This window comes from Nocardia sp. NPDC056000, from assembly GCF_042269265.1.
In the GTDB taxonomy this organism is placed as follows: domain Bacteria; phylum Actinomycetota; class Actinomycetes; order Mycobacteriales; family Mycobacteriaceae; genus Nocardia.
Window position 1 is genome coordinate 126,959 of the sequence record NZ_JBHJXS010000010.1, and the last position, 230,686, is coordinate 357,644.

Annotated in this window: 216 protein-coding genes, 2 tRNA genes, 1 pseudogene and 1 riboswitch (2 of these 220 cut by a window edge); of the genes and pseudogenes, 104 read left to right on the top strand and 115 right to left on the bottom strand. The window is 67.2% G+C overall.

Translation table 11 applies throughout. The features are described from left to right. Both ACFC4D_RS28085 and ACFC4D_RS28090 read left to right on the top strand, forming a co-directional pair. Positions 1-758, top strand: the 3' portion of a protein-coding gene (locus ACFC4D_RS28085) for a hypothetical protein (protein ID WP_364640118.1). It extends 31 nt beyond the left edge of the window; 758 of the gene's 789 nt are visible here — the last part of the coding sequence; its start codon lies beyond the left edge, outside the window; it ends in the stop codon at positions 756-758. 113 nt (positions 759-871) lie between these two features. Continuing rightward, positions 872-1,237 (top strand): hypothetical protein, encoded by a 366-nt coding sequence (locus tag ACFC4D_RS28090; RefSeq protein ID WP_375965493.1) that lies wholly within the window; start codon positions 872-874, stop codon positions 1,235-1,237. Between the two features lie 7 nt (positions 1,238-1,244). On the opposite strand, the gene ACFC4D_RS28095 is transcribed toward ACFC4D_RS28090, so the two are convergent. The 4 genes from ACFC4D_RS28095 to ACFC4D_RS28110 all read right to left on the bottom strand — a co-directional run bounded on the left by ACFC4D_RS28095 (position 1,245) and on the right by ACFC4D_RS28110 (position 8,002). Beyond that, complete coding sequence (locus tag ACFC4D_RS28095; protein ID WP_375965490.1) at positions 1,245-1,997, bottom strand: DUF1906 domain-containing protein; 753 nt, start codon at positions 1,995-1,997, stop codon at positions 1,245-1,247. A 260-nt stretch (positions 1,998-2,257) separates the two neighbouring features. Then, entirely contained in the window at positions 2,258-3,469 is a 1,212-nt protein-coding gene (locus tag ACFC4D_RS28100; RefSeq protein WP_375965488.1) for a hypothetical protein, read from the bottom strand. 165 nt (positions 3,470-3,634) lie between these two features. After that, positions 3,635-4,246, bottom strand: a complete 612-nt coding sequence (locus ACFC4D_RS28105) for a CHAP domain-containing protein (RefSeq protein ID WP_376067934.1) — start codon at positions 4,244-4,246, stop codon at positions 3,635-3,637. A gap of 237 nt (positions 4,247-4,483) precedes the next feature. Continuing rightward, positions 4,484-8,002, bottom strand: a complete 3,519-nt coding sequence (locus ACFC4D_RS28110) for a BTAD domain-containing putative transcriptional regulator (protein WP_376067936.1) — start codon at positions 8,000-8,002, stop codon at positions 4,484-4,486. A 148-nt stretch (positions 8,003-8,150) separates the two neighbouring features. On the opposite strand from ACFC4D_RS28110, the gene ACFC4D_RS28115 reads away from it, so the two are divergent. After that, positions 8,151-8,630 (top strand): hypothetical protein, encoded by a 480-nt coding sequence (locus ACFC4D_RS28115; RefSeq protein ID WP_364640137.1) that lies wholly within the window; start codon positions 8,151-8,153, stop codon positions 8,628-8,630. A gap of 28 nt (positions 8,631-8,658) precedes the next feature. On the opposite strand, the gene ACFC4D_RS28120 is transcribed toward ACFC4D_RS28115, so the two are convergent. From ACFC4D_RS28120 to ACFC4D_RS28140, 5 genes are all read right to left on the bottom strand, one after another. After that, on the bottom strand, positions 8,659-9,180 hold the full coding sequence (locus ACFC4D_RS28120; protein WP_375965480.1) for a hypothetical protein: 522 nt from the start codon (positions 9,178-9,180) through the stop codon (positions 8,659-8,661). 154 nt (positions 9,181-9,334) lie between these two features. Further along, entirely contained in the window at positions 9,335-10,009 is a 675-nt protein-coding gene (locus tag ACFC4D_RS28125) for a GNAT family protein (RefSeq protein WP_364640142.1), read from the bottom strand. A 354-nt stretch (positions 10,010-10,363) separates the two neighbouring features. Next, a complete protein-coding gene (locus tag ACFC4D_RS28130) occupies positions 10,364-11,833 on the bottom strand; it encodes a flavin-containing monooxygenase (protein ID WP_376067938.1) in 1,470 nt (489 codons plus the stop codon). 109 nt (positions 11,834-11,942) lie between these two features. After that, positions 11,943-13,475 (bottom strand): FAD-dependent monooxygenase, encoded by a 1,533-nt coding sequence (locus tag ACFC4D_RS28135; RefSeq protein WP_376067940.1) that lies wholly within the window; start codon positions 13,473-13,475, stop codon positions 11,943-11,945. 101 nt (positions 13,476-13,576) lie between these two features. After that, on the bottom strand, positions 13,577-13,708 hold the full coding sequence (locus tag ACFC4D_RS28140; RefSeq protein ID WP_375965473.1) for a hypothetical protein: 132 nt from the start codon (positions 13,706-13,708) through the stop codon (positions 13,577-13,579). 72 nt (positions 13,709-13,780) lie between these two features. On the opposite strand from ACFC4D_RS28140, the gene ACFC4D_RS28145 reads away from it, so the two are divergent. Beyond that, entirely contained in the window at positions 13,781-14,365 is a 585-nt protein-coding gene (locus ACFC4D_RS28145) for a TetR/AcrR family transcriptional regulator (protein ID WP_375965471.1), read from the top strand. A 45-nt stretch (positions 14,366-14,410) separates the two neighbouring features. Here the strand turns inward: ACFC4D_RS28145 and ychF are convergent, their stop codons facing one another. From ychF to ACFC4D_RS28160, 3 genes are all read right to left on the bottom strand, one after another. After that, on the bottom strand, positions 14,411-15,490 hold the full coding sequence (gene ychF, locus ACFC4D_RS28150) for a redox-regulated ATPase YchF (RefSeq protein WP_375965469.1): 1,080 nt from the start codon (positions 15,488-15,490) through the stop codon (positions 14,411-14,413). A 65-nt stretch (positions 15,491-15,555) separates the two neighbouring features. Next, positions 15,556-16,821, bottom strand: a complete 1,266-nt coding sequence (locus ACFC4D_RS28155) for a GDSL-type esterase/lipase family protein (protein WP_376067942.1) — start codon at positions 16,819-16,821, stop codon at positions 15,556-15,558. A gap of 68 nt (positions 16,822-16,889) precedes the next feature. Beyond that, positions 16,890-17,519: a TIGR03086 family metal-binding protein gene (locus ACFC4D_RS28160; protein WP_364640161.1), complete on the bottom strand. Its 630-nt coding sequence runs from the start codon at positions 17,517-17,519 to the stop codon at positions 16,890-16,892. Between the two features lie 101 nt (positions 17,520-17,620). Here ACFC4D_RS28160 and ACFC4D_RS28165 point away from each other — a divergent pair, with 101 nt between their 5' ends. Continuing rightward, positions 17,621-18,577: a helix-turn-helix transcriptional regulator gene (locus tag ACFC4D_RS28165; RefSeq protein WP_376067944.1), complete on the top strand. Its 957-nt coding sequence runs from the start codon at positions 17,621-17,623 to the stop codon at positions 18,575-18,577. Between the two features lie 6 nt (positions 18,578-18,583). On the opposite strand, the gene ACFC4D_RS28170 is transcribed toward ACFC4D_RS28165, so the two are convergent. The 3 genes from ACFC4D_RS28170 to ACFC4D_RS28180 are packed head-to-tail and all read right to left on the bottom strand — an operon-like array spanning position 18,584 to position 21,641. Continuing rightward, positions 18,584-19,420, bottom strand: coding sequence for a carbohydrate ABC transporter permease (locus ACFC4D_RS28170; RefSeq protein WP_376067946.1), 837 nt, complete (start codon positions 19,418-19,420; stop codon positions 18,584-18,586). Continuing rightward, a complete protein-coding gene (locus ACFC4D_RS28175; protein ID WP_375965459.1) occupies positions 19,417-20,310 on the bottom strand; it encodes a carbohydrate ABC transporter permease in 894 nt (297 codons plus the stop codon). Before ACFC4D_RS28175 ends, ACFC4D_RS28170 begins: the two co-directional genes overlap by 4 nt. After that, on the bottom strand, positions 20,307-21,641 hold the full coding sequence (locus ACFC4D_RS28180) for an ABC transporter substrate-binding protein (protein ID WP_376067947.1): 1,335 nt from the start codon (positions 21,639-21,641) through the stop codon (positions 20,307-20,309). The genes ACFC4D_RS28175 and ACFC4D_RS28180 overlap by 4 nt, the downstream gene beginning before the upstream one ends. A 448-nt stretch (positions 21,642-22,089) precedes the next feature. Between ACFC4D_RS28180 and ACFC4D_RS28185 the strand changes: the two genes are divergently transcribed. The 4 genes from ACFC4D_RS28185 to ACFC4D_RS28200 all read left to right on the top strand — a co-directional run bounded on the left by ACFC4D_RS28185 (position 22,090) and on the right by ACFC4D_RS28200 (position 26,790). Then, entirely contained in the window at positions 22,090-24,414 is a 2,325-nt protein-coding gene (locus tag ACFC4D_RS28185) for a carbon starvation CstA family protein (RefSeq protein ID WP_375965455.1), read from the top strand. 52 nt (positions 24,415-24,466) lie between these two features. Beyond that, positions 24,467-24,670 carry a YbdD/YjiX family protein gene (locus tag ACFC4D_RS28190; protein ID WP_376068239.1) on the top strand — a complete coding sequence of 68 codons (204 nt, stop codon included), beginning with the start codon at positions 24,467-24,469 and terminating at the stop codon, positions 24,668-24,670. Positions 24,671-24,748: 78 nt separating this feature from the next. Beyond that, entirely contained in the window at positions 24,749-26,275 is a 1,527-nt protein-coding gene (locus ACFC4D_RS28195) for an AlkA N-terminal domain-containing protein (protein ID WP_376067948.1), read from the top strand. Continuing rightward, positions 26,272-26,790, top strand: a complete 519-nt coding sequence (locus ACFC4D_RS28200) for a methylated-DNA--[protein]-cysteine S-methyltransferase (protein WP_376067950.1) — start codon at positions 26,272-26,274, stop codon at positions 26,788-26,790. Before ACFC4D_RS28195 ends, ACFC4D_RS28200 begins: the two co-directional genes overlap by 4 nt. Before the next feature lie 84 nt (positions 26,791-26,874). Here the strand turns inward: ACFC4D_RS28200 and ACFC4D_RS28205 are convergent, their stop codons facing one another. Continuing rightward, positions 26,875-30,201 (bottom strand): AAA family ATPase, encoded by a 3,327-nt coding sequence (locus tag ACFC4D_RS28205; RefSeq protein ID WP_376067952.1) that lies wholly within the window; start codon positions 30,199-30,201, stop codon positions 26,875-26,877. A gap of 91 nt (positions 30,202-30,292) precedes the next feature. Continuing rightward, positions 30,293-31,591 (bottom strand): exonuclease SbcCD subunit D, encoded by a 1,299-nt coding sequence (locus tag ACFC4D_RS28210; RefSeq protein ID WP_376067954.1) that lies wholly within the window; start codon positions 31,589-31,591, stop codon positions 30,293-30,295. 234 nt (positions 31,592-31,825) lie between these two features. Here ACFC4D_RS28210 and ACFC4D_RS28215 point away from each other — a divergent pair, with 234 nt between their 5' ends. Both ACFC4D_RS28215 and ACFC4D_RS28220 read left to right on the top strand, forming a co-directional pair. Beyond that, positions 31,826-32,974 carry a DNA recombination protein RmuC gene (locus ACFC4D_RS28215; protein ID WP_375965442.1) on the top strand — a complete coding sequence of 383 codons (1,149 nt, stop codon included), beginning with the start codon at positions 31,826-31,828 and terminating at the stop codon, positions 32,972-32,974. A gap of 77 nt (positions 32,975-33,051) precedes the next feature. Beyond that, positions 33,052-34,029, top strand: a complete 978-nt coding sequence (locus ACFC4D_RS28220; protein ID WP_376067955.1) for a DUF6542 domain-containing protein — start codon at positions 33,052-33,054, stop codon at positions 34,027-34,029. A gap of 80 nt (positions 34,030-34,109) precedes the next feature. On the opposite strand, the gene ACFC4D_RS28225 is transcribed toward ACFC4D_RS28220, so the two are convergent. Next, a complete protein-coding gene (locus tag ACFC4D_RS28225) occupies positions 34,110-35,111 on the bottom strand; it encodes a 4-hydroxy-3-methylbut-2-enyl diphosphate reductase (RefSeq protein WP_375965437.1) in 1,002 nt (333 codons plus the stop codon). Between the two features lie 173 nt (positions 35,112-35,284). Here ACFC4D_RS28225 and ACFC4D_RS28230 point away from each other — a divergent pair, with 173 nt between their 5' ends. From ACFC4D_RS28230 to ACFC4D_RS28240, 3 genes are all read left to right on the top strand, one after another. Continuing rightward, on the top strand, positions 35,285-36,019 hold the full coding sequence (locus tag ACFC4D_RS28230) for a lipid droplet-associated protein (RefSeq protein ID WP_376067957.1): 735 nt from the start codon (positions 35,285-35,287) through the stop codon (positions 36,017-36,019). A 248-nt stretch (positions 36,020-36,267) separates the two neighbouring features. Next, positions 36,268-37,494, top strand: coding sequence for an exodeoxyribonuclease VII large subunit (gene xseA, locus ACFC4D_RS28235; RefSeq protein WP_375966414.1), 1,227 nt, complete (start codon positions 36,268-36,270; stop codon positions 37,492-37,494). Then, a complete protein-coding gene (locus ACFC4D_RS28240) occupies positions 37,491-37,715 on the top strand; it encodes an exodeoxyribonuclease VII small subunit (RefSeq protein WP_364640203.1) in 225 nt (74 codons plus the stop codon). The genes xseA and ACFC4D_RS28240 overlap by 4 nt, the downstream gene beginning before the upstream one ends. Positions 37,716-37,720: 5 nt before the next feature. On the opposite strand, the gene ACFC4D_RS28245 is transcribed toward ACFC4D_RS28240, so the two are convergent. Further along, a complete protein-coding gene (locus ACFC4D_RS28245; RefSeq protein ID WP_364640206.1) occupies positions 37,721-38,269 on the bottom strand; it encodes a DUF4245 domain-containing protein in 549 nt (182 codons plus the stop codon). A gap of 196 nt (positions 38,270-38,465) precedes the next feature. On the opposite strand from ACFC4D_RS28245, the gene glpX reads away from it, so the two are divergent. Further along, a complete protein-coding gene (gene glpX, locus ACFC4D_RS28250; RefSeq protein WP_364640208.1) occupies positions 38,466-39,509 on the top strand; it encodes a class II fructose-bisphosphatase in 1,044 nt (347 codons plus the stop codon). Between the two features lie 189 nt (positions 39,510-39,698). Then, the gene (locus tag ACFC4D_RS28255; protein WP_376067959.1) at positions 39,699-41,105 is read left to right on the top strand and encodes a class II fumarate hydratase; all 1,407 of its coding nucleotides are present in this window, start codon (positions 39,699-39,701) and stop codon (positions 41,103-41,105) included. A 76-nt stretch (positions 41,106-41,181) separates the two neighbouring features. Here ACFC4D_RS28255 and ACFC4D_RS28260 read toward each other — a convergent pair whose 3' ends face one another. Then, the gene (locus ACFC4D_RS28260; protein ID WP_376067961.1) at positions 41,182-42,366 is read right to left on the bottom strand and encodes an FAD-dependent monooxygenase; all 1,185 of its coding nucleotides are present in this window, start codon (positions 42,364-42,366) and stop codon (positions 41,182-41,184) included. Positions 42,367-42,469: 103 nt separating this feature from the next. On the opposite strand from ACFC4D_RS28260, the gene ACFC4D_RS28265 reads away from it, so the two are divergent. Both ACFC4D_RS28265 and ACFC4D_RS28270 read left to right on the top strand, forming a co-directional pair. Next, entirely contained in the window at positions 42,470-43,201 is a 732-nt protein-coding gene (locus ACFC4D_RS28265; protein WP_376067963.1) for a TetR/AcrR family transcriptional regulator, read from the top strand. 132 nt (positions 43,202-43,333) lie between these two features. After that, on the top strand, positions 43,334-43,756 hold the full coding sequence (locus ACFC4D_RS28270; RefSeq protein ID WP_364640220.1) for a limonene-1,2-epoxide hydrolase family protein: 423 nt from the start codon (positions 43,334-43,336) through the stop codon (positions 43,754-43,756). 70 nt (positions 43,757-43,826) lie between these two features. Here ACFC4D_RS28270 and ACFC4D_RS28275 read toward each other — a convergent pair whose 3' ends face one another. The 4 genes from ACFC4D_RS28275 to ACFC4D_RS28290 form a co-directional block, all read right to left on the bottom strand. After that, positions 43,827-44,684: an acyl-ACP desaturase gene (locus ACFC4D_RS28275; RefSeq protein WP_375965425.1), complete on the bottom strand. Its 858-nt coding sequence runs from the start codon at positions 44,682-44,684 to the stop codon at positions 43,827-43,829. Between the two features lie 161 nt (positions 44,685-44,845). Next, on the bottom strand, positions 44,846-45,367 hold the full coding sequence (locus tag ACFC4D_RS28280) for an LGFP repeat-containing protein (protein ID WP_375965423.1): 522 nt from the start codon (positions 45,365-45,367) through the stop codon (positions 44,846-44,848). 208 nt (positions 45,368-45,575) lie between these two features. Then, positions 45,576-46,868: a PhoH family protein gene (locus ACFC4D_RS28285; RefSeq protein WP_364640524.1), complete on the bottom strand. Its 1,293-nt coding sequence runs from the start codon at positions 46,866-46,868 to the stop codon at positions 45,576-45,578. A 337-nt stretch (positions 46,869-47,205) separates the two neighbouring features. Beyond that, positions 47,206-47,592 (bottom strand): DUF488 domain-containing protein, encoded by a 387-nt coding sequence (locus ACFC4D_RS28290; protein WP_375965420.1) that lies wholly within the window; start codon positions 47,590-47,592, stop codon positions 47,206-47,208. A gap of 21 nt (positions 47,593-47,613) precedes the next feature. On the opposite strand from ACFC4D_RS28290, the gene ACFC4D_RS28295 reads away from it, so the two are divergent. Together ACFC4D_RS28295 and ACFC4D_RS28300 are read left to right on the top strand one after the other, a co-directional pair. Further along, a complete protein-coding gene (locus ACFC4D_RS28295; protein ID WP_364640232.1) occupies positions 47,614-47,886 on the top strand; it encodes a hypothetical protein in 273 nt (90 codons plus the stop codon). Between the two features lie 79 nt (positions 47,887-47,965). After that, positions 47,966-48,316, top strand: a complete 351-nt coding sequence (locus tag ACFC4D_RS28300; RefSeq protein WP_375965417.1) for a glutaredoxin family protein — start codon at positions 47,966-47,968, stop codon at positions 48,314-48,316. A 67-nt stretch (positions 48,317-48,383) separates the two neighbouring features. Here ACFC4D_RS28300 and glyA read toward each other — a convergent pair whose 3' ends face one another. After that, a complete protein-coding gene (gene glyA, locus ACFC4D_RS28305; RefSeq protein WP_375965415.1) occupies positions 48,384-49,679 on the bottom strand; it encodes a serine hydroxymethyltransferase in 1,296 nt (431 codons plus the stop codon). A gap of 117 nt (positions 49,680-49,796) precedes the next feature. Beyond that, positions 49,797-49,882: riboswitch (ZMP/ZTP riboswitch) on the bottom strand. Between the two features lie 46 nt (positions 49,883-49,928). Then, positions 49,929-51,125 carry a DUF885 domain-containing protein gene (locus ACFC4D_RS28310; RefSeq protein ID WP_376067965.1) on the bottom strand — a complete coding sequence of 399 codons (1,197 nt, stop codon included), beginning with the start codon at positions 51,123-51,125 and terminating at the stop codon, positions 49,929-49,931. A 223-nt stretch (positions 51,126-51,348) separates the two neighbouring features. Here ACFC4D_RS28310 and coaA point away from each other — a divergent pair, with 223 nt between their 5' ends. Beyond that, positions 51,349-52,281, top strand: a complete 933-nt coding sequence (gene coaA, locus ACFC4D_RS28315) for a type I pantothenate kinase (RefSeq protein WP_364640244.1) — start codon at positions 51,349-51,351, stop codon at positions 52,279-52,281. Positions 52,282-52,284: 3 nt separating this feature from the next. Here coaA and ACFC4D_RS28320 read toward each other — a convergent pair whose 3' ends face one another. Both ACFC4D_RS28320 and ACFC4D_RS28325 read right to left on the bottom strand, forming a co-directional pair. Next, entirely contained in the window at positions 52,285-52,878 is a 594-nt protein-coding gene (locus tag ACFC4D_RS28320; protein WP_375965410.1) for a hypothetical protein, read from the bottom strand. A 139-nt stretch (positions 52,879-53,017) separates the two neighbouring features. Continuing rightward, positions 53,018-53,797, bottom strand: coding sequence for an isoprenyl transferase (locus tag ACFC4D_RS28325; protein WP_364640250.1), 780 nt, complete (start codon positions 53,795-53,797; stop codon positions 53,018-53,020). Between the two features lie 294 nt (positions 53,798-54,091). Between ACFC4D_RS28325 and ACFC4D_RS28330 the strand changes: the two genes are divergently transcribed. The 3 genes from ACFC4D_RS28330 to ACFC4D_RS28340 all read left to right on the top strand — a co-directional run bounded on the left by ACFC4D_RS28330 (position 54,092) and on the right by ACFC4D_RS28340 (position 57,435). Further along, a complete protein-coding gene (locus ACFC4D_RS28330; RefSeq protein WP_376068241.1) occupies positions 54,092-54,772 on the top strand; it encodes a hemolysin III family protein in 681 nt (226 codons plus the stop codon). Positions 54,773-54,941: 169 nt separating this feature from the next. Next, positions 54,942-56,531: an adenylate/guanylate cyclase domain-containing protein gene (locus ACFC4D_RS28335; RefSeq protein ID WP_364640252.1), complete on the top strand. Its 1,590-nt coding sequence runs from the start codon at positions 54,942-54,944 to the stop codon at positions 56,529-56,531. Between the two features lie 436 nt (positions 56,532-56,967). After that, positions 56,968-57,435, top strand: coding sequence for a hypothetical protein (locus ACFC4D_RS28340; protein ID WP_376067967.1), 468 nt, complete (start codon positions 56,968-56,970; stop codon positions 57,433-57,435). Positions 57,436-57,564: 129 nt separating this feature from the next. Here the strand turns inward: ACFC4D_RS28340 and ACFC4D_RS28345 are convergent, their stop codons facing one another. Beyond that, the gene (locus ACFC4D_RS28345; protein WP_376067968.1) at positions 57,565-59,661 is read right to left on the bottom strand and encodes a thioredoxin domain-containing protein; all 2,097 of its coding nucleotides are present in this window, start codon (positions 59,659-59,661) and stop codon (positions 57,565-57,567) included. Between the two features lie 238 nt (positions 59,662-59,899). On the opposite strand from ACFC4D_RS28345, the gene ACFC4D_RS28350 reads away from it, so the two are divergent. Further along, on the top strand, positions 59,900-61,285 hold the full coding sequence (locus ACFC4D_RS28350) for a cytochrome P450 (protein WP_376067970.1): 1,386 nt from the start codon (positions 59,900-59,902) through the stop codon (positions 61,283-61,285). Here the strand turns inward: ACFC4D_RS28350 and ACFC4D_RS28355 are convergent. The 6 genes from ACFC4D_RS28355 to ACFC4D_RS28380 all read right to left on the bottom strand — a co-directional run bounded on the left by ACFC4D_RS28355 (position 61,275) and on the right by ACFC4D_RS28380 (position 66,581). Beyond that, the gene (locus ACFC4D_RS28355) at positions 61,275-62,111 is read right to left on the bottom strand and encodes an ABC transporter permease (RefSeq protein WP_376067972.1); all 837 of its coding nucleotides are present in this window, start codon (positions 62,109-62,111) and stop codon (positions 61,275-61,277) included. The two genes, ACFC4D_RS28350 and ACFC4D_RS28355, sit on opposite strands and share 11 nt — an antisense overlap. Further along, positions 62,108-62,845, bottom strand: a complete 738-nt coding sequence (locus ACFC4D_RS28360; RefSeq protein ID WP_376067974.1) for an ABC transporter ATP-binding protein — start codon at positions 62,843-62,845, stop codon at positions 62,108-62,110. Before ACFC4D_RS28360 ends, ACFC4D_RS28355 begins: the two co-directional genes overlap by 4 nt. Before the next feature lie 15 nt (positions 62,846-62,860). Further along, positions 62,861-63,346, bottom strand: coding sequence for a hypothetical protein (locus ACFC4D_RS28365; protein ID WP_375965395.1), 486 nt, complete (start codon positions 63,344-63,346; stop codon positions 62,861-62,863). A gap of 33 nt (positions 63,347-63,379) precedes the next feature. Then, entirely contained in the window at positions 63,380-64,192 is an 813-nt protein-coding gene (locus ACFC4D_RS28370) for an SAM-dependent methyltransferase (protein ID WP_375965393.1), read from the bottom strand. Between the two features lie 145 nt (positions 64,193-64,337). Then, a complete protein-coding gene (locus tag ACFC4D_RS28375) occupies positions 64,338-65,429 on the bottom strand; it encodes a hypothetical protein (RefSeq protein ID WP_376067975.1) in 1,092 nt (363 codons plus the stop codon). A gap of 72 nt (positions 65,430-65,501) precedes the next feature. Then, complete coding sequence (locus ACFC4D_RS28380) at positions 65,502-66,581, bottom strand: LuxR C-terminal-related transcriptional regulator (protein WP_375965387.1); 1,080 nt, start codon at positions 66,579-66,581, stop codon at positions 65,502-65,504. Positions 66,582-66,667: 86 nt separating this feature from the next. Between ACFC4D_RS28380 and ACFC4D_RS28385 the strand changes: the two genes are divergently transcribed. Next, the gene (locus ACFC4D_RS28385; RefSeq protein WP_376067977.1) at positions 66,668-67,096 is read left to right on the top strand and encodes an ester cyclase; all 429 of its coding nucleotides are present in this window, start codon (positions 66,668-66,670) and stop codon (positions 67,094-67,096) included. Between the two features lie 23 nt (positions 67,097-67,119). Here ACFC4D_RS28385 and ACFC4D_RS28390 read toward each other — a convergent pair whose 3' ends face one another. The 3 genes from ACFC4D_RS28390 to ACFC4D_RS28400 all read right to left on the bottom strand — a co-directional run bounded on the left by ACFC4D_RS28390 (position 67,120) and on the right by ACFC4D_RS28400 (position 70,450). Then, a complete protein-coding gene (locus tag ACFC4D_RS28390) occupies positions 67,120-68,580 on the bottom strand; it encodes a hypothetical protein (RefSeq protein ID WP_376067979.1) in 1,461 nt (486 codons plus the stop codon). Positions 68,581-68,656: 76 nt separating this feature from the next. Next, the gene (locus ACFC4D_RS28395; RefSeq protein WP_376067981.1) at positions 68,657-69,841 is read right to left on the bottom strand and encodes a family 2 encapsulin nanocompartment cargo protein terpene cyclase; all 1,185 of its coding nucleotides are present in this window, start codon (positions 69,839-69,841) and stop codon (positions 68,657-68,659) included. Positions 69,842-69,988: 147 nt separating this feature from the next. Then, positions 69,989-70,450 (bottom strand): phage tail protein, encoded by a 462-nt coding sequence (locus tag ACFC4D_RS28400; protein ID WP_375965380.1) that lies wholly within the window; start codon positions 70,448-70,450, stop codon positions 69,989-69,991. Between the two features lie 60 nt (positions 70,451-70,510). On the opposite strand from ACFC4D_RS28400, the gene ACFC4D_RS28405 reads away from it, so the two are divergent. Both ACFC4D_RS28405 and ACFC4D_RS28410 read left to right on the top strand, forming a co-directional pair. Beyond that, positions 70,511-70,819, top strand: a complete 309-nt coding sequence (locus ACFC4D_RS28405) for a hypothetical protein (protein WP_375965378.1) — start codon at positions 70,511-70,513, stop codon at positions 70,817-70,819. A 71-nt stretch (positions 70,820-70,890) separates the two neighbouring features. Beyond that, positions 70,891-71,739, top strand: a complete 849-nt coding sequence (locus ACFC4D_RS28410) for an acyl-CoA thioesterase (RefSeq protein WP_376067983.1) — start codon at positions 70,891-70,893, stop codon at positions 71,737-71,739. Position 71,740: 1 nt separating this feature from the next. Here ACFC4D_RS28410 and ACFC4D_RS28415 read toward each other — a convergent pair whose 3' ends face one another. Beyond that, positions 71,741-72,379 (bottom strand): helix-turn-helix domain-containing protein, encoded by a 639-nt coding sequence (locus ACFC4D_RS28415; RefSeq protein ID WP_376067984.1) that lies wholly within the window; start codon positions 72,377-72,379, stop codon positions 71,741-71,743. Between the two features lie 91 nt (positions 72,380-72,470). Here ACFC4D_RS28415 and ACFC4D_RS28420 point away from each other — a divergent pair, with 91 nt between their 5' ends. Then, positions 72,471-73,670 carry an MFS transporter gene (locus ACFC4D_RS28420; protein ID WP_376067986.1) on the top strand — a complete coding sequence of 400 codons (1,200 nt, stop codon included), beginning with the start codon at positions 72,471-72,473 and terminating at the stop codon, positions 73,668-73,670. On the opposite strand, the gene ACFC4D_RS28425 is transcribed toward ACFC4D_RS28420, so the two are convergent. Both ACFC4D_RS28425 and ACFC4D_RS28430 read right to left on the bottom strand, forming a co-directional pair. Further along, entirely contained in the window at positions 73,663-74,157 is a 495-nt protein-coding gene (locus ACFC4D_RS28425; RefSeq protein ID WP_376067988.1) for a pyridoxamine 5'-phosphate oxidase family protein, read from the bottom strand. The two genes, ACFC4D_RS28420 and ACFC4D_RS28425, sit on opposite strands and share 8 nt — an antisense overlap. 21 nt (positions 74,158-74,178) lie before the next feature. Continuing rightward, positions 74,179-75,600, bottom strand: a complete 1,422-nt coding sequence (locus tag ACFC4D_RS28430) for an MFS transporter (RefSeq protein WP_375965366.1) — start codon at positions 75,598-75,600, stop codon at positions 74,179-74,181. Positions 75,601-75,687: 87 nt separating this feature from the next. Here ACFC4D_RS28430 and ACFC4D_RS28435 point away from each other — a divergent pair, with 87 nt between their 5' ends. Then, positions 75,688-76,146, top strand: a complete 459-nt coding sequence (locus tag ACFC4D_RS28435) for a winged helix-turn-helix transcriptional regulator (protein ID WP_375965364.1) — start codon at positions 75,688-75,690, stop codon at positions 76,144-76,146. On the opposite strand, the gene ACFC4D_RS28440 is transcribed toward ACFC4D_RS28435, so the two are convergent. Continuing rightward, positions 76,086-77,264 carry a tRNA-dihydrouridine synthase gene (locus ACFC4D_RS28440; protein ID WP_376067990.1) on the bottom strand — a complete coding sequence of 393 codons (1,179 nt, stop codon included), beginning with the start codon at positions 77,262-77,264 and terminating at the stop codon, positions 76,086-76,088. The two genes, ACFC4D_RS28435 and ACFC4D_RS28440, sit on opposite strands and share 61 nt — an antisense overlap. A 190-nt stretch (positions 77,265-77,454) precedes the next feature. Between ACFC4D_RS28440 and ACFC4D_RS28445 the strand changes: the two genes are divergently transcribed. Further along, complete coding sequence (locus ACFC4D_RS28445; RefSeq protein ID WP_376067992.1) at positions 77,455-78,840, top strand: family 1 glycosylhydrolase; 1,386 nt, start codon at positions 77,455-77,457, stop codon at positions 78,838-78,840. 17 nt (positions 78,841-78,857) lie between these two features. Here the strand turns inward: ACFC4D_RS28445 and ACFC4D_RS28450 are convergent, their stop codons facing one another. Both ACFC4D_RS28450 and ACFC4D_RS28455 read right to left on the bottom strand, forming a co-directional pair. Beyond that, on the bottom strand, positions 78,858-79,877 hold the full coding sequence (locus tag ACFC4D_RS28450; RefSeq protein ID WP_376067994.1) for a nitroreductase family deazaflavin-dependent oxidoreductase: 1,020 nt from the start codon (positions 79,875-79,877) through the stop codon (positions 78,858-78,860). A 13-nt stretch (positions 79,878-79,890) separates the two neighbouring features. Then, positions 79,891-81,438, bottom strand: coding sequence for a flavin-containing monooxygenase (locus tag ACFC4D_RS28455; RefSeq protein ID WP_376067996.1), 1,548 nt, complete (start codon positions 81,436-81,438; stop codon positions 79,891-79,893). A gap of 112 nt (positions 81,439-81,550) precedes the next feature. On the opposite strand from ACFC4D_RS28455, the gene ACFC4D_RS28460 reads away from it, so the two are divergent. Further along, a complete protein-coding gene (locus ACFC4D_RS28460) occupies positions 81,551-82,300 on the top strand; it encodes an enoyl-CoA hydratase-related protein (RefSeq protein WP_376067998.1) in 750 nt (249 codons plus the stop codon). Between the two features lie 6 nt (positions 82,301-82,306). Here the strand turns inward: ACFC4D_RS28460 and ACFC4D_RS28465 are convergent, their stop codons facing one another. The 10 genes from ACFC4D_RS28465 to ACFC4D_RS28510 all read right to left on the bottom strand — a co-directional run bounded on the left by ACFC4D_RS28465 (position 82,307) and on the right by ACFC4D_RS28510 (position 92,525). Further along, complete coding sequence (locus ACFC4D_RS28465) at positions 82,307-82,909, bottom strand: hypothetical protein (protein ID WP_376068000.1); 603 nt, start codon at positions 82,907-82,909, stop codon at positions 82,307-82,309. A 25-nt stretch (positions 82,910-82,934) separates the two neighbouring features. Further along, positions 82,935-83,906: an MlaD family protein gene (locus ACFC4D_RS28470; protein WP_376068001.1), complete on the bottom strand. Its 972-nt coding sequence runs from the start codon at positions 83,904-83,906 to the stop codon at positions 82,935-82,937. Continuing rightward, the gene (locus ACFC4D_RS28475; RefSeq protein WP_376068003.1) at positions 83,903-84,922 is read right to left on the bottom strand and encodes an MlaD family protein; all 1,020 of its coding nucleotides are present in this window, start codon (positions 84,920-84,922) and stop codon (positions 83,903-83,905) included. Before ACFC4D_RS28475 ends, ACFC4D_RS28470 begins: the two co-directional genes overlap by 4 nt. Positions 84,923-84,942: 20 nt before the next feature. Next, on the bottom strand, positions 84,943-86,043 hold the full coding sequence (locus ACFC4D_RS28480; RefSeq protein WP_376068005.1) for an MlaD family protein: 1,101 nt from the start codon (positions 86,041-86,043) through the stop codon (positions 84,943-84,945). After that, positions 86,043-87,032: an MlaD family protein gene (locus ACFC4D_RS28485; RefSeq protein ID WP_376068006.1), complete on the bottom strand. Its 990-nt coding sequence runs from the start codon at positions 87,030-87,032 to the stop codon at positions 86,043-86,045. The genes ACFC4D_RS28480 and ACFC4D_RS28485 overlap by 1 nt, the downstream gene beginning before the upstream one ends. Then, complete coding sequence (locus tag ACFC4D_RS28490) at positions 87,020-88,042, bottom strand: MlaD family protein (RefSeq protein ID WP_376068008.1); 1,023 nt, start codon at positions 88,040-88,042, stop codon at positions 87,020-87,022. Before ACFC4D_RS28490 ends, ACFC4D_RS28485 begins: the two co-directional genes overlap by 13 nt. Further along, positions 88,039-89,025, bottom strand: a complete 987-nt coding sequence (locus tag ACFC4D_RS28495; protein ID WP_376068010.1) for an MlaD family protein — start codon at positions 89,023-89,025, stop codon at positions 88,039-88,041. The genes ACFC4D_RS28490 and ACFC4D_RS28495 overlap by 4 nt, the downstream gene beginning before the upstream one ends. Positions 89,026-89,029: 4 nt before the next feature. After that, positions 89,030-89,896: an ABC transporter permease gene (locus ACFC4D_RS28500; protein ID WP_375965330.1), complete on the bottom strand. Its 867-nt coding sequence runs from the start codon at positions 89,894-89,896 to the stop codon at positions 89,030-89,032. Further along, complete coding sequence (locus tag ACFC4D_RS28505; RefSeq protein ID WP_375965327.1) at positions 89,896-90,750, bottom strand: MlaE family ABC transporter permease; 855 nt, start codon at positions 90,748-90,750, stop codon at positions 89,896-89,898. The genes ACFC4D_RS28500 and ACFC4D_RS28505 overlap by 1 nt, the downstream gene beginning before the upstream one ends. Positions 90,751-90,854: 104 nt before the next feature. Continuing rightward, entirely contained in the window at positions 90,855-92,525 is a 1,671-nt protein-coding gene (locus tag ACFC4D_RS28510; protein WP_376068012.1) for a hypothetical protein, read from the bottom strand. Between the two features lie 264 nt (positions 92,526-92,789). Between ACFC4D_RS28510 and ACFC4D_RS28515 the strand changes: the two genes are divergently transcribed. Together ACFC4D_RS28515 and ACFC4D_RS28520 are read left to right on the top strand one after the other, a co-directional pair. Next, positions 92,790-93,839, top strand: a complete 1,050-nt coding sequence (locus tag ACFC4D_RS28515; protein WP_375965321.1) for an AraC family transcriptional regulator — start codon at positions 92,790-92,792, stop codon at positions 93,837-93,839. Positions 93,840-93,982: 143 nt separating this feature from the next. Then, positions 93,983-95,578, top strand: a complete 1,596-nt coding sequence (locus ACFC4D_RS28520; protein ID WP_376068014.1) for a GMC oxidoreductase — start codon at positions 93,983-93,985, stop codon at positions 95,576-95,578. Here the strand turns inward: ACFC4D_RS28520 and ACFC4D_RS28525 are convergent. Continuing rightward, the gene (locus ACFC4D_RS28525; RefSeq protein ID WP_376068016.1) at positions 95,568-96,863 is read right to left on the bottom strand and encodes an FG-GAP repeat domain-containing protein; all 1,296 of its coding nucleotides are present in this window, start codon (positions 96,861-96,863) and stop codon (positions 95,568-95,570) included. The genes ACFC4D_RS28520 and ACFC4D_RS28525 overlap by 11 nt on opposite strands. 193 nt (positions 96,864-97,056) lie before the next feature. On the opposite strand from ACFC4D_RS28525, the gene ACFC4D_RS28530 reads away from it, so the two are divergent. Genes ACFC4D_RS28530 through ACFC4D_RS28540 form a run of 3 tightly spaced genes read left to right on the top strand, consistent with a single transcriptional unit; the run spans position 97,057 to position 99,281 of the window. After that, positions 97,057-98,265 (top strand): FG-GAP repeat domain-containing protein, encoded by a 1,209-nt coding sequence (locus ACFC4D_RS28530; RefSeq protein ID WP_376068018.1) that lies wholly within the window; start codon positions 97,057-97,059, stop codon positions 98,263-98,265. Between the two features lie 3 nt (positions 98,266-98,268). Continuing rightward, a complete protein-coding gene (locus ACFC4D_RS28535; RefSeq protein ID WP_376068020.1) occupies positions 98,269-98,745 on the top strand; it encodes a hypothetical protein in 477 nt (158 codons plus the stop codon). A gap of 8 nt (positions 98,746-98,753) precedes the next feature. Further along, positions 98,754-99,281: a hypothetical protein gene (locus ACFC4D_RS28540; protein ID WP_375965309.1), complete on the top strand. Its 528-nt coding sequence runs from the start codon at positions 98,754-98,756 to the stop codon at positions 99,279-99,281. Positions 99,282-99,330: 49 nt separating this feature from the next. On the opposite strand, the gene ACFC4D_RS28545 is transcribed toward ACFC4D_RS28540, so the two are convergent. Further along, positions 99,331-99,732 (bottom strand): hypothetical protein, encoded by a 402-nt coding sequence (locus tag ACFC4D_RS28545; protein WP_375965307.1) that lies wholly within the window; start codon positions 99,730-99,732, stop codon positions 99,331-99,333. A 179-nt stretch (positions 99,733-99,911) separates the two neighbouring features. Here ACFC4D_RS28545 and ACFC4D_RS28550 point away from each other — a divergent pair, with 179 nt between their 5' ends. Continuing rightward, a complete protein-coding gene (locus tag ACFC4D_RS28550) occupies positions 99,912-100,631 on the top strand; it encodes a response regulator transcription factor (RefSeq protein WP_376068022.1) in 720 nt (239 codons plus the stop codon). Then, positions 100,631-101,974 (top strand): sensor histidine kinase, encoded by a 1,344-nt coding sequence (locus tag ACFC4D_RS28555; protein WP_376068024.1) that lies wholly within the window; start codon positions 100,631-100,633, stop codon positions 101,972-101,974. Before ACFC4D_RS28550 ends, ACFC4D_RS28555 begins: the two co-directional genes overlap by 1 nt. 5 nt (positions 101,975-101,979) lie before the next feature. Here the strand turns inward: ACFC4D_RS28555 and ACFC4D_RS28560 are convergent, their stop codons facing one another. Beyond that, the gene (locus tag ACFC4D_RS28560) at positions 101,980-102,450 is read right to left on the bottom strand and encodes a hypothetical protein (protein WP_364640302.1); all 471 of its coding nucleotides are present in this window, start codon (positions 102,448-102,450) and stop codon (positions 101,980-101,982) included. 104 nt (positions 102,451-102,554) lie between these two features. Beyond that, positions 102,555-103,187: a DUF4097 family beta strand repeat-containing protein gene (locus ACFC4D_RS28565; protein ID WP_376068025.1), complete on the bottom strand. Its 633-nt coding sequence runs from the start codon at positions 103,185-103,187 to the stop codon at positions 102,555-102,557. A gap of 173 nt (positions 103,188-103,360) precedes the next feature. On the opposite strand from ACFC4D_RS28565, the gene ACFC4D_RS28570 reads away from it, so the two are divergent. Continuing rightward, positions 103,361-104,299 (top strand): ATP-binding cassette domain-containing protein, encoded by a 939-nt coding sequence (locus ACFC4D_RS28570; protein WP_364640308.1) that lies wholly within the window; start codon positions 103,361-103,363, stop codon positions 104,297-104,299. Further along, a complete protein-coding gene (locus ACFC4D_RS28575) occupies positions 104,299-105,048 on the top strand; it encodes an ABC transporter permease (RefSeq protein WP_375965292.1) in 750 nt (249 codons plus the stop codon). Before ACFC4D_RS28570 ends, ACFC4D_RS28575 begins: the two co-directional genes overlap by 1 nt. Here the strand turns inward: ACFC4D_RS28575 and ACFC4D_RS28580 are convergent. Then, a complete protein-coding gene (locus ACFC4D_RS28580) occupies positions 105,032-108,205 on the bottom strand; it encodes a BTAD domain-containing putative transcriptional regulator (protein WP_376068028.1) in 3,174 nt (1,057 codons plus the stop codon). The genes ACFC4D_RS28575 and ACFC4D_RS28580 overlap by 17 nt on opposite strands. A gap of 91 nt (positions 108,206-108,296) precedes the next feature. Here ACFC4D_RS28580 and ACFC4D_RS28585 point away from each other — a divergent pair, with 91 nt between their 5' ends. The 7 genes from ACFC4D_RS28585 (at position 108,297) to ACFC4D_RS28615 (ending at position 116,559) form a co-directional block, all read left to right on the top strand. Next, positions 108,297-109,553, top strand: coding sequence for a cytochrome P450 (locus tag ACFC4D_RS28585; protein WP_376068030.1), 1,257 nt, complete (start codon positions 108,297-108,299; stop codon positions 109,551-109,553). Positions 109,554-109,829: 276 nt separating this feature from the next. Then, positions 109,830-110,282 (top strand): GtrA family protein, encoded by a 453-nt coding sequence (locus ACFC4D_RS28590; protein WP_364640533.1) that lies wholly within the window; start codon positions 109,830-109,832, stop codon positions 110,280-110,282. A 22-nt stretch (positions 110,283-110,304) separates the two neighbouring features. Further along, complete coding sequence (locus ACFC4D_RS28595) at positions 110,305-110,940, top strand: TetR/AcrR family transcriptional regulator (RefSeq protein WP_364640320.1); 636 nt, start codon at positions 110,305-110,307, stop codon at positions 110,938-110,940. 70 nt (positions 110,941-111,010) lie between these two features. Continuing rightward, positions 111,011-111,439: a nitroreductase family deazaflavin-dependent oxidoreductase gene (locus ACFC4D_RS28600; protein ID WP_375965285.1), complete on the top strand. Its 429-nt coding sequence runs from the start codon at positions 111,011-111,013 to the stop codon at positions 111,437-111,439. Between the two features lie 223 nt (positions 111,440-111,662). Beyond that, positions 111,663-112,355: an alpha/beta hydrolase gene (locus ACFC4D_RS28605; RefSeq protein ID WP_375965282.1), complete on the top strand. Its 693-nt coding sequence runs from the start codon at positions 111,663-111,665 to the stop codon at positions 112,353-112,355. A gap of 174 nt (positions 112,356-112,529) precedes the next feature. Then, positions 112,530-114,938 (top strand): LuxR C-terminal-related transcriptional regulator, encoded by a 2,409-nt coding sequence (locus ACFC4D_RS28610; protein WP_376068032.1) that lies wholly within the window; start codon positions 112,530-112,532, stop codon positions 114,936-114,938. Between the two features lie 211 nt (positions 114,939-115,149). Then, entirely contained in the window at positions 115,150-116,559 is a 1,410-nt protein-coding gene (locus ACFC4D_RS28615) for a DUF1254 domain-containing protein (protein WP_376068034.1), read from the top strand. A gap of 85 nt (positions 116,560-116,644) precedes the next feature. Here ACFC4D_RS28615 and ACFC4D_RS28620 read toward each other — a convergent pair whose 3' ends face one another. Together ACFC4D_RS28620 and mca are read right to left on the bottom strand one after the other, a co-directional pair. Further along, positions 116,645-116,911, bottom strand: coding sequence for a hypothetical protein (locus ACFC4D_RS28620; RefSeq protein ID WP_375965274.1), 267 nt, complete (start codon positions 116,909-116,911; stop codon positions 116,645-116,647). Next, entirely contained in the window at positions 116,908-117,822 is a 915-nt protein-coding gene (gene mca, locus ACFC4D_RS28625) for a mycothiol conjugate amidase Mca (protein ID WP_364640539.1), read from the bottom strand. Before mca ends, ACFC4D_RS28620 begins: the two co-directional genes overlap by 4 nt. A 154-nt stretch (positions 117,823-117,976) precedes the next feature. Between mca and ACFC4D_RS28630 the strand changes: the two genes are divergently transcribed. Both ACFC4D_RS28630 and greA read left to right on the top strand, forming a co-directional pair. Beyond that, entirely contained in the window at positions 117,977-118,393 is a 417-nt protein-coding gene (locus tag ACFC4D_RS28630) for a DUF4307 domain-containing protein (RefSeq protein WP_375965272.1), read from the top strand. Positions 118,394-118,641: 248 nt separating this feature from the next. Continuing rightward, on the top strand, positions 118,642-119,136 hold the full coding sequence (gene greA, locus ACFC4D_RS28635) for a transcription elongation factor GreA (protein ID WP_364640331.1): 495 nt from the start codon (positions 118,642-118,644) through the stop codon (positions 119,134-119,136). Positions 119,137-119,333: 197 nt separating this feature from the next. Here the strand turns inward: greA and ACFC4D_RS28640 are convergent, their stop codons facing one another. Beyond that, complete coding sequence (locus ACFC4D_RS28640; RefSeq protein WP_364640334.1) at positions 119,334-120,479, bottom strand: cystathionine gamma-synthase; 1,146 nt, start codon at positions 120,477-120,479, stop codon at positions 119,334-119,336. Positions 120,480-120,571: 92 nt separating this feature from the next. Between ACFC4D_RS28640 and ACFC4D_RS28645 the strand changes: the two genes are divergently transcribed. Next, positions 120,572-121,747 (top strand): acyl-CoA dehydrogenase family protein, encoded by a 1,176-nt coding sequence (locus ACFC4D_RS28645; protein ID WP_375965269.1) that lies wholly within the window; start codon positions 120,572-120,574, stop codon positions 121,745-121,747. A gap of 94 nt (positions 121,748-121,841) precedes the next feature. Continuing rightward, positions 121,842-122,186 (top strand): DUF6401 family natural product biosynthesis protein, encoded by a 345-nt coding sequence (locus tag ACFC4D_RS28650; protein WP_364640340.1) that lies wholly within the window; start codon positions 121,842-121,844, stop codon positions 122,184-122,186. A gap of 68 nt (positions 122,187-122,254) precedes the next feature. Here the strand turns inward: ACFC4D_RS28650 and ACFC4D_RS28655 are convergent, their stop codons facing one another. The 6 genes from ACFC4D_RS28655 to ACFC4D_RS28680 all read right to left on the bottom strand — a co-directional run bounded on the left by ACFC4D_RS28655 (position 122,255) and on the right by ACFC4D_RS28680 (position 128,038). Next, on the bottom strand, positions 122,255-123,217 hold the full coding sequence (locus tag ACFC4D_RS28655) for a hypothetical protein (protein ID WP_376068036.1): 963 nt from the start codon (positions 123,215-123,217) through the stop codon (positions 122,255-122,257). Between the two features lie 237 nt (positions 123,218-123,454). Beyond that, a complete protein-coding gene (locus ACFC4D_RS28660; protein ID WP_375965263.1) occupies positions 123,455-124,072 on the bottom strand; it encodes a transglycosylase SLT domain-containing protein in 618 nt (205 codons plus the stop codon). Between the two features lie 522 nt (positions 124,073-124,594). Next, entirely contained in the window at positions 124,595-124,867 is a 273-nt protein-coding gene (locus tag ACFC4D_RS28665) for a hypothetical protein (protein WP_376068038.1), read from the bottom strand. A gap of 49 nt (positions 124,868-124,916) precedes the next feature. Then, the gene (locus tag ACFC4D_RS28670; RefSeq protein ID WP_376068040.1) at positions 124,917-125,285 is read right to left on the bottom strand and encodes a hypothetical protein; all 369 of its coding nucleotides are present in this window, start codon (positions 125,283-125,285) and stop codon (positions 124,917-124,919) included. Then, entirely contained in the window at positions 125,255-126,400 is a 1,146-nt protein-coding gene (locus ACFC4D_RS28675) for an AbrB family transcriptional regulator (protein WP_376068042.1), read from the bottom strand. The genes ACFC4D_RS28670 and ACFC4D_RS28675 overlap by 31 nt, the downstream gene beginning before the upstream one ends. Before the next feature lie 249 nt (positions 126,401-126,649). Beyond that, on the bottom strand, positions 126,650-128,038 hold the full coding sequence (locus ACFC4D_RS28680; RefSeq protein WP_375965257.1) for a cystathionine beta-synthase: 1,389 nt from the start codon (positions 128,036-128,038) through the stop codon (positions 126,650-126,652). Between the two features lie 81 nt (positions 128,039-128,119). Between ACFC4D_RS28680 and ACFC4D_RS28685 the strand changes: the two genes are divergently transcribed. The 3 genes from ACFC4D_RS28685 to ACFC4D_RS28695 all read left to right on the top strand — a co-directional run bounded on the left by ACFC4D_RS28685 (position 128,120) and on the right by ACFC4D_RS28695 (position 130,368). Further along, positions 128,120-128,578 carry a hypothetical protein gene (locus ACFC4D_RS28685; protein ID WP_364641844.1) on the top strand — a complete coding sequence of 153 codons (459 nt, stop codon included), beginning with the start codon at positions 128,120-128,122 and terminating at the stop codon, positions 128,576-128,578. Between the two features lie 110 nt (positions 128,579-128,688). After that, positions 128,689-129,906, top strand: coding sequence for an acetyl-CoA C-acetyltransferase (locus tag ACFC4D_RS28690; protein ID WP_375965252.1), 1,218 nt, complete (start codon positions 128,689-128,691; stop codon positions 129,904-129,906). Positions 129,907-130,044: 138 nt separating this feature from the next. After that, positions 130,045-130,368 (top strand): DUF1330 domain-containing protein, encoded by a 324-nt coding sequence (locus ACFC4D_RS28695; protein WP_375965249.1) that lies wholly within the window; start codon positions 130,045-130,047, stop codon positions 130,366-130,368. 61 nt (positions 130,369-130,429) lie between these two features. On the opposite strand, the gene ACFC4D_RS28700 is transcribed toward ACFC4D_RS28695, so the two are convergent. The 6 genes from ACFC4D_RS28700 to ACFC4D_RS28725 form a co-directional block, all read right to left on the bottom strand. Continuing rightward, positions 130,430-131,341: a Bax inhibitor-1/YccA family protein gene (locus tag ACFC4D_RS28700; protein ID WP_364641853.1), complete on the bottom strand. Its 912-nt coding sequence runs from the start codon at positions 131,339-131,341 to the stop codon at positions 130,430-130,432. Between the two features lie 223 nt (positions 131,342-131,564). Further along, positions 131,565-132,491: an LLM class F420-dependent oxidoreductase gene (locus tag ACFC4D_RS28705; RefSeq protein WP_376068243.1), complete on the bottom strand. Its 927-nt coding sequence runs from the start codon at positions 132,489-132,491 to the stop codon at positions 131,565-131,567. A 53-nt stretch (positions 132,492-132,544) separates the two neighbouring features. Then, a complete protein-coding gene (locus ACFC4D_RS28710; RefSeq protein WP_376068044.1) occupies positions 132,545-133,684 on the bottom strand; it encodes a class I SAM-dependent methyltransferase in 1,140 nt (379 codons plus the stop codon). A 17-nt stretch (positions 133,685-133,701) separates the two neighbouring features. After that, positions 133,702-135,165, bottom strand: coding sequence for an MDR family MFS transporter (locus ACFC4D_RS28715; RefSeq protein ID WP_375965244.1), 1,464 nt, complete (start codon positions 135,163-135,165; stop codon positions 133,702-133,704). A 202-nt stretch (positions 135,166-135,367) separates the two neighbouring features. Continuing rightward, entirely contained in the window at positions 135,368-137,044 is a 1,677-nt protein-coding gene (locus ACFC4D_RS28720) for a DUF885 family protein (protein WP_376068046.1), read from the bottom strand. Between the two features lie 100 nt (positions 137,045-137,144). Beyond that, positions 137,145-138,062, bottom strand: coding sequence for a ribonuclease Z (locus ACFC4D_RS28725; RefSeq protein ID WP_375965239.1), 918 nt, complete (start codon positions 138,060-138,062; stop codon positions 137,145-137,147). Positions 138,063-138,183: 121 nt separating this feature from the next. On the opposite strand from ACFC4D_RS28725, the gene ACFC4D_RS28730 reads away from it, so the two are divergent. Together ACFC4D_RS28730 and ACFC4D_RS28735 are read left to right on the top strand one after the other, a co-directional pair. Further along, positions 138,184-138,669, top strand: coding sequence for a hypothetical protein (locus ACFC4D_RS28730; RefSeq protein WP_376068048.1), 486 nt, complete (start codon positions 138,184-138,186; stop codon positions 138,667-138,669). Between the two features lie 89 nt (positions 138,670-138,758). After that, the gene (locus ACFC4D_RS28735) at positions 138,759-139,403 is read left to right on the top strand and encodes a DUF305 domain-containing protein (RefSeq protein WP_376068050.1); all 645 of its coding nucleotides are present in this window, start codon (positions 138,759-138,761) and stop codon (positions 139,401-139,403) included. 66 nt (positions 139,404-139,469) lie between these two features. On the opposite strand, the gene ACFC4D_RS28740 is transcribed toward ACFC4D_RS28735, so the two are convergent. Both ACFC4D_RS28740 and ACFC4D_RS28745 read right to left on the bottom strand, forming a co-directional pair. Continuing rightward, positions 139,470-139,760: a hypothetical protein gene (locus tag ACFC4D_RS28740; protein WP_153804144.1), complete on the bottom strand. Its 291-nt coding sequence runs from the start codon at positions 139,758-139,760 to the stop codon at positions 139,470-139,472. A 150-nt stretch (positions 139,761-139,910) separates the two neighbouring features. Beyond that, positions 139,911-141,425 (bottom strand): amino acid permease, encoded by a 1,515-nt coding sequence (locus tag ACFC4D_RS28745; RefSeq protein ID WP_375965232.1) that lies wholly within the window; start codon positions 141,423-141,425, stop codon positions 139,911-139,913. 283 nt (positions 141,426-141,708) lie between these two features. Here ACFC4D_RS28745 and ACFC4D_RS28750 point away from each other — a divergent pair, with 283 nt between their 5' ends. Continuing rightward, on the top strand, positions 141,709-142,671 hold the full coding sequence (locus ACFC4D_RS28750) for a hypothetical protein (RefSeq protein WP_376068052.1): 963 nt from the start codon (positions 141,709-141,711) through the stop codon (positions 142,669-142,671). A 21-nt stretch (positions 142,672-142,692) separates the two neighbouring features. Here ACFC4D_RS28750 and ACFC4D_RS28755 read toward each other — a convergent pair whose 3' ends face one another. Further along, positions 142,693-143,736 carry an NAD(P)-dependent alcohol dehydrogenase gene (locus ACFC4D_RS28755; protein ID WP_375965227.1) on the bottom strand — a complete coding sequence of 348 codons (1,044 nt, stop codon included), beginning with the start codon at positions 143,734-143,736 and terminating at the stop codon, positions 142,693-142,695. 139 nt (positions 143,737-143,875) lie between these two features. Here ACFC4D_RS28755 and ACFC4D_RS28760 point away from each other — a divergent pair, with 139 nt between their 5' ends. Both ACFC4D_RS28760 and ACFC4D_RS28765 read left to right on the top strand, forming a co-directional pair. Next, complete coding sequence (locus tag ACFC4D_RS28760; RefSeq protein WP_376068054.1) at positions 143,876-145,339, top strand: flavin-containing monooxygenase; 1,464 nt, start codon at positions 143,876-143,878, stop codon at positions 145,337-145,339. Positions 145,340-145,346: 7 nt separating this feature from the next. Continuing rightward, on the top strand, positions 145,347-146,264 hold the full coding sequence (locus tag ACFC4D_RS28765; RefSeq protein ID WP_375965222.1) for an alpha/beta hydrolase: 918 nt from the start codon (positions 145,347-145,349) through the stop codon (positions 146,262-146,264). 11 nt (positions 146,265-146,275) lie between these two features. Here the strand turns inward: ACFC4D_RS28765 and ACFC4D_RS28770 are convergent, their stop codons facing one another. The 6 genes from ACFC4D_RS28770 to ACFC4D_RS28795 form a co-directional block, all read right to left on the bottom strand. Further along, on the bottom strand, positions 146,276-146,569 hold the full coding sequence (locus tag ACFC4D_RS28770) for a chorismate mutase (protein WP_375965219.1): 294 nt from the start codon (positions 146,567-146,569) through the stop codon (positions 146,276-146,278). Between the two features lie 65 nt (positions 146,570-146,634). Further along, positions 146,635-147,204, bottom strand: coding sequence for a helix-turn-helix domain-containing protein (locus tag ACFC4D_RS28775; RefSeq protein ID WP_364641889.1), 570 nt, complete (start codon positions 147,202-147,204; stop codon positions 146,635-146,637). Positions 147,205-147,253: 49 nt separating this feature from the next. Further along, positions 147,254-148,483, bottom strand: coding sequence for a cytochrome P450 (locus ACFC4D_RS28780; protein WP_364641892.1), 1,230 nt, complete (start codon positions 148,481-148,483; stop codon positions 147,254-147,256). A 44-nt stretch (positions 148,484-148,527) separates the two neighbouring features. Continuing rightward, entirely contained in the window at positions 148,528-149,676 is a 1,149-nt protein-coding gene (locus ACFC4D_RS28785) for a BTAD domain-containing putative transcriptional regulator (protein ID WP_375965213.1), read from the bottom strand. A gap of 192 nt (positions 149,677-149,868) precedes the next feature. Next, the gene (locus tag ACFC4D_RS28790) at positions 149,869-152,121 is read right to left on the bottom strand and encodes an ArnT family glycosyltransferase (protein ID WP_376068056.1); all 2,253 of its coding nucleotides are present in this window, start codon (positions 152,119-152,121) and stop codon (positions 149,869-149,871) included. Positions 152,122-152,370: 249 nt separating this feature from the next. Further along, positions 152,371-153,207: a hypothetical protein gene (locus ACFC4D_RS28795; RefSeq protein ID WP_376068058.1), complete on the bottom strand. Its 837-nt coding sequence runs from the start codon at positions 153,205-153,207 to the stop codon at positions 152,371-152,373. Positions 153,208-153,359: 152 nt separating this feature from the next. Here ACFC4D_RS28795 and ACFC4D_RS28800 point away from each other — a divergent pair, with 152 nt between their 5' ends. Continuing rightward, positions 153,360-153,809, top strand: a complete 450-nt coding sequence (locus ACFC4D_RS28800; protein WP_376068060.1) for an SgcJ/EcaC family oxidoreductase — start codon at positions 153,360-153,362, stop codon at positions 153,807-153,809. A 70-nt stretch (positions 153,810-153,879) separates the two neighbouring features. Here ACFC4D_RS28800 and hrpB read toward each other — a convergent pair whose 3' ends face one another. The 4 genes from hrpB to ACFC4D_RS28820 all read right to left on the bottom strand — a co-directional run bounded on the left by hrpB (position 153,880) and on the right by ACFC4D_RS28820 (position 158,785). Then, complete coding sequence (gene hrpB / locus ACFC4D_RS28805; protein ID WP_376068062.1) at positions 153,880-156,357, bottom strand: ATP-dependent helicase HrpB; 2,478 nt, start codon at positions 156,355-156,357, stop codon at positions 153,880-153,882. A gap of 244 nt (positions 156,358-156,601) precedes the next feature. Next, entirely contained in the window at positions 156,602-157,216 is a 615-nt protein-coding gene (locus tag ACFC4D_RS28810) for a DUF6636 domain-containing protein (RefSeq protein WP_376068063.1), read from the bottom strand. Between the two features lie 92 nt (positions 157,217-157,308). Further along, positions 157,309-158,130: a helix-turn-helix domain-containing protein gene (locus ACFC4D_RS28815; protein ID WP_375965198.1), complete on the bottom strand. Its 822-nt coding sequence runs from the start codon at positions 158,128-158,130 to the stop codon at positions 157,309-157,311. A 31-nt stretch (positions 158,131-158,161) separates the two neighbouring features. Next, the gene (locus ACFC4D_RS28820) at positions 158,162-158,785 is read right to left on the bottom strand and encodes a hypothetical protein (RefSeq protein ID WP_364641916.1); all 624 of its coding nucleotides are present in this window, start codon (positions 158,783-158,785) and stop codon (positions 158,162-158,164) included. 480 nt (positions 158,786-159,265) lie between these two features. Here ACFC4D_RS28820 and ACFC4D_RS28825 point away from each other — a divergent pair, with 480 nt between their 5' ends. Further along, positions 159,266-160,756, top strand: coding sequence for an MDR family MFS transporter (locus ACFC4D_RS28825; protein ID WP_375965195.1), 1,491 nt, complete (start codon positions 159,266-159,268; stop codon positions 160,754-160,756). A gap of 112 nt (positions 160,757-160,868) precedes the next feature. Here ACFC4D_RS28825 and ACFC4D_RS28830 read toward each other — a convergent pair whose 3' ends face one another. From ACFC4D_RS28830 to ACFC4D_RS28845, 4 genes are all read right to left on the bottom strand, one after another. Then, on the bottom strand, positions 160,869-162,110 hold the full coding sequence (locus ACFC4D_RS28830; RefSeq protein WP_376068065.1) for a glycosyltransferase: 1,242 nt from the start codon (positions 162,108-162,110) through the stop codon (positions 160,869-160,871). Beyond that, positions 162,107-163,378 (bottom strand): condensation domain-containing protein, encoded by a 1,272-nt coding sequence (locus ACFC4D_RS28835; protein ID WP_376068067.1) that lies wholly within the window; start codon positions 163,376-163,378, stop codon positions 162,107-162,109. The genes ACFC4D_RS28830 and ACFC4D_RS28835 overlap by 4 nt, the downstream gene beginning before the upstream one ends. A gap of 12 nt (positions 163,379-163,390) precedes the next feature. Beyond that, positions 163,391-164,599, bottom strand: coding sequence for a GNAT family N-acetyltransferase (locus ACFC4D_RS28840; protein WP_376068069.1), 1,209 nt, complete (start codon positions 164,597-164,599; stop codon positions 163,391-163,393). A gap of 112 nt (positions 164,600-164,711) precedes the next feature. Further along, positions 164,712-165,716, bottom strand: coding sequence for an LLM class flavin-dependent oxidoreductase (locus tag ACFC4D_RS28845; protein WP_376068245.1), 1,005 nt, complete (start codon positions 165,714-165,716; stop codon positions 164,712-164,714). 252 nt (positions 165,717-165,968) lie between these two features. Here ACFC4D_RS28845 and ACFC4D_RS28850 point away from each other — a divergent pair, with 252 nt between their 5' ends. Both ACFC4D_RS28850 and ACFC4D_RS28855 read left to right on the top strand, forming a co-directional pair. Beyond that, positions 165,969-166,454, top strand: coding sequence for a peptidylprolyl isomerase (locus ACFC4D_RS28850; RefSeq protein ID WP_376068071.1), 486 nt, complete (start codon positions 165,969-165,971; stop codon positions 166,452-166,454). 70 nt (positions 166,455-166,524) lie between these two features. Next, positions 166,525-167,745, top strand: a complete 1,221-nt coding sequence (locus ACFC4D_RS28855) for an acyl-CoA dehydrogenase family protein (protein WP_364641934.1) — start codon at positions 166,525-166,527, stop codon at positions 167,743-167,745. On the opposite strand, the gene ACFC4D_RS28860 is transcribed toward ACFC4D_RS28855, so the two are convergent. The 6 genes and pseudogenes from ACFC4D_RS28860 to ACFC4D_RS28885 form a co-directional block, all read right to left on the bottom strand. Continuing rightward, positions 167,742-168,497 (bottom strand): helix-turn-helix domain-containing protein, encoded by a 756-nt coding sequence (locus tag ACFC4D_RS28860; RefSeq protein WP_376068073.1) that lies wholly within the window; start codon positions 168,495-168,497, stop codon positions 167,742-167,744. The two genes, ACFC4D_RS28855 and ACFC4D_RS28860, sit on opposite strands and share 4 nt — an antisense overlap. Positions 168,498-168,706: 209 nt before the next feature. Next, on the bottom strand, positions 168,707-169,087 hold the full coding sequence (locus ACFC4D_RS28865) for an esterase-like activity of phytase family protein (protein ID WP_376068075.1): 381 nt from the start codon (positions 169,085-169,087) through the stop codon (positions 168,707-168,709). 13 nt (positions 169,088-169,100) lie between these two features. Next, positions 169,101-169,472, bottom strand: a pseudogene (locus tag ACFC4D_RS28870) (esterase-like activity of phytase family protein); the annotation flags it as partial. Positions 169,473-169,519: 47 nt separating this feature from the next. Next, entirely contained in the window at positions 169,520-170,221 is a 702-nt protein-coding gene (locus ACFC4D_RS28875; protein ID WP_376068077.1) for a hypothetical protein, read from the bottom strand. 88 nt (positions 170,222-170,309) lie between these two features. Continuing rightward, on the bottom strand, positions 170,310-170,795 hold the full coding sequence (locus ACFC4D_RS28880; RefSeq protein ID WP_376068079.1) for a hypothetical protein: 486 nt from the start codon (positions 170,793-170,795) through the stop codon (positions 170,310-170,312). Positions 170,796-171,010: 215 nt separating this feature from the next. Next, positions 171,011-171,556 carry a hypothetical protein gene (locus ACFC4D_RS28885; RefSeq protein WP_376068081.1) on the bottom strand — a complete coding sequence of 182 codons (546 nt, stop codon included), beginning with the start codon at positions 171,554-171,556 and terminating at the stop codon, positions 171,011-171,013. An 89-nt stretch (positions 171,557-171,645) separates the two neighbouring features. Between ACFC4D_RS28885 and ACFC4D_RS28890 the strand changes: the two genes are divergently transcribed. Then, on the top strand, positions 171,646-173,091 hold the full coding sequence (locus tag ACFC4D_RS28890) for a carbohydrate kinase family protein (RefSeq protein WP_376068083.1): 1,446 nt from the start codon (positions 171,646-171,648) through the stop codon (positions 173,089-173,091). 129 nt (positions 173,092-173,220) lie between these two features. Here ACFC4D_RS28890 and ACFC4D_RS28895 read toward each other — a convergent pair. From ACFC4D_RS28895 to ACFC4D_RS28905, 3 genes are all read right to left on the bottom strand, one after another. After that, positions 173,221-173,294 (bottom strand) — tRNA-Leu (locus ACFC4D_RS28895). 91 nt (positions 173,295-173,385) lie between these two features. Continuing rightward, entirely contained in the window at positions 173,386-173,796 is a 411-nt protein-coding gene (locus tag ACFC4D_RS28900) for a MaoC/PaaZ C-terminal domain-containing protein (protein WP_376068085.1), read from the bottom strand. Further along, positions 173,793-174,197, bottom strand: coding sequence for a MaoC family dehydratase N-terminal domain-containing protein (locus ACFC4D_RS28905; RefSeq protein ID WP_376068087.1), 405 nt, complete (start codon positions 174,195-174,197; stop codon positions 173,793-173,795). Before ACFC4D_RS28905 ends, ACFC4D_RS28900 begins: the two co-directional genes overlap by 4 nt. A gap of 224 nt (positions 174,198-174,421) precedes the next feature. Here ACFC4D_RS28905 and ACFC4D_RS28910 point away from each other — a divergent pair, with 224 nt between their 5' ends. From ACFC4D_RS28910 to fabI, 7 genes are read left to right on the top strand one after another with little or no spacing between them, the layout of a single operon-like run. Then, positions 174,422-175,705 carry an NAD(P)/FAD-dependent oxidoreductase gene (locus ACFC4D_RS28910; RefSeq protein WP_375965157.1) on the top strand — a complete coding sequence of 428 codons (1,284 nt, stop codon included), beginning with the start codon at positions 174,422-174,424 and terminating at the stop codon, positions 175,703-175,705. 1 nt (position 175,706) lies between these two features. Further along, positions 175,707-177,071, top strand: a complete 1,365-nt coding sequence (locus ACFC4D_RS28915; protein ID WP_376068089.1) for a phenylacetate--CoA ligase family protein — start codon at positions 175,707-175,709, stop codon at positions 177,069-177,071. Continuing rightward, positions 177,068-177,904 carry a TIGR03619 family F420-dependent LLM class oxidoreductase gene (locus ACFC4D_RS28920; protein ID WP_376068090.1) on the top strand — a complete coding sequence of 279 codons (837 nt, stop codon included), beginning with the start codon at positions 177,068-177,070 and terminating at the stop codon, positions 177,902-177,904. Before ACFC4D_RS28915 ends, ACFC4D_RS28920 begins: the two co-directional genes overlap by 4 nt. Then, the gene (locus ACFC4D_RS28925) at positions 177,901-178,785 is read left to right on the top strand and encodes an SDR family NAD(P)-dependent oxidoreductase (RefSeq protein ID WP_376068092.1); all 885 of its coding nucleotides are present in this window, start codon (positions 177,901-177,903) and stop codon (positions 178,783-178,785) included. The genes ACFC4D_RS28920 and ACFC4D_RS28925 overlap by 4 nt, the downstream gene beginning before the upstream one ends. Next, on the top strand, positions 178,782-179,222 hold the full coding sequence (locus tag ACFC4D_RS28930; protein WP_376068094.1) for a nuclear transport factor 2 family protein: 441 nt from the start codon (positions 178,782-178,784) through the stop codon (positions 179,220-179,222). Before ACFC4D_RS28925 ends, ACFC4D_RS28930 begins: the two co-directional genes overlap by 4 nt. Further along, positions 179,219-180,706, top strand: a complete 1,488-nt coding sequence (locus ACFC4D_RS28935; protein WP_376068096.1) for a class I adenylate-forming enzyme family protein — start codon at positions 179,219-179,221, stop codon at positions 180,704-180,706. Before ACFC4D_RS28930 ends, ACFC4D_RS28935 begins: the two co-directional genes overlap by 4 nt. A gap of 16 nt (positions 180,707-180,722) precedes the next feature. Continuing rightward, positions 180,723-181,487, top strand: coding sequence for an enoyl-ACP reductase FabI (gene fabI, locus ACFC4D_RS28940; RefSeq protein WP_376068098.1), 765 nt, complete (start codon positions 180,723-180,725; stop codon positions 181,485-181,487). Here fabI and ACFC4D_RS28945 read toward each other — a convergent pair. Together ACFC4D_RS28945 and ACFC4D_RS28950 are read right to left on the bottom strand one after the other, a co-directional pair. After that, complete coding sequence (locus ACFC4D_RS28945) at positions 181,451-182,356, bottom strand: LysR family transcriptional regulator (RefSeq protein WP_375965140.1); 906 nt, start codon at positions 182,354-182,356, stop codon at positions 181,451-181,453. The two genes, fabI and ACFC4D_RS28945, sit on opposite strands and share 37 nt — an antisense overlap. Positions 182,357-182,362: 6 nt before the next feature. Next, positions 182,363-183,505: a LysR family transcriptional regulator gene (locus tag ACFC4D_RS28950; protein ID WP_376068100.1), complete on the bottom strand. Its 1,143-nt coding sequence runs from the start codon at positions 183,503-183,505 to the stop codon at positions 182,363-182,365. 278 nt (positions 183,506-183,783) lie between these two features. Between ACFC4D_RS28950 and ACFC4D_RS28955 the strand changes: the two genes are divergently transcribed. From ACFC4D_RS28955 to ACFC4D_RS29015, 13 genes are all read left to right on the top strand, one after another. Next, a complete protein-coding gene (locus ACFC4D_RS28955; RefSeq protein WP_376068101.1) occupies positions 183,784-185,118 on the top strand; it encodes a beta-ketoacyl-[acyl-carrier-protein] synthase family protein in 1,335 nt (444 codons plus the stop codon). Then, positions 185,115-186,284 (top strand): FAD-dependent oxidoreductase, encoded by a 1,170-nt coding sequence (locus ACFC4D_RS28960; RefSeq protein ID WP_376068103.1) that lies wholly within the window; start codon positions 185,115-185,117, stop codon positions 186,282-186,284. The genes ACFC4D_RS28955 and ACFC4D_RS28960 overlap by 4 nt, the downstream gene beginning before the upstream one ends. Continuing rightward, entirely contained in the window at positions 186,284-187,933 is a 1,650-nt protein-coding gene (hutH, locus tag ACFC4D_RS28965) for a histidine ammonia-lyase (protein WP_376068105.1), read from the top strand. Before ACFC4D_RS28960 ends, hutH begins: the two co-directional genes overlap by 1 nt. Positions 187,934-187,961: 28 nt before the next feature. After that, positions 187,962-188,240 (top strand): acyl carrier protein, encoded by a 279-nt coding sequence (locus tag ACFC4D_RS28970; RefSeq protein ID WP_376068107.1) that lies wholly within the window; start codon positions 187,962-187,964, stop codon positions 188,238-188,240. Then, complete coding sequence (locus ACFC4D_RS28975; RefSeq protein WP_375965124.1) at positions 188,227-188,499, top strand: chorismate mutase; 273 nt, start codon at positions 188,227-188,229, stop codon at positions 188,497-188,499. Before ACFC4D_RS28970 ends, ACFC4D_RS28975 begins: the two co-directional genes overlap by 14 nt. Next, positions 188,496-189,926, top strand: a complete 1,431-nt coding sequence (locus tag ACFC4D_RS28980; protein WP_376068109.1) for a carboxylesterase family protein — start codon at positions 188,496-188,498, stop codon at positions 189,924-189,926. The genes ACFC4D_RS28975 and ACFC4D_RS28980 overlap by 4 nt, the downstream gene beginning before the upstream one ends. Beyond that, the gene (locus tag ACFC4D_RS28985; RefSeq protein WP_376068111.1) at positions 189,923-191,197 is read left to right on the top strand and encodes a cation:proton antiporter; all 1,275 of its coding nucleotides are present in this window, start codon (positions 189,923-189,925) and stop codon (positions 191,195-191,197) included. The genes ACFC4D_RS28980 and ACFC4D_RS28985 overlap by 4 nt, the downstream gene beginning before the upstream one ends. Positions 191,198-191,223: 26 nt before the next feature. After that, entirely contained in the window at positions 191,224-191,925 is a 702-nt protein-coding gene (locus tag ACFC4D_RS28990) for a beta-ketoacyl-ACP reductase (protein ID WP_376068113.1), read from the top strand. Positions 191,926-192,048: 123 nt separating this feature from the next. Then, entirely contained in the window at positions 192,049-192,954 is a 906-nt protein-coding gene (locus ACFC4D_RS28995; protein ID WP_375965115.1) for an MBL fold metallo-hydrolase, read from the top strand. Beyond that, entirely contained in the window at positions 192,941-194,254 is a 1,314-nt protein-coding gene (locus ACFC4D_RS29000; RefSeq protein ID WP_375965112.1) for an ABC transporter substrate-binding protein, read from the top strand. Before ACFC4D_RS28995 ends, ACFC4D_RS29000 begins: the two co-directional genes overlap by 14 nt. A 2-nt stretch (positions 194,255-194,256) precedes the next feature. Beyond that, positions 194,257-195,195: a carbohydrate ABC transporter permease gene (locus ACFC4D_RS29005; RefSeq protein ID WP_375965110.1), complete on the top strand. Its 939-nt coding sequence runs from the start codon at positions 194,257-194,259 to the stop codon at positions 195,193-195,195. Beyond that, positions 195,185-196,000, top strand: coding sequence for a carbohydrate ABC transporter permease (locus ACFC4D_RS29010; RefSeq protein ID WP_376068115.1), 816 nt, complete (start codon positions 195,185-195,187; stop codon positions 195,998-196,000). The genes ACFC4D_RS29005 and ACFC4D_RS29010 overlap by 11 nt, the downstream gene beginning before the upstream one ends. Beyond that, positions 195,997-197,151 carry an ABC transporter ATP-binding protein gene (locus ACFC4D_RS29015; protein WP_376068116.1) on the top strand — a complete coding sequence of 385 codons (1,155 nt, stop codon included), beginning with the start codon at positions 195,997-195,999 and terminating at the stop codon, positions 197,149-197,151. The genes ACFC4D_RS29010 and ACFC4D_RS29015 overlap by 4 nt, the downstream gene beginning before the upstream one ends. Here the strand turns inward: ACFC4D_RS29015 and ACFC4D_RS29020 are convergent. Beyond that, positions 197,120-197,788, bottom strand: coding sequence for an SGNH/GDSL hydrolase family protein (locus tag ACFC4D_RS29020; protein ID WP_375965104.1), 669 nt, complete (start codon positions 197,786-197,788; stop codon positions 197,120-197,122). The two genes, ACFC4D_RS29015 and ACFC4D_RS29020, sit on opposite strands and share 32 nt — an antisense overlap. A 144-nt stretch (positions 197,789-197,932) precedes the next feature. Here ACFC4D_RS29020 and ACFC4D_RS29025 point away from each other — a divergent pair, with 144 nt between their 5' ends. The 6 genes from ACFC4D_RS29025 to ACFC4D_RS29050 are packed head-to-tail and all read left to right on the top strand — an operon-like array spanning position 197,933 to position 203,605. Continuing rightward, on the top strand, positions 197,933-198,850 hold the full coding sequence (locus ACFC4D_RS29025) for an acyl-CoA desaturase (protein ID WP_376068118.1): 918 nt from the start codon (positions 197,933-197,935) through the stop codon (positions 198,848-198,850). Between the two features lie 10 nt (positions 198,851-198,860). Then, complete coding sequence (locus tag ACFC4D_RS29030; protein WP_375965098.1) at positions 198,861-199,121, top strand: acyl carrier protein; 261 nt, start codon at positions 198,861-198,863, stop codon at positions 199,119-199,121. After that, the gene (locus tag ACFC4D_RS29035; RefSeq protein WP_376068120.1) at positions 199,118-200,035 is read left to right on the top strand and encodes a class I SAM-dependent methyltransferase; all 918 of its coding nucleotides are present in this window, start codon (positions 199,118-199,120) and stop codon (positions 200,033-200,035) included. The genes ACFC4D_RS29030 and ACFC4D_RS29035 overlap by 4 nt, the downstream gene beginning before the upstream one ends. After that, positions 200,032-201,267 carry a cytochrome P450 gene (locus ACFC4D_RS29040; protein ID WP_376068122.1) on the top strand — a complete coding sequence of 412 codons (1,236 nt, stop codon included), beginning with the start codon at positions 200,032-200,034 and terminating at the stop codon, positions 201,265-201,267. Before ACFC4D_RS29035 ends, ACFC4D_RS29040 begins: the two co-directional genes overlap by 4 nt. After that, the gene (locus ACFC4D_RS29045; protein WP_376068124.1) at positions 201,264-203,159 is read left to right on the top strand and encodes a fatty acyl-AMP ligase; all 1,896 of its coding nucleotides are present in this window, start codon (positions 201,264-201,266) and stop codon (positions 203,157-203,159) included. The genes ACFC4D_RS29040 and ACFC4D_RS29045 overlap by 4 nt, the downstream gene beginning before the upstream one ends. 2 nt (positions 203,160-203,161) lie before the next feature. Beyond that, complete coding sequence (locus ACFC4D_RS29050) at positions 203,162-203,605, top strand: PaaI family thioesterase (protein ID WP_376068126.1); 444 nt, start codon at positions 203,162-203,164, stop codon at positions 203,603-203,605. A gap of 13 nt (positions 203,606-203,618) precedes the next feature. Here ACFC4D_RS29050 and ACFC4D_RS29055 read toward each other — a convergent pair whose 3' ends face one another. From ACFC4D_RS29055 to ACFC4D_RS29080, 6 genes are all read right to left on the bottom strand, one after another. Further along, positions 203,619-205,085, bottom strand: coding sequence for a peptide MFS transporter (locus ACFC4D_RS29055; protein WP_376068128.1), 1,467 nt, complete (start codon positions 205,083-205,085; stop codon positions 203,619-203,621). A gap of 169 nt (positions 205,086-205,254) precedes the next feature. After that, complete coding sequence (locus ACFC4D_RS29060) at positions 205,255-206,211, bottom strand: exopolyphosphatase (protein WP_376068130.1); 957 nt, start codon at positions 206,209-206,211, stop codon at positions 205,255-205,257. Beyond that, a complete protein-coding gene (locus tag ACFC4D_RS29065) occupies positions 206,212-206,754 on the bottom strand; it encodes a DUF501 domain-containing protein (protein ID WP_375965082.1) in 543 nt (180 codons plus the stop codon). Then, positions 206,751-207,428 carry a septum formation initiator family protein gene (locus ACFC4D_RS29070; protein WP_375965080.1) on the bottom strand — a complete coding sequence of 226 codons (678 nt, stop codon included), beginning with the start codon at positions 207,426-207,428 and terminating at the stop codon, positions 206,751-206,753. Before ACFC4D_RS29070 ends, ACFC4D_RS29065 begins: the two co-directional genes overlap by 4 nt. A 104-nt stretch (positions 207,429-207,532) precedes the next feature. Next, a complete protein-coding gene (eno, locus tag ACFC4D_RS29075; protein ID WP_364641965.1) occupies positions 207,533-208,819 on the bottom strand; it encodes a phosphopyruvate hydratase in 1,287 nt (428 codons plus the stop codon). Positions 208,820-208,910: 91 nt separating this feature from the next. After that, on the bottom strand, positions 208,911-209,669 hold the full coding sequence (locus ACFC4D_RS29080; protein ID WP_375965078.1) for a lytic transglycosylase domain-containing protein: 759 nt from the start codon (positions 209,667-209,669) through the stop codon (positions 208,911-208,913). A 222-nt stretch (positions 209,670-209,891) separates the two neighbouring features. Here ACFC4D_RS29080 and ACFC4D_RS29085 point away from each other — a divergent pair, with 222 nt between their 5' ends. The 6 genes from ACFC4D_RS29085 to ACFC4D_RS29110 all read left to right on the top strand — a co-directional run bounded on the left by ACFC4D_RS29085 (position 209,892) and on the right by ACFC4D_RS29110 (position 217,043). After that, the gene (locus tag ACFC4D_RS29085; protein ID WP_375965075.1) at positions 209,892-210,974 is read left to right on the top strand and encodes a TauD/TfdA family dioxygenase; all 1,083 of its coding nucleotides are present in this window, start codon (positions 209,892-209,894) and stop codon (positions 210,972-210,974) included. Further along, on the top strand, positions 210,971-211,960 hold the full coding sequence (locus ACFC4D_RS29090; protein ID WP_375965073.1) for an ornithine cyclodeaminase family protein: 990 nt from the start codon (positions 210,971-210,973) through the stop codon (positions 211,958-211,960). Before ACFC4D_RS29085 ends, ACFC4D_RS29090 begins: the two co-directional genes overlap by 4 nt. Before the next feature lie 37 nt (positions 211,961-211,997). Beyond that, positions 211,998-213,371: a Y4yA family PLP-dependent enzyme gene (locus ACFC4D_RS29095; protein WP_376068132.1), complete on the top strand. Its 1,374-nt coding sequence runs from the start codon at positions 211,998-212,000 to the stop codon at positions 213,369-213,371. Between the two features lie 50 nt (positions 213,372-213,421). After that, positions 213,422-214,579, top strand: coding sequence for a PLP-dependent cysteine synthase family protein (locus tag ACFC4D_RS29100; RefSeq protein WP_376068133.1), 1,158 nt, complete (start codon positions 213,422-213,424; stop codon positions 214,577-214,579). Beyond that, positions 214,576-215,973 carry an MATE family efflux transporter gene (locus tag ACFC4D_RS29105; RefSeq protein WP_375965067.1) on the top strand — a complete coding sequence of 466 codons (1,398 nt, stop codon included), beginning with the start codon at positions 214,576-214,578 and terminating at the stop codon, positions 215,971-215,973. Before ACFC4D_RS29100 ends, ACFC4D_RS29105 begins: the two co-directional genes overlap by 4 nt. Before the next feature lie 131 nt (positions 215,974-216,104). Continuing rightward, on the top strand, positions 216,105-217,043 hold the full coding sequence (locus tag ACFC4D_RS29110) for a phosphodiesterase (protein WP_375965064.1): 939 nt from the start codon (positions 216,105-216,107) through the stop codon (positions 217,041-217,043). Between the two features lie 12 nt (positions 217,044-217,055). On the opposite strand, the gene ACFC4D_RS29115 is transcribed toward ACFC4D_RS29110, so the two are convergent. Beyond that, positions 217,056-218,516, bottom strand: coding sequence for a stealth family protein (locus ACFC4D_RS29115; RefSeq protein ID WP_376068135.1), 1,461 nt, complete (start codon positions 218,514-218,516; stop codon positions 217,056-217,058). Between the two features lie 512 nt (positions 218,517-219,028). Between ACFC4D_RS29115 and ACFC4D_RS29120 the strand changes: the two genes are divergently transcribed. Then, positions 219,029-219,415, top strand: coding sequence for a hypothetical protein (locus tag ACFC4D_RS29120; protein ID WP_376068137.1), 387 nt, complete (start codon positions 219,029-219,031; stop codon positions 219,413-219,415). A gap of 147 nt (positions 219,416-219,562) precedes the next feature. Further along, on the top strand, positions 219,563-220,138 hold the full coding sequence (locus ACFC4D_RS29125; RefSeq protein WP_375965058.1) for a TerD family protein: 576 nt from the start codon (positions 219,563-219,565) through the stop codon (positions 220,136-220,138). Between the two features lie 76 nt (positions 220,139-220,214). Here ACFC4D_RS29125 and ACFC4D_RS29130 read toward each other — a convergent pair whose 3' ends face one another. The 3 genes from ACFC4D_RS29130 to mfd form a co-directional block, all read right to left on the bottom strand. Continuing rightward, the gene (locus ACFC4D_RS29130) at positions 220,215-220,919 is read right to left on the bottom strand and encodes a sensor domain-containing protein (protein WP_364641995.1); all 705 of its coding nucleotides are present in this window, start codon (positions 220,917-220,919) and stop codon (positions 220,215-220,217) included. Between the two features lie 104 nt (positions 220,920-221,023). Continuing rightward, on the bottom strand, positions 221,024-221,689 hold the full coding sequence (locus ACFC4D_RS29135; RefSeq protein ID WP_376068247.1) for a MazG family protein: 666 nt from the start codon (positions 221,687-221,689) through the stop codon (positions 221,024-221,026). A 95-nt stretch (positions 221,690-221,784) separates the two neighbouring features. Further along, positions 221,785-225,402 carry a transcription-repair coupling factor gene (mfd, locus tag ACFC4D_RS29140; RefSeq protein WP_376068139.1) on the bottom strand — a complete coding sequence of 1,206 codons (3,618 nt, stop codon included), beginning with the start codon at positions 225,400-225,402 and terminating at the stop codon, positions 221,785-221,787. A gap of 140 nt (positions 225,403-225,542) precedes the next feature. Here mfd and ACFC4D_RS29145 point away from each other — a divergent pair, with 140 nt between their 5' ends. Further along, positions 225,543-225,953, top strand: a complete 411-nt coding sequence (locus ACFC4D_RS29145) for a DUF1801 domain-containing protein (RefSeq protein ID WP_376068141.1) — start codon at positions 225,543-225,545, stop codon at positions 225,951-225,953. On the opposite strand, the gene ACFC4D_RS29150 is transcribed toward ACFC4D_RS29145, so the two are convergent. Both ACFC4D_RS29150 and ACFC4D_RS29155 read right to left on the bottom strand, forming a co-directional pair. After that, a complete protein-coding gene (locus ACFC4D_RS29150) occupies positions 225,954-226,601 on the bottom strand; it encodes a TetR/AcrR family transcriptional regulator (RefSeq protein WP_330184966.1) in 648 nt (215 codons plus the stop codon). A gap of 208 nt (positions 226,602-226,809) precedes the next feature. After that, positions 226,810-227,433: a TetR/AcrR family transcriptional regulator gene (locus tag ACFC4D_RS29155; protein WP_153803761.1), complete on the bottom strand. Its 624-nt coding sequence runs from the start codon at positions 227,431-227,433 to the stop codon at positions 226,810-226,812. A gap of 275 nt (positions 227,434-227,708) precedes the next feature. Here ACFC4D_RS29155 and ACFC4D_RS29160 point away from each other — a divergent pair. The 4 genes from ACFC4D_RS29160 to ACFC4D_RS29175 form a co-directional block, all read left to right on the top strand. Then, a tRNA-Gln gene (locus ACFC4D_RS29160) sits at positions 227,709-227,779 on the top strand. 108 nt (positions 227,780-227,887) lie between these two features. Beyond that, on the top strand, positions 227,888-229,369 hold the full coding sequence (gene glmU / locus ACFC4D_RS29165) for a bifunctional UDP-N-acetylglucosamine diphosphorylase/glucosamine-1-phosphate N-acetyltransferase GlmU (RefSeq protein ID WP_364642004.1): 1,482 nt from the start codon (positions 227,888-227,890) through the stop codon (positions 229,367-229,369). Then, positions 229,366-230,346 carry a ribose-phosphate diphosphokinase gene (locus ACFC4D_RS29170; protein ID WP_067570015.1) on the top strand — a complete coding sequence of 327 codons (981 nt, stop codon included), beginning with the start codon at positions 229,366-229,368 and terminating at the stop codon, positions 230,344-230,346. Before glmU ends, ACFC4D_RS29170 begins: the two co-directional genes overlap by 4 nt. Before the next feature lie 161 nt (positions 230,347-230,507). Beyond that, on the top strand, positions 230,508-230,686 hold the 5' portion of the coding sequence (locus ACFC4D_RS29175; RefSeq protein ID WP_364642007.1) for a hypothetical protein. 139 nt of this gene lie beyond the right edge of the window; the window shows 179 of its 318 coding nt (coding positions 1-179); the start codon lies at positions 230,508-230,510; its stop codon lies off the right edge, out of view.

The window sequence follows — 230,686 nt, forward strand, 5'->3', positions numbered from 1 at the left end:
CCACCGCAGTGGCCCTGGCCGCCTGTGCCACCGTGGCCGTGCCCACCACCGCGTTCGCCAAACCGGCACCGGCACCGCAGCAGGTGACCGCGACCATTCCGATGGTCCCCGAAGGCGTTTCGGTCGATGCGCTCGCTTCGCTGATCCCGGCCATCATCGGTGCGGCCGCCGGGCCCGCCGATATCGCGGCTCCCGGCCCGCAGACGGCCATCCTCGATCAGGCCAAGCAGATCCTGGCGACGCTGAACCTGCCGCAGTCCATCAAGGACACGCTGAACAAGATCATCACCTTCCTGGACGGCAGTGGCGGCGGCGGTCCGGACATCCCCAAGGACGGCCCGGTCATCGCCCAGTTCCTGTGGCCGACCATCGGTAAGGGCTGCATCGGCTCCGGTGCGGACTCGGTGGGCACCGCGCTCGCCGTCGCCGGCCCGGCCCAGCTGCCCCCGCCCGGACCGGCCGCGAGCCAGACCGGATTCGTGTTCACCGCGCTGGGCACCAAGCGCCCCACCGAAATTCAGACCCCGCCGATGACGGTGCAGTGGCTGAACCTGGACACCCGCCAGTCCGGTGTGGCCAACCTGACCGATGAGGCCAAGATCAACCCGGACGGTCCGGCCACGCTGTCGGCCATCGTCAACACCGGTGGCGGTCGTGTGGTCGCCGTGGTCTCCGGCTCGCTGACCACTCAGGCCGATGCCGAATCGCAGCCCATCACCTGCTCGTTCCTGCCGACCATCGGATTCTTCACGGTCTGACCGGATTCCACGGTCAGCCGAGAATTTCGCCCCTGTTCCACCCGCGCGACAAGCCGGGAGGGACAGGGGCTGAATTCTTTCTGCGGCCCGAGCCACTGTGGTAGACCGGGGATATGGCCGCTGCGAACTCCACCCCTCGGGGCATCAAGTCGCGCCGATCGATCCTGTCGATTCGTTCCGAGGGATCGATCCTGTCGATCGGCTCCGCCTATTCGATCCTGTCCATCGGCAGCGTCGGATCGGTGCTGTCGATCGGCTCCGCCGGATCCTTCGGCTCACTGCTCTCGTCCGCGTCGTTCGGCAGTATCGGATCGGCCTTCTCCGGCCTGTCCCGCTGGTCGATCTTCTCGTGGAACGGTGACCGCCAAGCCTTTTCACAGGGCCCGGACGCCGACAACGTCGACCACCACCACACTCTGCGCGTGGTCCCGGACGAACCGGATCTGCTCGAAGACCCGACCCGCCACTGCCAGACCTAGCCCGGAGTTACCACCACTGCCCGTAGGCGGGGGCGAGGACCGAATTCACGTCGACGCTGATGCCGCCCACCGAGCGTTTGTCGATCTCGAACTGGTGCAGGTGGGCGTCCGGGTGCACGTACCCCTTCGGGGTGCCCCAATTGTGTTGCCAGAAGTAGGAACCCAGGCCCGCGTCGCGAATGTTGTCGATGGTCGGCGAATTGGCGTAGACCCCGACGCGCGGGCGGCCCAGGACGGTTTCCCAGCCGCGCAGGTACGGATCGATCATGGACTCGAAGTCGGCGTCGCTGGGGTTGTCGTCGATCGAGGCGTAGATGGGCGCGTTATCGGGTCCGCCCGCGGCCTTGTGCAGCACCAGGCCCCGCGTGGCGTGCTGGACTCCGGCTTCGAAGCCGCCGCGCCAGTCGGCGGTGGGCCCCTTGCCGAACTGGTAGCAGGACACCACCGATAGTCCGGCACTGCGGAGCGCGTCGACTTCCCTTGCCAGCAGCGGTTTTCCGGCCATCCATTCCGCGCCGGGACGGCGATCGGAAACGTAGCGGATGACGCCCATATGCCCGTCATCACTGATCGCGTCGACATCGGGGACGCCGCCCGCGTAATCGAGCAGGGTGCCGAGTTGTTGCCGCGCCGAGGCGATCGGGGCGGGCAGGGTGAATCCGGCGGTGACACCGGCGGCCACGGCCGCACTGCCGAGCAGGAATCCGCGACGGCCCACCGCGCGGTCGGAGAGAGCATTGCGGGCACGGGACAGACGCATCGCGGGACTCCTTCGCACACTCGCTGACCGAACATGCCGATCGCGTGCGCACCGAGAGAGCTTGCCCGTGACCGGTAGAACTCTTGCGGCGTGCCCGGCGCACCTTCCCCGATGACCCGAGGGTCATCCGTGCGCCGGGAGCCTTTGACGTGCCCTCATTTCACCATATTCACATTGGAATCGCCAGACACACACGGCACATGAGCATCATTAGTCCCATACGTGCGCAATCGGGCACATCGGAAATGGAAGAAATCCGGTCAGACCCGCGTGCCGTCGAGCCGCGCGCCCACATCGATGGTGCGGCGGGAGGCATCGGCAACCTCGGCGCGGACCACGGACGCCACCTGCGCGACAACCTGTTTGCGAATACCCGCCAATTTGCCGAGCGTGGCGGCGCGCAGGCCCTGCGCCTTGAGCTCGAGTTCGATGTCCTCGGCCGCGGGCGGCGCGGCATCGATGATGATCAGCAGCGGATCGGCGGCGCGGGCGGTCAACGCCACCGGTACCTGCACCTCGGCGCTGTACCGATTCGATTGCAGCACATCGACGGTGATGTCCAGGCTCACCGGAATCGTCAGATCGAAGGTCACCAGATCCGATTTATCGGGGGTGTCCGCCTCGGGCATCGGATGATGTTCCACCTTCGGCAATTCCGCGATCACCGGCTCCGGCGGCGACGGTGCGGGCAGATGCGTGGACTCCACGATGCGCGGCAGTCGCACCGTGCCGTGCACCGCGACCTGCGCCTTGTTACCCGGTCCGGTGCGAATCGGGCCGACCTCGATGGGCTTGCCCGCCATGGCTTCCACCACCTCGCGCACCCGGTCGACGGTGACGATGCGCTCGAAGAAGCGGTGCCCGAATTCGCCGTAGCCGATCCACGCGTGCGCGGGCGAGCCACGATAGGGCGAGCGGCTGCCGTTGAGAATGGCCTCCACGTCGAAGGTGCGCCCGCGCTGGGCGTCCGGATCGGCGAGGATGCCGTTGATGCGATTGGCGACCTCGTTCTGCACCAGTTTGGCGATCGGGTCGACGAGTAGATCGAAGGCCGCGCCGATGGCCTGCGCGCGCATGACGAAACTGACGTCGCGGCCGGTCACGGGTGGAATATCGATGACGATGAGCAGCGGATCCGCGGTGCGGGCGTGCAATTTCAGATCGATGTCAACGACCGCCTCCAGGCGTAATCGCTGACCGCCGAGGGTGACGTCGACCCGGAAGTTCACCGGCAGCGCCACATCGAAGTGCACATGCGGGCCGCGCCGGATGATGGTGGGCTTGCCGACGCTGCCCTTGGCCACGAAGCGGGCCAGGCCCGCCGGGCCGATGCTGAATGGTCCGATTGTCATACCGCGCCCGGCCATTCCGGAGACCGCCGCCTCGATGCGGGATTCCGTGACCGCCGCCGCCACGAAACGTTCGCCGAATTCGGCGTAATCGATCCAGGTCGGCTCGTCGGACGGAGTCATCCAGCTACTTTCGTCGGGCGGGGATCCCTGTCCTGCCGATGAGGGGGCAGCAGGACAGGGACCAATCGGCGACGCTGCCGGGCGCCGCCGAGACCATCGTAGGCGGAAGAGTCTCGGAGTCCCACCCTCGCGCGCCTGCTTTTCCAAAATGTGGAACTGGACTGTTCACAATCGGCCGTATCCGACGACCCCGGAAACCTCGGCCGGACGGATGCGATGAATGCTGATCTTGCCGAATTCATTGCCGCCGATCGTGGTGATCGAGTCGGCATCGGCGTCGATGACGATATTGGTGTGCTGGCTGAACACGCTGCCCGCCGCGTACATCACCACATCGCCGATATGCGCGCGATATCCCGGCTCCTCGAAGCGCTGCTGCTGCCGGTAGTACGCCTCCAGGGTGGAGACGCCCGGAATACGCCAGGACCCCGAATTCGGATTGTCCAGCGGCCGGCCGGATTCGCGCATCACCCAGCTGACGAAATCCGCGCACCACGCCTCTCGCACACCCTCGGCATAGGTCTCCCCGCCCGGCTGCCGCCCGAATTCCCGCTTCGTGACATCCAGAATGCGCAGCTGCGTCTCATCGAGCCCGGTGCGATCCACGGCCGGGAAACTCCGCAACCGGTCCCCCGCGATGGCGTAATCCGATGAATGGTCCTGCCACCAGCGCACTCCCGCCGCCCCGCCCACGGCCAGCAGCACCAGCAGCGCCGCCACCACCGCGGGCCAGCGCCGCTTGCGCCTGCGCACCGGCCGTTCCAATTGCACGGTCATACGATCCCTCCCCAGAATCCGGCCGAAGATCAGCCGCTACCCAGTCTGACGCCCCGCGTCGGCCCCGGGTTCCCATGCACACAACACCTCCACAACTCCGTCCCGAACCCGGCACGCATCGGCTGGGCCGAGCGCCTCCCGGGTTGCCGCGACCAGCCCGGCGGTCGCAGGGCGAACCCGGGTCAGCGGCACCCCATCCGGTAAATGGGCTGTCGCTCATATAGGCCCGTGCGGTTGTCAGTCCGAGTGGCCGGGGACTCGGCACATCTGTCCCCGGGTGCCACCGCGCACCGGGTCGCTGCGCGGCGGAACGTGGTGTTGGCCACCGCGTTCGGCGAGCAGGGCCAGATCCACCTCGAGCCGTGCGCGTAGACGCTCAGCCGAATCCCGGTGCGCGGCGGCTATTTCCGGTGCGCCCAGGAATTCGGCGAGGTCGGCGAGGTTGTCGTCCATGGGACCCAGGACGGTCGCGCCGGTTTCCAATCCGGCGATGGTGCCCGCGTAGGGCAGCAGTTGGTCGTACAGTTCGCGTGCCCATGCGTCGTCGCGCAGGGCGAGGGCCAGGCGGGCGCGCACCGAGCTGAAGGTGGTCCAGAACTGCGGGGCCAGTGGTCCGGCGTCCCGCAGTACCTGGCGGGCGAGTACCTCCTGTCCGGAGTCGACCAGCGCCAGCGCGTAGCCGTAGACGAACAGCTCGGGCTTGATCGCGGCGCGCTCGCGCATCTCATCGACGAACCCGGACATGTCATTGCGCTGCCAGGCCAGTGAGATGGCGATGCCGATGTGCAGGGCGTTGGGTTCGCGGGCGGGTTCGGCGACGCCCGGCTCGGTCAGGATGTCGTCGGCGGAGCGGGGTTCCATGGCGAGCATCAATTCCACCGCGTCGGTATTGCCGCGCAACAGTTCCAGCACCATATCGAAGGGTGCGATGGCGTCGAGCAGATGCCGCAGCTGGCCGTCGGTCGCGTATTCGCCCGCGCTGCGCGCGTGTTCGGCGGCGGCCACCAGATCGGCGTCGGCCAGTGCGACGCGGAACAGCAGATAGTGTGCGAGCGCGCTGAATTCGGTGAGCCGGGCGTCGGTGGCAATCCGAAGCATCCGTCCCGCATGACGTTTCAGCTCGTCGGCGCGCAGGAAGCCGCCATTGGCGAAGGCGGCGAAGGCCTGTGCGTTCAGTACCGCGCAGAGCAGATCCGGATCGGGCAGCGGTGCGGCCAGGGCACTGGCCGCGCGGGCGGCGGCGGCCGCGGCGTCCCGATCATCGAGCGCGCGATCGAAAACCGTGGTGATGTGCACTCGAATACGCGTGGTGACCGGTAGTTCCGCATCCTCGAGCGCCAGTCGCAGCGGTTCGCGAATGCGCGGATCCGGGGTGTGCCAATCGTCGACGGACCAGATCAGCGGGGTCGGCCAGCAGGTGGCGGCGCGCGCCAACAGCTCTGCGCCGCCGAGGGTTTCGGCGAGTTCGAGCGCCTGCTCGCGCGCGGCGCGGGCCTCCACGTGCTGACCGTCGTAGGCCAGCGCGGTGACGAGTTCGCAGCGGGCCTCCAGCACGGCGACGCGGTCCTCCCGGGTCGCCTCCGGTAGCGCGTGCCCGGCCAATTCATGCAGTGCCAGCACCGATCGCCAGCGGCTCACCGCATCGGCGCGCATCCGCCGCTCGACGCAGCGCCGCGCCGCCGCGCGCACGAATTCGAGTGCCCGAACAGCGGTTTCGGCATTCGCGCCGAGGGCGGCGTGATGGGCGAGGGCGTCGATATCGGTGCCGGGCAGCGCGGTGTCCCCCGCCGTCGCCGGGGTGCGGGCGGTGAACTCGGGCAGCGGCGCTATCGCGCCCAGCGATACCGCGGCGGAGTGCGCGAGCGCGTCCATGGGCGCGGGAGTCCCCGTCGCGGCGCCGCCCGGCAGTCTGGTGCACAGCAATTCGAATGCGGCCCAGTGCATTCGGGAGCGGCGCAGCACCGGGATGTCGTAGTAGACGGTTTCCCGGACCAGCGCGTGATCGAAGGCGATGCGGCCGCTGCGCTCGGTGCGCAGCAGGCGAGCGGCCTCGGCGGTGGCGATCAGATCGATGAGGGTGTCCGGGGTGTGCGCCGCGGAGGCGGCGAGGGTGGTGACGTCGTTGTGCTCACCCCAGACCGACATATGCCGGAGCAGTTCGGAGACCTGATCGGGCAGCTGCGCGATGCGGCGGCCGAGCAGATCCCGCACGCTGTCCGGTAGGGCGTCGGTGCTGCCCTGTCCGGCAACGAGTTTGGCGAGTTCGCGGACGAAGAGCGGATTGCCGCCGGTGCGGCGGCGCAGCAGTTCCACGGTGCGATCGTCGAGGGTGGTGAGTCCGGCGGCGGCCGCGGCGCTGCGGGTGCCCGCCAGATCCAGGCCGTCGAGTTCGATGCGCTCGGCGGTGAAAAGCGCCAGGGCAGCGGCGGTATCGCGCACGCCCGGTCCAGCTTCGGTGCCGCGCAGGGTGGCGACGATCAGGATGGGGCGATCGCGCAGCCAGTTCACCACCTGCCGCAGCACCTGCAGGGTGGCGGCGTCCGCACCGTGCACATCCTCCAGCACGATGGCGACGGGTCCGCCCGCCGAGCGTTCCCGGCAGGATCGCACCACCCGCCGGGCGAGGGTGAAAGCGTCTGCGGCGGTATAGGTTTCCGGATCGGCGGCGTCGAGTCCGGTGAGCACTTCGGCCCAGGCCCAGGCGGGCGGCGCGCCCTCCACCTCCGGGCAGCGCCCGAATACGGTGGTCCAGGACTGTTCGGCCAGCCGGGCGACGAGGGTGGCGGCGAGGGTGGTCTTGCCCGCACCGGCTTCGCCCGAGAGCCAGACCAGGCGCACCTGTCCGGTGGCGGCGGTGGCGGCGGCGTCCAGCAGGCCGGTGCGCTGTTCGCGGTAACCGCTGTCCAGCAAGGGATCCGGCGGGTGCGCCGGTTCCGGTTCGGGCGGTCGGATGATCACCGGCGGTGTGCTGGGTTCGCTGTCCACCGAATGCGTGAGGATGGCGGTTTCCAGGTCCCGCAGTCCGGGTCCGGGATCCACGCCGAATTCCAGGGTGAGGAATTCACGGCACTGCCGCACGGTGGCGAGCGCGTCCAGGGACTGTCCCAGTCGGTACTGCGCCAGTGCCAGCAGCCGCGCGCATTCCTCGCGTCCGGGATGTTCGGCGAAGACCGGTCGCAGCGCCAGCACCACCTCGGCGGGCCGATTCATCTCCAGCGCGGCCTGGGCGCGCAGTTCGGCCGCGGTGAGCCGCAGCGCGCCGAGCCGGGCGGTTTCCTGTACCGCCCAGGACATTCCGGCGAACGATTCGAAGGCGCTGCCGTGCCAGCAGGCCAGTGCGGCGTCCAGCACCCGCACCTGTTCCAGCGGATCGGGGCGCAGCGCCGGATCGCGCATGGCCGATTCGTGCCCGTGCAGCAGCTGCTCGAAATGCCAGGAGTCGACCTGTTCGGGTTCGAGATTCAGCGCGTACCCGTGTGATTCGGAGACGATGACGCGGGACTGCGCCCGGCGCGGCCGGTCGGGTTCGAAGACCCGGCGCAGGTTGTGAATGTAGACCTGCAGCGCGGCAACGGCTTTGGCGGGCGGGTCACCGCTCCAGAGGTCGTCGATGAGCCGGTCGGTCGGGACCACCCGGCCGCCCGCGGCCACCAGCCGCCCCAGCACCGCGCACTGCATCGGCGCTCCGGGCGGTACCCGCTGACCTTCGATACTGATGTGCAGCGGACCCAGCACACCGATCCGCGTGACCGCCATCGCGCCGAAACACCCCCGATACCCACTTCACTAACAAACCAAACAGGATCATCAATATGGCAGAAATTCTGCGACAGTACCCAGTCTTGTTATCCCTCTTAACCCAATACGAAGTGAACCGCAAGAGGTGTACCGCACACTGCTCAGAGTGTTAGACCCCTCCCGGCCCCCGCCCGCCGATCTCGCAGTGCTGCACGCACTTACGCATCCGGCGTGCCTGCACGACGGCGCCTTCGACGTAGTGGCCGCGAACAGCGCCTTCCGCCAACTGTTTCCGGGTACCGGCCCCGGCGCCAATCTTTTGACCGCCATCATGCTGGAGCCTATGGCACGGTACCGACTCGGCGACTGGGAAGCCGAGGCGCAGATCATGATCTCGGCCTTCCGCGGCAGCGGACCCGAACTGGTGGCACCCGAACGCCGGGACGAGATCCTGAACCTGTGCCGGCGCGCGCCCGAATGGGATCGCCTGTGGCACAACGAGGCCGACCCGGACCCGCAGATCGAGCGGACCATGCTCATGCGCGAATCCGCCACCCGCGAGGAGCGGCGCATGTACGTGCAGACTTTCCAGTTCCAGGCGCCGCGGCGACCCTGGTGGTTGCTGACGGTGGTGCCCGCCGAATAGGGCTCACGCCCGCGCCGGGCTCACACCCTCACGCCTGCGCCGCGGGCTCCTCGAACCAGCCGTCCTCGGGCTCGGCGAAGCCGTGGTACATGAGCGGTATGCGGCGATCCACGCCGAAATGCCGGTACACCGCGAGCATGGCGGTGCGTACCGCCTGATCGTGGAAGTCGTCGACGCGGCGCGCGCCCAGGGCGTGTTCGGGCAGCAGCGCGAGGCGGGTGAGTTCGGCCGGATCGTCGAGGTCCAGTCCGATCGGCGCCGGATCGGCGATGAAGTGATCGTGCAGGACCGCGCGCACCCGGGCCGGATCGTGAATCCCGGGCCGGAAGGCCAGGAATCGGGTGCGGACCGCCGGGGTGCAGTGCACCTGCAGCCAGTCCACCAGCGTGGCGTTGGGGCGGGGTATGCGGCCGGTCAGCGGCGTCTGCTCCAGCAGGTGCAGCATGGCCGCGCCGGGGACGCGTGGTTCGGGAACCAGGAAGAGCGTGAGCGCGGGAGCGCCGGACACCTTGTCGGCGAGATACACCTTGGTGGCCATGGGGTCGGGCATGCGCTTCTCCTTCGAGAAAGAGGGGCCGCATAACGCGACCCCGCGCCCGGTTGCTGACTATTCATCCGAGATCCTGCCGGCCGCCGAGTCACCCGACTCGGACTGATCTCCTCGGCGACCGACCAGTGCAACACTCGGAATTATAGTCGCGGAACTAAGCGTCGATCAGCCTGTTACGGGCAGGCTGGGCGCTGAGCTGTCTTTCTATGGTGGCCCGGACAGTCGGCCACTCCTCGTCCAGGATCGAGTAGAAGGCGGTGCTGCGCACCTCCCCGTCCAGCCCGCGCGAATGCGCGCGCCGGACCCCGTCGCTGGTGGCCCCGAGTCGCTCGATCGCCAAGCGGGAGCGGGTATTCCGAACATCGGCCCGCATGCTGATGCGGCGCACCCGCCAGGTCTCGAAGGCGTGCTGCAACAGCAGCAGCTTGGATTCCAGGTTGATACCCGCCCCGCGAGCGTCCGGGGCGAGCCAGGTATTGCCGATCTCGGCGGCGTCGGGCACCGCCATCAAGGGGTCGCCGGGCGGTAGCCCGTGCACCAGCGGCCACACCATCGGCCCCTGCCAGTAGTCGAATCTGGTGAACCGGGTCGACCCCAGCACCCGTCCACTGGCGACCGCGATGATCGCGAACGCCAGCGAGGTCCCGGCGGCATGCCCGGCCAATGCCTGCGCCACATAATCCAGCGCTTCGTCCACACCGTGTGGGACAGGTGTGAACCCATATGCGTCTCGATTCCCCTGAGCTGCCTCCGCTACACCCGAAGCATGCTGCGGCGCAAGGGGTTCCAGCCGTACCAGACGGCCAGTAAGAGTAAGGGGTACAGGCACGTTCCCTCGATCTTTCGGATACGGTCGGGGCTCGCTTCGGACAGTGCCCAACCGGCCGAGTGCTCCGGAATCGACGAATCAGCCTTGGCGCGCCAGTAGCAGCATCGAACAGTGCGATGAACGATAGCGGAACAAGGGCTCACAACAAGGAAGGCAGCGCGCAAATTTACTTCCCCGATAAGCGTGTCGCGCCCGACGTGTTTCCGAACCCCCCGAAACCCCCAGATCGCCCGGTCACAGCCGCGCTTTCGGGCGGGGTCCGGGTTCGGATATCCGCGGCCTCGGCGCGTCCCAATGCTGGGAACGACGGGCCTCCCGAGCCGGGGACTCGGGAGGCGGCGGGAGAGCGGAACCTCAGTTCGCGGTGGCGTCGCGCAGGTGGAAATCGTTGTCGTCGGGGACGGCCAGCATCTGCTCCATGGTGGCGCGATCGAAGGGGAGCAGGTCGATGCTGCCGCCCTCGGTGAAATACCAGGAATTGCAGCCGGTGTTCCAGACTGTCGGGGTCAGCGCTTCGGTTACTTCTTGTTCGAAGCGGGCGGTGGCGGCCTCGGTGACCTCGACGGTGTCGAATTCGCCTGTGCGCCAACGGTGGATCCACGCGGTGATGTAGCGGGCCGTCACCTCGGCGGCGTGGTGCAGGGGGATGGAGCCGGTGGGCGAATTGGGGCCCAGGACCGTGAAGAGGTTGGGGAAGCCGGGGATGGCGGTCATGCGATAGGCGCGGGGGCCTTTCGCCCAGGCGTCGTCGATCGAGATGCCTTCGCGGCCAACCAGATTCATGGGGCGCATGTAGTTGTGGGCTTTGAAGCCGGTGGCGAAGACGATCATGTCGACCTCGTGGTGACGGCCGTCGGCGGTGCGGATTCCGGCGGGCGTCACGGCCTCGATGCCGTCGGTGATCAGTTCGGCGTTGCGAGCGCGCAGGGCGCGATAGTAGCTGCCGGACAACACCTGTCGCTTGCACAGCGGCTGGTAGTCGGGGGTCAGTTGTTCGCGGAGTTCGGGGTCGCGGACCTGGGCGCGCAGGCTCAGGCGGGCGTACTCCTGGACCGTGCGGCGGCGCCAGCTCGGGCGGGTGACGACATCGGTGAACACTCGCGCGCCGGTCATGCCGACCTGATAGAGAGCCTTGTTGACCTGCGGCAACCGGTCCAGCACCGCGCCGAGCAGCGGCGGTTGCGGCAGGCGCATCGGCGCCCAGATCACCCACTGCGGGCTGCGCACGAAATGGGTGATGCGCTCGGCCTTCGGCTGGAGGGCCGAAACCACCTGCACGCCGGTCGATCCCGTGCCGATGACCGCGATACGGCGGCCATCGGTGGCCACGGAGTCGTCCCAGCGGGCGGTATGCAGTATCTCGCCGGTGAACTCATCCAGACCGGGTAGCTCGGGCATAGCCGGATGATGCAGCACACCGGTGGCGGCGATGACGAAATCGGCCTCGTGGACGGTCCCGTCACCGGTTTCGACCCGCCAGCCCGATCCGGTGAAGGTCGCCGCCGTGACCTCCGCGTTCACCCGCAGATGCGGGCGCAGCCCGTATTCCTCGAAGACATCGGCGAGATACCGCTGAATCTCCGGGCCGGGCGCGAAGATTCGCGACCAGTCGGCCTTGGGCGCGAACCCGAATTGATACAGCTGCGACGGCACATCACAGGTGAGCCCCGGATAGTGGTTCCAATGCCACACCCCACCCACGTCGGATCCCTTCTCCAGGATCACGAAGTCATGGAATCCATTGCGCTGCAAGGTGATGGCACTGGCGATTCCGGAAACCCCGGCGCCGATGATCACAATGCGCGGCTCACGGGACGCACGCACGACTTAACCCAACCTCCTCGTTGGATACCACCAGTATTCGAATACCTACGGTATTGCGAGCCTGGTGGTATGTCAATGTCAGCGCGTGCGCACCATGAATACGCCCCGGTCAGCGCTGCCCGGGCGTTCCGATCCAGGTTTCCAACGCCGCGCGCAGGGCGGGCTCGGCGGCCGCGATCGGCTCATCGATGGCCGCCGCCCAGGCGATATGGGCGTCGGGCCGAATGAGCAGCGCGTCGGCGGGCCGATCATCGAGCTTCGCGGTGCGAATCTTGAGGTGCGGCAGCCATTCCCGGGCGATATCGGCCAGATCCGCGCGATCGGAGAGGATCAGCAGCACCGGCCGGGCCGCGGACAGCAGTTCGGCGACGGTGTGGATGCCGTCATCGGCGTGCAACTCCAGATCGGGTGCGAAAGCACCGGTCAGCGCATGATTGTTCGGATTCGGCAGGGGGTACCGAATATCACTGCCCGCGATGAACGCGCCCATTCGGCGCAGCGGCTGCTCATCGGTGAGCAGTTCCTGGAACACCGCGCGCAACGCCTCCGCCGCCGGATCATGGCCGCGACGCAGCGCCACCTGCGCCTGGGTGTGCAGCATGGTCCGCGCACCCGCGAAATGCCGCTCCTCGTGATAGGTGTCGAGCAGCTGCTCGGACGCGCGCCCGTCGACGACGGCGGCGAGTTTCCACGCCAGGTTGACCGCGTCGAGCATGCCCGCGTTGAGCGCGACCCCGGTGGCGGGGAAAAGGTGCGCGGCATCGCCCGCGAGCAGCACCCGCCCCTCCCGGTAGCGTTCGGCCTGACGCGCCTTGAACGTGAACCGCGACAGCCGATATGTCTGCGCCACAGGCAGATTCGCACCCAGTACGCGCTGGATGCTCTCCTGGAGTTCGGCGACGGTCAGCGGAACGTCATCGTCGTATTCCGCGTCCTCGTCCTCGATCGTGTAGACGGACAGCGAATCCGAGTTCGGCGCCGCCGCCATACCGAACAGCCCGCGCTCGGTGCGCGTGAAACCCGAACGGACGGTGCCGAATCCGGGAACCTCCAGATCACCATTGTCGAGCCGGGTCACCGACTCCGGCACGGTGATCTGCGCCAGGCGGTTCACCTCCGGATAGACCGTGCCGGAGAACGGAATTCCCGCCAGTTCCCGCACTCGGCTGCGCGCCCCGTCGCAGCCGATCAGGTAGCGGGCGTCCAGCCGGTAGGTCCCGTCCGGGCCTTCGACGTCGACGTGCACGCCCTCGGCGTCCTGCTCCACCCCCAGCACCCGATGTCCGCGCCGGATGTCGACGCCGAGTTCATCGACCCATTCGTTCAGTACCCGCTCCAGCTGCTGCTGGGGCAGCGGCAGCGCGTGCATGGGGTTGCCCTCGAGTTGGGTGAGGTCCACATGCACCCCGCCGAACGGGAAGCGCGGGGCCGGAATCGGATCGGTGCAGGCGGCCTGGAAGCGCTCCAGCACACCGCGGTAGCGCAGCAGTTCCAGGATCTGCCCGCCGATCCCGCCCGCCTTGGGGGTGTCCCGGGGCCGGGGCTGCCGCTCCAGCACCAGCGGCCGGATTCCGGCCAGGCGAAGTTCGGCGGCCAGCATGAGTCCGGTCGGACCCGCACCCACGATGATCACGTCGCTCATTACTCAATCTCCCATTCGAGCCGATACCTGCTTCGGCGAAAGACTTTTCGGTATGCCCCGGGTTCGCCGCAACCCGGGGCGGTCGGACCGCTGGTCGGGCGCTATCGCGCGCCGGACCGGCCGTGCCGCGGATAGCCGCCCTTGGGGTTGGCGACCGTGCGCGGCGGCAGCGGGCGAGTCACGAAACGCGACTGGTTGTTCCGGGTGGGGTAGGTGCCGTGTTGCTTGCGCATTCAAACCGCCTCGGGTGTAGTACTGTGTTCGAAGTGATTTGAAACGTAGTACTACGGATGGAGTGGTGTCAAGTGGTTCGTACAAACCCGGAACGCCGGCAGGCCCTGCTGGACGCATCGATCGAGGTCCTGGCCCGAGAAGGGGCCCGCGGCCTGACCTTCCGCGCGGTCGACAAGGAGGCCGGGGTGCCCGCGGGCACCGCCTCGAACTATTTCCCGAACCGCGATGAACTCTTCGTCCAGGTCGGCCACCGCTACTACGAGCGCCTGGTCCCCTCCGAGGACACCATGGCCAAACTGCACGGCCTGCGCTCCCGCGAAACCGTCACCGAACTCATGACCGAGGTCGTCAACCGCGTCTACCAGTTCCGCACCGGCTACCTGGCCATCCTCGAACTCCGCCTGGAAGCCACCCGCCGCCCCGAACTGCAAACCCTGCTCACCGAACGCGTCCGAGCCGACCTCGACTTCAATATCCGCAACCACCTCGACTACGGCATGCCCGGCGACGAGAAAACCCCCGTAATCCTCTACCTCGCCCTCAACTGGCTCATCCTCGAACGCCTCACCCTCCCCGGCATCTTCGACGAAAAACAAGCCGCCGACCTCGTCCACACCCTCGTCGAACGAGCCATCCTCACCCCCGAAACCAACTGAGCCCCACCCGATTCGGATGGGGCCCAGCGGCCGGTTCGCGAAAACCTATACGTTGAAGCGGAATTCGACGACGTCGCCGTCGGCCATGACGTATTCCTTGCCTTCCATGCGGACCTTGCCCGCGGCCTTGGCGGCGGCCATGGAGCCCGCGGCGACCAGGTCGGTGTAGGCGACGATTTCGGCCTTGATGAAGCCGCGTTCGAAGTCGGTGTGGATGACGCCCGCGGCCTTGGGGGCGGTGTCGCCCTGGTGGATGGTCCAGGCTCGGGATTCCTTGGGGCCTGCGGTGAGGTAGGTCTGGAGGCCGAGGGTGTGGAAGCCGGCGCGGGCCAGGGCGTGCAGGCCGGGCTCGGACTGGCCGATGGATTCGAGGAGTTCCAGGGCCGATTCGTCGTCGAGTTCGATGAGTTCGGATTCGATCTTGGCGTCCAGGAAGACGGCGTCGGCGGGGGCGACGGCGGCCTTGAGTTCGGCCTTCTTGGCCTCATCGGTGAGGACGGCCTCATCGGCGTTGAAGACGTAGAGGAACGGCTTGATGGTGAGCAGCGAAAGTTCCTTCAGCAGCTCGACATCAAGTTCCTTCTGGGCGGCGAACAGGGTGCGGCCCGCGTTCAGGATCTCCTGCGCCTGCTTGGCGGCATCGGCGACCGGCTTGCGGTCCTTCTTGATGCGCGCTTCCTTGTCGAGGCGCACGACCGCCTTCTCCAGGGTCTGCATATCCGCGAGGATGAGCTCGGTCTCGATGACCTCGATATCGGCGAGCGGATCGACCTTGCCGTCGACGTGCACCACATCGCTGTCGGCGAAGACGCGCACAACCTGGCAGATGGCGTCGGCCTCACGGATATTGGCGAGGAACTTATTGCCCAGGCCCTCGCCCTCGGAGGCGCCCTTCACGATGCCCGCGATATCGACGAAGGTCACCACGGCGGGGAGTTGGCGCTCGGAGCCGAAGATTTCGGCGAGCTTGGCCAGCCTCGGGTCCGGCAACGGCACGACACCGGTGTTCGGCTCGATGGTGGCGAACGGGTAGTTCGCTGCCAGGACGTCGTTGCGGGTCAGCGCGTTGAAGAGCGTCGACTTTCCGACGTTGGGCAGGCCGACGATTCCGAGGGTGAGACTCACGAGAACGAGAGTTTACCTGCGCAGTTCCGACCGAACGGACCCGGGCGGGCGCGGAGGCCGCGCGGTCAGCGCAGCGCAGCGGCGACGACCGCCGCCAGGGCGGTGTATCCGGCGTCGTTGGGGTGCAGATGGTCACCGCTGTCGAACGCGGGCGCGAGGCGATCATGATCGGCCGGATCGGCCAGTGCGATGGCCGAATCCGCGACGGCGTCGTATTCACCAGAGGTGAGGATCCAGGTGTTGACCGCTTTCCGGACGCGGTCGTGGTCGGCGTAGCGAGCACGATCACCGCCGCCGAACGCGGAACCGCCCGCGGGCAGGATGGTCGCGCCGATCACCCGCAGGCCCGCGTCCCGCGCCTGCTCGATGAGCGTGCGGTGCGCGGCGATCAATTGTTCGGCGGTGGCCCCCTGCACCGGTGCGCCCAGCGCCATGCTCGCGCCGTCGAGCCAGATGTCGTTGATGCCCTCGAGAATCACCACGGTGCCGATGCCGGGCTGGTCGAGCACATCGCGGCGGAAGCGGGACAGCCCGCTGTCCCCCAGCCAGCGCGAATCGGCCGTCAGGCAGTTACCGCCGATGCCGAGATTCAGTACCGGGCGCGATTCACCCTGTGCGGCAAAACCTTCGGCCAACTGATCCGGATAACTGCGGTGCGCGTCGTAGGTGGAGCCGACGCCTTCGGTGAACGAATCGCCGAACAAAGCAATGCCCGATCGGCTCGGCCACGCCTGCTCGATCTCCAGGGCGGAGAGGTAATACCAGGACGAGGAATTCACGGTGAAGGCATTGCCGGAGGCGTCCGCCCGGTGGTCGTCCCAGGCGAGGTACGAATTGTTCTGGGCCTGAGCGTGAAACGTCGCCGGACCGGTGGCGTCGGCGAAGTACAGGGTCACCGTGAGCGTTTCCAGCGCCCGCACCGGCATATCGATCGAATCGGTGACCGCGTCCGCGCCCGGCTCGATTCGAAAGCCCGGAGAACCACCGATCGTCAAGTGCCGCAGGCTGTCCGGGTGTATCGCTGCACCGCCCGCGCTGCGCGCGATGGTCGCCCCGGTCACCGCCAGCGCCCGCGTGCCGAAGCTGTTCGACAACCGCAGCCGCAGCACCGATCCCGCGGTGCTGGTCCGAATCATCTGCCGCACAGTCTGATTCCCGAATCCCACCCCGGACCAGTTGGGCGCGAAACTGTCACCCGGCCGCTGCAGCGCGGTCACCCACACCGGCTGCCACACCGGCGCGGGGGCCGGTGTGGCGGCGGTGACGGCGGCGAGCAGAAGCAGTGCGGTGCAGAGCGCCGCGATGACCCGCGTGGCGGTGATCCGGTTCATCGGCCTCCGGCCGGTAGGTCGTCCATGCCCACCAGCCTCGCACCGAATCGCCGAAATCTCGTGGCATATCAGGCGCGCGGGTCGCGGCCCAGGTAACCGAGCAGCTCATCGGTGACGGGAGTGGCGCTCGCGGAATCGGATTCGATGACCGCCGCGTACGCGCCCCACTGCCGCAGCGGCTCCACCAGTCCGCGCGAGGCGGTGAGCAGATGGCCGGACAGCTCCTCGGTCAGCGGCGAGGGCTGACCGGTGGCGATGGCGATATCCCAGGCGTGCACGGCGGCGTCGAGGGCGCACATGACGGCCGCGACCGGGGTGGGGAGTTCGCCGTGCGGCAGCGGGGTGGGGACGGTTTCGGCATCGTCCGCGACGGTGGCCCAGGCGGCGGCGGTCTCCTCGACCGCGGCGGCGACCAGTGCGGCCGGGGTGCCGTCGACGGTGCCGGACGGATCGAAGGGGTCGTAGGCCGGGCCGTCGCCGATGCCCAGGAACTTGGCGTAGGCCAGCTGATCACCGGCGGCGTGCTGCACGACCTGGGTGACGGTCCATTCCTTGCAGGGGGTGGCGAGCTGCCACTGATCGGCGCCGACACCGGCGACGGCGCTGGTGAGCGCGGTGTAGGAGGTGGCGAGCACATCGCGCCAGACGGGGGCGAGGATGGCGGCGGGGGTGTTGGCGGTCTGCGAGTCGTTGCTCATTGTTCTTGCCTCTCAGGTCGTTTCGATCCGTTGAGATAAAGGTATGAGCCGATTAGGCTAGATTTCTTCCTAATACTGGGAAGTGATCGAAAGGCGGCAGTGTGACCTCCACCACAACCCGATTGCTGCGCCTGCTCTCCCTGCTGCAAGACCACACCCATACCGGCCGTGAGCTGGCCGAACGCCTCGCCGTCACCGATCGCACGCTGCGCCAGGACATTGCCAGGCTGCGCGAACTCGGCTATCCGGTGCACGCCGAACGCGGTCCGATCGGCGGTTATCGCCTGGGTCAGGGCGCGAATATGCCGCCACTGCTGCTCGATGACGAGGAGGCCGTGGCGGTCGCGGTATCCATGGGACTCACCGAGAACGGCAGTACCGGCGTCGCCGATATCGACGCCACCGTCACCCGAGCCTTGGCCAAGTTGCAGCGCATCATGCCGAAACGCCTGCAGCACAAGGTGAATGCGCTGCGCAGCACCACCGAGGTCGGGCCCGCGGTCACCGGCGGCCGCGAACCCGACGCGCCCGTCCCCGCCGAAACCCTCACCACCATCGCCACCGCGATCCGCGGCACCACCACCCTGCGCGCGGACGGTCACGAATTCGAGCCCTACCGCCTGATCAGCTGGCAGCGCCGCTGGTTCCTGGTCGCCTACAGCCTGGAGAACCACACCTGGCGCGCACTTCCCGTGGCCGATCTGCCCGCGGTGGAACGCACCGGCCGCGCCTTCGCCGCTCGCGCCCTGCCCGAGGAGAATCTGGTGGCGTTCGTACTGCGCGAGGTCGCCTCGACCGGTTGGAAAGTCCATGCCCGGGTGACCGTTCTCGAATCCGCCGACACCGTGATCGCCCGCATCAACCCGACGGTCGGCGTGGTCGAACCCATCGATGACGCCTCCTGCCTGCTCCTCACGGGTGCGGACAAATTGGAGACGATCGCCATCTACCTGAGCATGCTCATGATGGATTTCCGCGTCGACGGCCCGCCCGAACTGGTGACCCACCTGCGCACGCTCGCCCGCCGCTACGCCGCCGCCACCCCACCGCAATTGTGAAGCGGGTCAGCGGCCGCCGAGGCCGGACATGGCTATACCGCGAATGAAGGCGCGCTGGGCCACGGCGTAGATGAGCAGCAGCGGGAGCAGGATCAGCGTGGCCGCGGCCATGAGAAGGGGCCAATTGGTCGTGTATTGGCCCTGGAGCCGGATCAGGCCGAGGGTCACGGTGGCGTATTCATCGCGCTGAATCATGATCAGCGGCCAGAGGAAATCGTTCCAGACGGTGATCCAGGTCAGGACCGCCAGCACCATGACCGCCGGACGGGCGTGCGGAAGCAGAACACGCCAGTAGATCTGCCACGGGGTGCAGCCGTCGAGGGTCGCCGCCTCCTCCAATTCGGTTGGGAGAGTGGCGAAGAACTGACGCATCAGATACGTGCCGAAGGCGCTGCCGAACAGCCCGGGGACGATCATGGCCCAGGGGGTGTCCATCCAGCCGAAGGCGCGCATGAGCAGGAACTGCGGGATCACGGTCACCGTGAGCGGGACCATGAGGGTGGCGAGGTAGGCGAGGAAGAGCGTCTCGCGGCCGGGAAAACGCAAGCGGGCGAAGGCATATCCGGCGAGCGAGCAGAAGAAGACCTGACCGGCGGTGACGCAGGCGGCGTAGACGGTGGTGTTGAGCAGCATGCGGCCGAGCGGGATGGCGTCGAAAACGTCCGTGTAGTTGGACCATTGGGGATGCGCCGGGAGGGCCGAGGGGTCGATGAGTTCGCCCTCGGACTTCAGGGACGCCGACACCGCCCACAGGATGGGGGCGAGGGCGCACCAGGCGACGGCGATCAAAGCCGTGTAGATGAGCAGTGGCCGCAGGATTCGGCGAGCGGGCGTTCCCCTCACAGTTCCGCCTCCGCGCGCCGGGACAGTCGCAGCTGAATCAGCGTGAGTGCCAGCAGGATCGCGAAGATCACCCAGGCCAGCGCGGAGGCGTAGCCGACCTCGTAGAAGCGGAAGGCGTTCTGGAACAGCATGATCCCCAAGACGTAGGTGCCGGTTTCGGGACCGCCATTGCCGCCGGTGAGCGCGTACGCCTGATCGAACGCCTGCACCGAGTTGATGACCGTGATGACGAAGACGAAGGACAGTGCGCCGCGAATCAGCGGAATGGTGATCGATACGAACCGTCGCAGCGGTCCCGCACCGTCGATTTCCGCTGCCTCATAGAGGTTTTCGGGCACACCCTGCATGGCGGCCAGCAGGATGACGGTGGCGAACGGCACGCTCTTCCACACCGTCACCAGGCTGAGCGAGACCAGCGCCCAATCCGGATCGGTCAGCCACGGCACCGGCGAGATGCCGAACCAGCCCAGGAACAGATTGGCGAGGCCGTCATCGCTGGCGAACACGAAACGGAAGACGACGGCCATGGCCACGGTCGAGGCCACCAGCGGCAGGAATGCGATGGTGCGAAAGATGCCTATCCCCCGCAGTTTTCGATTCAGCAGCCCCGCAACGGCCAGGCTCACCAGCACGGTGGGTATCAAGGTCAGCAGCGTGAACACGGCGGTATTGCGCAGCGCGATGAAAAACAGCGGATCATCGGCGAACAACCTGCGATAGTTCTCCACACCCACGAATCGCGGCGGGCTGAACAGATCCCACGAATGGAAACTCAGGTACAGCGAAAACCCCAGCGGGAAAAGCAGAAACACCGCGATCGCGGCCAGATTGGGCGCGACGAACCATGCTCCGGCCCGCGCCCGCCGCCGCGCCAACTTCGACCCGGTCATATCGCCGCCCGCAATACCGCGTCGATATCGGCCGCGGTCCGCCCGCCCAGTGAATCGGCGGTGGCCGCACCGCGCAGCACCCGATTGCAGCCGCGTTCGAGCAGCGATTCGACCTTGCCCCACAGCGGCGTGACCGCCATCTGACGAGAGTTCGCCGGGCCGTCGGTGAAGACCTCGAGATTGCGGATACCGCGATGTGCCGCCGCGAAACCCGGTGCGCGCATGGCGGATTTGAGCACCGGAACGAAGAGCCCGGAGGCAGCGATGAGCGCCTGCCCCTCCGGCCCGGTCGCGAATTTCACGAATTCCCACGCCTGTTCGCGGCGTGGGCTGGCGGCGGCGATGGCCAGACCGGTACTGCCGACATCGGTGATCGCGCCGGGTCCACCGTGCGGGCCGACCGGCAGCACAGTCACATCGAAGTCGAGATCATCGCGCCCGGTGAATTCCGAGTACAGCCAGTGCCCGCCCATGAGCATGGCGGCGCGTCCGCTGCGGAACAGGTCCTGCGCCGAAACCGATTGCCGGTCACCGACACTCGGTGCGACTCGGTGTTTCACGGCCAGATCCGCATAGAACTGGAGTCCTTCGGCGAAACGGGGATCCCCGATGTTGGTGCGTTCCGGGCGCACCGGCGGCGAGAACCACTCCGCGCCATTGTTCATACCGAAGCAGGCCGCCGAGAAGTACGGCACCCACGCGTCGACGAAACCCCACTGGCGGGCCCGCCCGTCCGCATCACGATAGGTGAGAGTCTCTGCGGCGGAGAGGAATTCAGCGAACGACCAGGCATCGGACCAGCGGCCGGGCGGCCGAATCCCGGCCTGTTCGAACAGCTTCCGGTTGTAATAGAGGAACACGCCCGACCACTGCTCCGGCAGCGCGTACTGCCCGCCCTTCCAGACGAACGTATCGCGAAGCGGCGCATACCCATCCGCTTCCAACTCGGCGGCGTACGCCGGATCGCGGTCGAGGAACTCCCGCAGGTCGACCAGCACCCCGCGATCGGCCAAGCCCGCGTAGAGCAGTTCCCACGACATCAGCACATCCGGACATTTCCCGCCCGCGCAGTAGGTGAGCATCTGCTGCAGCGGATCCGGCCCGGACATGATGGTGCGAATCTTGATATCGGGCCGCCGCCGCTGGAATTCCTCGATGATCGCCAGCCGGGACCGCGCCTCCTCCGGGCGCGCCTGGAAGAAGAAGGTCACCGCATCGTCATCGCCCCCGCCGCAGCCACCGGTCGCCGCCGCGAGGGCCGCGGCCGCCGCGCCGCCGAGCAGTGCCCGGCGCGAGAGTGCACCGCCGCGAACCGAACTGCCGCCGGGCATCAGACCCGCACCCCGGCGGGGATTGTCGCGTGCGCCACATCAGGTCCGCCGTTCGCCGCGGATTTCCTACCGTTCGGCGCAGTGGATCCACCGTTCGTCGCAAATCGGTCGTAAGCGCACATCCAAGGCCGAAAGTACGGGCATGAGTAGAACGACCTCCGGGTCACGAGGGTCTCCTCCGGTTGCGGACCCTGTGGCCCAGGTCTCAGATCAGCATGGCAGCATACGGAGAGCAACCTGCGACACGCGGAGAACACGCGGACTCGCGGGAGCCAACGCCGGATTGCGCCACCCCGTCCCCCGGCACCGAGCGGCCGCCGGGTCACCCATACCCATCGGTACGACACCTGTTGAACGGCTGGCGAAAGCCGCATTCCAGGCGTGTCGGTTCCGCTACGTTGTGCTCGAAATCAGTTAGCTTCGCTGTACCGCACGGGAGAGTTGTCGCATGGCGACCATCGAATACCTCCGGACGGACCCCGACCTGCCTCCGGTCGGTGTCGTGGACCGGACGCCTCTTACGCCCGCCAAGAAGGGCATCTTCCTGGCCATCGCCGTTCTCGGCGCCATCGCCTGGACCATCCTCGCGTTCATGCGCGGGGAGGACGTCAACGCGGTCTGGATCGTGGTGGCGGCCGTCTGCACGTATGTGCTGGCGTACCAGTTCTATTCGCGGCTGATCGAATGGAAGATCACCAAACCGCGCGATGACGTCGCCACTCCCGCCGAGGAGCTGGAGAACGGCCGCGACTACATGCCGATGGACCGCCGCGTCCTGTTCGGCCATCACTTCGCCGCCATCGCCGGTGCCGGACCGCTGGTCGGCCCCGTGCTTGCAGCGCAGATGGGCTACCTGCCCGGCACCATCTGGATCATCGTCGGCGTCGTGTTCGCCGGTGCGGTGCAGGACTATCTGGTGCTGTGGGCCTCGGTGAAGCGGCGCGGCCGCAGCCTCGGGCAGATGGCGCGCGATGAACTCGGCGTGGTCGGCGGCGTCGCCGCCATCGTGGCCGTCCTGGTCATCATGATGATCCTGCTCGCCGTGCTCGGCATCGTGGTGGTGAATGCCCTTGCGGCGACACCGAATCCGAAGACCGGCGTACTCGAGGGCGGCAGCCCGTGGGGCGTGTTCTCCATCGCCATGACCATTCCGATCGCACTGTTCATGGGCGTGTACCTGCGCTTCGTGCGACCGGGCAAGGTCGGCGAGATCTCGCTGGTCGGTTTCGCACTGCTGCTGCTGGCCATCATCTCCGGCAACTGGGTGGCCGGATCCGGTTGGGGCCGTGACTTCTTCACGCTCTCCGGCACCAGCATCGCGTGGATGCTGATCATCTACGGTTTCATCGCCTCGGTGCTGCCGGTGTGGCTGCTGCTCGCCCCGCGCGATTACCTGTCCACCTTCATGAAGATCGGCACCATCGGCCTGCTGGCCGTCGGCGTGCTGGTCACCATGCCGGTGCTGCAGGCTCCCGCCATCTCGCAGTTCGCGGGCAACAGCGATGGTCCGTCGTTCGCGGGCAATCTGTTCCCGTTCCTGTTCATCACCATCGCGTGTGGTGCGCTGTCCGGATTCCACGCCCTGGTGTCCTCGGGCACCACGCCCAAGCTGCTGGCCAAGCAGTCGCAGGCGCGCATGATCGGCTACGGCGGCATGCTGATGGAATCGTTCGTGGCGGTCATGGCGATCATCACCGCGAGCATCATCGATCAGCACCTGTACTTCGCCATCAATGCCAGCCCGGCGGTGACCGGCGGCAGTGCGGACAAGGCCGCGGCCTATGTGAACAGCCTTGGGCTGCACGGTGATCCGATCACGCCGGCCCAGCTGAACCAGGCCGCCGCCGATATCGGTGAGAGCAAGATCGTCTCGCGCACCGGTGGCGCGCCGACGCTGGCCATCGGCATGTCCGAGGTGCTGCACAAGCTCTTCGGCGGGTCCGGGCTCAAGGCGTTCTGGTACCACTTCGCGATCATGTTCGAGGCGCTGTTCATCCTCACCACCATCGACGCGGGCACCCGCGTGGCGCGGTTCATGCTCTCGGATTCGCTCGGCAATCTGGGTGGCGCGGCCAAGAAGTTCAAGGATCCGTCCTGGCTGCCCGGGGCGTGGCTGTGCTCGGCGCTGGTCGTCGCGGCGTGGGGTTCGGTGCTGCTCATGGGCGTCACCGATCCGCTGGGCGGCATCAATACCCTCTACCCGCTGTTCGGCATCTCGAATCAGCTGCTGGCCGCGGTGGCGCTGACCGTGGTGCTGGCCATCGTGGTGAAAAAGGGCCTGGTGAAATGGGCCTGGATTCCGGCGGTGCCATTGGTCTGGGATCTCATCGTCACCATGACCGCCTCGTTCCAGAAGATCTTCTCGGGCGATCCGAAGATCGGCTACTGGACGCTGCACAACAACACCGTGACCAAGCGCGACGCCTATCTCGCCGCGCAGGATTCGGGGCAGCTGCCCAAGGGCGTGGCGGACGCCGCGGCCCTGCAGACACAGATCGACAACCTGGACAAGACGATTCGCAATACCTTCATCCAGGGCACGCTGTCGATCGTGTTCGCGGTGCTGGTGCTGATCGTGGCGGCCGTCGGTGTGTGGGTGTGCCTGCGCGCCATTCGCAAGGGCGAGGTGGAGACCACCGAATCGGAGGAGACGCCGTCGAAGATCTTCGGGCCGAGCTCCTTCCTGGCCACCAAGGCGGAGAAGGAAGTCCAGCGGGAATGGGACGACCTGGCCGCCACCGGCAAGGTCAAACCCACCGCGCACGCGCACTGAGTCAAAATTGGTTCCGATGAACGACTCCGCCGCCCCGTCGACCGCAGGACTCCTGCGGTCGACGGGGCGCACGGTTCTACGTGCCCTTCGCGGCGTGATCTGGTGGTTCAACTCGATCCTGGGCGGCAACGACTACCAGCGCTACGTCCAGCACCTGCGGCTCCAGCACCCCGACGCCGAGGTCCCCAGCGAACGCGATTACTGGCGCGACCGCCACGACGCCGCGGCGCGCAACCCCGCCAACCGCTGCTGCTGAGGGCATGTCTCATTCCCGCTGACGCTCGCGTCTGATTTCCGCTAGCGCTCGGTGGCGGCGGCTGCGATTGTGGTTGTTGTGAGTGCGAATGATCTGGACTTCGAACGGTGCTACCGCGCCGTGGCCACCCGCGACGCCCGCTTCGACGGGCAGTTCGTGACCGCGGTGCGCACCACCGGAATCTATTGCCGCCCTTCATGTCCCGCGATCACCCCGAAACCCGCCAATGTCAGCTTCCTGCCGACGGCGGCGGCCGCGCAGCAGTCGGGCTTCCGGGCCTGCCGCCGCTGCCTGCCGGACGCGGCCCCCGGGTCGCCGCTGTGGAATACCCGGGCCGACCTGGCCGCTCGCGCCATGCGATTGATCGCCGACGGGGTGATCGAACGCGGTGGCGTGCCCGCGCTGGCCGACACCCTCGGCTATTCGCAGCGGCAGTTGACCCGGGTGCTCACCAGTGAGCTCGGGGCCGGGCCGCTGGCACTGGCGCGCGCACACCGCGCGCACACCGCCCGGCTGCTCATCCAGACCACCCGGCTGTCCATGTCGGATATCGCGTTCGCGGCGGGTTTCGCGAGCATCCGGCAGTTCAACGACACCGTGCGCGAGGTGTTCGCGGTCAGCCCGACCACCCTGCGCGAAGAGTCCCGCCGCCGCAACGGCGATACCCTGCCCGCCACCAATGGCCTGCTGACACTGCGGCTTCCGTATCGGGAACCGCTGGACAAGCAGTGGCTGGAATGGTTCCTGTCCGCACACGCCGTGCCCGGGCTGGAACTCTGGGAGGACGGGCACTACAGTCGCAGCCTGCGAACTCCGCACGGGCACACCACGGTTCGCATGTCGGTCCAGCCCGGACACGTCCGCGCCTCACTGGCGCTACAGGATATGCGGGATCTCGCGCCGACCGTTGCCCGGCTGCGCCACTTCCTCGATCTGGATGCCGACCCGGTCGGCATCGACGAGGCGCTGGCGACGGGAATGACCGGCGCACTACCGCTTTCGATCGCGCCCGGCGATCGGCCGGAGAGCGTGCTGTCACCCGGCATTCGCGTTCCCGGCTGCCTGGACGGCCCGGAACTGTTGCTGCGCACCATGATCGGGCAGCAGATCTCGGTGGCGGCGGCGAATACGCATACCGCGCGGCTGGTGCAGACGCTCGGCGAATCCATTCCGGGTCCGATTCCATACCTGTTCCCCACCCCCGCGGCCATCGCCGAGCACGGGGCCGAAGTGCTCACCGGGCCGACCCGGCGAATCGAGGCGATCGTGGCGGCGGCGCGCGCGATCGCGGACGGCGAACTGGTACTGCATGCCGGGCGCACGGCCTCCGACCTGCGACGCGATCTGCTGGCCCTGGACGGCGTCGGCCCCTGGACCGCCGATTACGTCACCATGCGACTACTCGCCGACCCGGACGTACTGCTCGCCTCCGATCTGATCGTGCGGCGCGGCGCGACACTGCTCGATATCGATCTCGCCGACACCGCACGCCTGTCCCCCTGGCGCTCCTACCTGACCATGCACCTCTGGAAGCACGCGCTGACCACCCCCGCATCCACCACCGACGGCGCATCCGGCGCCCGGAAAGCGAGTACAGCCCCGTGAACACCCGAATCAACTCCGGCACAGCGGATTTCGCCACCGTCACCACCGCGGCGGGACCGTTCACCGCGCTCGTCGACGCGGAGGGCGCGGTACTGGCCTCCGGCTGGACGGCCGATGCGGAGAACCTGCGCGGGCTCATCCACACCACCCTGCGCCCCGGAGCCCTGCGCGAGCGCACCGAGCTCGGCCGGGTCACCACCGCCATCGAGCGGTACCACGCGGGCGACCTGACCGTCATCGACTCGATCGCGGTCCGCCAGGTCTCCGGCCCCTTCCTCGTACACGCCTGGGAAGTGCTGCGCAAAGTCCCCGCCGGCGAACCGATCACCTACACCGACTTCGCCGCCGCCTCCGGCCGCCCCGCCGCCACCCGCGCCGCGGCCAACGCCTGCGCCCGCAACGCCGCCGCCCTATTCATCCCCTGCCACCGCATATTCCGCACCGACGGCACCCTCGGCGGCTTCCGCTGGGGCCTGCCGATCAAACAGTGGCTCCTCGACCACGAATCCCACTGAATCGCGAACGACACCAACCCCGCACGCGCGAACCGGACCGCCGATCGATCGTCGCGGACGCCCGGACCTTTGATCGGCGGGCAGCTAGGCGGTGAGGGAGGTTTCGAGGTGGGAGCCGGTGCGGCCGCGGATTACATGGAGGCGGCTGGGGATGCGCTGGCGCATTTCGTCTACGTGGCTGACTACGCCTACGACGCGGCCGCCGGAGCGGAGTTCGTCCAGGACGCCCATGACCGCGTCCAGGGTGTCGGCGTCGAGGCTGCCGAAGCCCTCGTCGATGAAGAGGGTGTCCAGGACCAGGCCGCCGGACTCCGCCGCTACCACATCGGCCAGGCCGAGGGCGAGAGCCAGTGAGGCCATGAAGGTTTCGCCGCCGGAGAGGGTTTTGGCGGGGCGGATCGCGCCGGTGTAGTCGTCGCGGATATCCAGGCCGAGGCCGCCGCGGCGGCCGCGCGGGCCTGCCACATCGGTGTGGACGAATTCGTAACGGCCACCGGACATGCGGCGCAGGCGAACCGAACCCGCCACCGCCACTTCTTCCAGGCGGGCGGCAAGGACGTAGGAGCGCAACGACATTCGGCGATTGTTCTCGCCACGGCCCGATACCACTTCGGCCAGGCGGGCGAGTTCTTCGTGGGCGCGCTGGAGCGGGGCGATACGGTCGACCGCGGCCCAGAGCTGGGAACACAGTTCTTCGAGCTGCTCCACGCGGCGAGCCGCCACCGTATGCGCGGAGATGGCGCGTTCCAGGGCCGATTGTGCTTCCGCGACAGCGGATTCCAGGGCTTCGAGATCGCCGGGGACGATATCGGCCGCGGCGCGAATCTCGGGCTCGGCGAGCACCGCCTCGGCGTGTGCGCGGGCGCGGTCGGCGTTGGTCAGCTCGGCCTCGATATCGGCCTGGCGTTGCGCGGTCCGCGACGCCGCCTCGACCGCGCGGGCGTATTCGCCCAGGACGGCATAGTCCGGACCGGTCTCACCCATGACCGGCGGCGCGGTGTCGACCAAACCCGCTTCGTAGGAGAGCTTTTCGACGCGCAGCGCGAGGGCGGCGACCTGCTCGCGAGCCAGGGCAGCAGCAGCGCGCGCCTCGCGCAGAGCGGTGGCACCGGCCACCAGCGCGTCCAAGCGGGCGCGGCGGCGCTCCACGGTGCCGTCCGCTCCGGCGGCGGTGGTCAGGCGCTCGGTGAGTTCGGCGAGCCTGCGATCGGTGGCGATAATGCGTTCCATCGCCGCGCTGCCGCGACTTTCGCAGTCGCGCAACTCTTCCTGCAGTCCGGATTCCTCGGTCCGCAGGCGTTGCAGTTCCACGGTGAGACCGTTCGCCAGCTCGGCGCGGCCCCGAGCTTCGTTCCACCGCGTCTCGGCAGCCGCCAATCCGCTGGCCAGTTCCGCCTTATCGGCGTCACCACCACGTTCGACCAGTACTTCGATCGCGCGCTCCAATTCGGCGACCTGCTGTCCGGCGCGATCACGGGCGGCTTCGGCGGCCCGCTCGGCCTGTAGCGCGGCCTCCTCGGCCTCCTTGGAAACCGCCTGCGCGGCGGGTTGCGCCGGTGCCGGATGCTCCGCCGACCCGCACACCGCGCACGGTTCCGAATCGACCAGTGCCCCGGCCAATTCCGCCGCCATCCCGGCCAGCCGATGCTCGCGCAGGGCGAGCGTATGCTCCCGCGCGTCCAGATGCTTCGTGCGCGCCGACTCGAAAACCGCTGCCGCACGGGTCAGTTCCCCGCGCCGCTGCTCCAATTCCAGTGCCGCCTTCGCGGCGGTGCGCAACCGTTCCCGCTCCGCCTCCAGCACCGGCAGACCCGCCGCCGCATCGGTGGCGTCGCGCAGCCGAACCTCCACCCCCGCAATGGCTTCCGGCAATTTCGCCCGCCGCTCCGTCACCTTCGACAGCTGCCCGGCAAGCTCCTGCTGCTCGCGCCGCAGCCGCGACAGCTCCCCCATCAGCCGCTTGGCCGAATCCGCGTCCGAGCGCACCTCGTCCAGCGCGCCCATCTGCGCACTCCACCGCTGCGCGGCAGCCTCCAGCCCGCGTCCCACAGTCCGCGCCGACGTGCTCTGATCGCGCGCGGAATCCGGCGCGCCCGGGCCATTCGCCGATTCGTTCGGCTGCCGGTCGTTCTCGCCGTGGCCACCGCCCACCCCGGCGGCAGGAAGGACATCGAAGTCAGGGTCCGGTTCCGCATCCGCACCACCACGATGATCGGGCGTATGCCATGAGTCACCGTCGCGATCGGACACGGCGACCCCGAGCGGCCCGATCGACTCGAGATCCAGTGCGAAGTCGCTGCCGGAGAGTTCGGTTGCCGCGAGGTCGGTTGCGGCCCAATGTGTTCCGTCGAGTTCGGCGGATGGGGGTTCCAGCAGGCGGGTGGCGAGGTGCTCGGCGGCGCGGACGGCATCCTTGTCGCGGCGGTTCAGGGTCACCGCGGCGGCGCGGGCCTCCGCGACGGCGGCGTGTGCCGGTTCCACGCGGCGGGCGCGATCGAGTTCGGATTGCAGGGCGTCGCGGTGGGGTGCGGACGCGGCGTGGGTGGCGAGCCGGGTGGTGGCCTCGGCGTGGCGGGCACGCAGGCCGTGCAGGCGGCGCTGCTCTTCGGCGGCGACGCGGGCCCGGTTCGAGATGTGCTGGCGCTGTTCGCGTTCGGCAGTAGTGGCGGTGAGGTCGGTGCGCGCGGATTCGAGCAGGGTGCGGGACCATTCACCGGATTCGAGCAGACCAGCGGTTTCGGTGGCGGGCAGACCGGCGGCGGTGACGACCTGGCCGATGAGGCGGTCGATGGTGGCCTTGCGGGTGTCCAGGTCGGTGCTGCCCGCGCGGCGCTTATCGTTCAGCCACTGTTCTGCCGTGCCGAAACGTTCTGTGTCGAAGAGCTTTTCGAGCAGCTTCTCGCGGTCCTCGTTATCGGCGCGCAGGAAGCGGGCGAAATCCCCCTGGGGCAGCAGCACCACCTGGAAGAACTGGTCGGCACTCATGCCGAGCAGCCGCAGAATCTCCTCACCGATATCCGGGATGCGAGACAGATGCTGGCCGCGGCCGTCGAGCCATTCCAGGGTGGCCGACGCGTTCTCCTTGACCCAGCCGCTTTTCGCGCGCGAACTGGGACGCTGGAATTCCGGCGAACGGGTCAGGCGCAGGCGGCGGCCGCCGAGGGTGGCCTCCAATTGCACGCGCGGCGGGGTCTGTTCATCGGCGTGGTCGGAGTGCAGGCGCTTCTCACCGCGCGCACCGGGCACGCTGCCGTAGAGCGCGAAGGCGACCGCGTCCAGGACGGTGGTCTTACCCGCGCCGGTCTGGCCGTGCAGCAGGAACAGGCCATCCGCGCCGAGCTCATCGAAATCCACGACGGCGGTCTCCGCGAACGGACCGAATGCCGTCAGCTCCAAACGATGCAGCCGCACGCGCCGTCCCCTTCCGCCTCCACGCACCATCCAACAACCCGACGCCCGCAACCGTCCTCGGGACACGCCGTCGCGGCTCGGAAATTACCGCTCATGCGGTCAACTCGCCTGCGCCACCGTCGGATTCGGGCGGAGTCAGCCCGAACAGTTCGGGATCGCCGTCCAATTCACCTTCCCCGGATAGCCGGGTCCCACCGTCGTCGGCGATCGGCTTACCCTCGGCATCCGATTGCCGCGCGGGCGCACGGGTCGGCCCGTCCTGCTCCCGCACGGCGGCGGCGAGGGCGCGTTCGAGCCAGGTCATCTCGCCCGAGGTCGGTGCGCCACGCACATCGGTGAGGAAGCTCTGCGCGATCTCGGTATCGCGACGGCCGTGCACCCGCTCGCGGTAGTGCAGTTCCGGATTGCCTTCCGGGCGTACCCATTCCACATGCACCGCGTGCGGGAAACGCTCGCGCAGGCGGCGCAACGCGTCGACCGGGCGGGCGTGGTCGGTGAGCGTCGCGGAGACGTAATCCGCCTCGGCGGCCGCGTATTCCGGCGCTTCGAGCAACTCTTCCAGCGTGCCGCTGATCTGGCTGAGCCCGCGCACCACGGGCAGTTCGTGCCGCGTCACCGCCGACAACCCGTCGGCATCGAGGTCGATCACCCACACCGCCTTGCGATGCGAGCGCTCACCGAACGAGTACGGCAGCGGAGAACCGGAGTACCGCACCGACTCGGACAGGATCTGCGGGGAATGCAGATGGCCGAGCGCCACATAGTCGATGCCCTCGAACGCCCCGAGCGGCACCGTCTCCACCCCGCCCACCGAAATGGAGCGCTCGGAACCGGTCGCCTCACCGCCCACCACGAAGGCGTGCGCGAGCACCACCGAGCGGATTCCGGTGCGCTCGGCGAGATCGCCCCGGATCAATCCCATGGCGGCATCCAGAATCTCGGCGTGCGAACGCGCCTGCGGCACGCCCAGTTCCGCGCGCGTGATTTCCGGCTCCAGGTATGGGATTCCGTAGAAAGCCACCTCTCCGTGCAAATCGGACACCATTACCGGCCGCGCCACTTCGGCTATGCCGCAACGCAGATGCAATCCGCCCGCCGCCGCGAAAGTCCCGAGCGCCCCCAGCCGCGTCGGTGAATCGTGATTGCCCGACGTCGCCACAATGACCGCGCCCGCCGCGCGAATCGCCTCGAATCCCCGATTGCACACCGCGATGGCGTCCGCGCTCGGAATGGACCGGTCGTACACATCCCCCGGCAACACCACCACATCCACCCGCTCCGCCGTCACCAACTCGGCAATGGCGCGCAGCGCGCACTCCTGATCGCCCAGCAGATCGACACCGTGAAAGGTGCGGCCGATATGCCAGTCGGAGGTGTGCAGGATTCGCATGCCGCCGACGGTAGGCGATCACCCCGACAGAATCACCGATACCCTCGCGAGCCGCCCGGAACTCGCCGGTGTTATCGCGCGCCGGGCGATATGCGCTTCGGACATATCCGGCGAGTTCTCCGGACTCGCGAAATCCGTTGTCGCGGCTTGTAGCTGCGAATTCCGGATGCGGTGCCGCTCGGAGGTTGCCGGCCTTCGCGACTTTGTCGGTGGGATGGGGCAAACTCGCGTGCCATGACCGCATCGATGCTGTTCGCGTTGTTGTTGGTGTTCATCGCGGGGCTTGCCGTCGGCTGGCTCGGGCATTCCGCGCGGGCGGGGCAGCGGGCGGCCGTGGCGGAGGCGCGGCTGGGTGCCATGCGCGATAACGAGCGGTTGTTGCATCAGTCACTGGGGGCCGCGAGTGAGGATGCGGCGCGGCGGCATTCGCATGCGGTGGGGGCGATGATGGAACCGCTGCGGGAAGCGGTGGGGACGCTCAATCGGCATATCCAGGAAGTCGAGCACAATCGCATCAACGCGTATTCCGGTCTGCGCGAACAGGTCGCGGGAATGCAGCGCACCTCGCATCAACTCTCCACGCAGACCTCGCAATTGGTGGCGGCACTGCGCGCGCCGCAGGTGCGCGGGCGGTGGGGTGAGATCCAGCTGGAGCGGGTGGTCGAACTCGCGGGCATGACCCGGCATTGCGATTTCGACACCCAGGTCACCCGGCGCGCGGGCAGCACGGGCAGCACCGAGGGCGTGGTGCGGCCGGACATGGTGGTGCGGCTCGCGGGTGGCCGGCACATCGTGGTGGACGCCAAGGTCCCGTGCACCGCCTATCTCGAAGCCGCCGCCACCGAGGATCCGCGCGAGCGCGACAACCAACTGGCCCGGCATGCCAAACATCTACGCAATCACGTCGATCAGCTGGCGGCCAAGGAGTACTGGGCGGCCTTCGACCCCTCCCCCGAATTCGTGATCCTCTTCGTACCGGGCGATCCGTTCCTCGATGCCGCGCTGGGCGCTGATCCCGGTCTGCTCGAATACGCCTTCGGCCGCAATGTCGTGCTGTCCACGCCCACCACGCTCATGGCGCTGCTGCGCACGGTGGCTCTGGGCTGGCGGCAGGAGGCCATGTCCCAGGACATGGCGGTGATCCAGCAGTTGGGCCGGGAACTGTATGCCCGGCTCGGCACCACCGGCCGTCATCTGGATCGGCTCGGGGCGCAATTGGGCAAGGCGGTGGATTCGTTCAATTTCACCGTGGCGTCCATGGAGACACGCGTGATGGTGACTGCTCGCAAACTTCATGATCTGGAGATTTCGGACACCCCGGTGGAGGAAATTCAGCGGGTGGAAACCTGGCCGAGGGCGGTGGGTTTCGCCGAAAAGGACTAATACGCTTGACGCGCTCGAGTATCTCCGCATGATGTCGCCTACCTCGCGGAACCGTCACATGCTTTAGTGTGCTTGACGTGGCAGTTACCCAGCGCGAGCGAGCAGAGGTGCCCCCGTCGCACCGTTCGATCCTGCCGACGGTCCCCGGCGTCCCCGCCGGCGCCGCGGTGCTCACTGCCGTGACCTGCACCTTCATCGGATTCCTGATCGACACCATGGGTGGCGATGAGCTGACGGGCACCTTCGCCTCGCTGTATGTGATCGGCTGCGTACTGGCCGCGCTCATCGTGCGATACCGCGGACTCTTCACCACGATGGTGGTGCCGCCGCTACTGCTCTTCCTAGCCGTCCCGCTGGCGTATCAGCAGATGCTCGGCAACTCGGCGGGCGGATTCAAGGTCAAGGAAATCCTGCTGAATCTGGCCATCCCGCTGGTGAATCGGTTCCCCACCATGGCGCTGGCCACCGTGCTGGTGCTGATCATCGGTGCGATCCGGGTGGCCATGCACCGTCGCGAGCAGCAGGGCGATTCGGGTGGCGCGTCATTCAAGCCGCGCGCCCGCACCGCCCGCCCGGCCGGAGCCGCCCGCGCCCAGCGCGCCGGAGCGACCGATACCAAGGAACCCGCCAGACGACGCTTCCGGTCCGGCGCTGACGAGCAGGACGGCGACGCCGCCGAGTCGACCGCGGCCACCCGCCGTCCCGCCGGACGGGTGGCGTCCCGCCCGCCGCGAGTCGGCGCGGACCGCCAGCCCGCCTCCGGTCAGGCCGCCGGTCGGCAGTCGGCCGCGCGCCAGTCCGGCAACGATCGCAAGCGCACCCCGCCCGCCGATCGCAAGCCGAACCCGGACCGCAAACCCACCGGCGACCGCAAGCCCCCGGGCGAGCGGCGCGCCAATCCGGCCGACCGCGCCGAACGCGCGAACCCCGCCGACCGTGCCAACCCGGCCGGAACCGAAGGCCGCCGCCGCCGTGCCCAGACCCCGGAGATGCCGCCGCACCCGCGCCCCAATGTGCGCTACCGCGAACGCGATTCGGGCCGCATCGAACGCTGAGCCGATCGAATTCACGAATACGAAAAATCCCCGCACGCCGCGAGTGATCGCGCGGGCGGGGATTTGCTTTTCGTGGCGAATCAGCTGCGCGCGGTACGCAATTCGCGCGGCAGCGAGAAGACCAGGGTTTCGTTGGCGGTGGTGACCGGCTGCACCTCGCCGTAGCCGTAGGTGGCGAGCATGTCCAGCACACCCTCGACCAGAATCTCCGGCACCGACGCGCCCGAGGTGAGGCCGACCGTGCGCACGCCCTCGAACCAGGACGGATCGATCTCGCGGGCGTAGTCGACCAGATACGAGGCGCGAGCGCCCGCGGTCAGCGCGACCTCGACCAGCCGCACCGAATTGGAGGAGTTGCGCGAGCCGACCACGATCACCAGATCGCAGGCCGGAGCCATGGCCTTCACCGCGGTCTGGCGGTTCGAGGTGGCGTAGCAGATGTCATCGCTCGGCGGATCCTGCAGATTCGGGAACTTGGCCCGCAGCCGGTGCACGGTCTCCATGGTCTCGTCGACCGAGAGCGTGGTCTGCGAGAGCCAGATCACCTTGTTCTCATCGCGCACGGTGATCTTGTCGACCGCGTCCGGGCCGTCCACCAGTTGCACGTGATCGGGCGCTTCACCCGCGGTGCCCTCGACCTCCTCATGCCCTTCGTGCCCGATGAGCAGAATGTCGAAGTCGTCCCGCGCGAACCGCTTGGCCTCCTGGTGCACCTTGGTGACCAGCGGGCAGGTGGCGTCGATGGTGTGCAGGTTCCGCTCGGCGGCGGATTCGTGCACCGCCGGGGACACCCCGTGCGCCGAGAACACCACCAGCGCGCCCTCGGGCACCTCATCGGTCTCGTCGACGAAGATCACACCCCGATCCCGCAGCGTCTCCACCACATGCCGGTTGTGCACGATCTCCTTGCGCACATAGATAGGCGCACCATGCTTTTCGAGCGCCTTCTCCACCGTAACCACCGCGCGGTCGACACCCGCGCAGTAACCACGAGGTTCGGCGAGCAGCACCCGTTTCGGCGCGTCGGCATCCACACCGGCGGACCGCACGATTCCGACATTCAAAGGGATAGCCGAGGACATGCGTCCCAGCCTACTGGGCGCCTATGGCCGCCGCTCCCCGGCTATTACCGGCAACACATTCGCCTCCCCGTCGCCGCACCCCCGGCGTGATGAAGCGAAGCAGAATTGGCTCACAATCACATTCCGTGTCATCTCACCTTTGCATCACACGGCGTTTCGGGCAGGCTAGGACCATGTTCCGACCTCCGTTCCTAGCCCGGGTCGCCGCCGGGGCTGCTGTCTACGCCTTAGAGGAAACTCGCCGGCTACCGACCAGTGCAATCAATTTCCCGATCACCGCGATCAGTCAGATGTTGCAGACGACCATGCATCTGCAGCAGTTCGTGACCAGCCTCGCTCTCAAGGGTGACGCCGTATTCGACCGTTTGGTCAACCAGCCGGAAGAACAGCCGGCGTGGGCCACGTTCGATGAGGACGAGGCATTCGAGCAAACCCCCAGCGCCGCGCCGGAATCGGCACGCAAGAGCAGTTTCGATCTGTTCGAGCCGGTGGATTCGGTCGAGGAGGAGCCGGTCGCGGCGGCCTCCGAACCGATTCTCTCCATCGTCGAACCGGTCGAGATCGCGCCGGAACCGGTTGCGGCCCAGCCCGAACCGGAAATCGCCGATACCGCCGCGGTGGTGGCCGAGCCGGTCGCCGCCGAGCCGGAGACCGTCGAAACCGCCGCTCCCGCAACGGCTTCCAAGGCGTCCACCAATGGCCACAACGGCAGTGCCGCGGTGACCGAGCCCGAGGTGGCCACCCGCTACGACTACACCAATATGACCCTGGCTCAGCTGCGTGCCCGGCTGCGCATGCTCACCGTCGAGGATCTGGCCGCGCTGCTCGATTACGAACAGCACACCCGCGACCGCGCCCCGTTCGTCACCATGCTGACGAATCGGATCGCGACCGTTCAGGCCAAGTGACACGGTTCCCTTAGCGCCGACTGCCCGGGCCGGGTACGCCCGGACGGTCGGCGCTCTGTCATTTCCGGCGCAAGCCTCGCTTCGCCGCACGGATTCCATCGCACGAACGGACTTTCGGCGGGTGTGAGCACCGTACGTCGGTGCCTACTGCCAGAATCGGTGCGGTGACCCCCGACCAACCTGCCCAGGCGGCGCAACCGGCAGCACCGGCCCCTCCGCCGAAGCCGTCCAGTACCGCCGACAATCCGATGCCGGTGCGCACCATCGCCGTCAAGGTGGCGCAGTGGATCGACCGGCTGGGCGCGGTCTGGGTCGAGGGCCAGATCACCCAGATCAATCTGCGGCCCGGCACCCGCACGGCATTCCTGGTGCTGCGCGATACCGCCGCCGATATGTCGCTCTCGGTCACCTGCGATCCGGATCTGCTGCGCAAATCCCCGGTGCCGCTGCAGGAGGGCAGCCGGGTGGTGGTCTACGGCAAGCTGTCGTTCTTCACCGCACGCGGCACGGTGTCCTTGCGCGTCACCGAGATTCGCCCCGTCGGCATCGGCGAACTGCTCGCCCGCATCGAACGGCTCAAGGCGCTGCTGGCGGCCGAGGGACTCTTCGATCCCCGGCTGAAGCGGCCGATTCCGTTCCTGCCCAATAAGATCGGGCTCATCACCGGTCGCGCCAGCGCCGCCGAACACGATGTGGTGACGGTGGCGACGCAGCGCTGGCCCGCCGTGCGCTTCGATATTCGCAATACCGCCGTACAGGGCGCGACCGCCGTCCCGCAGATGCTGGAGGCGCTCGCCGCGCTGGACGCCGATCCGGAGATCGATGTGATCGTACTGGCGCGCGGTGGCGGCAGTGTCGAGGATCTGCTGCCGTTCTCGGATGAAACGCTGTGCCGCGCAATAGTTTCCGCGACCACGCCGATCGTCAGCGCAATCGGCCACGAGCCGGACAACCCGCTCAGCGACTATGTCGCGGATCTGCGCGCGGCCACCCCCACCGATGCCGCCAAGCGCATCGTCCCCGACGCCGCCGCCGAGGCCGCGCTGCTGCGTGAACTACAGGCCCGCGCCGCCGCCGCGCTGCGCGGCTGGGTCGATCGCGAATCCCGTGCGCTGCAACAGCTTCGCTCGCGCCCGGTGCTCGCCGAACCGCTGCGACTACTCGATCAGCGGCATGACGAGGTGGAGCGGTTCCGCACCGCCACCCGCCGTGCCATCAACCAGAGCCTGAGCACCGAATCCACCGCCACCCGGCATCTGCGGGAGAAGCTCTCGGCGCTCGGCCCCGCCGCCACGCTCGCGCGCGGGTACGCGGTGGTGCAGAAGGTGCTCGGCAAGGAACGCGAAGTGGTGCGGTCCATCGAGGACGCGCCCGCGGGCAGTCAGCTCCGCATCCGAGTGGCGGACGGCGCGCTGACCGCCGCCGCCCTCGGCTCCCAATCCCTCGGCCCGCGAAAGGAATCCACCGAAAAATGACGGACACCGACCTCACCGAGATCGCCGGTTTCGGCTATGAACGCGCCCGTGACGAACTCGTCAACGTGGTGAAGATGCTCGAACAGGGCGGCCTGGATCTGGATGATTCGCTCACGCTGTGGGAGCGCGGCGAGGCCCTCGCCAATCGCTGCGAGGAACACCTCGCCGGAGCGCGCAAGCGCGTGGAAGACGCACTGGCGCACCGGTCCCAGGAGAGCTGAGCCGCCTACTTCGGCAGCGGCTGGGCGCTGGTGACCGCGGTGGCCAAGGTGGTGAAGGCTCCGTTGTTGCCCGCGCCCTTGATCAGTACGCGGGTGTCGCCGTAGTCGGCGATCCAGGCGGGTTCGGTGCCGGGTTCGGCGTAGACGACCCATTTGCGATCGCCGATCTGCTGTACGCCGGTGGCGTATCGGGTGCCCGCGACCTTGCGCGCCAAGGCTTCCTCGGTGGCATTGGACTGCGTCACCTGCATATAGCTGCCCTGCGGGGTGATGTAGCCGACCGTGCTGGAGACGCCGGGTTCCCGGTTGCCGGAGTTGGCCTTCCAGTCCGCGGGCAGCACGGGTTCGCGAATGCCGAACGGGAGCTGCTTCGCGTCATCGGTGAATGCGCTGTGCGCGTCGAAGTTCGGGATGTTCCCCGCCTTCGGGCCGCCCGCGGTGAAGCTGCACTGACTGGCGATGCCCGCGATGGCCAGGCAGATCAGGACCAGGGGAAAGAGGGACCAGAACAGGTCTTTCCAGTCGTTCAGGATCCGCGGCTTGGTGTTCGGCACGCCCCCAGTATCCACGGGAGGGGAATGCGACCCACCTCACAGGGCCGCTGCGGCGACCCTTGCACCCGCGCGCCGTCAAGCGGCGCATCCGTAAAGGTCCAGGACCGGTGCGGAAGTGAAACGTCAGTACTTGGTTGGGCCGCGAAAGCGCAATGCGACAATTTACCCAGCAGTTGACAACCAAGGAGGCACCGTAATGACGGCACCCACGCCCGCACCCAGCCGCCGCGAGGCCCCGGACCGCAATCTCGCATTGGAGTTGGTCCGGGTCACCGAGGCCGGCGCAATGGCCGCGGGACGCTGGGTCGGACGCGGTGACAAGGAGGGCGGCGACGGCGCGGCCGTCGACGCCATGCGCCAGCTGGTGTCGACCGTTTCGATGCGCGGCATCGTGGTCATCGGCGAGGGCGAGAAGGACGAAGCGCCCATGCTGTACAACGGCGAACTCGTCGGCAACGGTGAGGGCGCGGAACTCGACTTCGCGGTCGACCCGATCGACGGCACCACGCTGATGTCCAAGGGCTCGCCCGGCGCCATCTCCGTGCTCGCGGTCGCCGAGCGCGGCGCGATGTTCGATCCGTCGGCCGTGTTCTACATGGAGAAGATCGCCGTCGGCCCGGACGCCGCCGATGTCATCGACCTATCGGCCCCAATCGCGGAGAACCTGCGCCGCGTGGCCAAGGCCAAGAACTCCTCGGTCTCGGACCTCACGGTCTGCATCCTGGATCGCCCCCGGCACGCCAAGCATATGAGCGAGGTTCGTGAGGCCGGTGCGCGCATCCGCCTCATCTCCGACGGTGACGTCGCGGGCGCGATCGCCTGTGCCCGTCCCGAATCCGGCGTCGACCTGCTGATCGGCATCGGCGGCACCCCCGAGGGCATCATCGCCGCGGCGGCCATGCGCTGTATGGGCGGTGCGCTGCAGGCCAAGCTGGCCCCGACCGATGACGCCGAGCGCCAGAAGGCCATCGACGCGGGCCACGATCTCGATCGCGTGCTCACCACCGAGGACCTGGTCTCCGGTGAGGACATCTTCTTCAGCGCCACCGGCGTCACCGACGGTGATCTGCTGCGCGGCGTGCGCTACTACGGCGGCGGCGCGTACACCCAGTCCATCGTCATGCGCGCCAAGTCCGGCACCGTGCGCATGGTGGACGCCTACCACCGTCTGACCAAGCTGCGCGAATACGCCTCGGTCGATTTCGTCGGCGACGAGGATGCCACTCCCCCGATGTTCTGAACATCGAATCCGGCACCGGGGCAACGCCTTCGGTGACCGGAGCCGGATCATGACGGCCGCCGTGCGATGGATGCGCGGCGGCCGTCGCCGTATCCGGCGGCGGATCCCGCCGTATTCCGGGTCCGCGTGTGCTGATTGCCTCAGGCGTGGCACCCCCACGCACCCCCGTCCCGGCCTAGGGTCGAATCCATGACCGACGACACCCAGTACCGCATCGAACATGACACGATGGGCGAAGTCCGCGTCCCAGTACAGGCGTTGTGGCGCGCGCAAACCCAGCGTGCGGTGGAGAACTTCCCCATCAGCGGCCGCGGCCTGGAGTGTGCGCAGATCCGCGCGCTCGGCCTGCTGAAAGCCGCCTGCGCCACCGTGAACCGGGACCTGGGCCTGCTCGATCCGATCAAGGCCGACGCGATCGTGGCCGCCGCCACCGAAATCGCCGACGGCAAACATGACGATCAATTCCCCATCGACGTCTTCCAGACCGGTTCGGGCACCAGCTCGAATATGAACGCCAACGAGGTGATCGCGAGCATCGCCGCGCGCGAGGGCGTCACCGTGCACCCCAACGACGATGTGAACATGTCGCAGTCGTCGAACGACACCTTCCCCACCGCAACGCATGTCGCGGCGACCGAGGCCGTGGTGAAGGATCTCGTTCCGGCGCTGGATCATCTGCGGCTGGCACTGCTGGACAAGTCGGTGGAGTGGCGCGATGTGGTGAAGTCCGGTCGCACGCATCTCATGGACGCGGTGCCGATCACCCTGGGTCAGGAGTTCAGCGGATACACCCGGCAGGTGAGCGCGGGGATCGAGCGCCTGCTGACCACGCTGCCCCGGCTGGGCGAGCTGGCCATCGGCGGCACCGCGGTCGGCACCGGGTTGAACGCGCCCGATGGCTTCGGCGCGAAAGTCGTTGTGGAACTGAAGAAGTCGACGGATCTGGACGCGCTGTCCGAGGCCCGCAATCACTTCGAGGCGCAGGCCGCGCGCGACGGTCTGGTGGAGCTGTCCGGCGCGCTGCGCACCGTCGCCATCAGCCTCACCAAGATCGCCAATGATGTGCGCTGGATGGGTTCCGGCCCGCTCACCGGCCTCGCCGAGATTCAGCTGCCGGATTTGCAGCCCGGTTCGTCGATCATGCCCGGCAAGGTGAATCCGGTTCTCCCGGAAGCGGTTACCCAGGTCGCCGCGCAGGTCATCGGCAATGACGCGGCCATCGCCTGGGGCGGCGGCAATGGCGCGTTCGAGCTGAACGTGTACATCCCGGTGATGGCGCGCAATGTGCTGGAGTCGATTCGACTGCTGGCCAATGTTTCTCGCCTGTTCGCCGATAAGTGCATCGTCGGCCTGGTCGCGAACGAGGAGCGGCTGCGCCGCCTCGCGGAGTCCTCCCCCTCCATCGTGACACCGCTGAATTCGGCCATCGGCTACGAGGAAGCCGCCGCCGTGGCGAAGGAAGCGGTCAAGGCGCACAAGACGATTCGCCAGACCGTCATCGATCGCGGTCTGATCGGCGACAACCTGTCCGAGGCGGAACTCGATCGCCGTCTCGATGTGCTGTCCATGGCCAAGGTCGAGGACAAGAAGGACTGACGCTCGTCCGCGGCAAGGAAAACGGACCCGGTGGCGATCGCCACCGGGTCCGTTCATTTGTCACCCGGGCCGTAACTCACCGCCCCGCAAGGATTTCCGGGTAGTTCTTCAGCTCGATATCGTTCTTGGACTTCTCGGTGGACTTCATCATCATGTCGAAGGCCCACGAGGTCAGGAACCAATTGCGCACGCGCAGGCCGAGCGCGGTCTTGGGGGCCAGGAACGGTCCGGCGTTCGCGCCGCCCGCCAGCTTGCTGTAGCGCTTCATCATCTCCTGATAGCGCGGGAAGGCGACGGTGTGATCGCCGTCGGCGGCCGCCAATTCACCGGCCAGCACGTATGCGCCGACCACCGCGAGCCCGGTGCCGAAGCCGGCCATGGTGTTGCCGTAACCGGCGTCGCCGAGCAGTGCGACGCGGCCCTTGACGAAATCCTTCATGGTCACCTTGGCGATGGAGTCCAGGAAGAAGCCCTTCAGACCCGGCAGTTCGGCGAGCATCTTGGGCACCTCCCAGCCGAGCCCGGCGAACTTCTCGGCGAGGATGCGGCGCTGGGCATCGAGATCATCGCGGTCGAAATCCAGCTTGGGCGAAGCGAACAGGTACATCTGCCCGGCCTTGGAACTGCCCAGCGATGCGAGTCGGCCGGGGGTGTTCAGGGCATAGGAGACGGCCCGCTCACGGGGCGCGTCCGGATGCGCTTCCCAGTTCGAGGCCCCCGCGATCGAGTAGTAGTGGCCCTGATGCTTGACGAACTTCTCCTCCGGGCCGAAGGCCAGTTTGCGCACCCGGGAGTGGATGCCGTCCGCGCCGATGACCAGGTCGAAGGTGCGGGCGGGGGCATTGGCGAATTCGACGTGCACGCCGTCGGCGGTGTCCGCCAGGGCGGTAATGGTGTCGTCGAAGAGGTATTCGCACTGGCCTGCGGTGCGCTCGTACATGACCTCGGACAGATCGCCGCGCAGGATCTCGATATCGCCGCCGGTGAAATCGCCTGAGATGAGCGCTTTTTGGTTGCCCGCCTCGTCGACGATGACCATATCGGTCTTACCGGTCTGGCGAGCCTTGACGTCCTCCAGGATGCCCATGCGCTCGAGCACGGTCATATGGGTGTGACCGGTGAAGTCGACGGCCTGGCCGCCCTGCCGCAGAGCCGGGGCCTTCTCCACGACGGTGACCGTGAAGCCGTAGCGATCGAGCCAGTAGGCCAGGGCCGGGCCCGCGATGGAAGCGCCCGAGATGAGAACGGTGGTCTTACGCATGATGTCTATCCTTCGTTAATTGCGTCCGTCGGCCGCTGTTGTTAATTAGCGTATGCTGGACGCAGAAGAACGTCAAGCGACAGTTTTCGGAAGGATGGCGACGATGCCGGCACCGACCTCGTTCGAACTGCTCTGGGGCGCACCCGCGAAACCCAAACGCGGACCGAAACCCTCGCTCACGCTGGAGCGGATCGTCACCGAGGCCATCGCACTCGCCGATACCGAGGGACTCGCGAACCTGTCCATGCAGCGCCTGGCCGAGCGCATCGGCTGCGCGAAGATGGCGCTCTACCGGTACGTGCCGGGCAAAACCGAACTCATCGCGCTCATGATCGACGCCGCCCTCGGCGCACCGCCGGAACCGATTGCGGCCCCGGCGAATTCGGCCGAACCGTGGCGCGACTACCTGCGGCTGTGGACCGAATCCATCGCCGAGCGCTACGACACGCACCCGTGGGCGCTGGAACTGACACCCGGCATCCGGCCCATGGGGCCGAACGAAATGGGCTGGCTCGAAAGCAGTCTCACCGCACTCGACGGCAGCGGTCTCGACGCCGCCGAACGCTTCGACGCCACCGTGCTGTTGATCGGCCACGCCCGCGCCCTGATCCAACAGGTCGGCGGCGGCAACGGTGACGCGGATATGGAAGCGCAACTCGTCAAGGAGATGGGCGCGGTCCTGATGGAGCACGGCGAACGCTTCCCGCACGTGGCCGAGGCGCTCGCCGAACAGGCGGCGCGCCCGGACGAGGACTCCGGCCGGAACAACGCCCTGAGCTTCGGCATCGACCGGATCCTCGACGGGCTCGGCGTGCTGATCGACAGCAGGAAGTAGTCATCGCGCGGTGTGGATCCCGGCCAAAAGCATGCCGGGATGACGGAGCCGGGTGATGACGAAGGGGTGCGAAGTTGGGGGCGGTGGGCCGAAGTTCTATGGCCGCGCGGGACTTCGGCTTAGGCTCGAGTTATGTCGGAGATACCTGAGTTGCAGCAGGATGCGGTCACCACGGTGCGGGAGTTCTTCGCCGCGATGGAGATGAAGGCCGTCACCGAGGCCCTCGAACTGGCCGATCCCGGCATCGTCTGGAAGAACACCTCGCTACCGGATGTGCGCGGGATCGACCGGGTGCGGTGGGTGCTGGACAAGCTCGCCAACCCGCGCTACGGATTCCGCGTGGATATGCATCACATCGCCGCGGACGAGGATGGCGTGGTGCTCACCGAGCGCACCGATTATCTGCGCTTCGGACCGGTGGAGATCGCGTTCTGGGTGTGCGGCACCTTCGAACTGAGCGATGGCCGAATCACGCTGTGGCACGACCACTTCAGCTGGGAGAACTTCCTGCGCGGCACCGTGGCCGGACTGTTCCGGGCCGCGCTCTCCCGCTGAGGTTCCGCACCGAAACGCAAAACCGGCTGCCCCGAATCGGGACAGCCGGCGTATCCACGACGGTGTGGAATCAGGGTCGCAGGTGATCCAGTTCGGCGCGGGCCTTCTCACCGGCTTCGCTGAAGTCGGTGCGGGTGAAGATCTTCCACTGTTCGAGCAGCGGGCCGAAGACCAGCGCGGGCTCGTTCGCGCTGTCGTAGATGCCCGCCTCGGCGAGCACCTCGTCACTGGTCTTGCCGTCGGCGAGCTTGACCACGGGCACGTGGAAGTCGGCGACGCGGTCGGCGATGGCGCGCACGGCCTGATCCGGAACCACGTCGAGGGCGGCCGCGACGATGTTCGCGAAGAACACCGCCTGCAGTTCGTCATCGGCGGCCAGGCGCTCGGCGATGGACGCGACGATCGGATTGTCCGCGGTGGCGGCGGTATTGCGATGCCGCACGGCCGCAGCCAGCTCTTCGAACGCGCAGGTGGCCAGCACATCGATCAGGTGCATGGCGGGACGGCGGAAGCTCTCGGTCATATGCGCCATGCGCAGGCGCTCGAGTCCGATCGGATCGACCGCGCGGGTCACCATGAGGTAGTTGCGGATCAGGATCTCGTGCCGGTTCTCCTCGGCGGTCCAGCGGCCGACCCAGCGCCACCAGGCGCCGGTCCGCAGGTACATGCCGATCTCCCGGTGATAGGAGGGCAGATTGTCGGCAACCAGCACGCTCACCGTGAGGGCGAGCTTGGAGACCTCGCTGAGCTCGGATTGCCCGGGCTCCCAATCGGTTCCGCCGAGGAACTCGAAATTGCGGCCGTCATCCCACGGCACGTAGTCATGGGGCTGCCATTCGGCGGCCGCCGCGATATGGCGGGTGAGGTTCGCCTCCACCTCTGCCGCGAGCCAGTCCAACAGTTCCCGGTCGGCCAATTGCTTCTGCACGGAGACAACCTAGCGGCTGCGGAGCAAACGTGGGGATCTTCGCCTCGCATTCACAATCGCTATCGCCGTCCCGTTGGTATCCGCACAGGAAAACAACGGGTCAGCGCGGTCCGGGGCGGGGAAGGCTCCGGACCGCGCCGTCCACTATCGGCTGGGAACGCTCACTTCTCGGTGACGGTGGTCTTGTTGTCGACCCAGGTGATGGTGCCGCCGGTGAACTCGCTCTGCTTACCGCCGGTGATATCGGTCTCGTCGGAGGTGGGGTAGCCGAGTTTGCCGCTCGGGCCGCCGTTCTCCTCCCACGCCTTGCGAATCTCGCCCCACACCACGTGGATTCCGGTGGCCGGGCTGGAGACGATCGCGCCGCCCGCGAATTCCTGCATCTTGCCGCCGCCGGGGCCCTCCTGCTGTGCGCCGGTGGGCAGGCCGAGCGGGCCTGTCACGCCGCCCATTTCGTTGTACTTGGCCAAGAAGTCACCGGCGACGGTGACCTCCGCGCCATCGCGGGTGGCGATCTTGGTTTCGGTGGCGTGCTCGGTGGTGGTCTCGGCCATGACCGTGGTACTGGTGGTCGCCGTATCGGATTTCGAATCCTTGTTGTCCTTATCGCAGCCCGCGGTGAAGGCGGTGATGACTGCGAGGGCCGCGATGAAACCGGCCGAACGTCGAGCGAAGGTGTGCATTGCATCCTCTCGATAACCCGGGCCAGCCACTCGGCAATCTTTCGGCGAATACACACTTCTCACCGAATCGACCGACGAGCAGGTATTTGACCGGAATATACCCTGCGGATTATGAGATGAAACACACGCCATGAATTTGCCCGACCGAGTCGACGAATCGACTCGGCCGGGCAAGGGTTTTCACGGGTTTCGAGCAGACCGGCAACGCTTACGCGTTGGGGCCGAACTCCTCCAGCATCTCGGTGACCAGCGCCGCGATCGGCGAACGCTCACTGCGGGTCAGGGTGATGTGCGCGAAGAGCGGATGCCCCTTGAGCTTCTCGATCACCGCGGCGACACCGTCGTGTCGCCCGACTCGCAGATTGTCGCGCTGGGCCACATCGTGCGTGAGTACCACCCGCGATCCACTGCCCAATCGGCTCAGCACCGTGAGCAGCACATTGCGTTCGAGGGACTGCGCCTCGTCCACGATCACGAAGGAATCGTGCAGCGACCGCCCGCGAATGTGGGTGAGCGGCAACACCTCCAGCATGCCGCGCGCCTGCACCTCCTCCATCACCTCCGGGCTGGCGAGCCCGTCCAGGGTGTCGAAGACGGCCTGCGCCCACGGCCCCATCTTCTCGCTCTCGGAGCCGGGCAGATAGCCCAGATCCTGGCCGCCGACCGCGTACAGCGGACGGAAGACCACCACCTTGCGATGGGTGCGGCGCTCCAGCACCGCTTCCAGGCCCGCCGTCAGCGCGAGCGCGGACTTGCCGGTTCCGGCGCGGCCGCCCATCGACACGATGCCGATGCTCTCGTCCAGCAGCAGATCCAGGGCGATGCGCTGTTCGGCGGAACGGCCGTGCAGGCCGAACGCCTCCCGGTCACCGCGCACCAGCTGCACCCGCTTATCCGGCGAGACGCGGGCCAGTGCGCTGCCCCGGGCGCTCAGTAGCCGAATACCGGTGTGGCACGGCATATCCCGGGCCTCATCCAGATCGATCACCGAATCGCTGTAGAGCTTGTCGACGATTTCGGAGCCCACCTCCATCTCCACCATGCCGGTCCAGCCGGAGGTGACGACATCCTGTGCGTGATATTCCTCGGCCCGCAGGCCGACCGCGCTCGCCTTGACGCGCATCGGAATGTCCTTGGATACCAGTACGACTCGCTGACCCTCGGCCGCGAAGTTGAGCGCGCAGGCGAGAATCCTGGAATCGTTGCTGTCGGTGCGGAATCCGACGGGCAGCACATTCGGATCGGTGTGGTTCAACTCCACCTGGAGTGTCCCGCCACCGGTTCCGACCGGTATCCGCTGATCAAGCCGACCGTGGGCCAGACGAAGATCGTCCAGCATCCGAAGTGCCTCGCGGGCAAACCAGCCCAGTTCGTGGTGGTGACGTTTTGCCTCGAGTTCACTGATGACCACGAGCGGCAGCACCACGTGATGCTCGCCGAAGCGTGTCAGTGCCCAAGGGTCGGAGAGCAGTACCGACGTATCCACGACGAAGGTTTTCAGTCCTGATTCGGACGACTGCGAGGCGCGAACTCCCGGACCTGTGGTGCGCGTGCCCCGGTTGGAGGCGGCGCTCGGTGTGGGAGCGTTGACGGAGCGTGCATCAGTCACGGTGGGCTCCTTTGCCACTCGCGCGGCACCGCGCAAGCGTTCTCGCTGGGCCGGTCGGGCTCTAGGGTCGTACGACCCGAGGGCCGGGTGCCGGCCCCCTCGCACTGAGTTGCTCAGTCACGATCAGGACCTCCCGTACGAACCACACCTACGCGGCCCGCACAACCGACGCTACATTCGAAATCGCGATCCGGCTTCCCGACTGGCAGGCACATTGGTGAAGAACTCGTTAACGCGCTCCCCCTCTGGGCGTTTCGTCCAATTCATCGAGCAGGATCGGGACGTGACTGTGCTCAGGCACTTTCACCGCCGTCACCAGCGTCAACGGTTCCGCGGCGGCCTCGCGGCGCAAACGCGCCAAAGCGGCCTGCGCCGGGTCCGCGGCGAGTTCAACTCGATACCGTGTCTCGAATTCGGCGCGTCGCGTGTCCGGATCGTCGTGATACCACTTCCGGAGTTCGTTCGAGGGCGTCACCTCCTTCACCCATTCGTCGATCGCCGCCGCCTGTTTGCTGACCCCGCGCGGCCACAGTCGATCCACCAGCACCCGGCGGCCGTCATCGGCCGCGGGCGCGTCGTACACACGCTTGACCCGGTACCTCGGTTGCTGTGCCATCGGTCCATTACAGTCGAGGTCATGGCCGATACACAGGAACTCGAGGCGCTCTCCACCAAGGATTTGCACGACCGGGCCGTGAAGCTGGCGGTTCGCCACGGTGATGTGAAGTTCCTCTGGGAGCTGCTCAAGTCCATCCCCGCCGCCGAGGCCGCCGCGGGCGATCTGGGCGAGAGCGAGGCCGACATCAAGTACGTGCTGCCCATGCTGGACGACTACGTGCACGCGGGCGAAGGCGAGATCGGCGAGGTGCTGCGCCCGATGTACATCGACTACCTGACCAAACGCTCCTAGTCGATAGCTGTGCGGTACCGCCGGAACCGGTACCGCGATGGTGTTCGCGGGCAATCCCTTTCGGCTCTAGAATCCGGACATGACCGCTGAGACCACCCCGGAGCTGGTCGTCTATCGACGCCCGGGCTGCCCCTTCTGCGCTCGCCTGCGCCGGGTGCTCAATCGCAACGGGATCGTCTACAGCGAGATCGATATCTGGGACGATCCGGAGGCCGCGGCATTCGTCCGCAAGGTCGCCGACGGCAATGAGACGGTGCCGACGGTGAAGCTGACAATCGGTGCGCAGGAGCGCTATTGGGTCAATCCGCGACCGCAGTGGCTGCTCACGGTGATCAACACCGACGCCCCCGCGTTGACCGGCGGGCCGAAGAGCTACTGGCCGATCCGCCGCGACGACCTCCCTCGCCCGCGCCCGCCCCAGGCCAACTGACCCTCCGCAAAGCAGAAGGCCCGCAGCGATTTCGATCGCTGCGGGCCCTATTGCCTATGGCTGGGACTCAGCCGAGCAGACGCCAGTCCTCCAGGCCCTCGTAGAGGGGGAACTGCTGGGCCAGCGTGGAAACGCGCTGACGCAGCGAATCCAGATCGGCGGAGCCGGTGAGGGCGGCCGCGATGATCTCGGCGACCTCGGTGAACTCGGTATCGCCGAAGCCGCGGGTGGCCAGCGCCGGGGTGCCGATGCGCAGACCCGAGGTGACCATCGGCGGGCGCGGGTCGAACGGAACGGCGTTGCGGTTCACGGTGATTCCGATTTCGTGCAGCAGATCCTCGCCCTGCTGACCGTCCAGCTGCGAGTTGCGCAGGTCCACCAGGACCAGGTGCACATCGGTACCGCCGGTGAGCACGTTGATGCCCTTGGCGGTGCAGTCGGCGGCGGTCAGGCGCTCGGCCAGGATCTTCGCACCGGACAGGGTGCGCTCCTGGCGCTCCTTGAACTCGGGGGTGCCGGCGATCTTGAACGACACGGCCTTGGCGGCGATGGCGTGCATGAGCGGACCACCCTGCTGACCCGGGAACACCGCCGAGTTCAGCTTCTTGGCGAATTCCTGCTTGGCCAGGATCAGACCGGAGCGGGGACCGCCCAGGGTCTTGTGCACGGTGGAGGACACCACATCGGCGTGCGGCACCGGCGACGGGTGCAGCCCGGCCGCGACCAGACCGGCGAAGTGCGCCATATCGACCCACAGGTACGCGCCGACCTCATCGGCGATCTCGCGGAAGGCCGCGAAATCCAGGTGCCGCGGGTACGCGGACCAACCGGCGACGATCACCTTGGGGCGGGTGTCGCGGGCGATCTTGCGCACCTCGTCCATATCGACGCGGTGGTCTTCCTTGCTGACGCCGTAGGCGTGCACCTCGTACAGCTTGCCCGAGAAGTTCAGGCGCATACCGTGCGTGAGGTGACCGCCGTGCGCGAGATCCAGGCCGAGCAGCTTCTCGCCCGGGTTCATCAGCGCCATCAGCACCGCGGCATTGGCCTGCGCACCCGAATGCGGTTGCACGTTGGCGTAATCCGCGCCGAACAGCTCGGTCACGCGGGCGCGGGCGAGATCCTCGACGATGTCGACGTTCTCGCAGCCGCCGTAGTAGCGGCGGCCCGGGTAGCCCTCGGCGTACTTGTTGGTGAGCACGCTGCCCTGCGCCTGCAGCACCGCGCGCGGCACGAAGTTCTCCGAGGCGATCATCTCGAGGGTGTCGCGCTGGCGGGCGAGCTCGCCGCCCATCGCGGCAGCGACCTCGGGATCGAGCTCAGCGAGGGACTGGGAATTGACAGAGGAGGTCGTCTGCGTCACGGGGCCGAGTGTATTGGCCACGCCCGGAGTGTCGGCCAGGGGGTTCTGTGTGTCTTGATGCTGATTCATCGCAACCTCCGTGCTCGGAGGATTCTCGGGGGTGCCGAAAGTCCTCACGCCCAGCACCCAGGCGCGCGGTGCGGGACTTCGGTGCTTCCCGGTGGTTACATCCACCTCAGAGTGCGCCAGTCGCGGTGGTGTCAGCTTATCTTGCAGCCGACCATGCTTCGGACTCGCACTTCGCGATGCTCACATTCGGCGGATCGCGCCCGGGGTGAGGGGTTCGTCGAGGAGGCGGCGGAAACGCTCCGAGCGATCGGATGAATCGGGGGCCTGATCGAGCCAGCCGCCGAGCAGGCGGTAGCCCTCCACATAGGTGGAGATGTAGGCGCGCCACAGGGGTGAGGACAGGAAGCGCAGGGATTGGCGGGCGCGCTCGGGTGTGACCAGACTCCAGCGCTGCAGGAATTCCGCGACCTCGTCCTCGCCGCGATGCCGGTCGTGCAGCAGTAGCGCGGCATCCTGGCGCACGCCCAGCAGTTTCGCCGAGGCGGTCGAAATGCGTTCCGCGCGTTCACCATCGAAGCGCAGCCCGAGATCGGCGTAGATCTCCTGCGCCCAGCGGCCCCAGCCCGGGCCGACGATGGACTTCAGCGCCAGATCGGCCAGGCCCTCGGCCATCAGGCACTGCGGGGTGTTGACCACGAACAGGGTCTGCTCATCCTGACCCGCGCCCACCAGTCCGGCTTCCTTACGGCAGTGCTCGGTGTGATGACCCGGATACGACTCGTGCGCGATCAGATGCGGCAGCTGCGACAGATGCTGTTTCAGGTCGGAGTTGATGGCCACCCGGGACTGATAGTTGCCCAGGTAGTAATTGAAGCCGGACCACGGCTTATCACCCACCACTTCGTATTCCACGCGTTCGTGATCGGGCAGCGGATAGCGTTCGCGCACCAGCTCGCGCAGCGCGCTGGAGAACGCGTCCACGCATTCGCGCAGCCGTTCGGGCGGAATCTCATCGCCGCGGCGGTGCGCGGTGATGCGGTCGAACAGCGATCCCTCACCCGGCAGCACCTCGTCTAGTTGCCGATGTGCGTCGCGATAGTCGTCCTCGTCACCGGGTGCGATATCGACGTCGAAATACGCGCGCACCTCATCGATGAAGGAGATGTCATCGCCCGCGAATTTGCGCGCGGAGCATTCCAGCGCGCGCAGGTGCGCGTCCAGGAATTCGGTGCGCTCGGGCGCGAGGCCCGCATCCGGCAGATCTTTCAGCAGCGCGGCGGCTTTGTGCGCGAGTGCGCGCGGCTCCGGCTTCGGCGCGTTCTCGCTCTCCCTGCGCAGTGCCGGATCACCCGTGTAGGCGTCGACGAAACCCTCCTCCAGCCGGTCGAAAGCCAGACCGAGACGCAGGTATTCGGTGACCAGTGGATGCGCTGCCATAACAGGCGACTGTATTGGATCGCACGGCTTCCGGTGACGTGGACGCCGACGCGGCTATGGCATATGTCACGCCGGTTACTGGTGAGTAGCAACACCTGGTGTTCACCGCCCTGTTGGACCCGAGCACAATTCGGCTATGCGTGGAGTGGTTACCGGTTCGCCGGACTCGGCGGCGGGACGAACTCCGCGAGACTGTTGTCGCCCGACCCTGGGACGTGGATAAATGGCACGGATGAGCGAGCCGAGTCCCTACGTGGAATTCGACCGGAAGCAGTGGCGCACACTGCGCAAGTCGACTCCCCTGGTGCTCACCGAGGAAGAACTGACCGGCCTGCGCGGCCTGGGCGAGCAGATCGACCTCGAGGAAGTGGCCGAGGTCTACCTGCCGCTGGCGCGGCTCATCCACCTACAGGTCGCCGCCAAGCAGCGATTGTTCGCCGCCACCGCGACCTTCCTCGGCGAAAGTCATCCGGACCGCCAGGTGCCGTACGTGATCGGCGTGGCCGGATCGGTCGCGGTCGGTAAATCGACCACCGCGCGTGTACTCCAGGCGCTGCTGGCCCGCTGGGATCACCATCCCCGGGTGGATCTGGTCACCACCGACGGATTCCTCTATCCGACAGCCGAACTCACCCGGCGCGGCATCATGCACCGCAAGGGTTTCCCGGAGTCCTACGACCGGCGCAAGCTGCTGCGCTTCGTCACCGAGGTGAAATCCGGTGCGCCCGAGGTGTGCGCGCCGGTGTACTCGCATATCGCCTACGACATCGTGCCCGGTGAGTACCACTGCGTACGCCAGCCCGACATCCTCATCGTCGAGGGCCTCAATGTGCTGCAAACCGGTCCGCGACTGATGGTGTCGGATCTGTTCGACTTCTCCGTCTACGTCGACGCCCGCATCGAGGACATCGAGAAGTGGTACGTGCAGCGCTTCCTGTCACTGCGCAAGACCGCCTTCACCGATCCGAACTCCGCGTTCCACCACTACGCGAATTTCAATGATCAGGAAGCCACCAACCAGGCGAAAGAGATCTGGCACAACACCAATCGGCCGAACCTGGTGGAGAACATCCTGCCGACCCGGCCGCGCGCGACGCTGGTGCTGCGCAAGGATTCCGATCACACCATCAACCGGCTGCGGCTCCGCAAGCTCTGAACCTCATAGTCGCCAGGCCGCGTCCAGGCGCGCCGCCACATCGATATCGGTGGCGGCCTGGATATTCGGCTTGCAGATCTCCTCGGCGATATAGCGCGCCACGAAGCGGCGGATCTCATGATCGACGCTGGCCAGAATGCGCAGCAGCTCACCGCGGCGGGACGCGCTGGCCACATTGATGCGCACATTGCTGGGCTGCGGTTCGGCGATTTCGATGAGCACCCGCAGCGGTTCGGCGGTGCGCACGGTGAGATGCAGGTGAATGGTGCCGTCCACGTGGAACGGATAGCGGTCCACCGCCAGGTCGATGAGCAGGTCGACATCCAGCGGGATCACCAGATCGTACGAAATATATTCCTGCGGTTCACGATTCAAACGCGGCTGACCCAGGCGCACGGCGGCGGAGAGTTTCGCGATGCGGCCCGGTCCCACCCCGATCGGGCCGAATTCGAAAGCCTCGCCGGTGAGTTTCTCGAATGCCCCCGAAATGCGTTCCGGTGACGCCGCGTATTCCAGGAACCGGCGGCCGAACTCCTCATAACTGAGGTAGGACTCCACATCCGCCGGGCCACTCTGCCCTTGGTTCAGCTCACTCATGCACTCCGACGGTACGGAGCGACAGCCCCGCGAACCACGGAAGCCATTGCACTGCAACACAACCGTTGACTGGTCGTGTCGCAAGTACACCCGTTGTCACACCTGAGACGGAGCAGTCTGGACGCCGAAGCGGCGGTGCCTAGACGCCGAAGCGGCGGTGCCGGGCCGCGAAATCGCGCAGGGCGCGCAGGAAATCCACCCGCCGGAACTCGGGCCAGTATGCCTCGGTGAACCAGATCTCCGAATAGGCGCTCTGCCACAGCAGGAATCCGGAGAGCCGCTGCTCACCGGAGGTGCGAATGACCAGATCCGGATCCGGCTGACCGGAGGTATAGAGGTGCTGGCCGATGGCGTCCACGGTGATGGACTGCACCAGATCCTCGCCGTGCTCCCCCGCGTCGATCTCCTGGCGGACCAGGGAGCGCACCGCATCGGTGATCTCCTGCCTGCCGCCGTAGCCGATGGCCACATTCACGTGCACGCCGTCGCGGCCCTCGGTGCGTTTGGCGGCCTCCCGCAATCGCCCGGCCACATCCTCGGGCAACTGATCGAGCGCGCCGACGATGCGGACGCTCGAATTCTGTTCCGGCGCGGACAATTCGTCGACCACATCGGTGATCACCTCGAAGAGCGTCTCCAGCTCTTCGCGATCGCGGCGCAGATTCTCGGTCGAGAGCAGATAGACGGTGACCATCTCGATGCCGGACTCACCGCACCAGCCGACCAGTTCGGCGATCTTGAGCGCCCCCACCCGATGCCCGTGACTCACATCGGTGAAGCCGTTCTCGCGTGCCCAGCGTCTATTGCCGTCGCACATCACCGCCACATGCCTGGGATGCTGCCGACCGGCCAGTTGCTTGGACAACCTGGCTTCGTAAATGCGATAAGGGAGTCCACGCACCTGACTCGCAAGCTTCACGGAGAGGAACAGTACGCCTTCTCGGCAACGGCCGAAGCGACCGGGACAGTGGTGTGAAACGCGCACATAGCCGGATATGTACCGGCCTGCCCGGACCGCGCGACCCGGGCGGGTGCGGGTTCGCCCGATTCGCCCGACCGGCCGGATCGGGAGGGAGTCATCCGACACTTCCGCGACCGATCGCCGCTAACCTACGGTACCGTAGGTTACTCAGGAGGTAACTTCGTGTCCGACACTGTGCAACCATCCGCCCCGGTGGCGGAGGCTTCCGGCGGCACCGACCAGGAGGCCGGGCTGGTGGACAAGACTCTCGACACCGTCCGGGAGGAGCTCGCGCTGATCAAGCCGCGCCTGCGCGGCTGGATTCACGCCTGGGCCGTTGGCGTGGCCGCCATCGCGGTGATCGTGCTGGTGAGCGTGGCCACGACCGTGTCCGCGACCGCGGTGTGGTCGACGGCCGTCTACGGGCTGACCGTGTGCGGCGTCTTCGGCATCAGCGCCACCTACCACCGGGTGAACTGGCGCACCGCTCGCGCTCGCATGTGGATGAAGCGGGCCGATCATTCGATGATCTTCCTTTTCATCGCGGGCTCGTACACCCCGTTCGCACTGCTCGGAGTGCGCGGCAAGGCCGGAACCATCCTGCTGACCGTCGTCTGGATCGGCGCGCTGGCGGGCGTGGCCCTGAAGATGTTGTGGCCCACCGCTCCCCGCTGGGTCGGGGTGCCGCTGTATCTGCTGCTGGGCTGGGCCATCGTGCCGGTCGCGGGGACGCTTATCTCGAATGTGGGCTGGGCTCCGGTCCTGCTGCTGCTCGCGGGCGGGATCGCGTACAGCGTCGGCGGCATTCTCTATGCCGCGCGCTGGCCGGACCCGTGGCCGGAGGTGTTCGGCCATCACGAGTTCTTCCATGCCGCAACGGTGATCGCCGCGCTCTGCCACTACATCGCGGTCTGGCTGGTGCTGCTTCGCTGAGCGGGACACGAGCGGTTACTCGCGGAGCAATTACTCACAAAGGTGCCATCCAGGACGAAAGATCTCTAAAGTCCTGAGCAATAGCCGGACGACACCCTAGGCATGCCACCGCGATGACACCCACCCGAACACCCGACACGGCCGTCGCCTCGGCGACGCCTTTGGCGACGTGATCAGCAGGGTCATCCTGTGGGCGCTGCGCGCGCGATGGGGATTGTCGGCCGTGGTCATGGCGTGCAATCTCAGCGGCCTCGCGGTGATCACCATCGAATTGTGGCTCAGCGGCTTCTTCGGGCGGCTCGGCTCGGATTGGCTGAGCACCTTCGTGCAGGTGTCCATCTATCCGACCATCGGCGCGGCCATCGGCATCGTGCTCGCGGTGCGTGACCGGACGCACTATTTCGGCTGGCTGGATCAGCGGCGCGCACCGACCGAATCCGAGGCGCGGCGGCTGCTGCAACTGCCCATGGGCATTACGGTGCGGGCGCTGGCCATCTGGATTCCGGGCGTGATCATCGCGGCGGCGCTGTTCGCGCACGCCACCGCACCGCGGAATTTCGCGGTGGTGCTGTCCATGTTCACGCTCGGCGCGCTGGAGTCGGCGGCCATCACCTATCTGATCGTGGACCGGCTGATCCGGCCCACCATTCCGGTGGTCGCGGAGGTGCTGGACGATACCGCGCACTGGAGTTCCACCGTGCTGATGCGGGTGCTGGTCACCTTCGCGGTGGTGGGCGCGGTGCCGCTGCTCATGATGATCACCGTGCTGGCCGATCCGACGCCGGAGTACACCGACCGCATTCGCACCGCCATATACCTTGCGGTGGTGGGGCTTTCGGCCGGATCGGTGGCAACGGCGGCCCTATCGCGCGCTGTCGCCACCCCCATGCACACGCTGCGGGACGCCCTGGATCGCATCGCGCGCGGCGAACTCGATGTGCGGGTGCCGATCGGCAGCACCAGCGAGATCGGGCGGCTCGAACATTCGGTGAACGAGCTCGCCGCGAATCTCGCTGAGCGCGAACGCATGTTGACTGTTTTCGGGCGGCACGTCGGCACCGAGGTCGCCGAACGGGCGCTCTCCGGCACCGGTGACACCACCGGCGTCACCGATCTGAACGGCGACACCCGCGTGGTGACAGCGCTTTTCGTCGATGTCACCGGATCCGTGGCCCTGGCAACCGAACTCGCCCCGCACGATTTCGTCACCAAGCTGAACCGGCTGCTGTCCATCGTGGTGGCCGCGACCGAGGAGAACCACGGCCTGGTGAACAAGTTCGAAGGCGATGCGGCCCTGTGCATCTTCGGCGCACCCATCGCCCTGGACGACAACGCCACCCCCGCGCTGCGGGCGGCCCGCCGCATTCGCGATGAGGTGACCGCCGCCGGAGAACTCGATATCGGCATCGGCGTCGCACGCGGCATGGTCTTCGCCGGCGATGTCGGCGCGGACACCCGCCTGGAATTCACCGTGATCGGCGATGCCGTCAACGAGGCGGCCCGCCTCACCACCGAGGCCAAACAAACCCCCCGCCGCATCCTGGCCAGTCAGGCCGTCATCGACGCCGCCGCCGAGTTCGAGCGCAGCAAGTGGGTGCTGCACGACACCCTCCACCTCCGCGGCCGCAAGGAGCCCACTCCAGGGTGGACCGACGTTCCGGTCCGCACGTCAGGCCACCGCAACGGCACCGTCCCGCGGGTCGAGCCGGAGCAGGTCGCACCCCCGGTCGCGACCGCCGACCTGGCAAACGATCACTAGTCATGCACGGCATTCGCGGCATAGTCGGAGCGCTGCGAGAATCTCGAGATAAACACGCCCGGAACTGTAGGTCCGCGCGTATGGCGGGGCAATGGAATATGGGGTTACGGATCGTCCCCACAGGTCGCACATCGGCGAGACCTGGTCCCACGCACCGCAAGGCCTAGGTCGCACCACCGCACCGCACCGCACCGCACCGCACCGCATCGCATCGCATCGCATCGCATCGCATCGCATCGCATCGAGGCCATGGTCACCCGCGGACAATATGGGCCCCGGCCGACCAGCTCGACCCATGGACGGGATGGGTCGGCAGACCACCATGCGCGAGGGGCGTGCCGGATGAGCTGACCAGGGTTTCGTACTACTCGGGGACTACTCGGGTCGGTACCTGTGGGGGATTCGCGGGTGGGGTGCGGAGGATCACGCTGGGAGCATGACCGAAGTCAGTGCTTCGCATCGCTTCCCCACCGCTCCGGAACCCGTACGTGCCCCGCTGCTCTCGCTGGCCTTCCGGGCCATTGTCATCGCGCTGCTGGCCGGGGTCGGTGAGACGGTGCTGCGCGCGGGCATCGCGCTCGCGGATCCGGATACCAATGCGGGCGGACTGGTCTATGGGCTGCTCATTCGCAGCGCCATCTACCTGGCCGTGCTGACCGCCGCCGTCCGCATGGTCGCCGGAGTCGCTTGGGCGCGAATGGCTCTCATCATCGGACTGGGCACGGTCGGGCTGGCGTCACTGGTCGCCGAACCGATCGGCGCGGTGTTCACCGGACACGTGGCGATCGAGTGGACCGCCGGAAACATCGCGATCGGAGTGCTCCGCGCCGTGCACATCGTCGCGGTGCTGGTCGCGGTGCCCGCCATGGTGCGCGCGGGCACTCAACTCCGCCGCCACGCGTAATCGCCCAGCGCACAACGGTTCCCGATCCAGATCCGACATGCGCCACGCGTAGTCGGCTGCCGCACGAAGATTCCCGGACAGACTCGTCGTGCGGTGCGCCATGGCCGGCGAGCAGTGCGTTCGCCGCCCTCAGGCTCGGGGCGTGAGCGCGGCGCGCACCTCCGCCACCGTGGTGACGGGGAGGTCGCAGACCGAGCCGCGGCAGACGTAGGCGGCGGACAGGTCGTTGACCGGCGGGCGATCGGCGAGCAGCGGTTGCGAATCCTGTTCTCCGGAAATGATGACCGAGCCGCCGGGGGCCGCTACGCGGGCGGCGGTGAGCAGGCAGGCGGCCCAGCCGTCCAGGTCCGCGTCACCCGCCGAGACGGCCACCTGGATGGGACCGCGCAGCGCGGCTTCGGCGACCGCGAGCCAATGTCCCGCCGAGCGTGGGGCTTTGGCGAGCAGCACCGCACCGCGCGCCAGGGTCTGGTCGGCGAGTTCGCGGTAGCGGATAGCCTGCTCCGGTGCGCTGAGCGCGGCGGCGGTGAGCAGTGCGTCCGCGAGAACCGAAGTGCCGGAAGGGGTTGCGCCGTCGATCGGATCGCGCGGCCGGGTCACCAGGGTTTCGGCGTCATCGGCGGTGTCGAACCAGCTGCCGGGCGTTTCCGGATCGGCGAAGTGCGTAATGGCCGCATCGAGTACGCGATGCGCCTGTTCCAGCCAATCACCGCTGCTGGTCTGGTGCAGTGTGAGCAATCCCAGTGCGAGCCAGGCGTAATCCTCCAGCACGCCGGGCGCGACCCCGGCGACACCGCCGAGTGAGGCCCGGCAGGGTCGCCCGTCCCGCACGTGCGTATCGAGCAGGAAGCGCGCGCACCGTTCGGCGGCGGCGATCCACACCGGATTCAAATGTGCCGCACCGGCTTCCGCGAGCGCGGTGATCGCCATGCCGTTCCAGGCGGTGACCACCTTGTCATCGCGTTCGGGCTGCGGGCGGCGACCGCGGGCATCGCTCAATATGCCCCGAATGCGTTCGAAGCGTTCGTAATCCGAGGCGTCGGGATCGGTGTACCGGGTGAGCACCGAAGTCCCGTGCTCGAATGTCCCGGCCGTGGTGACACCGAAAAGCTCTGCGACCCAAGCCCCGTCGATCGCGCCGAGCACCCCGTTCAGCTCCGCCGGAGTCCACACGTAGGTGGCACCCTCGACCCCCGGCTGCCCTTCCTCCAGATGCGTATCCGCGTCCAGCGCGGAAGCGAACCCGCCCTGCTCGGTACCGAGATCCTCCAGCAGGAAGTTCACCGTCTCGCGAGTCACCCTGAGCGCCAACGGTTCCGACGCGTCCGGCTCCGCCAGCGGATCCCGCCAGGGCGCGTCCTGCCCGTCCTGCGCCCGCCGCGCGAGATGCGAGTAGACCCGCAACAGCTGCGCGTTGTCGTACAGCATCTTCTCGAAATGCGGCACCACCCAGGCCGCGTCCACCGAATACCGCGCGAATCCCCCGCGCAACTGGTCATAGATCCCGCCCCGGGCCATGGCCTCGGCGGTGAACGAAACCACCTGCCGCACAGCGTCGTTGCCGGTCCGCTCATAGTCCCGCAGCAGCCCCTCCAACAGCGCCGACGGCGGGAACTTCGGTGCGCCGCCGAACCCCCCGTGCTGGTTATCCACATCCTTCAACACGGTCGTGACCGCGTGATCGAGCAGTTCCGGGCCGATCTGCACCGTGCTGTCCGGCAATCCGGCGGCCTGCTGCCGCAATGCCTCCCCCACCTGCGCCGCCGCCTGATCCACCTCATCCCGCCGATTCACCCAGGTTTCGGTGAGCGCGGTCAGCACCTGCGTGAACGAGGGCATCCCGTGCCGCGGCGTCTTCGGGTAGTACGTCCCGCAGTAGAACGGCTCCCCCTCCGGCGTCAGGAAGCACGTCATCGGCCACCCACCCTGCCCGGTCATGGCAACGGTGGCATTCATGTACACCGCGTCCAGATCGGGCCGCTCCTCCCGATCCACCTTGATACACACGAAATTCGCGTTCATCAGCGCCGCGGTCTCCGCGTCCTCGAACGACTCGTGCGCCATGACATGACACCAATGGCAGCTGGCGTAGCCGATGGAGAGCAGGATGGGCACATCACGGGCGGCGGCCTCCGCGAGCGCATCGGCGTCCCATTCCCGCCAGTCCACCGGATTGCCGGCGTGTTGGCGCAGGTAGGGCGAGGTCGCTCCAGCCAATCGATTCACACCCGTCAACCTTCCTCGGTCGAACTCGCAGACAACACGCTCGGTCGATATGAAGCGTAGTGCGCCCGCAGCGGCCGAGACATCGGCTGTGGCCCTCGGAATGAATAGCGCTCGGGTGGTTGGCGTTTCGGCAAAAGGCGGCGGTCGGTTCGTGATCGCGACTACCGTAGTAGGTAGCTGGACGACATGCCTCGGTGATCGAGCTCGGTTGTTGTCACCTACTCCCGCAGGAGTCCCTGTGCAGACGGCGAAGAACGCGCTATTCGGCACGAGCCGACCCCGCCGGAACCTACGACGCGCGACGGATCTTCGTGACGTCCCGCGCGGACCCGGACGGGTGCCGGTGCTCGGGCACGGTTGGCGACTGTGGCGGGATCCGGTCCAGTTCATGGTGGATCTGGCCGCGGCCGGGAAAATAGCGCGGGTCGATATCGGCAGCCGGGTCGTCTATGTCATCACCGATTTCGAACTGCTGCACCGGGTGCTGGTGGAGAACTCCGACGCCTATGAGCGCGGGCTCCTCTTCGAACGCATCCGCCTCATCTTCGAGGAATCACTGATTGTCGCGGATGGTCAGCAGCACAGGGATCTTCGCCGTCTGGTGCAACCGGCGTTCCATCGACCGGAGCTGGAGGGCCACACGCCGACCGTGCAGCGCAACGCGGACGCACTGGCGAGTTCGTGGCAGTCGGGACAGATCGTCGAAATCCGTTCCGCACTACTGGATTTGGTGATCACCGATCTGCTCGGTTCCATGTTCTCGCATGAACCGGAGCCCGGGGAGCTGCGATTCATCTCGGGTCTGATCGGGGACATAGGCGCGGGCGCGATCGTGGGCAGTGTGCTGCCGAAGCGACTGGCGAGCCTGCCACTGCCGGTGAACCGCAAATTCCTCTCGGCCGGAACACGGCTGCGGGACTACTGCCGGGACCTGCTCGTCGCGCGCCGGACCGGCGGTGAGCGCCGCAATGACCTGCTCGACATCCTGCTGTATGCGCCGGATGGCGCGCACCGCAGTGACAAGCTCCTGGCGGAGCAGGCCGTGACGGTGCTCTTCGGCGGTATCGACGCCTTGACCGCCACGCTGACCTGGTCGCTGTACGAATTGTCCCGGCGCCCCGAGGTGGCGTCGAGATTGCGGAACGAGATCCTCGACGCGGGCGACCTCGACCCTCGAAAACTCGATCAGCTCGAATACCTGAACTGCTTCCTGAACGAAGTCACCCGCATCCATTCGCCACTGCTGCAGACCAGGCGCAGTGTCACCATGGTCGAGCTCGATGGTTTCGAGTTTCCCGCCGGGACCGATATCGGCTACAGCATCGCCGCCATTCACCGCGATCCGCATATCTTCCCCGAACCGCACACCTTCGATCCGGACCGGTGGTCGCCGTCGAGATCCGGACCGAAATGCCGGAGCTTCGTTCCATTCAGCATGGGCAATCAGATGTGTGTCGGCAGAAATTTCGCCTGGGTGGTCTTACAGACGACCCTGCAGAGTCTGCTGTCGCGGTGGGAGTTCGGGCCGGTGGAAACCGGGAAGCTGCCGCGCGCCATGGGTCCGATCCCCGGCATGGGAAGACTTCCGCTCGAGATTCGCCCGGTCCCCTCGGCTACTGCTTGATTCGGGTGACCGTCGTCCCGCGAAGGCCGGATACGCGGCGAATCAGGATGGGCAGCACGACCGCCGCGATGAAGAGGGTGACCGCGACGAGGATGAAGTAGAGCAGCGATCCATTGCGTCCGAAGCGGGGCTGGAACGCGACCTGCTGACCGGTCGCGGCGACGGCGTTGAGGAATGGGGCGTAGGCCTGCACGGTGAATCCGTGGGGCAGCAGATTCATCGCGCTCTCGGCCACATACACCCAGAACAGCAGCACGGCGACGGCCGCGGACGGAGCGCGAATCAGCGACCCCACCGCGATGCCCACCCCGCACGCGGCGAACGCGTAGACCGGGACCGTCCAGAGGAACCGGATACCGGCCGAATCGGTAATGTCAACGGCCCCATAGAGTTCGGGGAACTGATGGGGCAGCGTGACCATCACGACGACGAGCAGCACGAGGGTGGATATCGCCGCGATCGCGCCGTAGTAGATCCACCGGGCCAATGCGACCGTCCACAGCCGGGGGAACAAAAAGGTGCCGAGATCGCCTGTCCTGCCACGTCTTTGGGTGCCGTGAGCATAGGCGGCGGTGACCATCATGACCGATACGGAAAAGGTCATCACCCAGTACACGGAGTTGACGGTGGAGACCGGAGCCACGAACCGCTGTCCGGGCAGCGTCGCGAGTCGTTCTGCGACAGCGGCGATTCCGAACGTCACGGCCAGCGGCAGCACGAAGGTGAGCGGGACGGCGACGGTCCACAGGAATCCGCGGCCGGTGGTGCGGGTCCATTCGGCGGCGACGCCGCGGTAGACGAGGGTGGCCGCACCGGGGCTGCTCATGAGGCCGCGCCCGACGCGAGGCGGCCGGGTACCCCGGCGATGCGCACGTAGGCGTCTTCGAGGCCGGTCTCGCCGGGCTCCAGTGTGCTCATGAGGTGGGCGAAAGGCCGGTCGGCCAGCACACCCCGATTGCCGAGGATGACGATGTGATCGGCATTGCGCTCGACCTCGTCGAGCAGGTGTGAGGCAACCAGGACGCAGGTCCCGGCATCGGCGAGGTCGCGCAGCAGTTCACGGATCCAGCGGATGCCCGCGATATCGAGACCGTTCAATGGTTCGTCGAGCAGCAGGGTCCGGGGCGCACCGAGCAATGCGGCGGCGATGCCGACCCGTTGCAGCATGCCGAGCGAATAGTGCCCGAGCCGGCGGTCGGCGACGCCGACCAGATCGACGATCTCGAGCACCTCGCCGACCCGGCCGACCGGTATGCCGCGGGCACGAGCGATCCAGCGCAGATGCCTGCGCGCGGTGTGGCGCGGGTCGAAAGCCCGGTAGTCCAGGTGCATTCCGAGCGTCGCGGGCGTGGTCCGATGAGCTCGGACCACGGTGTCATCGACGCGGATGGTCCCGGCGGCGGGCGCGATCAGGCCGCAGATGGACCGCAGCAGTGTGGTCTTGCCGGTGCCGTTGAGACCGATCAGGTAGGTGATCGCCCCGTCCGCCACGCTCAGTTCGGGGACTTCGAGGACGGTCACGCCCGGATAGCCCAGGGTGAGGTCACGAATATCGATCACGGTGCTCGCAGCCGGTCAGAAGTCGCAGGACATCGACAGGCCCACGGCCTTGATGCCCTCGCACACGGAGCTGTTGGAGAGCTTCCACACCCCGTCGATACGCTTCCAGACCACCCGCGCGGTGATATCCGGGCGTCCCACCGACCTGGTGCGCAGCATCGCCGTATGCACATTGCCGTCGTGGGTTTCCGGACCGCTGATCTCATTGGATCCGTACGGAGCCCGGAACATGCCGGTGTTGAAGAGGGCGTCGGCGACCGCGACCGCGCCCATACCGCCTTCCATATTGGCCGCCTTGGCCTCATCGGAGACGCCGGGCGTCTCGATCAGGAATACGACCTGATCGTGGAGATCATCAAGGGTGGGAACGTCTTTGGTGAGCAGGAACGCACCGGGTGCGGCGGAGGCGACGGGGGCACTGACAATCGAGGCGCCGGTCGTGACGGCGGCGACCGTCATGATCGACGCCACGGCACCGGCGACAATATTCAAGGACTTCATCTCTTCATCCTTTTGATCGGCTTGGTGGCTTCCTCAGGGTTTGCGGCCGATGGCGCCGAGTATGACCATCCGTGTCTCCGGCAGGTCGGGGCGGAGCCACTGCTGTACCGGCACCACACCGGGTTCGAACAATTCGAAGCCGGCCAGGTACGACTCCGTCTCGGCCGTGGACCGGAAGGTGACCTGGGCCGAGGTGTTGGCGGTGCCGGTGAGCACCTGGAGTATCTCCGGGGACGAATCGCTGGAACCGTGACTGATCGCCAGATAACTACCCGATGCCACCCGATCACGAAAGGCGGCGACGACCGCGGCGGGGCGCTCGTCGTCCATCACGTAATGCAGCACACCGGAGAACAGCAGGGCCACCGGCTCATCGAAGTCGAGCAGACCGCGCTCGGTGATCTCATCGAGAATGTCACCGGGACAACGAATATCGCCGAGCAACGCGGTGGTTCCGGGAGGTCCGGCGAGCAGTGCGTCGCAGTGGGTGACCACGACCGGGTCGTAGTCGACGTACACCACCTGCGCCGTCGGCTGGATCTCCCGAGCCGCCTCGTGCACGCTGGGCGAGATCGGAATCCCCGAGCCGAGATCGAGGAACTGACGAATGCCCGCCTCGGCGGCCAGCTGGACCGCTTTGATCAGGAAACCTCGGGTGAACAACACCAAAGCCCCGAGTTCGGGCACTTCAGCGAGCATCCGACCGGCCAACTTGCGGTCGGTCTCGTAGTTGTCCTTTCCGCCCAGCAAGTAGTCATACACCCGGGCGGAGCTCAGCTCATTGGGGTCGAGCGAATCCGGTTTCCGCCTGAGCTCCGACGCAGGCCTCTCGGTACCTTCGGCCACAGATGTAACCGTAGCCGACCACCACCCCGGGTGTAGGCCACTCCGGAGATCTGCCGACGCCGGGATGCGCACCGAACGAGCCGTCGGCGTACCACGCTCCGGCACAACACGATCCGACCGTCCAACAGATCGACCGGTACGTACCTCAACCGTCGGCGCGAACCGGGGCCGGATCCGTTTGCGCCAATGCGACCGCATGCGCCACCGCGGACCGCGCCCGGTCGACGGTCGCGTAACGGCCCAGACCGCACGGGGCCGCGACATCCAACCGGCCGCCGTAGGCCGACTCCGCTGTCGCCAATGCCTGCCGGGCCTGCGCGAGCGGTTGCCCCGCATGCGCGAGTCCGGCGATAACCGTTGTGGTGGAAGGTAATTCGAGGCGCGTCAATGGGGCGTAGTACCGCGGCCGGACCGGCGCCTGTTTACCGTCGCCGATGGGCAGGTGGACGAAATCGAGATGTCTGCCCGCGGGCCAGTGCCGCGCTATGGCGTTGGCCAGTGTCACGACCGCCGCCGCCGATCTCGGTCGCACGGCCGGTTTGTCGTCGAGGCTGCCGTAGCACAGGTGCACTCCGAAATGGGCATCGTGCGGGGCCCGTGCGACCAGGCGCGCGATCGCGCGACCGGCCGCGTTGGCCAGGCCCTGCCGGAGCGGTGCGGGCGTCCCCGCGCACAGCAGGGTCTCGGCCGCCAGCTCGAGCTGGAATACGACATTGCCCCGCATCGCCTCCTGGACGCGGACGATCTCCCTGACCGTGGCGTCGAGAATCGGGCGGTAATAGGGCAACCCCTTGCGCAACAGCAGCATTCGCGCCTCGAAGGCGATGAAACCGATGACGAACGGGGTCGGGATGCCCACCTGCAAGCGGAGTCCGGGATCGGTTCGGCGCAGCTCTGCCAGTGCGTCCGCGGCCCGTCCGGCTTCCCGCGCATAGCCGAGCGCGGCGTCGATATCGGCCTCGGCCATCGATCGGCCCGTCCGCAGCCGGAAGGTGTCGCGCGAGCGCAGCGTCGACCAATCACCGCTGCGCACCGGAGCCAGCGCGGGGATCTCGCCGAACCGGTCGATGATGGGCCTGACGTACCACTGGGCGCGATACGGATCCGCTTCACAGCCGGGAACCATGCCGTCGAGAAAGTCACCGGCGGTGTCGACGGCGAACGCCATCGCCTGCTCCGGACTATCCAACTGTGCGGGCAGACTGCCCACGAAGTGAACCCGACGCTCGCGCTGCACAGCGCCAGTCTCGCATATCGGCCGTCTCCGAACATGGGTGTCGGCAAAGAAGATTCGAGCCTCCCGCCGCTGTCACCCCGCCGTACCGGGCGGTTGCATCAGGCGGCCGATGAGGTCGCGACGACTGCGGACGCCGACCTTGTCGAAGACGGATTTGAGGTGGTCCTGCACGGTATGCGGGGAGATGTGCAGGGTGTCGGAGATGAGTTGGGTGGAGGTGCCGCGCAGCACCAGGCGGGCGACTTCGGCTTCGCGCGGGCTGAGACCGTGAGCCGAGAGCATGAGCGGGATGGTGGCGGTGGGCTCGGCGGTTTTGACCACGACGCTGATGCGTTGTTCGCTGGGCGGGCCCTGCAGGCGGGAGGCGTGCAGGGTGAGCCAGTGTCCGTCGACGGTGCGAACTCGGCTGGTGGGCAGGGTTCGCGATGGCGCGGTGCCCTGTTCGATCGCGCGCACCGCCATGGCCACGGTGTAGACGGCCAATGGAAGTGGGAGGTGGATCGAGCGGGTTTCGTCGACCAGGGACAGCAGATGTGCGGCTTCGGGGGTGACGGCCACGACGCCGAGGTCTTCGGCGAGCAGTACGACGCCGGGTTCGCCGATGCCGCCGGTGGACGGGGAGCCGTGCAGCAGTACGGCCTGGCGCAGGGCGTGCGCGAGGTGCGGGGCGATGCTCGCGATCAGCGCGGCCTCGGTGTCGGTGAAGCCGAGCGGATGGTCTTCGCGATGCAGGCACAGGTAGCCCCAGCACTGTGCGCCGACCACCAGTGCCGCGCGCAGTTCGTCGCCGAGGCCCAGCGGTCGCATGATCTCGCGATACCGTCCGCTGGCGAAACGATCGGAGTGCGTCGCGGTATCCAGGGATGCCACGTGATCGGGCGAAACAGCAAGTGCCGCAAACCTGTTCACATCCGAACCACCGAATTCATTGTCCATGAACAGCGGTGTCACCGCGCCCAGCGGTTCGTCGGCGAACGCCCCGGTGAACAGCAGGGTCTCGGGATCGGCGGTGGCGAAGAACGCCGCGTCCACCGGCATGAGCTTGCGCACCGAACGCAGGAACTGCGCGTGCACGCCGGGCACATCCGATCCGTCATGACAATGACGGATCAGATCCCGCACGGCCCGCGCCGTATCGGCTGTCCTCGGCACATACCCAGTATCCTCGGCCGGTTCGACTTCGGAACCCCCAACTACCTGGGATGGTGGCCCGCCCCGATCGGTTCGACGATCGATCCATGACAAACAACGACACCACCCGGAACAAGCAACTCGTCGACACGTTCATCCAGGAACTGTTCACCAAGGGCAACCTCGATGCCGTCGACCGCTACCTCACCCCCGACTTCGTCAATCACGACGACCCCTTCCCCGGCGCTCCCGCGGGAGCCGAGGGCCTGCGCATCGCCGCCGCGATGTTCCGCGCCGCCCTGCCCGACTGGCACAGCGATATCGACCAGCTCATCGCCGAGGGCGATCTGGTGGTCGAACGCTTCACCGCCCAAGGCACCCATCAGGGTGAACTGATGGGCGTCGCCCCCACCGGAAACACCCTGGTGCTCACCGGAATTCAAATATTCCGAGTGGACGGTGACAGAATCGCCGAACGCTGGGGCCGCCTCGACGATATCGCCCTGCTGCGCCAACTGGGCCTCATTCCCGGCTGATCCGCCGGGACCACGCGCACCCGTCAGCCCAACGTGGATACCCAGCTCAGGCTGGTGTCCGTTCGGCCGAGTATGCCGACGACCCAGCCGGCGGGTGGGCCCGACTCCTCTCGGGTCACCACGAAATGCGCACCGGTGGCCAATTCGGTTGGGGTGCAGACATATTCGGCGGTGACGAGCAGTTCCATGCGTTTGGCGTCGTCGGCGCAGACCCGGGTGCCGCTGCGGGCCCCGGCGAGCACGAGGAAGACCACGTCGCCCCACGCCTCGTGGGGCTTGCGCTCCAGCACGATCGGCCGGGTTCCGGCGACCTCGGTCATCGCGTCCAACGTGGTATCGAGGCCGACCGTGCCGGGGCGGCGATTGGCCAGGGAGTGGGTCAGACCGCTGACCACGAGCCCGATGACCAGCAGGGCGACACCGGCGTAGCGCAATGCGGCCGCGCCGGTGAATTCGAGTTCCGCGATCCGGCGGGTGAGCTCGATCAGCAGTAGCGCGAACATGAAAAGCGGTATGGCGTAGGAGAAGTAGCCGATGTACGGCTCATTGATCTGATCGATGCCGATCATCGCGTAGATGGCCATCAGCAGCAGTGCCGCCGCGCTGACCCGGAGACCGCTCCGCAGGAATTCCTCACCGCGAGCGAACTTCGCCACGAGCGCGAAGAGCACGAGCAGGATGACGATGCCGAGGATGCGGTTCGGCCCCCAGAACTGCACCGTGTACCAGGCCGCCGTCCACGGCGCGTGTATTCCGTGCCCACCGCCGTAGATGGCGTATTTCGCGAGTTCGCCCGGGAAATGCACGATTCCGTCCAGCACGATGGTCGAGGCGAATGCCGCGGCGATTATGCCGAACAACCACCAATCCTTCTTGGCGACCTCGACTTTGCGCCGCCAGATGAGATAGAGCGCCGCGCCGCCGAGCAGGGGCACGAAGAACAGGAACTCCGCGTGCCCGTGAATGAGCAATCCGCCCGCGAGCGCCAGCACCCACAGGTGGTCGGTGCGCCCGGCCACCACCGAGGTGACCGCCACCAGCAACAGCAGGAACGGCGCGAAATACACGTACGGCATCCAGAGTCCGCTGAGCAGATCGCGGTACACCGTGACGAACAGCAGACTGGCACCGCCGATCCCGGCGATGAGCGGCCAGGACGGATACCAGCTGTGGATAACGCTCAATGCCAGCGCCACCAGCGCCGCATTGAGCAGCAGAATGGCGATCGCCTGCCCATTCCAGGGTGTCGGCACCCAATGCAGCAGATCGTAGAAAAGCCATTCGCCGAAGGCCTGTACGTATACGAATGAGGGACCGGGATGATGAAAACCGACCCTGGAGTAGTTGCCCACCAGCAGATCGAAATGTTTTGCCGAGAGCACCAGGATGGAGACGGTCCCCGCGTCCCCCTCCTCGTGCACGGACTGGGTAAAAAGGTCACGACTGCTGGTCAGCAGTGCCGTGGCATATGCGATCCAAGCCACGAAGAAAACTCTCACGAGCCCGGAGCCTATCGGCTGAAACGTCGGTCGTCCTAACGCCCGCCGAGGTCAGCGACCGCTACCGATAGCGCGGGTTGGTGTTATGCCATTTGAACGAGCCGCCCATCCAGTTGCGGACGCCGTGCAGGAAGCTCTGCAGTTCGGGGGACGGGATCGATTGCAGGGCACGGTGTCCGGCCTCGAAATCGCGGACCATGGTGTTGTGCAGGTCCACGACCGTTTCGGTGGCGGCGGCGATCGAGCAGCCGCGGTCGGCGGCGATCTGCAGCACCATGTTGGAGACGGGGTTCTCGTCGGCGGCGTCTTTTTTCACCGAGAAGAGGTCGTTCACCAGGACGCAGGCCGTGCCCGCCTGGAAGGCGGCGCGGCGGACGCGATCGTCATAGAACAGGTTGGACGGGACCTCGTAGCCGACCACCGGATCGATCAGGGTCATGGAGGTGTAGAAGGTGTCGTGCTGGCGGGCGGCGAGGTACTCCCAGGCGGCGGGCGGCTCACCGGTGTGCCGCCAGGCGGCGTACGCGGTCCAGGACACGAACATGGAAAACGTTGCGTAGCAGGCGCGTTGCACCTGATCGGGGGTGGCGTGCCGGCGCAGGTGCGCTATCGCCGAGCGGAAGGCGCGCAGCACCCGGTCGGTGTGCAGCTCCTCGTTCAGCGGTTCGCTGAACTCACCCGCGTCGGGCAGCGGGTCGAGGGCGGCCATGGCGAGGGTGAGGCGCTGGGGCAGGCGGACCGGATCCGCGCCGAGGGCCGAATCGTCGGCATAGTAGTCGTCGGCCATCCACCAGGCGGTGTTCATCTGCGCGGCGACCAGCAGACGGTCGGGATCGTCGGAATCGCTGTGCGCCAGCATGACCAGGCGGCCGTAGCCGGTCTTGCGGAGTTTCCCGATCTCCTCGGGGGTGAAGCCGATCGATTCCGCCCAGTGCGCCAGCCGATCGTCCACCTCGTCGGCGAGGCGATCGTCGATGCGGGCGGCGGGCGGACAGTACAGCGGCGGCGCGGACCCGTCACCCCAGTCCAGCAGCTGATAGGGCTCGATATCGGCGGTCAACCGCCGCAACGGAATCCGAAACGCGCTCTCGCCTAGGCGGGGTACGCCGGGTACACAGTGGTCCGCCGTATCGAGCTCGGGGACAACGGGTTTCGACTCCGGAATCGAGGCGGATTCCGATACCGCCGCGAAACGCTTGGCGAGCTGGGTGCCGAGCCCGCTCGGGCCGCTGTCGAGACTTGTCATCATGCTCTCCTGCCACGCGGGATCATCAGGTCCAGGCAACGCACAGTCAGGTCCAGGCAACACACAGAGTGACCGCATCGACTATCGGACCTCAGCACCCGCCCGCGCAGCCGTTTGACCGATTCCGGTCCCGGCGACACGCCGGGATCAGTACTCGTTCTTGATGACGAAGTAGGAGCCGCGGATGGTGCCCGCCAGCTTGGACTTCTGGCGCGCGAACTTGAACGCGTCGAGTTCGGCGGGGATCTCCATACCGTCCGAGAGCTTGAACCCGACCGCGCGTTTTCCGGCGTCGGCGAGGGTGTACATGACATTGATCGACAGGCCGTCCTGGTAGAACACGTACGCCATGCGAATGCCCTCCACCTCGAACTCCGTAGCCTCCAACGGCGGTGCGGCGATGACGATCCCGCGTTCCTGCTCGAGGATCCCGCTCACCCAGTCGACGGTCGGCCGCGCCTGGCTCGCCGGTTCCACGGTGAAGACGTGGTTGTACTTGTTCTTGAAGTACCGGGCCTCGTTCGCGCGCAGACCGGCGAGTGCGTCCGCGACCGGTGAGGACTCCAGGCCGACGGTCGACACGGAGTCGAAATTCACGACATACGACATGAAGAACTCCTCAGCGTGTGTATATCCGTGCATATCCGGAACCGTCAGCATAGGAGAGATATGAGCTGGAATGAGGTACCCGAGGTCAGTGATCGGCAGATCCTTGCCGCGCTGCGCCCGCTGTACGAGCCCACCCGGGAACGCGCCCGGCTGGCGGAGGTGGTGGAACGGCTGCGCGAGGCCACCGATGCGGAGGAGATCGCCGAGCGCGATCGCTGCGGAAACCGCATGGCCGAACTGGATCGGGATATCTGTGTGCGATCGGTCGAGGCGTTGGATCGGATCGGGCTCTGGCATGCGGCCGGAATGATCGAGGCGGCGCTGAGCATGCCGCCGGAGGTGCTGGAACAGTACGGTTCCGCGAGCTGAGGCAAGCGGGTGCGTCCCGCTCAGCGCTCCTCGCGTTCCCCCGCACGGGAAGGGTGTGCGAGCATTTCGCCATGGCTGGTGGAACACATTTATGGCCGGTCGTCGATCTGACCGACCTGCTCGACGTACTCGATCTCGTCGATCTCGGCCCCGGGCGATTCCGGGCCCGGAATGTGAGTTCCACCCTGCCGACCACGCTCGGCAGTCAGACGCTGGCCCAGGCCGTGATCGCCGCCGAGCGCACGGTGCCGCATATGGCGGTGCAATCACTGCACGGGGTGTTCCCGCGCGGCGGGTTCGCCGATCGGGATGTCGAGGTGGACGTCGAGATCGTGCAGTCGGGACGGGCGCTCGCGACCGTGCAGGTGACGTTCCGGCAGCAGGAGCGCGAGCATGCGCGAGTGCTGGCCATGCTGAGCGTCGACGAACCCGACTTCCTTTCGCACGGTGCGGAATTGCCCGCCGGACTGCCCGGACCCGAGGACTGCGATGAGCTGCCGTGCGCGCTGCTGCCGTGGGAGGTCCGCACGGTCGGCGGGGCCGAGGCGGTGGCGCTCGACCTCGCGGGACCGCCGTCCCTGGACGTGTGGATGCGCTGCGACAAGGCCCCCGATCTGCCCGGCGTGAACCGGGCGCTGCTGGCGCACGGCAGTGAGGGTTTCCTCGGACCGGTCGCCATGCGCCCGTACCCTCAGGCCGAGATCGCCAGGCGCGGTGGACGTTCGGCCGCGGCCATGCTCGCGCAGACCATTACCTTCCATCGCCCGTTCACGCTGCACGATTGGCTGCTGCTGCGCTGCGAGAGCCCGTTCGCCGGGGCCGGGCGCATGTTCACCCGGATCCAGATATTCACGCGCGCGGGCGAATTGGTGGCATCGGTGGACGCGCACGGCCTGATGCGCGGCGGCGAACGGCCGTGACCTAGCGACTGCGCGTGCGGGTGTGGATGCGCGCGCCGTGTTTGCCGAACAGGCTCAGCACCTCGACGCCGTCCCTGCCGGTGGCCCCGAACCAATGCGGTATGCGGCAATCGAATTCGGCCGCCTCACCCGCGGCCATGACGAAGTCGTGTTCGCCGAGCCGGACCCGGAGTTGCCCGCGCAGCACATAGAGCCATTCGTGACCGGGGTGGCTGCGCGGATACGGGGTGGTGTCGTGCGCGGGGATGGTGAGTTTGTAGGCGCGGGGTTCGGCCGGATGGCGGGACAGCGCTATGAGGACTCGTCCCTGTCTGGCATCGGGCCGCTGCGGGACGCGGGGATCGATCACCTCGGAAGCTGTTCCATCGTCGGCCATTTCACCGCCCTCGGGTATCCGCGGTTCGGTGATGCGCGGGGCGGCGACAATGGCGTCGAGGGGGATGTCCAGGGCCGCCACGACGGGTAGCAGCAGCTCCAAACTCGGCTTGCGCAAACCGGATTCGAGCCGGGACAGGGTGCTGGTGGAGATGCCGGTGGCGCGGGACAGCGCGGCGAGGCTGATACCGGTGCGGTCGCGCGCGGCGCGCAGGCGGGGCGCGATCTGCGCGATGGCGGCGGCCACGGTCGGATCGGTGTGCATCGGTTCCTCTCGGTCGGCGTGTCCCGGATTCGGCAATGGTGTGCGCCGAAAACGGCAGGTGGCTCGGATGCTCGTAGCGGAGGTGATCCGAATGGATACAACGACAACGCATGTCGACAACGCTCCGGTGTCGCGGAGCATGCCCGCCGGGGTCTACCTGCTGGGTTTCAGCCTGTTCGCCATGGGCAGCGCCGAATTTCTGCTGGCGGGCGTATTGCCCGCGGTGGCGGCCGATCTGGATGTCACGCTGTCCTCGGCCGGAATGCTGATCACGGCTTTCGCCCTGGGCGTGGTGGTGGGCGGCCCGCCGTTCGCGGTGCTGAGCCTGGGCTGGCCGCGCCGCACCGCGCTGGTCGCCACCCAGGCGGTGTTCGCGGCCGGGGTGGCGGCCGGACTGCTGGGGAATTATCCGGTGCTGCTGGTCAGCCGGTTCGTATCCGGGCTGGCCTACGCCGGATTCTTCGCGGTGGCGGCGGTGACGGCGATCGGGCTGGTGACCCCGGACCGGAACGCCCGGGCATCGGGCGTGGTGGTCAGCGGACTCAGCGTCGCCATGGTGGCCGGTGGTCCGATGGGAACGCTGATCAGCCATTTCACCGGCTGGCGGGGCGGGTTCTGGGTGGTGGTGGCATTGACGCTGGCGGGGATCGCGGGCGTGCTGTTCGGATTGCCCGCCACCGGCGGCCGGGGACCGGCCCCGAGCGTCGCGCGGGAGCTGGCCGTGCTGCGAAAGCCCCTGCTGTGGAACATCTTCGGTATCACGGTGCTGACCACCGGGGCCTACATGATCAGCTTCAACTATCTGGCGGCCATGCTGTCCGATATCGCGGGCGTCTCCGAGGTCTGGATTCCGGCCGTACTGGCGCTGTTCGGCATCGGCGCTTTCGCGGGCCTGTCCATCGGCGGCCGCATCTCGGACCGCCGCCCGCATCTGGCCCTGCTGACCGGAACGATCGGAATCGCCATCCTGTCGATCCTGTTGGCGCTCACCATGTCTCGTGCGTGGATCGTGGTTCCGGCCGTATTCCTGCTCGGCATAGCCGCTTTCGTGCTCAATCCCGCCCTGTACGGCCGGGTGTTCGCCATCGCCGCCGGGGCACCGACCCTGGCCGGTGCGACCACGGTGTCGGCGTTCCAGCTGGGCATCAGCGCGACCCCCGTACTGGCGGCGGTCGCGCTGAACCGCGGCGCGGCCCTGACCTCGGTATGCGTGATCGGGGCCGGGCTCGCGGTGGCCGCTGGCGCGCTGATCCTGCTGGACCGGGCGCGACAGCGGCCGCCTGCTAGCTGACCGTTTCCACGGCCGGGGCCCGCCACAGGATGCTGCGCAGGTCCCGGCCCCGGATAACCTGGATGCGCCAGGGTTCCAGTTTCAGGATGTGCAGTTTCGGATCCTGGATCCCGTGCCAGAACTGTCCCAGCGGATATCCCGCGCCCTGCGGACTGGTGCGCTGGTACATATCCCAGACGTACTGCCGGGTTTCCAAGTCCTCCAATGGAATCCAGTCCGCGGTGGCATCGATGTGCACCGAGTTCTGCTTGCGATTCCAGTAGGAGAACGTGGTGTTCGGATTGCCCGCGAGATGCGCCTCCTTGACCGGTGTGCGGTAGGTGGCGAGCCATCCGACCGGATGGCCGTCCACCACCTCCCACACCGGGATCAGCACCCGGGCGCGCGGCCGGTGCTTACCGTCGACCGTGACCATGGTGGCGTAGACGATATCGCCGATATAGGCATCGAATTCGGGCCGGATGACATCGAATTCCGTTGTGGCCATGACAGTTTCCTTTCCAGCGACTCAGACGAGGGCGGGTTCGGCGACCGGAGCGGTGCGGCGCAGGCCGAACAGTCCGATGGCCCCGGCCAGTACGGCGGCGATCACCGGCACCAGCAGTGCGGTGCGCACCGCGTCGATACCGCTCGCACCGGATCCGAGCACCGCCACGTGCACGGCGGTGACCCCGGAAATGCCCAGCGCGAAACCGAATTGGAAGGCGGTGTACAGCAGTCCGCCCGCGAGCCCGTGTTCCTCTTCCTCGATGTCATCGGTGGCCGCGATGGTCAGCGGACCGTAGACCAGCGAGAACGCAACGCCGAGCAGCAGCAGCGCGGGCAGCATGGTGATGTACGCGCGATCCAGGCCGGTCGGCAGCATCAGCAGGTAGGCGAGCGCGGCCAGTGCGACACCACCGAAAATGACCCGGGCATTACCGAATCGATCCACCAGGCGCGGGGTCAGCACCGGCGCGAGGATGGCGTCGATACCGATGACGGCCATGGCCAGACCGGTTTGCACGGTGCTCCAGCCGCGCAGTTCCTGGAAGTACAGCGTGGCCAGGAATTGGAATCCGGCGAAGGATCCCACGAACAGCAGCGCGATCAGATTGGTGCGCACCAGGTTCGCCGAGCGCAGAATGCCGAGCCGGACCAGAGGTTCGGCGGTGCGGCGTTCCTGGAGCACGAACAGTGCGAGCAGTACGGCGCCCGCCAGGAATACCAGTGCGGTCACCCCGGGGCCGTCGCCCGCGTGTTCCAGCCGCACCACACCGTAGACCAGCAGCATCATCGCCCCGGTCACCGAGAGCGCGCCGAGCACATCGATGCGGCCCCGGACCGACTGCGGCGCTTGACCATCGCGCAGCAGTGGAATCGCCGCGATCAGGATGAGCGCGGACAGCACCACCGGTGCGAAGAACACCCAGCGCCAGCCGAGCGCGGTCAGCAGTCCGCCGACCACCATGCCGAGCGAGAAGCCGCCCGCGGCCACACCGGCGTACACCAGCAGGGCCTTGTTGCGCACCGGTCCCTCGGCGAAATTGGTGGTGATCAGCGAGAGTCCGGCCGGGGCCATGAACGCCGCCGCCACACCGGTGACGAAGCGCGCGGTCAACAGCATCCAGCCGCTGGTCGCCAAGCCGCCGAGGCCGGAGAACAGTACGAATACCGCGAGCCAGAACAGGAATACCCGGCGGCGTCCGAAGAGATCGGCCGCGCGGCCGCCGAGCAGCATGAAGCCGCCGTAGCCCAGTACGTAGGCCGAGACGACGCCGGACAGCGTTCCGGTGGACAGGCCGAGGTCGGCGCGAATGGACGGCAACGCCACATTCAGCATCGCGACGTCGATGCCCTCCAGGAAGATCGCGCCGCACAGCACCGCGAGCACCGCCCAGGCGCGGCCGGACAATTCGGTGAAGACCGTTGGGGGTGAGGATTTCAACATTGCAGACTCTCTTGAAAGTTACGGTTCCCGACGATGTGGTCGGTTACTTCTTGTTACCGAGACGATCTTCGGGCAGACTTCGAACTTGTGGAAGACGGCACATTCGAATCACTCGGTTACTGCGCGGATACCGACCCCGGCGAGTACGCCGTGCACTGGGACTCCCGCAATGACTGCGAGGTACGCCAGATCCTGGATCGGGTCGCCGATAAGTGGTCGCTGCTGGTGATCGCGTATCTGGAAGAGCGCACGCTGCGCTTCAGCGAACTCAAGTACAAGATCGACGGCGTCAGCCAGCGCATGCTCAGTCGCACACTGCGGCAGCTGGAACGGGACGGCCTGGTCGACCGCACGGTCTATCCGACCGTCCCACCGCGGGTGGATTACGCGCTGACGCCGCTGGGCGCGAGCCTGCATACGACCATCAAATCGCTGGTCATCTGGACGGAGGCGCATCAGAACGAAATCGCCGCCGCCCGAACGGCTTACGACGTTCGCGAGGCCGAGGCGGAGGCCGGAATCCTGCCGGTCGCCGTCTCGCGCTGAGCCCGCCACGCGGCCGCGCTGTCCAGATCGGCCAGCGGGTGCAGCATCTCGTAGTCGAAGTCGTCGAGTTCGATACCTGCCGAAATACGCTGCGGCAGATCCGGATTCGCCAGCGCTCCGCGCCCGAGCGAGAGCACGTCGGCATGGCCGCCGGTCAGCACATCGGCGGCCTGGCGCAGATCGTGCATACCGCCGTTCGCGATGACCGGCAGCCCCGACACCTCGCGCGCGAGTTCGGTGATGGTCACCCCGTTCGGGAAGCGCGCGGTCTCGATGAAATTCCTGCCCTCACTGGCGATGTGCAGGTAGGTGGCCTCGCGCAGCGCCGCGAAGATCACCCACGCGTCGGTCTCGCCACCGGGCCAGCGGTAGCCGAAATCGTTCACCTTGGTCTGTGAGAGCCGCACGCCGACCGGGAAGTCTCCCACGGCTTCTCGGACCGCCTCCAGCACCTGCGCGGTCAGCCGAATCCGATTCCGCACCGGCCCGCCGTACTCGTCGGTGCGCAGATTGGTGTAGTCGGTGAGGAACTGGTCCAGCAGATAGCCATTGGCCCCGTGGATCTCGACCCCGTCGAATCCGGCTTCGCGGGCATTGACCGCCGCGAGCGCGAAACCGTCCAGCACCTCGTCGATATCGTGCGCGGTCATCTGCCGCGGCGCGTCCCACGCGCCGCCGACCCCGCCGTAATCCACCATCATCTGCCCGCGCGGCGGTACCGCCGACGGTCCGATGGTCCCGGCGCCGAACGCATTGCCCTGCGATATCGCGCCCGCGTGCATCAGCTGGGCCACGATCGTGCCCCCGGCCGCGTGCACGGCACCGGTCACCGCCCGCCACTCGGCGACCTGCTCGACGGTGACCAGTCCCGGTTGACCGAAATAGCTCTGACTGTGTGCGGCGTCCACGTAGATGCCCTCGGTCACGATCAATCCGAATCCGCCCAGGGCGTATTCGCGGTAGTACTCGGCCATCTGCGCCGTCGGCACCCCCTGTGCGGTCGCCGATATCCGGGTCATGGGGGCGACGGCGAGCCGATTGCGCAGTGGCAGCGAGCCGATTCTGAATGGTTCCAGCGCGGGGTGCTGCGCGCCCCCGCTGGTTATGGATGTTTTCACGACAACAGCCTCACCGCCCGCGAGCATCGCAACCAGCACCCGTTTTACCGCTGTTGCCGGAACCAGGGTTTCGGGGACCTACCTTCCGCTCGTCGCAATATCGCCCGTGCTGGACGTTTGACCAGTAGGGTCTGGGGCACCGTGCGCGGCCGTCGGGGACGCGCTGGGTCGCGCTGGAGGATGTACTGGGATGAGACGCTCTCGACTGATCTGTGCCGTATCGGCCGCCGTGGCAATCACTTTGGCGGCGTCCGGCATCGCCGGAGCCGTGCCGACCGGGAGCGGGTCCGGGTCCGGAAGCGGGTCGGGGTCGGGCAGTTCCAGCGGGTCCGGGACGGGGAGTTCCGGAGCGCCGACCACCGTGCCCGCCCTCGGGTCCGGGTTCATGTGGGGTGTGTCCATGGCGGGTTTCCAATCCGAAGGGCATGCGCCCGACAGCAATTGGAGCCGATATGCGAAGTCCGGTAAGGCCCGGGACACGTACGGGGATTCGGTGGACTTCTTCGACCGGTATGCCGAGGACATCGATCTGGCGGCCGGGCTGGGGGTGAAGGTCTATCGGCTCAGCATCGAATGGGCGCGGGTGCAGCCGCGCCCGGATGTGTGGGACGAGAACGACTTCCGGTTCTACGACGAGGTGCTGGCCAAGATTCGGGCCGCGGGTATGCGGCCCATGCTGACCCTCGATCACTGGGTGATTCCCGGATGGGAAGCCGATCGGGGCGGCTGGAAGAGCAAGAACATGGTGCCGGACTGGCTGGCCAATATGCGGCGGGTGGTGGACCGCTACGCGGGGTACAACCCGCTGTGGGTGACCATCAATGAGCCGATGGGCTATGTGGCGCAATCGATCAAGATCGGCGATATCGGGCTGCTGGACGCGCTGCCGATGTTCGATCGGCTGGTCCAGGCGCACAGCACGATCTACGACTACATCCACCAGCGCCAGCCGGGCGCACAGGTGACCAGCAATATCGCGCAGTACCCGATCGTGCAGAATCTGACCGATCTGCTCTTCGCCGATCGCGTGCACGGCAAACTCGATTACGTCGGCATCGACTTCTATTACGGTGCGTCCCTGTCGAATCCGCCCGGCACCGCCCTGCTCGGCGACGAACTGTGGAAGAACGCCATCGAACCCGAGGGCATCTACTACGACCTGCGCACCTACGCCGAGAAATTCCCCGGACTCCCCCTCTACGTGGTCGAGAACGGCATGCCCACCGACAGCGGCCTCCCCCGCTGGGACGGCTACGACCGCGCGGACCACCTGCGCGACACCGTCTACTGGATCCAGCGCGCCAAAGCCGACGGCATCAACGTGATCGGCTACAACTACTGGAGCATCACCGACAACTACGAATGGGGCAGCTACGCACCACGTTTCGGCCTCTACACCGTCGACGTCAAATCCGATCCGTCCCTCACCCGCCGCCCCACCACCGCCGTAGCCGCCTACCGCGACATCACCACCCACACCGGCGTCCCCGCCGACTACCGCCCCACCCGCACCCCAGCCCTCTGCTCGATAGTCACACCCCTGGAAAGCTGCCTACGCCCGGTCTCGGTCCCGTAACCGGATTCCGGGCACCGTCAGGCCGGATCCAGTTCGGCGACAAGAATTTTCAGCAGCCGGGTGAAGAGGGGGGCGGGAAACGGGAGGGTGGTGGCGCCTGCGGCGTCCAGGACGCGGGGGGAGGTGAATTTGCGGGTGCGGCGGCGGTGGGTGACTTCGCCGCCGTTCGCGGCGAGAACATTACGGACCCAGTCGGAGCGGTCGCCGTAGAGAAGGGGGACGATGAGCAGGTTGCCCCGGTGGGCGGCCAGGACCGGGGTGCGGAAGGGGCGGCCGGATTTGCGGCCGGAATGGTGAATCACGCTGTAGGGCGGAATTTTTCCGGCGGAGGGGCCGACCAGGCGGTTGGTGACGGCCTTGTTGAAGCGCGGGAGGCCGCCGGGGGTGAGGCCGTCGCCGCTGGCGCTGTCGCGGACCCAGCGCAGGGGGCCGCGCCGCCACATATCGGGCTCGGGCTCGATGCCGTGGGTTTTCAGGAGCATGGCGAGCATGTCGTAGTGGCCGACGAGCATGCACAGGTCCACGCGCTGGGCGGGGGTGAGGTGGGTCGAGAGACCGGTCCAGGTGTCGTCGAGAATCATTCGGCCGGAATGCAATTCGTCGACCGCGCGCAGGAGTAGGCGCTGTTGCTCGGTCCAGCCGGGGTCCTCCGGACCGGCCGCCACGCGTTCGACCGTTTCCAAGGACAGACCGCTGAAGCGGGCCGCGTAGACGTGGTGATGCCATTCGTAGCGCGCGCCGACCAACCAGGCCGTGCGCAGGGTCGCCAGCTCACAGTCGACCCGGGTGAGTTTGCTGCCCGGCACCAGGCGCAGGGCCAGTGGGGCGTAGCGCCAGAACAGGCCGCCGGAGCGGCCCATGATCTCGAGCAGTTTGATGCGGCCGCCACCCCCGAGCAGACCGCCCACTCGGGCCAGCAGCCAGGTCGCGGGTTCGGTGTGCCGCAATCTGCCCAGTTCGGGCACTCGATCGGGTGAGGCCGCGCGCCAGTGCGGGGCTGCATCCGTCGGCGCGGCCACATCGGGTTTGAGTTCCATGATGTCCTCCGGTCTAGGACGCGCGCTCGACGCCGCCGGACCGCGTCGTGAGCGTCGAATAGGCGTAGTCGTCCAGCGGGAAACGCTTGTTGGCCCACCACATTCCGGCATGCGTACTGGGCCGGATGGCCGCCACATCGTGCTGGGCGTTGATGTAGTAGGTGTTGGAGGATTCGCAATCGTTGTTGAGCCACAGCGCGTTCCGATGCCGTTGCAGCGATTTGCGCCAGTAGCGATCGTGCGGCTCGCGGCGGATCTCGACGGCGGTCGCGGCGCGATCGCGGGCCGCCACGATGGCCCGGCGGGCGTGCGCGGCGGTGCATTCGATCATGGCGATATAGGAGGCGGCGGCGAAGCCGTACGGCCCGGTGATCATGAACAGATTCGGGAAGTCCGGGATGGACACCCCCTGGTACGCCTGAAAACGATTGTGCTGCCAGAACTCTCCGAGCTCGGTGGTGCGGCCGTGAATGGGAAACGGCGGTGTCGCACCGGCCTCCATGACCTTGAATCCGGTGGCGCAGACCAGCACATCGATCTCGTGCTCGACGCCCGCGCCGGTGACGACGGCACCGGCGGTGATCTTCTCGATCGGATCGGTGACCAGGTCGACGTGCTCGCGGGTGAAGGAGCTCAGATACCGGTTGGATACCGAAGGCCGCTTACAGCCGAGGGCGTAATCGGGGGTCAGCCGCTCCCGCAATGCGGCATCGTCGACCTGAGTTCCGTACCAGCGCTTGATACTTCGGCTGGTGAACCCGATGATCGGGCTGGTCGCCCGGTAGAACACACCGGCGGTGGAGACCCCCGCGTCGAAGGTCGACATCACCCCCAGCCGCACCAGCCTGCGCAACCCGGGCACGGTGTCGAGCGCCCATTTCACGCCCGCGCCGATCCGGAAGTCCGGCTTGGGCATCACCCAGATGGGCGTGCGCTGGAATACGGTGAGCTGCCCGGCTTCATCGGCCAGCTCCGGAATCAATTGCAGCGCAGTGGCTCCCGTACCGATGACCGCGATCCGCTTACCGCGATAGTCGAAGTCGTGATCCCACCGCGCGGTGTGCACCACCTTGCCCGCGAATTCGTCCACGCCCGGAATATCGGGCATGCGCGGCACTTCCAGACCGCCCACGGCCGCGATGAGGAATCGAGCCGTGAACGATTCCCGCTCGGTATCGATCCGCCACCGATGATTGCCTTCATCCCAGGTCGCGGCCCGCACCCGGGTCTCGAGCCGCAACCTGTCCCGCAGCCGGTAGTCGTCGGCGATCTGATCGGCGTACGCCTTGACCTCCGCCCCCGGTGCGAACAGTCGCGACCACACCTTCGGGGCGGCGTAGGAGAAGCTGTAGTACACCGACGGAATATCAACGGCCACACCGGGATAGGTATTGGCATACCAGGTGCCGCCGATATCCGGATTCTTGTCGAAGATCAGGAACCGGTCGATCCCGGCGCGCCGCAGTTCGACCGCCGCCCCCAGACCGCCGAATCCCGCGCCGATGACGGCGACCTCGAGATCGGGTTCGGACGGGGACTGATTCGGATGAAGCGGCGTCATCTCCCGAACCTATGACCCCGCACCGCCGGATCGCCTTTCCGCGCGCGCCAACAGATTGACCCTCCCGGCCACCCGGCGGCGCGCGCGGCGGGCGCTCGGTGAGAATCGGCGCATGACCGTGGAACGAGAACGCGACGACCGGACCCTGATCATCCGGATGCACCGCCCGCACAAGCGCAATGCCATCGATGCGGAGATGACCGCGGGCCTGGACGCGGCATTGAACGATTTCGAGGACGATCCCGGCCTGTGGGTGGCGGTGCTGACCGGCACCGAGACCGTGTTCTCGGCGGGCACCGATCTGAGCGCGGGATCGGGCGGGCGCACCGAGCGCGGCGGTGAATACGGCGTCATCCGCCGCCGCATGGGCAAACCGCTCATCGCCGCCGTCGAGGGCAATGCCCTCGGCGGCGGTATGGAATTGGTGCTGGCGTGCGATCTGGTGGTGGCCGGTCGCACCGCGGCGTTCGGGCTGCCGGAGTCGCGCCGGGGCGTCATCGCCACCTGCGGCGGATTGTTCCGTACCCGGCGCGCCCTGCCGCTGAACGTGGCGAAAGAGCTACTGCTGACCGGTGATTCGCTGAGCGCGGAGCGCGCGTACCAGCTCGGTTTCGTCAATGCGGTGGCCGAGGCCGGGCAGGCCGAACAGTCCGCCCGCGAACTCGCGGCCCGCATCTGCCGCAATGCCCCGGTCTCGGTCCGCGAGAGCCTGACCGCGCTGGAGCGACTGAACTCCGCCGATGACGAACAGGCCTGGCAGGTCACCGAGGCCGCCATGGCCGCGACACTGTCCTCCCGCGATACCGCCGAGGGTGTCGCGGCCTTCCTCGAACGCCGCGAACCACGGTGGAGCGGAGAGTGATTCGCGCTATTTGAGCGGGAGCGCCCCGTCCATCCCGCCCACATCGCTGATCTTCCATTCGGCGTTGCGGTCCACCGTGACGTTGTAGGTGACGGTGGTCTGCGCGCCGTCGGGATTCTGTGCGTTGGTGGACGAGACATTGACGAAGACGTTCACCTTGTAGACCCCGGCCGCCGCGCTCACCACCTTCGCCGAGATGGGGGCGGCGGTGGAGGTCCATTTCAGCGGGGTGAGCAGATCCTGCAATTTCGGTGCGGTGGCATCGAATTTGGTGGCGAGCGCGGGTGCGGTGTTCTTCTTCAGCCGCGCGACCCAGGAGTCGAAGTCGGCGAAGTTGACCGTGGCCGCGCCGACCGCGTAATCGCTGGCCACCTGTTCGGCGCGGGCGTCATCGGCGGCCCGGGCGTCCCGATCGGCGAGGTCGCCGCGCGCGGAGACCAGCAGTACGGCCAGCACGATCGCGATGATGACGGGTACCGCCACCAGCGCCGACCAGAGCAGCGTGCGCACCGGAACGGCCACCGCCCGTGGTGAATCGACCGCGCGGAGCACGGAAACCTTTGCCTGCTCGTCTTTTACATCGACGTCGGTGTCGAGGTCTGTGGTCATGGCGAACTCCGATACAGGGGTGTGATCACTTGACGCGCAGCTGCAACCGCAGCGTGCCGTCGGGGCTGGTGGCGTGCAGGGCCTGGCCGATCAGGCTGCCGAGATCCAATTGCTGGAGCAGCGGTGTGGCGCTGGCGTACAACGGCGCGACGAGCGGTGCCAGCGGTGCGATATCGGGTCCGAGCTGCCGCAATCGGTCGGACAGTTCGCGCAGGAACGGCACCAGGCCCGGCGCGTTCCGGTCCTCGCTCAGAAATGAATCCGGCAGATCGCCCGCGCGAATCACGGCCGCGATGGCGGCCGCGACCTCCGATACCCGCGGCCCGAAATCGGCCCACGGCCCGGACGCGCTCACCAGTGCCGGTTCCGCCCAGTCCATATCGGTGGCCCGCGATTGCAGGGCCACCAGCATGCGCCGGATCAGATCGGTCCGGCTCACCAGGGTGGCGGCCAGCAGATCGGTGGCGCGCGCCAGATCCGGGATCACCGCCTCGGTACCGGCCATGGCTTGGCTGAACGTGTCCACGATGGAGGCGAGCGCCGACGGATCCAGTTGCCGCATGAGCCGGGTGGTGGTCGCGGCGACCTCGGGAATGGTTACGGGCGTGGCGATTCCGCTGCCGCGCAGGGTCTGCCCGTTCCGCAGGAAGGGACCCGCGCCCGAACCCGGTTCGATCTCGATATACGACTCGCCGAGTCCGGACAGCCCCTCGATGCGCACCGCACTGGCGACCGGTATCGGATAGCGATCCGAGATCCGCACCCCGACCAGCACCCCGTCGGCGGTATGCGTCACCGCGCTGACCTGACCGACCTGCACCCCGGACAGCAGCACCTTCGAACGCGGCAGCAGTCCGCCCGATCGTGGAATGAGCAGTGCCGCATCGATATCGCGACCGGACCAGTCCACCCGCGCCACCCCGAAGGCGAGATAGCCGCTGCCGGACAACAGGATCACCACGATGCTCAGCAGGGACAGCACCGAACTCGGCCTCATCGCACCACTCCGATCATGCGCAGCGCCCGCACCATGGCTTCGATCTGATCGCCGGCGTCGGGGGCGTCGCCGAGGGTCACCGAGGTGATATTCACCTTCGCGCCGCCCTGCGCGAACGGCAGCACCCGGTCCCGCAGCAGCGCCACCAGGCGATTCAGATTGGATGGCGCATCCAGGTCGAGGGGGTTGCGCGCCAGCAGCATCGGCACGAACGCGGCCGCCGCGGCGTCCCCGGCGCGCAACAGCGGTGCGAACGGCACCAGCGACTGCCCGATATCGCCCAGCGAGCCGACGATGCCGAGGGTGTTCACCAGCGCCTGCACATCCGCCGGAATGTCATGTGCGCCCTGCTCACTCAGCAGAGCGTTGAGTTCGCGCGGATTCCCCAGCACCGCGTCCAGATCCTGCTGGAAGCCGTTCAGGAACCGGTCCAGCACATCGAGATTCCCGGCCACATCGGCGACATCGGTGCCGATGCGATCGAAAATCCTTGCGGTGTCCTGCTTGTCGGCGGGCAGGACGGCATTGGCCTGCCCGATGATCTCCTGTGCCTGATGTAGTGCCCCACCGCCGACGAAGGTGGACAGCCCCGCCAGCAGATCCTCCACCTGGAGTGCTGGTTTGGTCTGCGCCAGTGGGATTGTTCCGCCCGCCGGAATACTCCGCGAGAGATCTCCCGGGGGTGTGGTGAGCCCGATGAAGACGTCCCCCAGGAGCGTGTTCTGACGCAGCTGCGCGGTCGTCGTCACCGGCAGCCGCACCGCCGCTTCGAGTTCCACCTCCGCGTCGACGCGGCCGGGACCGGCGGCGGAGGGATCGATCACCCGGACCGATCGGAGACCGCCGATCCGGGTGCCGTTGGCCATCACCTTCGCCTGTGCGGGCAGGTTCAGCGCGCTGGCGAATTCGATATGCACCCGATAGGTCTGCCCCGGCACCGACGCACCCGGCACCGGCAGCTGCGCCGGATCGAAGGAACAACCCGCGGGCAGCGCGGCCGCGACGGCGAATGCCATGCAGCGCAGTATGATTCGCCTCATCGCGCACCCGCCGATCCCAATACCAGCGGTATCAGATTCATTGTCACGAGTCCGTCGTCCGCCCCGCGGCACTCCCCCGGCCGCAGGATGGCGAGCGCCGCGCACACCTGTTCGGCGCTGTCCCTGGGCAGTGCGACGCGCGGAGCCGCGTAACCGACCTTCACCTGCCCGGTCCGTCCGTCGATGAACTGCCCGAACGCCGAGACCACGGCGGGCAGCATGCCGAGCAGCTTTTGCAGCGAGCCGATGCCCGCCGAGAGCAGATGCAGTTTCGGCACCGCCGCATCCAGGCCGTTGAGAATCGAGCGCCCGTACTTGTGCGCGATGGTGTTGAACCACGGCAGGATCACCAGCAGCGAATCCACGATCCGCACCGTCTCGCCCCATACCGAATTGATGAACCCGATGCCCTCATTGGCCTGGGTGAGCGCCACCTTGATATCACCCCAGTTCAGCGAAATGCTGTCGGCGAGCGAGGCGAACGCGTCGAGCACCGCGCCCAGGTGCGCGACCGTGGCGTCCGGACGGTTCAGGGCCGAGCCGAGATCCTTGATGAGCTGATTCAATTTCGGGCCGCCCCCGGAGGTGGCGCGGTCGAAGCCCCGCACCGCGTCGCGCAGGCGATCCGCCTGAGCGGGATCACCGCCGCCATTGAGCTGTCCGGCCAGATCGGCGAACGCCCCCAGCGTTTGGGTAATGCTCTTGGGCGTGAATGTCTGCGTGATACAGGTCTTCTCGGGCCAGTTGTCCGGTGCGGTGTTATCCCCGAGCACCTCCAGCTGCCGGTCGGCGACCAGGGTGTCCGATACGGTCGTCGCGGTGACCTTGCCGTGCAGCGGATAGGCGGCGTCGACGGTGAAAGTGACTCGTACCGAACCGTTCTCGGGCTCGACGCGATCCACGGTGCCGACCGGTAGGCCGCGCGTGGTGACCTGGTTCCCGGGATAGAGCCCGATCGAGTCCGGTAGCACCGCGCAGTAGCCGATGGTCTTGCGCAGCGGATCGAAGGCGAGCAGATAGCCGACGACGGTCACCAGTATCACCAGTGCGACCCCGGTCGCGGTCACGAAACCCGGTGCGCCCAGTACGCGTTTCATCAACACCCCCGCCCCGGCAGTGGAATGCAGACCTGCGGGACGGACAGGGTGATTCCGGATTGATCCACCACCACTCCGTCCTGCGGCGTCGATGCCGCCCGCAACCGGTCCTGTAACTGGGCGAGGCTGTTGATCGCCTGATCGAAGCGGCGGCCCAGATCCTCGAGCTGCGGTACCGCGGCTTCCAGTTGATCGGCGAGCGGTTCCAGCTCATGCCGCCAGGCGGGTTCGATACCGGCGATGCGCGAGAGCAATTCCGCTGTCACGGACAGTGATTCGGCGATCTCGGCCTTCTTGGCCAGGCCGTCGGTCTCCAGCGAGCCGATCTTGCGCAGGAAGGTGCCCAGCAGTGATCGGTTACCGTTCACGGCCGTCAGATACTCATCCATCACCGTGAGCGCGCGGGATACATCGGCGTTCTGCCGGTCCAGCAGTCCGACCAGGCTCTGCACCGCGGTTCCCATGCGCCGGAGCGCATCCGGGCTGTCGTCGAGCGAACCGGCCAGGGCGTCGAAGTTCCGGCGCAGGGTATCGCCGTCCACCTGCTGAATGGGCACGGCGGCGTCCTGGAGACTGCGAATGAGACTGTAGGGCAGCCGAACTCGATCGGCGGGTATCGCCGCTCGGCCCAATGGCCGGTCCCCCGCCGGGAAGGCGGCGATGTAGTGACCGCCGACCACGGTCAGCATGCGCACCTCCAGCCCGGTCCGATCGCCGAGGAACACGTTGTCGTTCACCGTGAAGGTCATGCGCACCCGATCCGGCAGCAGTTCGAGGGATTTCACCGCTCCGACCGGGATTCCGGCAATGCGGATCTCATCCCCGGCCCGGACCGACCGGGCTTCGGTGAGATCGGCGGTGTAGGTGGACTTTCCGAGCGGCAGCAGATAGAAGACGGCCGTCGCGACCAGCAGCACCGTCAGCGCCACCGCACCGTACAGACCCAGCCGCAATTCCCGAGCGGCGCTGCCGGGCTTCAACTTCGGCATATCGACACCCGCTGTCCGCTGATCAGCACCGCGAACGGCGCGGGCACCTCGGCGGGCCCTTTGGAACAGGTCAGCGTGATCTCCCCCGCGATCGGGCCGGCGGGCGGCAGCAGATTGGCCAGCGACTGCAATAGGCCGGGCAGTCGCCCGAGCGTGTCCAGCGCCTGGTCGGGATCGGGGAACAGTCGCTGTAGGTCCTGCTCCAGATTCGGGTTCGAATTCTCGGTCAGCCCCAGGGTTTTCAACAGGCTGTTGAGCGGTCCCAGCGCCGACGGCGCGACCGCCGCGAAATGCAGCAGTCCGTCGAGTTCGACGCGGAAGGAGGTGAACACGTCCGCGATGCCCTTCAGCAGCGTCACCAATTGCGGTGACTTACCGCCGATCTGCTCGGAGATGGCCTGCAGATTGGACAGCACCAGCGACAGCACGGCCTGCTTATCGGTAACGTACCGGCTCAGCTGTTCGAAAGCGTCCAGCGCGGGCCCGATGCCATTGCCATTGCCCTGGATCACCGCCAGCACGCTCTCGGTGAACTGGTTCAGCGCACCGGGCGAGAACTCCTGCAGCACCGGCTGTAAACCGTTGAACAGCTGGGTGATATCGAAGGAGGGCACGGTCCGGTCCGCGGGGACCGTCGATCCGGGGGTCAACCGCTCGCCCGGCGAATCCGGTTGCCGCACATCGACATAGCGCTGCCCGGTGAGCGTCTGATACCGGATGGCGAACCCGCTGGTGACGAAACAGGGGCGATCCGCGCGCACGGTGAACGCCACCACCGCGCGCGCACCGCGCAGTTCGATACCGGTCACCTTGCCGACCTGCACCCCGAACATGCGCACATCGTCACCGGTCTTCAAACCGCTGACATCGGTGAATTCGGCCCGATACGAGACGGTGTCACCGCTCACCGGCCGCACGATGGCGGTGATCACGGCCAGCAGCAGCACAATCATCACCGTCGCGAAGCCGCCCAGCCGCAGCAGCACCCCGGCCATCCCCCGCTGTCTCATCGGCCCGCCCCCAGCAGGGTGACGGCGACATTCAGCACCGGTCCGTCCGGACTGTCGGCGAACATGCGGTGCAGCCGGTCGATGGTCTCGGTGAGCTGGGTGTGCGAGGTCGCCGGATCGGGCACCGTATCGGCCAGCGCCTGCACCACCGGTGCGAGCGGATCGGTGAACTTGCCGAGACTGTCGTGCACCGTGCCGAAAGTTGTTGCCAGCCCCTTCAATACGCCTTCACGCAGCATAGTGATGGACGCGTCGTAGCGATCGCGGTCCTGCTGGAAGATCTGGATATCCAGGATGGCCTTGGCGAGTTTGAAGGTGGCCGAGGTGAACGAGCCGAAGCCGGTGAGGAATCCGGCGTATTGATCCAGCAGGAATGAGGACGGGTACTGCTGGGTGTCCGCCACCGCCCGGCTCAGCTCGACCACCGCGCGCAGCACCGGGCTGAACGCGCGCAGATCCGAATTCACCTGTGTCAGCAGCTGTGTCAGCTGCGGGGTGAGCACCTCGGTCGAGGTCTGGGTGAGCGAGCGCAGCAACGCGCCCATGGTCACATCGTTCACCCGGTCCGCCAGATCGATCACCTGGCCGTCTCGCAGCGGAGCCCCGCCGGGTGCGCCGCGCAGCGCGACCGCACTGATGCCGAAGAGGTTCTCGGGGGCGTAATCCACCCCGAGGGCGTCGGTGAGCGAGGCGGTCTGCCCGGGATCCAGTTCCAGCGTGAGCAGCTGTCTGCCCTGCTCCGCGGCCTTGACCGCGGTGACGCGCCCGACGGCCACACCGTCGAAGCGCACCGGGGTGCCCGTGGCGATACCCTCGCCGATCTGCTCGGTGCGCAGCTGGATGCTCAGGCGTGCACCGGTTGCTCTGTCCTGCAGGGCATTCCATCCCAGCACGGCGGCCACGACCAGCAGTACGGTCAGCACCCCGAGCAGCCGGGACGTACCGCGGCCGATGCGCACACCCGGAATCGCGTAATTCGGCACTGCCCTACCCCGGGAATTCGATCGCGGAATTGATACCCCACAGCAGCAGCGTCAGCACCATGTCCAAGCCGATGATGGCCACGAAACTGGCGCGCACCGCGCGACCGGACGCGATGCCGACGCCCTCCGGTCCGCCGGAGGCGAAGAAGCCGTAGTAGCAGTGGATCAGGATCACCGCGACGCCGAACACCAGGATCTTCACCACCGCCGCGAAAATGTCGTAGCCGCTGGTGAATTGGAAGAAGTAGTGGTCGTACACCCCGTTCGCCTGCCCGTGCAGCAGCACGATCACCGCCGAACAGGACGCGTAGGACAGGATCAGCGCGATCAGGAAGGTCGGCACGATGGCGACCGCGCCCGCGATGACGCGGGTGCTCACCACGAACGGAATCGACCGCAGGCCGAGCGATTCCAGCGCGTCGATCTCCTCGGAGATGCGCATGGCCCCGATCTCGGCGGTCATCCGGCAGCCCGCCTGCGCCGCGAATCCCACCGCGGCCGCGATGGGGGCCAGCTCACGGGTATTGGCGAACGCGGACACCACGCCCGATACCGAACCCAGCCCGAGCAGGTTCAGGGCGGCGAAGGATTGGATGCCCACGCCCGCGCCGATCGCCGCACCCAGCACCACCAGCATCGGCACCGTGCCCCCGCCGACGATCAAAGAGCCACGGCCCCAGGTCATATCGGTGATGGTGCGCAATGTCTGCGCCCGATAGCGGCGCAGCGTCACCGGTATTCCGGCCAGCGCCAGGGCGATGAAGCCGAGCATGAACCCGGTGTTCTCCAGCGGCGTCAGCGTGCGCCCGGAGGTGCGCGCCAGCCGGCGCGCGGTGCGAAAACCCTTGGGCAGGTACGGAGTAGCGGTCATCACGCCACCCGCATCGGCAGGAACATGGCGACGATCTGGGTGAGCGCCAGATTGATCACGATGATCGCCGCCACCGACAGCACCACCGCCGCGTTCACACCGTCCGCGACCCCGCGCGGCCCGCCCCGCGCCTCCAGTCCGCGCTGACAGGCCACGATCACCACCACGAAGCCGAACAGCACCGCCTTGGCCAGTGAGATCCAGACATCGGTCAGCACGGTGAACGCGCCGAAGGTGGCCCAGTAGCTGCCCGGCGTCACCTGCTGCGCGCTGATGGCCACCACATAACCGGCGACCACACCGACGAAGATGACCAGGATATTGAGCAGCGGCGCGACCAGCACCATGGCCACGACGCGTGGAATCACCAGGCGGTGCACCGGATCGATGCCCATCACCCGCAGCGCGTCGATCTCCTCGCGCACCGTGCGCGCACCCAGATCCGAGGCGATGGCCGAGGCCCCCGCCCCGCCGAGCAGCAGGCCGGTGGCTATGGGCGCGCCCTGCTGGATGACCCCCAGCCCGCCGGCCGCGCCTAGTAGTGAATCCGCGCCGAGTTGATGGATGAGATTGCCCACCTGCACCGACACCACCACACCGAACGGAATCGCCATCAGGATGGCCGGAATCGCGGTGACGGTGATCAGATACCAAGCTTGAGCGCACATCTCACGCCACTGGAACCGCCCGGCGAATACATCGGCGACCGTCCCGCGCACCGCCTCCGCACCCAGATCGACCGTGCGCCCGAAGGTGCGCAGGCCGCCGATCGCGATGGTGGAGAAGCTGTTCCGGGCGATCCGCAGCGCCGTGAGTGGCTCATTCCCGCCGCGAGGCTTCGTCTCGATCCGCATCCGCTCCTCCTTCCCGCGTCGAAACTCCCTGCGCTGCACGCTATGCAGCGGTCGCGGCAATGCCCATGGCACGGACGGTCAGCGGTTTGACAGTTTCCGACCCGTCAGGACGCGAGCGGAACCGAGGACAGGGCGCTGCCCACGAAATCGGCCAGCGCCGCGGCGATCGGCTCGGGAGTGCCGTCGGCGCGCGGATGCGCGCCCGCCGCCAGATCGCAGTGCAGATAGCCCGGGAACCAATGCACATCGCGCTCCGGGTAGACGCCCCAGCGGGCCAGCGTCCGGGTGAAACTGGATTGGCCCATCAGGTTCACGAAAGGCAATCGGGCAGCGCCTTTTTCATGCAGCAGCGGGGCGAGTGAGCCGGTGCGGCAGCCGGTGAGCATCGCGATGGCGTCGAAGGGCTGCCGGAGCGGGAAGTAGTCCTCGAAGACATTGAGCCGCCCGCCCGCCAGGATGCGGGCGAGTTCCACAATGCTCACCACCTCACTGCTCGCGGTGGCCGCCGGAATCCCGGTGCGGCTGAGTTGTATTGGGGCGTCGCCGGTTCCGCAGCGATCGTAATCACGCCAGCGGTACAGGGTGTCGAAGGAGGTCGGACTGTAGCGCGGGGCGGTACCGCAGGCGGCCTGATAGAGGCTCCGCACTCCCGGCAGCTGCCCCGCCTCGAAGGAGAGCGGGAAGCTGCGCGGCGCGACCGCATCGCTGTCCAGCGTGCCGCAGCTCATCGAGAGCACGGCCATGTTCACCGAGGTGTGCGCACCGCCGAGCAGTCCGAGCAGTGCCTGATTGGTGATTCGTAGCTTGCGGTAATCGGTTGTGCGAGAGGTGAATTCCCGCCAGGTGCGGGCGGTGGAGCCGCGCACCAGCAGATCCGCGGTGCCGTGTCCGGGCAGTAGCCGCAGGATATCGGCCTCCTCATCCGGTGCGAGCACCGCCGCTGCGGCGACCGCGGCGACGATCGCGAACGCCTCGGCATTGCCCCAGCCGCCGCGCAATACCGCGGTGCTGCGCGGCACCCGGCCGCGGCGCATGGCCGCGGGTGCGCGCTCGGCGGCCCGGGCCAGCGCGCCGAGCGGTGCGGCCAGCACCCGCCGCCGCTCCAGCCGCAGCGGGTCCAGGTGGGTGATGGTGTCCAGCGCGATCAGCCCGGCGATCTGCTCGTGGCCGGGCCGCCCGTCGAAATCCCAGGCCGCGTACGCGCCCGCCTGGATGCCGCCCAGTGAATGTCCGCCCAGGAACAGCTTTTCCGCGCGCAGGTCCGGATCGGGGAGTTCGCGGCGCAGTACCTCGTGCGCGTCCAGCACGGTGCGGGCCATCCCGAATTCGGCGAGGAAGCCGAGATCGCGGTCGCTGTGGAAACCCCCGAAGGTGCGGCCGCCGACCACTCGGCCGCCGAAGTAGTAGTCGAAGGCCAGGTGATAGTCGCCCTCGGCCATGGCGACTTCGATGGCCGAATGGTCCTCCACGCCATTGGCGCGGCGGTCCAGCACCCACACCTCGGCGCTGCGCCCGGCCGCGGCGAGCTCCCGCACCACATTGCGGGCCAGCGGTTGCAGGGAGCGCGCACCCGCGATGGCACCGGGCAGTAGCGCGATCACCACATCGGCATTCGCAGGATCGTCTGAGGCAATCTCGCCGCGAACCCGCAAATGCAGTAATTCCTCGCATTCCCGGGGGCACTCCGGGAAGCCGTCCGGCAGCGGAACCCGGTGCGAGACCATGCTCACGCGGATGCCGTCGGCGGTTTCCAGGACCTGTTCCGTACGCGTCACGGCGCGACCTCCCGTTCATTCTGCTGTCCGGTAACAACTGGGCCAGCCTAGGCAGAATCGCCGAAATACCGCTCTGAGCGGGGAACAAAGCGGCCGAAAGGGTGAATGGTCCGGCCGCCCGAATCAACCGGATGCGAGCGTTAGTCACCATGCACAACATTTCCGGCTGTCGGTTGTGCCACACTGACTGCTGGGAAGGCGAGCCGAACCATCAACCCTCTGGGACGGTGGGCGGCCCGAGGAGTCGATGAGGACTACAGCTACATGTTCGATTGGGATCTATTGCGCAATACCTCCAGCGTCCACGTGATGACACGGCTCGCGGAGGAACGAGGAATGCGGGCTGCCGCCTGCCTGGCGGGCACCGGGCTACCGCCTGAGACGGTGAACGATCCGAATGCCGAGGTCACCGCCCGGCAGGAACTCGCCCTGATCCGCAATGTGCTCGCCCGCTTCGGCGGTGAACCCGGGCTGGGCGTGGACGCGGGCAGCCGCTATCACATCTCCCTGTACGGACCGCTGGGGCTGGCACTGCTCAGCAGCCGCACCCTGCGCGATGCGGTCGGCGTCGCACTGCGCTTCGTCGAACTCGCATTCGTCTTCGGACAGTTGACCTTCGAGGAATCCGACGGTGAGGCGCGACTGGTCTACGAGGACCGCGAGGTGCCCGAGGACGTGCGGGACTTCCTCGCCGATCGGGTGCTGACCGGAATCCAGATGATCAGCACCGAACTCTTCTCGGTCGGAATCCCGCTGCACCGCGTCGGTTTCCGGCACGATCGGCCCGCCGACACCGCCCGCTATCGCCGGGTGTTCGACCTGGAGCCGACCTTCGGAGCCGCCCGCAATGAGGTCGCGTTCCAGGCCGCCTTCCTGGATCTGCCGCTGCCGCAGGCCAACGAATGGGCCCGCAGCACCTGCGAACAGATGTGCCGCGATCTGCTGACCCGCAGGCACGCCCGCACCGGCGTCGCGGGCGCGGTGCGCGATCTGCTGGTGCGCACCCCCGGCGAGATCCCGGATCAGGTGTCGGTGGCGGCCGAATTGTTCATCAGCCCGCGCACGCTGTCCCGGCGGCTCGCCGATGAGGGCACCTCCTTCCGGGTGCTGCTCGACGAGGTGCGCCAAGCGCTGTCCGAGGAATTGCTCGAACACACCGAGATGACCACCGAACAGGTCTCGGCCCGACTGGGTTACGCGGAAGCCGCCTCGTTCATCCGGGCCTTCCGGCGCTGGAAGGGTTGTCCGCCACAGGAATACCGCGCGCGGCGGGGACGCGCGGGCACCCGGCTGCCGGAGCCGGAGCTCGTCTAGCCTCCGGCTCCGCGCCGTCCGGCGCATGCCCGCGCCGAGGCCGCTGACGTGAAATGTGTATGCCCCGTCCGCCGTTGACCTTCTCGCCCGGGACCGGTGCCCGATAGCGTGCCCGGGACATTCGGCAGCGCGGAGGGCACGACGTGGACAATTCCAAACCCGGGAGCCAGGAGTTCGACTTCGACTGGATCGTGGTCGGCAGCGGATTCGGGGCCAGCGTCAGCGCACTGCGCCTGGCCGAGAAGGGGTATCGGGTCGGCATCATCGAACAGGGCCGCCGCTTCGCCGATACCGATTTCGCGGACCGGGCAACGCAATTGGGGAAATTCCTGTGGCTGCCCGGGCTCGGGCTGCGCGGCATACTGCGGGTCGCGCCGTACCGGCATGCCACGGTGCTGGCCGGGGTCGGGGTGGGCGGCGGCAGTCTGGTCTACGCCAACACCATGTATCAACCCGACAGCGATGACTTCTACCGGCATCCGCAGTGGGGTGAATTGGCCGACTGGCGTGCGGAATTGGCTCCGCACTTCGATACCGCCCGGCACATGCTGGGGGTGCTGCCGTATACGGGCGAACGGCCGGTGGACGATCTCATGCGCGAACTGGCCGCCGATCTCGCTGTGCCACAGGGTTATCGGAATACGCCCATCGCGGTCTACCTCGGCGCACCGGGGCAGGTGACGCCCGATCCGTACTTCGGCGGCGCGGGACCGGCGCGCACCGGTTGTGTGCGCTGCGGACAGTGCATGCTCGGCTGCCGCTACGGGGCCAAGAACAGCCTGCCCAAGAATTACCTCTGGCTGGCCGAAAAGGCCGGAGCCGTCGTGCTTTCCGAACTCAAGGTGGTCGATCTCGCACCGCTGGACGGCGGAACCGGCGAATACGGATACCGGGTGCGCGCCCGCCGCCCGGGCCTGCGGTCCGGCGGGGCACGGGAATTCACCGCGCGCTCGGTGGTGCTGGCGGCGGGCACGCTGGGCACCAATGAACTGCTGGCCGCCTGCAAACGCCGCGGCTCGCTGCCCGCACTCTCCGACCGACTCGGTGACATCGTGCGCACCAATGACGAATCCATCCCCGCCGCAACGACTTCCGTACCGGGCGCGGATTATCGCAGCGATGCCGCCATCACCTCGAGCGTCTTCCTCGGCGAGCACACGCACATCACCAACAACACCTACGGTGACGGCGGCGGTCTGCTGGCGCTGACCTACGGCCCCGCCACCACCGCGCACAGCGCACTCGGCCGCTGGGGACAGTTCCTGCGCGCCTACCCCGGATATCTGCTGGATCTGCTGCGCAACCGGCACTGGTCGCGGCGCACGGTCATCTTCACGGTGATGCGCGGTACCGATGTATCCCTGCGCCTGCGAAAGGGTTTCGGCCCCGGCCGGTTGCGGACCGAGGCCGCGGGTACCACGCCCGGCGGGGAATCGGCCGTGGATATCGCCCGCCGGGTGGCGGCACTGGCGGCGCGGCGCATGAACGGCCGCGCCCTGGCCTCGCTCGGTGAGACGCTCGGTTCCGCTCCCATGACGGCGCACTTCCTGGGCGGCGCGGTCATCGGCGCGGATCGCGAACACGGCGTGATCGACGGACAGCACCGGGTTTTCGGCTACACCGGACTGCTCATCTGCGACGGCTCCGCGGTGCCCGCCAATGTGGGCGTGAATCCGAGCCTGACCATCTGCGCCATGGCCGAGGCGGCCATGACGCATATCCCGGCGGTCAGCGCGTGATGTTCACCAGCACGGCCAGGGAGCCGCCACCCGTGACGGACAGGAACGACCCGGTGACCACATCGGGTCGGCCGTCGCCGTTGAAATCGGCGGTATCGAGCGAATTCGGCGTCCAGCCCGCATCACCGATGAGCACCGGCGGATCGAAGGACAGCGCCTGCGCGCCGTCCGCGGTCGAATTGCGCAGCAGCGACAGCTGATTGCGGATATTCAGGTAGGGGCTGGCCAGGATCGCGTCCGGCTTGCCGTCACCGTCGAAATCCGCGATAGCGGTGTTCTCGGTGGCCCAGCTGCCCGCCTGATGCGCCTGCGCACCGTCGAGCACGGTCGGGAACACCGGGACCGGTGAACCCGTGGGTGTGCGGTTCACCGCGGAGAACATGCCTGCCAGCGGATTACCCAGAATGCCGACATCGGACATCAGATCCGGTTTGCCGTCATTGTTCATATCCGCCAGCCCGACCCAGGTGGCGAACGGGAAGAAATAGGTGGTCGGGCGCAGATCCGGGACCGGCGCGCCGTCGGGGGTGAAGTTCATCAGCACGGTGACGGTGCTGGAACTGGTCTCACCGATGGCCAGATCGGTCCTACCGTCGCCATTGATATCGGCGGCCGCAATGCCCTCGGTGGTGATGCCGCCGTTGAAGAAGTACGGACCGCTGAAAGTCGCGGCGTCCGAACCGGGTTCGGTGGTGTTCATGAGCACCTGGGTGGTGCCGAGCACGACATTGGCGGTATCGCCGATGATCAGATCCGGGCGGCCGTCGTTGTTGAGGTCGGCGGACGCGACCACGGCGGGCATCAACCCACCCGCGAAGTACTGCGGCGGGCCGAAAACCGGTGTATCGGAACCATTCTCGGTGTGGTTCAGCATGACCACCACACCGCCGACACCGAGTTTGGTGGCGTCGGTGGCCATCAGATCCGGCCTGCCGTCGCCATTGACGTCCGCGACATTGCAGCCGAACGACAGCGGAACCCCCGGCACATTGAACGGCCTACTGAAGTCAGTTGTGGTCGAGCCGTTTTCGGTGTGATTGAGAAGCACCGACAGCCCGCCCCAGCCGCCCTGGAGCGAATCGCAGGTGACGATATCGGGTTTGCCGTCCCCGTTCATATCGACCGCGCGAATGAAGAACGGACCGCCCGCGAAGGTGTCGTAGAACTGCGCGGGCGCGAACGTCGCACCGCCCGCCGCATGCGCCACTCCGCCGCCGAGCGTCGCGGCGATCACCGCCGCGGCGACCACACCCGTCCGCTGCACGCTGTCCCCGATACCGGCCACACTGCCCTCCTGATTTCCGACCCGAAAGCCCACCGAAACTATCGACGGCCGACCGGTCTCGAGCACGCCGCGGCGACCACTGTCCGCGGATGTCAACCTCGTGGCGTTTCATGGCGCACCGCCGGGACCTGCGGCGCTCTACCGTCTGGGACGAATGAGCCGTGCGTCACATCAGGAGTCGAGGACCGCGTACATGACCGATACACAACGGATTCGAGCCGTCACCGCCGTAGTCGCGCTGGCGCTGGCCACCCTCGCGACCGGAACCGCCGGCGCGCTGCCCGCCGGATCGAGTTCGGGCTCCTCCGAGGGCGCGAATCCGATCTTCAGCGAATCGGCGCAGTACAACGTCGGCGGGCTCGGACCCGCGTTCGGATCCCAGACCATGGCGTACGCGGACTTCGACGGCAACGGCACCGTGGACGTGGCGGCCACCGGCATCGTGGACGGCGTCGGCATCATGTTCGGCGACGGGACGGGGCGACTGCGGCGAAATCAGTTCGTGCACACCGAAGTCGGCGCGAACGCGGTGCAGGTGGCGGATCTGAACGGGGACGGCGCACCGGATCTGGTGGTCACCAATTTCCTGAGCATCTCGGTACTGCTCAATGACGGGCACGGCGTCTTCCACGTCGACCGCAGCTATGCGACCGATTTCAACCCCGATGTCAGCTACCGCACCGGCGGCATTCCCTTCGGGGTGGCGCTGGCCGATTTCGACCACGACGGCACCGTCGATATCGCCTTCAACAGCCTGCTGCCGGTACCCGGCGGCGTCGGCATCATGCACGGTGACGGGCAGGGGCATTTCGCCGAACCGCAGTGGTACGGAGTGGGTTTGAGCAAAGCCAGCGTGCTCGCCGGGGATCTGGACAATGACGGTTACCCGGATCTGGCCTTCCATGATCTGGCCACTTCCGGTGTCTGGGTGATGCTCAATGACCGGCACGGCGGCTTCGCGCCGCCGCGCTGGAATCTGGCCGCGCTGCCGAGCGAGGATCTCAAACTCGCCGATGTGGACGGTGACGGCAATCTGGACCTGATCACCGCCAATGTCGCCGGATTCAGCGCCGGGGTGCACTGGGGTGACGGGCACGGCAATTTCAGCGCACCGCAGCTGATCGGCCCCGCGCTCGCGCCCTGCACCATCGCCATCGCCGATTTCGACGGTGACGGCATCCCGGATATCGCTGCCGGACAGTATGTTCCGTCCACCGCCATGATCTTCAAGGGCGACGGCCACCGCGGCTTCAACTACGTGGAGCAGCACACCATCGGACTCGGACCGCAGGCCATGGAGGCTGTCGATCTCAATGGTGACGGCCGCCCCGAACTCATCAGCATGAGCAGTGTGTCCGAGGACGTGGCCGTGCTCCTGAACCGCAGCGCCGAAAGAGGCTGAACCATGCGAGTATCTCTGTCCCGCAACAGTATCCGTGCATCAGCCGTACTGGGAGGCGCACTCGCCGCCCTCTCGGCCGTGACCCCGGCGAATGCGGTCGAACCGACCCTGTCCTTCGGAACCAGCTTCGGCGGCACCAGCATCAACCACTTCACCACCGTCCCCAACGGCGCGCTCTTCGACGCCGACATCATCACCCTGCAACCCGGTATCAACGCCGGAATAGTGGGTCTGCTGGCCGACGCCACCCCGCTCGACACCGCCTGCGCCACCGGCACATTCGTACTGCACCCGAAAACCGGTGCACCGGAGGAGATCCCGGTCGGCACCAGTTGCGGCATCCCGTTCCCGTTCCTGGTGGCCGCATCGCGCCCCGCCGGTGACTACGCGGAGATCTGCGCCATCGTCGAGGTCACCCAGCGCACCGGCGCGACATCCGCGCAGCGCACCGAAACCTGTTTCCGCTTCCCCAACGATTGAGGCTCCCGATGCTGACCCCGCGCACCCGCCGCCTGCTCACCGCCGTCGCGGGAGCCGCCGCCCTCACCCTGGCGGGCACCGCCACCGCCGTCGCGGATCCCACCCCGGACCCCGCTCCCGGCACCTCCGCCGCCGACTACCCCGCCCGCCCGGCCAACCAGGCCCCGGTCCTGTTGCCGCCCTTCAACTTCAACGCCAATATCCTCGGCTTCGACTTCAAACACACCAATCAGTTCCCCGCCGGAGTCACCTTCGACGGCGCGGTCTGGGCCGTCAACCCCGACTGGACCATCCTCACCATCGGCTGGCTCGCCGATATGGCCCCCTTCATCGACGCGAATTGCGCCACCGGCTCGATCGTCTTCGAGACCACAACCGGTGACCTCGAAACCCATCCGCTGGCCTCGGCCTGCTCCAACGGCTACATCTACGGCCTGGTCTCCAACCTCCCCGCCAAGAACTACCGCATGGTCTGCATGTCCTCGGCCACCATCGGCGACCGCGGCGAACGCGCCTGCTTCCGCTTCATCAACTGATTCGCGCAACCGCGGTGGCGGGGCCGGGCCACCCCGGCCCCGGGACCGGCTAGCGGTTCGGCGCGGCGATGCCGCAGGCTTCGAAGGCCGCCTTGGCCTTGGCGATCTGATCGTCGGTGGGCTTGCCCTCCGGGCGGGAGTCGCGGGTCAGCCCCTGATCGGTGAGGCACTGCTTCTGCTGGTCGGTGAGTTTGGGCCGCTCGGGCAGCTGAATGCCGCAGGCGGAGAAGGCGTCCTTGATCTTGGCGATCTGATCGTCGGTGGGCTTGCCCTGCGGGCGGGAGTCCCGGGTGATACCGCGATCGGCCAGACACTGCTGCTGCTGATCGGTGAGCTGGGGATGATTGCCGCCGTGGCCGTCACCGGGGGCGGCCGAGGCGACACCGAGTCCGGCGGACAGCGTGATTCCGGCGGCAGCGATAGCCAGGAACGAATAGCGGATGATTCGCATGCGGGTGGCTCCCTTGTAGAGTTCCGGCGCGCTCTGCGCCGGCCCTCGAAAGTCTCGACAGCCGGGCTGGCGGCTCCTTGAAGGATTCCTGGCGATTTCCTGGAGATGCGCGCGGATTCACAGCTGTTCGCCAGGAAGTCTTCAGGTAGCCGAGAAGCTCCCGCTACAGGGTGTGCAGTATGCGTGAACCGACGACGGACCCCGGCGACCACGGCACCACCGCACCGCGGGTGCTCGTCGTCGACGATGAGGAGAACATCGCGTATCTGGTCGGCACCGGATTGCGCATGGCCGGATATACGGTGCGGACCGCGGGCACCGGCCGCGAAGCGCTGGAATGCGCCGACGTCATGCGCCCGGACGCCATCGTGCTCGATGTCATGTTGCCCGATGACGACGGCTATACGGTGCTGCGGCGTTTGCGCGGAAGAGGTTGTGACGCACCGGTGCTGTTCCTCACCGCGCGGTCGGACGGGGCCGAACGCGTGCACGGGCTCACCTGCGGCGGCGATGACTACATCGTCAAACCCTTCATCCTGGAGGAGGTGGTCGCCCGCGTGCAGATCGCATTGCGGCGCAGCGGAGCCATCGCCGAACTGCCCGCCCAGCGCCGGGTGGCAGATCTGGTGCTCGATGATCAGGCGCATCGCGTCTGGCGCGGCGAAGACGAAATACACCTGACCGCAACGGAATTCACACTGCTGCGCTGTCTGATGAGCAATACCGGCCGGGTGGTGACGCGCGCGCGGATTCTCGATCACGTCTGGCAGTACAGCTTCGAAGGCGAATCGGCGGTGATCGAAACCTTCATCAGCAGCCTGCGCCGCAAGCTCGACAACGGCGGACCCAAACTCATCCACACCGTGCGCGGGGTCGGCTACAGCATTCGGGAACCCTGATGTCCCTGGCGCGGCGACTGACCCTGGCGCTGATCGCGCTGGTGCTGACACTGCTGGCCGCGGGCACGGCGGTGGTGCTCATCCAGCGCCACTACCTGGTCGCGCAACTCGACTCGCAGATCACCAAACTGGCGGGCAGCCCCATGGTCGGGGTCATCGCCGGTCAGCATCCATCCCGGCCCACCCGATCACCGCTGGCCTTCGGCGATATCTATCTCGGAATCCGAAGCGCCGACGGCACTCTCACCACCGTGCAGGGACCGAGCAATGATCCCGACCTCATCCCCGACCTGAAAGGCGTCGGCGATCTCCCGAAACCCACGGGCAGGCCGACGATCTCCGGAAACGCCTCGGAGGTGCGCGCGGTGACCGCCCGCTACGGTCCCGTCGACGTCGTCATCGCCATATCCGCGCAGAGCGCGCACGATGCCACCGAGCGCCTGATCATCACCCTGATCATCGCGGGCCTCGCGCTCGCCGTGGTGGTGGGCTCGGTGGTCGGCTGGGTGCACCGCCTCGGACTCGTGCCCATCGCGCGCATGACCGAGGCCGCCGACGCCATCACCGCGGGGGCCACCCAACGCCGCATCGACGCGGGTCCGCCCGGCACCGAGGCCGACCGGCTCGCCAAGGCCCTCAATACGATGATCGACACCACCCGGGCGACCGAGGATCGCATGCGCCGCTTCGTCGCCGACGCCTCACACGAATTGCGCACCCCGCTCACGACCTTGCGCGGGTACTCCGCCCTGCACTCATCGGGGGCGGATGAGGTGCACGATGCCATGCGGCGCATCAATGACGAGGCGCAGCGCATGAGCCGCATCGTCGAAGCCCTGCTCGACCTCAATAATCTCGACAATCTCGATGAACACGGCCTCACCGACCGCGGACCCGTCGACGTCGTGCCGCTCATCACCGCCATCGTCGACGATCTGCATGTCATCGCACCCGGCCGCAGCATCGAAATAGATGCCCCCGCTTCGGCTTTCGCCGATGCGGTACCGGATCGGGTGACCCAGGCCGTACTGTCCCTGGCGACGAACGCCCTACGCCACACCCCGCACGACGCCCCGATCACCATTCGCGTCACCGCCGCGAACGCCGTGCGCATCGCGGTCATCGACCACGGCCCCGGCATCCCGCCCGAACATCTCCCGCACCTGTTCGACCGCTTCTACCGGGTGGATACCGGCCGGGCGCGCAGCGCGGGCGGCAACGGCCTGGGCCTGGCCATCGTCGCCGCGATCATGCACGCGCACAACGGCACTCACGGGGTCGACGCCCAACCGGGGGTCGGTAGTACCTTCTGGATCGAATTCCGCACCGCCGCAACCGGATAGCGGACTCACTTGGCCGGAGCATCGCAGACCGGCGGTGCGCTGCGCTCCAATTGCAGCAGGCTGCAAAAGGTCTGGGCGCTGACCTTCCAGGAGCCGTCGATGCGGATCGCCTCACCGTGCCGGTTGGGCAGCAGCGGAAAACCGTGCTTCTTGATGGTGAAGGTCACCGCGGCGCGATCCGGCCCGGTGCTGTCGACCTGGGCGACCGAGGCCGACGCACCCCCGGCTATCGACGAATTCGCTTGGGATTTCAGGGTTTCCTCGAACGCCTGACCGTTCTCGACCAGCGCCATCTTCTGATCGACGGGCAGCGAACTGTCGAAGAAATGCTCGAAGGTCGTGGTCACCGCGTCCACCTCCGAGGCGGGGGCCGAGGATTCGGAGTGGCCGCCGCACGCTCCGGCGAGGAGCATCGGGGCGGCGCAGAGCGCGAGCACCCGCGCGGCGGCGTCGATTCGTCCGGCCGAACTCCACATCGATGCCCTCCAGCTGCTCGTCGGTCAACTGTTTTCCCAGGTCAGGCTATCCGCCGAGGGATGATTCAGTGGGATCGACGCGCGCGGCGGCACCGTGCGGCCGATCACGCGGCGCTGTGGTGAACGATGATGTTGCCGTAGGAGTTTCGGGCGTGCACCTGCACGGTGCCGGCATCGGCGGCGACCGGAGCGAGCTGGTTGCGGACCGAACCGTGCTGGGTATTGGTCTCCAGCTGTACCGCGCTGCCGGGGTGCACGCCCACCTCCACCTCACCCATGGAGGTCTCCAGCCGCAACACCCCGTTCGAGGCGTCGCCAACCCGGATATCGCCCTTGGCGGTGCGCGCGGTCACCGCACCGCGCGGGCTGTCCACAATGATGTCGCCGCAGGAGACCTCCAGGTCGGAGCCGTCGAACGCGCCGCTGGCCACCAACTTGCCCATCGCCAGCGTGGCCTCGAGCTGCGAACCGGTGGGCGCCTCGATGATCACCTCGATGGCGGCATTGCCACCGAACGGGCTGTAGGCGCGCCAGCTCTTCGGCGTCTTCACGGTCAAGCGGCCCGCGCTGAAATCGACCTTGATCTGCTTGGCGGCGCGCACATCATCCTTATCGGACGGGTTGGCCGGGCGGACCTGGACCACGGTGTCGGACCGATCCGAGGCGATGATCTGCACGCTGCCCGAGGGCACGTCGACGGTGAGGGCGATCGGGGCCGGGGTCTGGAAGGTGGTCATGGCGGTACTCCTGTTCGAGCGGGTGTGCCGCCTCGGTCGAGTGCGGCGAGAACTACGATCGCCGGGCGTCCTGACACCGCCCGGTCACCGCGCTGACACCACCGCCACCGCCGGAATCACCGTGTCAGGAGCGTGACAGCCGGGTGTCAGGCCGGACCCCGAGAGTTTGTGCCATGACGAACTCAGCAATCGCGGTCCAGGGACTGCGAAAGGCATACGGGGACAAGGTCGTGCTCGACGGCATCGACCTGACCGTCCCGGCGGGCACGGTGTTCTCGCTGCTCGGCCCGAACGGGGCGGGCAAGACCACCACGGTGAACGTACTGACCACACTCATCAAGGCCGACAGCGGATCGATTCGGGTTGCCGGACACGACCTTTCCACCGAGGCCAAGGCGGTCCGCGCGGCCATCGGGGTCACCGGTCAGTTCGCGGCGGTCGACGAACTGCTGACCGGGCAGGAGAACCTCCAGCTGATGGTGGACCTGCACGGCATCGGCGGTAAGGACGGCAAGCGGATCGTCGCGGACCTGCTGGACCGCTTCGAGCTGACCGAGGCCGCCCGCAAGCACGCCTCCACCTACTCCGGCGGTATGCGCCGCAAACTCGATCTGGCCATGACCCTGGTCGGCACCCCCAGTGTCATCTTTCTCGACGAGCCCACCACCGGATTGGATCCGCGCAGCCGCCGCACCATGTGGTCCATCATCGGCGATCTGGTCGCCGAGGGCGTGACCATCTTCCTCACCACCCAGTACCTGGAGGAGGCCGATCAGCTCGCCGACCAGGTGGCGGTGCTCGATCAGGGCCGCATCGTCGCGCACGGCACTCCGGACGAACTCAAGCGCCAACTGCCCGGCACCCATGTCCGCCTGCGGTTCAGCGATCCCACCCAACTCGCTTCCGCCGCAACGGTTTTCCCCGAATCAACGGTAGACGAGGAGAACCTGACACTGCGGGTGCCCAGCGACACCGGCACCAATTCGCTACGGGCACTGCTGGACCGGCTCGATCAGCACCATCTCGCCGCGGCGGAATTCTCCGTGCACACACCCGATCTCGATGACGTTTTCCTCGCCCTGACGGGCCGTACCACGGAGGTGGCAGCGTAATGAGCGCCAAGTCCCCAGCAATTGTCATGTTGCGCCGCAACTTCAAGCACATCGCCCGGAACCCCACCTCGGTGTTCAACGCGGTGCTGATGCCCATCATCATCATGCTGATGTTCGTGTACATGTTCGGCGACGCCTTCAATGTCGGCGTCGACTACATCGACTACGCGACGCCCGGCCTCATCCTGCTCGCCGTCTGCTACGGCCTCGGCGGCACCGCCACCGCGGTGAACTCGGATATGACCAAGGGCATCATCAACCGGTTCAAGGTCATGGACGTCTCCCGCGGCGCGGTGCTGACCGGTCACGTGGTGGCCAGCGTGCTCACCAATATCATTGCCATCGCGGCCCTGATCGGCGTCGCGTTCCTGCTCGGCTTCAACCCGTCCGCCAGTGCCGTGGACTGGCTCGGCGTCGCCGGAATGGTGGTGCTGCTCGGTGTCGCCACCGGCTGGTTCACCGTCGCCCTCGGCCTGTTCGCCAAATCCCCGGAGACGGCGGGCATGGCTTCGGTGCCGCTGGTCATGCTGCCATTCTTCAGCAGCGCGATCGTCCCCGCCGACAAGATGGGCCCGGGACTCAAGCAGTTCGCCGAGTACCAGCCCTTCACCCCGATCATCGAAACCATGCGCGGACTGCTCAACGGCTCCCCTGACGGTGGCAAGGCCTTGATCGCCATCGCCTGGTGCCTGGGGATCGCGATCGTCGGATACTTCTGGGCCTCGGCCACTTTCACGAAGCGAGCGTGACCGTAACCAATTCCCGCCAGTCAGCCCGCGCACCCTGCTCCATCGCCTCGGTGAACTTATTGTCACCGAGGCGATTTCGCGTTTCCGCCTCGATCCGGGCCACATCGGGCTGGGATCGATCCGGCAGCCCGCGCACCGCGGAACTCGCCGCCAGCAATCGCGCGGCCTGCTCGTAATCCTGTTCGCGCAGTGACAGATCCGCGATACCGAGCACCGCCTGGGCGATCTGCGGCGCGTGCCCGGCCTCCAGCGCCGCCTCGTATGCCGCGGCCCGGTGCGTGCGGGCCACATCGAGATCCTCGGCCAGATATCCCAGCAGGTCCTGAATGATCGAACGCACGATCCCCCGATCGGCGCTCTCCCCCAAAATCGCCGTGGCGACATCCAATTGGCGGTACACCTGCTCCGCGTCACCGCTCCAGCGCGCCAGCTCCGCCTTCGACAGTGCCAGGTCGGCGAGCACATTCGGCCACGCCACCCGTTCCATGGACCGGTCCGCCTGCGCCATGGCCGCCGCGCTCGCCTCGAAATCGCCCAGCAGCCAATACAATTGCGCCTGCCGCGACAGAATCGGCACCGCGTCCTCGCTGGCCCCGATGTCCTCGACCACCACGATCGCCTGCTCGTAATACGCGCACGCGGCGGCGAACTCACCGCGCATGGCGATGTGATTCGCCAGCATGGTCAGGGCGAACGAAATCCCCCACCGGTCACCGATTTCCCGGAATTCGGCGAGCGCGGTCTCCAGGAAGCCGTCGACCTCCCGGCCGTCCTGGCCGAGCTGGATACGCAGATTCCCCAGCTGCAACCGCACCAGCGCCCGCACCCACGGATCCGGATCGTCCAGCATCGACTCCCAGGCGGGCAGGAACGCGTCCGGCGCCTCCAGCATGCGTTGCAGCGGCGCGGCGAATCGCGCTGCGGGATGCCGGATCTCGACCCGCCGGGTGATCTCGTACGCCTTGTGGATCCACTCCTGGGCCTGATACTGATCGCCCTGCCGCCCCGAACTCAGGAACTGCACGACGAACGAATACACCACGGCCCGAGCCTCATCGGAGACCTCACCGGACAGCGCCGTGGCCGCCATGATCAGCTCATTGCCCTCGGCCTTGTATCCGGCCAGCCACCAGTACCAGCCCGCCGCCGCGGCCAGCCGCATGGCCCCGTTCGCCTCACCGGCCGCGATGGCGCCGCGCATGGCGGCGGCGATATTGTCATGCTCGGCATCGAGCAGGCGCAGCCAGTCCAACTGCTGGGCCCGGCGCAACTGCGGTTCCGCGATCTCGGCGAACGCGGTGAAATACGCGAGATGGTTGCGGCGCAACGATTCCGACTCGCCCGCCTCGGCCAGCCGCTGTTCGGCGTACTCCTTGATGGTGCCGAGCATGCGATAGCGCGGCGCGCTGTCACCGCCGGTGACCACCAGCAGCGACTTCTCGGTCAGCGCGGTGAGCAGGTCGTACACCTCGTACTGTTCGACCAGCGCGTCCGGCTCACCGCCGATATCCGCGCACACCCGCTCGGCCGCCTCCAGGCTCGCACCGCCCGCGAACACCGAAAGCCTGCGCAGCACAACGCGTTCGGGCTCGGTCAGCAGTTCCCAGCTCCAGTCCACCACCGCGCGCAGGGTCTTATGCCTGGGCAGTGCGGTGCGGCTGCCGCCGGTCAGCAGGCGGAAGCGGTCATCGAGCCGATGCGCCAGCTGATCCAGGGACATGGTGCGCAATCGGGCCGCGGCGAGTTCGATGGCCAGCGGCATACCGTCCAGCGCCCGGCACACCCGCGCCAGCGTCGCGAGGGTCTGCGCATCGTCGGCGAGGTCATTGCGCACCGCGGCCGCACGATCGCGCAGCAACTGGATCGCCGGTGCGGATTCGATCTCCGCCGGATCGGCATCGGACTGCGGCAGGGTCAGCGGGGCCACCGGCCACAGCGCCTCACCGGTGATGCCGAGCGGTTCCCGGCTGGTCGCCAGAATCCGCAGCCGACGGCATTCGCCGAGCGCTCGATGGGCGAAGATCGCCGCGGACTCGATCACATGCTCGCAGTTGTCCAGGATCAGCAGCATCGACCGATCACGCAGTGCGGCAATGGCCCGATCCATCGCCTCCGCGTCCGGAGCCTCGCCGTGCAGGGCATCGCGCAGCCGGAGTGCGGCCAAAGTCGCCTGTGCGACATGGTTTCCGCTCGCATGATCACCATCCGCGCCGATGGGCGCGAGCTCGACCACCCAGACACCGTCCGGGAAATCGCCGAGCAGCGTGCGCGCGGTCTCGGTGGACAGCCGGGTCTTGCCCGAGCCGCCCGGACCGATCAGGGTGGTGAGCCGATGTTCGCCGATGAGCGTGCGCACCACCTCGATATCGCCGTCCTTGCCGATATAGCTGGTCAGCTCCTCGCGCAGATTGTCCCGGCGGTGCTCCTCGCGCCGCACGGCCAGCTCACCGCGCAGCAGCGCCATATGCAGGGCCGCCAATTCCGGTGACGGATCGACGCCCAGCTCATCACCGAGGGTTTCGCGCAACCGCTCGTACACGCGCAGGGCCTCGGTATCGCGACCGCTGGCCACCAGAGCCCGCATCAGCGCCGCGACCAGTCGTTCGCGCATCGGATGCGCGGCAACCGAATCGGTCAGCTCGGTGACCAGATCGGCGCCGTGGCCGAGCCCGATCTCGGCGTCGAAGCGATCCTCCATGGCGGCCAGGCGCAAACCCTCCAGCCGGGTGACCGCCGCGTCGAACGCCCCGCTCTCCTGTAAACCGATGTCCTGCATGGGCGTACCGCGCCACAGCGCCAGCGCCTCGCGCAGCCGGCGCGGATCCTCATCCCGGCGTGCCTGGGCGACAAGGTTTTCGAAACGCACCGCATCCACGGCGTCGGGGGGCACCATCAGCCGGTATCCGTCGGCCTGGCCCTCCACGACGCCCTCCGGCAAGACCTTGCGCAGGCGGGAAACCAAGCGCTGCAACGCGTTCGCGGCATCGGCGGGCGGATTCTCACCCCAGATCCAGTCGATGAGCGACGCCTTCGGGATCGCGTGACCCGGTTGCAACGCGAGCGCGATCAACAGCCCGCGCAACCGCGCGCCCGGCACGATGGCGATCACATCGTCGGCCGTGCGCACCTCGAATGGTCCAAGTATCCCGATCTGCACCCGGCTGATCCTGCCATGGTCGAGCGACCAGCCTCGCCGCGTGTCAGAGCCGTGACAGGCCCATGTCAGGCCAGATGGCGACCGTGGTCCCATGACTCACACGGCTTCCATCCCCTCCGGTCTCCCCATGGACCGCAATGCCGGACCCTTCGCCCCGCCCCGCGAGATCACCGAATTGCGCACCGCCCGCCCGGTCAGCCCGCTGCTCTTCCCGGACGGCCACCGCGGCTGGCTGATCACCGGATACGACGCGGTACGCCAGGTCATGTCCGATACCCGGTTCAGTTCACGGCAGGACATCGGCATCGTGCACGTGCCGTACGAGACGCCCGGCATGCCCGCCGCCACCGAACCGTCCCCGCAGACCCCGGGCCTGTTCATCGCCATGGACCCGCCGGACCACACCCGGCTGCGGCGGCTGCTGACCGGCGCGTTCACGGTCAAGCGCATGAAGGAGTTGCAGCAGCACATCATCGATATCACCGAGCGGCAGCTCGACGAGATGGCGCGGCTGACCCCGCCGATCGACCTGGTCAAGGAATTCGCGCTGCCGGTGCCGTCGCTGGTGATCTGCGAACTGCTCGGGGTGCCGTACGCGGATCGTGCCGCCTTCCAGGTCAATACGGCGCAATTCCTGATCAAGGATCAGGCGCTCGAGGACAAGATGGCGGCCTACGGCGCGATGACCAGCTACCTGGCCGGATTGGTGGTGGGCAAGCGGGCCGAACCCGGCGAGGACATCCTGTCCGATCTGGCCCGCAACGAGGACCTCGGCATCGACGAACTGGTCGGCATCTCCTTCCTGCTGCTGCTCGCAGGCCACGAGACCACCGCGAACATGCTGGCGCTGGGTACCTTCGCGCTGCTCGAACATCCCGAACAACTCGCCGAACTGCGCGAGAACCCGGACCTGATGCCCAGCGCGGTGGAGGAACTGCTGCGGTATCTGACCGTGGCCGACATCTTCTACCGCTACGCCACCGAGGACCTCGAGGTCGGCGGCGAGATCATCGAGCAGGGCTCGACCGTCGTGGTCTCGCTGCTCGCCGCCAACCGCGATCCGCGCCGCTTCGACGACGCCGATACCTTCGATATCCACCGCGAGACCGGCGGCCGCCTCGCCTTCGGCCACGGCATCCACGCCTGCCTGGGCATGCAGCTGGCCCGCATCGAAATGCGCGCCGGTTTCGAGGGACTGCTGCGCCGCTTCCCGACCCTCGAACTCGCCATCCCCGCCGACCGGGTGCGACTGCGCACCGATATGAATATCTATGGCGTGCACGAACTTCCGGTCACCTGGACCGAATCCGCCACGCACACCATGCACATCCGATCCGACGGGCAGTGATCGACCCGACGCCATTGCACCGATTCCCAGCCCCGGCCGAACAGCCGGGGCTTTCGGCGTTCGGCCGGGAGTTCGGGCATTGCGCCGGGAGTTCGGGCGGATCAGCGCAACCGTCGTGACCAGGCCGGACAGCACGTCAGAGCGCTGTCAGCGCGACGACAGAGCGGTGTCAGCCGGGTTCGCGACAGTAATCACGTGAACAGCACCGCACTCGCCGCCCCCGGCTTCCGGACCGCCTACGGGGACACCGCATTCCTCGACAGCATCGACCGGACCATCGGCGCCTACCCGGTGCTGCGCGGCCAACTCCTCGATCGTTTCACCGGCGCGGGCCGCTTCCTGCGCGGCGATCACGCCATCGCACAACTCATCCGCTTCGCCGTCGTCGGCGGGGCCAGCAATATCGCCTACGTGCTGCTGTTCACCGCCATGACCGGGGTGGGACCGCTGGCCGCCAATATCGCGGGCTCGATCGTCAGCACGGTGATCGCCAACGAACTGCACCGCAGGCTCACCTTCCGCGCCGCGGCCCGGGTCACCTGGTTCACCGCGCAGTGGGAGGGCGGCGGCCTGGCCCTGGCCGGACTGGCGATCAGCACGGCCGCACTGGCCGCGCTCGGCCACCTCGCCCCCGGCCTCGGCGCACTCACCCAGGCCACCGCCATGATCGCGGTCATGGCCGCCATCGGCGGCGCACGCTTCCTGGCCCTGCGCGGCTTCGTCTTCTGAAATCGGGCACTACCCTGATCGGGTGGCTGTAAGCGGGACATCCTCACGGACCTACGACGGACTGCCGGTGGAGGACCGCCGGGCGGATCGGCGTACCCGATTCCTCACCGCCGGACTGGCGGTATTCGGCGAGAGCGGTTACCAGAACAGCTCGATCACCATGCTGTGCCGGGCCGCCGGCCTGGCCCGCAGCCAGTTCTACGAGCACTTCACCAATCGCGAGGATCTACTGCTCGCGGTCTACGACGAGATCCAGGAGGTGGCCCGCCGCGAGGTCGCCGCCGCCATCGCCGCCACCGGCGCACAGGATGGTCTCGCACCGACCCGGGCCGCGGTCATCGCCTTCGCCGAATCCGTCGGCCGCGACCCGCATCGCGCCCAGGTGACCTTCGTCGAAGTGGTCGGCGTCAGCGCCGCGGTGGAGGCGCACCGCATCGAACAGCGCGAGAAATGGGTCGACTTCTTCGCCGAGGAAATGCGAAAGACGTTCGGCCCCACCTTCGTTCCCCCCGGCGGCTATCGCGCCGCCGCCACCGGATTCATCGGCGCGCTGATGGCACTGGTGCATCAGTGGAGCACCTCGGTCCCGCGCCCCGAACTCACCGACGCCATCGCGGTACTCACCTGCTTCCTGACCAGCCTCGCGGTGCCCCGGTAGCGATCCGGCCGATCACGCCGAACCGCGTGCCGCCCGGAACATGCCGCGCCGCACCGGAAGAATGCACGGCATGACCGAAACCCAGGACTGGAACAGCCAGATCATCAACGAATTCCGCGCCAACGAAGGCCGCGTCGGCGGACCGTTCGAAGGCGCGCCGATGACGCTGGTGCACAGCGTCGGCCGCAAGAGCGGACGCCAGGTGGTGAGCCCGATGATGTATATGGCCGATGAGCAGGACCCCGAACTCATCTACGTCTTCGCCTCCAAGGCCGGGGCACCCACCAACCCCGATTGGTACTACAACCTCACCACCGCCGGAAAGGGCGAGGTGGAAGTCGGCACCCAGACCTACCCGGTGACGGTGGCCGAGGTAACCGGGGCCGACCGCGACCGGATCTACGCCGAACAGGCCCGCCGCTATCCCGGATTCGCCGGATACGAGGAGAAGACCGCGGGCATTCGCGTCATCCCCGTCCTGGCACTGCGCCGCGCCTGACACCGGCGGGGGCCGCCCGCGATACCGGCGATGATGTGCCCCTTGATGTTCCGAGACGCAAGCCGCCTCACCCTCGGCGGGTGAGGCGCGCCCGCCGGACTCGCGTCTAGCGTGAAACCGGACCCGGGTAGTCCCCTTGCCCGGGCACCCGCCATTCTCGAAGGGAATGCCGAACAGCTCATCAGCAGCACACCCAGCTTCACCACACCCGAAAGGCACGGTCATGGCTGACAAACCGGCAATCGTTCTGGTTCACGGATTCTGGGGCGGGGCCGCCCACTGGGCGAAGGTCATCGTCGAATTGCGACAGCGCGGGTTCGGTGACCTGCACGCGGTGGAGAATCCGCTCACCTCGCTCGCCGACGACGCCGAACGCACCCGCAAGATGGTGGCGCAGATCGACGGCCCGGTGCTGCTGGTCGGACATTCCTACGGCGGCGCGGTCATCACCGAAGCCGGAAATTTGCCGAACGTGGCCGGACTGGTCTACATCGCGGCCTTCGCCCCCGATGCGGGCGAGAGCCCGGGACAGATCAGCGAGGAATTGCCGCCCGCCGCCTTCGCCAATCTGGCCCCCGATTCGGACGGCTATCTGTGGGTCATCCAGGACAAATTCCAGGAGAGCTTCTGCCAGGACCTGTCCGATGACGAAGCCCTCGTCATGGCCGTCACCCAGAAGGCTCCACTGGCGTCGACCTTCGGCGATACCGTCACCGCACCCGCCTGGAAGGCGAAACCGACCTGGTACCAGGTGTCCACCGACGACCGCATGATCAATCCCGACAATGAGCGCCGCATGGCCGCGCGGATGAAACCGCGCGCGGTGATCGAATTGGCGGCGAGCCACGCCTCACTGGCATCGCAGCCGAAAGCCGTCACCGATCTGATCGTCGAGGCCGCCGCCGATCTGAGCTGATCGCGGCCGGGCGGTTCCGGGCCGAGTGTGAACAAACTCATCGCCGAGTTCGCGTCACGATGTTTGCGGTAGCGTTGCGGACGGCGGTTGTGATGGGTCAGCACTCGGTCCGGAGGCTCGATGACCACCTCACGACAAGAAGAAAACTCAGTACCCGCGACACAGTGCGAGCCGGTGATCCGGAGCGAACTCGACATCCGTTTCCTCCCGGCGCACCCCGGCAAGGGTGCGCATATCGTGATACTTCGCGGCCCCGCGGGCAGCGGAAAGACCGTCCTGCTCCAGGATTGGATCGAGCGGCGCACGCGACCCGATACCGCGGTCGCCTGGGTGACAGTCACCCCGGCGCTCGATCGGGATCCGACACGGTGGCCGGAGACGACCGCGGCCCTGACGGCGCGAGACACCCCGGCGCTCCTGGTGATCGACGATGCGCATCTGCTGTCCCACCCCGATCTGCTTGCGGCACTGGAACATCTGATCCGGCACGCGCCGCCGACCATGACGGTGGTGATCTCCGGCCGCTGCGATCCGCCGCTGCGCTGGCATACGCTCAATACCCACGACCGGCTGAGCAGCATCGACGCCGAGGATCTGAGGCTGACCGGAACCCAAGTGGCGCAACTGTTCCGGCAGCATGGCTGTGAACTCGAACCCGCCGTGCTGGATCGGGTGCTGGAACTGACCCGGGGCTGGGCGGCGCTGACACGAATCGCCGCCATCGCGCTCGCGAGCGCCGGACAGGATCAGCACGCCGCCCTGGCGGAGCTGGCGCGACCGGCGCAGCCGGTGGCGGACTTCCTGATTCGGGAGACGCTGTCCGGACTCGAACCCCTCGAACTCGAATTCCTCATGCGCACAAGCACTCCCGCGCGCTTCACCGAGGAGCTCGCCGACGCGCTCTATGGCGCGCGCACCCACGAACTGCTCGACGCGCTGACCCGGGCGGGCGTACCGATCACTCGCGCCTCCGCCGCGGGCGAACTGTGGTTCGAATACCCGCCGCTGCTGCGCGCCCACCTGAAGGCGGAGGTCCACCGCCGCAACGCATCCGAGGTATCCGAACTGCGCGGCATCGAACGGGACTACCGACGCCGCTTCCTGCGCGAACGCGGCGTCGCGCTCGTTCTCGACGGGCGCGGCTCCGAACTGTTCGGCGAGTTCGCCGCACCCGGTTCCGCATTCGCCGACGATCCGTTCATCTGGCGCCTGCGCGCGGTCGACGCACTGACCCGCGGCGCGGACAGCGCGGAACTGACCTATCTCGATTTCCGCGGCGCACAGCCGCATTCGGAATCCGACTGCGTTCCCGCGACCTGGCTGGCGGCCCTGGATTTCGCCATTGCCGCCGATACCGCCGTCACCACCGGCTCCGGTGTCACCGAACTCGACCCCCTCGATGCCTTCGCCGCCACCGGCAACAGCGATATCGACTGTTACGTCTACGTGCAGTACGGCACCGCCATGCTGTTGCGCGGACGCTTCGAACAGGCCGCGGCACTGCTGAAGTCGGCGATCACCATCTCCGAGCATTTCGCCCGCCCACGCCTGACACTGCGCGCGATGGCCCGGCTCGCGGTCACCGTCGGCTATCAGGGCTCGCTGACGGCCATGTGGACGATCGCGGAGCAGGCCGTCGAATTCGCCCGCCGCAATGACATTCTCGACTCACCGGACGCGCGCCGCGCACTGACCGCCGCCGGAATGGCGCATGCCGTCCAAGGTGATGTGTGGGATCAGCGCATCGTCGGCGACCTCGCCGCGGCGGCGGGCGCACCGGTTCCACCGGGCCTGCCGGTCGACGCCCTGCCGACCGAAATCGATTGGCGGCTACTGGTATGCGTCGCGACGACCGGTGAGCACGCTGCGGTGCGGGCCCTGCGTTCCGGTCTGGCGGATCTGCTGCGGCGCGGTCCGCAACCCGCGATCGGCTCGGCACTGCTGCTGGTGGCCACCGTCGGACAGCTCATTCGCCTGCGCGAAATACGCTCCGCCGAGGAACTATTGGCCACGGCGCGGCCCGCCCTGGGCCAGACCGCGGAATTCACCGTGGCGCAGGCGATCATCACGACGGCGGCGCATAAGTCCCGCTCCACCCGGGCCATTCTGGAACCGCTACTGCGGCAATCGGATTCGATGCATCCCCTGACCGCCGTCACCGGCTGGCTGCTCTACGCCGAGGCCCAGCATCGTCTGCGGGTGCCCGCCAAGACCGTCGCGGCGCTGGAGGCCGCACTGCGGATCTCCGCGCCCGAACGGCTCATTCGCCCCTGGCTCAATCGCCCGCTGGCGGTCGAACTGCTCGATATCCATCTGGGGCAGTTCGGTCGCGGCGATACCTTCGCCGAAGTGGTGCGCCAGCATCCCGCGACCGTGCGGCAATATCCGGCGCCGAACCTCACCGAGGCGGAATGGCTTGTGCTCAAACATCTTCCGTCCGGGCGCACCGGTAATCAGATCGCGGCCGATCTCGGGGTGTCCATCAATACCGTGAAGACGCATCTGCGCGGGGTGTACCTCAAGCTCGGCGCGAACAGCCGGGGACAGGCCGTCACACGCGCCCGCACCATCGGACTGCTCTGACCCGGCTGCCGGTGGCGAGGGGGTGACCTATGCGGTGACCGATACCCGGACCAGCGCCTTCGCATGCGAGTTCACACCATCCGGGTGAGGCGCGCGGACCCGATCCGGCGGAATAGTCGGTGCCGTCAATCCAGATCGTTCACACAGTGAGGTGCGCAATGAGGTGCTCGATATCGATGACCGGCGAGCTACACCGGCACGGAGGCTCGCGATGAGCCGGACGGCGCGCGGTGCCGGGGTGGGCCGCCGATCGCTGCTCGTCGGCGCGGGCGCGCTGGCGGTGACCGCGCTCGGGCTCGCGGCCTGCGGGAAGTCCGAATCATCCTCGGGGACAACGACGTCCAAGGCGAACGAGGACGATGCCGCCATCGCGTCCGACGCCTACGTCTTCGGTTATCCGCTGGTGATCATGGACGTCACCCGGGAGACCAGCGCCCCCGCCAACCGCTTCGAGAACTCGCGCACGCTGCCGGACGCGGCGAACCGGTCACTGGTGCGCCCGAATCAGGACACCCTCTACTCCAAAGCGTGGCTGGACCTGCGCGCCGAACCGGTGGTGGTGCAGGTGCCCGCGATGGAGCCGGACCGCTACTGGCTCATGCAGGTCATGGATATGTGGACCGATGTGGCCCAGAACCCCAGCAGTGTGCGGCCACAACTGAAATCCGGGGCGGTCACCGGCCCGTTCACCTACGTCTTCACCCCGCCGGGCTGGACCGGAACCCTCCCGCCCGACCTCACCCCGATGCCGCTGCCCACCCCGCAGGCGTGGATGCTCGGCCGCATCGAGGTCAACGGCGCGGCCGACCTGCCCGCCGTGCACGCGATACAGGATCAACTGAAGATCACCCCGCTGAGCGCGTGGATCCGCGAACCCGGCGTCGGCAACCCGGCGGCCGAGACGCCCGCGCCCGCCGACCCCGTCGATATCGTCGCGAAAATGGACGGCCGTACCTACTTCGATCGCCTGAACGCACTCATGGCCATCGACGCCCCCGCCCCCGCGGATGCCCCGGCGCTACAGCGATTCGCCACCATCGGGATAGCCCCCGGCGGCACCGCCGACAAACTCTCCGCCGCCCAGCTCGACGCCGCCGTCACCACCGGACAGCAGCGCGTCACCGACTACCACGACGCGTCCACCGCCACCATCAACGACTGGAACTTCCCCGGCGTGGCGGGCCGCTACGGCACCAACTACGACCAGCGCGCCTACGTCGCCCGGATGGGCCTGGGCGGCAATGTCCCCGAGGACGCCATCTACCCCACCTACTACGGCACGGCCGACGGCCCGCACACCACCTTCCACATCCACTTCGCCCCCGGCCGCCTCCCCCCGGTCGACGCCTTCTGGTCCATCACCGCCTACGCCGCCGACGGCTTCCTCATCCCCAACCCCGCCGGTGTCTACTCCGTCGGCCACCAGATCCCCGTCGCCCGCAACCCGGACGGCAGCGTCGACATCCTCGTCCAAAACGCCCGGCCCGCAACGGAATTCGTCACCGCCAACTGGCTCCCCATCCCCGAAACCGGCAAATTCACCCTCACCATGCGCCTCTACGCGCCCCAACCCGATGCGATAAACCACATCTGGCAACCACCGACCGTCACTTCGTCCTGATCGCGAAAACGCCCGCCTCGAATCCCGAGGCGGGCGTTGGTCATTCGCTGCGACGCGGCCGAAAACCGTTCGGCGCGTTACCCGGTCAGCTGGTGGTGGACTCCGGCTTCGGGGCGTCCTGCTCCTGCTTGATGATGCCCCGCTCGGTGCCCTCGTCCGCTTCCTGATCCGGTTCCGGATGTTCCGGGGAGAAGGTGGCGGGCAGGTTCTTCAGGTGGCGGTTCATGCTCACCACCAGCAGGACCGTGCCGACCAGCAGCACCAGCACGATCACCAGGCCCAGGGGGGACGCCTTACCGAATTCGGGTCCGGTGGGGGCGTTCTGGGCCTGGGCGAGCAGGGTGAGCATCATCGGGTGGCGTCCTCAGTGTGGGCAGTCTCGGTGTCGGCAGCGTCTTCGGTGTCGGCATCGTCGATTCCCGCGAACAGGTCGGTCTCCGGGATGGCGGTGCGCACCCGGGTCTTCGCGAGCTCGAATTCCTCTGTGGGCCAGAGCTTCTGCTGCAGATCGACCGGGATGGCGAAGAACGCGCCATTGGGGTCGATCTGGGTGGCGTGCGCGCGCAGGGCGTCATCGCGCTGCGGGAAGTACTTGGCGCATTCGATCTGGGTGGTGACCCGGCCCATGATGTCACCGCGATCGCGGGCGTAACCGCGCATGCGATCCATCCACTCCTGCATGGGGAACGGCTCGCCGCGGCGCTCGTACTCGTCCGCGAAGATCTCCAGGCGGGCCAGGCTGAAACCGTGGTTGTAGTACAGCTTCAGCGGCGTCCAGGGCTCGCCCGCGTCCGGGAAGCGTTCCGGATCGCCCGCCGCCTCGAACGCGGCGACCGAAACCTGGTGGCACATAATGTGATCCGGGTGCGGGTAGCCGCCCATCTCATCGTAGGTCGTCATGACGTGCGGCTTGAATTTCCGCACCACGCGCACCAGCGCCTCGGTGGCCTCCTCCAGGGGCACCAGCGCGAAGCTGCCCTCCGGCAGCGGCGGTAGCGGATCCCCTTCCGGCAGACCGGAATCCACGAAACCGAGCCACAACTGCTCGACGCCGAGCACCGCCGCGGCGGCCGCCATCTCCTGGCGGCGGACCTCGGAGATGTTCTCCTTGATACCGGGCGTATCCATGGCCGGGTTGAGGATGTCACCGCGCTCGCCACCGGTCAGGGTGACGACAAGAACGTCATTGCCCTCGGCGGCATAGCGCGCGGTGGTCGCCGCACCCTTGCTGGACTCGTCGTCGGGGTGCGCGTGTACCGCCATGAGGCGAAGACCACTCACTTCTCGTTCACCTCACCGATCACTGTTTCACCTCATCGCTCTCCGCCAGATCCAGGCAGGGGGTGGCCGATCTCCATTCCCTATAGTTCCATCCGACCGTCAATTGTTCCGACCTACCCCCCGGGAGCGTCCAGTCATGAGCGAAAGACCGGCCGGCCGGTACGGGACAGCGCGCCGCCAGACCCCCCGCTGGCTCATGATCGCGATCAGCGCGGTGGTGCTCATCGCCGGTCTGGGCGTCGCCTACGTGGGCTACAAGCAGTACGGACCCAAGGACATCGAACCCGATCGGCTCGGCTACACCGTCGTCGACGACGCCACCGTGAGCGTGGATTTCAAGGTGACCCGCAAGGACCCCGGCAAACCGGTCGTTTGCATCGTTCGCGCCATGACCGCCGACAGCGAAGAGGTCGGCCGCCGCGAAGTGCTCATCCCCGCCTCCGACAGCGGCACCGTCCGGCTGCAGACCACCCTGAAAACGACCGCCCGGGCCGGCGCGGGTAATGTCTACGCCTGCACCGATGACGTACCGGCGTATCTGCGCGCCGGGTGAAAAGTCCGGTACTCAACGCGCTTTGACGCCTCTACCTGCATCTTTGCGATTCGTGCTAAAATAACGCAACACACGGTTCCGGGGTTCGGAGCCGTGTTTGCTGCATTGACGGCCGGCGCTGTCGGGAACCTCCCCCAGGATGGCTCTGGCTGTCCGCTGTTGTCATGCCTGCCCTCGGGCGGGTTTCGGCAACGGATATCAGGGAAATCCCGGCATGCGCCGGGGACAACTACTAGGGAGTGATCGAGATGACTGAGACGAACGTGACCTGGCTGACCCCGGAGTCGCACGAGAGGCTCACGAGCGAACTCGGCGCGCTCATTGCCAACCGTCCGGTCATCGCGGCCGAAATCAATGAGCGCCGCGAAGAGGGCGACCTCAAGGAAAACGGCGGCTACCACGCGGCACGCGAAGAACAGGGCCAGCAGGAAGCCCGCATTCGCCAGCTACAGGAGCTGCTGAACAACGCGAAGGTCGGCGTCGCCCCGACCAAGTCCGGCGTCGCGCTGCCCGGATCCGTCGTCAAGGTCTATTACGACGGCGACGAGAGCGATACCGAAACCTTCCTCATCGCCACCCGCGAAGAGGGCCTCGGCAATGCCGACCTGGAGACCTACTCCCCCGCCTCCCCGCTGGGCGGCGCCCTCATCAACGCGAAGGTCGGCGAGACCCGCGAATACACCCTGCCCAACGGCAACACTATGAAGGTGACCTTGGTCAGCGCGGAGCCGTACCACAGCTAACCCGCCTCCCCGCGCCTTTAGCGCACGGCTGAGAGCCGTTGACCGTTAGGGACGCGTAGTAGCGGTCAGGCGCGACAACAATTTCGGGGGTACCCCAGGAGTTACCCCGACGCTTACGAAATCAGTTGTCACGCTGGCAAACGACGAAGCGCCGCACCGGAATCCGGTGCGGCGCTTCGTTTTTAGTTATGCAGCTATCAGGCGAGCGCTTGCTCTATGTCGGCGAGCAGGTCGCTGATGTCCTCGATGCCGACCGAGAGGCGGACCAGGTCGGCGGGGACCTCGAGGAGGGAGCCCGCGGTGGAGGCGTGGGTCATGGCGCCGGGGTGCTCGATGAGCGATTCCACACCGCCGAGGGATTCGGCGAGGGTGAAGAGCTTGGTGCGGGCGCAGAAGTCCAGGGCCGCTTCCTTACCGCCGTGCACGCGCACCGAGATCATGCCGCCGAAGCGGCGCATCTGCTTCTGCGCGACGGTGTGCCCCGGGTGCTCGGGCAGGCCGGGGTAGATGACCTGCGCGATCTTCGGGTGATTGGCCAGGAATTCGGCGATGGTCTCGGCATTGTCGCAATGCCGGTCCATGCGCAGCGCGAGGGTCTTGATACCGCGCAGGGTCAGGAACGCGTCCATCGGACCGGGCACCGCGCCCGCGCCGTTCTGCAGGAACGCGAACTTGGCGTCCATTTCCTGATCGTTGGTGATGAGCGCGCCGCCCACCACATCGGAGTGTCCGCCCAGGTACTTGGTGGTCGAATGCAGCACGATGTCCGCGCCCAGCAGCAGCGGCTGCTGCAGGTACGGCGAGGCGAAGGTGTTGTCCACCACCAGTTTCGCGCCACCGGCGTGCGCCACCGAGGCCAGCGCCGAGATATCGCCGATATTCAGCAGCGGATTGGTCGGGGTCTCGATCCACACCAGCTTGGTGTTCGGCCGCATGGCCGCGGCCACCGCGTCCGGATCGTTCACATGCGCCACCGAGTACTCGATGCCCCACTGGGTGAACACCTTGTCGATGAGCCGGAAGGTGCCGCCGTACGCGTCATCCGGAATGACCAGGTGATCCCCGGGCCGCAGATTCGCGCGCAGCGCACAGTCGGTGGCCGCCATCCCCGAGGAGAAGGCCCGCCCGTAGGTGCCCGATTCCAGCGCCGCGAGATTCGCCTCCAGCGCGGTCCGGGTCGGATTACCGGTGCGCGCGTACTCGTACCCGCCGCGCATCCCGCCGACGCCGTCCTGGGCGAAAGTCGAACTCGCGTAGATGGGCACGTTCACCGCACCGGTCTGAGGGTCCGGATCGAACCCGGCGTGCACCGCCCGTGTGGAGAAACCCAGCTGATCGCTCATACCCCACAGCCTAAGTCGCTGCGTATTCGCCCCTGCGCGCGGGCGGGTACCGGATCTCGCCGACAGCGGCGGCGGCATCCTAGGCTGTGGGCATGGTCACCGTAGACGAGCTGTTCGCCATCGATTCTCTGCTCAGTGATGAGGAGCGGGCTATTCGCGATACCGTGCGCGATTTCGCGGCGGAGCGGTTGCGGCCGCATATCGCGGACTGGTTCGAGGCGGGGACGTTCCCGGCCCGGGAGTTGGCCCCCGAACTGGGGAAGCTGGGGCTGCTCGGCATGCACCTGGAGGGATACGGCTGCGCGGGGACCTCTGCCACCGCGTACGGGCTGGCCTGCCTGGAGCTCGAGGCGGTGGATTCCGGTGTGCGGAGCATGGTTTCGGTACAGGGCTCGCTCGCCATGACGGCGATTCACAAGTACGGGTCCGAGGAGCAGAAGCAGCGCTGGCTGCCGGGGATGGCGGCGGGACAGCTGCTCGGTTGCTTCGGATTGACCGAGCCGGATTTCGGATCCAATCCGGGCGGAATGCGCACGCGCGCAAGGCGAGACGGGGACGACTGGATCCTGGACGGATCCAAGATGTGGATCACCAACGGATCCGTCGCGGATGTGGCGGTGGTGTGGGCACAATCACGCGAAGGTGAGCGAGACACCATTCGCGGCTTCGTAGTCCCCACGGACACACCGGGATTCAGCGCCAACGAAATCCACCGCAAGCTGTCGCTGCGCGCCTCCATCACCGCCGAACTGTCCCTGGACGGGGTGCGGCTGCCCGCCGACGCCATGCTGCCCGAGGCGCGCGGGCTCACCGCACCGCTGGGCTGCCTGTCCGAGGCGCGCTTCGGCATTATCTTCGGCGCGCTCGGCGCGGCCCGCGACTGTCTTTCCGCCGCAATCGATTACGCGCGCAGCCGCGAGGTCTTCGATAAGCCGCTCGCCGCCTATCAGCTCACCCAGGCCAAGCTCGCGGATATGGCCGTCGAACTCGGCAAGGGACAGCTGCTGGCGCTGCACCTGGGCCGCCTCAAGGATCAGGGCGTGATTCGCGGCGAACAGATCAGCGCGGGCAAACTGAACAGCACCCGCGAGGCCATCGCCATCGCCCGCGAATGCCGGACCATCCTGGGCGCCAACGGCATCAGCCTCGAATACCCGGTACTGCGGCACGCCAACAACCTGGAATCGGTGCTCACCTACGAGGGCACGGCGGAGGTGCACCAGCTGGTGCTCGGCGAGGCGCTCACCGGATCCAAAGCCTTCCGCTGAGATCCGTCCACGATCTCGGAGACGATCCCGGCGACAAGTGCGCTATATCTCACAGCGGGTGCCGCGCATGCCGGGCGGCGGCTAGCATGACCAGGTGTTTTTGCCCGGCTCCGCGTTGCTCGTCGTCTCGGCGCGTAAGACTTTGAACCGCCTGCAGCGCACACACGGAGCTCCGGCCGTCGAGGCCATGCGCGAGTTCCCGGGTGTGGCCGCGCAGGTGGATCAGCATGCCGCCGCCATTCGGGACATTCTCGAAGTGGGCGTGGAGAATTCGAGCGTCGTCCCGGTGAGCGTACTGCTCGCCGGATACGCGCGCGGACTGCTCGAGGACCTGCGCGAGACGGGGTTGCAAGCGCCGTACGACTCCGAGGATTGGCAGTGCGCCGAATGGGTGCATCTGCGCCTGGCCGCGGTGTGCGCGCTCGCCCGCGGCGAATGACAGTTCAGGACAGTGAAACGGCCCACGTACGCGAAGTACGTGGGCCGCTTCATTTCCCCTGGTGAATGTCAGTACCGACCGGGTTGACCGCCGCGGTCCGGCATATCGCCACCGCGATCGGGCATCTGACCCTGCGGGCCGGGCTGGCCATAACCCTGCTGCCCGTAACCCTGCGAACCGTAACCCGGTGAGCCGACGGGCTGTTCGGCCCATTTGCCCGGCGGCATCTGCTGTCCGCCCATGGGCCGCTGACCACCCTGCTGCGCCATCATCGCGCGCTGCTGTTCCATCGCCTCGCGCTGGCGGGCCGCGTCCTCGCGACCGCGCTGGAACGCCTCGGCATGACCCTTCATCTCGGGCATCTCACCCTCGATGGTTTCCAGCCAGCCTTCCCAGCGCTGCTGCATGGGCCGGATCAAGCCGCCGCCGACGCCGACCACCAGCACACCGCCGATGACCGCCAGCACCGTGATGAGAATCGGCATGGTGACCGAGGTCGCCACCCCGATCTGATTGAGCGCCGCGATAATGCCGACGCCCCAGATGAACACCGCCGCAATGCGTCCCATCATGCGGCCGTAGGACAGACCGCTGAGCATATTCGCGATCATGTCCATCACCACGGTGGCGATGGCGCCCGCGACGCACACGATGATGATGGCCACGGCCAGCCTGGGCAGCCAGGACACGATGCCGTCCAGCATGGTGCTGATCGGATTCGGCCCGAACACACCGAATCCCAGTTGCAGCGTGATCAAAAGTATTGCGTAGTAAGCCAATTTGGCGATGATGCCGACCGCGTCGTAGCTGCTGCGCGCGAGCATGTCCTTGATGCCGCCGCGTTCGACGAGCCGGTCGAAGCCGACCTGATGCAGAATCCGAGTGACCAGCCGGGCGACGAGCTTGGCGACCAGCCAGCCGATGATCAGGATGGCGAGGAAGCCCGCGAACTTCGGCACGAACGTGGCGACCGAACTCCACGCGTCCGAGAGGCCCTGCTGGATATCGATAGCCAAACTCGAGGTGTGCATACCCCGTCCCTTCGCTATCCGTTCCGGCCGGGTTGCCGGAACTTGCTCCAAGGGCGGTTATACCCGTCGGCGATCATGAGATTCGTCGGTTTGCGAAATAGTTGCCAAATCAGGTGCCTGTGATTTGCCGAACGGCTCTTCGGAAAAGCCGAAACCCTCCCGGAGCGGATGCTCCGGGAGGGCTCTGACGGGGTCTTACCGGCTTTTCACAGGCTGATCGGAGTCAACCGGACGGGCTCAGTACGCGCTGTTGACGTTGTCCATCGAACCGTAGCGCGCGGCGGCATAGTTGCAGGCGGCCACGATGTTCGCGACGGGGTTCCAGACATCGAACGGGGTGCCGTCGACGTGGTACGCGGCGAAGGTCGGGTCGATCACCTGGAGCAGGCCCTTGGACGGGATGCCCATGGCCGCGTTCGAGTCGTACAGGTTGATCGCCTGCGGGTTGCCGCTGGATTCGCGCAGGATATTGCGGAGGATGCCCTCGTAGCTGCCCGGGATGCCGCGCTGGGACATGATGTCCAGCGCCTGACGGATCCAGCCGTCCAGGTTGTCCGGGTAGGACGGGGCGGGCGGCGCGACCGGGACGACCGGAGCGGGCGCGGGGGCCGGCATCGGGGCGGGCACGGCGGCGGCCGGGGCGGGCGCGGCGGGCTGCTCATTGGCCGGGACGTGCACGGCGGGAGCGGCCGCGGCGAGGGTCTGCTTCAGGGCGACCGGGTGCACGTCGCCGTTCGCGGCGCCGGCGGCGGTGATAATGGAGCCGAAGACTCCGAGAGCAAGGGCGGCGGTACCGGCCGTACGGGCGGCGGCAACCACCTTGCTACGTCTAGCAGGGTCACGCAGAGCAGTCATGGCGTTCGTGGGCATGGCGAATTTGGATTCCTGTTCGGTTTCTGGGCTCGCAGGCCTGGAAAAGGCAGCGCGGAACCAGGCGGGCGTCTCTCGACGGGCACCGGTGGCGCTGGGGCTGTTTCGCGTTGCTGTTGTGAGACCCATTGCGGGCCAGGGAAACTCGACGCTCTAGGAGACTTGCGAAGTACGTGCCGGCCGCTTCGGGCCGCGGCGCCTCATCGCACCGTTGTCGTGTTCACGTTCCGCATGTGTGTCGACATCTCCTTGCGTCAACCAGACTTGTGGTCTGTTTCCAACAAGGTCACAGCTTGATTGCGCTTGGTTAACACAGCCTGAACCAAAGTTGAACAGAAGGTAAATCGGCTAGCTCGGCAACCCAAGGACCTGCATTAATACAAGCACTGACCTGGTGATTCAATTCAAACTAGTAAGTGTTTTAGATCACAGAAGAATTTAGACCCTAATTGCCGATATACCCGGATTGGCCGTTTTTTCGGCGTTTCGCGTGCCCTTAGCGAGTATTCAGCAACCACCGATCACAGGCCAATCACGGTGATCATCAAAGAAAACGCACCGAATACGATCCGCGAAATCACGCTGTGACCGGCTCATTCGGCGCACTACGCCCGACATATGGCATCGATCCGGGTCGCCGAGGTGCTGGCGGCGCTGTCCCTGACCACCGACCTGGCCACCGGAATGCCATTCGAAAAGGGCCTGGCCATCTGCCTGGTCGCCACCGCCGTCGCCGAACGACTCGGCCTGGACGAGGCCGACCGGCGCGTGGTGTTCCACGCCGCACATGAGCCGATTCGGAGAGTGGCTTCCCGGCGTCCAGACGGCGCTACGAGACCGTTTCGTTACCGAAGCGCCCCGAGGCGCCCCCGCGGCCGTCCGATCCGTCTGTGAGGTCAGCAGGGCCCTGGGACCGCGCGGCGGCGAGGTTTCGCTCGCCGGGCGCATCCTGCACCTGGCCGAACAGACCGTGCTGGCGTCCGCGACCCGGGACCGCCGGGGCGTGCTCGCCGAACCCCACCGCCGCGCGGGCGGGCACCTGGATCCCGATCTGGTCGCCGCCTTCGCCGCCGATCCGGAACCGGTGTGGAGCGCACTCGACGAGCCCGATCTGCTGACCGCCGTCGTGCGGGCCGAACCGGGCCGCGCGGTCGTAATCCGGGCGGTTCAGGCAGCCCGGTCCGAACCGGGCTGCCATGCCGGGGCGGGTACCGGCGTGGGCGAGCCGAATCTGCGCAGGGCGCGCATCAGCAGCGGGAGCATGAGCATCATGAGCAGTAGCCGGATGGTCTGCACACTCGTGATGAGCGGCAGGTTCGCGTTCATCTTGTCGGCGGTCGCCAGCACCGCGTTGATACCGCCGGGGGTGGTGGCCAGGTACAGGTCCGACATCTCCAGATCGACGAAATAGGCCAGGCCCAAAGCCAATCCGGCCACCAGCACCGAGAGCGCGAGCACCGCGGCGGTCATGGCCGGGATCATCCGCGCCATCTCGCGCACCACCCTGCGGGTGAAGCGGGTGCCGACATCGAAACCGATGAGCACGAACAGCAAATCCTTGAACAGATGCGTGGGCGCGTAACCGTGGCTGATACCGGTCGCGGTCAGCACCGCGGTGAGCAGCATCGGACCCAGCAGCGCCGCATTGGGCAGGCCGATCCGGCGGCCCACCCATATCCCCAGCACGCACAGCATGATCGCGGTGGAGATGCCCGCGACCTGATCGCCGCGGCCGACGATCATCCAGTACGGCAGATTCGGATCCGTCACCGAACCGCCGAGAGTCGCTGTGCTGTAGGCGATTCCCTCTTGATCATCGAGCAGTGCGGCGACCGCCGGTGCGCTCAGCGCGACCAGCGCCACCCGCAGATACTGCATGAACGCCACCCGGCGCGGATCGGCGTCGAGTTCATCGGCGGCGGCCACCACCGCGGCCGAGCCACCGGCCAGCATCCCCAGCGTCGCGGTCGGAATATCCACCTTGGTCACCCGCGCGAACACCAGCGCGACCCCGACACTCAGGAAGATGGTCGCCACGGTCACCGCGGCCACGGGCAGCAGATCCCACCCGATCGAAGTCAGCAGCGATATCTGCAGATAGCTGCCCATGACCACGCCGAGCATGCCCTGCACACCCAGATTGACCTGCACCGGAAGCGGTTTCGGCAGCCGCCCGCTGAGCGCGAGCGCGGCGCCGACGACGATCGCCAGAATCATCTGCGGGGCGGGAAACCCGACCCGGTCCAGCAGTGCCGCACCGGCGAGCACCGCGCTCGCCAGTGCCACCCAGGTGAGCGCCTGCCTCCAGTTCATACGAGCCGATCCTGCCCGCCGCCCATGAACGGACAGTAACGCACCAGTTACCTACCCCGCAGCCCCGCTGTGAGTTCTGATGCATAAACGAATCCCCAAGTGCGAGGCCACAAATCACATCGGAGTAATTCACCGTGAGAAGCCCCACGCCAAGCGCCTGATCCAGCAGCATCCCCGCAGCGAAGACACCGGAATAAACAACGCCCGCCGCACCGAATCGGTGCGGCGGGCGCAAAGTGCTTACCGCTCTTAGCTGAGCACTCCGTCGCTGAGGAAGCCCAGCAGATCGTGGCGGGTGATGACGCCGACCGGCTTGCCGTCGTCGACGACCATCAGCGCGTCGGTGCTCTCGAGCAGTTTGGTGGCGGCCGAAACCGGTTCGCCCGCACCGATGAGCGGGAAGGCCGCGCTCATATGCTGTGCCACCGAATCGGTGAGCTTGGCGCGCCCCTCGAACACATCGGAGAGCAGATCGCGCTCGGTCACGCTGCCCGCGACCTCGCCCGCCATCACCGGCGGTTCCGCGCCGACGACCGGCATCTGCGAGACGCCGTATTCGCGCAGGATCTCGATGGCATCGCGCACGGTCTCCTGCGGATGCGTGTGCACCAGGTCCGGCAGTTCACCGGACTTGCCGCGCAACACATCTCCCACGTGTACCTCGGCGGTGGACCCGTCCAAGCGCGAGCGCAGGAAGCCGTAGGAGCTCATCCACTGATCGTTGAAGATCTTGGACAGGTAGCCGCGGCCACCGTCCGGGAGCAGCACCACGACCACGGCATCGGGATCGCGCTCGGCGACCTTGAGCGCCGCGACCACGGCCATACCGCAGGAGCCGCCGACCAGCAGGCCCTCTTCGCGGGCGAGGCGGCGGGTCATCTCGAAGGAGTCGGCGTCGGAGACCGCGATGATCTCGTCCGGGATGGCCGGGTCGTAGGCGGACGGCCAGAAGTCCTCGCCCACGCCCTCGACCAGGTAGGGGCGGCCGGTGCCGCCGGAGTACACCGAGCCCTCGGGATCAGCACCTATGACCTTGACCTTGCCGCCCGAGATCTCCTTCAGGTAGCGGCCGGTGCCGGTGATGGTGCCGCCGGTGCCGACGCCCGCCACGAAGTGCGTGACCTTGCCCTCGGTATCGGCCCAGATCTCGGGACCGGTGGTCTCGTAATGCGATTCCGGACCGCCCGGGTTGGAGTACTGGTTCGGCTTCCAGGCGCCCTCGATCTCGCGCACCAGGCGATCGGAGACGTTGTAGTAGCTGTCCGGATCCTCCGGCGCGACCGCGGTCGGGCACACCACGACCTCGGCGCCGTAGGCGCGCAGCACGTTTCGCTTGTCCTCGGAAACCTTGTCCGGGCAGACGAATACGCACTTGTACCCGCGCTGCTGGGCCACCAGGGCCAGGCCGACGCCGGTATTGCCGGAGGTCGGCTCGACGATGGTGCCGCCGGGCTTCAACAGCCCGGCCTCTTCGGCGGCATCGATCATCTTGACGGCGATGCGGTCCTTGGAGCTGCCACCGGGGTTCAGGTACTCGACCTTCGCCGCGACCAGTCCGGAGTTCGGGCCCACCACGGAGTTCAACCGGACGAGGGGGGTGTTTCCGATCAGATCGACGACGGAGTCAGCAATGCGCATACCCCTCATCGTTGCAGAAAGGAGATGGGGGCTTGCGCGCACGTCGGCGATCTCACGGTCGCGGGAAATTACCATCGCCGCATGAGGACGCCGACCCGTGTGCGCGCTGCCCTGCTGCTCGGTTGCCTGACCGGGGCGACCATGATCGTTTGCGCGCCCGCGGCGCAAGCCCGGACCGTCGAATTCCCCCAGGTGCCGACCATGTTCCGGGACGGACTGTGCGGCGGCAGCGTCCGGGTCTGGACCGATACCGATCCGAACTGGCCGGGGCGAGCGATCTTCAATGTGCGCGCCACCCCGATCGTCGGCTACGGCCCGGGCGAGTACAGCTTCGCGCCGCTGTGCGAGAACGTGACCACGGTCGCCTGGCGCAATATGAACACCGGGGCCACCGGCGAATACCGGGTAACCGTCGTCGCGGGCATCTACGGCAGCATCCAGTACGCGCAGTACCAGGACACCGGCCCCGGGCACATCGTGGTGACCTCCTACACGGACATGGCCAACATCCCCCAGCGGGGCGAGTTCGACGTGCAATGAGGGATATTTCACCGTTCAGTCATTGGGATACCGGCATACCGGATGTTTGACGCGGAACACACCCGTCGTAGATTCGAAGTGGTTCAACCCCCTGCACTTAAGGAGTCCTCATGGCTGAGGCCGTTATCGTTTCGTACGCCCGCTCGCCCATCGGCCGCGCAGGCAAGGGTTCGCTCGTGGGTATGCGACCGGACGACCTGGCCGCCCAGATGGTGCAGGCCGCCCTCGACAAGGTCCCCGGCCTGGCCGTGAGCGATGTCGAAGACCTCATCCTGGGCTGCGGCCAGCCCGCCGGCGAGGCCGGTTTCAATATGGCCCGCGCGGTCGCGGTGCAGCTGGGCTACGACTACCTGCCCGGTGTCACCCTGAACCGCTACTGCTCCTCCTCGCTGCAGACCACCCGGATGGCCTTCCACGCCATCAAGGCGGGCGAGGGCGATGTCTTCATTTCCGCCGGCGTCGAGACGGTTTCGCGCTTCCCGAAGGGCACCGCCGACGGCTGGCCGGACAGCCACAACCTGACCTTCGCCGACGCCGAGGCCCGTACCAAGGCCACCGCCGAGTCGAACGCCACCTGGACCGACCCGCGCGAGAACGACCTGCTCCCGGACGTCTACATCGCCATGGGCCAGACCGCCGAGAACGTCGCCACCTTCACCGGCATCTCGCGTGAGGACCAGGACCACTGGGCCGTGCGCTCGCAGAACCGCGCCGAGGATGCCATCAAGTCCGGTTTCTTCGAGCGTGAGATCACCCCGGTGACCCTGCCCGACGGCACCGTCGTCACCGCCGATGACGGCCCGCGCGCCGGCACCACCTACGAGAAGCTCTCGACGCTGAAGCCGGTCTTCCGCGCCGACGGCACCGTCACCGCCGGTAACGCCTGCCCGCTGAACGACGGCGCCGCCGCGCTGGTCGTCATGAGCGACACCAAAGCCAAGGCGCTGGGCCTGACCCCGCTGGCCCGCATCGTGGCCACCGGCGTCTCCGGCCTGTCCCCGGAGATCATGGGCCTGGGCCCGATCGAGGCCGTGCGCAAGACCCTGAACAACGCCAATATGACCATCGGCGATCTCGACCTGTACGAGATCAACGAGGCGTTCGCGGTGCAGGTGCTGGGTTCCGCCCGCGAGCTGGGCATGGACCACGACAAGCTGAACGTCTCCGGTGGCGCGATCGCGCTGGGCCACCCGTTCGGCATGACCGGCGCCCGCATCACCGCCACCCTGATCAACAACCTGCAGACCCAGGACAAGCAGTTCGGCCTGGAGACCATGTGTGTGGGTGGCGGCCAGGGCATGGCGATGATCATCGAGCGCCTGAGCTGACAGCCCCCGAGACTCGTTGAACGGTCCCGCACTTCGGTGCGGGACCGTTCTTCGTTATTACCTATGAGGTAATCGACTTCGCTACCTCGGAGCGGAAAACTGAAGAGCACCAACGCAGTACCACTCCAGGAGCGCGAGATGCCCGGTTACGCCATTGCCCATCTGTACGACGTCGACGCCAACGCCGATATCGTGGAGTACCTCGAGCGCATCGATTCGACCCTGGCCCCGTTCGGCGGGAAATTCCTCGTGCACGGCGGGAATCAGCTCTCGGTGGAGGGGCCGGAGCACGCGTTGGCGGTCGTCATCGAATTCCCGGACTACCAGGCGGTTCAGGACTGGTATCGCTCCGAGGCATACCAGGCGATCCTGCCGCTGCGCACCGGGAACGCCCGTGGCACAGCGATTCTCGCGGAGGACTGCGGTAAGGACCACATCGCCACCGATGTGCTCGAAGGCTGAGCTCGGCGCAAACGAAAGGGCGGGTACCGGAAACCGGTACCCGCCCTTGGCGTTTCGAGCGCTAGTTATTGCTGTTGAAGTACGACAGCAGGCGCAGGATCTCGACGTACAGCCACACCAGGGTGACGGTCAGGCCGAATGCCACGCCCCACGCGGCCTTTTCGGGCGCACCGGCGCGGATCATCTGATCGGCGGCGTCGAAGTCCAGCAGGAAGCTGAAGGCCGCGATGCCGATGCAGACCAGGCTGAAGATGATCGCCACGGTGCCACCGTCGCGCAGGCCGAAGCCACCCGGGGTGAAGAAACCGGCGATCAGGTTGCCGAGCATGAGCACCAGCACGCCGATCATGGCGCCGACCATCATGCGGGTGAAGCGCGGGGTGACGCGGATCGCGCCGGTCTTGTAGACGATCAGCATGCCGAAGAACACGCCGAAGGTGCCGAGCACGGCCTGCGCGATCAGCCCGGAGCCGCCCGCGCCGCCGAACGAGATATTGGTGAACATGAACGACAGCGAGCCGAGGAACAGGCCCTCGAACGCCGCGTAGCTGAGCACCAGGGCCGGGTTGTACTTACGCCCGAAGCTGACGACCATGGCCAGCACGAAGCCGATGAGCGCGCCGCCCAGGGCGAGCGGTGCGGCCAGGCTGTGGTTGGCCGAGGTGAGCGCGTACGAGATGATCGCCGCGACGGTGACCACGCCGAGCGTGATGCCCGTCTTGGTGACGACATCGTCGATGGTCATGGGCCGGGTGGTCGGGACCGCGGGCTGGTAGGGCTGCTGGTAGCCGCCACCGGTGGGCGGGTACATGGGCGGCTGCGAACCATACTGCGTCTGCCCGTACTGCGGGGGCTGCTGACCGTACTGAGGTGCGGACGGCCCGGCTCCAGTGGGGGCCGAGCCGAAGCCGGCGTAGCCGCCGTTCTGCTGCGGCGACAAGTTCCGGAAGACCGGGTTGGAAGTGGTGCGCAAGGCGCTTCCCTTTCTGGAGTCGCGGCCCACGAATGTCGTGGCCTCGTTCTACCTGTCCAACGTGAGGTGGCTATGGCGAGTTCCCGAACCGCCACGGATCGGACACAGTGGACTTTACCCGAGCTTTACCCTGTATGCCGACCGGTCGGCCCGGAAATACGCCCGATCCGGTCACCCGGCCGGGCCCGATCGGCACGCGAACCCGGCACTCGAGACGGTTGGCTCAGCCCAGCCGGCTCATCACCCGATCGGCGATCAATTCGAGGTGGTCAAGGTCGTTCAGATCCAGAATTTGCAGGTAGACGCGAGTCGTACCGGCGATCTCGGCATAGCGGCCGATCTTGTCGACCACTTCCTCCGGGCTGCCCGCGAGACCGTTGGCCTTCAATTCGTCCACATCCCGGCCGATCGCCGCCGCGCGCCGCTCTACCTCGGCGTCCGTCGCGCCGACACAGGCGACCAGGGCATTTGAGAAGGTGATCTCCTGCGGATCCCGTCCGGCCTCCTTGGCCGCGCGGCGCACCCGCTCGAACTGCTCGGCGCAGGTCTCGGCGGATTGGAAGGGGACATTGAACTCATCGGCGTACTTCGCCGCGATGCGCGGGGTGCGCTTGGCGCCCATGCCGCCGATGACCACGGGGATCTTGGACTGCGCGGGCTTGGGCAGGGCCGGAGAGTCCTTCAGCGTGTAGTGCTCGCCGTCGAAGCAGAAGGTCTCCCCCGCCGGGGTGCCCCACAGCCCGGTGATGATCGCCAGCTGTTCCTCGTAGCGCGGGAACTTGTCGGCGGGGAACGGAATGCCGTAGGCGGTGTGCTCGCCCTCGTACCAGCCTGCGCCCAAACCGAATTCGACGCGGCCGCCGGACATGGCGTCGACCTGTGCGACCTGGATGGCCAGCACGCCGGGCAGGCGGAAGGTGGCGGCGGTGACCAGGGTGCCGAGGCGGATCCGCTCGGTCTCGCGGGCCAGACCGGCCAGGGTGATCCAGGCGTCGGTGGGTCCGGGCAGGCCGTCGGCCGAGCCCATGGCCAGGTAGTGATCGGAGCGGAAGAAGGCGTCGTAGCCCAGGTCCTCGGTGGCCTTGGCCACGCTCAGCAGGGTGTCGTAGCTGGCGCCCTGCTGGGGTTCGGTGAAGATACGAAGATCAATTCGTCCCATGTACCCCATTGTGCTGTCGGCCGCCGGGCACCGGTCAGGCGGCCTCAGGTGTGCAGGCCGCGCACCGAACGGGTGACCGTGAACTTGCGATTGCGGCCGATGACCTCGGTCTTGCCGACCAGGCGTTCCATCACACCCCGATAGTTGAGGTGGGTGTTGTAGACGGTCCAGAGTTCACCGCCCGGGCGCAACACCCGGCCGGTCTCGGAGAACATCTTGATGGCCGAACCGGTGTGCACGGCCGCGCCGACATGGAATGGCGGATTGCAGACCACCAGATCCGCGCTGTTGTCGGGAGCGCTGGACATGGCATCGTCGCGCAGCACGGTGATGCGGTCCGCCACGTCGTTCGCCGCCGCGGTGGCCCGGGTGGAGGCGACCGCCGCCGCCGACTGATCGGTCGCGGTGACGCGGATGCCGGGCCGCGCCTTGGCCAGCGCGACCGCGAGAATGCCGGTGCCGCAACCGAGATCGATGGCATCGCGGGCATCGGGCTTCATCCGCTTGAGGTAGTCGAGCAGAAAGCGGGTGCCGATATCCAGTCGCGAACCGGAGAAGGCGGCACCGTGCGCGACCACTTCCAGATCATGGTCGTCGAGCCGGTTGCGCAGCGGAAAGCGCAGTTCGCCAACCGGTTTCGGGTCGGTGGCGAGCAGCACCCGGGATTTCTGGCGACCGCGACTGGCCTGCACCGCACCGAAGGATTCGGCCAGCACCGCGTTCATGGCCGGGGTCAGGTATTTATCCCGCCCGCCCGCGTACACCCGGACCTCGGGTGCGGCGTAGCGGGCGATGGCGTCAGCGGTCTCGGCGATACCGGACAGCGCACGCGGCAACCGCCACAACACAACTCGGACATCGGCGAGCAGGCGCTCACCGAGTTCACACACACTGTAGCGATCGGTGAGGCCGACCTGCCGCGCGTTATTGGCCAGTGCCAGTTCACCGGTCAGCAGATCCTGGTGCACGCGCAGGCCGCGCAGATCGTGTGCCGCCGCCGCGCCGAGGGTGAGTGCGCCGTAACCGTCATCGATCACCGCCACCCGGTCATCACCCGCGGCGGCCAGCGCGTCGGCCGCCTCATCGAGTAGTAGTCGATCGGCGGCGTCGACCGCGTAGAGGTTCACCGCCTCCACATCCGGATACCGCCGCAATCGGCTCAGCACGTCCTCGACCTCAACCACACCTACAGTGTGCTAGATCATTGCCGAACCGTCCCATCGGGCCGTGTTTCCGGCTTGATAAGCGGTTGCCCGGGCGTTGCGCGCTCGGTTTTCGGCATCATCGCGGCGGCCGCGATCATGACCACCGCCATGGCCGCGACACCGAGGAAGACGAGGTGGATGGCGGGTGAGAGGTCTTGCGGGGCCGGATGATCGGTACTGCCGATGCGCGAATTCACCAGTGCGCCGAACATCGCCACGCCGAGCGCGCTGCCCAGCGAGCGCGCGAACATATTGGTGGAGGTGACCACGCCGCGCTCGGACCATTCGGCGCTGGACTGCGCGGCGATCAGGGTGGGACTGGCCACCAGGCCCATGCCCGCGCCGACCACGAAACAGCCCAGCGCCACCTGTAGCAGGCTGGAATCCTCGTTCACCAGCAGCAATGTGGCCGCGCCCACCGCGGCGAGCACACTGCCGATGACCGAGGTGGCGCGGAAACCTATGCGCAGGTACACCTTTCCGGCCTGGGAGGCGGTGAGCGGCCAGCCCATGGTGAGCGCACCGGCGGTGAGTCCGGCGATCAGCGCTCCGGCGCCGAGCACGCCCTGCGCGAAAGTGGGCACGTACGAGGTGAGTCCGAGCAATATCGCACCGACCAGCAGCGACACCAGACTGCTCGCCACCAGGATGCGACGGGTGAAAACCCACAGCGGCAGAATCGGATTCGCGGCCTTGCGCTCGACCAGCACGAACAGGATGAGCATCAGCGTGCCGCCCGCGAAGAGTCCGAGGCTCGCCGGTGCGGTCCACGACCAGGCCTGACCGCCCTCCAGCAGCGCCAGCATGAGCCCGCCCGCGCCGATGGTGAGCAGCCCCGCGCCCAGATAGTCGATCCGATGGTGTTCGCGCGGAGCGCTTTCGGTGAACTTGCGCAGGATCATCCAGCCCGCCACCACCGATAGCGGCAGATTGATCAGGAAGATCCAGCGCCAGCTGATGTATTCGGAGAACACCCCGCCCAGCAGCGGCCCGAGTACCGAGGACGCCGCCCATACGCTGGCCAGGTACGCCTGCACCTTGGCGCGCTCCTGCACGGTGTAGATATCGCCCGCGATGGTGATGGCCATCGGCCCCACCGCGCCCGCGCCGATGCCCTGAATGGCCCGGAAAATGATCAGCCCGATCATGCTGGTGGCGAGCCCGCACAGCAGCGATCCGATCGCGAAGACCGCGATCCCGAAGAGCATCACCGGTTTCCGGCCCACCATATCGGCGAGCTTGCCGTAGATGGGCACGGTCACGGCCTGTGCCAGCAGGTAGATGCTGAAAAGCCAAGGGAACTGCGAGAACCCGCCCAGCTGATCGGTGATCGTCAGCACCGCGGTGGCGATCACCGTCGAATCCAGCGCCACCAGCGAGGTCGCCAGCATGATCGCGGCCAGTACCGGCCCGCGTTCGGATCGCAACCCGATGCCCGACACGGATTCGGTCGCCGTCACGGGCAACCCCTTTCGTTAGCTCAACTCAACAGTTGAGTCGAACACAGAAACCGCCCGGCTATTCCGCTCTCGGTGAAATAGCCCGCATTCCGGGATGACGACGCGCGTCCCGGTGAAATGCCCTGGGCGCGGCCGATACCCGGCACGGCGGAAGACCGGAGCGCGAGCCGCGTCTGCGGGAGCGGCTCGCGCCGGCGCCGGATCAGAGCGATCCGGCGAGCTCTCGTAGCACCGGCAGGCTCACCGAGCCCGAACCCAGCACCACGTCATGGAAGGTCTTGATATCGAAGTCCGCGCCCAAGCGTTCCTGTGCGGCGGCACGCTGGCGGCGGATTTCGAGCTGGCCGACCTTGTAAGCGACGGCCTGACCGGGCATGGCGATATAGCGGTCCACCTCGGTGCGGATCTCGTCCACACCGACCGGGGCATTGGCGACCATGAAGTCGATGGCCTGCTGGCGGGTCCAGCCCTTGGCATGCAGACCGGTGTCGACCACCAGACGGCAGGAGCGCCAGGAGTCTGCCGCCAGCATGCCGATGCGGGCCAGATCGTCGGGGTACAAACCCATTTCGTCGGCCAGGCGTTCGGTGTAGAGGGCCCAGCCCTCCACGAACGCGGTATTGGAGAAGGACATGCGCTGGAAGCGCGGCAGATGGTCCAGTTCATTGGCGATGGTGAGCTGGAGATGGTGACCCGGAATGGCCTCGTGGTATGCGACTGCCGCGGTCTCATACCTGTTGCGGCCCTTGGGATCATGCAGGTTGACGAAGTACGCGCCGGGCCGGGACCCGTCGGCCGCGGGCGGGAAGTAGTAGGCCGCGGGCGCATCGGGCGCGAGGAAATCCGGGACGGGCACGATATCGCAGGACTGCACGGGCAGACGGCCGAACCAATTGCCCATCTCGACATTGGCGGCGGCCAGGCAGGCGCGCGCCTCGACCATGATCTCCTCGCGGTCGCCGTAGCGCAGCGCCGAATCCTCGCGCAGCCGGGCGAAGATCTCGCTCTGCTCGGTCAGGCCGAAGAGCCGCTCGCCGATCTCGGCGTATTCGGCGCGCAGCCCGGCCAATTCGTCCAGTCCGAGCTGATGGATCTCCTCCGCGCCCAGATCGGGCAGCGTGGTGTGCAGCCGGAGCAGGCGCCCGTAGATGTCCGCACCGTCATCGCCGAGCCAGCACAGGCCGGGCTGTTCATCGGGGCGGGCCACCGGCAGCAGTTCCTCGGCGAGCACCCGGCGGTATTTGGCGAAGGCGGGACGGATGACCTCGCGCACCACCTCGGCCAGGTCTGCGCGCCAAGCCTTTTCGCCATCCCAGTCCGCCGGACCGGCGAAGGTGGCGAATGGATCGGCGTCGATATCGGAGGCCAGGTATCCGTCGAGCTGATTGAGCGACCGCTCGATGGTGATGCGCGCGGGCGTGCGACCGGAGGCCAGCCCGGCGCGGAAGCGCGCGACGGCCTGGTCCACGAGTGCGCCGAACTGCCGGAAGCGCCGCACCAGCGCCAGGGCGTTCTCCGGTGCGGGTGCGTTGAGCTGCGGGGCCATGGTGAGCAGGCCCGCGTGCACACCCGTCATCTGATCCGAGGCCAGTTCCACCGGCCGCCATTCCAGCTGGGCGGCGGCGGAGACCAATTCGGTGCGCAGCAGGCTGCGGGTGACCCGGTCCTCGGCGTTCAACAGCTCGGGATCGAGGGCGTCGACCTCGGTGATCAGCTCGCGCCACGCACCGAGCAACCGCTGCTCGGCGGCTTCGGACAGATCCTCGATCCGATCGTCGAAACGCCTGTCCCCCAACAGTGTTGCCTCACTGGGTGCGGACTCCAGCATGGTGTCCCAGTACCGGTCGGCAAGGGCGATGAGTTCCTCGTGCGCATCCATGGAATCCATCATGCACGCGCGCGAACCGGACCGAAACGGCCCGGCCGACTTCGCACCCCTGCGACTTCCGGCCACCCGCCCGGCAACCGGCGAACACCGCTCAATGCCGGGGCGGCACCGGGATTCGCATGAGATCCTCGGCGACCACGATCTCGCCGTCGAACTCTTTGCGCGCCTCGGACAGATGGTCGTCGAGTGAGCGATAGCGCTGTGAGAAGTGGGTGAGCACCAGGGTGCGCGCACCGGCGCGGGCCGCGACCTCGCCCGCCTGCCCGGCCGTGAGATGTCCGAATTCGGTGGCGAGATGGGTATCGGCGTCCACGAAGGTGGCCTCGATGACCAGCATGTCCACCCCCGCCGCCAGTTCGTGCACGCCATCGCACATGCGGGTGTCCATGATGAACGCGAAGCTCTGCCCCCGGCGCAATTCGCTGACCTCGTCGAGATAGATGGTGCGCCCGTCGATCTCGACCTCGCCATCGCGCTGTAGTCGGCCGACCACCGGTCCGGACAGCCCGAATTCGCGCAGCAGTTCCGGCACGATCCGCCGTCCGTCGGCCTCGGTGAGCCGATACCCGAACGCCTCCACCGGATGGGAGAGCGGTGCGGTGCGCAGCGTGAAAGGCGCTCCGGGCGCGTCCAATTCCCCCGCCGCGGCGATCGGATGCGGTCGCAGTTCCCCGGTCTGGTGATACGCGGTGGAGGTGCACAGCCGCTGGAAGTACTCCTCCCCCGAGGCCGGGTAGTACACGTCGACCGGATGTGGCACCCTGTCCAGGCTGATCCGCTGCACCACGCCCGCGAGTCCGAGGCTGTGATCGCCGTGGAAGTGCGTGATGCCGATGCGGGTGAGATCGGTGGCCGAGACCCCGGCGTAGATCATCTGCCGCTGCGTGCCCTCCCCCGGGTCGAAAAGCATGCCCTCGCCATCCCAGCGCAGCAGATAGCCATTGTGATTGCGCTGTTTGGTCGGTACTTGACTGGCTGTTCCCAAAATGACCAGTTCGCGCTGTGACACGGGCGTCAGGCTACCGGGCGGGGGCGACTTCCTCAGGGCGGCGCGTTCCCGGGCGCGCCACGCGGCGATACCAGGCGGGGGTATCGCGACGGCCGGAGTGCCCGGCACTAGAATGGCCCCCGTGGTGGAACAACAGGCCCTCGGAACCCGGTTGACCCGGGCATTCGGCCTGTTCACACTGCTCGCCGGAATCGCGATCATGCACGCGGTGGTCATCGGCATGGGCGGCGGTTCCGGCGAAATGACCCATATGGGCTCGGACTCGCATTCGACCGCGCCGCTCGACGCTGCCATGACCGCACCACTTCCGGCTGCCATGCCCGAGCCGCTCACCATGGCCGTCGGCACGCCTCTCGCCATGAGCACCGCACACGAGCAGACCATGCCCGGCTGCGGCGGCGATTGCGACGGACATGCCGGATTGCACGGCTGCGTCTTCGTATTGACCGCCCTGCTGCTCGCTCTCGGGCTGGCCCTGCTGGGCTGGTTCGGTCTGCGCCAGCGGGAAGCGACCGCGACCAAGGTGCGCCAACTACCCCCGCACCGCGCCCGTCCCCCACCGTGGACGGTGCTATCCCTGGCCGATTTGGCGATTCTGCGGATCTGATGGGCCGCCGCGACCGCGTACTCCCCACGCGGGCGCGCGCTTTCGCATGCCCTTCTTCTCATCCTCCGCAATTGCCAAGGAGCTCAAGCATGTTCACCATCAGCCGTATCAAGCTCGCCGTCATCGCCGGTACCGCCGCTGTCGCGGTCATCGCCGCGGGCTGTTCCAGCAATGATTCGTCGAGTTCGGCCCCCGAAACCACCAGCAGCACCGGCGCTTCCATGCCCGGTATGAATCACGGCGGCACGACAACCTCCGCGCAGCCCGCCACCCGCACCGATTTCAACGCCGCCGACATCACCTTCCTGCAGATGATGTACCCGCATCACGCGCAGGCGGTGGAGATGGCGAAGCTGGTGCCGTCGCGCTCGCAGAATCCGCAGTTGATCACCCTCGCCAAGAACGTGGAGCAGGCCCAGTCCCCGGAGATGCAGCAGATCACCACGCTGCTGCAGGCTTTCGGTAAGGGCGCACCGAGCGCCACCATGGGCCACGAGGGTATGGCCGGAATGATGACCGCCGATCAGATGACCGCGCTGGAGAAGCTCTCCGGCCCGGACTTCGACACCATGTGGATGCGGATGATGATCGAGCATCACAAGGGTGCGATCGATATGGCGAATACCGAACTCGCGGGTGGCGGCAACGCCGAGTCCAAGGCCATGGCCCAGGCCATCGTCTCGAGTCAGCAGGCCGAGATCGACGAGATGAACCGCATGCTCGGCAAGTCCTAGCCCGGAAAGCGCAACGGGTGCACCGGAATCCCGGTGCACCCGTCGAGTGCTCGTAGTGTGGCCGATTCAGCTGCCGATGACCGTATTCATGATGGTTCCGGCGCTGGTGGCCGTCGCGCCGCCGATCATGGCTCCCGCCACCATCTTCGGCGATTCCAGCCCGCCGCCGCTCCACTTCTCCCAGGCGAAGCGGCCGCCGCCGTAGGTGATGGCGGTGACGCCGGAGAGCATGGTGAACCAGGTGAAGTAGCGAACGAGTTTCATCAGCTTGTCCGCGACCGGTGGGGTCTCCGGTGTCGGATTGCCTATCTGCGCGACCACGGTCGTGTAGGTCTCGTGCACGGTGGCGAGGAGCATGCTCACGATCGATTCCTCTCGAATGCTGAGGTGGTGCTGACAGGGCGGAACTTGTGGCGCAACTCTCACTAGTGAGTGCAATTGAACCTCATCCCGCCAGGTCGAGTCATGACGACACACCACCGGCAGCGAACTCGAGCGACCGTTCAGTTATTGCTTGGCATTCGCTTTGCCGAGCAGGGAGTGCTTGCGGCTGTAGGCGAAGTAGATGACGAAACCGATCGCCATCCAGATCACGAACCGCAGCCAGGTCTCCACGGACAGGTTGAACATGAGCCAGGCACAGGCGATCACGGACAGGATCGGCACCAGCGGCACCAGCGGCACGCGGAAGCCGCGCGGCAGGTCGGGGCGGCTGCGGCGCAGTACGACCACACCGATGGACACCAGCACGAACGCGAAGAGCGTGCCGATATTGACCATTTCCTCGAGCGTGCCGAAGTCCACGAATCCGGCCAGCACCGCGCAGATGACGCCGACGATGGCGGTGATCCGCACCGGGGTGCCCTTGGGCCCGGTCTTGGCCAGCTTGCGCGGCATGAGTCCGTCGCGGGCCATGGCGAACAGCACTCGGGTCTGGCCCAGGAACAGCACCATCACGACGGTGGTGAGACCGGCCAGCGCGCCGATGGAGATGAGGTTCTTGGCCCAGGTGACGCCGTTGATGGCGAACGCGGTGGCCAGGGTGGCGTCATCGCCCTGCAGATCCTTGTAGGAGACCATGCCGGTCAGCACCAGCGAGACCACCACGTACAGCACGGTGACGATGGCGAGCGAGCCGAGAATGCCGCGCGGCACATTGCGCTGCGGGTTCTTGGTCTCCTCGGCGGCGGTGGCGACCACGTCGAAACCGATGAAGGCGAAGAACACGATGCTGGCCGCGGCGAGCAGGCCGTACCAGCCGAAGCTGCTGTGCCCGCCGCCGGTGACGAGCTGGAACAGGGTCTGATGCAGTTTGCCGGTGGAGTCATCGGTATTGGGCACCGATTCCGGGATGAACGGCTTCAGATTGCTGGCCTTGAAGTAGGTCGCGCCGACCACGACGACCAGGGCGATGACGGCCAGCTTGATCGCGACCGCCACGGCCGAGACACGGGAGGAGAGCTTGGTGCCCAGCGCCAGCAGTACGGCCAGCACGGCGATGAGAAGTACTGCGCCCCAATCGAATTTGATCGAGCCGAAGTGCCAGATGGGCTGCCGTCCGCCCATGACGACGCCGAGGTATTGCGACCAGCCCTTGGCCACGACCGAGGTGCCGAGCGCGAATTCCAGGATGAGGTCCCAGCCGATGATCCAGGCCACGATCTCGCCGAAGGTGGCGTACGAGAAGGTGTACGCGCTGCCCGCGACCGGCACGGTTGAGGCGAATTCGGCGTAGCAGAGCGCGGCCAGGCCGCAGGCGACGGCGGCGAAGACGAAGGCCAGCGATACCGCCGGTCCGGCGAGGTTGCCGGCGGTGCGCGCGGTGAGGGTGAAGATGCCCGCGCCGACGACCACGGCCACGCCGAAGATGGTGAGGTCCCAGGAGGTCAGGTCCTTACGGAGTTTGGCATCGGGTTCGTCGGTGTCCCGCATGGACTGTTCGACGGATTTGGTGCGGAATAACCCGCTGTCACGGGGGGACAGTTCTCCTGGCGCTCCCGACTTGGGATCCGATATCGCCACTGTGTCTCCTAGGTCTGACTTCTCGGCAACAATGCAGTTGGCGTCGGACGTGCAACGCCCGGCACCTGATTCGTTCGCCTTCGCATGTGACCGGCAGACAGAAACCCTGGTCCTGCCCCGGTCGGTGCTCTCGATCTCGGGGCGAGATCTGAGTTGTCGGCGTCACACCGAACCGTATCACCCACTGGTACGAACCAGTTCAGCAACTGGACGGACAACATTCGCCCGAATGCGGTTCGAATGACCTCTCGCCCGGAACCGGCCGGTCCCGTTAGGGTTTGGTATGCAGGACGGGGGCGGGCGCGCCACGGGTGATCGGGCGGCGCTGGACCGCGTGCTGGCCGATGCCCGCGCGGTACAGATTCGGGAAATGCGCGGTGATGCCCGCTCGCTACTGGTGGAGCGCGACCCGGTTGCCGTACAGGCGCTGCGCGAAGCCCTGCTGGTCACCGACGCACCCGGTATGTCCTGCATGTGCTTCGGTGACGTGTCCTTCGTCTTCCTCGACGCGGCCGGTCGCGAACTCACCGGCGTGACCCTGCACCACGGTGATTCGGTGCGCTGGGACGATGCCGCGCGCTGGGGCGGCTGGCACGATGACGCCATCCTGCGCGACAGCGCGCGCTCACTGGAATGGCTGGCGGTGCGCGGGGTGACCTGGCCGCTGCGCGAATTCCGGGCCGCCCAGCGCCGCGCCGCCGCGGCCGGACAGGCCCGCCGCCGCTGGACGGCCGATATCCCCGAGCTGATCACCGACTACACCGCCATGTTCCTGGAAACCACCGATCGAGGCGTACCGCTGCTCGAGCCCGAATTGGTACAGGTGCGCGACCGCCTGCTATCCGGTTATCCAGATCCGATCGATCGAATCCTGCGAGTGCTGATCTGGTACGGCTCGGGCACCGCGAACTCCTCGGGATATCCCACGCACGAGGCGGTTCCGGCGCAATTGCTGGATCAGGAGGACCCGGCGGATATCGCGCGGGCGATGGAGAACGCGGCGGGTCGCGCGACGGCGGGCGCGACCGAGCACACGGTGACGAGCACGGCGGTGCGCACGGGGGCGGACACACCCGCGGACCGCGCCCTGACGGGTGCGGTCCGCTATCTGGCGAGCTGGCCCGGACGGCAGCGGCTCCCAACACTTTCGGCGCATCTCACGCCGGACGCCCGGCGCGCCATCGTGGCGCACGCTCCGAGCGCCAAGACCCGAGCCTGGCTCGAGCGTCGTTTTCCGAATCGGTGATTCGGGGATGGTGACTCCGGGTCAGGGCACCAGCACCGCGCGGCCGTTGATCTCGCCATTGTCCAAGCGGCGCAACGCTTCCGCGCCGTCGGCGAGATCGAAGCGCTCGATCTCGATATGCAGTTTGCCCGCCTGCGCGAGGCCGACGCAGTCGTAGAGGTCACCCCTGGTGCCGCCCAGCGACTTTCGCACCGTCGCGCCCCAGGGCAGGCCCGGCCCGCCCGCCGGACCGGCATTGATCTCCGGTGGGGTGCCGCCGCCGATGCCGATCATGCGGTACGCGCCATTGGGCGCGACACTCTCGACCGCCATTTTCGCGGTGGCGTCGATACCGACGAAGTCGAACACCGCTTCCGCGCCGCGCCCGCCGGTGAGTTCCAGAATCTGCTTCGAGGTGTCCTCGCCGGACAGAATGCCAAGGTCCGCACCGCATTTGGCGGCCAGATCGAGTTTGTCCTGGGTCACGTCGACGGCGATGACCCGCACGCCGGTGATGGCCTGCAAAATCTGCACGGCGACGTGGCCGAGCCCGCCGATGCCGATGGCGACGGCGGTTCCGCCGGGGCGCAATACATCTCGCGCCCCGCGAATGGAGTGGTACGCGGTGAGCGCGGCATCGGCGACGGGTGCGGCCTGCAGGAAATCCAGGTCCCCGATCGGCACGAAGGCGCTGGCCGGAATGCGCACGTACTCCGCCATGCCGCCTTCGACGGTGAGGCCGGGGGTGGGCGGCATGGCGACGCGGCCGGCGGCGATGCAGACGTTCTCATTGCCGCTGACGCATTCGCGGCAGACGCCGCAGGTCCAGAACAGGTACACGAGTCCGCGTTCGCCGACCTCGCGGCCGTTCACATGGGAGCCGATGGCCTCGATGGTGCCCGCGATCTCGTGGCCGATGGTGAGCGGTTCCTCGCGTATTTGGTACGGGAAGTTCACCAGGGTCACATCCGAGTGGCAGACACCGGCGGCGCCGACCCGCAGCAGCAGATCATTGGGTCCGATATCGGGGACCGGGATGTCGTTGACCGCAACTTTTTCGGGGCCGGTCCACTGGAGTGCTCGCATATTTCTTCCTTGGCTGGCGCTGGTGATCTGGCGCACACGCTAGCACTCGCTATACACTGCGTCTAACGAATGACGGGATGTCTACTGATATCTCGAAAAGTCTCCCGAAGACCGGGACAGGAACCTAGGCTGCGGTCGCATGAACGAACCACGTATCGCCGTGGTGGGTGCCGGAATCTCCGGCATCTGTATGGGGGTGGCCCTGCGGCGAGCCGGATTCACCGATTTCACGATCTTCGAGAAGGCGGCCGATTACGGCGGCACTTGGCGCGACAATACCTATCCCGGACTGGTGTGCGATGTGCCTTCGCGCTATTACCAGTTCACCTTCGCCATGAATCCCGAATGGTCCCAACTGTATTCGGCCGGGCCGGAGATTCGGGACTACCTCGCCGGGGTGGCGCGCGAACACGGGCTGCCCGCACATACGACATTCGGTGTCGAGGTGGTCGGCGCGCGTTTCGAGGGCAGCACGTGGCGGGTGCGCACCTCCGACGGCGCGGAGCGGATCTTCGACTTCGTCTTGTGCGCAACGGGATTCCTGCATCGGCCGAAGCGGCCGGATATCGCGGGGCTGGATGATTTCGCCGGTACCGTCATGCATTCTTCGCGCTGGGATCACACGGTCAACCTGACCGGTAAAAGGGTCGGTGTGATCGGGTCCGGTTCCACCGGAACGCAATTGGTCAGCGAGCTCGGCGGCAAGGTGCCGAAGGTCGTGATGTTCCAGCGGACTCCGCAGTGGATTCTGCCGACGGTCAACAAGCGGTACCGGGATGTGACCAAGCGGCTCTATCAGCGGCTGCCGCTGCTGGGTAGTGCGGCGTATCAGATGAATCGCGGCTTCTTCGCGGCCTTTTCGCAGGGCCTGGTGCATCCGGGCCGGATTCGCTCCTTCATCCAATGGGTGGTGGCGCGAAATCTGCGGTCGGTCAAGGATCCCGAGTTGCGGCGCAAGCTGACGCCGGACTATCAGGCCATGTGCAAGCGACTGGTGGTGTCGGATCGGTTCTACAGCGTGGTGCAGCGCGCGGACGTCGAATTGGTCACCAGCGGTATCGATCACGTGAAGGACGGTGGCGTGGTGACCGCCGACGGCGAGCTACACGAACTCGATGTCTTGGTGCTGGCAACGGGATTCGATTCGCACGCCTATATGCGGCCGATGGCGATCACCGGAACCGAAGGCCGCACCCTGGATCAAGCCTGGGCGAATGGTCCCCGTGCCTTCGAGGGCGTGATGATGCCGGACTTCCCGAATCTGTTCATGCTGGTCGGACCGCACAGCCCTTTCGCCAATCATCCTTTGACCGCGGTCGCCGAAGCACAGTCCTCTCGCATTGTCGGCTGGCTGAAGCGCTGGCGCGCAGGCGAATTCGAGACCGTCGCACCCACCGCCGCCGCGACCGACCGCTACAACGCCATGATGCGCGCCGCCGCCCCCGGCACGGTGTGGACCACCGGCTGTCAGAGCTGGTACCTGGGCAAGGACGGGCTGCCTGAGCTGTGGCCGTGGAGTCCGAACCAGTACGAGAAGCGAATCCGGCGGCAACCCGATGCCGTCGACTACCACCTGGGCCGCCCGGCCCCGAGCGAGAAGTGAGTGCCCGGTGCTGATTTCCCTGACCCGTCTGATGTCCCGCGCCGTGGGTGCGTGGTGGTTCGGCGCGGCCCCGGACTGGGTGGAGGTGCGCCGCCGCGCCACCGTGAGCACGACGTCGGCGAGCGCGGGCAAGGGGGTGACCGTGACAGCCGGGCGACTGGCCGGCCTGCCGGTCGAAATCCTCACTCCGCCAAGTGCTCCCGCCGACGCGGCGGTGCTCTACCTGCACGGTGGCGGCTTCGTCATGGGCAGTCCCAAGATGATGCGGCCGCTGACCGGGCCGCTCGCGGTGGATATGAACACCACCGTCTACGCCCTCGACTACCGGCTCGCCCCGGAGCATCCGCATCCCGCGCCCATCGAGGATGCGATGGCTGCCTATCGGGCCCTGCTGGCGCAGGGCATTCCGTCGGAACGCATTGCGGTGGCGGGTGATTCGGCGGGCGGCGGTCTCACCCTGGAACTGGGCCTGCGGATTCGGGACGAGGCATTGCCCGCACCCGCGGTGCTCGGCATGATCTGCCCGCTGATGGATTTCTCACCGGATTCGGCGGCCTTCCACTGCGGTCCCACCCGCGAACCGCTGCTCACCCCCGAGGTGATCGCGAAATGCCTGGACGGCTATCTGCCGGGTGTCCCGGCCGAGCGACGCCGCGCGCTGTCCCCGATATACGGGGACCTCATCGGCCTGCCCCCGATCGTCCTGCACTCGGCGACCGATGATCCGCTATCGGGCGATGGCCGCCGCCTCGCCGATATGGCGGCGAAAGTCGGTGCGCCGCTGCGGCATCGGGAGTACCGCAAACTCTGGCATGTCTTTCACGCCATGCCCATGAAGCCCGCTCGCGCGGCGGTGAGTGATCTGGCCGCCATGCTCGCGGAGGGCATCTACGGTCACCGCACCGGCTATCGCGCCACGCACTGACCGAAACCGGTTCAGCCGCGGCCGATTTCGGCGTGGGTGTCGAGTTCGAGGGTGATGAACGCGCCGATCATGGCCCGCCATACGGCTTCCGCGACGGCGGGTTCCAGTCCGGCGGCCGCGGCGCGTTCCTTGGCGAGCGAGACGACCTGCTCCACGCGATCGGGGGCGCGCACGGCCTGCTCATCCTTCTTGAATCCGGCGGCGGCACGCACGAGTTGCTGCCGTTCGGCCAGCAATCGGGTCAGCTCCCCGTCGAGGGCGTCGATGCGGGTGCGGACTTCGGCGAGCGATTCTGGAGCGGACACGGTCGATTACCTTAGCCGGGCTATCGGAACGGCATAGCGGCCCGCATCGGCAGCGCCGAAACAGCTCAGGCGAAGGCGCGCGTGATGATCGGAACGACGAACTCCTCGAGCATGGTGCGTTCGTCCTCGTCATCGCGCCCGGGGGCGGACAGCAGCGAGACGATGATGCGCGTCAGCCAGCGCGCCAGGCGGCTGCGTTCGGGATCGGTGAGCCCGGTCGGGGTGAACAGATTCGCCGCGATGGATTCGATGACCTCGGAATCCTGGCTGATGCGCCCGGCCGCCCCCGCCTCACCGGGCCGGAACCAGGCGATGAGCAGCGGTTCGGCGCGCACCTGATGCACGGCCCCGAGCATGGCGGCGATGATCCGCTCGCCCGGATCCTCGATACCGCGCACCTGATCAACCACGCGCGCCGAGATGCGCCTGGTTTCGCGGTGTACGAAGGCCAGCCGCACCGCCTGCCGGTTCTCGAAGTACCGGTACAGCGTCGCCCGCGAACACCCGGCCGCCTTGGCGATATCCCCCATGCCGACCGCGGTCACCCCGCGTTCGGCGAACAGGTCCGCCGCCGCGTCGAGAATGCGTTCGGCGGCCAGGTCGGCCCGATCGTCGGACAGCCAGTCCCGGCTCATGCTGTCTCCCTTCGGCCTTCGAACGTTCGCCCGACCCTACCGGCGCGAGCTACGCGACGGCCCGGAAGGGGACGCTCATGGGCCAGCGCACGTAGTTGCCGTTGGACCAGGTGACATTGTCGAGGTCGACGGCGAAGTCGGGGCAGCGGGTGAGGAGTTCCTCCAGCGCGACCCGGGCCTGCATGCGGGCGGCGGCCGCGCCGAGGCAGTGGTGGTGGCCGTGGCTGAAGGTCATGATGCGCTTGGGATTGCGGCGCACGTCGAGTTCGGCTGCGGTGGGGCCGAATTCGCGTTCATCGCGATTGGCGGAGCCGTAGAGCAGCAGCACCTTGCGCCCGGCGGGAATGATGGTGTCGTGCAGTTCCACATCGCGGGTTGTCGCGCGCGCCAGACCCTGCACCGGTGAGGTCATGCGCAGGAATTCCTCCACCGCCTCGGGAATGAGTTCGGGATGTTCGGCGAGCAGTCGCCGCTGTTCCGGATACCGGTGCAGCAGTTGGACCGCGCCGCCGAGATTGCCGGTGGTGGTGTCGTTTCCGCCGGTGATCATGGTGAAGGCGAAGCCGAGGATGGCCAGGATGCCCTCGTTGTCGCCGTCCTCGCCGAGGCCGGAGGCGAGCAGGTGCGAGATGGTGTCATCGCCGGGTTCGGCGCGGCGGCGGGCAATGAGTTCGGCGAAGTAGCCGACCATTTCACCCAGGGCAGAGGGCAATTCACCACCCGCGGCGATCTTGGCGCCGTCCACGGCACCGCCGACGATGGCGTAGGTCCATTCGTCGAAGCGGTCCCGATCGGCTTCCGGCACACCGAGGTAGTGCGCGACCACCATGGTCGGCAGCGGTTTGAAGAGTTCGGCCACGATATCGCCGGATCCATTGGCGCGCAGTCGTTCCAGGCGTTCCACCACGAACGCCCGGACCGCCGGTTCGACCGAATTAACCTGGCGCGGTGTGAATCCGCCCGCGACGCGGCGGCGGAAGTCGGTGTGTTCGGGCGGATCCATGAACACGAACGGTCGGATGGGGATGCCGGCCGCTTCCAGGCTCATGTAGTCGACGGTCAATCCGGCTGCGGAGGAATAGGTTTCGGGGTCTCGCGCGGCGGCGTACACGTCCTCGTGCCGGGACAGCACGTAGAAGTCGTCGTGCTCGCGCCCCTCGGGGATGACCCGGTGCACCGGATCGTTGTCCCGCAGGGCCGTATAGGTGGGCCAGGGGTCACGCCAGGTCTCACCGGACATCAGCTCGAATCGAACTTCCTGAGACGCCATTGAACTCATGATTCGACGGTAAGACAAATAGCACCAATTGTCTAGAACAGGTTTCAGTCCTCGACGGCGGATACGTCCCGGGTGGCCCGGACGAGCACGAAGGTCAGCTCGGTATCGCCGATCCGCAAGCGCACACCATCGGCCAGGATGGCGCTGTCCACCACCCGCACCCCGTCGACGAACACACCGTTCGAGGAGTGCAGATCCTTGAGCACATACGTCATGCCGTTATCGACGATGAGCGCGTGATGCCTGCTCACCCGGCCGTCAGCGAGGGGAATGTCATTGTCCGAGAGTCGCCCGATGCGGGTGGCGGTGCCGGAGATCGGATAGACATTGCCGTCGCGGTCGCGCAGGATCGCCTCCGGTTCATGCCAGCTGCGATCCACGATGGTGGTGGCGCGGGTCGCCGAGGCGGCCCCGACCACCCCGGCGGTGAGCTGATCCTGGCGCAGGATGCGCGCCTCGAGTTCGCGAATGCGATGGCCCGGATCGATGCCGAGTTCCTCGGCCAGGGTGGCGCGCAGGCGGCGGGCGGCATCGAGTGCGTCGGATTGCCGTCCGGCCAGGTAGAGCGCGGTGATCAGCTGTTCCCAGAGTGATTCGCGCAGTGCGTGATCGCGCACCAGCAGCGCGAGTTCGGCGATGACGGATTCGGCGCGGCCCTGGGCGATATCGGCTTCGGCGCGGGCCTCGATGACGCCGATGCGCTCATCGTCCAGGGCCACGGCGTAGGCGTCGGCGAAACCGAGTCCGCGCAGATCGGACAGGACCGGACCGCGCCATTGTGCGAGCGCTTCGGACAGCGCCGCGGTGGCGGCGGCGAAGCGGCCCGCGGCCAGGGCGCGCAGCCCGACCTCGCGGCGGGTGCGGAAGCGGAAGACATCGCAGGCGGCGTCATCGACCACGATGCGATAGCCGGTGCCCATGTGCTGCAGCACGGTGCGTGCGTCGATTCCGCCGTCGCGCAAGGGTTTTCGCAGATTGGAGACGATGGCGTGCAGGCTCACCCGGGCGTCCGGGGGTGGATACTCCTCCCAGACGGCGGTGGCGAGCGCGTCGACGGAAACCGGCCGATTGGCGTTGATGGCCAGATAGGCCAGCACCGCACGCTGTTTCGGCCCGCCGAGCTGCTGCGGTACACCATCGATGGTGAGCTGCACCGGGCCCAGCACCCCGACCTGTGCGCGCACCTCGGCCATCGCCGAACTCCTCACGACCGCCCCCCGTGGCTTTCGACCGCAACTCTAAACTTTTTCGCGCCGTCGCGGGCGGCTGTTACCCGGCCTCGCAAGACAAATACCGACCGATCGGCTCGCATCGTGCGAACCGATCGATCGGTAGATGGCCCGGGCATGGGCGGAAAACCGTCGTGCGGTCGTCCGCCCGGACCATCAAGCGAGGTGGTAGACCTCCATATTGCCGACCATGGTCACCGGGTAGTTCGCCCGGACCCAGGCGGTGATCTGCGCCGAGGTCGACTGGTCGGATCCGGAGCGACCGCCACCCTGGCCGCCCTGCCCACCCTGGCCGCCCGGATCGTTCTGGCCGCCTTGGCCGTTCTGACCGCGTCCGTCGCGGCCCTGATCGCCCTGGCCCTGCGGATTCTGGCCTTCGTTCTGCGCGTTCTCGTCCTGCCCGTTGCGGTTCTGGCGTTGCCGGACCAGGTAGTAGCCGACCTGATGGTCCGCCACGTAGCTCTGGAACTGCGCCAGCGTCGGCGCTTCGTCACGGCCGCTGAAGCCGCCCACCGCCAGTAGCGGTGCGCCGGTGCGCAATTCGATCGAACTCACCTCGGAAGCGCCCACCGCGGCGGCGGCCCAGCGGGTATTCGCCGAGGCGATGAGACCGTCGATGGCCGAATCGTCGTTCGCGCCATTGCCGCCACCGCGATACTGCCCGCCGCGCGAGGGTCGCTCCGGACCGGCGATCGGGCTGCCGCCCGAATGCGCCTGCGCCACGGTCTCGACCGCGTACGCCGTCGGCCCGACCAGGCCGACAACCAGTGCGACAGCGCCGATTACGAGGCTGAAGCGGCGCACGCGCGGCATACCGAGCAGCAGTATCGCCGCCACGATCGAGAGCACGAGAATGCTCCAGCGCAACCACGGCAGCCAGTACGCGGTCCGGTTCAACAGTACGAAGGTCCAGGCACCGGTGGCCACGCTCATCACGGAAAGCGTTGCGCGCGCGGCGATATGCTCGCGCCGCTGCCACAGCTGCGTCGCGCCGATCCCGATGAGCGCCGCAATCGGCGGAGCCAGCATGACCGAGTAGTACGAGTGGAACGACCGGCTCATATAGCTGAGCACCGCCGCACTCACCAGCAGCCAACCGCCCCAGAGCACGAGCCCGGCACGCACCCGATCGGTGCGAGCCACCCGGCGGGTAATCCACACACCCGCCACCAGCGCGATGAGCGCGGCGGGCAACAACCACGAGAACTCCGTAGCGAGCTCACCATTGAACAGCCGAGTAACCCCGGGCTGACTACCGAATCCCCCGAAACCACCCTGGAATTGGCCGCCCCCACCGCCACCCCCACCGGGGATCTGCGCGCCACCACCACCGAATTGGCCACCTCCACCGGGGAATTGACCACCTCCGGTGATCTGACCGGCTCCACCGGGGATCTGCGCGGCACCGCTCGGCATTTGTCCTGCGGTGGTGGGGATTTGGGTGGGGGTGGCACCGCCGGTGAGTTGGGCGGCGGCACCGGTGGTGGGGCGTGCTGTGGCCGGGCGGCCGCCACCGCCGCCGTGGTTGCCGAAGACGCGGCCGAGGCCGTTGTAGTCGACGGCCAACTCCCACAGGCTGTTATCGGTGGATCCGCCGATGTACGGGCGGGACCCGGTGGGCCACAGCGCCACCAGGGCCACGTACCAGCCGGAGGACACCACCACAGCGAGTCCCGCCGTCGCCAGTTTCTTTATGCGCGTGAGGATTCCGCCCGCACCCGCGACCAGCACCACCAGCGCGAGGCCGGGCAGCACCAGGAACGCCTGCATCATCTTGGTCAGGAAGCCCAGGCCCATGAGGACGCCCGCACCTGCCAGCCAGGCGGTGCTCGCCGACCACCAGTTCTCGCCGGGCGCGTCCACCGAGCGCACCGTGCAGTACGCGGCGGCGACCAGCAGCAGGGTCAGCAGGGCGTCGGGGTTGTCGTAGCGGAACATCATGGCCGCCACCGGGGTTACCGCGAGCGCCGCGCCGGCGATGAGTCCGGCGGCCGGTCCCGCCCAGCGGCGCACCGTCGCCGCCAGCAGTCCGACCGCGGCCACGCCCATGAGCGCCTCGGGCGCGAGCATGGACCACGAGTTGAAGCCGAAGACCCGCCCGGACAGTCCCATGATCCACATGGCGGCGGGCGGTTTGTCGACCGTGATGGAGTTCTGCGGGTCGAGCGAGGCGAACAGCAGCGCCTTCCAGCTCTGGGTTCCCGATTGCACCGCGGCCGCGTAGTACTCATTGGTCCACCCGGCCCCGCCGAGTCCCCACAGGTACAGCACCGCGGTGGCCGCGAGTAGCGCCAGCAGCCCCGGCCGTTCCCAGCGCGGACTGCCGGGTGGGCCGAATATCACCGGCCTCCACCACGTTTCGTCCCGCACCGGCACCCCACCGTCCGCAACGCTGATCGCCGCCGTCATGCCCGCACTACCCTCCTCGAAAACCGCTCTTCACCTGCTCGGACTCGCGCAGCCTATGAGCCCCCGGTGTGCCCGCGCTTCAGCTCGCCTGGGAGTTCCCTGTGAGCCCGCTGCGTCCGCCGCGTCAACCCGGCACCGCCGCACCCGACGGCGGAGCTCGGGAGCGGCGGGGCCCGAAACGCACTGCGCCCCAACCGCTGTGCTGAGCGGTCGGGGCGGCAGGGCGCGGCGGTGGAGCCGCAGGGCCGGTCAGGCGCGGGTGGTGGTGAGGGTGAAGGGTGCGGTGCGGACGGTGCCGTTGTGCTTGAAGTCCAGGAACAGGCGGTAGGTGCCGGGGCCGGGGACCGCGGTGTGGAAGGTGATGTCGGGGCCGGGTGCGGTGACGCCGTCGCCGGGTTCGCCATTGGGGTGGACGTGCACGTAGGCCAGGTCGCCTGCGCGCAGGATGACCAGGTGGCCGTAGGCGGCCAGGTAGGGCTCCAGATCGGTGACCGGTGCGCCGTCCTTGCGCACGGTGAGGGTGAGCAGACGGCCCTCGCCGGGGACGAGATCACCGTCGAGCGTGACCTCGTAGCCGTCGACCAGAGCGGTGCGGGTGGCTGCCGGGGTGGGCTGCGGGTCGTACTCACCGGCGATGGCGAAATCGGCTCCGAGCGTGATGGTTTTGCCCAGCGCGGTCGGGGCGATATCGGTGAACGCGCGGTACGCACCGGCGGCGGGCAGGTTCAGGCGTACGGCCCAGGTGCCGTCGGCGGCCAATTCCGGGTGTACATGCCAGAATCCGGTGAGTTCCCGCTGCACCACGATGAGGTGCAGATCGCGATCGTGCAGCGGCGTGTAGTCGGTGACCGGCTCGCCCTCGGGTCCGAGAATCCGGAACCGGAACTCGAATTCGCCTGCGCGCAGGATGGTTTCGGCCAGTTCGAGCGTGTACCCGTCCTGCGTGACCTGCAACCCGCCCGGCAGTCCGGCGTCGTGCCCGGCGTGCGCGTCATGCCCAGCGTGCGCGCCGTGCGCGTCATGCCCGGCGTGCGGGTCGTGTGCCGTGTGGTCGGCGTGGTCTGCGGCGTGTGCGTGGGTGGTCATTTCTCCGGCCCTCTCATCTGACTTCGATCTCTGTTACGAATCAGAGTTAATACCCCCAGGGGGTATGCAGGCAAGCCCCGAGCGAGTGATGTGAGTCACGCCGGAATGCCGCACTTGACTTCAACATTGGTTGAGGTATCAGGATGTGGATCATGAGCACAGCAGCCGCGACCGCGCCGGTCATCGAGGACACCACGGTCGATCACACCGCCGATATCGCCGCGATCACGCAGGTGATCGCGAATGCGCAGCGGGCGTTCAACACCAATGACGCGGAGCTCATGGCCGCGGACTACGCCGCCAATGCCAGTGCGGGCAATGCCGTCGGCACGGTCATGCACGGCGCGGATACCGTGCGCGCGGCCTCGGAGGCCGGGCTCGCCGGATTCCTGAAGGACCAGTTCGTGCGCTACGACATCGCCGACATCACCTTCCCTCGCCCGGATGTCGCCCTGGTGCACAAGCTCGCTCGGGAGACCACCGCCACGGGCGAGCTGGTGGATCAGGATCCGGCCATGGTCGCGCTCTACGTGCTGATCAAGGAGAACGGCCGCTGGTGGACGATCGCTCGCCACAACACCCCGATCCCTCGCGCCGACTGAGGCGCGAGCCGCACCCCGCCGAGTCCGTACACCCCTCGGCGGGGTGCGATCACCCTTGCGGGCGCGGTCGCTATTCGCGCGCGCGGCGAGCGGTGCCCCGGTGGGCGGGCATGGCGGCGGGGTCTTCCGGCCAGGCGTGTTTGGGGTAGCGACCGCGGAGTTCCGCTCGCACCTGGGGCCAGCCGTTCTGCCAGAATGACGCCAGGTCTGCGGTGACGGCGATCGGGCGCTGCGCCGGTGAGAGCAGGTGCAGCAGAATCGGCACCCGGCCCTCGGCCAGGCGAGGGAGCTCGGCCCAGCCGAAGATCTCCTGGACTTTGACGGCCAGAATCGGGGTGTCGCCCGAGTAGTCGAGGCGAATCCTGCTGCCGGAGGGCACTTCCAGGCGTTCGGGAGCCAATTCGTCGAAGCGGTTCGCCTGCGGCCAGGGCAGTAGGCGGCGGAGCGCTTGACCGGCATCGATGCGTTCGAGATCGGCGCGGCGATTGGCGGTGGCCAGCTCGGGACCGAGCCAGCTTTCCGAATCATCCAGTAGCGCTTGATCATCCATCGCGGGCCAGGGCGCGCCGAGGGTGCGGTGCAGGAATTCCAGCCGCTGCCGCAGCCCGACCGCATCGGCACTCCACCGCAACAGGTCCAGTCCCTGCGTACTCAGCCCGCGCCGCAGCGCCCGTTCCACCAGCGCCCGGTCCGGATTCCGTAAAGGCTTCTCCGACAGCACGATCGCGCCCAATCGCTCGACCCGCCGCGCGACCACATCCCCGTCCACCCAGTCGACCTCATCGGCCCGGATCAGCAGATCCGGCGCGGCCTGCCGGGCCAATTGCTCATCGGCCATGGCGGCCAGCCGAATTCGCCCCTCCGCCCGCCCCGGATCCCGGGACGCGCCCGCCACCGCCAGCCATTCCGATTCCCCCACCCCGGAACCCGGCGGCAGCGATACGGCGGTGCCGCCCACCATCAGATAGCTGGGCGATCCCGGCCCCCGCCGCCGCGCCAACCGCTCCGGATACGCAAGCGCCGCAACGAGAGCCAGATCTTCCGCATTGCGCGGCCGCGCCTTCCCGAACCGCTCGCGGTCCGAGCCCTCGGCGTTTTCGACCAGCCGGGTGAGCCGGTCGACCTCACGCTTCCACCGCTGGGGCGGATCGGCGCGCAGGGTGCGGATGGCGGTGATCAGGTCGACGGCGGCGACGGTGGTGTCATCGTCGAGCAGGGCCACCACTTCGGCGGCGGGGCGGGCTCCCACCTGGGCCGCGCCATCGAGGAGGGCGCGCGCCAGCCGGGGGTGCAGGCCGAGCGCGGCCATGCGGCGTCCGCGGTCGGTGACCGCACCGCCTGGTTCCTCGGCTCCCAAGGCGCGCAGTACTTCTCGGCCCGCGGCGAGGGCACCCGGGGGCGGCGGATCCCACCAGCCCAGGCCCTGACCGTCGGCGGTACCCCAGCATGCGAGTTCCAGGGCGAGCCGGGTGAGGTCGGCGGTGCGGATCTCCGGTTCGGGGTACGCGGGCAGGGTGGCGTGCTCATATTCGGGCCAGCAGCGCCACGCCCAGCCGGGCGCTTCACGACCGGCGCGGCCCGCGCGCTGTTCGGCCACGGCGGCCGAAACCCGCACTGTCGCAAGGCCGGACAGGCCGCGCCGATGATCGACGCGCGGAACGCGGGCCAGGCCGGAATCCACCACGATGCGCACACCGGGCACGGTGAGGCTGGATTCGGCTACGGCCGTGGACAATACGACGCGGCGGCGGCTCCCCGCCCGCAGGGCAGCATCCTGGGCGGCCCCGGAAAGCCTGCCGTGCAACGGCATGACATCGACATCCGGCAGACCGGAGAGTTGTGCGCTCACCCGGCGAATCTCGGCCGCACCGGGCAGGAAGACCAGCACATCCCCGGCGGATCCGGCCAGCGCCGATCGCACGGTCCGCGCGATATGCGCCTCGACCCGTTCCTTGGGCAGTGCCGAAACATATTCCATCTCAACCGGATACGCCCGCCCGTGCACTTCCAGCACGGGCGCGGGCCGCGCACCGCCGAGCAGCGCCGCCAGCCGATCCGCCGCGACCGTGGCGGAGGTGGCCAGCACCCGCAGATCCGGCCGCAGCCCACCCCGCGCGTCGAGCAGCAGGGCCAGCAGCAGATCGGCGTCCAGATGCCGCTCATGACATTCGTCGAGCACCACCGCGTCGACCCCACCCAACTCCGGATCATTCTGCAACCGCCGCACCAGCAGTCCGGAGGTCACCACCTCGACCCGGGTCCCCGCGCTCACCCGCCGATCCCCGCGCACCGAATATCCGACGCTCTCCCCGACCGGCTCCCCCAGCAGCGCGGCCATCCGCCCGGCCGCCGCCCGCGCCGCCAGCCGCCGCGGCTCGGCGACCACGATCCGCCCGCCGGTCCCGGCGGCCAGCGCCAACGGCACCAGCGTCGTCTTCCCGGTCCCCGGCGGCGCGACCAGCACCGCCGTCCCGCGCTCACCGAGCGTCCCGACGATCTCGTCGAGCGCCGCGCGCACCGGCAAATCAGGCAGTTCAGGCAGTTTCATTGCCGCCCAGTCTGCCTTCCCCGCAGCCCGCCACTACGCCCACCGCACCACACGCACCCCGTGGCACCCGATCACGACGTGCCCACGCCACCCACACCGAGCCGCGTCCAGGAAGGCACGTGCGCAAACCCGCCTCGCCCTCCCGGCGATGACGAGGAAGAATTCCCGCACGTGCACGGCAGCCGATGTCCCGCACCGACGAGGCGGGATAACGGCTTCGGTTCCGGACCGGACCGATGCCTGGTCAGAACAGGCTCTGCTGATCGGCCGCGATGAAGAAGCCGTGACCGCCCGCATCGCAGCGAACGCCCGCCTGGGTGGAGGTGCAGGCGGTGCCCCGCACGATGATGGTTTGACCGTATTCGAGGACTTTGCCGCCGCCCTTGTTGTTGCCGGGAGTGACCGGTCCGGTCGGGCTGCCGACGAAGACGCCCTGGTTCAGGCAGATGAACTGGGATTTCGCACCGGCGATGTAGGCCGCGACCGCGCGGTCGGGCCGGGTGCCGCAGTCGGGCAGCGCGGCGGGGACCACCGAGGCGTGCTCGAGCTGGCAGCCGGTGCCGAAGGTGCCCTCATTGACGAAGCCGCACATGATGTTTCCGGTCGGCGACTGGAAGTAGTACTTATCCCCCTGCTGGAAATCGCGGGCGTCCACATTCGCGTCATTGCGGGTGGGCAGTCCGGCGGCCGGTGAGGATGCGGCGACCGTGCCGGGCGAACCCGGGTTGGCGGCCCCGCCCGCCGGGGTGGTGATCGGCGCGTTCGAACCGGGGGTCGCCCCGGTGGTGGTGTCGTCATTGCATCCGGCGATACCGCCGATCGCGGCGACGGCAGCGAACGCCAAAACCCATGCCTTCATGTATTTCTCCCGATTTCGATATCGCCCCCGACGCCATATAGGTCATCGAGCCGCGCGGCGAGGTCGTTAACCGGGCGTACGATCGGCGCGAATCACCAGGCGAAGATACCCGGCATCGTCTCGTGCAATGGCGGACCGTCATCGGTGTTTCGCGGTGTCAGACTGAACATCTCGATATCGCGCCAGGGATGCGCCCAGCGCAGCGAATCCATCTGGAAGACGATCTCCTCGCCGAATTCGGGTTCGCGCACGATGACGGTGTCGTCGTAGTACGCGGTCACCGGCATGGCGGTGTTCCACATCCGGTCGAAGTTCGGATTCGACTGGCACGCTTGGCGAATCGCGGCGATCTCCAGTTCGGGCACGATGCCGAGCGAGTTCTCCTTGAGGATGTACACCAGCCGGTGCACGATGGCTTCCCAGTTGACCAGCGCCTCGCGCGCCCGCGGATCGGTCATCATCTGCACGATCACGTTCACCGGTCGTTCCGGGGTGCCCAGCGCCGGATCCAGCCACGGAAACATCTCCACCGCACGGGCATTCGCGCCGAGCACGTAGTACTCCGGAACCCGGTGCAGGAAGGCCGGTCCCGGCATGTGATTCATGAGATTGAGTTCGGCGGCGGTCACCGTCTCCAATTGCCCGGCGGCGACGGTGAGGTCCTCCCCCATCACCATGGACCACACCTTGCGCCGCTTGTAGCGCGGCAGATCCAATGCGGTGCACCAGGATCGGATGGCGGCGACGGTCGGCACCCGCTGCCCGTTCTCGTACTTCTCGAAGCCGGAGCTGGACATGAACAGCAATGCCGCGACCTGTGCCTGCGTCAATCCGAGTTCGAGACGCTGGCGCTGCATATAGCTGCCAAGCATCTTCTGTTCGCTGCCGTGGTTCTCGGCCGGAACGGCGCGCATTGTGCTCCTAGCTTTTTCGTTCTGACGCGGTTCAACTGACTTGGCGCGCCGTGATACACGATTCGGCGTCCAGTCCGGCGGCCAGCTGTATGACGAGGTCGGCGGTGGCGGCCAGGCGGAGCGCGTCGGCATCGGGTGAGGGCACCCGCAACGCCTCGCGCACCGCCGAGCGGATCAGCAACGCGGCCTCGACGAGGGTGTCGGCGTGGGTTGCCAGCCGCAGCCGGGAGATCTCGCGCGAGCCCTCGACGGTGTCGTGCTGGCGCGGGACCACGCGAATGATGCGCTCGGCCAGCACCTCGGCGCGAATGAGCAGATCGGTGAGATCGCCCCACACCCGCCGCCGCCGTTCGGGCGCGGTGGGTTCGGCCGGGCAGATCTGATCGGATTCGCGCACGATACGCCGCGCCAGCGCGAGGAAGTCCTCGATTTCGCGCATGCGCTGGGTGCCGGGCAACTCATCGGCCAGCGTGGGATCCATCTCCCACACCCCGGCGACGGTGCGACTGTGCCGCAGCAGCCCGCCGAGCAGATCGATCACCCGAAAGAGTTCTCCCGCAACGGGTCCCACCGTGAGCCGGATCGCCATGCGTCGTTCGACGGCGATACACAATGCCTCACAGTCCCGCTGTGTGCCGGATGCGCCCGCCGTCATGAGCGAAAGCGTGGCAGACGCGGATTTACGGTGACTTAAGACACTTCCGCCTTTCGCCTTAAGAGCACGCCAAGTAGACCCGGTCGAAATCACCAGCTGATTCGATTGTGCAGCAGCGGCGTTCAGCGCACATCGGCCATGACCCACCCAAGTTGGGCGACCCGCGCGGATTGACAGCCCACCGGCTCGCACGGCCCCCGGACCTGTCCGATCCCGCACCGGGTCGGGTGACCAGGGTCACTGACGACTTTCGCGATGCTGGAAAGTCGCTGGTGAGCGGTTGAATCCGGCGGCGCATCACCGCGCGGGGAGGCGAAAATCAGAGGATTCCCGTCGGTGCCGCCCGGAATACTGACGCGCGACCGATGAGTTGAGCGACCCGTTCCCGTCTGTTCTCGTGTGGCGCCGGGATACGGGAGTCGGTGACTCGCCATCGGGCCACACGTCTGTTTCAGAGCTCACGCCCCCGGAGGTACCCGAATGCACGCCGATATATCCGCTCCCCCGGGAGCGCAGGCTCCCTCGGGAGGCGGAACCCCGACGGTCATCCGGCTGCTGGTGCTCGCGACCTTCGTGGTGATTCTGAACGAAACCATCATGATCAACGCGATCCCGCGCCTGATGACGGATCTGAAGGTCAGTGATCGTTCGGCGCAGTGGGTTTCCACCGCGTTCATGCTCACCATGGCCGCGCTGATCCCGGCCACCGGCTGGTTCCTGCAGCGGGTCACCACCCGCCGGGCGTACGCCCTGGCCATGGGCGTGTTCCTGGTCGGCACCGCGCTCTCCTCGGTCGCGCCGTCCTTCGCGATCCTGCTGATCGGCCGGGTCATCCAGGCCGGCGGCACCGCGGTCATGATGCCGCTGTTGATGACCACGCTGATGACGGTCGTGCACGAGCAGGATCGCGGCCGCGTCATGGGCAATGTCACGCTGGCCATTTCGGTGGCGCCCGCCATGGGCCCGGTCATCTCCGGTCTGATCCTCCAGATCGGTTCGTGGCGCTGGCTATTCGTGCTCATGCTGCCGATCGCCGGTGTGGTCACCTGGCTGGGCCTGCGCAAACTGGAGAACATCGGCGAACCGCAGACCGGTGCGATCGATGTGGCGAGCGTGATTCTGGCGGCCCTCGGTTTCGGCAGCCTGGTCTACGGCCTGAGCAAGTTCGGCGGTGGCGATGCCACCACGCCCGCGCTGATCATCGCCGCCGGCGCGGCCCTGATCGCCGTGTTCGCCTGGCGTCAGATCCGACTGCAGCGCGGCAGCGGCCCGCTGCTGGACCTGCGCGTCCTGCTGGCACCCACCTACACCAAATCGCTGGTCCTGATGGCGGTCGCCTTCCTGGCCATGATGGGCTCGATGATCCTGCTGCCGCTGTACCTGCAGACGCTGCGCGGGCTGTCCCCGTTGCAGACCGGTTTGCTGGTCATGCCCGGTGGTCTGGCCATGGGTCTGCTCGGCCCGACGGTCGGCAAGATCTTCGACCGCTTCGGCGGCCGGGTGCTGGTGATTCCGGCCGCGATCGGCATTACCGCCGCGCTCGCCGGGTTCACCCAGATCTCGCAGACCATGCCGTACTGGCAGCTGCTGGCCCTGCACATTCTGCTGATGGCCTCGCTGGCCGCGGCGTTCACGCCGGTCTTCACGCTCGGCCTGGGTTCGCTGCCCATGCATCTCTACTCGCACGGCAGCTCCATGCTGGGCACCCTGCAGCAGGTGGCGGCGGCGTTCGGCACCGCGCTGGTGGTGACGATCATGTCCGGTCGCGCCAATTCGCTGATCGATTCCGGCACCCCGGTGCCGGAGGCGCATCTGAACGGTATGCGGCTGGCCTTCGCGGTCTCGGCGGCGCTGTCGGTCCTGGTGATCGTCATGGCAGTGCTGCTGCCCAGCCGTGCCCCGGAGCCGGAGCACGCGGAGCCGACGGCGGACGAACTCGAGGACGCCACACCGGTTCTCGTGAAGGACTGAGTGTGCGGCGATAGCCGAATCCAGTGCGGGCGCATCCGAATCGGGTGCGCCCGCACTGCTTTCCGTATCAACGGGTCCGCACCGGTCCCCGGCGGCAACCGGTGCGCCCGGTTCACAACGTGGCCAAGTGTGCTTCTATCGCCTTGACCGCCTGTCCCGCACCGTCTTCCCGTGCGAGCCGGTCCGCGACGTCGGCGGCATTGGCGCGCAGGGTCGAGTCCGAGATCGCGGTGCGAATCGCGGCGGCCAGTGCGTCGACGCCGAGTTTCGCGTGCGGGATGGTGGCGGCGCTGACACCGAGTTCGGTGAGCCGTTGCGCCCAGAACGGCTGATCCGAATAGCTCGGTACGCCGATCGCGGGAACGCCAGCGCGCAGTCCGGCGGCGGTGGTGCCCGCACCGCAGGAATGCACGACGGCCGCCATCTGCGGGAACAGCCAGTCGTGCGGAACCTCGCCGATGGTGAGCACATCGTCATCGCTGACATCCAATTGCAGCCAGCCCGCCTGCACGACGCCGCGAACACCGGCCTGCCGCAATGCTTTACGCACAATCTCCGAAACGTGAGCGCTGTGCGCGCTGGAATCGACCACGCTGCCGAATCCGATGAATACCGGTGGCGGCCCGGCCGCCAGGAAGTCCACCAGTTCGGCGGGCGGCTGCCAGTCGAGGGGACTCGGCGGCCACCAGTACCCGGTGACATCGAGTCCGGGCCGCCAATCGGCGGGCCGGGGCAGCACATAGGGCGAATAGCCGTGCAGGATGGGCCATTCGGCGGCCGTGCGGCGGCGGCGCAGCTCGCGCACCGATACCTCCGGCAGTCCCAGCTCACGGCGGAAGTCACCGACGACGCCGCGGTAGACGGTATCGCCGAGCCAGCCGCCGAATTCGGCGGCCATCCGATTGCCGAACGAACCGAATGAGCGCGGTCCCATGGAGGCGGGTGGATACGCGGCGGTGGCGCACATCGGCTGGAAGCGCAGGCCGATCACCGGAATTCCCTTGGCCTCGGCCAGCGGAAAGCCCGGACCCTCGGTGAGCTGCGCCAGCAGCATGACATCGGCGGGTTCATCGCGCAGCGCCTCGATCATGCCCATACCGGTGGCGCGCACCCCGGCGGGCGAGCCGAATTGCCATGCGGCCTTGCGCTTGTCGACATTCGGATCGGTCATATCGATGTCGATATTGGTTTCCATCAACCGGAAGTCGAGCCCGCAGCCGGTGATCAGATCCGCGAAGACCGAATGCGCGGCGACCAGCACCTCGTGCCCGGCTTCCCGCAGGCGCAGGCCGAGGCCGGTGAGCGGCGCGATATCGCCGCGACTGCCGATGCCCGTGATGATCATTCTGCTCATGCGATGTCCACCGTCTCGATGATCGAAAGCCACTGCGCCACAATCTCGCGCACGCGATCGAGGCCGATGCCGCCGGTGGGCGAGTGCACCGAATAGTGCACGCGGCGAATGCCGTCGTTCTCGGACGCGCCCAGGAACATGCTCAGGTCGAAGACCGTCAACCGCGCTTGTTCGCGGGAGTGCGCGCCCGGAATCCACACCCCGACATCGCCGAGGAAGTTGAAATAGAACTTCGGGACATTGAATTCCACCAGCCGCGACCACCCTTCGGGGTGATGCCAGAACAGCACCGTGTAATCCTCCGGATGCGCCGGATAGTTGGCCACGGCATCGCGCATGCGCTCGCCGTGCCCGCCGGGCACCGAGCGCACCAGCCACGGGTAATCGTCCGACAGCCAGGCGACGGTGCGGCTCAGGTCGGTGCCGGGTCGCAGGCGGCTGTAGCGGCCGTGCTTCTGCACCTGGATGGGGCGGGCCACGCCGGTGACGTCCTCGATCGCCAAACCCAGTGCGATGAGCAGGATTCGAGTGTAGGAGGCATCGAGCGCGGCGGGCAGTTCATCGAGCAGTCGCAGCGCGAGGTCGCCTTCGATCACACCGTCGAGGTACGCGGATTCCGGTGTGTCGGGCCGGTTTTCGACGTGCGGTTCGATATCCGAGGCCGCGGACCAGTAGTCCAGCTCGCCCGTCCGGGTCACCGCGTACTCGTCGAGGAACTCCGCCCACTCGGAGCCCGTGATCAGCTCCGGAGCCAGCGAGATCTCTTCTCCCGCTTCCCATTGCCGTGCGTAGGTGGCCACGTCATCCCACATCACCCACATGGCGACGCCGTCGATGGCGATGTGATGGATGGTGAGCAGCAGGATATTGACATCGGCCGACCGGGTGAGCAGGGCGGCGGTGACGATCTTCCCGGTGGTCGGGTCGAGCCGGAGATTGCTCTTTGCGGTCTCGTCCTCGATCACCTGCGGAATGGCTGCACCGGATACGTGTTCGATATCGACGGCGCGCACATCGATTCTGGCCGTATCGATTTCACCGCCGGATACCGGTTCGATGAGGCATTGCGCGTCCATGCCGTAGCTGTATCGGCTGCGCAGCGATTCGTGATTGTCGATGAGCGCGTTGACCAGTGCGCGCGCGTCATCGAGCCCCATCGAGACCGGAACCGGGCAGGGGATGGTGATTCCGAAGACGGCCGGATTCGGATCCCACATGAGGAACTTCTTGGCGGCGGCGGTGAGCCGCCCCGGGCGCAGGGTGGTCATGGTGTCCTAGGGTCAGAAGGGGGTGATGTTGAAGGGCCGCCGCAGCGGGGCCAGTGCCCGGTCCAGGGCCTCGACCATGCCCGGTGCCGATTCGGTGATGCGCCCGGCGCGGTGCAGTTCCAGCGGGGTGAGCGCACCGAAGTACACGCTGGCGAGTTCGGCGGGGCTCAGCCGCAGATCGGCGGCGGCGTCCTCGGGCGCGGGCCGCCAGCTGCCGCGGCCCGCGGTGACATCGAGGGTGAAGCGGCCGGGGCTCATACCGTAGGGATCGTCGATCTCGATCACTCCATGGAAATCGGCGCGATAGGTGCGCGCTTCGAAAGCCTTGGGCGAGTTCAGAATCCACATCCAGACGCCGGTGTCCACGCCGATCGTGGCCGCCGTGCGCGGATCGCCGAGCAGCAGCGGGGTGGGATCGTCGACGGCGGTGTCCAGCAGGATGTCGTTGTATTCGCCGTGCCCGAGCAGGCAGCGCAGCAGTTCGCGATGTGCGGTCAGGGTGATCGCGCAGAAATCGCGCACCCGGACGGTATCGCCGATCAGGTCGTAGATGACGTAGCCGTCCGGATGCGTGATCACACAGGAGGAGTCGTCATAGGTTGCGGGCCAATAGAATTCGCTGCGGCTCAGCGCACCCGGGGTGGCCCGCTGCCAGCGGTCGTAGATCTCGCGCAGCTGGGCACGGGCGGCGCTGGGCCGCAGTTCACGCGCGGGAGACGGATCATCCGCTCCGGCACGGAGTTTCGCGCGGCGGCGGTCGATGCGCAGCCGCCGGGTGTGGCTCGCGATCCCGACCGCACCGTAATTTCCGCCCGGACCGGGCATGGCGGCGAAGACATCCGCGCCGGTTTCCAGCGCGATGTACATCATCTCGGCCTGGATCTTGGAGTAGAGGCCGCGATTCTGATGGGTGGTGGCGACCATTCCCTGCGCGCACGCCGCGACCTCCAGCTCCGCGCCGCCGGGGACCGCGACCCGCATGCGGATGACCGATCCGGTCCCCGCCACGAAGGGGGCGTCCGGATCCGAGACATCCTCGGCCACAATGACATCGGTGAGCCGGAACTGTAGCTTCCAGCTCTCGAAATCCGTGGCGTGCACACCGCCGAAGGCACGGTCGTAGCAGTCGCGCAGCGCGTCCCAGTCATCCTCGCGCGCCCGGCGGATGCGCAGGCCGTCCACGGCCAGCCCCTCCCGATAGGCCATGAGTTCGGAGATCATTCGTGAATACCTTTCGTAGGCAGGAAGTTCGGCGGCATGCCTGCCGGTCTCATAGCGGCGCGAGGCGCGGTCTGGCGGCCCGCACAACGCGTCTTGGCGGACCGGTCAAGCACTAGACGGCCCCGTGAGCTGCGGGCGAGTCGAGGCGCGCGAGCACCGCATCGCCGAGTAGGCGCAGACTGGCCCATCCGGCCTCGGCCGGCAGGCCGCCGATGAGCGGGTTCATCACGATCTCGGTTCTGCCACCGGCGATTTGGGCGGACAGCTCGTCCGGGGTCAGGATCTCGGCGTAGCCCTGTGCCCGCACATCCGCGACGGTGCTCACCTCGGCCTCATTGGGCCGCCGCAGTCCGGTCCGCCGCCAGGACCCGTATTCGCGCGCCTCGTTGAGGATGTAGGGCCCGTAGTCCCGCCATCCGGCCTCCGGATCCTCGTGCAGCAGGGTGAGCTTGTTACCGGGTTCGGGGCGGTGCACGAACCCGAATTTGCCGAGTCGCTCCAGCTCGGCCAGGTAGTACTCCTCCAGGTCGGGCATGGACATCGGCGGGGAGAACGGCAGGCCGAAGCGGGCCGCGCGCCGGGCCGCGGCCCGGGTCATACCGCCGACGAACACCATCGGATGCGGCCGCGTACAGGGTTTCGGGGTGACGTCGACGAGCGCGCCCGCATGCTCGAACGGCACATCCCGCCAGGCCGCGAGCAGGGTCTCCAGCGCGGTGTCCATGAGTTCGCCGCGCCGGTCCCAGTCCCGGCCCATGGCGGCGTATTCCTCGGGCCGGTAACCCATTCCGGCGACGATGACCACGCGTCCGCCCGAAAGGTTGTCCAGCACAGCGATATCGGCGGCCAGTCGGATCGGATCGTAGAGCGGGATCAGCAGTGCGCTGATGGTCACCGCGACCCGTTCGGTGCGGGCCGCCACCGCTCCGGCGAGCACCAATGGCGAAGGCAGCCAACCAGTTCCGGATAGATGGTGTTCCTCGCAGCTCACTGCCGCGAAGCCGTGCCGATCGGCGTACTCGGCCATCTCGATCGCCGCCCGGTAGCGCTGTTCGTGCCGAGCGCCCGGATCATCGGTATTGGTCATGTTCAGCCGGAGCGCCGCCACCACGTCCATCGAGTTCACCAGCCAAATATCGAACCCGGCCTCGCCTGCGGCAACCGCTCGGCTGCCCCAGTCACAACCTCTCCGGGACCGGACAACCACTGGGTGGAGGAGCCCGCTGCGCGGCAACCACTGCCGGTGGCACCCCGCTCACGCGCGCCCACTCGAGGGCAAGCGCGACCCGTCCGGCGTGCACCGTCATGACCGCCGGGGAATCGAGATACATTTGCTCGTTCGGAATTCCTCTGTGAAAGGGCCATCACCATGTCGATTACCGCTGACAAGGTCGTCTCCATCGAGTACACCCTGACCGATGACGACGGGGATGTGCTGGACACCTCCGTCGGGGAGGACCCGTTGGTCTACCTGCACGGCGCGGAGAACATCGTGCCCGGGCTGGAGCAGGCGCTCGAGGGTAAGGGCACCGGGGACGAACTGCTGGTGGTGGTCGAGCCGGTCGACGGGTACGGCGAATACCTGGCCGAGCTGATCAGCACGGTGGACAAGGATATGTTCGAGGGTGTCGACGAGCTCGAGCCCGGGATGGAATTCCACGCCGAGGCCCCGGACGGCGATTCACAGATCGTCACCGTGCGCGCGATCGACGGCAATGACGTGACCATCGACGCCAACCATCCGCTGGCCGGTCAGCGCCTGCACTTCCAGGTCAAGGTCGTCGATATCCGCGATGCCACCGATGAGGAGCTGACGCACGGCCACCCGCACGGCGAGGACGATCACGAGCACTGAACCCGTTCGCTTATTAGAACGTGTTCTATATTCGAGGAATCTGTCCTGCGATTTCTCGGGAGTTCACCGTATGTACCAGTGGTCCGACGAAGACCTGATGTTCCGCGACGCACTGCGCGGATTCATGGAGAAGGAACTGAAGCCGCACGTCGACCAGCTGGAGAGCGGCGCGCTGCCGCCGTTCGACATCATCCGCAAGCTGTACGCCGCCTTCGGGCTGGACGAGATGGCGAAGGAGGGGCTGGAGAAGTCGCTCGCGCGCGAGGAGGCCGGAACCACCGGCAAGCCGGGCGGCGGATTCAGCGGGGCGGGCAGCATGGGGGTCATCCTCAATAGCGAGCTCGCCGGAATCAGCCTGGGTCTGGTCGCCTCCATGGGCGTCAGCCTCGGGCTCACCGTCGGCACCATTCGCAGCCGCGGCACGCTGGCGCAGAAGAAGCGCTGGCTGCCCGAACTGGTCACCATGGAGAAGGTCGGCGCGTGGGCGATCACCGAACCCGATTCGGGCTCGGACGCTTTCGGCGGTATGAAGTCCTATGTGCGGCGTGACGGTGCGGACTACATCCTGAACGGGCGCAAGACCTTCATCACCAATGGCCCGTACGCCGATGTCACCGTGGTCTACGCCAAGCTGGACGAGGAGGACGGCGTCGATCGCCGCGACCGCAAGGTGCTCACCTTCGTATTGGACAGGGGCATGCCGGGTTTCGTGCAGAGCCCGCCGTTCAAGAAGATGGGCATGAACTCCTCCCCCACCGGTGAGCTGTTCTTCGACAATGTCCGCATCACCCCGGATCGGCTGCTCGGCGAGACCGAGAATCCGGCCAAGGGCGATGGAAAGGACAGTGCCAAGGAGTCTTTCGCCGCCGAGCGCATCGGCATCGCCTCGCTGGCGCTGGGCATCATCAACGAATGCCACCGGCTCTGTGTGGATTACGCGAAATCACGCAAGCTGTGGGGTAAGGAGATCGCGCAGTTCCAGCTCATCCAGCTCAAGCTGGCCGAGATGGAGATCGCCCGCATCAATGTGCAGAATATGGTATTCAACGCCATCGAGCGCACCGCGGCGGGTGAAAAGGTCTCTCTCGCAGAGGCTTCCGCAATGAAGCTGTACTCCTCGCGCGCCGCCACCGAGGTCGCCATGGAGGCGGTCCAATTGTTCGGCGGCAACGGCTATATGGCCGAGTACAAGGTGGAACAGCTTGCGCGCGACGCGAAATCACTGATGATCTACGCGGGCAGCAATGAAATCCAGGTCACCCATATCGCCAAGGGGCTGCTGGCCCGCTAGCGCGCCACGCCCGCACCGTCCGGTCCCGACTCCTCGATCGGGACCAGGCGGTAGGTGAGCCAGGGGCTGTGCGGGAGATGGGGTTTGTCGATGCGCAGGCGCACCCGGCGGATCACGCCGGTGGCCGGGTCGGCGATGCGCAACTCGGTGCGCAGGGCCGTGTGGACGTCCGGATCGGTGGCGTACATGCGATCGAAGTCGGGGTGCACTCGGCAGCGGTCGATGATGTCGGCGATGGTGTCCTCGGACAGCACGATCGGGCCCATCATGCGCAGACCGTAGGTGAAGCCGTGGGTCAGGGATTCCCAATCCAGCAGCACCCGGGCGGCGGCGGGCTCGGTGTACAGGTAGGTGAACAGGTTCGGTTTCGCCACGGTTTCCGGGAAGGCGGCGCGCCAGGCGGCATTGAGGCCCACCATGTCCCCCTCGGGCAGCATCAGATAGGCGGCCGGGTAGGGGAACCGCTCGAGATCGTCGAGGTCCTCGTCATCGGGCTTGGCCACGGTGCGGCCCAGAATGCGATCCAGGGTGCCCGGGTAGAGGGATGCGATGATCCGCTCCCGGAAGAGGTAGGGAATCCACAGCGCGTCGAACAGCGCGCCCGCGAACTCGAGGCTGGGCACCAGGGTTCCGGCTTCGACCTTCTCGATCGCGGATTTGGACCAACCGGTCGTGCCCGCCAACTGCGCCTGCGTCATGCCGAGTGCGTCACGCCGCGCCCGCACGAAGACCGCCAACTGCCCCTTTGCCATTCACCTCACCCTTGCTCTGTCGTACGAGTCACACCGGAAACGGGCTGAAGTCTCACCCCTGGTGCGACATCCGCGCATTGACTTTCTCACGGCGCGAAAACAGGCTTTACGGGTCCTGGAACCTGCGCGCGCCATTCGCCCCTTCGTGCTCGTCAGGGGCTGGTGCGTTGGAGGGGAACGCACCAGCCACCGGGTCCGCCCGCCGGAAATCAGCCCGCGCTTCCGGTGCCGACTCCGGGGAAGCCGGAATCGACCGCCAGCAGGTGGAACATGGTTTTACCGACAACACCGAAGTTGTTGTCCGACACCACGACCAGGGTGCGCTGGCCGTTGACCGTCGGACCCCGGGTAATGCCCTCCACACATTGCGGGTCGATTCCGGCGGCGCGGAAATCGAACAGCAGCTCCTTGGACATGGGGGTGGCGTTCGCCGGGGCGACGGCCGCGCCGGTGACCGGTGTCGCGCCCGCGGTCGAGGTGGAGTAGATGCGGGCGGTGAATCCGACGTTGGGGATCATGCTGCGTTCCAGCGTCAGGAATCGGTCCGCGCCGTCGGCGAGGATCTCCGAGATGCCGGTGGCGGCGGGCACGCCGCCGGGCCGCGACGCGATCCACCGGGTAGATGTACTCGGCGATATCCGCGCCGTCGTGACTGTTCAATCTGAAGAAGCGGGAGCGGCTTTCGGCATCCGGCGAGGCGGCCGGGCCGTCCTGTGCCAGTGCGTTCTCACTGACCGCGACGACCGAGGACCCGCCCTGCGGCAGATCCATCGCCTCGAAACCGAGGTTGTCGCGAATGCCGGAGACGACCTGACCGCCGTCCAGGCGCGGGGTGAAGGCGTCCGGTACCGGGATATCGCGGATGAACCCGCCGTCCAGGGCCGCCTCGCGAATGAAGCCCGGGCGGCCGACCTTGGCCTCGCCCTCGCTAACGCCTGCCCCGGGCTCAAGTGCATACCGACGGTGCCGCCACACTCAGCGCCGCCACCACGGCCCCCGGTCGGTCCCGATGACCAGGACGACTATGGCATCGGGGCGGTGATCGTGGTGAAGTACTGCACCGCAGCGAGAATTGCGACCGGCGCGGTCACCAGCAACTGTCCCGCGATGGTTCCCAGTGCGCCGATGGAGGCCACTCCGCCGAGGCATCCGAGCGCCGCGGCGGGCAGGAACGGGCCGAACAATCCGGCGACGGTGGCGGCGGCGACCGTGCCGCCCACCACCGCGCCGAGCACGCAACCGACGGCGGCCCCGCCGAGTCCGCCCACCACGGTCCCGATCGTCAGTCCCATTCCTATGGTGCTGCTCATTCGGTTCCAGGCGGCCTGTTCCCGCTGATAGGGCGTATGGAAATCAGCGGTGTCCTCGAACGGCAGGGCGACCGGCGCGTACGCCGCATGCTCCAAATCCAGCCTGGGAGTGAGCGTCACAGTGTGATCGGCGATGTTCGCATCGATCGGAAACACGAAATCGTCGACCCGGAAGGACATTTCAGCCGAGGCGAGCACCGTGTGATTCGCGGTCTCCAGCTCGAGCACCCCGTCCCGCAGTTCGATCGCCCCGTTCGGGAGCGTGATCACGGCGGTATCCCCCACCTGACTCGCCGTCACCGCGACCGCCTCATCCGGTGTCGCGGTGGCGGTGGCCGAACAGACCGATAGGCCGACCGCAACCAGTGCCGTCGACGCAAAACTCTTGATCAGCAACGCTTTTCCTGCACGCATGGCCATCCTTTAGTTCTTCACGATGAATCATTCACCATAATGAACTATTAATCCATGCGCGGGCAACCCCCGAACCGGAGCAGGTTGACTAGTAGGCGAAGGGGCCGGATCGGCTTCCGGCGGGCGGGCGCCGCGAGCGGGCGCCGCGAATCACGACCGTCACGATGATGGCGATCCCAGCTATGAAGCCACCGAAGCCCAGGGCGAGCGGGACGAGGATGGTTCTCATGATCGAGGTGATGAGGTTGCCACCCACCGCCACGGTCACATTCGGCGAGCCCTGCGCGGTCAGTCGGTAGACGCCCGCCTCGTCGGCGTGAAAGGTGAACTCGGACTGCCCGTTATGGCTGCCCATCTGATAACTGGTGCCATTCGCGGCGCGCAGGTCGACCGGGCGAGCAGCCGGATCGGTAAGGCGCACCGCGGCGTCGAGAGACGGGTCCGCCGCCGTCCCATCATCGACGTACTCGAAGTAGATCCGGTAATCCCCCGCCTCCAAACGCAGATCACCCGATCCCGGCACAGCAACCCGCTGAAACTGGTTGACCTGATCATTCATTCGCACAACGCTCATCACCCCGAAGGTGATAGCCCCCGCCACACCCGCAACGATCAACACAACCCCGGCCACAATCCACCACCCCGAAGGCTTCTTCCGCGGCGGGTTCGCCCACGACGACTGCGGAACCGGATAGAAGCCAGGCTGGGACACAATCGAACCTCCCCCTCGGTGGCCACCGACCCCGCCGACAGCCGCATCCGCACCAACCTAACCTGTTTCGCGATGGGCTACCGCGTTGAGATGACGGTGAGAAGCATTATCGCGGTGCTGCCCAACACAATCGGCCAGACCATGACGGCGCGGCTGAGGCGGCGCACACCGGTGCGGATATTCGTGAGCGCGCGAATTCGCAGTTGACCGTGCCGGTCGATGCGGCCGTCGGTGAAGACCGGGTCGCCGATGCGCAACTCCATCGGGGTGACCGGGAGGAAGCGGACATTCCATCTGTGACCGGTGTCGTCGACCAGGTGGAGCAGCAGGCCCGGGCGCTGTTGCAGCGGGCCGCAGCGGGCGAGGATTCGCGTCGTAGAACGGCGGGCGGCTCGCCTGTGCAGTCCCGCGGCGAGCATGAACCCACCCACGGTGGGGAGCAGGCTGGGCGGTGCGAGCGCCTGCTCGGTCAGCAGTAGCAGGGCGGGAAGCACGAACCACAGGGGTTGCGGTGCGACCATGGTGATCGGTTCGGGATGCCGGGCGATGATTCCGATGACCGAGCCGCGTGTTGCCGGTGGACGGGCGGCATTGTCGTTGTGTCCCTTGGGAATAGTTGCCATGAGATACTTTCGCCGAGTACACGGGCCCCGATGTCCGGACCGGATCCGGCGTGGGGGACCGGATTTCGTCCTGGGGTGGGGTGATCGCGGTGCCGGCCGAAACGGATCTGTTCACGGCGCTTCGTGAATTGCGGGCGGCGGTCGGCGCACCGAAGGCGGCGGATGTGTTCCGGCGCATCGAGATACTGGGTATTTCGGTGGGCCGCAATACGCTCTACGACCTCTACGGCCGGTTGGATTCGCCGGCCGATACCCGCGCTCCGGCCTGGTCCACGGTGGAGGGGTTCGTACGCGCCTGCCTCGAGCTGGCCGATCGGACCGGGCGGCGCATCAGGCCGGAGTGGCGCGATTTCGACCGGTGGGCCGATCTGCACCGGGATTGCGGCAACGCGGCACCACGACCCGTGGACGGCTGGACGCATGCCGTCGAGAAGGTGCGGCGGGACTGCCGGACCGATCTGCTGACCATTACCGCCATGAATGCCGATGCGGTGCATCTGGTCGACCGCATTCAGCGGGACCACGAGGTCGTGAGCCGGTGGAGCCAGCACGCGCCGGGCGGTTCCGGGGCCAACACCGCGGTCGCGCTGTCCCGGATCGGCGGCTGCGCGGCGGTCGCCGGAATCGTCGCCGATGACAGTGCGGGACGAAATCTGCTGGCACAGTTGAAATCCGATGATGTGGACGTGAATTCGGTGCTTTCCGTATCGAATTCACGACTTCCCACCGGCAGCACCATCGTGCTCGCGGATCAGTCCGGTGGCCGGATGATCGTCGTATCACCGGGCATCAACGCGGAATTGGCGGCCCGCCTGCGTCGCCTGGGCAGGGTCGAGGCCCTGATCGACACCGCGCGGCAGTGCCGCATCCTGCACCTGACCTCCATGGCGGGCCACGGTCAGCATGTGCTGCAACAGGAAATCGCCGCGACCGTCGCCGATCGAACGCTCATCACCCTCAACCCCGGAGCGATCTACGCCGCCCTCGGCACCGCGCGCATGGAATCGCTACTGAGCCTCACCGATGTGGTGTTCGTCCACGAACAGCAACTGGACCTACTGCTCGGACACCGAACCATCCAGGAACGACCGGTAGAGGACAAGATTCGCGATATGCGCGCCCGCCTCTCCCGCCCGCAACCCTCGGTAACGGTCCTCAAACTCTCCACGGGAATCACCCGAACCCGCTCGGTGGCGATCACCGTCAGCGAACCCGGCAACCGCATGAAGACCTACTACCCCGACGGCGTAGTAGACGTCGACAGCCACCGCCTCACCGACACCACCGGCGCGGGCGACGCCTGTGTAGCAGGCGTAATGCTCACCCTCCTGAACGGCGGCACCCCGATCGAAGCCGTAAACCTGGCCCACGTAATGGCCCTCGCAGCCTCCGGCACAGTAGGCGGCCGCGACGGCATCCCCCACCGCCCCGACCTCCCCGCCCTCTGGGACCAATACTCCAGCGGCGCCGAACTCCCACCCTGGCTGGCTGACCGACCGTCCGAAAACGAGACCATCGCGGAACGTAACCACTGATCCCGCCCCTTTCGGTGCACGCAAGATACCGGCCCGCAGGTTCGTTGCGTACAGCGGAAGAATTGCGGATGCCCCGGCAGAAAGGCTCCCGAGTGGGCGCAATTCACTGCTCTGCCAGCGGTTTTATAGTGCCCCCGGTCGGGTTCGAACCGACACTGTGCGGATTTTAAGTCCGCTGCCTCTGCCAATTGGGCTACGGGGGCGTGGGGGTCAGCGTACCGAGCCGTACGGTTGAGTCGTAATCAACCGGGGGGTGGATTTCGGGGAGTTGTCGAAAATGTCCGGGGTCGGTATTCAACGGGCGGGTGGGGTGGGGGTCAGAAGTAATGTGGCGGTGAGCACTCGGGTGCCGTCTTGCAGGACCTCGAGGGTGAGGTGTGTGCGTGTCGGATCGGGGTCGGGGGTGTGTTGGGTGTGAATGAGGAGTTCCGCGCCTAATTCCCCCGGGGGTATGTAGGCGGGGGCGGTGAATTTGGCTTTGCAGGACAGGACCTGGCCTCGGGCGGGGTTGTTCGTGACCGATTGCACTGCCAGACCCATGAGCAGCATGCCGTGGGCTACGACACCTTTCAGGCCCGCTTGCTCGGCTGCGCCATCGGAGGAATGGATGGGGTTGTCGTCGCCGGAGGCGGCCGCGTAGGCCGCCACATCCGCTCGGGTGATGCGGATGGGGATCGTGACCGGATGGAGAGCGGGGGCGGTCACGAGGCGGCTCGCAGGAGGACGGTGGCCCGGCAGGTGCAGACGAGATCGTCTGCGGTGCTGCGGATTTCGGTCTCGACGGTGAGGACTCGGTGGCGGCCGAGGAGCTTGTCGGCCGTGATGGCCGCACTGGTCCAGAGGCGGTCGCCGACCCGGATCGGGCGGGTGTGGGCGAAGGATTGGTCCAGGTGCACGACATGTAGGTCGGCAGGTGAATTCAGGAGTTGTTCAACGGCTTTCGCTTGGCCGGGCTGGGCGATAACCGTCGCGAAAGTGGGGGGCGCGATTTCGCCGCTGGGTAACGCGCGAATTGCCAGCGCGAATTGCGTAACCGCGGGTTCGGTCACCACGTACGGGGACTCCCGGGTAGGTGTATTCCCGGCGAACATGTGACTAATGGTCATGGCATGCCTCATCGGTTCGGTGGGGGCCGAGCCGAGCGTACGGGCCGGCGGGCCGCGCGATGCCTATCGCGCACAACGGATTCGGCGATTGCTCGCAGGGCCGCCCGCATTCGAGCATGTGAACGCGACATTGAGTCACCGAGGGCGGCAATCGCATTCACCAACCGGAGGGCTGCAAGATGGCATCGTTCGATCCGACACAAGACCGGCAACTTCATGACGCAGTGGTGATCGGGGGTGGGCCCGCGGGGTCCATTACCGCCCGCCAGCTGGCGGCGGCCGGCTACGACGTGCTGGTGCTGGAGCGGGAGGACTTCCCGCGCTTCCACATCGGCGAATCCATGCTGCCGTACACGGCGGGGATCCTGGAACGCCTCGGCATGCTGGACCTGTTCCCGGCCGAGGACTTCCCGACCAAGTGGGGAGCCGAATTCACCGGTCCCTCCGGCGATTTCCGGCGGGTGGACTTCACCTCGCAGGGCGGCGGCCGGCGTGAGGCGGCGTTCCAGTGCGAGCGCGCCGAATTCGATCAGATCCTGCTGAACAACGCGCAGGAGCAGGGCGCGAAGGTGCTGCACAATGCCCGCGTCACCGAGGTCATCGAGGAGCAGGGCCGTATTCGCGGCGTGCGCTACAAGTACGACGGCGAAGAGTACGAGGCATTCGGCAAGTACGTGCTGGACGCCAGCGGCCGCACCGGCGTTATCGCGCACCGCCATTTCAAGAACCGCCGGCCCAACACCCGGCTGGAACTGGTCGGGGTGTTCAAGCACTTCGGCAATGTCGACGAGGCCACCAATCCCGGAATCGAAGGCGATATCCAGGTCGGCAATCACCCCGACGGCTGGCTGTGGGCCATTCCGCTGGGCCACGGCAAGCTGAGCGTCGGCGCTGTCACGCCCGCCCGCAATGTGCGTGAATCCACGCCGCTGGCGGTATTCGACGAGCATGTGTCGCGGGTGCCGCGCATTGCCTGCCGTATCGAGGGTGCGACCGTCATCGACGAAATCCGCGGTGAATCCGATTACTGCTACTTCTCGAATACCCTTGCGGGCGAAGGTTATTTCTCGGTCGGCGATGCGGGCAGTTTCGTGGACCCGATCTTCTCCGCCGGCGCGTACCTCGCCATCACCAGTGGCGTCAAGGCCGCCGAATCGGTGATCGCCATTCTGCGCGGTGCGGACGAGGCCGAAACCCAGCGGGATTACGAGAATTTCGTGAAGACCGGTTATGACTGCTACACCCGGCTCATCTACGCGTTCTACGAGTCGAACTTCAATTTCGGCAAGTATGTCGCCAGCCTGTCCAGCGACTCGGTCACCATCGAGGGCCGTTGGATCGCACGCCTGCTGAGCGGCGATTTCTGGAGCCGTAACAATCCGGTCGGCGAATTGCTGCGCTCCAACCGGGAATACGACACCTTCGACGATTTCCCGTTCGTGTACGGCTGCCCGGTCTACCCGGAGCAGGACGCCGCGGAGACCGCCGAGGCAGCGGTGGTGGGATGAGATGACCGAGATCGCCACCGCAGCGGCCGATCCCAGATCGGCCGCCGACCGGATGATCGCCGAGATCTCGGCGCGGGAGACGAAGCCGCTGGAGTATTGGCCCGCGGCGGCGCTCTCGGAGTACGTGGCGGAAGCGCTGCCGTTATCGGTGGCGCACGCCTTCGAATCGCCATTCCACCGAGCGAAGTTCGCGGGTCTCACCGCGCCGGTGGACCTCGCCGGGTTCGAGCGGTTGCCGCTCACCGAACCGGCCGAGGCGAAGGGACGGCTGCGCGAACTGCTGGCCGTCCCGTGGCGCGACGTCGCGCAGATCAATCTCAGCTCCGGCACCACCGCCGGGCCGACCACCTATGTGGCGTACACGCTGGAGGATCTGCGCGGCGACGGCGCGCGCTATGCGCCGGGCGGGCTGTTCGCCTTCGCGGCAACGGATTTGGTGGCGGTCGCGCTGCCCTATGACATGGCCACGGTCGGCCTGGCGGTGCACAGGGACGTGCAGCGCCAAGGCGCGGTCGTGCTGCCCGCGGGTAAGGGCGGCAGTTACGGCCCGCCCGAACGCCTGCTGCAAGCCATTCACGACCTGGGTGTGGACACGCTGTTCAGCACCCCGAGCTACGCCTGGTACCTGCGCGATCTCTACGAGGCCGCCTATCCGGGCGAGCAGCCGTCGATCCGGCATCTGCGCGTCGGCGGCGAGGGCGCTGCCCCGTCCATGCTGACCCGGCTGGGTCAGCGCTGGCAGGCGGACGTGCGCCAGTGGTTCGGCAGCACCGAGATCGGAATCATCGCCTACACCTGCGAATTGGGCGTCTACCACGTCGCGGCGGGCAACTGCTACGCCGAGGTGGTGGATGAGGCGGCGTTCACCGGCACGACTGCCGATCGGAACACGCTTCCCGCGATCGTGCCGAACGGGACGACCGGTGCGCTGGTATTCACCACGCTGGGACGCAATGCGACCCCGTTCGTGCGCTTCCGGAGCGGGGATCGCGGCATGCTGCCGGGCGAACCGTGCGACTGCGGGCGCACGCTGCCGACGCTGCACGTGTACGGCCGCATCGCCGATCAGATTCCGGCGGGCGATACCGCGGTATCGCCGTATCGGATCGAGGAGGCTTTCCTGCAAGCCGTGCCGGAGGCCGCGCCCTGGTACCACATTGTGCTGCGGGACAACGCCATTGGCCTGGTGGCGGAATGGCCGGGCGATACGGCGGGCGATCCCGCCGAGGTCGGTGACCGCGTGCGCGAGTTCGTGCGCCGGATCGCCGGATTCGACCTGGACAGCTTCGAATGGGCCGAGATCGGAACGCTCGACCGCCCGCGCACCAAGATGCGCCGGGTCCGCGATGAACGGAGCATCGGATGAGCGCCATCCGAATCGGGGCGAAACTCGCCAACTTCGGGCCGGACGCACACCGCGTGCTCGACGCCGCCCAGAGCCTGGAAGCCGCCGGGGTGGACTCGCTCTGGCTGTCCGATCGGGTCGTCACGGTGACCCCGACGGAATCGTTCTATCCCTTCGCACCGGACGGCTCCGTGCCCTGGCGCGATGACACGCCGTTCATGGAGGCGGTGACCGCGCTCGGCATGGCCGCGGCGGTCACCACACGCGTCGAGCTGGGTGTCGGAGTCCTGGTCGCCGCAGTCCGGCAGCCGGTACTGCTGGCCAAACAGCTCGGCACCATCGCCGCGCTGGCAGGTGGCCGCGTGGCCCTCGGCATCGGATCCGGCTGGATGGCAGAGGAATTCGACACCCTCGGCATCCCGTTCGCCGAGCGCGCCGAACGCACCGACGAAGTGGTCGAGCTGATGCGCGCCTGCTGGACCGGCACACCGGACGCATACGACGGCGCGCACTACGGCCTGCCCAAGGGCGTGGCCATGCATCCCGTTCCCCCGCAACATATTCCGATCCTCTGCGGCGGAATGAGCACGGCCGCACTGCGCCGATCGGGTGAACTCGACGGCTGGTACGGCTACATGTTCGCCGACCGCATCGATACCGATATCGTGCGCACGGCAGCAGAGATGGTCGGCACCGGACGAGTCGTGGTGCGCCTCGTCGGCCCACTCGACACATCGCTCCCCGCCGGGAAGCAACTGGTGGCGGCGGGCGCGACCGAACTGGTACTCGACATCGACACCGATCCGGAAACCGCTGCCGCACAGGTGGTCCGAGCGCGGGCGGAGCTATCGTGACCGCCGCCGGGACCGAACAGACCGGCGATGCGAACCGCACCGGCGTGGATCAGCTGTCCGGTGCGAGCGGCGCCGTCACCGATCCGAGTTCCGGGCTGACCGGTGCGGCAACCGGCGAGGTGGCCATTCCGGCCGCTCCGCTGGCCGGGCTGGTGGCGATCGTGACCGGCGGGAGTTCCGGGATCGGGCGGGCCACGGCGGTGCTGCTGGCCGAGCAGGGGGCACAGGTGCTCGCTGTTGCTCGGCGGAGTAGACCGCTGGAAGAGGTTGCGGGGCTGCACGAGCGGATTCACGCGCATATCGGGGATCTGGCGGATCCGGATGAGCCGGAGCGGATCGCCAAGACCGCGCTGCGGGAGTGGGGTCGGATCGATGTGCTGGTGAACAATGCGGGGCCCTATGGCCCGGCGGCACTGGCGGGAATCTCACCCGCCGATATCGATCGGCTGGTGCGGTTGAATATCGTCGCGCCGAGCCTGCTGGCCAGCCACTGCTTGGAAGCCCTTGCCAAGCAGGCCGGTTCGATCGTGAATGTCACCAGTGCCTACGCACAGCGGGCGGTGGCGGGCAGCGCGCATTACGCCGCCACCAAGGCGGCGCTGGAAAGCCTTACGCGCAGTTGGGCTCTGGAGCTCGCACCGCGCGGAATACGAGTCAACGCCATCTCGCCCGGGCCGACCGAGACCGGGCTGCTGGCGGGCGCGGGTGTGCCCGCCGATCGCATCGAGGCGATCAAAGAACGTGAGCGCCAGCGCATTCCGCTGCAGCGACGCGGCGACCCGGCCGAAGTCGCCCGGTGGATCGTGGCGCTGGCCGATGCCTCGGCGGGCTGGATCACCGGTGAGGTGCTCCGGGTAGACGGAGGGCTACATCTGACATGAACACCGCGGACAAGGTCGAAATCCTGGGCCTGGTGGCGGATCTGGGCCTCGGCCTGGATCTGGCCGATCGGGAGCGATACCGCCGCTGCTTCGGCGATACCGTGCTCATTCACAATCCCGCCTTCCAGGGCGCGGACGCCTGGCACAGCTACAGCGGTGACGAGTGGGCGGACCGGGTCACCGCCACCCAGGCGCGGCTGACCAGTATTCACACCCTCACCTGCGTATCCACCGAGGTCTACGACGGGACGGCGGAAACCATGCTCATGCAGCAGGCGCTGTTCGCCGATGCGGAGGGCAGCTATCAGGTCGCCGGGCCGCTGCGGCTGACACTGGTCGATGACGCCGGCTGGCGGATCGAGCGACTGCGCTTCGAAGTCATCTGGACCACCGGCGACCCCCAGGTCTACGCCCGTGCGCGAAAGGCCGTGCTATGACCGCGATGACGCATCCCACACCGGTGCGCGGATCCGACGGCATCGCCCGCTACCCGGACCCGCTGCCGAATCTGGTTGCCGCACTGCGTATCACCGTCGAACGCGTCCCCGATGCCGAGGCCGTGGTCCAGGTCGGCGGTCCGCGCCTGACCTACGCCCAGCTGTGGGATCGCGCCACCGCCCTGGCCGCCGGACTCGCCGGGGCGGGCGTCCGCCCCGGCGACCGGGTGGGCATCCTGCTCCCCAACGGGGTGGACTGGTGCGCGGCGTTCTTCGCCGTCCAGCTCGCCGGATGCGTTGCGGTGCCGATCAATACGCGCCTGTCCGAACCGGAGATCTCGCACATTACCGAGAACGCGGGCCTGGCATACGTATTCGATCTCGACCATCTGCCCACCCGCTCCCGGTCCCGCCGCATCCCCGAAGCGGCCCCGGATGATCCGGCCGCCATCTTCTACACCAGCGGCACCACCGGCCGCCCCAAGGGCGCGACCACCACGCACGCGAACTTCCTGGCCAATATCGAGAACGCCCGCCGCCTGCTCGGCGTCACCGAACCGTGGGTGAGCCTGGTATCGGTGCCGCTGTTCCATGTGACGGGCTGCAATTCGCAATTGCTGCCGAGCGTCGCGACGGGCGGCACGCTGGTGATCCTGCCGCAGTTCGACGGCCGATCCATGTTGCGCGCCATCGAATCCGAGGCGATCACCGCGCTCATGTCGGTGCCCACCATGTATCGCATGCTGCTCGGCCAGACCCACCTCGATCGCTACCGGCTCGGATCGGTGCGCAGCATCACCTTCGGCGGCTCCCCCATGCCGCGGCGGCTGATTCCCGAACTGCGGGAACTCTTTCCGCGCGCCCGGCTCGGAAACGGCTACGGCCTCACCGAGAGTGCGTCGTTCTGCACCTACCTCCCCGATGACCAGGTCGACGAGCATCCGGACAGTGTGGGCTTCGCGGCCCCCGTGGTGGATCTGCGGCTCGATGATCCCCGGGGCACCGGTGTCGGTGAACTGCTGGTGCGCGGCCCGAACGTGGTGGCCGGGTACTGGAACGACCCCGCCGCCACCGCAAAGGCTTTCGAGGACGGCTGGCTGCGCACCGGCGATATCGCCGCCATCGATGATCGGGGTCTGGTCCGCATTGTCGACCGCGCCAAGGATGTCATCATTCGCGGCGGTGAGAACGTCTACTCCGCCGAGGTGGAGCGCGCGCTGGCCGAACATCCGAGCGTGCGCGAGGTGGCGGTGACCGGCGTCCCGGACAGCATCGCGGGTGAGAAGGTGGCCGCCGCCATCGTGCTGGTACCGGGCGAAGAGGATCAGTTGCGCGAGGTATTCCGTTCCGCCCGAAAGGAATTGGCCCGCTACAAGATGCCCGAGCTGGTCGCGGTGTATCGCACCCCGCTACCCCGCAATCCGGGCGGCAAAGTGATCAAGTCCCTGCTGCGCACCGCCGCCTGGATGGTGGCTCCGCGATGAGAGAGCGAGAACGCTGATGGGCCTGCTGGACAAGAAGACACTGCTGGTGACGGGGGTGCTGACACCCTCGTCGATCGCCTACGGCGTCGCCGAACTGGCGCAGCGCGAGGGCGCGCGGGTGATCGTCACCGGCTACGGGCGGCTCAGCCTGGTGCGCAAGGTCGTCGAGCGCCTGCCGGAAACCGCGCCGGTGATCGAATTGGATGTCTCGGACGAGGAGCATCTGAGCACCCTGAGCGCCCGCGTCGGCGAGCACGCGGATCGGATAGACGGCGTACTGCACGCGATCGCCTTCGCACCGCAATCCGCGCTCGGCGGCAATTTCCTCAATACCGAATGGGCCGATGTCGCCACGGCACTGCGGGTTTCGACCTACTCACTGGTGAGTCTGGCCACCGCGTTGCGGCCGCTGCTCGCCGAGAACGCCTCCATCGTCGGCCTCGACTTCGACGCCTCCACCGCCTATCCCGGCTACGACTGGATGGGTGTTGCCAAGGCGGGACTCGAATCCGCCGCCCGCTATCTGGCGACCTATCTCGGTCCGCAGGGCACCCGGGTCAATCTGGTCGCGGCCGGGCCGATCCGCACGGTGGCGGCGAGCAATGTGCCCAGCTTCGACGATCGCCGTCAGGACTGGTCACTGCGCGCACCGCTGGGCTGGGATATCAGCGATTCCACCCCGGTGGCGCGCGCCTGCGTCGCCCTGCTCTCGGAGTGGTTCCCGGCCACCACCGGGGAGATCGTTCACGTCGACGGTGGTGCGCACGCGGTCGGCAATTGATCCAGCAGCGCAACGAAATTCGATACCAGCGGGGAACGGGTATCCGGTTGCCAGGCCATGGTGATGGGCTCCCGGATACTCGGCTCCACGATGGGCCGGGAGACCAGATTCCCGTCCGCGAGCTGGCGCGCCCGCGAACGCGAGGAGATGGTGAGGGCGTGCCCGGCCGCGACCAGTACGCGCAGCGCGTTGGCGTGCTCCACCTCGTACCGCACATCCAATTTGCGGGACTGCGCCCGGCTCACCGCGAGCAGCCGATCGTGCAGACCGGGATTGAGTTCGCGACGGAACAGCGCGATCGGCTCGGCCAGCAATGCGCGCAATGGCACCTCCGGCTCCGCCGCCAGCGGATGCTGCGGCGGCAGCAGGGCCACGAAGCTCTCCTCCCCCACCTGCGCCGATCGCAGTTTGGGATCGGGCACCGGGCCCAGTACGAATCCGATGTGCAATTGCCGCCGGATGAGCGCCTGCACCTGATGCGCGGTCCACATCTCATCCAGCACCGGCGTGACATCCGGATAGCGCTCGCGGAAGGTGCGCAGGAATCCGGGCAGCACCCGGTGCGCGGCAGCGGCTCCGAAACCTATTGAGAGACTGCCGATCTCACCACGTGAGGCGCGACGCGCGGTATCCATCGCCTCGGTCGCGCGCTCCAGGGTTTCGCGCGCCTCCCCGGCGAAGGCGACCCCCGCCGGGGTGAGCGTGATCTTATGGCTGGTCACATCCAGCAGCAGCACCCCGAGTTCGCGTTCGAGCCGCCTGATCTGCTGGGTGAACGCCGGTTGGGTGATGTGCATGCGCGCGGCGGCCCGCCCGAGATGCAGTTCCTCGGCGGCCACCAGGAAGTACCGCAGTTGACGCAGTTCCATCGGCCGCTACCGCGCCCCAACCGGATGTCGCAGCGCCACATCCCGACCCGTCCGCGCCGCCAGCGGATCGTGCTGCGGATGAGCCGGATCCCGCCGCGGTACAGCCGGTTCCAGCGGTCGTGTGAGGGGAACCCGCGGAGTCGGGCCCGGAACGCGACGGCCCGGCGCCGGATCGGGCCACGCCGGTTCGGGATCGTCGTCCAGCCCTCCGACCGGGCCACGGCCTCCCGGAGCACCGATACCGTCCGCGATCGCCCCGTCTTCGAGCGGTGCGACCAGGGCGATGAATTCGAGTCGGGGGATGGCGGATTCGTCTGCGCGCCAGACCATGTGGATGTCCTCTTCGAGATGGGTACCGACAAGCGGGCGGGTGACCACGCCCGGCACATCGGCTTGAGCGGCGCGCGTGCTGGAGGCCAAGCCCACCACGCCGGTGGCCGCGAGCAGCGGTACGACATTGGGATGCGCGACCTCGTGCACGACATCGAGCACCACACCGGCCGCGGCCAGGCGGGCGGTGAGGCGGTCGTGCAATCCGGCGCTCAGGCTGCGGCGGAACAGTGCCACCGGTGTCGAATTCAGTTCCCGCACATGGATATCCGCGGTCCGGGCGAGGCGGTGATCGGCGGGCAGGACGGCCGCGAAGCCGTCGCGGGCGACGGGATAGGAGCGCAGCGCCGGATCGTGTACCGGGCCGAGCACGAAGGCGACGTCGAGGCGGTGGTCGAGGAGTTCTTCCAGCTGCTCGGTGGTCCACAGTTCCTTGAGCGTCACGACCGCGCCCGGGTAGAGCGCGGTATAGGTGCGCAGGGCGTCCGGCAGCACGCTGCGGGTGGCGGAGCAGCAGAATCCGATGCGCACCGAACCGCGCGGTTCGCGGCGGTGCCCGGGATGCGAGCGGCGTGCCACCCGGACCGCGCAATCGGCGGATTCCAGTGTGGCGCGGGCTTTGCCGAAGAGTAGTTCGCCGGTGGGAGTCAACTCGACGGTATGGCTGTCGCGATCGAAAAGCGCGGCGTCGAGTTGTTGTTCGAGTCGTTGGATTTGCTCGGTCAATGAAGGTTGGGATACACCCATCCGGGCGGCCGCTCTACCGAAATGCAATTCTTCGGCGGCCGCGACGAAGTATTCTAATTGACGCAGTTTCATCCCGCGCACCTAACACCTGTCGGCATACATCGTCGGCTTCGTCGTCGAGTACCGGGGACAAGTCGACTCCACCGATGTGACGCGGCAGTGGATCGCCGGGAAACCGCATGCGACGGGCGATCGACGATCTGGCAGCCGGAGATGTCAATCGTTGTGCGGCAACGTATTAGATCGCCATGGTACTCGCCTCGCACCCGGTATGCGGCCCTGTATTCGCCTATCGGCGGCATCGGTTTTTGCTCATTGCCGCGCCGGGCGCGCGGTCGCACAGTCGAGAGGTGTTCCTCTCACACGATTCGATCGTCATCACCGGGCTCGGCGCGGTGACGCCGTACGGAACCGGTGTCCCGGCAATGCTCGGCGGTTTATACGCCGGCGTACCCACCGCACAATCGATCACCAAGTTCGATACCACCGGATTTCCCACCCGATTCGCCTGTGAAGTCCGTGATCCGGAAATTACCGAATACCTACCGGCGAAACTGATTCCGCAATTGGATCCGTTCGCCCGCTATGCCGTCATCGCCGCGGGCGAGGCCCTGCGCGATGCCGGACTGCTCCCGGAAGACACCGCCTGGACCGCCCGCAAACCCACCCCGGTACAGGGCGTGGACCCGGACCGGTTCGGCTCGATCATCTCCTCCAGCGTCGGCGGTATCGAGGAGATGAGTGAACAGCACCGCCGCCTGCTGACCGACGGCCCGCAGACGGTGCGGCCGTTCTTCAGCATCGCCATGCCGTTGAATATGGCGGCGGCGCAGTCCGCCATCCGCTATGGACTGCGCGGACCGTCCTTCGCACCGGTCTCGGCCTGTGCCAGCGGCGCGGACGCCCTCGGCCTGGCCATCGACCTGATTCGCTCCGGCCGCGCGGACGCGGTGCTCGCGGGCGGCGCGGAAGCCGCGATAACCCCGTTGGTACTGGCCGGATTCGGTATCGCGGGCGCGCTGTCCACCCGCAATGACGAACCCGAACGGGCCAGCAGGCCATTCGATATCGATCGGGACGGCTTCGTCATCGGCGAGGGCGCGGGCGTGCTGGTGCTCGAGCGCGCGAGCCATGCCGCCGCCCGGGGCGCGCGGATCTACGCCGAATTGGCCGGCTACGGGGTGGGCAATGACGCCTACCATCCGTCCGCACCCGCCCCCGAAGGTGTGGGCGCGGTGCGGGCCATCGCCGCCGCCCTGGCCGACGCCCGGTGCGAGGCAACCGAAGTCGCGCATATCAACGCGCACGCCACCTCAACCCCGATCAATGACCGGAGTGAGGCAATGGCGATCAGAACCGCGTACGGCGCTGCCGCACAGCGCATTCCGATCGCCGCCACCAAGTCCGCGCTGGGTCATCTGGTCGGCGCGTCCGGTGCGGTGGAGGCCATCGCCACCGTCGCGGCCATGACCCTGGGTTCCATTCCGCCGATCCTCAATCTCGAAAAGGTCGATCCGGACTGCGAACTCGACCTGGTGACCGAGCGGCCGCGGGCGGCCGAAATCCCCATCGCCACCTCGCATTCCTTCGGCTTCGGCGGCCACAACTCGGTACTGGTCTTCCGTTCCGTCGCCGATGCCCGCACCCCGAGCGTGCGTCCCACCCCCGAAATGAGCCCCTCATGATCGATTGCGCAATCGTGGGCGCGGGCCCGGGCGGCCTCGCCCTGGCGCTGCTGCTGGCCCGCGCCGGACGCGAAGTGACCGTGCTGGAACGCACGCCGCTCACCGTGCCGCCACCGGGCGGCGTGGTGCTGCAACCGGTGACGCTGCGACTGTTCGAATCCATCGGCCTGCTCGACGGGCTCGATCGAGCCGGACTGCGGCTGGCCGGCATCGACGAGATCGGCCCGGCCGGACCCATCTTCTCCGGCGACTACCGCGATTTCACCGAGGCGGTGCCGTGGGCGCTGGCGGTGCCGCTGCGCGAACTCCAGGGCCGGCTGCTCGAGGCGCTGGACGCCGAACCGCGCGTCACCCTGCGCACCGGCACCGAGGTGACCGCGGTGCGCCAGCCGAATCACAGCTGTGAATTGCAGCTGTCCGGCACCCCCACCCCGCAGGTGGTCCGCGCCGCGTACGCCGTCGGCGCGGACGGCAAGTACTCCACCGTCCGCACCGTCGCCGGATTCGCCGCGCGCCTGGACCAATTCGAGGACCGGCAGCTCATCGTGCGGGTGCCCCGGCCGGACGGCCCGCCGCGGGTGCGCAGCTACCGCAGCACCCGGCCCGTGGTCGCGGTGCCGTCCGGACCCGAGAGCATGCACGTGTTCGGCGCGGTGAAAGCCACCGAACTCGCGGACGCGCGCACCGAATTGATCGACTCGCTGGAGCGCTTCGATCCCGCCCTGGCCACCTGCGTCGCCACCGAAGGCACCGTGGTGGCGCTCATTTCGCATCACACCGTGCGGGTGCGGAACTGGTCGATCGGGCATGTGGCACTGCTCGGGGACAGCGCGCACAGCGTGCACCCGTACGGCGGCCAGGGCGTGAACCTCGCGCTCCAGGACGCCTGGCTGCTCGCACCGCTGATCGATCAGGCGCTGAGCGCCGAAACCTCCGATACCGCAAGCGATCCCGGCGCTCAGCTGCTCGCCGGGTTCGAACAACTGCGCCGCCCCTTCGTGGAGGCGTTCCAAGCCCGCCAGCACACCCTCATGACCGATACCGCCGTCGACGAAACCCTCTATGTCACCGGGTTCGCCGACCTGTCCCTGGGCCAGCGCGAGATTCGCACCCTGTTGCCCACCCCCGAAACCGCAGTAATCACCAACACAGGACGGAGCGACTGATGGGAATCGGAACCAACGGGGCCGCGGGCCTCACCATCGACGGGCACAGCCTCACCGTCGACGATGTGGTCACGGTAGCGCGGCGCGGCTCGCGCATCGGCGTCGAACTCGATCCCGGCGCGACCGCGCGGGTCGAACAGTCCCGCACGCTCAAGCGGGATCTCATTGCCACCGGACAGCCGATCTACGGCGTCACCACCGGCTTCGGCGATAGCGTCACCAGCCAGATCAGCTCGGCGAAAACCGCTGAACTGCAACGCAATATCGCCCGCTACCACCTCAACGGCACCGGCCCGATGGCCGCTCCCGAGGTGGTGCGCGGCACCATCCTGATTCGCGCCAACTGCCTGGCGCGTGGCAACTCCGGCATTCGCGCCGAACTCATCAATCGCCTGCTGGAGTACTTGAATCACGATGTGCGCCCGGAGATTCCGGAGCGCGGCTCGGTCGGCGCGAGCGGTGACCTGGTACCGCTGTGCTACCTCGCCTCCGCCGTCTTCGGCGAGGGCCAGGTGCGCTACCGCGGACGGCTGCGGCCGACCGCCGGGGTGCTCGGCGAACTGGCGCTGAGCCCGATCGTGCCCGAGGCCAAGGACGGCCTGGCGCTGATCAACGGCACCTCGTTCTCCGCGTCCTTCGCCAGCCTGGCGCTCGCGGACGCGCAGCGGGTGGCCCTGCTCGCCGAACTGTGCACCGCCATGGCCTCGGAAGCGCTGTGCGGCAACCGCGGTCACTTCCACCACTTCATCCACGATCACAAACCGCATCCGGGACAGCGGGATTCGGCCGCCGCCATCGCCGAACTGCTCGTGGACTCCGGGCTGGCGCTGGACCACGATCAGGTGCTCGGCATGACCGGCGGACTCGGCGACAGCGATTACGCCCGGCTGCCGCGCTCGATCCAGGACAAGTACTCGATCCGGTGCGCCCCGCAGGTCATCGGCATTCTGCGCGATACCGCGAGCTGGGCGCGGAACTGGCTGGACATCGAGATCAACTCCTCCAATGACAATCCGCTCTTCGACGCGTCCGAGACCACCGTCCACAATGGCGGCAACTTCTACGCCGGGCATATCGGCCAGGCCATGGACTCGATCAAGACCGCCGTCGCCAATATCGCCGATCTGCTGGACCGCCAGCTGGAACTGATCGTCGACGAGAAGTTCAACAACGGCCTGACCCCGAACCTGGTGGCGCGCTTCGAACCCGGCGACTGGCGGGCCGGACTGCACCACGGCTTCAAGGGTATGCAGATCGCCTGCTCCGCCATTACCGCCGAAGCGCTGAAGAACTCCGCGCCCGCGAGCATCTTCTCCCGCTCCACCGAGGCGCACAACCAGGACAAGGTCAGCATGGCGCCCATCGCCGCGCGCGATGCCCGCAATGTCATCGCACTGGTCGAGGAGGTGCTCGCCATCCACCTCATCGCGCTGTGCCAGGCGATCGAGCTGCGCGGCCTCGATCGCGCCTCCCGCTCGGCACGCTTGGTGCACAAGGCGATTCGCGAGCACGTGCCCTTCAACGCCGACGATCGCGGTATGGACGTCGATATCGCCGCGGTACTGCAGCTCATTCGCAGCGACACCCTCAGCGGCATCGTCAACGACCTGCTGCACGGCACCCGGCGGCCGGTCGCCGTCACCATCTGATCCCCCAGCGCATCGAAAGGGAAGAACCATGTCGGAGCAGCAGGCGGCCCGGACCGCCACCGAGACAACCGATCTCGACGATCGCATCATCACCGTCATCGCCCGCGTCGGCGGGCTGGAGCGCGATGAGGTCACCGGGGACAAGACCCTGGTGGACGACCTCGACATCGATTCGCTCACCCTGCTGGAGATCGCCGTGACCATCCAGTCCGAGTTCGGCATCCCCGTGCCCGAGGAGGTCCTGCCGGACTTCCGCATCGTCTCGGACATCACGCGCTACGTGGGAGAACACCATGGCGACGCCTGAGGTCAGCGCGCCGATCGAATCCATCGCGGACGGTCGCGCACGCATCGACGAAATCGACAGTCAGCTGCGGGAATTGATCGCGGCGCGGCGCAATATCTCGCTCGACATCCAGCGCTATCGGCTGGCCGACGGCGGACCCCGCATCGAGCATCGGCGCGAAACCCAGGTGCTCACCAGCTGGTCCGATGAGCTGGGCGCGGGCGGCGTCGACGTGGCCCGCGCGGTATTGGGCCTGTGCCGGGGACGGATGGTGCGATGACCCAGCGCACCGAGGTGCTCGCCGATACCCAGCACGGGCCGGTGCGCGGTCTGGTGGACGGTGATCTCGCGGTCTTCCGCGGGATCCCGTTCGCCGCCGCGCCCGTCGGGCCGCTGCGGTTCGCGGCGCCCGAACCGCCCGAATCCTGGTCCGCGGCACTCGATGCCGAGATCCCGGGTCCGGCCGTACCGCAGAACCCCTCCCCCATGGCCGCCATCCTCGGCAGCGAGAAGCTGCCGGGCAGCGATGAGGACAACTGCCTCACGCTGAATGTGTTCACCCCCAACGTGATCGGCAAGCGCGCCGTGCTGGTGTGGCTGCACGGCGGCGGCTTCGTCACCGGATACGGTGGCGGCGAACGCAATTCGGGCGCGCGGCTGGCGGAGAACGAGGATATCGTCGTCGTCTGCCCCAACTATCGGATCGGCCCGTTCGGCTACCTGTACCTCGGTGCGGGGCAGGGCAATATGGGCCTGCTCGATCAGATCGCGGCGCTGCAGTGGGTGCACCGCAATATCGCGGCGTTCGGCGGCGATCCCGAGCGCATCACCGTCGGCGGCCACTCCGCCGGAGCGCTCTCGGCCGCCGCGGTGGCCGCCGCTCCCTCCGCACGCGGACTCGTCCAGCGGGTACTGCTGGCAAGTCCCCCGCTGACGAATATCGGTACCCCGCAACAGGCTTCGGCCGATGCCGAGGCATTGCTCACCGCACTCGGCGGCGGCCGGGCCGAACTCCAGGCGGCCACCGCCGGGCAGATTCTGGACGCGGCGGCGAAAGTGACCGCGGCACACGGGGAACCACGTCCGTCGCTGGTGCTCGGCGGCGCGGAATTGCCCGTCGCCATCGACGCCGGACTGCGCGCGGCGGGGGTCGACGTGCTGATCGGCACCACCGCCGAGGAGGCCCGCGCCTTCCTCGCCAATGATCCGGGGATGGCCGCGGTCGACGAGCGCACCGCGCTCGGCGTCCTCGGCCGCTTCCGTCCGGGCGCGGAAGAGGTGCTCTTCCAGCACTATTCCCGCCGCCGCCCGGGCGGCCGCCCCGGCGAACTGGTGGCCGACGCGCTCACCGATGTGCTCTTCCGCATGCCCGCGCTGCGCATCGCCCAGGAGTTGACCGCCTACACCTACCAGTTCGACTGGGCCCCCAACCCGGCCCTCGGCTCCTGCCACACCGCCGATATCCCCTTCGTCCTGGGCAATCCGGCCCCTTGGCTGGAGACGCCGCTGCTGGCCGGGCACACGCTCGAGCAGGCACAGCCGCTCGCCGACGCGTACAGCGGCGCCCTGGCCGAATTCATTCGCGAAGGCCGCGCCCCGTGGCCCCGCTATGACCGGGATCGGCGCCGCACCATGCGTTTCGGCGCACTCACGGGCTGGGTCGACGATGCCGCCGGTCCCGAACGCGAGCTCTGGGGCGTCGTATGAAAGAAGCGCTCGTACTGCTGGACCTGGCGATCATCGTGGCCCTGGCCCGCTTGCTCGGCGCGGCCGCACAGCGGTTGCGCCAGCCCCCGGTGGTGGGTGAGATCCTCGCCGGATTCATGCTGGGGCCGAGTCTGCTCGGGCTGCTGCCCGGGCAGCTGGACACCGTGCTGTTCCCGGCCGACGTGCGCGAATTGCTGAGCATCATCGCGCAGGTCGGGTTGGTGCTCTTCATGTTCGGCATCGGCTTCGAACTCGATATGGAGCGGATTCGCGGGCATCGCGGGCGGCTGGCCGCCATCGCGGCCGGATCGGTGCTGGTGCCGTTCACCGTGGGCGCGGGCGTGATGGCGCTGCTGTATTCGCGGCACGACACCATCGCCGGGCATCGGGTGGATCCGTGGGCGCTGTCGATCTTCGTCGGCGCGGCCATGGCCATCACCGCGTTCCCGGTGCTGGCCCGCATCCTGGCCGACAATGGCATGCGGCACGGGCGGATCGGCACGCTGGCGCTGGCCTGCGCGGCGGTCGAGGATGTGGTGGCCTGGCTGCTGCTGGTGGTGGCGGTATCGATCGCACACGCCTCCGGCATCGGCGGGTTCGTCGTAATGCTCGCCCGGACAGTGGTTTTCGGCATCACACTGCTGTACATCGTGCGGCCCGGCCTGAGATGGCTGTTCGCGCGACTGTCACCGCTGCCCGGCACCGAGACCACGGTCTTCACCATCACGGTCGCGGGCCTGTTCCTGAGCGCCTGGGCGACGGCGGCGATCGGCCTGCATCCGGTGTTCGGCGCGTTCCTGTTCGGCGCGGTGGTGCCCCGGGAACAGTTGCGGCGCATCGCACCCACCGTTCCGGACCGCATCGCCGAACCGGCCACCCTGCTGCTGCCGGTGTTCTTCGTCGTCGCGGGACTGTCGGTGAAGCTCAACGGCCTCGGCTGGGCGGGCTTCGGCGAACTGGTACTGCTGCTGCTCGTCGCCTGCCTGACCAAATTCGCGGGCGCGACCGCACCCGCGCTGGCCACCGGTATGCCCATGCGCTCGGCGCTGACGATGGGCGTACTGGTCAACGCACGCGGACTGACCGAGCTGGTGATCCTCTCGGTGGGCCTGCAACTCCAGGTGATCGATCAGCAGATCTACACCTGCCTCGCGGTGATGGCGCTGGTCACCACGGCCATGACCGAACCGCTGACCCGATTGCTCTACCGCCGCGGCGCAGCGGCCGTGGAGGAATTCGCACCATCCGGGCGCGTATCCGTTCCCGGATAGGCGCATCCGCATACCGAGGAGTCTCGATGAGTCGTTCTGTTCTGATCACCGGGGGCAATCGCGGCATCGGCCTGGCCATCGCGCAGGCCTTCGCCGAGCGCGGTGATCGCGTCGCGGTGACCTATCGCAAATCCCCGCCGCCCGAATTGTTCGGCGTGGAATGCGATGTCACCGATCCGGCGGCCGTGGACCATGCCTTCGACCTGGCACAGGAGCAGAACGGCCCCATCGAGATCCTGGTCTCCAATGCCGGGATCACCCAGGACCGGCTGTTGCCCATGATGCGCCCCGAGCATTTCGACGATGTCCTCGACACCAATCTGACCGGCGCGTACCGGGTGGCGCGACGGGCCAGCACCGCCATGTTGAAGGCACGCTGGGGGCGCATCATCTTCGTCTCCTCGGTATCGGCGCTGCGCGGTGCGCCCGGTCAGGTCAACTACGCGGCCAGTAAGTCCGGTCTCATCGGTATGGCCAGATCCATTGCGCAGGAACTGGGTTCGCGCGGGGTCACCGCCAATGTGGTGCTGCCCGGCCTCATCGACACCGATATGACCGCCGAACTGCCGGACAAGGTGCGGCAATCCGCGCTGGCGCAGATCCCGGCCGCCCGCATCGGCGAGCCCGCCGATGTCGCGGCCGCGGTCACCTTCCTGGCCTCCGATGCCGCGAGCTATATCACCGGCGCACTGCTCCCGGTGGACGGCGGCCTCGCCATGGGCCTGTAGCCGAGCCCCGAATACCTATCGCAGCCAATGGATTCCGTGATTGCCCGGGGTTACCCACCCGGCGAAAGTATTGCCCACGGGAGTGATCGCGCTCCCGCGAACGGACAGAGGGGGACGCGACACATGAGCGTGACCGCGCACGAATCGATCGACAATCCGAACGGGTACACACCCGCGGCGGAATTGGCTCTGCATGTGCTGGGATCGCGCTGCGGTATGCCGCGCGACCGGGAACCCAGCTCGGGCTACGTGGTCACCGCGGATTCCACCGCGCTGCTGCTGGATTGCGGGCCGGGGGTGGCGACCGCGGTCAATACGGTGATCGAGGCGGCCGAATTGAACGGCGTCTTCATCAGCCATATGCATTGCGACCACTGCTACGACATCCTGCCGATCGCCCGGTCGGTGATCGCGCCGCGGTTGCCGTATCCCGACGGCAGCGGCAATCACGAGCTGCGCCCGGGACCGGATCCGATACCGCTGTACGTGCCCGCGGGCTCCCGGCAGGTCTTCGAATCACTGCAGAGCCTGTTCCCGGTCGGCACCGCGCCCGCGCTTAATCGGGCCATCGACCTGGCCTTCGATCTGCGCGAGTACGAGGCCGGGGACACGCTGGTGATCGACGGGGTCACCGTGCGCCCGTTCGCCGTCCGGCATGCCGCCGTCGCCTGCGGGTTCCGGGTCGAGACCGAGTACGGCACGGTCGCCTACACCGGTGACACCGGCTGGTCCGAGGAACTGGTGGACGGCGCGCGCGATTGCGATCTGCTGCTCTGCGAGGCCACCCTGCGCACCGCCGACGCCGGACCGCACGGCCATCTGAGCGCCCGCGAGGCCGGTCGGCTGGCCGCCCGCGCCGGAGCCGGACAGCTGGTCCTCACCCACTTCCTGCACACCGACCCGGACTGGGTGCAGGCGCTGATCGCGGACGCGGCCAGTGAGTACGACGGTCCGATCCGGGCCGCCCGGTCCGGTGCTCAATGGACGACAACACGAAAGAATATTGGGAGAGACCGTGATACACGGTAAACGCGGCGGATACATCGCTGCCGCAGTATGTTCCGTCGCCCTGCTGCCGTATCTGGCCGGGTGCGGCACTGATTCGAGCAGCTCGACCCCCGACGGCCCCGTCACCATCACCTTCGAGTCCTACAACTACGGCACCCCCGACCTGGGCGGTAAGGGCACCGCCGAACTCATCGACGCGTTCCAGGCCGCCAATCCCAATATCAAGATCAAGCCGATCGGCGTGCCGGTCAAGGACATCTACGCCCGCGTGCAGGCGCAGGCCGCCGCCGGTGATCCGCCCGAGGTCGCACAGCTGGGCCTGAGCAAGATGGTCGCCGCGGTCTCCGCGCTGCCGGTGGTCCCGATCACCGATTTCGTCTCGGCCGCCGACTTCTCCAAGGCCACAGCCGGAATCGCCTCCCCCGCACTGGCCGCGGGCAAGGTGGACGGCAAGCAGGTCGCCATGCCGTTCACCATCTCCACCCCCACCCTGTTCTACAACGCCGATCTGTTCAAGGCCGCGGGCCTGAACCCGGATCAGCCGCCCAAGACCTGGGCCGATGTCAAGACCGCCGGACTGGCGCTGCGCAAATCCACTGACGCACAGGGCTTCTACTCCTCCATCGCGAACACCTCGAAGTCGGACTTCCTCACCCAGTCGATCATCAACAGCAATGGCGGCGCGCTGCTGGACGCCAATGGCAAGCCGCAGCTGAACACCCCCGCCGCGGTGAACGCGCTGGCCACCATGAAGGACCTCACCACCTCCGGGGCGCAGCCCGCCATCAGCGATGACGACGCCGCCGGACTCTTCAAATCCGGCAAGCTCGGCATGTACCTGACCAGCACCGCACTGCTGGCGGGACTGGAGAAGGCCGCGGACGGCCACTTCGATCTGCGCTCGGCCGCGCTGCCCGCCTTCGGCGATCTGCCCACCAAGCCGACCTACTCCGGCGCGGGGCTTTTCGTGCTCACCAAGGATGCCGCCAAGCAGAAGGCGGCCTGGAAGTTCATCGAATACCTCACCAGCGCGGAGGGATTCAAGACGGTCACCGAGAAGATCGGTTACCTGCCGCTGCGTCCGGCCATCGTGCACGATCCCAAATACCTGGGCCCGTACATCGACAAGGATCCGCGCATCCTGCCCGCGTTGAGCCAGCTGGACAATGTCACGCCGTACCAGTCGCTCAAGGGCACGCACGGTGACGAGGCCCGGCAGATTCTCCAGGACAAGGCCGTCGGACCGATCGTCTTCGGCTCCGCCACACCGGGTTCCACCTGCGAGGACGTCAACAATCAGATGAACGGCCTGCTGGACTGATCGTGACGCTGACCAGCATCCGGCGCACCGGGGACGGGCCACGAACCACACCGCCGCGCAAGGGTTTCCGCACCCGGCGCAGCGGGGGTCCGTGGCCCTACCTGCTGCCCGTCCTCGCCCTGATCGCCATGTGGATCTACGGGCCGCTGCTGTTCACCATGCTGTTCAGCTTCACGCACTGGACCATGAGTGGCAGCGGCGCCATGACCTTCGTCGGAATGGCCAACTACCGCAGGCTTTCCCACAATTTCGGCGAGGTCGCGCTGCCCACCGCCCAGTACGTACTCGGCCTGCTCCCCTTCGCCACCATTCTGCCCATGGGCGTGGCGATCACGCTGTGGCGCAATCCGGGCCGCCTCGCCGACGCCTATCGCGGACTGCTCTTCCTCCCGGTGGTACTCGCCCCGGTCGCCACCGCCATCTCCTGGCGCTTCCTGCTCGATCCCATTCAGGGCGTGGTCAATTCGCTGCTGTCCACCGTCGGCGTGGCCGGGGTGAACTGGCTCGGCGATAAGGACACCGCCATCTGGGTGGTCGTATTCATTACCGGCATGAAGGTTTTCGCGCTGAACGTGCTGCTGTATCTGGCGGCGCTCACCGCACTGGACCGGCGCTGGCTCGACGCCGCGCGGCTGGACGGGGCCACCGAATGGGAGGTGACCCGGCACATCGTGATTCCGCTGCTCGGGCGGACCACGGTATTCCTGTCCTTCCTGTGCCTGGTGCTGGCCGGGCACTGGAGCTTCACCAATATCAGCGTGCTCACCCAGGGCGGCCCCGAGGCGTCCACCGACAATGCCTGGTATCGGCTGTACACCTACGGATTCGAATACTTCGACACCGGGCTCGCGTCCGCGGCCGCCACGGTCGTCATGCTGGTGCTGGGGATCGCCGCACTGGTTCAACTACTGGCCGTACGGAGGTTCACCCGTGCCGAGTAAACGGTTCTCCTTCGGCATGCACATCGTCTGCCCGGTGCTGATCGTGCTGACCGTCTTCCCGATGCTGTGGGCGGTGCAGGCGTCCTTCCGCACCCCGCACGACATCTTCGAACCCAAGCCGTGGGCGGTCTCGCCGACCATGGCGAACTATCACGTCGCCACCACCGATTTCCCGATCGTCCGGCTGCTCACCAATACGCTGCTGATGGCGGCCGCGGTGACGGCCAGGCAGTTGGTGCTCGCCATTCTGGCCGGATACGCGCTGGTGGCCTTCCGGTTTCGGGCGCAGCGGCTCGTCGAGGGCCTGATCGCGATATCGATTCTGATTCCGCAGCAGAGCCTGATCGTGTCGGCGTACATCATGACCGCGCGACTGGGCTGGGTGGACACCTATATCGGGCTGACGCTGCCGCTCATCGCCGCCTGCGGCTTCGCGGTGCTGCTGCTGCGCCGTCAGGTCGCGGCCATTCCCCCGAGCCTGTTCGAGGCCGCGCGGATGGATGGCGCGCGGAACTGGGAAGTGCTTGTCCGCGTGGTGATTCCGGTGGTGCGGCCGATGATCGCGGCCGTCACCATCGTGGTGTTCATCAGCAATTGGAACGAATACCTGTGGCCGCTGCTCATCACCACCGAGCAGACCCATTCGACCATTCAGGTCGGGCTGCAACTGTTCCAGACCCAAGAGGGCTCGCAGTACGGGCCCATGATGGCGGCCGCCACCCTGGCCACGCTGCCGGTACTGATCGTCTACCTGGTGAACCAGCGGCGCGTGACCGCCGCCGTAATGAGGGCGGGAGTCCGATGACCGACCAATTGATCTCACCCGAGGCGGTGATCGACCGGCAGCCGCTGGACGAGACCGGCTCCGGGACAATCGAATTGACCGGGGTGACGAAGAAGTTCGGCGCGAATCCGGTCTTCGCGGACCTCGACCTGCTCATCCCGGACGGTTCGTTCACCGTACTGGTCGGCCCCTCCGGCTGCGGTAAATCCACCATGCTGCGCGCCATCGCCGGACTCGAGGGTGTCGACGCCGGGCAGATCCACATCGGCGGGCGCGAGGTGACCACCGTGCCCGCACGAGATCGCAAGCTGGCCATGGTGTTCCAGGATTTCGCGCTGTATCCACATATGACCGTCGAGAAGAACATCACCTTCGGCCTGCGGTTGCAGGCCCGGCACGATAAGAACGGCCCCACCCCCGCCGATATTCGCAGCCGCACCGCGGAGGTCGTCGAGATGCTCGGCCTGAGCGGGCTCGAACAGCGCATGCCGTCGCAGCTCTCGGGCGGACAGCAGCAGCGGGTCGCGCTGGCGCGCGCGATCGTCAAGCGGCCCAGGGCTTTTCTCATGGATGAACCGCTCTCCAGCCTCGACGCCAAGCTGCGCGGTGAGACCCGGGCCGAACTGGTGCGCCTGCACCGGCAGCTCGGCACCACCTTCGTCTACGTCACCCACGATCAGCTCGAGGCGCTGTCCATGGCCACCCGGCTCATCGTGCTCGACGGCGGACGCATCTCCCAGGCCGGCGCACCGGACGAGGTGTACACCAGGCCCGCGAATATGTTCGTGGCCGCCTTCGTCGGCACCCCGCCGATGAACTTCCATGAGGTCGACATCCATTCGGCCGCAGCGGGTTCGGTCATCGCCGGAGAGGGCATCGTCGGACGCCTGGACGCGCGGAGCCTGCCCGGCCGGGTATTCCTGGGCTGGCGGCCCGGACACGGCACGCTCGGCGATTCCGGCGAGGTCGAGGTGACCGGTCAGGTCGATGTGGTCGAACATCTCGGCGACACCAAACAGGTCACCTGTGTACACGGCGATCAGCGCTGGGTCGTGGTCGTCCCGGCGACGACCGCGTGCGCGCCGGGACAGCCACTGCGGGTGAGCGTTCCGGCCGAACGCGTGCACCTGTTCGATGCCGTCACTCGGCAGCGGATCGACCCAGCACCCTGATCATCTCGGTGGCCACCACCGCATGCCCGGCCATGGTGAGGTGAATCCGGTCCGCGCTCAGCCAATCCTGGCGGAGCCGGGCCGGATGCTCCCACAGCTCGGCCATGATCGCGTCATGCCGGGCGGACACCCGGCGCACGATTCCGGCGAAGGCAGCGAAGCGAGACCTGAACTCCCGCAGGCGATCCGGATACGCGTCGGCCAGGGTGAAGGTGGACAGCCGCGCGCCGCTCGCGCGGACATCGGCGAAGAGCCGATCCAGCGCGTCCTCCACCGCGTCGAGATCCTGTTCGGGCGCGAACAGATCATTGCCGCCGCAATTGATGTGCACCAGATCGGGCGCGAAATCCAGCACCCGCTGCAGCTGACCTTCGCGCACCTGCGCGATGGTGGCCGTCGCCCGGCCGGTATTGAGGTACTCCAGCTCCGGATGCGCGGCGCGCAACGCCCCGGCGACCCGATCGGCCCAGGGTGCGGTGGTGTAGCCGGGCGAGGCGTCCCCCAGCCCCTCCGCCACCGAATCGCCCATCACGGCGAAGCGCCGCCACGGCGCGGGGGCGACCAATTCGGAAATCTCTCGTGCGGTCAGCAACAGCGGATCGTTGGCCTCGGTGCGAGGCAGAGTCTGCTCGGTCACCTTCGCAGTGAACCGGCGGGACGGAGCGCTCGGCAATAGCCGATTCGGTGCACTGCGATAGGCCGTCTCACGGCGGAGAATTCACCGGCGCTGGATACGCTTTCGCTGCACACGATTTCGGCGTACCAGAGGTGGTCGAGCGCCATGATTGCGAAGACCGTCAGCAATCCCTACATTCATCGCCTGCAACGCAGGCATTTCCTGCTGTTCGATATCCTCCCGATTATCGGGACCGCCGTCGCCATCGGATTCCTGTGGGTGCGGCCGTTCGGAGCGCTCGAATTCGGGCTGCTGTTCGGGCTGTGGCTGATCACCGGGCTCGGCATCACCGCGGGATATCACCGGCTCTTCACCCATCGGACCTTCAAGGCCACCGGCTGGGTGGCGGCGCTGCTCGCCATCGCCGGGTCCATGGCGGGGCAGGGGCCGGTCATCTCCTGGGTCGCACTGCATCGGCGGCATCACGAATGCAGTGATCAGGAGGGAGATCCGCACTCCCCCAACCTGTCCGGGGACGGCTGGCGCGGGGCGCTGCGCGGGCTCGCGCATTCGCATTTCCTGTGGATGCACCGGCACGAATATCCGAATGTCGTGCATTACGCACCCGATCTGCTGAAAGATCGGTCGCTGGTGCGGATTTCGCGACTGTACTACTGGTGGATCATGCTCGGCCTCGCCATTCCCGCGCTCATCGGCGGACTCGTCACGCTGAGCTGGACCGGGGCGGTCAGCGGACTGCTCTGGGGCGGATTCGTTCGCATATTCGTGCTGGAGCACATTGTCTGGGCCATCAATTCCTTCCTGCACATGTTCGGCACCCGGCCCTACGACTCCCGCGAGAACAGCCACAATGGCGGAATTTTCGCGCTCCTCACCTTCGGGGAATCGTGGCATAACAATCACCACGCCTTTCCCGAATCGCCATCCTTCGGATTGCAGTGGTATCGGCTCGATCCCGGCTACTGGCTGATCCGGCTGCTCGCCGGCGCCGGACTGGCCTGGGATCTGCGGATGCCGTCGGAAAGCCGGATGGCCGCCAAACGCATTCAACTCGCACCCTGATGAGGTTCCCGTGGATACAAGCAAAGAAGCCATCGTCGACTGGTGCCGCGCGTACCTCGCGGAGCTGCTCGAGGTGCCCGCACCGCATATCGACCCCACGGCGGATTTCGACCGGCTCGGCATCGATTCGGCCGTTGCGGTCGCACTGCTGATGGAGGTCGAGGAGCGGTACGGGGTGGATCTGTCACCGGAGGATCTGTACCGGCATCCGAGTCTGAACGCCGTCGCGGACTATGTGCACGAGCACGGTGAGAGCGCGGCGCTGCCATGACCGCACCGGCCGACGGGGCGAACCTGTTCACCGCGGATCGAACCGCGGTGGCGGCGGCCGGAATTCGGCACCACTACGATATCGGCACCGACTTCTATCGGCTGTGGCTGGATCCGAGCCTCACGTACTCCTGCGCACTGCGCGAAACCCCCGGCGACACACTGGAAATCGCACAGCACAACAAGCTGCGCTTCCACCTGGACGCCATCCGGGCCGAATGCGCCGGTGCCGTACTGGATATCGGCTGCGGGTGGGGTTCGATGCTGCGCGAGCTGTCCGAGACCCATCGGGTGGAGCGTTCGGTCGGGCTCACCCTCAGCCCGGCGCAGGCTGAATTCATCCGTGCGGCAGCATATTCCGGGGTCGAGGTGCGCACCGAGAACTGGCTGCACTACACGCCCGACACCCGATTCGACGGCATCATCTCCATCGGCGCGTTCGAACACTTCGCACAGCAGTCCGATACCTCCGCCGAGAAGATCCGGGTGTACCGCGAATTCCTCGACCGCTGCCGGGGCTGGCTGACCGGGCACGGCACGCTGTCATTGCAGACCATCGTGTACGGGAATATGTCACGGCAGCAAGCGAATTCGTTCATGCAGCGGGAGATCTTCCCGGATTCCGAACTGCCGACCCTCGCCGAGATCATCACGGCGGCCGAGGGCATCTTCGAGGTCCGCTCGATCAGCGGCGGCCGCCTCGATTACGCCTGGACCTGCGAACAGTGGGCGCGGCGATTGCGCGCCCATCGCGCCGAGGCCACCGCCCTGGTCGGCGCGGACACCGTGGAGCGCTACCAGCGCTATCTCAAGCTCTCGGCCATGGGCTTCCGCATGGGCAAGATCGGCCTGTTCCGGCTGGTGCTGCAACCCTGCACCAGCCGCTACTTCGACCGCGAGGATCGGGCGGCATGACCGCGCATACGGCGCGCGTCGCGTTCAATCCCTTCGACGCGGAATTCCGGCGCGATCCCTATCCGCACTACCGGCAACTGCGCGAAACCCGGCCGGTACACCGGACATTGGGCATGTGGGTGCTCACCAGGTACGCCGATGTGCGCGGTGTGCTGCACGACCGGACCTTCAGCGCCGCGCTGATCCCCAGGCAGGTGAGCGCACAGGCCGAACGGCTCGGGCAGTCCGATATGACGCTCATCGACCGGCTCGGGCGCACCTCACTGGTCTTCACCGACAACCCGGAACACGCGCGGCTGCGCGCGCTCGTGAACCGCGCCTTCACCACCCAGCAGATAGACGGTCTGCGGCCGCTCATCACCGCGGCGGCCACCCGCCTGCTGGAACAGGCCCGCCGCAAGAGCCGAGTGGACATCATCGCCGACTTCGCGGCCCCGCTGCCGATCGCAGTGCTCTGCGAATGGATGGCGCTGCCGGAGGATCTGCGTGCGCGAATCGGCCCGTGGACCCACGACATTCGATTCCTGCTCGAACCCGGGCTGATGACGGCCCACGATCTGGCCCGCGTGCACACCGTGGTCACCGCCTTCACCGGCGCACTGCGACCGATCATCGACCAGCGCCGCGCCGCACCCGGCCAGGACCTGATCAGCGCGCTGCTCACCTCCTACACGCTCGGCGGCAACGCGCTCACCGATGACGAGGTCATGCTGCTGACCATCATGTGCTTCGTAGCGGGCCTGGAAACCACGAAATCTCTGATAGGCAACGCACTTCTGGCCCTACTCCGCCACCCGGAACAGTCCGAACTACTCCGCGCTCACCCGGAACTGACGCGTGCGGCAGTCGCGGAAACGCTGCGCTACGACCCGCCCCTACAACTCACCAAGCGCCTCGCGACCCGCGATATCGAACTGGAAGACAGACTGATTCGCGCTCGCGACCAGGTCCTGCTCTGCCTCGCCGCCGCCAACCGCGACCCCGACGTCTTCGACCGCCCCGACAACTTCGACCTCACCCGCGCCCCAGCAGACCACCTCGCCTTCGGCCACGGCATGCACGGCTGCCTCGGCGCACCCCTCGCCGCCCTCCAAGCCGAAATCGCCCTCGACGTCCTGCACCGCCACACCACCGAAATCCGCCTCACCACCACCGACTTCGACTGGCAACAACACAGTTTCATCCTGCGCGGCCTAACCCGCCTCCCGATCACCCTGCGCGGCAACGGATGAGCACCGCGCCCACACTGTTACCCGACCTGCTGTGGCAACGGGCCACCGACGAGCCGGAGCGGATCGCCTACATCCTGCTGGACGAGCACGGCGCGGAAGCGGATTCGCTCACCTACCGCGACCTGCACCGGCGGGCACTGGCGGTCGCGGAACAACTCCGAACCCATTGTGTGCCTGGGGATCGCGCGCTGTTGATCTTCCCGCAGCGGCTGGAGTTCATCGTCGCCTACTTCGGCTGTCTCTACGCCCGGGTCCTCGCGGTGCCGGTACCGCCGCCGCGCCGCACCGAGATTCGGGAGTCCACCCGCTCGATCATCCGGGACTGCCGGCCCACGGTGGTACTCACCATGCACGCCATGGTTGACGCGCTTCGCCCGCAACTGGAATCACTCGGCGCGACTTCGGCATCGGCCGACCCGCAGCGTGAGCCCGACGTATCGCGACCCGAGTCGGGAGTCGTGCCGCTCGAGTCGGACCGCGCACTGCCGGAGCGGGTTTTACGGGCAGGTAGGAGGCAGTCACCGGAGTGGCTCGCCGTGGATCGGCTTCCTGCCACGCAGCGGGGTGCGGTCGCCGTGGTCGAGGCGAATTCGCTTGCCTTCCTGCAATATACGTCCGGCTCCACCTCCACGCCCAAGGGTGTCATGGTGTCGCATGGGAATCTGGCGGCCAATCTCGAGATGATCAAGGACGCGTTCGGGCATGATCGAGACTCCACCATGGTCGGCTGGACGCCGCTCTTCCACGATCAAGGTCTGATCGGGAATGTGTTGCAGCCCTTATATATCGGGGCCACCGGGGTGCTCATGTCACCATCGGCCTTCATTCGGCGGCCCCTGCTGTGGCTCTCGGCTATCACCCGGTACCGGGCGCACACCAGCGGTGGGCCGAATTTCGCGTTCGACGCCTGCGTGGCGCGTGCCGGTGCCGGGGATACCGCGGACCTCGATTTGAGCTGTTGGCAGGTGGCATTCAACGGCGCGGAACCGCTGCGCCCGCAGACACTGCGGAACTTCGCGGAAACCTTTGCACCGCACGGCTTCCAGGCGCGATCGAACTATCCCTGCTACGGGCTGGCCGAGGCGACGCTACTGGTCAGCGGCAGCGTGAAGGGTCGCGGACCACGCACCATCGAGGTCGATACCGCCGCACTCGAGCGGGGCCGCCACGCCCCGGCGGGAGCGCCCCTCGACCGCGGCCGGACAGCGATATCGTCCGGCGACGCTCGGGCAGCGACATCGTCCAGTCACGCACCGGCTGCGCGGTCGGCCGTCCGCACTCTGGTCGGCTCGGGTCGCACCCTGCCCGGCGAAGATGTGCGCATCGTGGACCCCCACACGCACCGACTCTGCCCACCGGATCACATCGGCGAGATATGGGTCTCGGGAGACCATGTCGCACAGGGGTATTGGGGACGGATCGAGGAGACCTCGCGCACCTTCCAGGCGGTCTGCACCGATCTGTCCGGGCGACGCTACCTGCGCACCGGCGATCTCGGCGTGGTCGTGGACGGTGAGCTGTATGTGACCGGGCGGGCCAAGGATCTGCTCATCATTCGGGGGCGCAATCACTATCCGCAGGATATCGAGCACACTGTCACCACGGCCCATCATGCTCTGCGCAGCGGCGGGTGCGCGGCCTTCGCCGACGGCGAGAAGTTGGTGATCATTCAGGAGATCAGGCGCGATCAGCTCGCCGATGCCGATGCCGCCGATGTCAGTGGGGCCATTCGGGCAGCGGTGTTGCGCGAACACGACCTGAGTATCGGGGAGTTGGTGCTGACCACACCGGGCCTGCTGCCCAAGACCAGCAGCGGCAAGCTCATGCGCGCCGCGACTCGAAATCAGTACCGGCAGGGCGCTTTCGAGCCGCTGCCGACCGCAGGGAGTTGACCATGACCACCTGGCAAGCCGTGAATCCGGACTTCGCCGACCTCGTTCCGGCCGTGGTGCTGAGCATGCCCGCGGCACAGCATCTGGGCTTCGAATTCACTCGCGTCGACACCGGCGCGGTCGAACTCGTGCAGCCGCATCGGAGGGAGCTCACCCAGCACGACGGCTACTTCCAGGCCGGGGTGCTGGGCGCACTGGCCGATTTCGCCGCGGGATCAGCGGCGGGGACGCTGCTGCCGCCGGGCTGGGTGAATATGACCATCGACTTCACGGTGAAGATCCTGGCGCCGGCGAAGGGGCCGACGGTGCTGGCGCGCGGGCGGGTGATCAAACCCGGTGCGCTCATCACCATTGCGGCGGCGGATCTGTTCACCGGCGATGAGCACGAAACCCTGTGCGCCACAGCGCTGGTGACCATGCGCAATATCCGGCTCGCCCAGCAGTGAGGGCCGACCCGGATTAGTGCACGCCCTCCATATGGCGGCTCACCCACGGCGCGATCGCCCAGACCGCCGCGCCGACCGCGATCGTCACCAGACCGGTGATGCCGAAGTACGCGAGTTCGTGCGAGGGATCGTAGAACTTGGAGAGCACGCCCGACATCGAGGTGCCGATGCCGACCGAGAAGAAGTACAGCGCCATCATCTGCGCGCGGAAGGCATTGGGGGCCAGCTTGGTGGTGACCGCCAGGCCGATCGGCGAGAGCAGCAGTTCGGAGATGGCGAAACCGGCCAGCACCGCGAACACGAACAGGATCGGCACCGTCTTGCCCTCGGTGCCGGAGTACAGCGCGAACAGCATGAACGCCGCGCCCATGCCGAGCACACCGAGCGCGAACTTGCGCGGGGTGCTCGGGGCGCGATTGCCCAGCCGGGTCCACAGGATCGCGAACAGCGGGGACAGCGCGATGATCCACACCGGCTCCATGGAGCCGATCCAGTTGGACGGTGCGGTCCAGCCGAACACATTCCAATTGATGCGCTCATCGGAGTAGACCGCGAGCACGGTGAAGATCTGCTGGAACAGCGACCAGAACACCGCGTTCGCGATGAACAGCGGAATGAAGGCGCGCACCCGGGTGCGTTCCACCGCATCGACTTTCGGGCTGGTCAGCATGATCGCGAAGTACACGATCGAGGCCAGCACGATCACGCCGGTGGTCATATCCGGCAGATTCGACAGCGTCAGCACACCGGTCAGCGCGGCCACCGCGACGATCACCGCGAGCACCGCCACCACCAGCAGGGTGCGCGGAATCTCGGTGCGCGGCAGCGGATTCGGCACCTCGCGACCGTGGGTGCCGAGATTGCGGCGGAACACCACGTACTGGGTCAGGCCCAGCGCCATACCGATGGCGGCCGCACCGAAGCCGTAGTGGAAGCCGACATGGTCCTGCAGTACGCCGGTGATCAGCGGTCCCGCGAAAGCGCCCAGGTTGATGCCGAGGTAGAACAGCGTGAAACCGCCGTCCGCCCGCGCATCGTTCTTGTCGTAGAGCGTGCCCAGCAGTGAGGACGCATTGGCCTTGAGCGCACCCGAACCCAGCGCCACCAGCACCAGACCCACACCGACACCGGTCAATCCGGGCAGTACGGCCAGGGCGATATGTCCGGCCATGACGACCACGCCGCCGTAGAAAACCGTGCGCTCCATCCCCAGCACCCGGTCCGCGATCCAGCCGCCGAGCACCGTGGAGAGATAGACGAGCCCGCCGTACGCGCCGACAATGCCGGTCGCCGTGGACTTCTCCAGCGCCAGGCCGCCATCGGTAGTGGAGTAGTAGAGGTAGTAGCCCAGGATCGTGACCATGCCGTAGAACGAGAATCGTTCCCACAGCTCGACGCCGAACAGATTCGCGAGACCGATGGGATGTCCGAACAGGGTGCGTTCGGAGACCGGTTTCGCGTGATGCGCTACTCCAGACATAGCTCAGACCCTCCCATATTGGGCAATCTGACAGCAACCTCAGTTGTTAACCTGAGTCACAACCATATGGCGAAAGCCCTGGTAACAGCCGTGAAGCAGCAGGAGTTCGGTTTGCCGGCGCGTGTCCGAATCGGTAAAAGCGTCCCCGGCACGCCGCGGACGCCCCGAATCAGGCGATCGACAGCGCGATACCGTCCAGAATGTCGTGCTCGCTGATGATCAGTTCGCCGATGCCCGCGCGCCGCGCCAGCTCATCGGCCAGAACTTCGGCGATCACCGCGCCGCCGCCGATCACATCGACCCGGCCCGGATGCATCGGGCCGAGCGCGGCTCGCTCATCGTGGTTCATGCCGATCAGCCGATCGCACACCTTGCGCAGCTCGCCCAGCGAGAGGCGGGTGAGATGCACCCGCTCCGAATCGTATTCGGGCAGGTCCAGGGCGACCGCGGCGAGCGTTGTCATGGTTCCGGCGACACCGACCCAGGTGTGCGCGCGCTCCACCGGCACCACGCCGAACGCCTGCGCCAAACGCTCGGAGGCGAAGAAACGCGCGGCCGCCACCTCCTCGCGGGTGGGCGGATTGCCGTGCAGGCAGCGCTCGGTAATGCGCACGCAGCCGATATCGGCGGAGTAGGCGGACTGCACGCCCTCGGCATCACCCAGCACCACCTCGGTGGAACCGCCACCGAGATCGACGACCACGAAAGGTCCGGCCTCGCTGGACAATTCACCGACCGCACCGGCGAAGGACAGGCGCGCTTCCTCGTCACCGGTGATGACCTCGGCCTGTGCGCCCTCGACCACGCGGCCGAGTTCGGCGGCGGTCATGGCGAAGAAATCCTCGCGATTGCTCGCATCGCGGGTGGCGGACGTCGCGGTCATGCGGACCCGGGTCACCCCGTGCTCGACCATGAGATCCACGTAATCGTGCAGTGCCACCCGGGTGCGCTCGATGGCCTCGGGATTCAGGGAACCGGTGGCGTCCACGCCCTGGCCGAGGCGGACGATGCGCATCTCGCGGTGTACATCGGTGAGCTTGGGCGATGCGCCATCCCGGATCACATCCGCGATCAGTAGTCGGATGGAGTTGGTACCGCAGTCGATCGCGGCGATCCGGTCGCTCATCTATTCGCCCTCTGCCGCAGGATTCTCGTACTTGGGCCAGTCTGCCGGAATCGCGGTGCCGCGCAAGCCATGCGCTGCGGCGAGCGCGACGGCCTCGTCGCCCAGCGGGTTCACGCCGGGCCCCTTGGCCAGCGAATGCGCGATCAATACATGCAGGCATTTCACCCGATCCGGCATACCGCCACCGGCGAAATCGGTGCCCAGATCCTCGATGGCATTGCGCTCGGCGAGGTAGCTGTCGTACGCGGCGCGATATCCGGCCGCCAATTCGGCGTCGTGCGTGAGCCGTTCGGTCATCTCGCGCATGATGCCGGTGGTCTCCAACCGGCTGGCCTCGGCGGTCAGCCGCGGATCGGTCAGGTAGTACAGCGTCGGAAACGGTGTGCCGTCGGGCAGTTTCGGCTGTGTCTTCACCACGGCGGGCAGGCCGTCCGGGGTGTGATAGGCGATCTCCAGTACGCCGCGCGGCTCGCGCCCCAATTGCTTGGCGACGATCTCGAGATCCCGCTCGCTGGGTGTGCGGTGGCTCTCGGATGCGGTCACCTCGGTTGTCCTTCCTGAATGGGGGCGGGCGGATTCGGCGCGGGCGGCGCCGGATTCGCGGCTGGGGCGGCACTGGGCTGCGGCTGCGAAATACTGCGCCACAGTTCCGTGTACCAGGGGTCCGGCTCGCGCGTCTTGGCGGGCGGGACGGGTACCGCGGGCTGTTCTATCCCGGGCACCTGGACGATGTACGGCGTCTCACCGGGCAGCACCAGGCGCAGCCGATCCCGGGCCTCGGCCCGGATATAGGCCGGATCCTGTTGCTGCGCACGGCGATCCCGCAGTTTGGCGACATCGTCCTGTAGTTGCTCGCGCTGCGCGGCGAGCGAAGCGGCCTCGGCGCGCTGGGTGAAATAGGTGCGCAGCGGCACCGCGAGGGTGAGCGCCAGCCCGCACAGCACCGCGGCGAGCAGAATCGCGCGGCCCGTGGACAGGCCGAGGATCTTATGTTCGTGCCGTTCGGATTTGGCCCGCGAGGCCCGCCGCGCGGTGGCCGATTTCGCGGCCGAACGGCGCTTGCTCACACCGCTGCCGCTCGCCGAACCCGATGCGGTGCGCTTGGCCGCCGCGCCGGAGCGCGGTTTGGCCGCACCGGATCGGGGCTTGGCCGAACGCGACGGGCGGCGGTCACCGCGTCCTGCCGGACTGGTACCGCGCGCCCGTCGCTCCGTCATCTCACACCTCGAAACTCAGCGGATTTGCCCAACTTCCGGGGGTTGTCCGAACCAGGTCCCGCAACCCCGTACGCCCGGCAGGTGCCGAGTCACCGCTCGATTATTCAGCCTTCGAACGCGAAACGCGGGAAGGCGACGTCACCGGCGTAGCGCGCCGAGTCACCGAGGGCGTCCTCGATGCGCAGCAGCTGGTTGTACTTGGCGACCCGCTCCGAGCGCGCGGGCGCGCCGGTCTTGATCTGACCGGAGCCCACGGCGACCGCGAGATCGGCGATGGTGGTGTCCTCGGTCTCGCCGGACCGGTGGCTCATCATCGTCTTGTACCCGTTGCGGTGCGCCAGATCCACGGCGTCCAGGGTCTCGGTCAGGGTGCCGATCTGGTTGACCTTCACCAGCAGCGCGTTGGCCGCGCCCTTGGCGATGCCCTCTTCCAGACGCTCCGGGTTGGTGACGAACAGGTCGTCGCCGACCAGCTGCACCTTGTCGCCGATGGCGTCGGTGAGCGCGACCCAGCCGTCCCAGTCGTCCTCGGACAGCGGATCCTCGATCGAGACGATCGGGAACTGGGTGATCAGCTCGGCGTAGAAGTCGTTCATCTCGGCGGCGGTGCGCACCGAGCCCTCGAACTTGTAACCCGAACCGGCGGTGTAGAACTCGGTGGCCGCGACATCGAGCGCGAGCGCGACATCGGTGCCGAGCTTGTAGCCCGCCTTGTCGATGGCGATGGCGATCAGGTCCAGCGCGGCGCGGGTGCCCGCGACGTCCGGCGCGAAACCGCCCTCATCGCCGAGACCGGTGGACAGGCCCTGGGCCTTGAGCACCGACTTGAGCGAGTGGTAGACCTCGGTGCCCCAGCGCAGCGCCTCCTTGAAGGTGGGCGCGCCGATGGGGGCGATCATGAACTCCTGGACGTCGACGCCGGTATCGGCGTGCGCGCCACCGTTGAGGATGTTCATCATGGGAACGGGCAGCACATGGGCGTTCGGTCCGCCGATGTAGCGGAACAGCTCCAGGCCCGAGGATTCGGCGGCGGCGCGCGCCACGGCGAGCGAAACACCCAGCAGCGCATTGGCGCCCAGACGCGACTTGTCCGGGGTGCCGTCCAGATCCAGCAGGGTCTGATCGACGGTGCGCTGTTCGACGGCGTCCAGGCCGATCACGGCGGGCGCGATCTCGTCGAGGACGGCCTCGACGGCCTTCTGCACACCCTTGCCGTTGTAGCGGTCGCCGCCATCGCGCAGCTCGACGGCCTCATGCTCGCCGGTGGACGCGCCGGACGGCACGGCCGCGCGAGTGAGGGTGCCGTCGTCGAGAGCGATCTCGACCTCGACGGTGGGGTTGCCACGCGAATCCAGGATCTCGCGAGCTCCGACCTGTTCGATGATGGCCACGAAACGACACTCCTTCGGCTGCTAACTCGGCAGGTCGCACGGCAGTCCCGTGCTGAGCCGAGCCTAATGCACGCCGAAACCACGAGAACTATCAGGCGGAACGGCCCACGCTGTAGGCGGCGGCGCGGTAGCGGACCTTGTTCATATAGGCGGTGGATTGGTTGTAGGTCATCAGGGCCTGCTGCCAGCCGGGCGCTTCGCCGAGGTTGCCGCCGCTGGCGCAGAGATAGCGTGCGGCGGTGAGGGCGGCGTCGTCGATATTGTCCGGATCGGCGATACCGTCGCCATTGGCGTCGACGCCCCAGTGCTGCCAGGTTTCCGGGATGAATTGGAACGGGCCCATGGCGCGGTCGTAGACCGGATCACCATCCATCTTGCCGCCGTCGGTGTCCGGAATGTGCGCGACATCCGGTCCGCCGTCGAGCGCCACGCCGCGGATGGGTGGCGAAACCTTGCCGTCCTGGGCCACTTTCGCGCCGTGATAGGTGCCGTGCCGACTCTCCACACTCGCGATTCCGGCAATGGTGGTCCAGCCGATACCGCAGTCCGGCCGGGATCTGGCCATGACCGCGGCGGCGTAGCCGTACGCCTCCAGCGCCACCTCGGAGATGCCGAGGGCATCGGACTGCTGCTCCGCCCACCCGCGCAATTGAATCGCGCTGCGGCCCGGGGCATCCAGATCGATCACCGGCAGCGGCGTCCCGATGCCGGGCGGCATGGAATCCGGCACCGGGGTGAGATTCGTTGTACCGCAACCCGTCAGCAGTACGAGAGCGAGCGCCGAGCCCAACAGGCCGACGCGGGACGATATGGCGCCGGCGGCGGCTTTCTCGAAACGCACCCTTCTCATCATCCAGATAGTTCGCTCGTTCAACCACGAACGTGAACGCCCACCGGCGGGAGTCGTCCCGATCGATGCGCTTCGGTTACCGTTCGCACTCGTGCTTTGATACTTCTCAGCTATCTTCTCGACACGTTCTTAGGTAAGCCTTGCCAAATTTGGCGCTGCCCGATACCTTCGCTCGGGTACCGAAATCCGCTTGTCACCTCTGAGGCCAGGAAGGTAACCCCCTTGGCGAAAAGCGTTCTCTCCGAACGTAAGACGCTTCACCCATCGGAACTCGAACGACGCGAACTGCCGGAGGCCGCCGGACACGCCGTGCGTGCCCTGGCGGATGAGATCGCCGTCACAGTCGGGATGAACCCGGCGATTGCCACCACGCTCGGCAACCCGGGCCTGCTGCACCACATCGACACCCGCTTTTCCGAATTACCCGAGGAAGTGCACCGCGCCATGCGCGCCCCCGCCACCTCCGCGGGCGTCACGATCATCAGCCGGTTACCGCTCAGCGACGATGAACTCGGACAGACCCCGATCGACTGGCGACAGGCCGCCGCATGGGCCGGGGAGCCCGAGCGCGCCCATTCCTCCTTCGCGCTGGACCTCACCATGTTGCTGCTGGCGCGCTGCGCGGGTGAGCCTTTCGGCTGGCAGGGCCAGCAGGGCGGGCGACTGGTCAACAACATCCTGCCCACGCCCGGACACGAACAGGAGCAGTCCGGGGCCAGCAGCACCACACTGCTGAGCCCGCATACCGAGGACGCCTTCCATCCGCGCCGCGCCAATCTGCTCATGCTGGGCTGCCTGCGCAATCCGGATCGGGTCGGCACCACGGTGTCCTCGGTGCGGCGAGTGGAACTGTCTGCGGCACAACGGGATCGACTCTCGCACCGGGAACTGCCGATTCTGCCCGATGTGTCCTACGGCACCGATTTCCCGGAGCAGGAGACCCCGGCCATCGCCACGCTCGGCACCGATGACGGTCGGCTGACGCTGCGCTACGACCCGGCGTACACCCCGCTCGCGGACGCCGATGACGAATTCCGCTCCGCCTACGATCATCTGGCGACCGAACTCGAAAGGGTCTGCATCACCGCCGCTTTGACCCCGGGGGAACTGTTGCTGGTGGACAATGACGTGGTGGTGCACGGACGGGTGCCGTTCACCCCCCGCTACGACGGCACCGACCGCTGGCTCAAGCGAGTGAACATCAGGCTGCCCCAGCGCCGCCGTGATGCGTCCGAAGCCGCCGAGACCGGATACGGCCAGCGGGTGGTGGCGCCATTCCGCATGATCCGAGGTAACCGCACGTGAACAGCCGACCGACCCCGCTGCGTGTACTCAGTCGCAGCGATCTAGCCGATGTCCCGATCAGTCCCGCGGAGGTGGTGCGCGCCGTGGAGGACGCGTATCTCGCCTTCGCGGCGGGAGATTCGGATAATCCACGCAAGCTCAGCGTCGCCCATCCGGACGGCTGGTCGGTGGCCTACGCCATGCTCGGCCGCGACGGCCGCCGCCGGGTGGTGGCCATGAAGACCTCGTACAAATTCGATCCGCATCACGACCGCTCCACCAAGCGGTACTACACCACCATCACGCTGTACGACGATGCCACCGGTATGCCGCTGGCGATGATGGACTGCGCACGGGTCGGGGCGCTGCGCACGCCCGCGGTCTCGGCGCTGCTGGTGCGCGAGACCGCCCGGCCGGGTGCGCGTTCGGTGCTGCTCATCGGCACCGGCACCCAGGGCCGCAACGCGCTGCCGCACCTGCTCGCCGCGAATCCGCAGCTGAACCGGCTGATGCTGTACGGCACCCATCCCGAGGGCATCGAATCGGTGTATCAGCAACTGCTGCACCATAATCCGCAGGCCGAACTGGAGCTGGTGAGCGATCCGCACGCCGCCGCCCGCACCGCCGATGTCATCCTGGCCACCGCCGGGCCGGGCACCCAGGTCGCCATCGAGGCCAAGGATCTGGCCCCCGGCGCGACCGTGGTGCTGGTCGGCTACGGCCTGGCCCCGTCCACGCTCACCGAGGCCGATCGGGTGATCGCCACCAGCGCCGAGCAGATGGCGCTCACCGGCACCGATATGGCCGGACCGGACGGGCGACTACGCAGGGTCGACGCTGAGCTACCCCAGGTGCTCAATCACCGCAGCGTCGGCCGGACCTCCGATGAGGAACGAATATTCGTCTACAACAGCGGCCTGGTGCTCACCGATATCGCGGTCGCGCACGCACTCGCGACCCGCGCCATCGCCGAGGGTCGCGGCACGGAAGTGGCGCTATGGGATTGAACCGCGCCGACACAGTAGAAAGGGGACAGCCCGGCAGATGGATATCACCGATCCCGCCGAGCTCACCGAGATAACCGCCACCCCGATGCCCGCGCACCGGGACGAATGGGAAGAACTGCTGCTCGCGGACACCGAATTGCTCGGCCGCATCGCGAGCACGATCGACGGCGCGTTCCATGTGCTGTTCCCGGCGCGAATTGTGCAGAACATCAAGGCGTTTCAGGACACCTTCGTCCGATACGGGGTGAACGGGCGGATCTACTACGGCAAGAAGGCCAATAAGGGCGCGAGCGTCGTGCGGGCCTGCCGCACCGCCGGAGCCGGGGTGGACGTGGCCAGCGTCGGCGAATTCCGAGCCTCGCTCGGCGACGGTATCGCCGGGACCGATCTGGTGGTCACCGGACCCGCGAAATCCGATGCGCTGCTGGCCCTCGCGGTCCGCGAGGGCGCGCTCATCGCGGTCGACGGACCGGATGAACTCGACCATCTGCACGCCATTGTCGCCGCCATCACCGCCGCCGGGCACGAACTCACCGCGCGAATCCTATTGCGCGTACTGCCACCCGGATCGCACAGCCGATTCGGCCTGACCGGCGAGGAACTCGACCTGGCCGTGAAACGCGTCGATCCGAATTCGATTTCCCTGGAAGGCTTCAGCTTTCATCTCTCGGGCTACCGGTCGATCGCGCGTGCCGAACTCGCCGCCGCGCTGATCCCGCGCTGCCTCGAGGCGCGGGGCCTGGGCCATCGGGCCGACACCCTCTCCATCGGCGGCGGATTCGGGGTGGACTACGTCCCCGAGGCCGCCTGGCGCGCATTCATCGACGGCGTCAATCCCGCCTGGTTCCACGGTGATCGAGCGCCCGCGCCCGATTCGTACTACCCGTACCACTGCCCCGAACCCGGTCCGGACATGCTCGCGGCGATCCTGCGGCACGACGATCTGGGCGACCGGCTGCGCACCGCGGGCATCACCCTGGCCATCGAACCCGGCCGGGCGCTGCTGGACCGCGCGGGCAGCACCGTTTTCACCGTGCAGGGCCGGAAAACCCGTACCGCACATGGCCGGGACTATCAGATACTCACGGTGAACGGCACCAGCCTGAGCCTGTCCGAACAATGGTTCAACACCGAATACCTCCCCGATCCGGTGCTCTGGCCGCGACACACCGGGGATATGACGCCCGCCTGCGTAGGCGGCACCACCTGTCTCGAAGACGATATGCTCAGCCGGCGGCGGATTCCGCTGCCTCGCCCGGCCGAAATCGGCGACCTGCTGATCTACCCCAATACCGCGGGTTATCAAATGGACAGCAATGAATCGGCCTTCCACGATCTGCCGATTCCGCCGAAGGTCGAATTGTCCGCCTCCGACGGGAACGCACAGTTCGGATGGCGTTTCGATCGATAGCGTCGAACAGCATTTATCCGCATTCACACCGATCGCAAGGAGATACCTTCATGCCTGTTGTCACCACGCGCGTGACAGACCTCATCGGGCATACGCCGCTCTTCGAATTGGCCGTCACCGATACCGGCACCCGGCTGTTCCTCAAACTCGAGAACATGAATCCCACGGGGGCCGCGAAGATTCGGATGGCCCGCGCCATGGTCGACGATGCCGAAGCGCGCGGGCTGCTGCGCCCCGGCGGGCATATCGTCGAATCCACCTCCGGCAATACCGGTTTGGGTCTGGCCGTTATCGCGGCCGAACGCGGGTATCGCTTCACCGCGGTGGTCGATCATCACGCCTGCCGCGACAAACTGCGAACGATGAAGGCGATGGGCGCGGAACTGGTATTCGTCTCCGACGGCGATGACGACAATCTCTCCACCTCGGCGCGTGAGGAACTCGCCGAGCGACTGGCGCTGGAGGAGCACGCCGCCGCGGTGGCGGCGGGCGAAGTCCCGAATGTGTACTTCACCGAACAGCACAACAATGATGCCAATCCGGTCGGCTACTACGAACTCGCCGAGGAACTGCTGGCCGATCTCGGCCGGGTGGACGCGCTGATCTCGGCGGTCGGCACCGGCGGTTCCATGTTCGGCACCGCGCGGCGGCTGCGCGATCTCGGGCACGAACCGCTGCTGTACGGGGTGGAACCGGTGGGGTCCATCGCCTTCGGCGGTCCGGCCGGGCCGTACTGGCAGTCCGGCACCGGCACCCCGGAGGGCGCGGATCCGGGCAAGATCGTCGCCGAGGATCTGGGCCTGTTGAAGGAGGGCGTGAAGGTTTCCGATGTGGAGGCGTTCGCGACCGCCCGGGTGGTCGCGCGCAAACTGGGCCTGATGATCGGCGGGTCGGCGGGCGGATCGGTCTTCGCGGCCCTGGAACGGATGGACGAGTTCCCGGCCGGGTCGGTCGTGGTCAGCATCGTCTGCGACGGCGGCGAGAAGTATCTGGACACCGTCTTCGACGACGACTGGATGAGCGACCGGGATCTGCTGGATTCCGAGACCGAAGGTAAGGTCGCGAAAATGCTGGACAGCTACGCGCCAGCGCGCGATCAGCAGCCGCGCGCCGCGACTCGGCACACCGAGGACACCCATGCGATCCTGCTGCCGCAGGGCGCCGCCGAGGTGGCCGTCGCATCCGCGAACGGGGCTGCGGGCAAATGAATTTCGGCCCTCGGCAATCGGACGGACGTCAGCTCACCGCGCTGGCCACGCCGATCGCGCTGACGCAACTCGCCCAGGTGGCGGTCTCCACCACCAATATCGCGCTGATGGGCACGCTCGGGGTGCGGCAGGTGGCCGCCGGTGGCCTGGCGCTGGTGCTGTTCAACCAGATCCGCACCATGTGCGTCGGGTTGATCACCGGTACCGGCAATCAGGTGGCGACGGTGGTGAGCCGGGGCGAGAAGGGCAGTCACGCCGTCGAACGCGAGGTGCGGGAGGTGGTGCGGTCCAGTTTCCTGATCGCCACCCTGGCCGGATTGCTCGGCGGCGCACTGCTGATCGGGCTCGGCTGGGCGCTGCAATGGCTCGGACAGGACGCGGCGGTGCTCGCCGAGGCGCGGCCCATGATGGTCGCGCTCGCACCGGGACTGCTGCCCTGCCTGTGGTTCCAGGTGCTGCGCCAGTATTCGGTCGGTATGCAGCGACCGCAGGCGCTGCTGCTGGTGACGCTCGGCTCGGTCGCGCTGAACGTGGCGCTGGCGCTGGCGTTCATGCACGGCTGGCTGTTCCTGCCCGAACTCGGGCTGACCGGAATCGGCGTGGCCACCTCGCTGGTCTTCCTGATCACCTTCGGGGTGTTCTGGGCCATGGTGCGCCGGGACGCGAAACTCGGTGCGACACTGCCCGTTCGCATGTGGCCGGTGCATTGGGCCACGGTGCGCGACGAACTGAAACTGGGTACGCCGATCGCGCTCACGTACGGGTCCGAGGCGGGCATGTTCTCGGTGCTGGCGCTGGTCATGGGCAGCCTGGGGGCCGCGGCGCTGGCGGCGCACAATGTCGTCTATCAGATCGTGTACATCGTGTTCCAGGTGGCGATCGGGCTCTCGCACGGCGCGTCGATCCTGGTGAGCAAGGCCGTCGCGCGCGAGCGGTACTCGCACGCGCGGTCGGTGGCCTGGCTCGCGCTGCGCTACGCGGCGATCATCACCGCGCTCACCGGCATCGTCTATGTGGCCGCACCGGATTGGGTGCTGCTGCCCTTCCTGGACGACACCGATGCCGCCACCGTCGCGCTCGCGCACACCCTGCTGCTCATAGCGATCGTGCTGCAATTCTTCGATTCGGCGCAGAACATCGGCGTCGGACTGCTGCGCGGGCTCAAGGACACCAAGGCGGGTTTCCGGCTGTCGCTGGTGGGGTATTGGATTGTGGGATTACCCACCGCATTGCTACTGGCATTCCCCTTGAATCTGGGGGCCGCGGGTGTGTGGTGGGGCCTGACCGCCGGGCTCGCCACCACAGCTGCCCTGATGCTGCGGCGCTACTTCACGCTGCTGCACGCGCGTGAACAGGAACATCCCCGAGTGCTGGCCGGTAGCCTCGGGCATTGAGCCGTCACGCAAACCTCACCTTCCCGCAAGCATGCCGTCACTGGGCGTGGGCAATCTGGTGTAAAAGGCTTCGCTATTCTGGCTGACGGAATCGGCAAGCCGAGGGCACACACCATCCGGGGAGGATGTCCGTGTACATCGCGAGAGTCGCTGAATATCCGAGGGCAGACCATGTGCTGTTCCATTTCAGCGACACCCACCTGATCGCCGCAGACGCCGATCTCTACGGGGACGTCGACGCGGAGGCCCGACTCGGCCAACTGCTCGGCGAGGCCGAGGCGAGCCATATCAAACCCACCGCGATCGTCTTCACCGGCGATCTCACCGATCAGGGCGAACCGGGCGCGTACCGCAAATTGCGCGCACTGGTGCAGCCCTGGGCCGACCGCATCGGCGCACCGCTGGTGTGGGTGGCCGGAAACCATGACGATCGAGCCGCGCTGCGCGTGCACATGCTCGACGAAAAGGGTTCGGGCGCACCGCTGGACGCGGTGCACATGTTCGACGGGCTACGCGTGATCGCCCTCGACACCACCGTGCCCGGACACCACTACGGTGAGATCACCGACGGCCAATTGGCCTGGCTGCGTACGGTATTGGCCGAGCCCGCGCCGTTCGGGACCATTCTGGCCATGCACCATCCGCCCATCCCCTGCGTACTGGATCCGGCCGTCTCGGTGGAGCTGCGCGATCAGCGCCGCCTCGCCGATGTGCTGGACGGCACCGATGTGCGCGCGATTCTGGCCGGGCACCTGCACTTCTCGACCAGTGCGACCTTCGCCGGAATTCCGGTGTCGGTCGCCTCGGCCACCTGCTACAGCCAGGATCTGGCGGTGCGGCAGGGCGGTATTCGCGGGCGTGACGGCGCGCAGGCGTTCAACTACGTGCACATCTACCCGGACACCGTGGTGAACTCGGTGGTGCCGATCGGCGCGGGCAGCACCGTCGGCGAACCACAGACCCCGGAGCAGGCGGCCCAGCGGCTCGCCGACGCCGGGATCGTGATTCCACCGGCCGCGGGCATCCCGCACGTACTGCGCCGGCGGGACAAGGCCACCGAGGCCGGCTGAACCGAATTCGGTTCAGGCGGCGCCCGATTCGAACGCGGCGAGCGATCCCGTGATCGAATCGGGCTTCTCCCAGGGCGCGGGCTCCGGGAAATAGGTCTCCAGGAATTCCGAGACCGCGCGCACCCGTTCGGCTTCCGGGACCTCCGGGAAACTGCCGTCGTTGAGGCAGAAGAAGTCCACATTGCGCCGCCTGGCCAGCCCCTCCAGCAGAGCCAGACCGGTGTACATGGTGGTGTCCACGTAGCGCATCTTGGCCGCCTCCTGCGGTACCGCGCGGCCGGTCAGCAGGGCGTAATAGTGGTACAGCGAATTGGTCACCGAGATATCGGTGGCGGCGCGGAACCGGCTGGTGCGGGTGCGGGCGAAATCCTCCGGGAACGCCTGCTCCATCTCGTGCAGCACGCTGCGGCGCAAGGGCACCGGGGTGTGCTCCAGATGCCTGGTGATCATATGCCCGAAGCGGCCCTGCAATAACTGCCGATTCATGCGGGCGGCATTCTCGAAACCGCTGCGGCGTTCATTGTTGGCGCCCGGGCCGATTCGCGTGCCCGCCTCGATATAGCGGCTGATCCCGCCCGGGGTGAAGAACATGGACGGGCGCACCGGGCGCGCGAAGAACATATCGTCATTGGAGTACAGGAAATGCTCCGACAACCCCTCGATATGCTGCAATTGGCATTCCACCGCATGGGAATTGAAGACCGGCAGCCCGCTGACATCCGGGAAGTGGTCGACGGCGCGCACGACCGTCACCTTGGGATCGTCGCCCAGCCACTCCGGCACCTTGGAATCGGTGGCGATGAAGATGCGGCGGATCCACGGCGCGTTCTTGTGCACCGAGCGCAGCGCGTACCGCAACTCGTCGATCTGCCGGATGCGGGCGTCGGCGGCATCACCCTCGCCGACCACCACCTGCGCCAGCATTCCCGCACGGCGAGCGCGGAATTCGGGATCGGTGCCGTCCACCCAGGAGAAGACGATATCGATATCGAAGCCGACATCGCCCGGATGCGGGGCGAACATGCCGGTCAGGGTGGGCCAGCTGGTGTCGTAGAGCAGGACGGTGCTCTGCTCCACATCGGCGAGGTCGAACACATTGCGGGTCAGCGCGTTCGGGCGCGGGCATTCCACGGTGTCGCCGTGGTACTCCCACAGCTCGATATCCACGTGGTGCGCGGTGTCCAGATCCCGGCCCAGCCGGAACACATTGTGCTGCTTCTCATTGCAGATGAACCCGGCCACCATGGCGGCGCCCAGCACCCGTCTGAGCGCGGCTCTGTGCGCGGCGTCGACCGCCAGCACCAGCCGATGGTCGGAGTCGCGCACCAGCAGGTACGGCACCTCCGCCGCTATCATCTCCGCGCGCAGATGGCGCAGATCGTCGAGCACCGCGCTCGACGTACCCAGATTCGCCACGCTCGCGCCTGGCGTCCATGTCCCCATGTCCGGCTGCTGCCCCGAACCCATATCCATCACCGGTCTCCGCTCTCTTCGTGTTCTCACCTCACACGCCTCACCTGCACCGCAGCAGCCGCCCAGCCGTCGCCGGGAGCGCGAAAACCGTTGCGCGCCATACTTTCGATGCTGCTGCGTTCGTCTACGCCGAGTGGCGGACGGCTTCACCGGGCGGTCATCGGCCGGTTACTCGCATGACCCCGTTTGGTCGGGGGACTGTAACGAATGATGCATTCGTTATCGCCGCTAGTCAATCTATTGCCACGCAGGTCCGATGGTGTTTTCACACACGTAACGGACAAGTGGGACGTCCCGGGCGTTCCGAGCCGCGCTCGCGGAGGCCAGCGGGCAACGGCGGCAACGGCATACACTTGTCTCAGCACAGTCCAGCCCACTGTGCTTTACCCGATCGTGAGGTGACGAAGATGGTAGCCGGAGCGCGGGCGCGACAAGAGTCCTCGACGGAAGGCCCGGAAACGGAACACCCGGAACTGCCCATCCTACCCGAGTGGCCATTGGACACTATCGGGGTGCTGGTGACCACCGATCCCGCCCCGCACGCCATTCCGGTCTCCTGGCCGGTGCGCGCGGGCGACAGCCGGATTCTGCTGAGCCTCAAGTCCGATCGCGGATCGCTGGCGCGGCTACGCGAACGCCCCGAGGTGGCGCTGCTGATCCTGGGCGGCGGCAATGTGGCGCTGTGCGCCCGCGGTCGCGCCGAGATCGTGGCGGATCCGATGCCGGGCGCGGACGATTACACGGCGGTCGCGATCGAGGTGTCGGTGATCGATGATCATCGGCAGTCGGCGTTCGCGGTGGCGGCCGGAATCCAGCGCAATGTGATCGATCCAACGGAATTGCGCTACTTGGAGAAACGCGTGGCCACGCTGAAATCCATGGCGTCCGAAGGCAACTGAACGGCGCCGCCCGTCGATTAATTCGGACATTCCAGACATAGTGTCCCAACCGAAACCCCAGCGCGAAAATGAACGCGCACAGTGGGTCCCCGGATCGACCATAATCGGGAAGGGATGCGGTGTGAATGCGCCGCGGGGAAGGAGATCATGTCTGTCAGCTTGGCCAAGGGTGGAAACGTTTCGCTCTCCAAACAGGCCCCGAACCTCACCAAGGTCGCCGTCTGCCTGGGTTGGGACGTTCGCACGACCACCGGCGCGGACTACGACCTGGATGCCAGCGCGATGGCCTGCGGACCGAACCAGCGGGTGCTGTCGGATGCGCATTTCGTGTTCTACAACAATCTGCGCTCGCCGGAAGGCACCATCGAGCACACCGGTGACAACCTCACCGGCGCCGGCGACGGTGACGACGAGGTGATCAATGTCGATCTGGCAGCAATGCCCCCGACGATCACCAATATCTTCTTCCCGGTATCGATCCACGACGCCGACGCTCGCCGCCAGTCCTTCGGACAGGTCCGCAACGCCTACATTCGCGTTGTCGACGCGGCCACCAGCTCCGAGCTGGCCCGCTTCGACCTCACCGAGGACGCCTCCACCGAGACCGCCATGGTCTTCGGCGAGCTCTACCGCAACGGCCCGGAATGGAAGTTCCGCGCCATCGGCCAGGGCTACGCCTCCGGCCTCGGCGGTATCGCCCGCGACTACGGCGTCAACGTCTAACCGAGCGTCGCACCGAAAACGCCACCCCGCCGAACAACTCGGCCGGGTGGCGTTTTTCATTGTCCGGAGTCGGGAATCAGTTGAGCTGGCGGATTTTGGCGGCTATGCGGTCGGCGATGGGGGCCGAGGTGCGGGCGTCGGCGTAGGCGCAGCTGGAGACCTCGATGACGGCGTTGCCCTGGGTGCGGATGGTGTCCGAGCAGACTCGGGTGCTGCCGGTGAAGGTGAGGGTCCAGTCGGCGGAGACGGCGGACGGGTCGGTGTTGTGCGGGATGGCGGTGATGCGCATGACGCTGGGGGCGCCGTTGCCGGTTTTGGGGGTGGCGGTCAATTGCTTGCCGTTGCAACCGGACAGGACGGCTCGGTACTGGTTGACCAGGGCCTCGGCCACCAGGAAATTCTTGTAGGTGGAGACGGTCTCGTAGATGGTGTGCTGCGGACTGTCATCGGCCTCGCGCAGCGAACGCAGGCGGAAGCCGGTCCACTTGTCCGCGTAGACATCCAGATCGGCGGTGTACTCCATGGGCCCGCATTCGGCGGGCTGATAGGTGAGGTTCGGGGTGGTGGGGACGGTGTTCTCGAACTTCTGCACCAGGGCGGTGGAGGCCACGATCTTGCCGGCGTCATCGGTGGAGAGCAGCACATCGGGAATGCGATCGGCGCTCAGGCGGGCCATTTTCACCACCGCCGGATCGGGAGCGGCGACACCGCTGACCACCTTGCCGCACCCCGTCACCGCGAACAGCAGCGCCAGGCACACCGCGACCATTCGCCCCTGCATCGGCCCTCCTCCACACCCGAAAACAGCAGAAGCATAGCGGTCGGGCGCAACGACCCGCCCGGCGTGAATGCGGCGATCAGGTCACAGCCGACCCGCGTCCGGCATCACACCGGCCAGTAGGCGCGCCACTGCTCGGGTGTGAGGGAAAGTCGTTCGCCGCGAGCGGCTTCCGCCGCATCCTCGGCCGCGCGAATGGCGGCGGCGAAGGCGAGCGTGGCCTTGCGCAGCCGTTCCTCGGCGCTGTCCGGACCGCCGAGCCGGACCATCCGCAGCTCCAGCGGAATCAGATCCTCCGGCAGTCCGGCCTTACCGCTGCGCGAGCGCACCTTCTCCGCCAGCGCCAAAGCCGGTTGGGCCATGGCGATTCCGTCCAGACAGGAGCGCCGCGACTTCTCCGCGGTCTTGCGCTCCTCCCATGCCGCCTCCTGCGCGGCGATCTTGGACGCCATATCGGCGGCCGGATCGATGCCGTTGTCGAGCAGATGCGGACTGCGATGGGTCAGCTTGACGACCAGTGCGGCCGCCACCTCGGCGACCGTGAATTCCCCTGCGGCCTCGGCGATTCGGGAGTGGAACAGCACCTGCAACAGCAGATCGCCCAACTCCTCCTTGATGGTCTCGGCATCGGCGTCCTGAATCGCGTCGAGGAGTTCATAGGTCTCCTCCAGCAGGTACGGCCGCAGCGAATCATGGGTCTGGGTGACCTCCCAGCCGCCGAAATTCCACAGCCGATCCATCACGTCCACGGCCTCGCCGAGCGCCTCGGTCATGCGCGCGGTATCGGCGGTCAACTCCGCCGCGGACACCGCGTGCGCCGAAAGTCCCTGCGCCACAGCCGCAGCCGCCTCATCGTCACGCGCGGAGGTCATCGGGCGGTGGCCGCCTCCGGCGAGATGCGCACATCCACCGCGCCGGGGGCTTTACCGTCCAGCGCGAGCAGCAGGTCGGCGACGAACTGGAGCACCTGCACATCGCGGACGCGGGCCGCGCCGACGCTGTCCTCCACCCGGGGCAGCGGCAACTGCACGATGCCGGTGGCCGGACGGTAGGTCGCGTTCGGGTAAAGGCGCTTGAGCCGCAACTGTTTCGAGTCCGGCAGCTGCAACGGCGCGACCTTCAGGGTGGTGCCGGTGACGCCGATCTCGGCGATCTTGTACTCCCGCGCCAGCAGCCGCAGTTTGGCGACCGAGACCAGGCGGCCGACCTCCACCGGCAGCGGGCCGTAGCGGTCGACGAGTTCCTCCACCACCGCGGCCAGACCCGAATCATCCTGGGCGGCGGCCAGTTTGCGGTAACCCTCGAGCCGCAGGCGGTCCGAGGCGATGTAATCCGGCGGAATGTGGGCGTCCACGGGTAGGTCGATCCGCACCTCGCGGATCTCCTCGTCGACGGTGATCGGGCGGCCGTCGGCGGCGGCGCGATACGCCTCCACTGCCTCCCCCACCAGGCGCACGTACAGGTCGAAGCCGACGCCCGCCACATGTCCGGACTGTTCCGCGCCGAGCACATTGCCCGCGCCGCGAATCTCCAAGTCCTTCATGGCGACCGCCATACCCGCGCCCAGATCCGAGTTCTGCGAAATGGTGGCCAGGCGGTCGTACGCCGTCTCGGTCAACGGCTTCTCCGGCGGGTACAGGAAGTACGCGTAGCCGCGCTCCCGACTGCGACCCACGCGCCCGCGCAACTGGTGCAGCTGCGAAAGCCCCAGTGCGTCAGCGCGTTCCACGATCAGCGTATTGGCATTGGAGATATCCAGACCGGTTTCGATAATGGTGGTCGAGACCAGCACATCGTATTCGCGCTCCCAGAAACCCTGCACGGTCTTCTCGAGCGTGTCCTCGTTCATCTGCCCGTGCGCGATCGCCACCCGCGCCTCGGGCACCAGATCGCGAATCCGCTTGGCGGCCTTCTCGATCGAGGACACCCGATTGTGGACATAGAAAACCTGGCCGTCACGCAGCAGCTCACGACGAATGGCGGCGGCCACCTGCTTATCGTTGTACGCGCCCACATAGGTGAGCACCGGATGCCGTTCCTCGGGCGGGGTGAGAATGGTCGACATCTCGCGAATACCGGCCAGGCTCATTTCCAGGGTGCGCGGAATCGGCGTCGCGGACATGGTGAGCATGTCCACGTGCGTGCGCAGCGCCTTGATGTGCTCCTTGTGCTCGACGCCGAAACGCTGTTCCTCGTCGATAATGGTGAGGCCCAGGTCTTTCCAGCGAATACCGGTCTGCAGCAGCCGGTGCGTGCCGACCACGATATCGACGTCGCCGGAGGCCATGCCCTCGGTGATCTCGCGCGATTCGGCGGCATCGGTGAAGCGGGACAGGCCCTTCACGGTCACCGGGAATCCGGCCAGCCGATCGTGGAAGGTCTGCAGATGCTGTTGCGCCAGCAGGGTGGTCGGCACCAGCACGGCGACCTGCTTACCATCCTGCACCGCCTTGAACGCCGCGCGCACCGCGATCTCGGTCTTGCCGTAGCCGACGTCACCGCAGATGACGCGGTCCATCGGGACCGCCTTCTCCATATCGGCCTTCACCTCGGCGATGGCGGTGAGCTGATCGACGGTCTCGGTGAAGGCGAACGCGTCCTCCATCTCCACCTGCCACGGCGTATCCGGACCGAAGGCGTGTCCCGGCGCGGCCTGGCGGGCGGCGTAGAGCTGGACGAGTTCGGTGGCGATCTCGCGAACGGCCTTGCGCGCCTTGCGTTTGGTGTTCTGCCAATCCGAACCGCCCATCTTGGACAGACTGGGGAGTTCACCGCCGACATAGCGGGACAGCTGATCCAGCGAATCCATCGGCACGAAGAGCCGGTCCCCCGGCTGGCCGCGCTTGCTCGGCGCGTATTCGATGACCAGGTACTCACGCCGCGCGCCGCCGACCGTGCGCTCGATCATCTCCACGAACCGGCCGATGCCGTGCTGATCGTGCACGACCATATCCCCGGCCCGCAGCGCCAGCGGATCGACCTGATTGCGGCGCTTGGCCGCGAGCTTCTTCCCCTCGCCGGGCGCGGTGACCCGGTTGCCGGTGAGATCGGATTCGGCGACCACCACCAGCTTCGCGTCCTCGAAGATGACGCCGTCGTGCAGTGAACCGCAGAGCACCCCGACCAGCCCGCGCACCGGTTCGGCCCCGGCCGCGAGGGCGGCGGCGGGCACCTCGGCCTCGCCGAGCCGCTCCAGAATGCGTTGCGCCGTACCGTGTCCCGCGACCACGATGACCGCGCGGCCGCCGGTGGAGACGTGCGCGCGCAGCGAGGCGAAAATGGTGGCGACCAATTCGTCCGAACCGCGCGCCGAGGGCGCGGACTGCACCGGCAGCACGATCTCGTCCGGATGGTCGGCGATCAGCGGGCTCAGCGTCCACCAGGGCAGGCCGCGCTTATCGGCATCGGCGTGCACCACGTCCAGGCCGCGATAGGCCGAGGCCGCCAGATCCAGACCGTGCGCGCCCAGCGGGGCCGCACCGCCGAACGAGGCCGCGGTCCAGGACGCCTCCAGGAATTCCTGCCCGGTGCGCACCAGATCGGCGGCGCGGGTGCGCACCTTCTCCGGATCACACAGCAGCACATGGGTATCCGCGGGCAGCACCTCGGTGAGCAGTTGCAGCTCCCCCGGTTGCAGCACCGGCAGCAGCGCCTCCATGCCCTCCACCGGAATGCCCTGGGAGATCTTCTCCAGCATCTCCACCAGGGCCGCGTCGGCCGGATTCTCGGCGGCCACCTCGGCGGCGCGCTCGCGAAGATCAGTGGTGAGCAGTAGCTCCCGGCAGGGCTGGGCTATCGCGAGCTCGATCGGCACATCGTGGATGGAGCGCTGATCGGCGACCGAGAAGGCGCGCAGCTCACTGATCTCATCGCCCCAGAACTCCACGCGCACCGGATGATCCGCCGTCGGCGGGAAGAGATCGAGGATGCCGCCGCGCACCGCGAACTCACCGCGCTTGCCGACCATATCGACGCGTTCGTACGCGAATTCCACCAGCCGGGCGAGCAATTCGTCGAAATCGAACTCCGCGCCGACCCGCAGCACGATGGGTTCGAGGTCGCCGAGCCCGCGCGCCATCGGCTGCATGAGCGAGCGCACCGTGGTCACCACCACGCGCAGCGGTTCGCCGTAGATGGTGTCCTCGGGATGCACCAGCCGCCGCAGCACCTGCAGCCGCTTGCCGACGGTGTCCGCGCCCGGGGACAGCCGCTCATGCGGCAGCGTCTCCCAGGATGGGAATATCGCGACCCCCGCGCCGACGATTTCGGTGAGCTCGGCGGTCAGATCGTCGGCCTCGCGCCCGGTGGCGGTCACCACCACCAGCGGTCGCTCCCCGGCGATGGTCGCGGCCACGAAGGGCCGCGCCGCCGAGGGTGCGACGAGCATTGCCGAGGCCCGTCCGATCAGCTCTTTCACCTGCTGCAAGGAGGTATCGGCACCGGCCACCGCAGCCAGTCCCGCGAGAGGTGGACGTTGGCTCGACATGAGGCAGACTCCTGGGCGCGCAGAGAGCGGGTAGGACAGCTCAACGAGTCTAATCACCCGGACCGACAGCGGTGGCTCCGCCTCACTGGCCTGCGGGCGAACCCGGGAGCACCGGGGGTGATTCGTGCTTTGATGTCTATATGTCCTATGTGGTCGATCCACGGGTGGATGCCTATATCGACGGACTACCCGAATGGCAGCAGCGGATCTGCCGGCAGGTGCGCGATATCGCGCACGCGGCGGACCCTGCGGTCCAGGAGACGATCAAGCGGACGGTGCAGCCGTACTTCGTGCTCGACGGCAATATCTGCGCCCTGCTCGGCACCAAGAAGGCGCTGGACATCTTCCTCTACGACGGCGGCATCGTGGCCGACCCGCACGGCATCATCACCGGCGGGCACGACAACAAGACCGCGCGCATGATCGCCGTGCACGAGGGCGAAACCCTCAACGCCCCAGCCCTTCTCACCATGTTCAAGCAGATCATCGCCAACAACCGAGCGGGCGGCTGGCGACGGCTCAAACGCGAGAATCCCGATATGCCCCGATGACTACTGCACGTAGCGGCGGAGGCGGCGGGCCGCGAATTCCCTGAAGTACGCGACCTTTTCGTCCGGAACGATGGACGGGAGCAGGAAGTACCAGGCCCGTTCCATGCGGGTCGCCATCTGATCGATGGTCTCGGTGCTGACCGCGACCATGTGCACGCCGGTCGTCACCTCCTGCAGCAGCAGGCCGATGGTCTCCGGATCCAGGTCGGGCTCCAGATCACCCTGTGCGATAGCGCGTTCGGCGAGCAGCCGGTGCGTCTCACCCCAGGTCTTGGCGATGTTCTCACCCGTCGCGCCGCGGTAGTCGCCGATCTGGTGGGTCAGCTTGAGCATCGCGCCGACCATCGGATCGTTCATGGTCAGATCGGCCACCACGTAGGTGATTCCGATGCACGCCTCCAGCGCGGGCACGCGCGGATCGAAGAAGCCCTGACAGGCGCTGATCAGTCGCTCATTGCCCTGATCGACCACGGCGCGCGCCAGCTCCTCCTTGGAGCCGAAGTGAAAGTACAAGGCGCCCTTGGTCACATTCGATTGTGCGATGATCTCGGACAGGGACGCGTTCGCGTAACCCAGTCGCAGAAAGACATCGGCCGCGCCCGCGAGCACGGAATCGCGAGTGATCTCCGCACGCGCTTGCCTAGCCATCAGATCCGCCTGTCATCAAACCAGCCATCCTGAAGTAGACCGACATCCTGAAGTTGACCGACATCACAGTTCGAACAGCACTCGAAGGATGGGTGAACCGTACCACCCGGCTGCCGTATGCCAGTCGATTCGAGCATTCGACCCGTCCTCCTTCGCAATTCGCTGGTTAACTGTCCAGTTCCGCCGCTGTGCCACACCATTTTCAGACCTATAGGTCTCGTACGCCTTTGCCGCTGGGCCATTCCGACGCCAGCTTGGGCTCGGCCTCGAGATGGGTGAGACCGTTCCAGCACAGGTTCACCAGATGCGCCGCAACCACTTCCTTGGACGGCGACCGCTCGTCCAGCCACCAGGTCGCCGCCGTTGCGACCATGCCCACCAGCGCTTGTGCGTACAGCGTCGCCAAACTCGTATCGAAGCCGCGGCGTTCGAAATCCCCGGCGAGTATGTGCGCCACCTGATTCACCGCTTCGTTCAGCAGACTGGAGTAGGTGCCCTCGGCCGCCGACGCCGGTTGATCGCGCATGAGGATGCGAAACCCATCGGTCCGTTCCTCCATATAGGTGAGCAACGCCAGCGCCACCTGTTCCAGCCGCACCCGCGACCGGTTCTGCGACAGCGATGCGGTGATCATCTCCAGCAACGCGGACATCTCCCGATCCACCACGACGGCATACAAACCCTCCTTGCCGCCGAAGTGTTCGTACACCACGGGTTTCGAGACCTGCGCGCGCTGCGCGATCTCCTCCACCGAGGTGGCGTCGTAGCCGCGCTCGGCGAACAGGGTCCGCCCGATCTCGATGAGTTGCTGTCGCCGTTGGGTTCCCGTCATACGCGGACGCGACACCCGGCTGCCATCACCCGTAGTCATCGCCCCGCCTCCCTGTATGCCGTACGAACGTACTAGTAACTCTCTCAGACACCGAGCGAACTGTCTCAGAGCGCCCCACCGAGACCTGTCGGCTGGAACACCCTCGCCACCGCGGCGCGAAACTCTGACCACGAGTGATCGTTAAAAGTTTCGGGGAGACGGATCCATGTGCGAGTATCTACACGCGCATGCCATAGCAAGCAGAGCGGCGTACCGTACGGTCCGCCGGGTTGCAATCCGCCGTAGTGTAATGGCAGCACCACTGATTTTGGTTCAGTTAGTTCAGGTTCGAGTCCTGGCGGCGGAGCTCGCGAACGGGGTCACTATGGTTGGCCCCGCACATCGCTGACGCAGCACAACTGTGGCCCAGCGCACCAAAGAACTCAGCACGATGACGCGCAGCCGAGGGAGATCCATGCCACAGCAGACCGCCGTCGTCGTTCTCGCCGCCGGAGCCGGAACCCGAATGCGGTCCAAGACCCCCAAGGTGTTGCACCCGATGGCCGGCCGCAGCATGCTCGCGCACGCGCTGCATGCGGCGAACGAGATCGACCCGACGTACCTCATCACCGTGATCGGCCATGACCGCGAACAGGTCGGCGACGCGGTGGGCAAAGTGGGGGCGGAGCTCGGCCGCCAGATCATCCTGGCGGTACAGGAAGAACAGCGCGGCACCGGACACGCCGTGCAGTGCGCACTCACCGCACTGCCCGACGATTTCACCGGTGACGTGCTGGTGACCTACGCGGATGTGCCACTGCTGGACGGGCACACCCTGCACGCGCTGCTCGACGAGCATCGCAGTTACACCGAGGGTTCGGCGGTCACGGTGCTGACCTTCGCACCCGATGATCCGAACGGCTACGGCCGCATCGTCCGCGATGCGGACGGGCGACTGCTGGAGATCGTCGAACACGCCGACGCCACCCCGGCGCAGGCCGCCATCGGCGAGGTCAATTCCGGCGTATACGTTTTCGACGCCGCCGTACTGCGGGTGATGATCACCCGGATCGACACCGCCAACGCGCGCTACGAGCTGTACCTCACCGATGTGCTGAAACTCGCTCGCGAGGCCGGACATCCAGTGCACGGTGCGCGACTTCTGGACTCCGCCAAGGTAACCGGGGTCAATGACCGGGTGCAGTTGGCCGATGCCGCGCGCACCCTGAACCGGTACATCGTGGAACGGCATATGCGCGCCGGGGTCACCATCATCGATCCGGCCACCACCTGGATCGACGGCAGCGTGACCATCGGCCGGGACGCGGTCATCCGCCCGGGCGTACAACTGCTGGGCGACACCGTGATCGGGGAGGACGCCGAGATCGGACCGGACTCCACACTGACGGACGTCCAGGTCGGCAATGGCGCGAAAGTGGTACGCGCACACGGCGAGAAGGCCACCATCGGGCCGGGCGCGACCGTCGGCCCGTTCACCTATCTGCGGCCCGGCAGTTCGATCGGCGAAGAGGGCAAGCTCGGCGCCTTCGTCGAAACCAAGAACGCCACCATCGGCGCGCATTCCAAGGTGCCGCATCTGACCTATGTCGGCGACGCCACCATCGGCGAGCACAGCAACATCGGCGCTTCCAGCGTCTTCGTCAACTACGACGGGGTTCGCAAACACCACACCGTGGTTGGGTCACACGTGCGGACGGGGAGTGACACGATGTTCGTCGCACCCATCACCGTGGGTGACGGCGCGTATTCGGCAGCAGGTACTGTACTGCGCAGAAGTGTTCCTCCGGGCGCACTGGCGGTGTCGGGTGGAGCGCAACGCAATATCGAGGGTTGGGTGCAGCGCAATCGCCCCGGCACCGAGGCCGCCAAGGCGGCCGAACTGGCCATCGCGGCCAACGATATATCCGACGAGCAAAAGGATGGCGAACGTCCGTGACCGCGTTCTCTACCGAAAACCACAAGAACCTGATGCTGTTCTCGGGACGCGCTCATCCAGAGCTCGCCGAGGCAGTGGCCAAGGAACTCAACGTCCATGTCACGCCGCAGACCGCGCGTGACTTCGCGAACGGCGAGACCTTCGTCCGGTTCGAGGAATCGGTGCGCGGCTCCGACGCGTTCGTACTGCAGAGCTTCCCGGCCCCGCTGAACCAGTGGGTCATGGAGCACCTCATCATGATCGACGCCCTCAAGCGCGGTTCGGCCAAGCGCATCACCTCGGTGCTGCCGTTCTACCCGTACGCCCGTCAGGACAAGAAGCACCGCGGTCGCGAGCCCATCTCGGCTCGCCTCATCGCGGATCTGCTCAAGACCGCGGGCGTGGATCGCATCATCACCGTCGATCTGCACACCGATCAGATCCAGGGCTTCTTCGACGGCCCCGTCGATCACATGCACGCGCAGGTGCAGTTGGCCGAGCACATTCGGAACAACTACGCGCTCGACAATATCGCCGTGGTCTCCCCGGACGCGGGCCGCGTGAAGGTCGCCGAGAAGTGGGCCAACTCGCTGTCCGACGCGCCGCTGGCGTTCATCCACAAGACCCGTGATCCGCTGGTGGCCAATCAGGTTGTGGCCAACCGCGTGGTCGGTGAGGTCGAGGGCCGCACCTGCATCCTGATCGACGACATGATCGACACCGGTGGCACCATCGCCGGCGCGGTCAAGGTGCTCAAGGAGGCGGGCGCGGGCGATGTCGTCATCGCCGCCACGCACGGCATCCTGAGCCATCCGGCCGCCGAACGGCTCGCGAACTGCGGGGCCAAGGAGGTCGTGGTCACCAATACGCTGCCCATCGACGAGGACAAGAAGTTCCCGACGCTGACTGTGCTGTCCATCGCACCGCTGCTGGCGCAGACCATCCGCGAGGTCTTCGAAAACGGTTCCGTAACAGGGCTTTTCAACGGCAACGCGTAGTCCGATAGTTCTTCCGCGACGCGCCCCCTCCCATCGGGAAGGGGCGCGTTCGGCATTTACGGGGTTTCATAGGTGACCCCTCCCGCTCCCGGCGGTAGCGTTGGACCGATATTCACGCGGTTGCTCGAGGTGCGCTGACGCGCGGAAAGGTGTGGTTCCGTATGGACGACCGGCGCAATGACGACGAGGATCAGCTCATCGACGAGGTACTCGACAAAGAGGACGTCGAAGACCTGGACTACGACATGGGCGATGACGATCAGGCCGACGAGGTGCGCGAATACGAGCGCTATATCGCCGACCCACCGGACGAACTCGTCATCCGCAACCGCGAGAACGA

Coding starts and splice junctions, on each gene's coding strand:
- ACFC4D_RS28090 (WP_375965493.1), top strand. CDS start 872: ATGGCCGCTGCGAACTCCACCCCTCGGGGCATCAAGTCGCGCCGATCG.
- ACFC4D_RS28095 (WP_375965490.1), bottom strand. CDS start 1,997: ATGCGTCTGTCCCGTGCCCGCAATGCTCTCTCCGACCGCGCGGTGGGC.
- ACFC4D_RS28100 (WP_375965488.1), bottom strand. CDS start 3,469: ATGACTCCGTCCGACGAGCCGACCTGGATCGATTACGCCGAATTCGGC.
- ACFC4D_RS28105 (WP_376067934.1), bottom strand. CDS start 4,246: ATGACCGTGCAATTGGAACGGCCGGTGCGCAGGCGCAAGCGGCGCTGG.
- ACFC4D_RS28110 (WP_376067936.1), bottom strand. CDS start 8,002: ATGGCGGTCACGCGGATCGGTGTGCTGGGTCCGCTGCACATCAGTATC.
- ACFC4D_RS28120 (WP_375965480.1), bottom strand. CDS start 9,180: ATGCCCGACCCCATGGCCACCAAGGTGTATCTCGCCGACAAGGTGTCC.
- ACFC4D_RS28135 (WP_376067940.1), bottom strand. CDS start 13,475: ATGAGCGACGTGATCATCGTGGGTGCGGGTCCGACCGGACTCATGCTG.
- ACFC4D_RS28140 (WP_375965473.1), bottom strand. CDS start 13,708: ATGCGCAAGCAACACGGCACCTACCCCACCCGGAACAACCAGTCGCGT.
- ACFC4D_RS28155 (WP_376067942.1), bottom strand. CDS start 16,821: ATGAACCGGATCACCGCCACGCGGGTCATCGCGGCGCTCTGCACCGCA.
- ACFC4D_RS28160 (WP_364640161.1), bottom strand. CDS start 17,519: ATGAGCAACGACTCGCAGACCGCCAACACCCCCGCCGCCATCCTCGCC.
- ACFC4D_RS28175 (WP_375965459.1), bottom strand. CDS start 20,310: ATGACCGGGTCGAAGTTGGCGCGGCGGCGGGCGCGGGCCGGAGCATGG.
- ACFC4D_RS28180 (WP_376067947.1), bottom strand. CDS start 21,641: ATGCCCGGCGGCAGTTCGGTTCGCGGCGGTGCACTCTCGCGCCGGGCA.
- ACFC4D_RS28185 (WP_375965455.1), top strand. CDS start 22,090: ATGGCGACCATCGAATACCTCCGGACGGACCCCGACCTGCCTCCGGTC.
- ACFC4D_RS28210 (WP_376067954.1), bottom strand. CDS start 31,591: ATGCGAATCCTGCACACCTCCGACTGGCATATCGGCCGCACCTTTCAC.
- ACFC4D_RS28215 (WP_375965442.1), top strand. CDS start 31,826: ATGACCGCATCGATGCTGTTCGCGTTGTTGTTGGTGTTCATCGCGGGG.
- ACFC4D_RS28225 (WP_375965437.1), bottom strand. CDS start 35,111: ATGTCCTCGGCTATCCCTTTGAATGTCGGAATCGTGCGGTCCGCCGGT.
- ACFC4D_RS28230 (WP_376067957.1), top strand. CDS start 35,285: ATGTTCCGACCTCCGTTCCTAGCCCGGGTCGCCGCCGGGGCTGCTGTC.
- xseA (WP_375966414.1), top strand. CDS start 36,268: ATGCCGGTGCGCACCATCGCCGTCAAGGTGGCGCAGTGGATCGACCGG.
- ACFC4D_RS28240 (WP_364640203.1), top strand. CDS start 37,491: ATGACGGACACCGACCTCACCGAGATCGCCGGTTTCGGCTATGAACGC.
- glpX (WP_364640208.1), top strand. CDS start 38,466: ATGACGGCACCCACGCCCGCACCCAGCCGCCGCGAGGCCCCGGACCGC.
- ACFC4D_RS28255 (WP_376067959.1), top strand. CDS start 39,699: ATGACCGACGACACCCAGTACCGCATCGAACATGACACGATGGGCGAA.
- ACFC4D_RS28260 (WP_376067961.1), bottom strand. CDS start 42,366: ATGCGTAAGACCACCGTTCTCATCTCGGGCGCTTCCATCGCGGGCCCG.
- ACFC4D_RS28265 (WP_376067963.1), top strand. CDS start 42,470: ATGCCGGCACCGACCTCGTTCGAACTGCTCTGGGGCGCACCCGCGAAA.
- ACFC4D_RS28270 (WP_364640220.1), top strand. CDS start 43,334: ATGTCGGAGATACCTGAGTTGCAGCAGGATGCGGTCACCACGGTGCGG.
- ACFC4D_RS28280 (WP_375965423.1), bottom strand. CDS start 45,367: ATGCACACCTTCGCTCGACGTTCGGCCGGTTTCATCGCGGCCCTCGCA.
- ACFC4D_RS28290 (WP_375965420.1), bottom strand. CDS start 47,592: ATGGCACAGCAACCGAGGTACCGGGTCAAGCGTGTGTACGACGCGCCC.
- ACFC4D_RS28295 (WP_364640232.1), top strand. CDS start 47,614: ATGGCCGATACACAGGAACTCGAGGCGCTCTCCACCAAGGATTTGCAC.
- ACFC4D_RS28300 (WP_375965417.1), top strand. CDS start 47,966: ATGACCGCTGAGACCACCCCGGAGCTGGTCGTCTATCGACGCCCGGGC.
- ACFC4D_RS28310 (WP_376067965.1), bottom strand. CDS start 51,125: ATGGCAGCGCATCCACTGGTCACCGAATACCTGCGTCTCGGTCTGGCT.
- coaA (WP_364640244.1), top strand. CDS start 51,349: ATGGCACGGATGAGCGAGCCGAGTCCCTACGTGGAATTCGACCGGAAG.
- ACFC4D_RS28320 (WP_375965410.1), bottom strand. CDS start 52,878: ATGAGTGAGCTGAACCAAGGGCAGAGTGGCCCGGCGGATGTGGAGTCC.
- ACFC4D_RS28340 (WP_376067967.1), top strand. CDS start 56,968: ATGACCGAAGTCAGTGCTTCGCATCGCTTCCCCACCGCTCCGGAACCC.
- ACFC4D_RS28355 (WP_376067972.1), bottom strand. CDS start 62,111: ATGAGCAGCCCCGGTGCGGCCACCCTCGTCTACCGCGGCGTCGCCGCC.
- ACFC4D_RS28365 (WP_375965395.1), bottom strand. CDS start 63,346: ATGAAGTCCTTGAATATTGTCGCCGGTGCCGTGGCGTCGATCATGACG.
- ACFC4D_RS28385 (WP_376067977.1), top strand. CDS start 66,668: ATGACAAACAACGACACCACCCGGAACAAGCAACTCGTCGACACGTTC.
- ACFC4D_RS28395 (WP_376067981.1), bottom strand. CDS start 69,841: ATGACAAGTCTCGACAGCGGCCCGAGCGGGCTCGGCACCCAGCTCGCC.
- ACFC4D_RS28400 (WP_375965380.1), bottom strand. CDS start 70,450: ATGTCGTATGTCGTGAATTTCGACTCCGTGTCGACCGTCGGCCTGGAG.
- ACFC4D_RS28405 (WP_375965378.1), top strand. CDS start 70,511: ATGAGCTGGAATGAGGTACCCGAGGTCAGTGATCGGCAGATCCTTGCC.
- ACFC4D_RS28410 (WP_376067983.1), top strand. CDS start 70,891: ATGGCTGGTGGAACACATTTATGGCCGGTCGTCGATCTGACCGACCTG.
- ACFC4D_RS28415 (WP_376067984.1), bottom strand. CDS start 72,379: ATGCACACCGATCCGACCGTGGCCGCCGCCATCGCGCAGATCGCGCCC.
- ACFC4D_RS28420 (WP_376067986.1), top strand. CDS start 72,471: ATGGATACAACGACAACGCATGTCGACAACGCTCCGGTGTCGCGGAGC.
- ACFC4D_RS28425 (WP_376067988.1), bottom strand. CDS start 74,157: ATGGCCACAACGGAATTCGATGTCATCCGGCCCGAATTCGATGCCTAT.
- ACFC4D_RS28430 (WP_375965366.1), bottom strand. CDS start 75,600: ATGTTGAAATCCTCACCCCCAACGGTCTTCACCGAATTGTCCGGCCGC.
- ACFC4D_RS28445 (WP_376067992.1), top strand. CDS start 77,455: ATGAGACGCTCTCGACTGATCTGTGCCGTATCGGCCGCCGTGGCAATC.
- ACFC4D_RS28450 (WP_376067994.1), bottom strand. CDS start 79,877: ATGGAACTCAAACCCGATGTGGCCGCGCCGACGGATGCAGCCCCGCAC.
- ACFC4D_RS28455 (WP_376067996.1), bottom strand. CDS start 81,438: ATGACGCCGCTTCATCCGAATCAGTCCCCGTCCGAACCCGATCTCGAG.
- ACFC4D_RS28460 (WP_376067998.1), top strand. CDS start 81,551: ATGACCGTGGAACGAGAACGCGACGACCGGACCCTGATCATCCGGATG.
- ACFC4D_RS28465 (WP_376068000.1), bottom strand. CDS start 82,909: ATGACCACAGACCTCGACACCGACGTCGATGTAAAAGACGAGCAGGCA.
- ACFC4D_RS28470 (WP_376068001.1), bottom strand. CDS start 83,906: ATGAGGCCGAGTTCGGTGCTGTCCCTGCTGAGCATCGTGGTGATCCTG.
- ACFC4D_RS28475 (WP_376068003.1), bottom strand. CDS start 84,922: ATGGCATTCGCCGTCGCGGCCGCGCTGCCCGCGGGTTGTTCCTTCGAT.
- ACFC4D_RS28480 (WP_376068005.1), bottom strand. CDS start 86,043: ATGAAACGCGTACTGGGCGCACCGGGTTTCGTGACCGCGACCGGGGTC.
- ACFC4D_RS28485 (WP_376068006.1), bottom strand. CDS start 87,032: ATGCCGAAGTTGAAGCCCGGCAGCGCCGCTCGGGAATTGCGGCTGGGT.
- ACFC4D_RS28490 (WP_376068008.1), bottom strand. CDS start 88,042: ATGAGACAGCGGGGGATGGCCGGGGTGCTGCTGCGGCTGGGCGGCTTC.
- ACFC4D_RS28500 (WP_375965330.1), bottom strand. CDS start 89,896: ATGACCGCTACTCCGTACCTGCCCAAGGGTTTTCGCACCGCGCGCCGG.
- ACFC4D_RS28505 (WP_375965327.1), bottom strand. CDS start 90,750: ATGCGGATCGAGACGAAGCCTCGCGGCGGGAATGAGCCACTCACGGCG.
- ACFC4D_RS28515 (WP_375965321.1), top strand. CDS start 92,790: ATGTTCGATTGGGATCTATTGCGCAATACCTCCAGCGTCCACGTGATG.
- ACFC4D_RS28530 (WP_376068018.1), top strand. CDS start 97,057: ATGACCGATACACAACGGATTCGAGCCGTCACCGCCGTAGTCGCGCTG.
- ACFC4D_RS28535 (WP_376068020.1), top strand. CDS start 98,269: ATGCGAGTATCTCTGTCCCGCAACAGTATCCGTGCATCAGCCGTACTG.
- ACFC4D_RS28540 (WP_375965309.1), top strand. CDS start 98,754: ATGCTGACCCCGCGCACCCGCCGCCTGCTCACCGCCGTCGCGGGAGCC.
- ACFC4D_RS28545 (WP_375965307.1), bottom strand. CDS start 99,732: ATGCGAATCATCCGCTATTCGTTCCTGGCTATCGCTGCCGCCGGAATC.
- ACFC4D_RS28550 (WP_376068022.1), top strand. CDS start 99,912: ATGCGTGAACCGACGACGGACCCCGGCGACCACGGCACCACCGCACCG.
- ACFC4D_RS28555 (WP_376068024.1), top strand. CDS start 100,631: ATGTCCCTGGCGCGGCGACTGACCCTGGCGCTGATCGCGCTGGTGCTG.
- ACFC4D_RS28560 (WP_364640302.1), bottom strand. CDS start 102,450: ATGTGGAGTTCGGCCGGACGAATCGACGCCGCCGCGCGGGTGCTCGCG.
- ACFC4D_RS28565 (WP_376068025.1), bottom strand. CDS start 103,187: ATGACCACCTTCCAGACCCCGGCCCCGATCGCCCTCACCGTCGACGTG.
- ACFC4D_RS28570 (WP_364640308.1), top strand. CDS start 103,361: ATGACGAACTCAGCAATCGCGGTCCAGGGACTGCGAAAGGCATACGGG.
- ACFC4D_RS28575 (WP_375965292.1), top strand. CDS start 104,299: ATGAGCGCCAAGTCCCCAGCAATTGTCATGTTGCGCCGCAACTTCAAG.
- ACFC4D_RS28585 (WP_376068030.1), top strand. CDS start 108,297: ATGACTCACACGGCTTCCATCCCCTCCGGTCTCCCCATGGACCGCAAT.
- ACFC4D_RS28600 (WP_375965285.1), top strand. CDS start 111,011: ATGACCGAAACCCAGGACTGGAACAGCCAGATCATCAACGAATTCCGC.
- ACFC4D_RS28605 (WP_375965282.1), top strand. CDS start 111,663: ATGGCTGACAAACCGGCAATCGTTCTGGTTCACGGATTCTGGGGCGGG.
- ACFC4D_RS28615 (WP_376068034.1), top strand. CDS start 115,150: ATGAGCCGGACGGCGCGCGGTGCCGGGGTGGGCCGCCGATCGCTGCTC.
- ACFC4D_RS28620 (WP_375965274.1), bottom strand. CDS start 116,911: ATGATGCTCACCCTGCTCGCCCAGGCCCAGAACGCCCCCACCGGACCC.
- mca (WP_364640539.1), bottom strand. CDS start 117,822: ATGGCGGTACACGCGCACCCCGACGACGAGTCCAGCAAGGGTGCGGCG.
- ACFC4D_RS28630 (WP_375965272.1), top strand. CDS start 117,977: ATGAGCGAAAGACCGGCCGGCCGGTACGGGACAGCGCGCCGCCAGACC.
- greA (WP_364640331.1), top strand. CDS start 118,642: ATGACTGAGACGAACGTGACCTGGCTGACCCCGGAGTCGCACGAGAGG.
- ACFC4D_RS28640 (WP_364640334.1), bottom strand. CDS start 120,479: ATGAGCGATCAGCTGGGTTTCTCCACACGGGCGGTGCACGCCGGGTTC.
- ACFC4D_RS28645 (WP_375965269.1), top strand. CDS start 120,572: ATGGTCACCGTAGACGAGCTGTTCGCCATCGATTCTCTGCTCAGTGAT.
- ACFC4D_RS28655 (WP_376068036.1), bottom strand. CDS start 123,217: ATGCACACCTCGAGTTTGGCTATCGATATCCAGCAGGGCCTCTCGGAC.
- ACFC4D_RS28660 (WP_375965263.1), bottom strand. CDS start 124,072: ATGACTGCTCTGCGTGACCCTGCTAGACGTAGCAAGGTGGTTGCCGCC.
- ACFC4D_RS28670 (WP_376068040.1), bottom strand. CDS start 125,285: ATGGCAGCCCGGTTCGGACCGGGCTGCCTGAACCGCCCGGATTACGAC.
- ACFC4D_RS28675 (WP_376068042.1), bottom strand. CDS start 126,400: ATGAACTGGAGGCAGGCGCTCACCTGGGTGGCACTGGCGAGCGCGGTG.
- ACFC4D_RS28680 (WP_375965257.1), bottom strand. CDS start 128,038: ATGCGCATTGCTGACTCCGTCGTCGATCTGATCGGAAACACCCCCCTC.
- ACFC4D_RS28685 (WP_364641844.1), top strand. CDS start 128,120: ATGAGGACGCCGACCCGTGTGCGCGCTGCCCTGCTGCTCGGTTGCCTG.
- ACFC4D_RS28690 (WP_375965252.1), top strand. CDS start 128,689: ATGGCTGAGGCCGTTATCGTTTCGTACGCCCGCTCGCCCATCGGCCGC.
- ACFC4D_RS28695 (WP_375965249.1), top strand. CDS start 130,045: ATGCCCGGTTACGCCATTGCCCATCTGTACGACGTCGACGCCAACGCC.
- ACFC4D_RS28720 (WP_376068046.1), bottom strand. CDS start 137,044: ATGGATGCGCACGAGGAACTCATCGCCCTTGCCGACCGGTACTGGGAC.
- ACFC4D_RS28735 (WP_376068050.1), top strand. CDS start 138,759: ATGTTCACCATCAGCCGTATCAAGCTCGCCGTCATCGCCGGTACCGCC.
- ACFC4D_RS28740 (WP_153804144.1), bottom strand. CDS start 139,760: ATGCTCCTCGCCACCGTGCACGAGACCTACACGACCGTGGTCGCGCAG.
- ACFC4D_RS28750 (WP_376068052.1), top strand. CDS start 141,709: ATGCAGGACGGGGGCGGGCGCGCCACGGGTGATCGGGCGGCGCTGGAC.
- ACFC4D_RS28755 (WP_375965227.1), bottom strand. CDS start 143,736: ATGCGAGCACTCCAGTGGACCGGCCCCGAAAAAGTTGCGGTCAACGAC.
- ACFC4D_RS28760 (WP_376068054.1), top strand. CDS start 143,876: ATGAACGAACCACGTATCGCCGTGGTGGGTGCCGGAATCTCCGGCATC.
- ACFC4D_RS28775 (WP_364641889.1), bottom strand. CDS start 147,204: ATGAGCCGGGACTGGCTGTCCGACGATCGGGCCGACCTGGCCGCCGAA.
- ACFC4D_RS28780 (WP_364641892.1), bottom strand. CDS start 148,483: ATGAGTTCAATGGCGTCTCAGGAAGTTCGATTCGAGCTGATGTCCGGT.
- ACFC4D_RS28785 (WP_375965213.1), bottom strand. CDS start 149,676: ATGGCCGAGGTGCGCGCACAGGTCGGGGTGCTGGGCCCGGTGCAGCTC.
- ACFC4D_RS28790 (WP_376068056.1), bottom strand. CDS start 152,121: ATGACGGCGGCGATCAGCGTTGCGGACGGTGGGGTGCCGGTGCGGGAC.
- ACFC4D_RS28795 (WP_376068058.1), bottom strand. CDS start 153,207: ATGACCACCCACGCACACGCCGCAGACCACGCCGACCACACGGCACAC.
- ACFC4D_RS28800 (WP_376068060.1), top strand. CDS start 153,360: ATGAGCACAGCAGCCGCGACCGCGCCGGTCATCGAGGACACCACGGTC.
- hrpB (WP_376068062.1), bottom strand. CDS start 156,357: ATGAAACTGCCTGAACTGCCTGATTTGCCGGTGCGCGCGGCGCTCGAC.
- ACFC4D_RS28810 (WP_376068063.1), bottom strand. CDS start 157,216: ATGAAGGCATGGGTTTTGGCGTTCGCTGCCGTCGCCGCGATCGGCGGT.
- ACFC4D_RS28815 (WP_375965198.1), bottom strand. CDS start 158,130: ATGCGCGCCGTTCCGGCCGAGAACCACGGCAGCGAACAGAAGATGCTT.
- ACFC4D_RS28820 (WP_364641916.1), bottom strand. CDS start 158,785: ATGACGGCGGGCGCATCCGGCACACAGCGGGACTGTGAGGCATTGTGT.
- ACFC4D_RS28825 (WP_375965195.1), top strand. CDS start 159,266: ATGCACGCCGATATATCCGCTCCCCCGGGAGCGCAGGCTCCCTCGGGA.
- ACFC4D_RS28830 (WP_376068065.1), bottom strand. CDS start 162,110: ATGAGCAGAATGATCATCACGGGCATCGGCAGTCGCGGCGATATCGCG.
- ACFC4D_RS28835 (WP_376068067.1), bottom strand. CDS start 163,378: ATGACCACCCTGCGCCCGGGGCGGCTCACCGCCGCCGCCAAGAAGTTC.
- ACFC4D_RS28840 (WP_376068069.1), bottom strand. CDS start 164,599: ATGATCTCCGAACTCATGGCCTATCGGGAGGGGCTGGCCGTGGACGGC.
- ACFC4D_RS28845 (WP_376068245.1), bottom strand. CDS start 165,716: ATGGACGTGGTGGCGGCGCTCCGGCTGAACATGACCAATACCGATGAT.
- ACFC4D_RS28850 (WP_376068071.1), top strand. CDS start 165,969: ATGTCGATTACCGCTGACAAGGTCGTCTCCATCGAGTACACCCTGACC.
- ACFC4D_RS28855 (WP_364641934.1), top strand. CDS start 166,525: ATGTACCAGTGGTCCGACGAAGACCTGATGTTCCGCGACGCACTGCGC.
- ACFC4D_RS28860 (WP_376068073.1), bottom strand. CDS start 168,497: ATGGCAAAGGGGCAGTTGGCGGTCTTCGTGCGGGCGCGGCGTGACGCA.
- ACFC4D_RS28875 (WP_376068077.1), bottom strand. CDS start 170,221: ATGCGTGCAGGAAAAGCGTTGCTGATCAAGAGTTTTGCGTCGACGGCA.
- ACFC4D_RS28880 (WP_376068079.1), bottom strand. CDS start 170,795: ATGAGCGTTGTGCGAATGAATGATCAGGTCAACCAGTTTCAGCGGGTT.
- ACFC4D_RS28885 (WP_376068081.1), bottom strand. CDS start 171,556: ATGGCAACTATTCCCAAGGGACACAACGACAATGCCGCCCGTCCACCG.
- ACFC4D_RS28905 (WP_376068087.1), bottom strand. CDS start 174,197: ATGACCATTAGTCACATGTTCGCCGGGAATACACCTACCCGGGAGTCC.
- ACFC4D_RS28915 (WP_376068089.1), top strand. CDS start 175,707: ATGACCGAGATCGCCACCGCAGCGGCCGATCCCAGATCGGCCGCCGAC.
- ACFC4D_RS28920 (WP_376068090.1), top strand. CDS start 177,068: ATGAGCGCCATCCGAATCGGGGCGAAACTCGCCAACTTCGGGCCGGAC.
- ACFC4D_RS28930 (WP_376068094.1), top strand. CDS start 178,782: ATGAACACCGCGGACAAGGTCGAAATCCTGGGCCTGGTGGCGGATCTG.
- ACFC4D_RS28935 (WP_376068096.1), top strand. CDS start 179,219: ATGACCGCGATGACGCATCCCACACCGGTGCGCGGATCCGACGGCATC.
- fabI (WP_376068098.1), top strand. CDS start 180,723: ATGGGCCTGCTGGACAAGAAGACACTGCTGGTGACGGGGGTGCTGACA.
- ACFC4D_RS28945 (WP_375965140.1), bottom strand. CDS start 182,356: ATGGAACTGCGTCAACTGCGGTACTTCCTGGTGGCCGCCGAGGAACTG.
- ACFC4D_RS28950 (WP_376068100.1), bottom strand. CDS start 183,505: ATGAAACTGCGTCAATTAGAATACTTCGTCGCGGCCGCCGAAGAATTG.
- ACFC4D_RS28960 (WP_376068103.1), top strand. CDS start 185,115: ATGATCGATTGCGCAATCGTGGGCGCGGGCCCGGGCGGCCTCGCCCTG.
- hutH (WP_376068105.1), top strand. CDS start 186,284: ATGGGAATCGGAACCAACGGGGCCGCGGGCCTCACCATCGACGGGCAC.
- ACFC4D_RS28970 (WP_376068107.1), top strand. CDS start 187,962: ATGTCGGAGCAGCAGGCGGCCCGGACCGCCACCGAGACAACCGATCTC.
- ACFC4D_RS28975 (WP_375965124.1), top strand. CDS start 188,227: ATGGCGACGCCTGAGGTCAGCGCGCCGATCGAATCCATCGCGGACGGT.
- ACFC4D_RS28980 (WP_376068109.1), top strand. CDS start 188,496: ATGACCCAGCGCACCGAGGTGCTCGCCGATACCCAGCACGGGCCGGTG.
- ACFC4D_RS28985 (WP_376068111.1), top strand. CDS start 189,923: ATGAAAGAAGCGCTCGTACTGCTGGACCTGGCGATCATCGTGGCCCTG.
- ACFC4D_RS28990 (WP_376068113.1), top strand. CDS start 191,224: ATGAGTCGTTCTGTTCTGATCACCGGGGGCAATCGCGGCATCGGCCTG.
- ACFC4D_RS28995 (WP_375965115.1), top strand. CDS start 192,049: ATGAGCGTGACCGCGCACGAATCGATCGACAATCCGAACGGGTACACA.
- ACFC4D_RS29015 (WP_376068116.1), top strand. CDS start 195,997: ATGACCGACCAATTGATCTCACCCGAGGCGGTGATCGACCGGCAGCCG.
- ACFC4D_RS29025 (WP_376068118.1), top strand. CDS start 197,933: ATGATTGCGAAGACCGTCAGCAATCCCTACATTCATCGCCTGCAACGC.
- ACFC4D_RS29035 (WP_376068120.1), top strand. CDS start 199,118: ATGACCGCACCGGCCGACGGGGCGAACCTGTTCACCGCGGATCGAACC.
- ACFC4D_RS29040 (WP_376068122.1), top strand. CDS start 200,032: ATGACCGCGCATACGGCGCGCGTCGCGTTCAATCCCTTCGACGCGGAA.
- ACFC4D_RS29045 (WP_376068124.1), top strand. CDS start 201,264: ATGAGCACCGCGCCCACACTGTTACCCGACCTGCTGTGGCAACGGGCC.
- ACFC4D_RS29050 (WP_376068126.1), top strand. CDS start 203,162: ATGACCACCTGGCAAGCCGTGAATCCGGACTTCGCCGACCTCGTTCCG.
- ACFC4D_RS29055 (WP_376068128.1), bottom strand. CDS start 205,085: ATGTCTGGAGTAGCGCATCACGCGAAACCGGTCTCCGAACGCACCCTG.
- ACFC4D_RS29060 (WP_376068130.1), bottom strand. CDS start 206,211: ATGAGCGACCGGATCGCCGCGATCGACTGCGGTACCAACTCCATCCGA.
- ACFC4D_RS29070 (WP_375965080.1), bottom strand. CDS start 207,428: ATGACGGAGCGACGGGCGCGCGGTACCAGTCCGGCAGGACGCGGTGAC.
- ACFC4D_RS29080 (WP_375965078.1), bottom strand. CDS start 209,669: ATGAGAAGGGTGCGTTTCGAGAAAGCCGCCGCCGGCGCCATATCGTCC.
- ACFC4D_RS29095 (WP_376068132.1), top strand. CDS start 211,998: ATGGATATCACCGATCCCGCCGAGCTCACCGAGATAACCGCCACCCCG.
- ACFC4D_RS29100 (WP_376068133.1), top strand. CDS start 213,422: ATGCCTGTTGTCACCACGCGCGTGACAGACCTCATCGGGCATACGCCG.
- ACFC4D_RS29105 (WP_375965067.1), top strand. CDS start 214,576: ATGAATTTCGGCCCTCGGCAATCGGACGGACGTCAGCTCACCGCGCTG.
- ACFC4D_RS29115 (WP_376068135.1), bottom strand. CDS start 218,516: ATGGATATGGGTTCGGGGCAGCAGCCGGACATGGGGACATGGACGCCA.
- ACFC4D_RS29125 (WP_375965058.1), top strand. CDS start 219,563: ATGTCTGTCAGCTTGGCCAAGGGTGGAAACGTTTCGCTCTCCAAACAG.
- ACFC4D_RS29130 (WP_364641995.1), bottom strand. CDS start 220,919: ATGCAGGGGCGAATGGTCGCGGTGTGCCTGGCGCTGCTGTTCGCGGTG.
- ACFC4D_RS29135 (WP_376068247.1), bottom strand. CDS start 221,689: ATGACCGAGGCGCTCGGCGAGGCCGTGGACGTGATGGATCGGCTGTGG.
- mfd (WP_376068139.1), bottom strand. CDS start 225,402: ATGTCGAGCCAACGTCCACCTCTCGCGGGACTGGCTGCGGTGGCCGGT.
- ACFC4D_RS29145 (WP_376068141.1), top strand. CDS start 225,543: ATGTCCTATGTGGTCGATCCACGGGTGGATGCCTATATCGACGGACTA.
- ACFC4D_RS29150 (WP_330184966.1), bottom strand. CDS start 226,601: ATGGCTAGGCAAGCGCGTGCGGAGATCACTCGCGATTCCGTGCTCGCG.
- ACFC4D_RS29155 (WP_153803761.1), bottom strand. CDS start 227,433: ATGACGGGAACCCAACGGCGACAGCAACTCATCGAGATCGGGCGGACC.
- glmU (WP_364642004.1), top strand. CDS start 227,888: ATGCCACAGCAGACCGCCGTCGTCGTTCTCGCCGCCGGAGCCGGAACC.